This window comes from Pseudomonas sp. JUb42 (assembly GCF_024807945.1).
Taxonomy (GTDB): Bacteria; Pseudomonadota; Gammaproteobacteria; order Pseudomonadales; family Pseudomonadaceae; genus Aquipseudomonas.
Genome location: NZ_JANUFD010000004.1, coordinates 284,097 through 489,418, shown reverse-complemented (window position 1 = coordinate 489,418; position 205,322 = coordinate 284,097). Strand labels below are relative to the sequence as shown.

General features: G+C 60.1%; 176 protein-coding genes, 6 tRNA genes, 1 pseudogene and 1 riboswitch (1 of these 184 only partly in view). Of the genes and pseudogenes, 103 read left to right on the top strand and 80 right to left on the bottom strand.

The window, feature by feature from the left end; genetic code table 11:
- Nucleotides 1–147 precede the first annotated feature (147 nt).
- Nucleotides 148–621, bottom strand: coding sequence for a peroxiredoxin (locus tag M2401_RS11125; RefSeq protein WP_259102684.1), 474 nt, complete (start codon nucleotides 619–621; stop codon nucleotides 148–150).
- Nucleotides 622–630: 9 nt separating this feature from the next.
- Nucleotides 631–1,194 (bottom strand): glycine cleavage system protein R, encoded by a 564-nt coding sequence (locus M2401_RS11120; protein WP_259102683.1) that lies wholly within the window; start codon nucleotides 1,192–1,194, stop codon nucleotides 631–633.
- A gap of 316 nt (nucleotides 1,195–1,510) precedes the next feature.
- Between M2401_RS11120 and dapA the strand changes: the two genes are divergently transcribed.
- The 17 genes from dapA to yfcF all read left to right on the top strand — a co-directional run bounded on the left by dapA (nucleotide 1,511) and on the right by yfcF (nucleotide 15,750).
- A complete protein-coding gene (gene dapA / locus M2401_RS11115; protein ID WP_259102682.1) occupies nucleotides 1,511–2,389 on the top strand; it encodes a 4-hydroxy-tetrahydrodipicolinate synthase in 879 nt (292 codons plus the stop codon).
- A gap of 18 nt (nucleotides 2,390–2,407) precedes the next feature.
- Nucleotides 2,408–3,523, top strand: coding sequence for an outer membrane protein assembly factor BamC (gene bamC, locus M2401_RS11110; RefSeq protein ID WP_259102681.1), 1,116 nt, complete (start codon nucleotides 2,408–2,410; stop codon nucleotides 3,521–3,523).
- Nucleotides 3,523–4,281: an MBL fold metallo-hydrolase gene (locus M2401_RS11105; RefSeq protein WP_259102679.1), complete on the top strand. Its 759-nt coding sequence runs from the start codon at nucleotides 3,523–3,525 to the stop codon at nucleotides 4,279–4,281. The genes bamC and M2401_RS11105 overlap by 1 nt, the downstream gene beginning before the upstream one ends.
- 28 nt (nucleotides 4,282–4,309) lie before the next feature.
- Nucleotides 4,310–5,023, top strand: a complete 714-nt coding sequence (gene purC, locus M2401_RS11100; RefSeq protein WP_259102678.1) for a phosphoribosylaminoimidazolesuccinocarboxamide synthase — start codon at nucleotides 4,310–4,312, stop codon at nucleotides 5,021–5,023.
- Between the two features lie 92 nt (nucleotides 5,024–5,115).
- Nucleotides 5,116–5,205, top strand: a tRNA-Ser gene (locus M2401_RS11095).
- A 230-nt stretch (nucleotides 5,206–5,435) separates the two neighbouring features.
- Nucleotides 5,436–6,059 (top strand): GIY-YIG nuclease family protein, encoded by a 624-nt coding sequence (locus M2401_RS11090; protein WP_259102677.1) that lies wholly within the window; start codon nucleotides 5,436–5,438, stop codon nucleotides 6,057–6,059.
- A 96-nt stretch (nucleotides 6,060–6,155) separates the two neighbouring features.
- Nucleotides 6,156–6,785 carry a DUF5343 domain-containing protein gene (locus M2401_RS11085; protein ID WP_259102676.1) on the top strand — a complete coding sequence of 210 codons (630 nt, stop codon included), beginning with the start codon at nucleotides 6,156–6,158 and terminating at the stop codon, nucleotides 6,783–6,785.
- Nucleotides 6,782–7,348, top strand: coding sequence for a Swt1 family HEPN domain-containing protein (locus M2401_RS11080; RefSeq protein ID WP_259102675.1), 567 nt, complete (start codon nucleotides 6,782–6,784; stop codon nucleotides 7,346–7,348). The genes M2401_RS11085 and M2401_RS11080 overlap by 4 nt, the downstream gene beginning before the upstream one ends.
- An 810-nt stretch (nucleotides 7,349–8,158) precedes the next feature.
- Nucleotides 8,159–9,034 (top strand): MurR/RpiR family transcriptional regulator, encoded by an 876-nt coding sequence (locus M2401_RS11075; protein ID WP_259102674.1) that lies wholly within the window; start codon nucleotides 8,159–8,161, stop codon nucleotides 9,032–9,034.
- A gap of 61 nt (nucleotides 9,035–9,095) precedes the next feature.
- Nucleotides 9,096–9,896, top strand: coding sequence for a transporter substrate-binding domain-containing protein (locus M2401_RS11070; protein WP_259102673.1), 801 nt, complete (start codon nucleotides 9,096–9,098; stop codon nucleotides 9,894–9,896).
- A 2-nt stretch (nucleotides 9,897–9,898) separates the two neighbouring features.
- On the top strand, nucleotides 9,899–11,290 hold the full coding sequence (locus tag M2401_RS11065) for an MmgE/PrpD family protein (protein WP_259102672.1): 1,392 nt from the start codon (nucleotides 9,899–9,901) through the stop codon (nucleotides 11,288–11,290).
- The gene (locus M2401_RS11060) at nucleotides 11,287–11,943 is read left to right on the top strand and encodes an amino acid ABC transporter permease (protein ID WP_259102670.1); all 657 of its coding nucleotides are present in this window, start codon (nucleotides 11,287–11,289) and stop codon (nucleotides 11,941–11,943) included. Before M2401_RS11065 ends, M2401_RS11060 begins: the two co-directional genes overlap by 4 nt.
- An 11-nt stretch (nucleotides 11,944–11,954) precedes the next feature.
- Entirely contained in the window at nucleotides 11,955–12,599 is a 645-nt protein-coding gene (locus M2401_RS11055; RefSeq protein WP_259102669.1) for an amino acid ABC transporter permease, read from the top strand.
- Between the two features lie 12 nt (nucleotides 12,600–12,611).
- Nucleotides 12,612–13,379, top strand: a complete 768-nt coding sequence (locus M2401_RS11050; protein ID WP_310504115.1) for an amino acid ABC transporter ATP-binding protein — start codon at nucleotides 12,612–12,614, stop codon at nucleotides 13,377–13,379.
- A gap of 51 nt (nucleotides 13,380–13,430) precedes the next feature.
- Nucleotides 13,431–14,396: an agmatinase gene (locus M2401_RS11045; RefSeq protein WP_259102667.1), complete on the top strand. Its 966-nt coding sequence runs from the start codon at nucleotides 13,431–13,433 to the stop codon at nucleotides 14,394–14,396.
- A gap of 66 nt (nucleotides 14,397–14,462) precedes the next feature.
- Complete coding sequence (locus tag M2401_RS11040) at nucleotides 14,463–14,873, top strand: RidA family protein (RefSeq protein ID WP_259102666.1); 411 nt, start codon at nucleotides 14,463–14,465, stop codon at nucleotides 14,871–14,873.
- Nucleotides 14,874–15,117: 244 nt separating this feature from the next.
- Entirely contained in the window at nucleotides 15,118–15,750 is a 633-nt protein-coding gene (gene yfcF, locus M2401_RS11035; protein ID WP_259102664.1) for a glutathione transferase, read from the top strand.
- An 80-nt stretch (nucleotides 15,751–15,830) separates the two neighbouring features.
- Here yfcF and M2401_RS11030 read toward each other — a convergent pair whose 3' ends face one another.
- Together M2401_RS11030 and M2401_RS11025 are read right to left on the bottom strand one after the other, a co-directional pair.
- Nucleotides 15,831–16,577 (bottom strand): CbtA family protein, encoded by a 747-nt coding sequence (locus M2401_RS11030; RefSeq protein WP_259102663.1) that lies wholly within the window; start codon nucleotides 16,575–16,577, stop codon nucleotides 15,831–15,833.
- Between the two features lie 15 nt (nucleotides 16,578–16,592).
- Complete coding sequence (locus tag M2401_RS11025; RefSeq protein ID WP_259102661.1) at nucleotides 16,593–16,805, bottom strand: CbtB-domain containing protein; 213 nt, start codon at nucleotides 16,803–16,805, stop codon at nucleotides 16,593–16,595.
- Nucleotides 16,806–16,838: 33 nt separating this feature from the next.
- A riboswitch (cobalamin riboswitch) is annotated at nucleotides 16,839–16,967 on the bottom strand.
- A gap of 24 nt (nucleotides 16,968–16,991) precedes the next feature.
- On the opposite strand from M2401_RS11025, the gene M2401_RS11020 reads away from it, so the two are divergent.
- A complete protein-coding gene (locus tag M2401_RS11020; RefSeq protein ID WP_259102659.1) occupies nucleotides 16,992–17,552 on the top strand; it encodes a histidine phosphatase family protein in 561 nt (186 codons plus the stop codon).
- 139 nt (nucleotides 17,553–17,691) lie between these two features.
- Here M2401_RS11020 and metE read toward each other — a convergent pair whose 3' ends face one another.
- Complete coding sequence (gene metE, locus M2401_RS11015) at nucleotides 17,692–20,001, bottom strand: 5-methyltetrahydropteroyltriglutamate--homocysteine S-methyltransferase (RefSeq protein WP_259102657.1); 2,310 nt, start codon at nucleotides 19,999–20,001, stop codon at nucleotides 17,692–17,694.
- 123 nt (nucleotides 20,002–20,124) lie between these two features.
- Between metE and cobF the strand changes: the two genes are divergently transcribed.
- On the top strand, nucleotides 20,125–20,883 hold the full coding sequence (gene cobF, locus M2401_RS11010; protein WP_259102656.1) for a precorrin-6A synthase (deacetylating): 759 nt from the start codon (nucleotides 20,125–20,127) through the stop codon (nucleotides 20,881–20,883).
- A gap of 351 nt (nucleotides 20,884–21,234) precedes the next feature.
- Nucleotides 21,235–22,923 (top strand): NAD-dependent malic enzyme, encoded by a 1,689-nt coding sequence (locus M2401_RS11005; protein ID WP_259102654.1) that lies wholly within the window; start codon nucleotides 21,235–21,237, stop codon nucleotides 22,921–22,923.
- 78 nt (nucleotides 22,924–23,001) lie between these two features.
- Here M2401_RS11005 and M2401_RS11000 read toward each other — a convergent pair whose 3' ends face one another.
- Nucleotides 23,002–24,510: a hypothetical protein gene (locus tag M2401_RS11000; RefSeq protein ID WP_259102708.1), complete on the bottom strand. Its 1,509-nt coding sequence runs from the start codon at nucleotides 24,508–24,510 to the stop codon at nucleotides 23,002–23,004.
- 372 nt (nucleotides 24,511–24,882) lie between these two features.
- Here M2401_RS11000 and M2401_RS10995 point away from each other — a divergent pair, with 372 nt between their 5' ends.
- From M2401_RS10995 to M2401_RS10970, 6 genes are all read left to right on the top strand, one after another.
- The gene (locus tag M2401_RS10995; protein ID WP_259102652.1) at nucleotides 24,883–25,248 is read left to right on the top strand and encodes a 5-carboxymethyl-2-hydroxymuconate Delta-isomerase; all 366 of its coding nucleotides are present in this window, start codon (nucleotides 24,883–24,885) and stop codon (nucleotides 25,246–25,248) included.
- A 142-nt stretch (nucleotides 25,249–25,390) separates the two neighbouring features.
- Nucleotides 25,391–27,022: a phosphoethanolamine transferase gene (locus M2401_RS10990; protein ID WP_259102650.1), complete on the top strand. Its 1,632-nt coding sequence runs from the start codon at nucleotides 25,391–25,393 to the stop codon at nucleotides 27,020–27,022.
- Entirely contained in the window at nucleotides 27,015–27,650 is a 636-nt protein-coding gene (locus M2401_RS10985) for a class I SAM-dependent methyltransferase (RefSeq protein ID WP_259102649.1), read from the top strand. The genes M2401_RS10990 and M2401_RS10985 overlap by 8 nt, the downstream gene beginning before the upstream one ends.
- Before the next feature lie 136 nt (nucleotides 27,651–27,786).
- Entirely contained in the window at nucleotides 27,787–28,920 is a 1,134-nt protein-coding gene (gene rnd, locus M2401_RS10980) for a ribonuclease D (RefSeq protein ID WP_259102647.1), read from the top strand.
- A complete protein-coding gene (locus M2401_RS10975) occupies nucleotides 28,917–29,210 on the top strand; it encodes a YcgL domain-containing protein (RefSeq protein ID WP_259102645.1) in 294 nt (97 codons plus the stop codon). Before rnd ends, M2401_RS10975 begins: the two co-directional genes overlap by 4 nt.
- A gap of 94 nt (nucleotides 29,211–29,304) precedes the next feature.
- Entirely contained in the window at nucleotides 29,305–30,237 is a 933-nt protein-coding gene (locus M2401_RS10970; RefSeq protein ID WP_259102643.1) for a D-2-hydroxyacid dehydrogenase, read from the top strand.
- A gap of 140 nt (nucleotides 30,238–30,377) precedes the next feature.
- On the opposite strand, the gene M2401_RS10965 is transcribed toward M2401_RS10970, so the two are convergent.
- Nucleotides 30,378–30,971: a nitroreductase family protein gene (locus tag M2401_RS10965; protein ID WP_259102642.1), complete on the bottom strand. Its 594-nt coding sequence runs from the start codon at nucleotides 30,969–30,971 to the stop codon at nucleotides 30,378–30,380.
- A 206-nt stretch (nucleotides 30,972–31,177) separates the two neighbouring features.
- Here M2401_RS10965 and M2401_RS10960 point away from each other — a divergent pair, with 206 nt between their 5' ends.
- Nucleotides 31,178–31,627 carry a YcgN family cysteine cluster protein gene (locus M2401_RS10960; protein WP_259102640.1) on the top strand — a complete coding sequence of 150 codons (450 nt, stop codon included), beginning with the start codon at nucleotides 31,178–31,180 and terminating at the stop codon, nucleotides 31,625–31,627.
- An 83-nt stretch (nucleotides 31,628–31,710) separates the two neighbouring features.
- On the opposite strand, the gene M2401_RS10955 is transcribed toward M2401_RS10960, so the two are convergent.
- The 3 genes from M2401_RS10955 to M2401_RS10945 form a co-directional block, all read right to left on the bottom strand.
- Entirely contained in the window at nucleotides 31,711–32,082 is a 372-nt protein-coding gene (locus tag M2401_RS10955; RefSeq protein ID WP_259102639.1) for a DUF2892 domain-containing protein, read from the bottom strand.
- Nucleotides 32,083–32,153: 71 nt separating this feature from the next.
- On the bottom strand, nucleotides 32,154–32,654 hold the full coding sequence (locus tag M2401_RS10950; protein ID WP_259102638.1) for an RNA methyltransferase: 501 nt from the start codon (nucleotides 32,652–32,654) through the stop codon (nucleotides 32,154–32,156).
- 71 nt (nucleotides 32,655–32,725) lie between these two features.
- Complete coding sequence (locus tag M2401_RS10945) at nucleotides 32,726–33,100, bottom strand: YajD family HNH nuclease (RefSeq protein WP_259102637.1); 375 nt, start codon at nucleotides 33,098–33,100, stop codon at nucleotides 32,726–32,728.
- Between the two features lie 168 nt (nucleotides 33,101–33,268).
- Between M2401_RS10945 and M2401_RS10940 the strand changes: the two genes are divergently transcribed.
- Nucleotides 33,269–33,565, top strand: coding sequence for a hypothetical protein (locus M2401_RS10940; RefSeq protein ID WP_409033907.1), 297 nt, complete (start codon nucleotides 33,269–33,271; stop codon nucleotides 33,563–33,565).
- Nucleotides 33,566–33,685: 120 nt separating this feature from the next.
- Here the strand turns inward: M2401_RS10940 and M2401_RS10935 are convergent, their stop codons facing one another.
- Nucleotides 33,686–34,162: a cyclic nucleotide-binding domain-containing protein gene (locus M2401_RS10935; RefSeq protein ID WP_259102635.1), complete on the bottom strand. Its 477-nt coding sequence runs from the start codon at nucleotides 34,160–34,162 to the stop codon at nucleotides 33,686–33,688.
- A 109-nt stretch (nucleotides 34,163–34,271) separates the two neighbouring features.
- Complete coding sequence (locus M2401_RS10930) at nucleotides 34,272–36,329, bottom strand: S9 family peptidase (protein WP_409033906.1); 2,058 nt, start codon at nucleotides 36,327–36,329, stop codon at nucleotides 34,272–34,274.
- 149 nt (nucleotides 36,330–36,478) lie between these two features.
- Here M2401_RS10930 and M2401_RS10925 point away from each other — a divergent pair, with 149 nt between their 5' ends.
- The 6 genes from M2401_RS10925 (at nucleotide 36,479) to M2401_RS10900 (ending at nucleotide 41,061) form a co-directional block, all read left to right on the top strand.
- Nucleotides 36,479–36,958, top strand: coding sequence for an MFS transporter (locus tag M2401_RS10925; RefSeq protein ID WP_259102634.1), 480 nt, complete (start codon nucleotides 36,479–36,481; stop codon nucleotides 36,956–36,958).
- 59 nt (nucleotides 36,959–37,017) lie between these two features.
- Complete coding sequence (locus tag M2401_RS10920) at nucleotides 37,018–37,791, top strand: class II glutamine amidotransferase (RefSeq protein ID WP_259102632.1); 774 nt, start codon at nucleotides 37,018–37,020, stop codon at nucleotides 37,789–37,791.
- 30 nt (nucleotides 37,792–37,821) lie between these two features.
- Nucleotides 37,822–38,349, top strand: a complete 528-nt coding sequence (locus tag M2401_RS10915) for a DUF2937 family protein (RefSeq protein ID WP_259102631.1) — start codon at nucleotides 37,822–37,824, stop codon at nucleotides 38,347–38,349.
- Between the two features lie 335 nt (nucleotides 38,350–38,684).
- Nucleotides 38,685–39,437: a 5-oxoprolinase subunit PxpA gene (locus M2401_RS10910; protein WP_259102629.1), complete on the top strand. Its 753-nt coding sequence runs from the start codon at nucleotides 38,685–38,687 to the stop codon at nucleotides 39,435–39,437.
- Nucleotides 39,434–40,138, top strand: coding sequence for a 5-oxoprolinase subunit PxpB (gene pxpB / locus M2401_RS10905; protein ID WP_259102628.1), 705 nt, complete (start codon nucleotides 39,434–39,436; stop codon nucleotides 40,136–40,138). The genes M2401_RS10910 and pxpB overlap by 4 nt, the downstream gene beginning before the upstream one ends.
- Nucleotides 40,135–41,061, top strand: a complete 927-nt coding sequence (locus tag M2401_RS10900) for a biotin-dependent carboxyltransferase family protein (RefSeq protein WP_259102627.1) — start codon at nucleotides 40,135–40,137, stop codon at nucleotides 41,059–41,061. The genes pxpB and M2401_RS10900 overlap by 4 nt, the downstream gene beginning before the upstream one ends.
- A gap of 191 nt (nucleotides 41,062–41,252) precedes the next feature.
- Here the strand turns inward: M2401_RS10900 and M2401_RS10895 are convergent, their stop codons facing one another.
- Both M2401_RS10895 and M2401_RS10890 read right to left on the bottom strand, forming a co-directional pair.
- The gene (locus M2401_RS10895) at nucleotides 41,253–42,431 is read right to left on the bottom strand and encodes a VWA domain-containing protein (RefSeq protein WP_259102626.1); all 1,179 of its coding nucleotides are present in this window, start codon (nucleotides 42,429–42,431) and stop codon (nucleotides 41,253–41,255) included.
- A gap of 21 nt (nucleotides 42,432–42,452) precedes the next feature.
- Nucleotides 42,453–43,298 (bottom strand): MoxR family ATPase, encoded by an 846-nt coding sequence (locus tag M2401_RS10890; RefSeq protein WP_259102625.1) that lies wholly within the window; start codon nucleotides 43,296–43,298, stop codon nucleotides 42,453–42,455.
- A gap of 319 nt (nucleotides 43,299–43,617) precedes the next feature.
- On the opposite strand from M2401_RS10890, the gene cysK reads away from it, so the two are divergent.
- From cysK to M2401_RS10865, 5 genes are all read left to right on the top strand, one after another.
- A complete protein-coding gene (cysK, locus tag M2401_RS10885) occupies nucleotides 43,618–44,592 on the top strand; it encodes a cysteine synthase A (RefSeq protein WP_259102624.1) in 975 nt (324 codons plus the stop codon).
- A gap of 174 nt (nucleotides 44,593–44,766) precedes the next feature.
- A complete protein-coding gene (locus M2401_RS10880; RefSeq protein ID WP_259102623.1) occupies nucleotides 44,767–45,705 on the top strand; it encodes an aspartyl/asparaginyl beta-hydroxylase domain-containing protein in 939 nt (312 codons plus the stop codon).
- A gap of 140 nt (nucleotides 45,706–45,845) precedes the next feature.
- Nucleotides 45,846–46,766 (top strand): glyoxalase, encoded by a 921-nt coding sequence (locus M2401_RS10875; RefSeq protein ID WP_259102622.1) that lies wholly within the window; start codon nucleotides 45,846–45,848, stop codon nucleotides 46,764–46,766.
- A 119-nt stretch (nucleotides 46,767–46,885) separates the two neighbouring features.
- The gene (locus tag M2401_RS10870) at nucleotides 46,886–48,289 is read left to right on the top strand and encodes an alginate export family protein (RefSeq protein ID WP_409033905.1); all 1,404 of its coding nucleotides are present in this window, start codon (nucleotides 46,886–46,888) and stop codon (nucleotides 48,287–48,289) included.
- A gap of 478 nt (nucleotides 48,290–48,767) precedes the next feature.
- On the top strand, nucleotides 48,768–49,622 hold the full coding sequence (locus tag M2401_RS10865) for a DMT family transporter (RefSeq protein ID WP_259102621.1): 855 nt from the start codon (nucleotides 48,768–48,770) through the stop codon (nucleotides 49,620–49,622).
- Between the two features lie 157 nt (nucleotides 49,623–49,779).
- Here the strand turns inward: M2401_RS10865 and M2401_RS10860 are convergent, their stop codons facing one another.
- The 6 genes and pseudogenes from M2401_RS10860 to M2401_RS10840 form a co-directional block, all read right to left on the bottom strand.
- The gene (locus M2401_RS10860) at nucleotides 49,780–51,213 is read right to left on the bottom strand and encodes a catalase (RefSeq protein WP_259102619.1); all 1,434 of its coding nucleotides are present in this window, start codon (nucleotides 51,211–51,213) and stop codon (nucleotides 49,780–49,782) included.
- Nucleotides 51,214–51,493: 280 nt separating this feature from the next.
- The gene (locus tag M2401_RS10855; RefSeq protein WP_259102618.1) at nucleotides 51,494–52,399 is read right to left on the bottom strand and encodes a DMT family transporter; all 906 of its coding nucleotides are present in this window, start codon (nucleotides 52,397–52,399) and stop codon (nucleotides 51,494–51,496) included.
- A 62-nt stretch (nucleotides 52,400–52,461) separates the two neighbouring features.
- Nucleotides 52,462–53,238 (bottom strand): methyl-accepting chemotaxis protein, encoded by a 777-nt coding sequence (locus tag M2401_RS34470; protein WP_409033910.1) that lies wholly within the window; start codon nucleotides 53,236–53,238, stop codon nucleotides 52,462–52,464.
- Between the two features lie 78 nt (nucleotides 53,239–53,316).
- Nucleotides 53,317–54,087, bottom strand: a pseudogene (locus tag M2401_RS34465) (MCP four helix bundle domain-containing protein); the annotation flags it as partial.
- Nucleotides 54,088–54,421: 334 nt separating this feature from the next.
- A complete protein-coding gene (locus tag M2401_RS10845) occupies nucleotides 54,422–54,631 on the bottom strand; it encodes a DUF3077 domain-containing protein (RefSeq protein ID WP_259102616.1) in 210 nt (69 codons plus the stop codon).
- Nucleotides 54,632–55,119: 488 nt separating this feature from the next.
- On the bottom strand, nucleotides 55,120–58,590 hold the full coding sequence (locus tag M2401_RS10840; RefSeq protein ID WP_259102615.1) for a hybrid sensor histidine kinase/response regulator: 3,471 nt from the start codon (nucleotides 58,588–58,590) through the stop codon (nucleotides 55,120–55,122).
- A 318-nt stretch (nucleotides 58,591–58,908) separates the two neighbouring features.
- Between M2401_RS10840 and M2401_RS10835 the strand changes: the two genes are divergently transcribed.
- Nucleotides 58,909–60,054, top strand: coding sequence for a TDT family transporter (locus M2401_RS10835; protein WP_259102614.1), 1,146 nt, complete (start codon nucleotides 58,909–58,911; stop codon nucleotides 60,052–60,054).
- A 66-nt stretch (nucleotides 60,055–60,120) separates the two neighbouring features.
- A complete protein-coding gene (locus tag M2401_RS10830) occupies nucleotides 60,121–61,995 on the top strand; it encodes an MFS transporter (RefSeq protein ID WP_259102613.1) in 1,875 nt (624 codons plus the stop codon).
- 142 nt (nucleotides 61,996–62,137) lie between these two features.
- Here the strand turns inward: M2401_RS10830 and M2401_RS10825 are convergent, their stop codons facing one another.
- Both M2401_RS10825 and rdgC read right to left on the bottom strand, forming a co-directional pair.
- Nucleotides 62,138–63,100 (bottom strand): bile acid:sodium symporter family protein, encoded by a 963-nt coding sequence (locus M2401_RS10825; protein WP_259102612.1) that lies wholly within the window; start codon nucleotides 63,098–63,100, stop codon nucleotides 62,138–62,140.
- A 149-nt stretch (nucleotides 63,101–63,249) separates the two neighbouring features.
- A complete protein-coding gene (gene rdgC / locus M2401_RS10820; protein WP_259102611.1) occupies nucleotides 63,250–64,170 on the bottom strand; it encodes a recombination-associated protein RdgC in 921 nt (306 codons plus the stop codon).
- 161 nt (nucleotides 64,171–64,331) lie between these two features.
- Between rdgC and M2401_RS10815 the strand changes: the two genes are divergently transcribed.
- From M2401_RS10815 to M2401_RS10805, 3 genes are all read left to right on the top strand, one after another.
- A tRNA-Val gene (locus M2401_RS10815) sits at nucleotides 64,332–64,407 on the top strand.
- Nucleotides 64,408–64,429: 22 nt separating this feature from the next.
- Nucleotides 64,430–64,506: transfer RNA gene (locus M2401_RS10810), tRNA-Asp, on the top strand.
- Nucleotides 64,507–64,800: 294 nt separating this feature from the next.
- Nucleotides 64,801–64,995, top strand: a complete 195-nt coding sequence (locus M2401_RS10805) for a hypothetical protein (RefSeq protein WP_259102609.1) — start codon at nucleotides 64,801–64,803, stop codon at nucleotides 64,993–64,995.
- A gap of 18 nt (nucleotides 64,996–65,013) precedes the next feature.
- Here the strand turns inward: M2401_RS10805 and M2401_RS10800 are convergent, their stop codons facing one another.
- Nucleotides 65,014–65,424, bottom strand: a complete 411-nt coding sequence (locus tag M2401_RS10800; RefSeq protein WP_259102608.1) for a helix-turn-helix domain-containing protein — start codon at nucleotides 65,422–65,424, stop codon at nucleotides 65,014–65,016.
- A 70-nt stretch (nucleotides 65,425–65,494) separates the two neighbouring features.
- Here M2401_RS10800 and M2401_RS10795 point away from each other — a divergent pair, with 70 nt between their 5' ends.
- The 5 genes from M2401_RS10795 to M2401_RS10775 all read left to right on the top strand — a co-directional run bounded on the left by M2401_RS10795 (nucleotide 65,495) and on the right by M2401_RS10775 (nucleotide 69,354).
- Nucleotides 65,495–66,619: an NADH:flavin oxidoreductase gene (locus tag M2401_RS10795; RefSeq protein WP_259102605.1), complete on the top strand. Its 1,125-nt coding sequence runs from the start codon at nucleotides 65,495–65,497 to the stop codon at nucleotides 66,617–66,619.
- Nucleotides 66,620–66,865: 246 nt separating this feature from the next.
- Complete coding sequence (locus M2401_RS10790) at nucleotides 66,866–67,633, top strand: FKBP-type peptidyl-prolyl cis-trans isomerase (RefSeq protein WP_259102604.1); 768 nt, start codon at nucleotides 66,866–66,868, stop codon at nucleotides 67,631–67,633.
- A 458-nt stretch (nucleotides 67,634–68,091) separates the two neighbouring features.
- Entirely contained in the window at nucleotides 68,092–68,562 is a 471-nt protein-coding gene (locus M2401_RS10785) for a YkvA family protein (protein ID WP_259102602.1), read from the top strand.
- 97 nt (nucleotides 68,563–68,659) lie between these two features.
- The gene (locus M2401_RS10780; protein WP_259102600.1) at nucleotides 68,660–68,992 is read left to right on the top strand and encodes a helix-turn-helix domain-containing protein; all 333 of its coding nucleotides are present in this window, start codon (nucleotides 68,660–68,662) and stop codon (nucleotides 68,990–68,992) included.
- Nucleotides 68,989–69,354: a hypothetical protein gene (locus M2401_RS10775; RefSeq protein WP_259102598.1), complete on the top strand. Its 366-nt coding sequence runs from the start codon at nucleotides 68,989–68,991 to the stop codon at nucleotides 69,352–69,354. The genes M2401_RS10780 and M2401_RS10775 overlap by 4 nt, the downstream gene beginning before the upstream one ends.
- Nucleotides 69,355–69,458: 104 nt before the next feature.
- Here the strand turns inward: M2401_RS10775 and M2401_RS10770 are convergent, their stop codons facing one another.
- On the bottom strand, nucleotides 69,459–71,234 hold the full coding sequence (locus M2401_RS10770) for a bifunctional diguanylate cyclase/phosphodiesterase (protein ID WP_259102597.1): 1,776 nt from the start codon (nucleotides 71,232–71,234) through the stop codon (nucleotides 69,459–69,461).
- Between the two features lie 114 nt (nucleotides 71,235–71,348).
- Nucleotides 71,349–73,430, bottom strand: a complete 2,082-nt coding sequence (locus tag M2401_RS10765) for a carboxy terminal-processing peptidase (protein ID WP_259102596.1) — start codon at nucleotides 73,428–73,430, stop codon at nucleotides 71,349–71,351.
- Nucleotides 73,431–73,571: 141 nt separating this feature from the next.
- Here M2401_RS10765 and M2401_RS10760 point away from each other — a divergent pair, with 141 nt between their 5' ends.
- Entirely contained in the window at nucleotides 73,572–74,534 is a 963-nt protein-coding gene (locus tag M2401_RS10760; protein ID WP_259102595.1) for an NAD(P)H-quinone oxidoreductase, read from the top strand.
- A gap of 110 nt (nucleotides 74,535–74,644) precedes the next feature.
- Here M2401_RS10760 and M2401_RS10755 read toward each other — a convergent pair whose 3' ends face one another.
- From M2401_RS10755 to M2401_RS10730, 6 genes are all read right to left on the bottom strand, one after another.
- Complete coding sequence (locus tag M2401_RS10755; protein ID WP_259102594.1) at nucleotides 74,645–75,298, bottom strand: HAD family phosphatase; 654 nt, start codon at nucleotides 75,296–75,298, stop codon at nucleotides 74,645–74,647.
- A 205-nt stretch (nucleotides 75,299–75,503) separates the two neighbouring features.
- Complete coding sequence (locus M2401_RS10750) at nucleotides 75,504–76,493, bottom strand: ABC transporter ATP-binding protein (protein WP_259102593.1); 990 nt, start codon at nucleotides 76,491–76,493, stop codon at nucleotides 75,504–75,506.
- 1 nt (nucleotide 76,494) lies between these two features.
- On the bottom strand, nucleotides 76,495–77,292 hold the full coding sequence (locus M2401_RS10745) for an ABC transporter permease (RefSeq protein WP_259102592.1): 798 nt from the start codon (nucleotides 77,290–77,292) through the stop codon (nucleotides 76,495–76,497).
- A complete protein-coding gene (locus M2401_RS10740; protein ID WP_259102591.1) occupies nucleotides 77,279–78,124 on the bottom strand; it encodes an ABC transporter permease subunit in 846 nt (281 codons plus the stop codon). Before M2401_RS10740 ends, M2401_RS10745 begins: the two co-directional genes overlap by 14 nt.
- Nucleotides 78,121–78,927 carry an alkaline phosphatase family protein gene (locus M2401_RS10735; RefSeq protein WP_259102590.1) on the bottom strand — a complete coding sequence of 269 codons (807 nt, stop codon included), beginning with the start codon at nucleotides 78,925–78,927 and terminating at the stop codon, nucleotides 78,121–78,123. The genes M2401_RS10740 and M2401_RS10735 overlap by 4 nt, the downstream gene beginning before the upstream one ends.
- Before the next feature lie 107 nt (nucleotides 78,928–79,034).
- Nucleotides 79,035–80,102, bottom strand: a complete 1,068-nt coding sequence (locus M2401_RS10730) for an ABC transporter substrate-binding protein (protein ID WP_259102584.1) — start codon at nucleotides 80,100–80,102, stop codon at nucleotides 79,035–79,037.
- 361 nt (nucleotides 80,103–80,463) lie between these two features.
- Between M2401_RS10730 and M2401_RS10725 the strand changes: the two genes are divergently transcribed.
- Nucleotides 80,464–81,183, top strand: coding sequence for a UTRA domain-containing protein (locus M2401_RS10725; RefSeq protein ID WP_259102583.1), 720 nt, complete (start codon nucleotides 80,464–80,466; stop codon nucleotides 81,181–81,183).
- On the opposite strand, the gene M2401_RS10720 is transcribed toward M2401_RS10725, so the two are convergent.
- The 7 genes from M2401_RS10720 to minC all read right to left on the bottom strand — a co-directional run bounded on the left by M2401_RS10720 (nucleotide 81,180) and on the right by minC (nucleotide 88,055).
- Nucleotides 81,180–83,351, bottom strand: a complete 2,172-nt coding sequence (locus M2401_RS10720; RefSeq protein WP_259102703.1) for a mechanosensitive ion channel family protein — start codon at nucleotides 83,349–83,351, stop codon at nucleotides 81,180–81,182. The two genes, M2401_RS10725 and M2401_RS10720, sit on opposite strands and share 4 nt — an antisense overlap.
- 65 nt (nucleotides 83,352–83,416) lie before the next feature.
- Complete coding sequence (locus M2401_RS10715; protein ID WP_259102581.1) at nucleotides 83,417–83,581, bottom strand: hypothetical protein; 165 nt, start codon at nucleotides 83,579–83,581, stop codon at nucleotides 83,417–83,419.
- Between the two features lie 345 nt (nucleotides 83,582–83,926).
- Nucleotides 83,927–85,213, bottom strand: coding sequence for a M18 family aminopeptidase (locus M2401_RS10710; RefSeq protein WP_259102580.1), 1,287 nt, complete (start codon nucleotides 85,211–85,213; stop codon nucleotides 83,927–83,929).
- Nucleotides 85,214–85,344: 131 nt separating this feature from the next.
- Nucleotides 85,345–85,980, bottom strand: coding sequence for an RluA family pseudouridine synthase (locus M2401_RS10705; RefSeq protein ID WP_259102578.1), 636 nt, complete (start codon nucleotides 85,978–85,980; stop codon nucleotides 85,345–85,347).
- Between the two features lie 87 nt (nucleotides 85,981–86,067).
- Nucleotides 86,068–86,322, bottom strand: a complete 255-nt coding sequence (gene minE, locus M2401_RS10700; RefSeq protein ID WP_259102577.1) for a cell division topological specificity factor MinE — start codon at nucleotides 86,320–86,322, stop codon at nucleotides 86,068–86,070.
- On the bottom strand, nucleotides 86,322–87,134 hold the full coding sequence (gene minD / locus M2401_RS10695; protein ID WP_259102575.1) for a septum site-determining protein MinD: 813 nt from the start codon (nucleotides 87,132–87,134) through the stop codon (nucleotides 86,322–86,324). The genes minE and minD overlap by 1 nt, the downstream gene beginning before the upstream one ends.
- Nucleotides 87,135–87,314: 180 nt before the next feature.
- Nucleotides 87,315–88,055 (bottom strand): septum site-determining protein MinC, encoded by a 741-nt coding sequence (gene minC / locus M2401_RS10690; protein WP_259102574.1) that lies wholly within the window; start codon nucleotides 88,053–88,055, stop codon nucleotides 87,315–87,317.
- A 119-nt stretch (nucleotides 88,056–88,174) separates the two neighbouring features.
- Here minC and M2401_RS10685 point away from each other — a divergent pair, with 119 nt between their 5' ends.
- On the top strand, nucleotides 88,175–89,107 hold the full coding sequence (locus tag M2401_RS10685; protein ID WP_259102572.1) for a lipid A biosynthesis lauroyl acyltransferase: 933 nt from the start codon (nucleotides 88,175–88,177) through the stop codon (nucleotides 89,105–89,107).
- Between the two features lie 20 nt (nucleotides 89,108–89,127).
- Complete coding sequence (locus M2401_RS10680) at nucleotides 89,128–90,312, top strand: patatin-like phospholipase family protein (protein ID WP_259102571.1); 1,185 nt, start codon at nucleotides 89,128–89,130, stop codon at nucleotides 90,310–90,312.
- A 153-nt stretch (nucleotides 90,313–90,465) separates the two neighbouring features.
- Here the strand turns inward: M2401_RS10680 and M2401_RS10675 are convergent, their stop codons facing one another.
- From M2401_RS10675 to M2401_RS10665, 3 genes are all read right to left on the bottom strand, one after another.
- Nucleotides 90,466–91,320: a pirin family protein gene (locus M2401_RS10675; RefSeq protein WP_259102569.1), complete on the bottom strand. Its 855-nt coding sequence runs from the start codon at nucleotides 91,318–91,320 to the stop codon at nucleotides 90,466–90,468.
- Nucleotides 91,321–91,489: 169 nt separating this feature from the next.
- Nucleotides 91,490–92,299 carry a VacJ family lipoprotein gene (locus M2401_RS10670; protein WP_259102568.1) on the bottom strand — a complete coding sequence of 270 codons (810 nt, stop codon included), beginning with the start codon at nucleotides 92,297–92,299 and terminating at the stop codon, nucleotides 91,490–91,492.
- Entirely contained in the window at nucleotides 92,292–93,590 is a 1,299-nt protein-coding gene (locus tag M2401_RS10665) for a serine/threonine protein kinase (protein ID WP_259102566.1), read from the bottom strand. Before M2401_RS10665 ends, M2401_RS10670 begins: the two co-directional genes overlap by 8 nt.
- Before the next feature lie 1,240 nt (nucleotides 93,591–94,830).
- On the opposite strand from M2401_RS10665, the gene M2401_RS10660 reads away from it, so the two are divergent.
- The 3 genes from M2401_RS10660 (at nucleotide 94,831) to M2401_RS10650 (ending at nucleotide 97,914) form a co-directional block, all read left to right on the top strand.
- Nucleotides 94,831–95,679, top strand: coding sequence for a glycine betaine ABC transporter substrate-binding protein (locus M2401_RS10660; RefSeq protein ID WP_259102565.1), 849 nt, complete (start codon nucleotides 94,831–94,833; stop codon nucleotides 95,677–95,679).
- Between the two features lie 268 nt (nucleotides 95,680–95,947).
- The gene (locus M2401_RS10655; protein WP_259102563.1) at nucleotides 95,948–96,259 is read left to right on the top strand and encodes a DUF485 domain-containing protein; all 312 of its coding nucleotides are present in this window, start codon (nucleotides 95,948–95,950) and stop codon (nucleotides 96,257–96,259) included.
- On the top strand, nucleotides 96,256–97,914 hold the full coding sequence (locus tag M2401_RS10650; RefSeq protein ID WP_259102562.1) for a cation acetate symporter: 1,659 nt from the start codon (nucleotides 96,256–96,258) through the stop codon (nucleotides 97,912–97,914). The genes M2401_RS10655 and M2401_RS10650 overlap by 4 nt, the downstream gene beginning before the upstream one ends.
- Before the next feature lie 77 nt (nucleotides 97,915–97,991).
- Here M2401_RS10650 and M2401_RS10645 read toward each other — a convergent pair whose 3' ends face one another.
- Nucleotides 97,992–98,150, bottom strand: a complete 159-nt coding sequence (locus M2401_RS10645; protein WP_231651111.1) for a DUF3309 family protein — start codon at nucleotides 98,148–98,150, stop codon at nucleotides 97,992–97,994.
- Between the two features lie 384 nt (nucleotides 98,151–98,534).
- Between M2401_RS10645 and M2401_RS10640 the strand changes: the two genes are divergently transcribed.
- The 3 genes from M2401_RS10640 to csrA all read left to right on the top strand — a co-directional run bounded on the left by M2401_RS10640 (nucleotide 98,535) and on the right by csrA (nucleotide 100,147).
- Complete coding sequence (locus M2401_RS10640) at nucleotides 98,535–99,344, top strand: SDR family oxidoreductase (protein ID WP_259102559.1); 810 nt, start codon at nucleotides 98,535–98,537, stop codon at nucleotides 99,342–99,344.
- 49 nt (nucleotides 99,345–99,393) lie between these two features.
- Nucleotides 99,394–99,726: a YnfA family protein gene (locus tag M2401_RS10635; RefSeq protein WP_259102558.1), complete on the top strand. Its 333-nt coding sequence runs from the start codon at nucleotides 99,394–99,396 to the stop codon at nucleotides 99,724–99,726.
- A gap of 217 nt (nucleotides 99,727–99,943) precedes the next feature.
- Nucleotides 99,944–100,147 carry a carbon storage regulator CsrA gene (gene csrA, locus M2401_RS10630; RefSeq protein WP_259102556.1) on the top strand — a complete coding sequence of 68 codons (204 nt, stop codon included), beginning with the start codon at nucleotides 99,944–99,946 and terminating at the stop codon, nucleotides 100,145–100,147.
- Nucleotides 100,148–100,152: 5 nt separating this feature from the next.
- Here the strand turns inward: csrA and M2401_RS10625 are convergent, their stop codons facing one another.
- From M2401_RS10625 to M2401_RS10600, 6 genes are all read right to left on the bottom strand, one after another.
- Nucleotides 100,153–100,380 (bottom strand): YheU family protein, encoded by a 228-nt coding sequence (locus tag M2401_RS10625; RefSeq protein WP_259102554.1) that lies wholly within the window; start codon nucleotides 100,378–100,380, stop codon nucleotides 100,153–100,155.
- A 31-nt stretch (nucleotides 100,381–100,411) separates the two neighbouring features.
- Complete coding sequence (locus M2401_RS10620; protein ID WP_259102553.1) at nucleotides 100,412–101,611, bottom strand: osmoprotectant NAGGN system M42 family peptidase; 1,200 nt, start codon at nucleotides 101,609–101,611, stop codon at nucleotides 100,412–100,414.
- A 135-nt stretch (nucleotides 101,612–101,746) separates the two neighbouring features.
- A complete protein-coding gene (ngg, locus tag M2401_RS10615; protein ID WP_259102551.1) occupies nucleotides 101,747–103,492 on the bottom strand; it encodes an N-acetylglutaminylglutamine synthetase in 1,746 nt (581 codons plus the stop codon).
- Between the two features lie 3 nt (nucleotides 103,493–103,495).
- Entirely contained in the window at nucleotides 103,496–105,268 is a 1,773-nt protein-coding gene (locus M2401_RS10610; RefSeq protein ID WP_259102550.1) for an N-acetylglutaminylglutamine amidotransferase, read from the bottom strand.
- 348 nt (nucleotides 105,269–105,616) lie between these two features.
- Nucleotides 105,617–105,937: a YceK/YidQ family lipoprotein gene (locus tag M2401_RS10605; protein ID WP_259102549.1), complete on the bottom strand. Its 321-nt coding sequence runs from the start codon at nucleotides 105,935–105,937 to the stop codon at nucleotides 105,617–105,619.
- 69 nt (nucleotides 105,938–106,006) lie between these two features.
- Nucleotides 106,007–107,857 carry a DUF4214 domain-containing protein gene (locus M2401_RS10600; RefSeq protein ID WP_259102547.1) on the bottom strand — a complete coding sequence of 617 codons (1,851 nt, stop codon included), beginning with the start codon at nucleotides 107,855–107,857 and terminating at the stop codon, nucleotides 106,007–106,009.
- A 133-nt stretch (nucleotides 107,858–107,990) separates the two neighbouring features.
- Here M2401_RS10600 and M2401_RS10595 point away from each other — a divergent pair, with 133 nt between their 5' ends.
- A complete protein-coding gene (locus M2401_RS10595) occupies nucleotides 107,991–108,191 on the top strand; it encodes a hypothetical protein (RefSeq protein ID WP_259102545.1) in 201 nt (66 codons plus the stop codon).
- A gap of 167 nt (nucleotides 108,192–108,358) precedes the next feature.
- Here the strand turns inward: M2401_RS10595 and M2401_RS10590 are convergent, their stop codons facing one another.
- The 5 genes from M2401_RS10590 to mnmC form a co-directional block, all read right to left on the bottom strand.
- Nucleotides 108,359–108,592 (bottom strand): DUF6124 family protein, encoded by a 234-nt coding sequence (locus tag M2401_RS10590; RefSeq protein ID WP_259102544.1) that lies wholly within the window; start codon nucleotides 108,590–108,592, stop codon nucleotides 108,359–108,361.
- A 317-nt stretch (nucleotides 108,593–108,909) separates the two neighbouring features.
- Nucleotides 108,910–109,971: a lipocalin-like domain-containing protein gene (locus M2401_RS10585; protein WP_259102542.1), complete on the bottom strand. Its 1,062-nt coding sequence runs from the start codon at nucleotides 109,969–109,971 to the stop codon at nucleotides 108,910–108,912.
- Nucleotides 109,961–112,420, bottom strand: a complete 2,460-nt coding sequence (locus M2401_RS10580; protein ID WP_259102541.1) for an ABC transporter permease — start codon at nucleotides 112,418–112,420, stop codon at nucleotides 109,961–109,963. Before M2401_RS10580 ends, M2401_RS10585 begins: the two co-directional genes overlap by 11 nt.
- Nucleotides 112,417–113,079 carry an ABC transporter ATP-binding protein gene (locus M2401_RS10575; RefSeq protein WP_259102539.1) on the bottom strand — a complete coding sequence of 221 codons (663 nt, stop codon included), beginning with the start codon at nucleotides 113,077–113,079 and terminating at the stop codon, nucleotides 112,417–112,419. Before M2401_RS10575 ends, M2401_RS10580 begins: the two co-directional genes overlap by 4 nt.
- A gap of 203 nt (nucleotides 113,080–113,282) precedes the next feature.
- Complete coding sequence (gene mnmC, locus M2401_RS10570) at nucleotides 113,283–115,259, bottom strand: bifunctional tRNA (5-methylaminomethyl-2-thiouridine)(34)-methyltransferase MnmD/FAD-dependent 5-carboxymethylaminomethyl-2-thiouridine(34) oxidoreductase MnmC (RefSeq protein WP_259102538.1); 1,977 nt, start codon at nucleotides 115,257–115,259, stop codon at nucleotides 113,283–113,285.
- Nucleotides 115,260–115,396: 137 nt separating this feature from the next.
- Here mnmC and M2401_RS10565 point away from each other — a divergent pair, with 137 nt between their 5' ends.
- Both M2401_RS10565 and pap read left to right on the top strand, forming a co-directional pair.
- Nucleotides 115,397–120,409, top strand: coding sequence for an NEL domain-containing protein (locus M2401_RS10565; RefSeq protein ID WP_259102536.1), 5,013 nt, complete (start codon nucleotides 115,397–115,399; stop codon nucleotides 120,407–120,409).
- Nucleotides 120,410–120,686: 277 nt separating this feature from the next.
- Entirely contained in the window at nucleotides 120,687–122,183 is a 1,497-nt protein-coding gene (pap, locus tag M2401_RS10560) for a polyphosphate:AMP phosphotransferase (protein WP_259102535.1), read from the top strand.
- Nucleotides 122,184–122,582: 399 nt separating this feature from the next.
- Here pap and M2401_RS10555 read toward each other — a convergent pair whose 3' ends face one another.
- Together M2401_RS10555 and M2401_RS10550 are read right to left on the bottom strand one after the other, a co-directional pair.
- Nucleotides 122,583–123,305 carry a FadR/GntR family transcriptional regulator gene (locus M2401_RS10555; RefSeq protein ID WP_259102533.1) on the bottom strand — a complete coding sequence of 241 codons (723 nt, stop codon included), beginning with the start codon at nucleotides 123,303–123,305 and terminating at the stop codon, nucleotides 122,583–122,585.
- Between the two features lie 189 nt (nucleotides 123,306–123,494).
- Nucleotides 123,495–125,231, bottom strand: a complete 1,737-nt coding sequence (locus M2401_RS10550) for an IlvD/Edd family dehydratase (RefSeq protein WP_259102532.1) — start codon at nucleotides 125,229–125,231, stop codon at nucleotides 123,495–123,497.
- A 192-nt stretch (nucleotides 125,232–125,423) separates the two neighbouring features.
- Here M2401_RS10550 and M2401_RS10545 point away from each other — a divergent pair, with 192 nt between their 5' ends.
- From M2401_RS10545 to M2401_RS10510, 8 genes are all read left to right on the top strand, one after another.
- Complete coding sequence (locus tag M2401_RS10545) at nucleotides 125,424–126,743, top strand: MFS transporter (RefSeq protein WP_259102530.1); 1,320 nt, start codon at nucleotides 125,424–125,426, stop codon at nucleotides 126,741–126,743.
- Between the two features lie 220 nt (nucleotides 126,744–126,963).
- Nucleotides 126,964–127,959, top strand: coding sequence for an AraD1 family protein (gene araD1, locus M2401_RS10540; protein ID WP_259102528.1), 996 nt, complete (start codon nucleotides 126,964–126,966; stop codon nucleotides 127,957–127,959).
- A 55-nt stretch (nucleotides 127,960–128,014) separates the two neighbouring features.
- Entirely contained in the window at nucleotides 128,015–128,305 is a 291-nt protein-coding gene (locus M2401_RS10535; RefSeq protein ID WP_259102526.1) for a DUF5629 family protein, read from the top strand.
- 234 nt (nucleotides 128,306–128,539) lie between these two features.
- The gene (locus tag M2401_RS10530) at nucleotides 128,540–129,046 is read left to right on the top strand and encodes a hypothetical protein (RefSeq protein WP_259102525.1); all 507 of its coding nucleotides are present in this window, start codon (nucleotides 128,540–128,542) and stop codon (nucleotides 129,044–129,046) included.
- Between the two features lie 63 nt (nucleotides 129,047–129,109).
- Complete coding sequence (locus M2401_RS10525) at nucleotides 129,110–130,273, top strand: lactonase family protein (RefSeq protein WP_259102523.1); 1,164 nt, start codon at nucleotides 129,110–129,112, stop codon at nucleotides 130,271–130,273.
- A 184-nt stretch (nucleotides 130,274–130,457) separates the two neighbouring features.
- Nucleotides 130,458–130,637: a hypothetical protein gene (locus M2401_RS10520; protein WP_259102521.1), complete on the top strand. Its 180-nt coding sequence runs from the start codon at nucleotides 130,458–130,460 to the stop codon at nucleotides 130,635–130,637.
- A gap of 429 nt (nucleotides 130,638–131,066) precedes the next feature.
- A complete protein-coding gene (locus M2401_RS10515; protein WP_259102519.1) occupies nucleotides 131,067–131,258 on the top strand; it encodes a hypothetical protein in 192 nt (63 codons plus the stop codon).
- Nucleotides 131,255–131,476, top strand: a complete 222-nt coding sequence (locus tag M2401_RS10510) for a hypothetical protein (RefSeq protein WP_259102517.1) — start codon at nucleotides 131,255–131,257, stop codon at nucleotides 131,474–131,476. Before M2401_RS10515 ends, M2401_RS10510 begins: the two co-directional genes overlap by 4 nt.
- Before the next feature lie 25 nt (nucleotides 131,477–131,501).
- On the opposite strand, the gene M2401_RS10505 is transcribed toward M2401_RS10510, so the two are convergent.
- The 10 genes from M2401_RS10505 to M2401_RS10460 form a co-directional block, all read right to left on the bottom strand.
- Complete coding sequence (locus tag M2401_RS10505) at nucleotides 131,502–135,143, bottom strand: SbcC/MukB-like Walker B domain-containing protein (protein ID WP_259102515.1); 3,642 nt, start codon at nucleotides 135,141–135,143, stop codon at nucleotides 131,502–131,504.
- A complete protein-coding gene (locus M2401_RS10500; protein WP_259102513.1) occupies nucleotides 135,140–136,384 on the bottom strand; it encodes an exonuclease SbcCD subunit D C-terminal domain-containing protein in 1,245 nt (414 codons plus the stop codon). Before M2401_RS10500 ends, M2401_RS10505 begins: the two co-directional genes overlap by 4 nt.
- A 145-nt stretch (nucleotides 136,385–136,529) precedes the next feature.
- Complete coding sequence (locus M2401_RS10495) at nucleotides 136,530–138,164, bottom strand: BatD family protein (RefSeq protein WP_259102702.1); 1,635 nt, start codon at nucleotides 138,162–138,164, stop codon at nucleotides 136,530–136,532.
- Complete coding sequence (locus tag M2401_RS10490) at nucleotides 138,164–139,900, bottom strand: VWA domain-containing protein (RefSeq protein WP_259102512.1); 1,737 nt, start codon at nucleotides 139,898–139,900, stop codon at nucleotides 138,164–138,166. Before M2401_RS10490 ends, M2401_RS10495 begins: the two co-directional genes overlap by 1 nt.
- Nucleotides 139,897–140,967 (bottom strand): VWA domain-containing protein, encoded by a 1,071-nt coding sequence (locus M2401_RS10485; RefSeq protein ID WP_259102510.1) that lies wholly within the window; start codon nucleotides 140,965–140,967, stop codon nucleotides 139,897–139,899. Before M2401_RS10485 ends, M2401_RS10490 begins: the two co-directional genes overlap by 4 nt.
- Nucleotides 140,960–141,454, bottom strand: coding sequence for a DUF4381 domain-containing protein (locus M2401_RS10480; protein ID WP_259102509.1), 495 nt, complete (start codon nucleotides 141,452–141,454; stop codon nucleotides 140,960–140,962). Before M2401_RS10480 ends, M2401_RS10485 begins: the two co-directional genes overlap by 8 nt.
- Nucleotides 141,451–142,416, bottom strand: coding sequence for a DUF58 domain-containing protein (locus M2401_RS10475; RefSeq protein WP_409033904.1), 966 nt, complete (start codon nucleotides 142,414–142,416; stop codon nucleotides 141,451–141,453). Before M2401_RS10475 ends, M2401_RS10480 begins: the two co-directional genes overlap by 4 nt.
- Nucleotides 142,397–143,356, bottom strand: coding sequence for a MoxR family ATPase (locus M2401_RS10470; RefSeq protein WP_259102507.1), 960 nt, complete (start codon nucleotides 143,354–143,356; stop codon nucleotides 142,397–142,399). Before M2401_RS10470 ends, M2401_RS10475 begins: the two co-directional genes overlap by 20 nt.
- 244 nt (nucleotides 143,357–143,600) lie before the next feature.
- On the bottom strand, nucleotides 143,601–144,218 hold the full coding sequence (locus M2401_RS10465; protein ID WP_259102506.1) for a helix-turn-helix domain-containing protein: 618 nt from the start codon (nucleotides 144,216–144,218) through the stop codon (nucleotides 143,601–143,603).
- Between the two features lie 30 nt (nucleotides 144,219–144,248).
- Nucleotides 144,249–145,667 carry an FAD-binding oxidoreductase gene (locus M2401_RS10460; protein ID WP_259102505.1) on the bottom strand — a complete coding sequence of 473 codons (1,419 nt, stop codon included), beginning with the start codon at nucleotides 145,665–145,667 and terminating at the stop codon, nucleotides 144,249–144,251.
- 142 nt (nucleotides 145,668–145,809) lie between these two features.
- Between M2401_RS10460 and M2401_RS10455 the strand changes: the two genes are divergently transcribed.
- From M2401_RS10455 to M2401_RS10435, 5 genes are read left to right on the top strand one after another with little or no spacing between them, the layout of a single operon-like run.
- Nucleotides 145,810–146,901: an extracellular solute-binding protein gene (locus M2401_RS10455; RefSeq protein WP_259102504.1), complete on the top strand. Its 1,092-nt coding sequence runs from the start codon at nucleotides 145,810–145,812 to the stop codon at nucleotides 146,899–146,901.
- 20 nt (nucleotides 146,902–146,921) lie between these two features.
- Nucleotides 146,922–148,016: an ABC transporter ATP-binding protein gene (locus M2401_RS10450; RefSeq protein ID WP_259102502.1), complete on the top strand. Its 1,095-nt coding sequence runs from the start codon at nucleotides 146,922–146,924 to the stop codon at nucleotides 148,014–148,016.
- Entirely contained in the window at nucleotides 148,013–149,821 is a 1,809-nt protein-coding gene (locus M2401_RS10445; protein WP_259102500.1) for an ABC transporter permease subunit, read from the top strand. Before M2401_RS10450 ends, M2401_RS10445 begins: the two co-directional genes overlap by 4 nt.
- A 23-nt stretch (nucleotides 149,822–149,844) precedes the next feature.
- Nucleotides 149,845–150,747, top strand: a complete 903-nt coding sequence (locus tag M2401_RS10440; protein ID WP_259102499.1) for a dihydrodipicolinate synthase family protein — start codon at nucleotides 149,845–149,847, stop codon at nucleotides 150,745–150,747.
- Nucleotides 150,744–151,853, top strand: a complete 1,110-nt coding sequence (locus tag M2401_RS10435) for a malate/lactate/ureidoglycolate dehydrogenase (RefSeq protein WP_259102497.1) — start codon at nucleotides 150,744–150,746, stop codon at nucleotides 151,851–151,853. Before M2401_RS10440 ends, M2401_RS10435 begins: the two co-directional genes overlap by 4 nt.
- Before the next feature lie 4 nt (nucleotides 151,854–151,857).
- Here the strand turns inward: M2401_RS10435 and M2401_RS10430 are convergent, their stop codons facing one another.
- Entirely contained in the window at nucleotides 151,858–152,217 is a 360-nt protein-coding gene (locus M2401_RS10430; protein ID WP_259102496.1) for a hypothetical protein, read from the bottom strand.
- 464 nt (nucleotides 152,218–152,681) lie between these two features.
- Here M2401_RS10430 and M2401_RS10425 point away from each other — a divergent pair, with 464 nt between their 5' ends.
- Nucleotides 152,682–157,538 (top strand): NAD-glutamate dehydrogenase, encoded by a 4,857-nt coding sequence (locus tag M2401_RS10425; protein ID WP_259102495.1) that lies wholly within the window; start codon nucleotides 152,682–152,684, stop codon nucleotides 157,536–157,538.
- Between the two features lie 264 nt (nucleotides 157,539–157,802).
- Here the strand turns inward: M2401_RS10425 and acnB are convergent, their stop codons facing one another.
- Nucleotides 157,803–160,403, bottom strand: a complete 2,601-nt coding sequence (acnB, locus tag M2401_RS10420) for a bifunctional aconitate hydratase 2/2-methylisocitrate dehydratase (protein ID WP_259102700.1) — start codon at nucleotides 160,401–160,403, stop codon at nucleotides 157,803–157,805.
- A 390-nt stretch (nucleotides 160,404–160,793) separates the two neighbouring features.
- Between acnB and M2401_RS10415 the strand changes: the two genes are divergently transcribed.
- On the top strand, nucleotides 160,794–161,264 hold the full coding sequence (locus M2401_RS10415) for a DUF1289 domain-containing protein (RefSeq protein WP_259102493.1): 471 nt from the start codon (nucleotides 160,794–160,796) through the stop codon (nucleotides 161,262–161,264).
- A gap of 196 nt (nucleotides 161,265–161,460) precedes the next feature.
- On the opposite strand, the gene M2401_RS10410 is transcribed toward M2401_RS10415, so the two are convergent.
- Nucleotides 161,461–162,336: a universal stress protein gene (locus tag M2401_RS10410; protein WP_259102491.1), complete on the bottom strand. Its 876-nt coding sequence runs from the start codon at nucleotides 162,334–162,336 to the stop codon at nucleotides 161,461–161,463.
- A 164-nt stretch (nucleotides 162,337–162,500) separates the two neighbouring features.
- Between M2401_RS10410 and M2401_RS10405 the strand changes: the two genes are divergently transcribed.
- The 5 genes from M2401_RS10405 (at nucleotide 162,501) to M2401_RS10385 (ending at nucleotide 168,240) form a co-directional block, all read left to right on the top strand.
- Entirely contained in the window at nucleotides 162,501–163,118 is a 618-nt protein-coding gene (locus M2401_RS10405; RefSeq protein ID WP_259102490.1) for a tRNA-(ms[2]io[6]A)-hydroxylase, read from the top strand.
- A 337-nt stretch (nucleotides 163,119–163,455) separates the two neighbouring features.
- On the top strand, nucleotides 163,456–163,911 hold the full coding sequence (locus M2401_RS10400; RefSeq protein WP_259102699.1) for a MarR family winged helix-turn-helix transcriptional regulator: 456 nt from the start codon (nucleotides 163,456–163,458) through the stop codon (nucleotides 163,909–163,911).
- Nucleotides 163,908–165,389 carry an efflux transporter outer membrane subunit gene (locus M2401_RS10395; protein ID WP_259102488.1) on the top strand — a complete coding sequence of 494 codons (1,482 nt, stop codon included), beginning with the start codon at nucleotides 163,908–163,910 and terminating at the stop codon, nucleotides 165,387–165,389. Before M2401_RS10400 ends, M2401_RS10395 begins: the two co-directional genes overlap by 4 nt.
- Nucleotides 165,390–165,399: 10 nt before the next feature.
- Nucleotides 165,400–166,638 (top strand): HlyD family efflux transporter periplasmic adaptor subunit, encoded by a 1,239-nt coding sequence (locus M2401_RS10390; protein ID WP_409033903.1) that lies wholly within the window; start codon nucleotides 165,400–165,402, stop codon nucleotides 166,636–166,638.
- A gap of 63 nt (nucleotides 166,639–166,701) precedes the next feature.
- Nucleotides 166,702–168,240, top strand: a complete 1,539-nt coding sequence (locus M2401_RS10385; protein ID WP_259102487.1) for a DHA2 family efflux MFS transporter permease subunit — start codon at nucleotides 166,702–166,704, stop codon at nucleotides 168,238–168,240.
- Nucleotides 168,241–168,383: 143 nt separating this feature from the next.
- Here M2401_RS10385 and lpxH read toward each other — a convergent pair whose 3' ends face one another.
- Nucleotides 168,384–169,124: a UDP-2,3-diacylglucosamine diphosphatase gene (gene lpxH, locus M2401_RS10380; protein WP_259102485.1), complete on the bottom strand. Its 741-nt coding sequence runs from the start codon at nucleotides 169,122–169,124 to the stop codon at nucleotides 168,384–168,386.
- Nucleotides 169,121–169,624, bottom strand: coding sequence for a peptidylprolyl isomerase (locus M2401_RS10375; RefSeq protein ID WP_259102484.1), 504 nt, complete (start codon nucleotides 169,622–169,624; stop codon nucleotides 169,121–169,123). Before M2401_RS10375 ends, lpxH begins: the two co-directional genes overlap by 4 nt.
- A gap of 215 nt (nucleotides 169,625–169,839) precedes the next feature.
- Here M2401_RS10375 and M2401_RS10370 point away from each other — a divergent pair, with 215 nt between their 5' ends.
- Nucleotides 169,840–171,534, top strand: coding sequence for a glutamine--tRNA ligase/YqeY domain fusion protein (locus M2401_RS10370; RefSeq protein WP_259102482.1), 1,695 nt, complete (start codon nucleotides 169,840–169,842; stop codon nucleotides 171,532–171,534).
- 10 nt (nucleotides 171,535–171,544) lie between these two features.
- On the top strand, nucleotides 171,545–172,927 hold the full coding sequence (cysS, locus tag M2401_RS10365; protein ID WP_259102481.1) for a cysteine--tRNA ligase: 1,383 nt from the start codon (nucleotides 171,545–171,547) through the stop codon (nucleotides 172,925–172,927).
- A gap of 89 nt (nucleotides 172,928–173,016) precedes the next feature.
- On the opposite strand, the gene M2401_RS10360 is transcribed toward cysS, so the two are convergent.
- Nucleotides 173,017–174,894, bottom strand: coding sequence for a sigma-54-dependent Fis family transcriptional regulator (locus M2401_RS10360; protein WP_259102479.1), 1,878 nt, complete (start codon nucleotides 174,892–174,894; stop codon nucleotides 173,017–173,019).
- A gap of 321 nt (nucleotides 174,895–175,215) precedes the next feature.
- On the opposite strand from M2401_RS10360, the gene M2401_RS10355 reads away from it, so the two are divergent.
- The 6 genes from M2401_RS10355 (at nucleotide 175,216) to M2401_RS10330 (ending at nucleotide 181,232) form a co-directional block, all read left to right on the top strand.
- Nucleotides 175,216–176,310 (top strand): ABC transporter ATP-binding protein, encoded by a 1,095-nt coding sequence (locus M2401_RS10355; protein ID WP_259102478.1) that lies wholly within the window; start codon nucleotides 175,216–175,218, stop codon nucleotides 176,308–176,310.
- Nucleotides 176,310–177,410: an ABC transporter ATP-binding protein gene (locus M2401_RS10350; RefSeq protein WP_259102476.1), complete on the top strand. Its 1,101-nt coding sequence runs from the start codon at nucleotides 176,310–176,312 to the stop codon at nucleotides 177,408–177,410. The genes M2401_RS10355 and M2401_RS10350 overlap by 1 nt, the downstream gene beginning before the upstream one ends.
- Nucleotides 177,403–178,266: a carbohydrate ABC transporter permease gene (locus M2401_RS10345; RefSeq protein ID WP_259102474.1), complete on the top strand. Its 864-nt coding sequence runs from the start codon at nucleotides 177,403–177,405 to the stop codon at nucleotides 178,264–178,266. Before M2401_RS10350 ends, M2401_RS10345 begins: the two co-directional genes overlap by 8 nt.
- A gap of 9 nt (nucleotides 178,267–178,275) precedes the next feature.
- Nucleotides 178,276–179,076, top strand: a complete 801-nt coding sequence (locus tag M2401_RS10340; RefSeq protein ID WP_259102472.1) for a carbohydrate ABC transporter permease — start codon at nucleotides 178,276–178,278, stop codon at nucleotides 179,074–179,076.
- Nucleotides 179,077–179,087: 11 nt separating this feature from the next.
- On the top strand, nucleotides 179,088–179,360 hold the full coding sequence (locus tag M2401_RS10335) for a DUF2160 domain-containing protein (protein WP_259102697.1): 273 nt from the start codon (nucleotides 179,088–179,090) through the stop codon (nucleotides 179,358–179,360).
- 99 nt (nucleotides 179,361–179,459) lie between these two features.
- Nucleotides 179,460–181,232, top strand: a complete 1,773-nt coding sequence (locus M2401_RS10330; protein WP_259102470.1) for an ABC transporter substrate-binding protein — start codon at nucleotides 179,460–179,462, stop codon at nucleotides 181,230–181,232.
- Between the two features lie 66 nt (nucleotides 181,233–181,298).
- Here the strand turns inward: M2401_RS10330 and folD are convergent, their stop codons facing one another.
- Nucleotides 181,299–182,153 carry a bifunctional methylenetetrahydrofolate dehydrogenase/methenyltetrahydrofolate cyclohydrolase FolD gene (folD, locus tag M2401_RS10325; protein WP_259102468.1) on the bottom strand — a complete coding sequence of 285 codons (855 nt, stop codon included), beginning with the start codon at nucleotides 182,151–182,153 and terminating at the stop codon, nucleotides 181,299–181,301.
- Between the two features lie 294 nt (nucleotides 182,154–182,447).
- On the opposite strand from folD, the gene M2401_RS10320 reads away from it, so the two are divergent.
- The 9 genes from M2401_RS10320 (at nucleotide 182,448) to M2401_RS10280 (ending at nucleotide 191,626) form a co-directional block, all read left to right on the top strand.
- Nucleotides 182,448–182,524: transfer RNA gene (locus M2401_RS10320), tRNA-Arg, on the top strand.
- 49 nt (nucleotides 182,525–182,573) lie between these two features.
- A tRNA-His gene (locus M2401_RS10315) sits at nucleotides 182,574–182,649 on the top strand.
- A gap of 61 nt (nucleotides 182,650–182,710) precedes the next feature.
- Nucleotides 182,711–182,795: transfer RNA gene (locus M2401_RS10310), tRNA-Leu, on the top strand.
- A 345-nt stretch (nucleotides 182,796–183,140) separates the two neighbouring features.
- Complete coding sequence (tig, locus tag M2401_RS10305) at nucleotides 183,141–184,451, top strand: trigger factor (RefSeq protein ID WP_259102467.1); 1,311 nt, start codon at nucleotides 183,141–183,143, stop codon at nucleotides 184,449–184,451.
- Nucleotides 184,452–184,542: 91 nt separating this feature from the next.
- Nucleotides 184,543–185,178: an ATP-dependent Clp endopeptidase proteolytic subunit ClpP gene (gene clpP, locus M2401_RS10300; RefSeq protein WP_259102465.1), complete on the top strand. Its 636-nt coding sequence runs from the start codon at nucleotides 184,543–184,545 to the stop codon at nucleotides 185,176–185,178.
- Between the two features lie 111 nt (nucleotides 185,179–185,289).
- Nucleotides 185,290–186,573 (top strand): ATP-dependent Clp protease ATP-binding subunit ClpX, encoded by a 1,284-nt coding sequence (gene clpX, locus M2401_RS10295; protein ID WP_259102463.1) that lies wholly within the window; start codon nucleotides 185,290–185,292, stop codon nucleotides 186,571–186,573.
- A 149-nt stretch (nucleotides 186,574–186,722) separates the two neighbouring features.
- Entirely contained in the window at nucleotides 186,723–189,119 is a 2,397-nt protein-coding gene (gene lon, locus M2401_RS10290; RefSeq protein WP_259102462.1) for an endopeptidase La, read from the top strand.
- Nucleotides 189,120–189,258: 139 nt separating this feature from the next.
- Nucleotides 189,259–189,531, top strand: coding sequence for an HU family DNA-binding protein (locus M2401_RS10285; RefSeq protein WP_002552737.1), 273 nt, complete (start codon nucleotides 189,259–189,261; stop codon nucleotides 189,529–189,531).
- 220 nt (nucleotides 189,532–189,751) lie between these two features.
- The gene (locus tag M2401_RS10280; RefSeq protein WP_259102340.1) at nucleotides 189,752–191,626 is read left to right on the top strand and encodes a SurA N-terminal domain-containing protein; all 1,875 of its coding nucleotides are present in this window, start codon (nucleotides 189,752–189,754) and stop codon (nucleotides 191,624–191,626) included.
- Nucleotides 191,627–191,828: 202 nt separating this feature from the next.
- Here the strand turns inward: M2401_RS10280 and fabI are convergent, their stop codons facing one another.
- The 8 genes from fabI to gloB form a co-directional block, all read right to left on the bottom strand.
- Complete coding sequence (gene fabI / locus M2401_RS10275; RefSeq protein WP_231651258.1) at nucleotides 191,829–192,623, bottom strand: enoyl-ACP reductase FabI; 795 nt, start codon at nucleotides 192,621–192,623, stop codon at nucleotides 191,829–191,831.
- A gap of 18 nt (nucleotides 192,624–192,641) precedes the next feature.
- Entirely contained in the window at nucleotides 192,642–194,252 is a 1,611-nt protein-coding gene (locus M2401_RS10270; protein ID WP_259102336.1) for an ABC transporter ATP-binding protein, read from the bottom strand.
- A 1-nt stretch (nucleotide 194,253) separates the two neighbouring features.
- Nucleotides 194,254–195,273, bottom strand: a complete 1,020-nt coding sequence (locus tag M2401_RS10265) for an ABC transporter permease (protein ID WP_259102334.1) — start codon at nucleotides 195,271–195,273, stop codon at nucleotides 194,254–194,256.
- A gap of 1 nt (nucleotide 195,274) precedes the next feature.
- Nucleotides 195,275–196,348: a microcin C ABC transporter permease YejB gene (locus tag M2401_RS10260; RefSeq protein ID WP_259102331.1), complete on the bottom strand. Its 1,074-nt coding sequence runs from the start codon at nucleotides 196,346–196,348 to the stop codon at nucleotides 195,275–195,277.
- 1 nt (nucleotide 196,349) lies between these two features.
- The gene (locus M2401_RS10255) at nucleotides 196,350–198,206 is read right to left on the bottom strand and encodes an extracellular solute-binding protein (protein ID WP_259102329.1); all 1,857 of its coding nucleotides are present in this window, start codon (nucleotides 198,204–198,206) and stop codon (nucleotides 196,350–196,352) included.
- Nucleotides 198,203–200,041: an extracellular solute-binding protein gene (locus tag M2401_RS10250; RefSeq protein ID WP_259102327.1), complete on the bottom strand. Its 1,839-nt coding sequence runs from the start codon at nucleotides 200,039–200,041 to the stop codon at nucleotides 198,203–198,205. Before M2401_RS10250 ends, M2401_RS10255 begins: the two co-directional genes overlap by 4 nt.
- Nucleotides 200,042–200,150: 109 nt before the next feature.
- A complete protein-coding gene (locus tag M2401_RS10245) occupies nucleotides 200,151–201,656 on the bottom strand; it encodes a lytic transglycosylase domain-containing protein (RefSeq protein WP_259102325.1) in 1,506 nt (501 codons plus the stop codon).
- A gap of 98 nt (nucleotides 201,657–201,754) precedes the next feature.
- Entirely contained in the window at nucleotides 201,755–202,534 is a 780-nt protein-coding gene (gloB, locus tag M2401_RS10240) for a hydroxyacylglutathione hydrolase (protein ID WP_259102322.1), read from the bottom strand.
- A gap of 301 nt (nucleotides 202,535–202,835) precedes the next feature.
- Between gloB and M2401_RS10235 the strand changes: the two genes are divergently transcribed.
- From M2401_RS10235 to M2401_RS10220, 4 genes are all read left to right on the top strand, one after another.
- Nucleotides 202,836–203,594: a class I SAM-dependent methyltransferase gene (locus M2401_RS10235; RefSeq protein ID WP_259102320.1), complete on the top strand. Its 759-nt coding sequence runs from the start codon at nucleotides 202,836–202,838 to the stop codon at nucleotides 203,592–203,594.
- Nucleotides 203,595–203,706: 112 nt separating this feature from the next.
- Nucleotides 203,707–204,159, top strand: coding sequence for a ribonuclease HI (rnhA, locus tag M2401_RS10230; protein ID WP_259102319.1), 453 nt, complete (start codon nucleotides 203,707–203,709; stop codon nucleotides 204,157–204,159).
- Between the two features lie 84 nt (nucleotides 204,160–204,243).
- Nucleotides 204,244–205,017: a DNA polymerase III subunit epsilon gene (gene dnaQ / locus M2401_RS10225; protein WP_259102316.1), complete on the top strand. Its 774-nt coding sequence runs from the start codon at nucleotides 204,244–204,246 to the stop codon at nucleotides 205,015–205,017.
- Between the two features lie 14 nt (nucleotides 205,018–205,031).
- On the top strand, nucleotides 205,032–205,322 hold the 5' portion of the coding sequence (locus M2401_RS10220) for a GNAT family N-acetyltransferase (protein WP_259102313.1). Its footprint extends 252 nt past the window's final position; 291 of the gene's 543 nt are visible here — the first part of the coding sequence; its start codon is at nucleotides 205,032–205,034; its stop codon lies beyond the right edge, outside the window.

Here is a 205,322-nt window from a genome sequence, read left to right as displayed (position 1 = left end):
GCTTTCTTATCGGCATTTGTGGCGCTCTTTTTTTTCCTACTTCCCCCCTTTGGTGTGGGGGGGGGGGGGGGGGTGTGTTGGCTCTTTTTACACCCCCCCCCCCCCCCCCCCCCGGCTCCCACAATCCGGTTTCACAAAATAATCTGCTCAGCCCTTGTTCAAGGCCTCAGCCTTGGCCAGTACCTCGGCCACATGGCCTGGCACCTTGACCCCACGCCATTCGTGCCGCAGCACGCCATCGGTGTCGATCAGGAAGGTGCTGCGGTCCACGCCCATGTATTCCTTGCCGTACAGCTTCTTCAGCTTGATCACGTCGAACAGCTGGCAGACGGCTTCATCCTTGTCGGAAATCAGCTCGAAAGGGAATTCTTGCTTGGCCTTGAAGTTCTCGTGGGACTTGATGCCATCACGGGACACCCCGTAGATCAGCGTATTGGCCGCCTGGAACTGCGCGTAATGGTCGCGGAAGCCCTGGCCTTCGGTGGTGCAGCCCGGCGTGCTGTCCTTGGGGTAGAAATAGATCACCACCTGTTGGCCCTTGAGGGCTGACAGGCTGACGGTCTGGCCGCCAGTGGCCGGTGCTTCGAAGTTGACTACGGGTTGATCGACGGCAACAGCCATGACGATTCCTTACATGGGAGCTTGTGGGCGCCAGGGTTCGATCAGGGCGTCGAGGTTCAGCGCATCGGCGAAATCGAGGAACTGATCGCGCAGCCAACTGATCTGGGTCCCGGCAGGCAAGGTGACGGTGAAAGTCGCGTTGAGCATGGTGCCGCCGGTCTGCGGCGCCTGATACGTATCGCAGATCAGGTTTTCCAGCTCGACATTGTGATCCATGAAGAACTGGCAGAGTTCATTGATGATGTCCGGACGATACGCGGAGCTGACATAAGCCACGTAAGGCAGGGCCTCGGGACGGCTCTCCAGGGTGGCGCTGCGCACGACGCTGATGGTGAAGGTGTGTTTCTTGCCAAGGCTCGGCAGGCTGCCTTCCAGGCGGGCCAGAGCGTCCCAGCTGCCGGAAACCTGCAGGATCAGAGCGCTGTACTCGCCATGGCGGGTCAGACGCGAGCTGACCACGGAGCAACGGCTCTCGTGGCTGGCGCGGCACAGCACGTTGGTCAGCTCCATGGGGTTGGCCCCGAGGGCACTGATGACAAGGAATTGTTCGCGGACTGTGGGGGTGGACGACATGCAGCATTCCTAAGCGATGAGTGGTCGGTACGTAAGCGGGCTTGCGTGAGTCGTTCGTTGATCGCCGTTGCTGGAAATCCGCCACGACCGCTACCGCCTGATCGCCTGGAAAAGGCGCGCAGACAGCGCTGGGACGGGGATTGCGGCAGTAAAAGCGATCGATTGAACGAGGCCGACAGATGACCCGTACCAATCAAAGAACGAAGGGTAGCGAAAACCATCGCTCAGGGGAATGCTCAGAGCACGGTACTTCGCTTGTACAAGGCCGATGGCGCCAGTACCATTACCGCTCTCTTTTTCCGGCAGGAGCGGTTGCATGATTGCGGGCAGTATGGTGGCACTGGTCACACCAATGGATGCACAGGGTCGTCTTGACTGGGACAGCCTGAGCAAACTGGTGGACTTTCACCTGCAAGAGGGCACCAACGCCATTGTTGCCGTTGGCACTACAGGTGAATCGGCCACTCTCGATGTCAATGAACACATCGAAGTGATCCGTCGCGTGGTCGCCCAGGTAGCAGGGCGCATTCCGGTCATCGCCGGCACAGGGGCCAATTCGACGCGCGAAGCCGTCGAACTGACCACCAATGCCAAGAATGCCGGTGCCGATGCCTGCCTGCTGGTGACTCCGTACTACAACAAGCCGACCCAGGAAGGCCTGTACCAGCATTTCCGGCACATCGCCGAAGCAGTCGACATCCCGCAGATCCTCTACAACGTGCCGGGCCGTACCGCCTGTGACATGCAGGCAGAGACTGTGATCCGTCTGTCTACGGTGAAAAACATCATCGCCATCAAGGAAGCCACGGGCGACCTGCAGCGCGCCAAGGATATCCTGGCAGGCGTGAGCAGCGACTTCCTGGTTTACTCCGGTGACGACGCCACGGCGGTCGAGCTGATCCTGCTGGGCGGCAAGGGCAACATTTCCGTGACCGCCAACGTCGCGCCGCGCGCCATGAGCGACCTGTGCGCCGCGGCCATGCGTGGCGATGCCGTCACCGCCCGGGCGATCCATGAAAAACTGATGCCGCTCAATAAAACCCTGTTTATCGAATCCAACCCTATTCCCGTGAAATGGGCTCTGCATGAAATGGGCATGATGCCGGACGGTATCCGTCTGCCGCTCACCTGGCTCAGCGAACCCTGCCACGAACCGCTGCGTCAGGCCCTGCGCCAGTCCGGCGTATTGGTTTAATTGAGGAAGTATTACGCAATGAAGCGATTGGCCGGACTTTCCGCACTTGCCTTGATTATCACCAGCACCAGCGGCTGCTCCTGGGTTTGGGGTCCTGAGGGCTACTTCCGGGATCGCAGCAGTGATTACCTGGAATCCCACCAGACTGCACCGATGCAGCTGCCTTCTGATGTCGCTACGCGCAAGCGCCTGGATCCTTTGCTGCCGATTCCGCGCAATGTTGCCGATGAAACCGTTAAAGGCGAATTCATCGTGCCGCGTCCGCAGCCTCTGTCCACCGTGGCCGAGTCCAGCGATTTCAGCCTGCAGAAGAACGGCGATGCGCGCTGGATCCTCGCGCAGCGCTCGCCTGCCGAAGTCTGGCCGATTGCTCACCAGTACTTCGAGGACAACGGCTTCCGCATCGCTGAAGACCGCCCGCAGACCGGTGAATTCAACACCACCTGGCAGCGTCTGGACGAACTGTCCGGCGCCGTGTCCACGCGCCTGAAGGCCAGCGGCCTGTCCGCCGACAGCGAAACCCGCGTGCGGGTACGTATCGAGCCTGGCGTGCAGCGCAACACCAGTGAAATCTTCGTGGTCAGCCTCGAGCGCCCGGCCGGCAGCACCACCGAGAGCGATTTCCCGGCGCGTACCGTCAACCTGGGCCTGGACTCGGCACTGACCGACGACATGCTCGCCAGCATGAGCCGCGGCGCCGAGAAGGGCAGCTCCATCTCCCTGCTCGCTGCGCGTGACTTCGACGCCCCGAGCCGTGTAGCCCTTAGCGAAGACGGCAGCGGTAACCCGGTACTCAACGTCGGCTCCGACCTGGACCGTGCCTGGTCGAGCGTCGGCCGTGCACTGAACCAGGGTGAATGGCGCGTGGAAGACATCAACCGCAGCCTCGGCCTGTACTACATCAACCTGGCGGAACGTGCCGATCGTCCGGAAAACCAGCCTGGTTTCTTCGGCCGTCTGTTCGGCAGCAAGACCACCAAGGAAGAGATCGATGCCCGCGCCCAGCGTTATCAGGTGCGTTTGAGCAAAGTGGGTGACAGCGTCCAGGTCACCGTCGAGAAGAACATCAATACCGTGGCGCCAAGCGATGTCGCCCGCCGTGTATTGGGTGTGATTCAAGACAACCTGGGTTAATGCGCTTCGCGGTTCTGGGAAGCGGCAGCCAGGGAAACGGCACGCTGGTCGCAAGCGACAACACCTGCGTGCTGGTCGATTGCGGTTTCTCCCTGCGGGAAACCGAGCGACGCCTGGCCCGGCTGGGGCTCAGCGCTCACCAATTGAGCGCTATTCTGGTAACCCACGAGCATGCCGATCATGTGCATGGCGTGGGGATGCTGTCGCGGCGCTACAATTTGCCGGTGTACCTCAGCAGCGGTACCCAGCGTGGCTTGCGCAAGCCGCTGGAAGTTGCCGGGTTGCTCGGCGGCGGCCAACAGCTGCAGATCGGCGCGCTGACCATCGATGCCGTGGCCGTGGCCCACGACGCGCTTGAGCCGACCCAGTTCGTGTTCAGTGACGGCAAGCGGCGCTTTGGCGTACTGACCGACCTGGGCTCGTACTGCGAGTCGATACTGCACAGCTACAAGGGCCTCGATGCCTTGATGATCGAAGCCAACCATTGCCGTGACCTGCTGGCCCGGGGTCATTACCCGTACTTCCTCAAGCAGCGGGTGGGTGGCGAACGAGGACATTTGAACAATCACCAGGCCGCCAATCTGGTGAGCGAGCTGGGATGGCAGGATTTACAGCACCTGGTGCTGGCCCATCTGAGCAGCAAGAACAACCTGCCGCAGCTGGCCCGGCAATGTTTTGTCGACACCCTCGGGTGCGACCCGGACTGGCTGCAACTGGCCGATCAAGATTCAGGGCTCGACTGGCGACATATCGCCTAGCCCATCTACTTAGCAAGCGGAGCCCATCATGGAAAAACGTGAAGAACTCTACCGCGGCAAAGCCAAATCGGTGTACACCACCGACGACGCTGACCGTCTGATCCTGCTGTTCCGCAACGACACGTCGGCATTCGACGGCAAGCGCATCGAACAGCTGGACCGCAAGGGCATGGTGAACAACAAGTTCAACGCCTTCATCATGCAGAAACTTGAAGCCGCAGGCGTGCCGACCCAGTTCGACAAACTGCTGGGCGACAACGAATGCCTGGTCAAGAAGCTGGACATGATCCCGGTCGAGTGCGTCGTGCGTAACTACGCTGCCGGCAGCCTGGTCAAGCGCCTGGGCATCGAAGAGGGCACCAAGCTCAATCCCTACACCTTCGAACTGTTCCTCAAGAACGACGCCATGGGCGACCCGTTCATCAACGAATCCCACGTCGTGGCGTTCGGTTGGGGCACTGCCGAGCAACTGGTACGCATGAAAGAACTGTCGCTCAAGGTCAACGAAGTCCTGAGCAAGCTGTTCGACGACGCAGGCCTGCTGCTGGTCGACTTCAAACTGGAATTCGGCGTGTTCAGCGACGGCTCCATCGTCCTGGGTGACGAATTCAGCCCGGACGGCTGCCGTCTGTGGGACAAGGACACCAAGAAGAAAATGGACAAGGACCGCTTCCGCCAGGGTCTGGGCGACGTGATCGAAGCCTACGAAGAAGTCGCCCATCGTCTGGGCGTCCCGCTGTAACCCTCAAAACGACGCAAGCGCTTGATAGCACGAAAAAAAACTTGGACAAAATGCTCGCATTCCCCAGTTAAGCTGTTATCATGCGCGCCGTTGGAGAGATGCCAGAGTGGCCGAATGGGACGGATTCGAAATCCGTTGTACTGGCGACAGTACCTAGGGTTCGAATCCCTATCTCTCCGCCATTATTAAAAGCCCTTGTAAATCAATGAGTTACAAGGCAAGAAAACGGTAATTATGTAGCAAATTTCTGTAGCATCGCCTTTTAAGGTGGTAAAGCAGAAAAATACCTACAAATTACCGTTTTTTTTCGCCTGCCTTTTTTCTGGGTTGCGTCCTAGCCGCTGAATCACTTTACCTTGCCCTTGTGGTGGCCTTTGGATAGCATCGGGGCTTATCACAAGGATGTTTGACTATGCTCACTCGCTCGTTCAAAGAGACGATCAGGTCCGTGGTGGAGGCTTCTCAACAGCCCCTGACACCGCAAGAGATCAAAGAGGTCGTAAAGGCCCAATATCCAGAATTCCATGGTACGCCTTCGCATCTTCGCAACGTTGAGCGGGGCCACTACACGACCTTAGATCATGCACTGTTGGCTCAGATTTATGGCGTGGTTAGGACCAATGATGAATTTTTCTGTGACTACTCCACTAAACCTTACAAGGTATCGCTGACTACTGGTGAGCTTGCTGAAGATGCACCTGAGCTTGAAGACTTTGACGTATCCATCGGCAACGTCTACGTTTTGAAAACAGGAACCTATACTCAGCAGGGTCGCGAGATCATCAAAATAGGTTTCACATCTCAAAATATAGAAAAGCGAATTTTGCAACTCTATACAACTGGTGTGCCTTTCGAGTTCTCTGTTCACAAGGTTTACTCAACTCGCAATTTTATCGAGCTTGAGCAAGCGCTGCACAAATTGCTGACAGGCTTTAGAGTAAATAAGTCTCGAGAGTTCTTTACTGATGAGGCGATACCGTTTATTGACGGAGTAGTAGATGTTCACAGATTAATTCAGGCGGAAAAAGCTAGGTGACTATTTGTGCCCATATTGGTAAGGAATGTTAATGTATGGGCAGTGTTAGGTTGCAGGCGATTATTACAATATGCTTATTGTGCTCTGAGGTGATATATGGCTAAAGAATTACCATACCTTCCTACTTATAAGAATGTGGGTAAGCTATTTGAAGCAATTGAGTCAGCAAAAAAACCAGATATTTTAACTACGAGAGTGCTTGGGGAGACTTTTGGGATAAAGGGAACAGGTGATCGTCCTCTGATATCTCTTCTTAAAACGCTCGGCTTTTTAGATCAGTCAGGAAAGCCAACAGCAAGTTACGATCTACTTAAAAATAGCGGGCAAGCGCCGCGTGCCATTGCCGAGGGTATACGGCGAGCTTATCAACCATTATTCGAAGCGAACGAATCTGCACACTTACTTGTCGGAGAGAGTTTGCGTGGTCTGATAGCTCAAGTTACCGGGGCGGATAAGGGCGTTACAGGGAAAATTGCCGGTACGTTGAATGCCCTTTTGAAGTTGGCCGATTTTTCGGATGAGGACCAACGTCGGGAGAAAAAGACTCCGCAAGCAACGGATGAATTTATAGAAGACGATGTTGAAGAAAAAGAAATTCATAAGAAAAAGAGACCGTCCGGGCTTCGTCCGGAGTTCCATTATAATATTCAGGTGCATCTTCCATCTAATGGTTCGGAGGAAACTTATCTAAATATTTTTAATGCTATTAGGAAAACATTTGAATGATTGATGAATCCAGACTGGCGCTTTTTGTAATGCTCGGTCAGAGTGTCAGTGCCTCTATCGATGAGAAGATTGATCTAATTACACCACCTTCATTGAAGATTTCAGAAAATTACGATCTTTCCGCTGTTATTCCTGACTCCGTAAGGCGCGCATACGAAGCGTCTGAAGCCTATAGGCTGTTTTTTGTCTTTGAGAGCTATCTAAAGGAGTTTGTGACCGGCGCGCTAATTGCCAAGAACGGTGATGAATGGTGGGATCAAGTTCCCAAAGATGTCCAAGATGAAGTTGTAAAGCTGGAGGAAACTGAAGAGGCTAAAAGCTGGATGGCGCTAGGTTCCCGAGATAAATTGTCGCTGATGACATATCCACAACTATTAAGAGTTATCGACGTCTGTTGGAAAACTCATTTTGAGGAGCTGTTAAGGGATAAAGCTCTTGTTCAGCAAGCTCGACTCATATCTCACCTGCGTAATACGATTTGTCATATGACGAATATATCGGTGGAGGAGTTGGAGCGGATAAGGCAGACGATGAGGGATTGGTTTAGAAGAATTGCACCTTGAGAGTTTCGGTGTTTTCGTATAGTGAGTTTCAAGTTTTGGATATTAAAGATTGACGGTATTTTAGTTTCTTGTGGTACGGTTTGCGTTTCGAGTTTTCAGTGGTGATATTTTAAGTTTTATCGTTTTTTTAAAGACGCCAAAAGTCCGCGTCGGTGCAGACGACGATTTCACGTATTTTTGTAGCAAAAATATGTAGCAAAAAATGCAAAGACCCTTGTAGGTGCTGGCTTTTTCGGGTCTCCAGAGCATTTGTCCACTGCTCCCTATCTCTCCGCCATTATTGAATAACGAAAAACCCCTGATCATCGTGAGATGTCAGGGGTTTTTTGTTTGTGCTCTAACGCTTTGGCGATAGCGTTCACGCCCCTGAGATATCTATCGAAGCTTTTAGAGTGCTGATTTTCAAATCGGTATCGGCCTGTCAGTCACCCACCGCTTTTACGGGCGCTTCGCACCCGATCGTCACCAAGGCGGCTCCTGCCTGATTTCATTTCAACATCCAATCCGCCCATTCCCACCGCACTCATCCGTGCACCATTGCCCCTCATCGCACCACCGCGCTCCATGATCGGGCCGCGTCCTGTGGCATTGCCCTTGTCAGCAGGTCAGCCGTTTTGACCCGGATAATTTTTTACCGGTTGATTTTGAATCAAGCCAATCGAAATCGAACCACTGACCCGCTCTAACCCCCGAAAGTGCGACAAAACCCCGCACACGCGTTTTGAATCACTTGAATCAATCATCAAAAAAAACGGCACAAGCGTTGCAATGGCTCCTCCATCTTCCGCCTTCCGAAGTTTGGTAGCCCAGATGGATCGAGATGCCCTGTGTACCGCGCTCAAGCAGCAGTTCGAGTCGTTCCCCAAGCAGGAGCGCACTGCGGCGGCGTTCATCCTGAATAACCCCCACGAAGTGGCGGTGATGTCCATGCGCGATCTTGCGCGTCTGGCTGATGTACCGCCGTCGACCATGACTCGCCTGGCCAAGCGCGTGGGCTTGAGTGGTTACGACGATCTGCGGGCGCTGTTCATTGATTCACTGCGCGGCCAGAACAGCGCCTACGGTTCGCGCGCTCACGATTTGATCGAGTTGAATCAGCGTGTCGGTGCTCATCGTGTCGTGCAGGACATGGCCAATAACGCCATCGAACATATCCAGGCCCTCTGTAGCCCGGAGAATCTCGACGCCATCGAGCGTTCAGTGCAGTTGCTGGCGGGGGCGCGGCAGATTTTCTGTCTGGGCATGCGTTCCTCGTATGGGGTTGCCTTTCAGTTTTCCCATGTGGCGTCTTATTTCGCCAAGAACGTGCGGCTGGTGGAGGGATCCGGCGAAAGCGGCGTGATGACCATCATCAACCAGACAACCTCCCGGGATGTCGCTCTGGTGTGCAGCTTGCCGCGCTATTCGCGGCGTCTGATCACCCTGACCAACTACCTGCATCAGCAAGGCGTTCGGGTCATCACCATCACCGACAGCCTGACCTCGCCCACGGCACGCATGGCCACCGAGTCGATCATCGTCAAGAACCACAACCCCTCGTTCTACGACACGATCGTGCCCGCCATGTTGATCAGCGAAATTCTTGTGGCGCTGCTCTCGGCCACGTCCACCAAAGACACCGAAGCCTCGGTGACCCAGACCGAAGAGAAGCTCTTGAGTCTGGGTGAATGGTGGGATCTGGGCTGAGCCTGCCTGCCAAGCCGCATACGTTTTCCTCACTCGAACGCACCCCCGACGGAGCTGCATCATGAAAAAATTACCGTTTCACTTGCTCAAGTCCACTGTCATCGGCGTCGGCGTGTCTGCCTTGCTTGCAGTCACTGGCGCTCAGGCTGGCGAGGCACTGGACCACATCCTCAAAGCCAAGGAAGTACGCATTGCGGTGCCGGTGGATTACCCGCCTTACGGATCTGTCGGCCCGGACATGGCGCCACGCGGACTGGACATTGATGTCGCCAACCTGATGGCGGAAAAGCTCGGTGTGAAGCTGCAACTGGTACCTGTGACCGCGCCTAACCGCGTCGCTTACCTGCAATCGGGCAAGGCCGACTTCACCATTTCGTCGTTGGGCAAGACCGCCGAGCGGGAAAAGGTCATCGATTACAGCATCGCCTACTCGCCGTTCTTCGACGCGGTATTTGGTGGCAAAGCGATACCCGCGAAAACCATGGCTGACCTGGCAGGCAAAAGCGTGGCGGTCACCCGCGGCTCCATGCAGGACAAAGAGCTGACGGACATGGCGCCCCAAGCCATCACCAAGCGTTTCGAGGACAACAACAGCTCGATATCGGCCTTTATGTCCGGGCAGAGCCAGATGGTCGCCATCGGCACCACGGTGGCTGCCGCGCTGAAAGAGAAAAATCCGGCGCTGGACATCGAACTCAAAGTGATTCTTTCCAATTCGCCCAACTACATCGGCATGGTCAAGGATCAGCCGGAGTTGCGCGCCAGGGTCAACGAGATCATCCGCACCGCCAAGGCCGACGGCACCCTGGATGCCATTTCCATGAAGTGGTTGGGCGCACCTGCTGGCCAGTTGCCTGAATAACCATGAAGACGTCCAAGCCAGTACTGAGCGCGTTGGCGAACTGGAGCGCCAGCGTCGTTCTCGCCGATATTCCGGAGGCAGTTCAGGCGGTAGCGATACGCTGCCTGATCGACACCTTGGGTGTTGCCCTGGCGGGCAGTGTCAGCGAAGTGGCTGCCAAGGCCCGTTCCCTGATCAGCCTTACCGCCGCCGAGGGCGACTGTGTGGTGTTGGGCGGCGAGCGGTGCTTCAGTGCGCCGGCAGCGGCCTTTGCCAATGCGGCGGCGGCTCATGCCCTGGATTTTGACGACAACAGTTATCCGGGATTCGTCCACGGATCGGCGGTGATCATGCCAGCGGCCCTGGCCGTGGCGCAGCTGCGCGACCTGAGCGGCAGTGCCTGGCTGACGGCATTCGTGGTCGGGGCCGAGTGTGAGTACGCACTGGCCAGGATGCTGACCCGGCATATCTACGATCAGGGCTGGTGGACCACCGGTGTGCTGGGCTGCGTGGGCGCTTGTGCCGCAGCCTGCCATGGGCTGGGCCTGAGTGCCGAACAGACCGCCCATGCACTGGGTATCGCGTTGGCGGGCACCGGTGGCATGAAAGCCAGTTTCGGCAGCGATGCCAAGGTGTTGATGGCTGGGCGCGCGAGCGAGACAGGTGTGGTTGCCGCGTTGCTGGCGCAGGCGGGCAGCAGTGGCCCGTTGGACATCGTCGAACACTCGAGGGGGCTGGCGGCGATGTTCAATGCCGGGGTTCTGCACACTGGCATTCTGCAGGGGCTAGGCCGGGACTGGAGCCTGATCACGCCCGGCGTCGATATCAAGCGCATACCTGTGTGCCTGTCTTCCCATGCAGCGGTGGATGCGTTGCGCGGTCTCGTTGACGAGTTCGCCATCAACGCCGATGCCATCGAGGCAATTGAGTGCGATGTGCCGACGATCGTCGTGCAGAACCTGATTTATCACGCGCCAGTCACACGCGAGCAGGCACGGTTCAGCCTGCAGTTTGCCCTTGCAGCGACCTGGCTACAGGGCGATGTCGATCTGGATAACGTCACTACAACCATGGCAGCGCGCAGCGACGTCGTGGTGTGCATGCAGCGCATCAGCCTGCAGAGCAGCGCGCGCTGGTCAGACCCGGTGCTCCTTGAGTCAGCCCCGGAGGGCGCCTGGGTCAAGGTTCTGCTCAAGGACGGCAACAGTCGGGAAAGATTCTGCGCAATGCCGGTTGGCGCGGCGAGAAACCCCCTGAGCCACGCCCAGTTACGTGCAAAGTTTCTGACCTGCGCCACGCAAGTGTTGCCGCTGCATGAGGCGCGCGCGCTTCTGTCGAGGCTTGAACAGCCGCAACAACTGCCTGACGTCCGTGCGCTTTTGCCTCACTTTTCCAGTCAAGAGATACACCCATGACCTTTGATTTTCTGGCTGTGCTCAACCAATGGCCGCTGTTGCTCCAGGGATTGTTGCTGACGGTCGCCTTGACCTTGTTTTCCGCTGTAGTGGGCACCGCGCTGGGTATTGGCTGTGGGTGGTTGCGCAGCAAAGGCCCGCAGTGGGCACGCTGGGCGGTGGGGCTGTATGTGGAAGTGATCCGCAACACGCCCTTCATCATTCAGCTGTTTTTCATCTTTTTCGGCTTGCCGAGCCTGGGGCTGAAGCTCACAGCGTTGACGGCGGCGATTCTCGCCAACGTGATCAATCTGGCCGCCTATGTCAGCGAAATCGCTCGCTCAGGCATCGAGTCAACGCCACAAGGCCAGTTAGAGGCAGCGCAGAGCCTGGCCCTGGATCGCTGGCAGATATTTTCCCGTGTGGTACTGCCGCCCGCTCTTAAACGGGTATGGCCGGCACTGGTAGGGCAAACCATCATCATCATGCTGGGCTCTGCCGTATGCAGCCAGATCTCCACCCAGGAGCTGTCCTACGCCGCAAACCAGATCGCCAGCACTTCATTCCGCAATTTTGAAACCTACATCATCGTGGCCGGCCTTTATCTCACCCTGGCTGTGGCGTTACGCCGCCTGCTGAACTGGGTCGGTCCGCGTTTCATCTTCGGTCGGTAAGGGGCAGTCCAATGTTCGAATTTTCGGTATGGGATATCGCCCGCAACCTGCTTCTGGCGATGCGCTGGACGGTCGGCCTGTCGCTGATCGCTTTCATGGGCGGCGCGCTGATGGGTGGCCTGTTGGTGGTCCTGCGCCTGACCGGTAACCGCTTGGTGCGCGTGCTGATCATGGGCTATGTCCAGGTCTTTCAGGGCACGCCCCTGTTGTTGCAGTTGTTTCTGGTCTATTTCGGCCTGTCGATGTTTGGCCTCCAGACCTCTGCGCTGGTCGCCGCGTCGATCTGCCTGACGCTGTATGCCAGTGCCTACCTCACGGAAATCTGGCGCGGCTGCATTGTTTCCGTGGACCGCGGCCAGTGGGAGGCCGGCAGCAGTCTGTCCCTGAGCTTCGCCGAGCAACTGCGCTACGTGATCGTGCCCCAGGCCTTTCGCATCGGCATCGCGCCGACCGTCGGCTTCATGGTGCAGATCATCAAGGCCACGGCGCTGACCTCGGTTATCGGCTTTGTCGAGATGACCCGGGCCGGGCAGATCATCACCAACGCTACGTTCCAACCCTTTTTCATCTACGGATCGGTCGCACTGATGTATTTCGCCCTGTGCTTCCCGCTGTCGCTGTACAGCCGCCGTCTTGAACACTCTCTTCGCCGCTGAGGACGATCAGCCATGACGCTTTCGCAAACACACAACCTGCCAGAGTCCTTTGCCCTGGTCGACATTCGCGGCCTGCGCAAAAGCTTCGGCGACAACGAAGTCCTGCGCGGCATTGACCTGAAAATCGCGCGCAAGGAAGTGGTCTGCATCATCGGTCGCAGCGGTTCAGGCAAAAGTACTTTGCTGCGCTGCCTCAATGGCCTCGAGCAGTTTCAGCAAGGTTCGGTCACCGTCGATGGGCAGCCGATCCGCCACGATGACCGCCGGGCCATGCGCGAATTGCGCCAGAACGTCGGCATGATCTTTCAGAATTTCAATCTGTTCCCTCACCTGAGCGCCGGGCAGAACGTGATGCTCGCCCCCGGACTGGTCAAGCGCACCTCTCGCGAGGACGCCCGGCACCAGGCGGAAAAACTGCTGGCGCGGGTCGGGCTGGCCGAGCGCTTCGACTATTTCCCTGACCAACTCTCGGGCGGCCAGCAACAGCGTGTTGCCATCGCGCGCGCCCTGGCGATGAATCCTCAGGTTTTATTGTGCGATGAAATCACCTCGGCGCTTGATCCGGAGCTGGTCGGCGAAGTCCTGCAAGTGGTGGAAGGCCTCGCCAACGAGGGGATGACGCTGATCATGGTCACCCATGAAATGGCCTTTGCCCGACGCGTCAGCGACCGGGTGATCTTCATGCACCAAGGTCATGTGCACGAAGTCGGTGATCCCGAAGCGCTGTTCCAGGCCCCGCAAACCACCGAACTTCAACGCTTTCTATCGATGACGCCTTGAGTCGCCGGCGCACGGCAATCCGTCCATTCAATTTCTTTCCTGGAGATAACCATGAGCTTTCCGCTGACCGTCCCACCGTCCAAGAAACACCAGAGCTTCCTGTGGTCGCCCATCTGCACCGACCTCGATCAGTTGGACGCGCACATTGCGATCCTCGGTATTCCTTACGGCAAGGCGTACGTCGCCGAGCACATCAGCAATGACCAGAGCAAAGCGCCAGATGCCATCCGGGCCATGAGCGACCGTATCTGTCGCGCCCTGCATCACTACGATTTCGACGTGAACGGTCCGATCTATGACAACCGCGACCTCAAGGTTGTGGATTGTGGAAATGTCCCGGCCGATCCATCTGACCTGGATGCTACGTCACTGCGTGCCGAGCAGGCCGTGCGCAAGATACTGGCCGCAGGCGCCATGCCTATCGTGCTGGGCGGCGATCACAGTATTCCTATTCCGATTCTGCGTGCCTATGACGATCAAGGCCCGATTACCTTGATCCACATCGACGCGCATCTGGATTGGCGCGACGAGATCAATGGCGTTCGTGAAGGGCTGTCCAGCCCCATCCGTCGGGCTTCGGAAATGGAACACATTGGCGAGATCTTCCAGATCGGCCTGCGTGCCCAGGGCAGTGGCCGCGAGACGGACTTCCAGGCCGCCGTCGATTACGGCGCGCACCTGATCACTGCCTATGACGTTCATGACCACGGTATGCAGTCGGTGCTGGACCGCATTCCTGATGGTGGCAAGTACTACCTGACCATCGATGCCGACGGCCTTGATCCTTCCATCATGCCCGGCGTCGCCGGCCCGGCGCTGGGCGGTGTCACCTATGTGCAAATGCGCAAACTGATCCATGGCCTGGTCAAGAAGGGCAGGGTCGTCGGGATGGATATCGTCGAGATCACGCCGTCGATCGATGTCAACAACATCAGTTGCATCACGGCGGGTCGACTCATCGTCAACCTGATCGGCGCCGCCGTGCGCGCTGACTATTTCGATGCTGCAAAGCTGTAACCGGCCAGGGCCAGGGAAGGCCGATCATTGCTCACTCAACTCAGAATCGATCATCGCAGGTGCCGCATGCCCACTCATACCCGCATCAGAATGTTCAACACCAAAGATACCTACCCCAACCAGTCGCTGGATAACGACTTGTGCCAGGCCGTACGGGCTGGCAATACGGTCTATGTTCGCGGTCAGCTGGGCACCGATTTTGACGGCAACCTGATCGGCCTCGGCGATGCCCGTGCCCAGGCCGAGCAGGCAATGAAGAACATCAAGCAATTGCTGGAAGAAGCGGGCAGCCAGTTGCAGGATATCGTCAAGATCACCATCTACCTGATCGACCCGCGCTATCGTGAAGCGGTTTATCGCGAGGTCGGTAAATGGTTGAAAGGTGTGTTTCCGATTTCAACCGGGCTGGTGGTATCGGCCCTGGGGCAGCCGGAATGGTTGATGGAAATTGATGTTATTGCGGTGATTCCCGACTGACTATGCGTTGAAGTGATGTCCGTGGGACCTCAGGGTAGAACCGGCTTCAGCTGGGAAGGCGATCGTTGCAGGCGATAGATATGTATCGATCCTGCTGAGCTGTCCCGGCAGAAGCTGCGCCCACCTTTATTTTGAGCGTACCTCTGCGGCCATTCCCCCCAGGAATGCCCCCATAAAAATCCCGAATTTCATTTAAGCTCCCGGATACAGTAGCTTGGTCACCATCGAATATGGAGATCGTGCGATGCCCCATTCCCGCCTGCAGCTTTACGTTGACGCCCAACTCACCAGCCCCTACGCCATGTCGACGTTCGTCACGTTGCGCGAGAAAGGCATCGAGTTCGAGATGGTCGCCCTGGACCTGGATAAATCGGAAAACCAGGAAGAAGGTTATGCCAGCCTGTCCCTGACCCAGCGGGTGCCGACGCTGGTGCATGGCGACTTCGCCCTGTCCGAGTCATCGGCCATCACCGAGTACCTGGAAGAGGTGCTGCCGCAGACGCCGGTCTATCCAAGGGACCGTCAGCTACGGGCGAAAGCGCGGCAGGTACAGGCCTGGCTGCGCAGTGATCTGCTGCCGATCCGGCAGGAGCGCTCCACGCTGGTGGTGTTCTATGGCGTGAAGGGTGCGCTGTTGTCGCCTGCTGCCGAGGCTGCGGCCCGCAAGCTGTTCGCGGCGGCCCAGGTACTGCTGGCGGGCAATCCGGACTACCTGTTCGGCCAATGGTCGATTGCCGACGTCGACCTGGCCCTGATGCTTAACCGGCTGATTCTCAACGGCGATGAAGTGCCCTCTGCGCTGGTGGAATATGCCCAGCGCCAATGGCATCGGCCGACGGTGCAGGAATGGGTGAAGTTGCAGCGGCCGGAGATTTAGCGGCGGCTGGCGAGCATGAAAAAGCCCCGAGCGCTCACACGCCCGGGGCTTTTTTCGTCCAGCTTGCGCTCAGCAGATGCTCAAGCCTTGGACAGCCTGCTCACCGGCAACAGCAATCGCTCGGCCACCACACCAAAGATCAGCCCCAGGCTGGTCCACAGGACCAACTGGATGCCCAGTGCGGCGGTGCGGAATTTCCACAGCAGGACTGCAGAGAAGCCCTCCGGCACTTCGTTGATGGTGGGGAACAGGTAGGCGGCCACCGAGACGATCACCAGGTAGGCGGCAACGCCTTTGATGGCGCCGTTCCACAGCCCGGAGCGGGCAATGAATTTGCGCCCGGCGTTGATCGCGATCACGGCGGCGGCCAGGGACACCAGTACCATCAGAAAGAACAGCTTGGTGCGCTGGCCGATGGTATTCGGGTCGCCCACGGATGGCGGGTTCGGTGGGTAGACCAGGCCTGGCACGACAAATACCGCAACAAACGCGGCCAGGGCGAGCAGGGCGGACAGGCCGCGTGGGCCGACCTTGCCGATGCGGCCCAGGGAGTAGGCGAACACCAGGGCGAAGATGCCACCCAGGGACATGCTGTAGACGACCACGCCCGTCAGCAGGCCGAAGGTACTTTGTACATCACGGCTGACCAACTCTTCTTCTTCCGGCGCTGCTGCAGCGTCGCCGTGGGAATGGTGGTGAGCCTGGCTTTCTTCAAACGCGATAGCGTTATCAACCTGCGGTTCGCCGAAGACCTTGGCAAAACCAAAGGCCAACAGGCCAGCAATCAGGCCGACAAGCATGCCCCTGACGAGTAAACGACCAGTCATTGGAAAAACCTCAAATCAGTGGCAGGGAAAGCCCAGCAGGTGGCGGCCATCGTGTACGAATTCGTGAACGTACGCGCCAGAGAACATTGCGGTTGCGCCTTGCTCGGCGCCGACGAAATACAACGCCAGCATCAACAGCAGGCCGCCAAAGATCGCCCAGGGCAAGACTTCGCCCAAGGGAATGGTCGGAATGGAGATATCGGTTTGACTTGCAGCGCTATAGGCCATGATTACCTCTAGGGATTACGCGTCCCGGTTACGGTGGGAAGATCGAAGAAAGGTCTGGCTTTCGGCATGGAGCCGACCACAGTGGCGCGACCGCGTCGGTTTTTGACCGACTTCTTTTTTCGTAATATTTGGATACAGCGCACCTAGTGTACGCTTTCGGCAAGCACGCATCACAGGATTTGCACAATGGCCTTGCGCCTCACTCTGGTATCCCATGCCGCGACATTGGCGCAGAAGAAGGCCCGCTTTGCTGCGGATGAGCCGCTGATCATGGATTGGCAGGCCCAGGCCGGTAAATATAGTCAGTTTTCAGGTCGGCGAACCCGTTTCTTGCACGGGCCGGAGCTGCGGACCCGGCAGACCGCAGCACTGTTCAGCGAGCATTCCGAGGTCGATCAAGGTTTGCGTGATTGTGATTTTGGCCAGTGGCAGGGCTTAAGCATCGAAGAGATCGAGCAGGCCGAACTTGGCGCCTGGATGAGCGACTGGCAGGCGGCGCCCCATGGCGGGGAGTCCATCGCGCGCCTGTGCCAGCGGGTGGGGGAATGGATGGACGGGCTGACAGGCACGGGGCATGTCGTAGCTATCAGCCATCCGTTTGTGCTGCGAGCGGCGTTGATGCGGGTATTGCAGTGCCCGCCGACAGCTTTTCATACCATCGATATCGAGCCGTTATCGGCGGTGGATCTGCGTTTCAACGGGATATGGCGCATGCGGGTGGTAGAGTTGCCTGCGCTGGTCCTTTAAGAGGGCAGTGTGACGGCGAATCTGTGGGAGCGAATTCATTCGCGAAAGCGGCGTTTCGATCAACGCAGATGTATCGAATTCACCGGCCTCTTCGCGAATGAATTCGCTCCCACAATTGGCTCATACAAAAAAGACGGTGTTACGCCAGCTCTGCGCGCAACTGCCGCGCTGCCGCCACCATATTCACCAATGCCGCTTCGGTTTCCGGCCAGCCACGGGTTTTCAGGCCGCAGTCCGGGTTGACCCACAGGCGTTCGGCCGGCACACGCTTGGCCGCCTTGCGCAGCAGGTTGCTCATCTCTTCGGTCGCAGGAACCCTTGGCGAGTGGATGTCGTAAACGCCAGGGCCGATATCGTTGGGGTAATCGAAGGCTTCGAAGGCCTCCAGCAGCTCCATGTCCGAGCGCGAGGTTTCGATGGTGATCACGTCGGCGTCCATGGCGGCGATAGACTCGATCACATCGTTGAACTCGCTGTAGCACATGTGGGTGTGGATCTGGGTTTCATCGCGCACGCCCGAGGCGCACAGACGAAACGCTTCTACCGCCCAGTCCAGATACTCCTGCCATTGTGCACGGCGTAGTGGCAGGCCTTCGCGAAAAGCAGCTTCGTCGATCTGGACGATCTTGATCCCGGCGGCTTCCAGATCGACCACTTCATCGCGGATGGCCAGGGCCAGTTGCTGCGCCTGAACCTTGCGCGACACATCTTCCCGGGGGAAGGACCACATCAGCATGGTCACGGGGCCGGTCAGCATGCCTTTCATGATTTTGTCGGTCTGGGTCTGGGCGTAACGGATCCACTCGACGGTCATGGCCTGGGGGCGGCTCAGGTCACCGAAAATGATCGCCGGTTTGACGCAGCGCGAACCGTAGCTCTGCACCCAGCCAAAGCGGGTGAAGACATAGCCGTCCAATTGTTCGGCAAAGTACTCGACCATGTCATTGCGCTCGGCCTCGCCATGTACCAGCACATCCAGGCCCAGACGCTCCTGCACCTGCACGGCATGGCGGATTTCGTGATGCATGGCGTCGGTGTAATCGCTGATGGAAATTTTGCCCTGCTTGTAGGCCTGGCGCGCCAGACGAATCGACGAAGTCTGTGGGAACGAACCAATGGTGGTTGTCGGAAACGCTGGCAGATCCAGGCGTGCCCGCTGCACTTCGATGCGTTGGGCAAACGGCGAATGGCGCTGGCTATCGGCGACGGTGACGGCGGCGATGCGTGCCTGTACGTCGGCGTTGTGGATGCGCTTGGACTGTTGGCGGCTGGCCTGAACGGCGCGGCTGTCCTGCAGGGCCTGCTGCACGGTGAGGTCCTGGGGGGTGATCACGGCCTTGCTCAGCACGGCGATTTCGCGGCACTTCTGCACGGCGAAGGCCAGCCAGCTCTTCAGTTCGGCATCCAGTTTGTCTTCACGACCCAGATCCACCGGGCTGTGCAACAGTGAGCAGGAGCTGCTCACCCAGAGATTGTCGCCCAAGCGCTGCTGAGCCTGTTGCAGTTGCGCCAGGGCTTTGTCCAGATCGCAGCGCCAGACGTTGCGGCCATTGACCACGCCCACGGACAGCACTTTGTAATTCGGCAGCCGGTCGAGCACGCTGGCCAGTTGCTCTGGCGCGCGGACCAGGTCGATATGCAGGCCATCCACCGGCAGTTCTGCCGCGAGAACGAGGTTGTCTTCCAGGCCGCCGAAGTAGGTGGCGAGCAGCTTCTTCAGGGGCGAATATTGCAGGATGTGATAAGCCCGTTCGAAGGCGCTTTTCCAGGCCTGTGGCAAGTCCAGAGTGAGGATCGGCTCGTCAATCTGCACCCACTCGACGCCCTTGCGTGCCAGGCGGCCGAGGATTTCGCCGTACACCGGCAGCAAGCGCTCGAGCAGGTCCAGCTTGTCGAAATCATCGCCCTTGGACTTGCCCAGCCAGAGGTAAGTCAGCGGGCCGATCAACACCGGCTTGACCTTATGACCCAGGGCCAATGCTTCGTCGACTTCGTCGAACAGTTGCTCCCAGCTCAATAGAAAGCGTTGGTCAGCGCTGAATTCCGGGACCAGATAGTGGTAGTTGGTGTCGAACCATTTGGTCAGCTCCTGGGCATATTGCGCTTTGGAGTGCTCGCCGCAACAGGCGACGCTGGCGCCACGGGCCATGGCGAACAGGGTGTCCAGGGTCGGCAGGCCGTGCTCGCCGAGGGTTGGAGCGAAGCGCTCGGGAATCACGCCGAAGGCCAGGGAGTGGCCGAGAACCTGGTCATACCAGGCGAAGTCACCCACCGGCAGCAGCTCGATACCGGCGTCGCGTTGCAAGGCCCAGTGCTGTTCACGCAGGTTGCGGCCGACGGTTTTCAAGGCCTGTTGGTCGATGTCGCCTTTCCAGTAGGATTCCAGGGCTTTCTTGAGTTCACGGTCGGCGCCAATGCGCGGAAATCCGAGAGAATGTGCCAATGCCATAGCAATACGTCTCCAATGGGTTAAGTGGCGCGCATTGTCGACAGCTCGGCCTGCATGAAACAAACTCATTATTTTCCAGATCAACACAAGATTAATTCATGTGCGGGGTTGCCGGAAGCCTTTATGAAAAAGATCCTGATCATCGGCATCGGTGCCGGAAACCCTGAATACATCACGATTCAGGCGGTCAAGGCGCTCAACCGGACCGACGTGTTTTTCCTGATGGACAAGGGCCAGAGCAAGGAAAAGCTCAATCTGCTGCGCAGCGAGATTCTCGAGCGCTATATCGACGAGGCTGATTACCGGGTTGTCGAGGCGCTTAATCCTGAGCGCGAACGCGGGGAGGGCGATTACCTCAAGGCGGTCGATGACCTGAACAGCGAAAAGCAGCGCACGTTCGAGCAACTGATTGGCGAAGAGCTGGCCGACGGCGAGTGCGGGGCGTTTCTGGTGTGGGGCGATCCGTCTCTGTATGACAGCACGATCAGAATCCTCGACGACATTCTGCACTGCGGCCGTCATGTCTTCGACTACGAGGTCATTCCCGGCATCACCAGCGTCCAGGCCCTGACGGCCCGGCACAAGGTTGCGCTGAATAATATCGGTCAGGCCGTGGAGATCACCACCGGGCGCAGGCTGGCTCAGGGCTACCCAGAGAACGTCGACAGCGTGGTGGTCATGCTCGATGCCCTGGACAGCTACCGCACCGTGACGGACCGCGAGCTGGATATCTATTGGGGCGCTTACCTGGGGACGCCAGATGAAATCCTTATCTCGGGCAAGCTCAAGGACGTCGCCGACGAGATCGAGCGCACGCGCAAGGCGGCGCGTAAGGCCAATGGCTGGATCATGGATACCTATCTGCTCAAGCGTGAGGTCTGACAGCCGTGGTTGCTTTGGGAGTGAGTTCTGTGGGAGCGAATTCATTCGCGAAAGCGGTGTTCCAGGCGATGAAGATGAGGCGAATGTACCGACCTCTTCGCGAATGAATTCGCTCCCACAATTCCCCTTCAATACGCTCGCATTGCGTATCGCCGACATCATTTCGCCACGACATAAGTGACAAAATGTCGCAATGCCATGCATCGCGAGTAAGATATGTCCCTTGCTTGCACCCGGACTTTTTTCCGGTGCGGGTCTGATGAGCCGGCGAAAAGAAAAAGATAAATGCCAGGCTGCCCGTGCCGTCGATGTACCGATATTACGAGTAGACGAAAAAGGCGATTAGAGAAAATGACCAAAACTTCGCGTCCGTTGTACATTTCCTACGCAGGTCCGTCCCTGCTGGAAATGCCCCTGCTGAACAAAGGCAGTGCTTTTACCCCGCAAGAGCGGGTCGAATTCAACCTGATCGGTCTTCTGCCGCAGAACGTAGAGACGATCGAAGAACAAGTGGCTCGGGTTTACAGCCAATACAAGCAATGCGCTACCGACCTGGACAAGCACATCTACCTGCGCTCGATCCAGGACAACAACGAAACTCTGTTCTTCCGCCTGCTGGACTCGCATCTGGAAGAGATGCTGCCGATCATCTACACCCCGACGGTTGGCCAGGCGTGCCAGGAATTCTCCAAAATCTACCGCACCCACCGCGGCCTGTTCATTTCCTATCCTGAACGCGACCGCATCGACGATATCCTGCGCAGCGCCACCAAAGACCGCATCAAGATCATCGTGGTCACCGACAGCGAGCGCATTCTCGGCCTGGGCGACCAGGGCATTGGCGGCATGGGCATCCCGATCGGCAAGCTGTCGCTGTACACCGCATGCGGTGGCATCAGCCCGGCCTACACCCTGCCGATCGTGCTGGACGTGGGTACCAACAACCAGGAGCTGCTCGACGACCCGATGTACATGGGCTGGCGCAACAAGCGCGTAACGGGCAAGGAATACGAAGATTTCATCGCCCTGTTCATCGAAGCCGTGCAGCGTCGCTGGCCGGACGTGCTGTTGCAGTTCGAAGACTTCGCCCAGACCAACGCCATGCCGTTGCTGGAGAAATATCGCGACGAGCTGTGCTGCTTCAACGATGACATCCAGGGCACCGCGTCGGTGGCCGTGGGTACATTGCTCGCCGCGTGCAAGGCCAAGAACGAAACCCTGGGCCAGCAGCGCGTAGTGTTCCTCGGTGCCGGTTCCGCTGGTTGCGGTATCGCCGAGCACATCATCGCTGCCATGGTCATCGAAGGCCTGAGCGAAGCCGAAGCACGCAAACGCGTGATGATGGTCGACCGTTTCGGCCTGCTCACCGACAGCATGGACAACCTGCTGGACTTCCAGAAAAACCTCGCCCAGAAAGCCGCCGATACCAGCGGTTGGTCGAGCGGCGCCGGTTACCCGGAACTGCTGGACGTGGTCAGCCACGGCAAGCCGACCGTGCTGATCGGTGTGTCGGGCCAGCGCGGCCTGTTCACCGAGCAAGTCATCCGCGAGATGCACAAGCATTGCGCCAAGCCTCTGGTCATGCCGCTGTCGAACCCGACGTCGAAAGTCGAAGTGACGCCGCAGGAAGTGCTGGACTGGACCAATGGCGAAGCACTGGTCGCAACCGGTAGCCCGTTTGCTCCGGTGACTGTAGGCGATCGCACGTTCCATATCGCTCAGTGCAACAACTCCTACATCTTCCCGGGTATCGGTCTGGGTGTTATCGCGGCGAAAGCCACGCGCATCTCCGACAAGATGCTGATGGCGGCGTCCAACGCTTTGGCCGAGTGCTCGCCAATGGTCACTGGCAAGGGCGACGCTGTTCTGCCGCCGTTGAAAGAGATCCAGGAAGTCAGCCGCAAGATCGCCCTGGCCGTAGCCAAGCAGGCGCAGGCTGAAGGCCTGGCGCTGGAAACCACGGAAGAAATGCTGATCGAAGCGATCCAGCATCATTTCTGGCAGCCGAACTACCGCTCGTACCGTCGCAGCGCTCTCTGATAGCGTTCTGACAAGCCCCACAAAAAACCGCAACAGGGCAACCTGATGCGGTTTTTTTGCGCCTCGCAAAACAGCGGATCAGTCGAACTTCAGGACCTCGCTGCCCTTGGCTTCAAGTATCTCGGCGAACGCCGGTAGCCGGGCGACGAAATCGTCTTCGAAAGCCAGGTAGCGATCCTGGCTGGGCAGATAGCGAATGTAGGGATTGATGCGCGGGGTATCCTTGGAGGACAGCTTGACCACCTGATTGCTGCTTTGATTCCACAACCAGGCCAGGGTCTGGGTGCCGAAGCTATTGGAGCGGTAGTTCCATACCCACCAGTCGCCATGCCCGCGTGATGCGTGAATCTGGCCGTGGAAGGTGCGCAGGGTGACGGTGCGCTTGGGCTGGGTGACGAGCATCTGGGTTTGCTGGCGTATCTCGCTGCCGAAACCGTCCAGCATCGATTGGGTCGCCTGCCCGCTGAGAAAGTCGAAGCGCCACGCATTCAGCACGGTCTCCCCAAAGCGCGGATCCTCCAGATTCGGCCGCTGGCTTTCGCTGAACAGCATGATTTCGTCGCCGCCCAGATAGACCGCCGAGCGGGTGAGCTTGTAGCCTTCAACCGGCAACGGCTGGGCAGGGGTGACCTGCTGTGGCTGGTCCTGATGCCAGATCCAGCACAACGGGCCACCCATCTCCATGAACAACACGCGCCGGGGGCCGATAGCCAGTATTGTCATTTCGCCGGGGTGCTCGAAGATGATTTCGCTGGAGTCAGCGGTAATCCGCCAGATCCGGCAGAGCCGATCGGGCTCATAAAGGTACTGGCGTTCGAACACCTGGGAGTCGATTACCAGGGGAGCGTTCTCAAATTCCGGCCATTGCAACTGCGCCGGACCAAAGCGCTGAGTGTCGTTGTCTTGCCGGATTTCGTACTGGAACAGGTCCTCGCCGCTGCCGCTGCCGCGGTACACCCGGCGTTTCCAAAGGCTGCGATCGTTATTGGCATCGAGCAGCCACAGATCAGCGCCATCGATGTTGTCATTGCGCTCTTCGAGCATGTCCTGTTCGGCGGGCGGCCACTGGTTGAAATCGAGCAGAAAGCACAGCCATTGCTCATCATCCTGCTCGGTGATGGAGGCCCAGCCGTTGCTGTAGTGGTGTTCGTTGATGTAGGTGGGGCCGGGGAAGTCGTGTACGTCCTGCAGCAGGTTCAGCTTCTTGCTTCGGGTTTTGGCGGGCTTGGCTTCGATGGGGGCGGGCTGATGTGGCTCGATCCATTGCGGCGTCAACTCAAGCTCGTCTTCAGAGTGCTGCCAATGCTCGATGAAAGCCTGGCGCTGATCGGCGGGGATGATCACCGGTCGATAGTCATCGCCGCCAGCATCCAGATTCCACAGTTCAAGCCCTTGTCGAGCCAGCAGGGGGGCCAGTGCTTGGAGGCAGACTTCCGGCATTTGCGTGGTCAGTTCATCCAGCAGCCTTTCGAAGGTCGGGCCGCTGAATACGCTGATGTCGGGGTAGTAATGCCGGAACAGCTCGAGAAGTTCGCCGCCGGGGGTTTTCCAGTCGATATGTATCAGCGGAGCAAAGTCGGGTTGCATCACGCTTGCCTTCCTTGTAATTGGGACCTGCGCCATCTTAGCGGGGCAGCGGAAATGGGATTGAGGTACAGCACACAAGACAGGGCAACGATTGGCGCTAATCAAAGAACGCCAAATCTACTGCGCCACTGAAGCTGTGTGGGAGCGAATTCATTCGCGAATGCGGACTTTCCAGACCTCACAAATGGTGCGGATGTACTGGCCCATTCGCGAATGAATTCGCTCCCACACGATTTGCTCCCGCTCACTGCCAATTGTTTGCGACGCGACAGCGCGGCGGGATCTCCCACAGAACCGTGCTTGCCGGGATTACTGCGCACGGTTTAATGTCGATCGAATGACCTCCCTTCTGCAAAAAACCGAGACCACCCCATGCCGCACATGACCCTGGAATACACCCCAAACCTGCCATCGTTCGATGTACGCCGGACCCTGCTGGCGTTGAACCAGGCGCTGTTCGCCTCCGGCCAGTTCACCTCCGAGGCGGATATCCAGAGCAAGGCCGTCGCGGTCGGGGAATTTCAGGTAGGGACCCTGTCCACGCCCCGTGGCTTCATGCATGTGCAGATGGCGCTGTTCAATGGCCGCTCGGCGGAAGTGAAACGCCAGCTGTCTGCGAGCCTTCTGGCCGTGCTGCAAGGGGTGTGCGAGTGGCCGAGCGACCTTGAGGTGCAGCTGAGTGTCGATATTGTCGACCTGGATCGCGACGCCTATGCCTGGACGACGCTGAAACCTTGAGGCCCTGAATATAAAAGGCGTCGGACCTTTTGTTCGCATCCTTTTCACGAAAAATTGATGGCGGTCTGCTTAAAGTCTGCGCTATCGGAGGAGTTGCCCAGCTCGATCGCTCCGGCGTAATTCATTAATCAAGCAGACCGTTATGCTGAACGTTAAAGCCGTCCGTCCCGAGCTGGTGACTTTGCTCGCCAGTTGTTTTTTGCTGCTCGGGTTTAACGCCACTCTTTGGCAACATGTATTCTCGATTACCGAATTTGACGGTAAGGGCCTCGCACTGCGCGTGGCCTTTGGTCTGCTGGTGTTTTGCATCTTTAATATCTTCCTCACGTTATTTGCTTTTCGGCGTGTTCTGAAACCGCTACTGACGGCGCTGTTTCTTATCAGTGCCGGTGTGGCTTATTTCACCAATGAATATGGCGTCATGATTGACGCTGGCATGTTTCGCAACTTTGCCGAAACCAATGCCACGGAAGTACAGGGTTTATTGTCTCTCAAGTTGGGACTTTATCTGCTGTTGTTAGGTGCCGTGCCCTCTGTCTTGTTATGGAAAACCCCGATCAATTATCGCCACTGGCCGCGTGAGTTGCTGAGCAAGGCGTTGGTCAGCGTCGCCTGCGTGGCGGTGCTCGGCGCTGTGGCAATGATCAACTATCAGGGGCTGTCCTCGATGTTGCGCAATCACCACGAACTGCGTCTGATGGTGGTGCCAAGTAATTACATCGGTGCGTCGATGGGGTATTTGAGCGAGCAAGTGGTCTCGGCCCAACGACCCTTCGTGAAAATCGGTGAAGACGCCCAGCGTTCGCCGCGCTGGGCCAGCCATCAACGCAAATCCCTGACCGTACTGGTAGTGGGCGAAAGCGCCCGGGCCGAGAACTTCGGTCTGCTCGGTTACGGTCGCGACACTACGCCGCAGTTGAGTAAGGAAAACGGCCTGATTGCCTTCAGCGACGTGCATTCCTGTGGCACCGAGACCGCCGTGTCCGTGCCGTGCATGTTCTCCAATATGGGCCGCAAGGACTACAACGCCAGCCAGGCGAAGAATCAGGAAGGGCTGCTCGATGTGCTGCAACGCTCCGGCCTGCAGGTGATCTGGCGCGATAACCAGTCCGGCTGCAAGGGCACCTGCGACCGTGTCACCCTGCAGGACGTGAGCAATCTTCAAGACCCGCTGCTGTGCGCCAACCACGAGTGTCGCGACGAGATCCTGCTGCAAGGCTTGCAGAGCTTTATCGACAACCTGGATCAGGACACCGTGCTGGTCCTGCATCAGATGGGCAGCCATGGTCCGGAGTATTTCAAGCGCTACCCCAAGGCGTTCGAGAAATTCACTCCTGTGTGTGAAAGCAACGCCTTGAACAATTGCTCGCGGGAAAGCATCGTCAACGCCTATGACAACACGCTGGTCTACACCGACCATGTACTGGCGACCCTGATCGACTTGCTGCGCAAGCAGTCGCGGGTTGATACCGCGATGCTCTATCTGTCGGACCACGGCGAATCCCTGGGCGAATACAACCTGTTCCTGCACGGCACGCCGTACCTGTTGGCACCGGATCAACAGAAGCACGTACCCATGCTCGCCTGGTTCTCCGACAGCTATCAGAAGTCCTTCGCGGTCGATCCCCAGTGTCTGCAGAAAGAACGCAATGCACCGCTGAGCCAGGACAATCTTTTTCATTCGATGCTGGGCCTGTTGCAGGTCGACACCAAGGTCTACAACGCGCAATTGGATATGTTCGCGGGTTGTCGCGGGACGCTGGCCAATGAGTAGTACTTATCTGCAACAGTCCCCGGCCAGCCTGTGCGACCGCCTCGGGCTCTGGCGTGACCGGCAACTGGCCCGGCAGGCCCTGAAGGTCGCGGGCGAACCGGGCCTGGTCCTGGATTTGCCCAGTGGGGCCGGGCGTTTCTGGCCGGTGCTGGCTGAACATACCAATCGGGTGATCCTCGCCGCCGATCCATCCCAGGATGCTCTGGCCCTTGGCGAAACCCGCTGCGACGGGCAGACCCTGCAACGCATCAAAACCTTCCAGACCTCGGCCCTGGCTATTGATCTGTCCGACAATGCCGTGGACTGCATCTTCTCCATGCGCCTGTTCCATCACATTGCCAGCAGTGATGAGCGCTCTGCGGTGCTGAGCGAATTCCACCGCGTCACCCGGGACACCGCGATCATTGCTCTGTGGGTTGATGGCAACATCAAGTCATGGCGGCGCAAGCGCCTGGAGCACTGTCGCGCCACTGACGGGCAGGCACTGCCGCGCAACAATCGCTTCGTGGTCGGTCGCGGACAGATCGAGGCCGAATTCAGCGATGCCGGCTTCGACATCCTTAGCCATCACGACGTCCTGCCCGGCTACGCCATGTGGCGGGTGTATGTGCTGCGCAAGAGCGCCTGAACCATCCGATGACCGGTCGTGTCTGGCGCCAGTATTGGCCACTATCAAGATGAAGATGATCAAGACTTGCAGGACAGATGCCCGGTAATCGCTGATGGCGATATATACTGCGCGCCATTCTTCAAGGGAGAGCCGTGTGGCCATCGATATTCACTGGATTCGCGACGACGACAGCCTCGCCCTGCATTGCGCACAGTGGCAGACCCTGCCTTTTGTCGCCCTCGACACCGAATTCATGCGGGTCGACACCTTTTATCCCATCGCCGCCCTGTTGCAGATCGGTGATGGTAAGAGTGCCTGGCTGATCGATCCGCTGCTGATCAACAACTGGCAACCGTTTTCCGCCCTGCTGGAAAACCCCGACGTGGTCAAAGTGGTCCACGCCTGCAGCGAAGACCTCGAAGTCCTGTTGCGCCTGACCGGTAGCCTGCCGACGCCGCTGTTCGATACGCAACTGGCGGCCGGTTTCCTGAACCTGGGTTTCTCCATGGGTTACTCGCGCCTGGTCCAGGAAGTGCTGGGCATCGAACTGCCCAAGGGTGAGACCCGTTCCGACTGGTTGCAGCGTCCGCTGTCGGCGACCCAGATCAGCTATGCCGCCGAAGACGCCGTGCACCTGGCTGAGGTCTACGCGATCCTGCGCCCGCGCCTGTCGGACGACAAATACGCCTGGCTGCTGGAAGACGGCGCTGAACTGGTGGCCAACCTGCGCCGCGAGACCGATCCTTACGAAGCCTATCGCGACGCCAAGCTGGCCTGGAAGCTGTCCGGGGCGCAATTGGCAGTGCTGCGTGAGCTGTGTGCCTGGCGCGAGCTGCAGGCCCGTGCGCGCAATCTGCCGCGTAACCGTATCGTGCGCGAGCATTCGCTCTGGCCATTGGCCAAGACCCAGCCGGACAACCTGGTTGCCCTGGCGCGAATCGAAGACATGCACCCCAAGACCGTGCGTCAGGACGGCGAGTTCATTCTCGACCTGATCAAGCGTGCCGCCAGCCTGCCGCCCGAGCAGTGGCCAAAGACCTTGCCCGAGCCATTGCCGATCGACGCCGCCACCGTGCTCAAGTCGTTGCGCGCCATTGGCCAGCAGTATGCCGAGCAGCTGCAAATGGCTCCTGAGCTGATGTTGCGCAAGAAGACCCTGGAAGCCCTGCTCAAGAGCGGCTACCCCCACGGTCCTTACCAATTACCCGATTCGCTGCGTGGCTGGCGTCGCGAACGCATGGGCCAGGCCCTGCTCGACAGCCTGGCTACCGCAGGAGAACAGCCGTGAAACGTATCTGCTCCATTTACCGCAGCTCCAAGCGCAACGAGATGTATCTCTATGTGCTCAAGGCTGACGAGCTCAAGCGTGTGCCGCCTGAGCTGATGGTCGCCTTTGGCAAGGCGCTGCATGCCTTCGATCTGGTCCTGAGCCCGGAGCGTGCCCTGGCGCGCGAGGATATCCACAAGGTGCTGGATAACCTGGAAAAGCAGGGCTACCACCTGCAGATGCCGCCGGCTGAAGACGAATACATCGAGCATTTGCCCGAAGAATTGCTGCGGCGCAACGATCCTGTCTGATCTTGCGCCCAGGACTGTTTTGGCATGCGCCCGGAAGAATGAGGGGTAACCCCGCAGGTGGGCGCAGGTCTGGTTTTTTTAAGGTTTTGAAACCATGCGTGTGCTGATTGCTGAACACGATTACGCTGTCTACACCCAATTGCTGCGCCAGGCGGTTCCCGATATTACCGTGATGAGCAGCGGCGATTCCGCCGAGCTGTCCCGCCTGGCGGCAGACTGCCCGGTCTGGCTGGGCCAGCCGGACCTGCTGGCCAACCTGCTGCGCCAGGGCCACAAACCGCAATGGCTGCAATCGACCTGGGCAGGCATCACGCCGCTGCTGGTCGACGGCGTGCCCCGGGATTACCGCCTGACCCGTGCCGTGGGCATCTTCGGCCAGGTCATGGCCGAGTTCGTATTGACCTATATGCTTGGTCACGAGCGCGAGGTCCTGGCCCGCCTGGTCAGCCAGGTCGAGCGCAAGTGGGACAATCGTGCGGGCCACAGCCTGCAGGGGCGCAAGGCGTTGATCGTCGGCGCCGGTGATATCGGCCAGAGCGTTGCGCAATTCCTCGTGCCGTTCGGTATCGAGGTCTATGGCATTGCCTCCCAGGCACGGACCCAGGCACCGTTCATTGAAGTGGCGGCGCTGACGGATCTGGAGCGGATGGTCGGGACGATGGATTACGTGATCAACCTGCTGCCCAATACGCCGCAGACTCACGATCTTTACGATGCCGGGCTGTTCGCCAAATTCAATCCCGACTGCCTGTTCATCAACGTCGGTCGTGGCGTGTCAGTGGTTGATGCCGATCTGGTGGAGGCCCTCAAGGAAGGCCATCTGGCCGGGGCGGTGATTGATGTCTGCCGTCAGGAACCGCTGCCACAACGCCATCCGTTCTGGACCGCCTGGGGCCTGTTGCTGACTGGCCACAGCTCCGCGCCGACCTCGCCACCGGCGATGACCCGGTTGTTTGCCGACAACCTCAAGGCCTTCGTTGCGGGTGAGCCGTTGCGTGGGGAAGTGGATTTCGCCAAGGGCTATTGACTTCGGTAGAGACACGCAAAAACCACTGTGGGAGCGGATTCATCCGCGAAAGCGTTAGTTCAGACGATAATTTTGTATCGAATGTACTGACTTCTTCGCGGATGAATCCGCTCCCACAGTGTGTTTGCGCGTCGCGCGGATTACAGCGAAAAATCACCCTCAGCCGCCAGTTCCGCCAGCGGGCGGCGCGGGCTTGGGGTTTCGCGGGCCTGCAGGTAATCCGGCAGGCTTGCCTTGTCACCCAGCTTGCCAATGGCCACAGCCGCGTGCAGGGCATAGCCCTCGGGGATATTCAGTTCCTTGCGGGTCAGTTCCTGATCGAAACCGGCCATGCCATGGGTGTGCCAGCCGCTCAGGCTCGCTTGCAGGGCCAAGTGGCCCCAGGCCGAACCGGTGTCGAAGGTGTGCCACAGGGCCGGGGTTTCTTCAGTGGCGCCAGGTGCGGTGAAGGTGGTCTTGGAGATGACGATGACCAGCGCCGCCGCATGTTGTGCCCAACTACGGTTGAACTCGTTCAGCAGGCCCAGGTAACGCTCCCAGTTCGGCGTGTCGCGACGTGCGTAGAGAAAGCGCCATGGCTGCGAGTTGTAGGCCGAAGGTGCCCAGCGTGCGGCTTCGAAGAAACTCAGCAGGGTGTCCTGGGGAATGCTTTCGCCGCTGAAGGCGCGAGGCGACCAGCGTTCGGTAAATTGCGGGTCAATGGTGTGATCGGCGATACGAGGATTGCTGCTCATAAGGGTTATGGCCTGACAGTGGATTGAGAGGGGAAATAACTGGATGGGCCGTGGACGGCAGGCATCGCGAAAACTGCCTAAAGTTACTGTGCAGGCAATGTGGATACAAGTCTGTTTGTGCCAATAGTCGTCTGCACTTGGTTCGTGACGCTGGAGTCACTAGACTGGCGCCCCTTTCATCAGCCTGATACCGAAATCCCCACACCATGGCCGCTAAAGTCGAACCCTTCTGGATACGCAAGACCCTTGACCAGCTCGATCAGCAGGAGTGGGAGTCGTTGTGCGATGGCTGCGGCCTGTGCTGTCTGCAGAAGCTTGAAGACGAGGACGACAACAGCGTCTATTACACGCGCATCGCCTGCAAACTGCTGGATCTGAAGACCTGCCAGTGCACCGACTACCCCAATCGGCGCGCCTCGGTGCCCGATTGCATCCAGCTGACGCCGGGCAAGGCTGACGAATTCAAATGGTTGCCGCCGACCTGCGGATATCGTCTGGTCAGCGAGGGCAAGGACCTGCCGCTATGGCATCACCTGGTCTGCGGCGACCCTGATGCCGTGCATCATGAGCGCATCTCCCAGTCCGGGCGCATGCTCGCCGAAGGCAGCGTGCCGGAAGATGACTGGGAAGATCACCTGATTTTTCGGGCGGGCTGAGCAGGACAGATCATGGGGGTGGGAGCGAATTCATTCGCGAATGAATTCGCTGCCACAAAATTCCCATGGGCTCTTGCGTTGTATCAATGACTGGTCGGCTTCAACGCGTCGGCCGCATTGTTCACCGCATCCTTGGCCAGGGCCTCGGCATCGTCCTTCAGGGCGCTGAGCTCGGCTCCGGCGCGACGAACGCGCAGGCGGGCGACGTCAAGGTCGCTGCGGGTCTTTTCCAGCAGGCTCTTGGCTGAGCAATGGCCGGTGATGCCGCGAGCCAGTACGGCGCCACCAACGGCCAGTTGCACCAGCCCCAGCAGGCCGCCACGACGCAATCCCTTGCCCATCATCAGCACGCCGCCGGCCAGGGAGCCAATGCGCTCCCAGCCCTGTACGTTCTGCTGGACATTGCCGTTATGCAGCGGGGTTTCGATGCGTTCAATGATCGGGGTGTCGCTCATGAGGGTTCTCCTTGGCGGAAAAAGTCGGGTCAGTTCAACTGACTCCCCTTGCGCCGAACTGTTCCATTGGATCAGCGTTCGGCAGACGGATCGACCTGTTCACGGCCGAACTGCGGGCCTGAACGGGTGTTGTTACCCTTGGCCATGCGGTCGTAAAGCACCACGTTGACCGTCGCCGCCAGGTTCATGCAGCCCTGGGTAGGGATGTACACCACGTCTTCGCACCAGTCGCGAATCTCCTTGTCCAGGGAGCCGTCTTCCGGGCCGAAGATGTACAGCGCGCGATCCGGATGGGTGTATTCAGGCAATGAACGGGCGCCATCGACCAATTCCACCGCGACTGGAATGCAGCCCAAGGGCAGGATGTTCTTCAGGTCGTCGATGCCGATCAGCGGGATGTCCTGATGGATCTTCTTGGTGTCGGTGACAAAGTCACGGGCACGCTCGTAGCGCTTGCCGGTGTAGAACACCGAAGCCACGCCATAGCAGCCGGCGGCACGCATGACCGAACCGACGTTTTCCGGGGACTTGGGGTTGTACAGGCCGATGCAGGCGTAGCGTTTGTTGGCCACGGGGAGTTGCTCGCTGGGAAAAGCGGGCGATTATACGGCAGGACCCGCTTGGGTGCCTGCCGTCGGGGGGATCAGTCTTCTTTCTTCATCAATCCAGCAAGTGCCGCAAACGGATTGTGCGTCGCCTTGGCGGTCTTGGGTGTGCTCAGGGAACTGTCGGAGAAGTATTGCTGGTCGGTGTAGCGCGAGTGTTCATTGTCGTGGCAGTACAGGCACAGCAGCTCCCAGTTGGAGCCGTCCTGGGGGTTGTTGTCGTGGTTGTGGTCGCGGTGGTGCACGGTCAGTTCGCTCAGGCGCTTGCCGGCGAACTCCCGGGCGCAGCGTCCGCACACGTGGGGATACATGCGCAGCGCCTTGTCGCGATAACCCATCTCGCGGTCACGCTGGGCATCAGCGAGGATGCGGTCCAGCTTGGCGGTGTTGGAGGGAGGATTGGCCGAGCTCATGGGGTCACCTGTTCATGTTCAGTAATGGCGCCAGTCTAGCGCTTCGCGCTGCGTTCGGCTGCCGACTTTTGACGGATGAACTGGCGGGCCAGGCAAGTTTTTGCCCGCACAGGCCAGGCAAGGAGTAGCCTGAGCCGCATTCTGACTGCATGGCATGGGAGGCCATTGATGAAACGCTTTATTTTGCTTGCTGCAGCGCTGCTGGTTGTACCGTTCATGGCAGGGGTTGCCCAGGCTGATAACACCCAGCCGCCAGCCTCCGAGCTGACGCCGGGCTCACCGGGTACTGCTACGCCGACGCCTTACCCGCAAGTCACGCCACCGAGCATTCCGCGCGCTGGCGGCACTCAGGGCAACTCGCCCCTGCTGCCGAAAATCGAAGTGCCACGTCCGCCCAAGGATCAGGCGCTGCCGGGGCTTGAGCAGAATCCCGATGCCGACAAGGATGCGCCGGGCAAGCCTTGAAGAAGTGTTTCGGTGGCACCGGCTTTAGCCGGGAAGGCATTGGCAGGATCAATGCAAATGTATTGCTTTTTAGGGCCTTCCCGGCTAAAGCCGGTCCCACAGGGTTTCTGTGTCTAGACCTTAAACCTGTTGCGCTAGCAGCTGGCCATCGACCATACGCAGGCGCTTGGACAGGGAAATCGCCAGGGCACGAATGATCTTTGCCGCGATCTTCGGTGCTTCTTCGATCATCTTGTCCAGCGAATCCCGGCCCAGGTTCAACAACTGGCAAGGTGAGGCGGCGATGCAAGTGGCCGACCGGCGTTCGCCGTCCAGTACGGCCATCTCGCCCAGGGCCCGGCCTCGGCGCAATACGGCGATTTCGACCTGCTGACCATCCGGGCTGAGCTTCTGCACCGACACGCTGCCCGCGTCGATGATGCACATGAAGGTCCCTGCATCGCCTTCATGAAATATTTCTTCGCCCTTGGCGATGCTGCTGATACTGAAATAACCCGCCGCCGCCTGAAAATCGACGGGCGACAGGGCGTCGAACATGCCGCAGTCCATCAGCATGTCGCGGATCGCGTTGTTCAGGTAAGACGGTTGTTCTGCCATGGTTCGGTCGTGTCGCTTTGTCTGGCGATTTTATTGAAAGGTTGCAAGCCCGCGCGACGCAAGTCGGCGGGCTGAAGATATTAAGACAGGGGATCGGGCCGTAGTTCCATCAGGCCAGCTTCAGCACCTTGAAGATAAATCCATATTCGAGAGCTACGTCACGTAATCCCTGATAACGCCCACTCATGCCACCATGCCCGGCGCCCAGTTCGGTCTTGAGCAGCAACAGATTGTCGTCGGTCTTGTGGGTGCGCAGCTTGGCCACCCACTTGGCCGCCTCCCAGTACTGCACCCGGCTGTCGTTGTATCCGGCGATCACCAGCATCGCCGGATAGGCCTGGGCGCTGACGTTTTCGTACGGTGCGTAGGCCTTGATGCGTGCGTAGACCTCAGGCTCGGCCGGGTTACCCCATTCGTCGTATTCGGTCACGGTCAGCGGGAGGTCGGGGTTGAGCATGGTGTTGAGTACGTCGACGAACGGCACTTCGGCAATCGCCGCCTTGAACAGTTCGGGGCGTTGGTTGAGTACCGCGCCGATCAACAGCCCACCGGCGCTGCCGCCGCTGATCACCAGTTGCTCGGAATGGGTCAGGCCTTGGGCGATCAGGTGTTCGGCGCAGGCGATGAAGTCATCGAAGGTGTGCTGCTTGTGCTCCTGCTTGCCATTGCGATACCAGGCCTCGCCCAGTTCGCCGCCGCCGCGCACATGAGCGATGGCGAAGGCCACGCCGCGATCCAGCAGGCTCAGGCGGGCATGGGAGAACCACGGGTCGAGGCTTTCGCCATAGGCGCCGTAACCGTACAGGTACAGCGGTGTGGCCTGGCCGAGCAGTTCGCGCTTGACCACCAGGCTGATCGGCACCTGGGTGCCATCCGGCGCCGTGGCCCACAGACGCTGGCTGACATAGGCGTCGGCGTCGAACGGGCCGAGCACCGGGGTCTCTTTGAGCACCTGTTGTTCGCCCGTCGCCAGGGTCAGTTGACGCACTTGCGCCGGACGGTTCAGGGACTGGTAGCGCAGGCGGATCTTGTCGCTGTTGAACTCCAGGGAGTCCTGCACATACAGGCTGTAGGCGGCGTCCGGCAGTTGCACGCGGTAGGCGGGCAGGCCTTGCGGGCGCACTTCGATAATCGGCAGACCGCCCTCACGCAGGCTCAGGCTCAGGGCCTGGGCGTTGAGGCTGACGCCTTCGAGCATGACAGCTTCGTCGTGGGCGATCAGGGTCTGCCAATCGGCGCGGGTCGGCACGGCGCTGGGCTGTTCGGCCGCCTGATAGAGGGCAAAGTTGATGCCGTCCTGATTGCTGCGGATCAGCCAGCTCCAGACGCCATCGACCTGGCCATGATCGGGGAAATACTCATGGCCTTCGACCCGAGGCGCCAGGCAGACGAATCTGTCTTGCGGATGCTCGGCATCCAGCACCCAGGCTTCGCTGGTGGTCTTGCTGTTGAGCAGCACAATCAGTTGCCGCTCGGAGCTGCTGCGATAGCAATGCAGGAAGAAGCGCCCGTCCGGCTCGTCGAACACCAGTTCGGCGCCTTCTTCGCCCAGTTGATGGCGATACAGCTTGCCGGGGCGATGGGTGTCGTCCAGTTCGCCGAAGAACAGGGTCTGGCTGTCGTTGGCCCAGGTCATGCTGCCGTCGCAGTCCTCGAACGGCAGGCTGCGCACTTCGCCGCTGGCCAGTTCCTTGACGTACAACTGGTAGACCTCTTCGCCGCTGGTATCCAGGCTGTAGGCCAGGCGCTGATGGTCGGGGCTGATGCTGAAAGTGCCGAGGGAGAAGAAACCGCCGTTGGCCAGTACGTTGGGGTCGAGCAACAGTTCTTCACGGCTTTCATCGACCTGCTGGGAATCGTCCGCCGGGCGCGGGCAACGATAGTGGCGGGCGTACTCGTCGCCTTCGGTGGTGCGGGTGTAATACAGGAACGGGCCCCAGGGGGAGGGCAGCGACAGGTCGGTTTCCAGAATGCGACCCTTGATCTCCTGGAACAGGCTCTCGCGCAGGTCTTTTTCTGTGGCCAGTTGCTGTTCCTGCCAGGCATTTTCCGCCTTGAGGTAGTCGAGCACTTCGTCAGTGTCGCGGTTTTGCAGCCAGGCGTAGGGATCGGTGCCGTCGGCCCGGCGGGCGGTCGGGGCTGCGGTGAGGGCTTTGGATGCGGACATGGGCGGGTCTCTAAGAAGGTGCAAACCGTAAGGGGCCTGGCGTAGCGCCTGATTTACAGGGTTGGCGGGCGAATACTTATGCCGGGCAAGCCCGTTGGGCGAAAAGCCGTTATCATAAGCGCCACTCTACCTGCCTTACCACGGACACCATGATCAACAACGACTATACGATCGCCTGGAGCCTCTACGCCGTCGCCGCGCTGGGATGTCTGTGGGTGTGGCTCAAGCTGACCGGCTGGATGTGGCGTTATGTGAAAGAGCCATTGCGCGTGATCGGTCTGGTGCTGCTGTTCACCCCGACTATCGTCGATCCGGCGCGCGAGCAATACGCTCCGGCCCTGGCCATCAGTGCCATGGACCTGGCGCTTAAGGTCGGCAGCAACGTCTGGCGTGCGGCGTCGGACCTGCTGATGTACGGCATGTTCGCCTTTGGCCTGTATCTGTTGTTCGTGCTGATTCGCTGGCCGATTGAAAAGAGCCGCAAGGCCCGTCAGCCCCAGCCAGTGGCCGAACAGCCAGCCAGTGAAGCGGATGCCGAGGATGACGACGAGCCGTTCGCCCGACCTGCCGCGCGCAAGCCGGCACCGGCGGTCAACGCCAGTCGTGCCAGGGTCGAGCCGCGTTTGTAGAGTTTCCGCTTCGTTGGCAGGCGCCAGCTGAGTCACAGGATTGAAGCGAGAACCCGAGCATGTGTGAACTATTGGGCATGAGTGCCAATGTCCCGACCGACATCGTTTTCAGCTTTACCGGGCTGATGCAGCGCGGCGGTCGCACCGGCCCCCACCGTGATGGTTGGGGTATCGGTTTCTATGAGGGGCGCGGCCTGCGCCTGTTTCAGGACCCGGCGGCGAGCAGCGAGTCGGAAGTCGCGCAACTGGTGCAGCGCTACCCGATCAAGAGCGAAGTGGTCATCGGCCATATCCGCCAGGCCAACGTCGGCAAGGTCTGCCTGTCCAACACCCATCCTTTTGTCCGTGAGCTGTGGGGCCGCAACTGGTGCTTCGCCCATAACGGCCAGCTCGCCGACTTCCAGCCACCGGCCAGCTTCTACCGGCCGGTGGGCGATACCGACAGCGAAGCGGCGTTTTGCGACTTGCTCAACCGGGTGCGCGAAGCCTTCCCTGAGCCGGTCGACATCGAACAACTGCTGCCTTCACTGGTCGATGCCTGTAATGAGTATCGCGGCAAGGGCGTGTTTAACTGCCTGCTCAGTGATGGCGACTGGCTATTTTGTTTCTGCACCACCAAACTGGCGCAGATTACCCGTCGTGCGCCCTTTGGCCCGGCGCGATTGAAGGACGTTGATGTGATTGTCGACTTTCAGGCGGAAACCACGCCCAACGACGTGGTCACGGTAATCGCCACCGAACCCCTGACCGAAAATGAAACCTGGAACCGTTACGAGCCCGGCCAGTGGGCGTTATGGCGTCGCGGTGAGTGTGTGGCCCAAGGGCAAGGCTGAGTACCCATAACCATAACGAGAGGGATCTAAATGCTGCGAAGTTATCTGCGATTGGTCTTGTTTACGGCGGGTCTGTTGTGTGGCGTGCAGATTCCCGGTTTTGTCAGTGACTATGGCAAACGGGTCGAGGCGCACCTGATCGAGGCGCAGCAAAGCTTCAAGGGCTATACCGCAACCGCGCAGCAGTTCTTCAAGGGCGATGTGCAGGCGCTGATTCAGCATTACCGCAGCAGCGATGATCCGGTATTTCGCAGTGATGCCGACACCATCGCCAACCTGATGCAACGCACCCAGATCCTCGACCGTGAGTGGCTGGCCATGCAGGGGCCGTGGTACGCCAAGGCCTGGCACGTCGCAGTATTCGCCGACGACGATATCCGCCGCGAGACTTACAACGGTTACACCTGGCAGGTCTTGATGTCGCCGGACGTGATTGCCTGGGGCATCGTCTCGGCACTGGTGCTGGCACTGGTGATCGAGAGTGTCTTCCTGCTGCTGGGCTGGGTGGTCAATGGTGGACGGCGACGCAAGCCGACCTTTGAGCGCGACTGGCGCTGAGTGGCCGCCGGGAAAGACGGCAGGCTGTAGGCGCGAATTCTGTGGGAGCGGATTCATCCGCGAAGAGGTCAGTACAGACGATGCATTTTCATCGGCTGAAATACCGCTTTCGCGGATGAATTCGCTCCCACATGGTTCGCCTCGTACAGGTGAGTGATCTGAACCTGCGCGTTCTTTCTACCCATCAACTTTTCTTATCCCCCCCAGCGGCTTTTATTAGTTGGACGTCCCGAGCGCGCCCCTCAAGAATGCCAGCACAAGAATGGCTTGTTGCGGCGCGGTGAGCGCTAGACTTCAATCCTGTACCTGAATAGTCCCGCACAGGAGATACGCCCTTGGGCCGCCTGTTACTCAACTGTGATATCGGCGAAAGCTACGGCGCCTGGACCATGGGTCTGGATGCCGAAGTTATGCCATTTATCGATTGCGCCAACGTCGCCTGCGGCTTTCACGCCGGTGATCCGAGCGTGATGCGCAAGACCGTCAGTCTGGCGCTCAAGCATGACGTAATGATTGGTGCGCACCCGGCCTATCCGGACCTGGTCGGCTTCGGACGGCGCTCCATGGCCTGTACCCCGGAAGAAATCCAGGATCTGTTGCACTACCAGATCGGCGCTCTGGACGGCGTCTGCCGAGCCCAGGGCGGCCATGTGCGTTACGTCAAACCCCATGGTGCGATGTACAACGACATGATGGCCAACCCGACCCAGTTGCGCGCGGTCATTGAGGGCATCGCCCGTTACGACGAAAGCCTGCCGCTGATGCTCCTGGCGATGCGGGATAACCGTGCCGCCCAGGCCATCGCCGACGAATACGGCGTGAAACTCTGGTTCGAGGCCTTTGCCGACCGTGGTTATGACGCAGAAGGGCGACTGATGTCGCGCAAGCTGATTGGCGCTGTGCATCACGAACCCGATGTCATCGTCGCTCAGGCCATGACTCTGGCCCGCGGCGAACCCCTGCGCGCCTGTGACGACAGCGAACTGCGTCTGGCCGTCGATACCCTGTGCGTACATGGCGACAACGCCAGTTCCATCGCGGCTGTACAGCGCATTCGTCAGTCCCTGGACGAGCTGTCGGCCTCATGAACTGGCGCATAGAAATCGTCGCCATCGATTGCCTGATGGTGCGCCTGTTCGACGCCATCGAAGAAGCCAATATGCCATGGATGCTGGCCGCTACCGCCCGTCTGCGGGAGGCCTTTGGCAGCCATTTGCGTGATTTGGTGCCGTCCTATACCACCCTGATGGTGCATTACGACCTGCTGGCTGTCGGCCCGCAGCAGGCGCGCCAGTTGATCGCCCAGGCCATGGCCGACCTGGCACCGGACCCTCAGGCCAAGGGTCGGCAGCACGTCCTGCCGGTCTGGTATGACCTCAGCGTCGGCCCTGAGCTGCCACTGCTGGCACGCAATAGCGGGCTGTCGGTCAGTGACGTGATCCGTTGCCACAGTGAGCGCGAATACCAAGTGTTTGCCCTGGGCTTTGCGCCGGGCTTCGCTTTCATGGGGCTGGTCGATCCGCGCATCGCCACGCCACGCCTGAGTACCCCGCGCAAGCGGGTGGCGGCGGGCAGTGTCGGGATCGGCGAGCAGCAGACGGCGGCCTATCCGGTGATGTCCCCCGGTGGCTGGAACATTATCGGGCGTACGCCAGCAAAACTGTTCGACCGTGAACTGGACGGCTACAGCCTGATGCAGCCCGGCGACAGCGTGCGGTTTGCCGCGATCGATCGAGCCGAGTTTGTCCGGCTGGACGGCGATGACACACCTTTGGAGGCGCAGGCATGACCGCACTGTTGATTGAGAGCAGCACGCCACTGTGCCTGCTGCAGGACGCCGGACGCTTTGGCGTGCGTCACCTGGGCGTGACCCAGGGCGGGGCGGCGGACTGGGTGTCGATGTCCTGGGCCAACTCGCTGCTGGCCAACCCGCTGGACGCCGCAGTGATCGAAATTACCCTGGGCGGTTTCAGTCTGCTGGCCGAAGAAGACTGTTGCCTGGCCCTGGCCGGTGCCGATCTTGGCGCCATGCTCGACGACCGGCCCGTGCTGCCATGGCGCAGCTTCTTTTTGCGCAAGGGCCAACGCCTGCGTTTCGGCCAGCCCGAAGTCGGCGCCCGCGCCTATCTGGCGGCCCCTGGCGGCTTCGATGCGCCCCAGGTGCTGGGCAGTTGCGCCACGGTTGGTCGTGAAGAACTGGGCGGCCTGGACGGGCACGGCAAGGCCTTGAACAAGGGCGATCGCCTGACGTATTCCGGCGCGTCATTCCTGCTGCGCAGCCTCACTGATTTGCAGGCACCGAAGCTCGACGATAACACGCCGCTGGAGGTAGTCCTGGGCGCGCAGATCAGTGAGTTCAGCGGCATGAGTTCATTCGAAGCGTTCAACAGCGAGTGGACCATCGACAGCCGCGCCGATCGCATGGGCATCCGCCTGTTGGGCCCGGTGCTGCAGTATCAGGGCGCGCCGATGATTTCCGAGGGTATCCCCTTGGGCGCGATTCAGGTGCCGCCAGATGGCCAGCCCATCGTGCTGCTCAATGACCGCCAGACCATCGGCGGCTATCCGCGGATTGGCGCCCTGACGCCGCTGTCCCTGGCGCGTCTGGCGCAGATGTTGCCGGGCGCTGCCCTGCGCTTGAAACCGGTGGTGCAGACCGTGGCGCATCAGCGGCAGGTGGACTACCTGAACGCGCTGCAGGCGTTTGCTTGAGACCAAAGCCCCTGTCTTTTTTGGTCACGGACATTGTGGAAGCGAATTCTGTGGAAGGAAATCTGTGGGAGCGAATTCATTCGCGAAGACTATATTCCAGCCGACAGAAATGTATCGCCTGTATTGGCCTATTCGCGAATGAATTCGCTCCCACAGAATTCGCTCGCACAATGCGTATCCAAATTGCGTTCTTATTTTGAGAGAAACCGCATCCCTTCCTCCAACCCCCGCAACGTCAGCGGGTACATCTGATCCTCTACCAGATCCTTCACGATATTGGTCGAGGTGGTGTAGCCCCAGGCGTCCTTGGGGTAGGGGTTGATCCAGATGAGCTTCTTGAACTTGGTCATGAAGCGCTGCATCCACAGGTAGCCGGGTTCTTCGTTCCAGTGCTCGACGCTGCCGCCGGCCTGGGTGATTTCGTAAGGTGCCATGGCAGCGTCGCCGATGAAGATCACTTTATAGTCGGCGCCGTACTTGTGCAGCAGGTCCTGGGTGGAGAAACGCTCGGAAGTGCGGCGCAGGTTGTTCTTCCACACCGACTCGTAAACGAAGTTGTGGAAGTAGTAATACTCCAGGTGCTTGAACTCGGTCTTGCAGGCCGAGAACAGCTCTTCGCAGGTCTTGACGTGGGCGTCCATCGAACCGCCGATATCGAACAGCAATAGCAGCTTGATGGTGTTGCGTCGCTCCGGGCGCATCTGGATATTCAGCAGCCCGGCGTCGCGGGCGGTGTGGTCGATGGTGCCGTCGATGTCCAGCTCGTCCGCCGCGCCTTGACGGGCGAACTTGCGCAGGCGGCGCAACGCCACTTTGATATTGCGCGTGCCCAGTTCGACCTGATCGTCGAGGTTCTTGTACTCGCGCTGATCCCAGACCTTGACCGCCTTGCCCTGGCGCTTGCCCGCATCGCCGACGCGGATGCCTTCCGGGTTATAGCCGCCGGAACCGAACGGGCTGGTGCCGCCGGTGCCGACCCACTTGTTGCCACCGGCATGGCGTTCCTTCTGTTCTTCCAGGCGCTTCTTGAATTCCTCGATCAGCTTGTCCAGGCCGCCGAGGGTCTGGATCTGCGCGCGTTCTTCATCGGTCAGAGAGCGTTCGAACTCCTTGCGCAGCCAATCCTCGGGGATCAGCGCCTGCAAGTGGTCATCGAGCTTTTCCAGACCGTTGAAATAGGCGCCGAACGCCCGGTCGAACTTGTCGTAATGGCGCTCGTCCTTAACCAGAATCGCCCGGGACAAGTAGTAGAACTCGTCCATGTCGGCGAAGGTCACCCGCTGTTTCAGGGCGTTGATCAGGTCCAGCAGCTCGCGCACCGACACCGGCACCTTGGCTGCGCGCATTTCGTTGAACAGGTTGAGCAGCATGGCTGACGTACCTCCGGGAAATCAGCGACTGCCGCGACGGCTCATGAACGCCAGGCGCTCGAGCAACTGCACGTCCTGCTCGTTCTTGACCAGGGCACCGGCCAGGGGCGGGATGGCCTTGGTCGGATCGCGCTCGCGCAGCACCGCTTCGCCGATATTGTCGGCCATCAGCAGCTTGAGCCAGTCCACCAGTTCCGAGGTCGACGGCTTTTTCTTCAGGCCCGGCACCTTGCGCACGTCGAAGAACACGTCCAGGGCTTCGCTGACCAGGTCCTTCTTGATATCGGGGTAGTGCACGTCGACGATGCGTTGCAGGGTCGGGCGGTCCGGGAAGGCGATGTAATGGAAGAAGCAGCGGCGCAGGAAGGCGTCCGGCAGTTCCTTCTCGTTGTTGGAGGTAATGATGATGATCGGGCGCTTCTTGGCCTTGATGGTCTCGTCGATTTCGTAAACGTAGAACTCCATCTTGTCGAGTTCCTGCAACAGGTCGTTGGGGAACTCGATATCGGCCTTGTCGATCTCGTCGATCAGCAGGATCACCCGCTCTTCGGACTCGAAAGCCTCCCACAGCTTGCCTTTCTTCAGGTAGTTGCGCACATCATGGACCTTGTCCACGCCCAGTTGCGAGTCGCGCAGGCGGCTGACGGCATCGTACTCATACAGGCCCTGATGGGCCTTGGTGGTGGACTTGATGTGCCAGGTAATCAGTCTGGCGCCAAAGGATTCGGCCAGTTGCTCGGCGAGCATGGTCTTGCCGGTGCCCGGTTCACCCTTGACCAGCAGCGGGCGCTCCAGGGTGATGGCTGCGTTGACCGCCAGTTTCAGGTCGTCGGTGGCGACATAGGCTTGGGTGCCTTCGAACTTCATCGGTGAATCCTCGAACGGAGCGCAATAATGCCCCGACTATAGCGTGCGGCTGCGGGCGCTGTGAACGCAGACGGGGCATTCAGTAGCTGAATGGAGCGTCACATGATGACTGGCGGCACAGCGCCCGACCTATTGAGGATGTGAGCCCTATGGGATTGTGGGAGCGAATTCATTCGCGAATAGGCCAATACATCCGACGCATTTGTATCGTTTGAAATACCGCCTTCGCGAATGAATTCGCTCCCACAACGATACTGGACGTGCACAGGCCGTGGGCATAGGCTTTGAACCCTTCATTACTGCCAACAAGGAGCTTGCCATGAGTCGCATTTACGCTGACAACGCCCATTCCATCGGTAATACGCCCTTGGTGCAGATCAATCGCCTGGCGCCGCGCGGTGTGACGATCCTGGCCAAGATCGAGGGCCGCAACCCGGGTTACTCGGTCAAGTGCCGCATCGGCGCCAATATGGTCTGGGACGCTGAAAGCAGCGGGCGGCTTAAGCCGGGCATGACCATTGTCGAGCCGACCTCCGGCAATACCGGCATCGGCCTGGCCTTCGTGGCGGCCGCCCGTGGCTACCCACTGGTGCTGACCATGCCCGCGTCCATGAGCATCGAGCGGCGCAAGGTGCTCAAGGCCCTGGGGGCCGAACTGGTGCTGACCGAGCCGCCATTGGGCATGAAAGGTGCCATCGCCAAGGCCGAAGAACTGGTCGCCAGTGACCCGGCCAAGTACTTCATGCCGGCCCAGTTCGAAAACCCGGCCAACCCGGCCATTCATGAAAAGACCACCGGCCCGGAAATCTGGAACGACACCGACGGCGCCATCGATGTACTGGTCGCGGGCGTCGGCACCGGCGGCACCATCAGCGGCGTGTCGCGCTATATCAAGCAGACGGCGGGCAAGCCGATCCTGTCGGTGGCGGTGGAACCGTTGAGCTCGCCGATCATCACGCAGAAACTCGCCGGTGAAGAGATCAAGCCCAGCCCGCACAAGATCCAGGGCATCGGCGCCGGTTTTATCCCGAAAAACCTCGACCTGTCGTTGGTTGACCGGGTTGAACTGGTCAGCGATGACGAAGCCAAGGCCATGGCCCTGCGCCTGATGCAGGAAGAGGGCATTCTTTGCGGTATTTCCTGTGGCGCGGCCATGGCGGCTGCCGTGCGTCTGGCGGAAAAACCGGAGATGCAGGGCAAGACCATCGTGGTGATCCTGCCGGACTCCGGCGAACGCTATCTGTCGAGCATGCTGTTCAGCGATCTGTTCACCGATCAGGAGTTGCAACAGTAAGGCGACAAGGGACCTGACCGCAGCGGCCACAAGGGTTTATCATGGCCGCCTTCTAACCCGCCGGATCTTGCCCTGCATCATCCGGCGGTGCTGTGCAGTCCTTTACTATCAACGGCATTTATCAAGACAGCGGCGCGTCCGATGACCGCTCATTGCCGTTTCGAGGAGATCTTCATGACGTGGTCATTTGCTGCCAAGGCATTGATTCTGATGCTTTTTGTGGCCAGCACGCTGTATGTGCACCTGCGCGGCACCGCGCGTCTGCCCCTGTTGCGCCAGTTCGTCAACCATTCGGCGCTGTTCGCTCCTTATAACGCCTTGATGTACCTGTTTTCCCGCGTGCCGTCCGAGCCGTACCTGGACCGCAGCAAATTTCCCGAGCTGGACGTGTTGCGCGATAACTGGGAAGTGATCCGCGACGAAGCCATGCACCTGTTCGACGAGGGCTATATCCGCGCCGCTGAAAAGAACAACGACGCCGGTTTTGGTTCGTTCTTCAAGAAAGGCTGGAAGCGCTTCTACCTCAAGTGGTACGACAAAGCCCTGCCGTCCGCCGAAACCCTGTGTCCGCGTACTGTGGCCCTGGTCAACAGCATTCCCAACGTCAAGGGCGCGATGTTCGCCCTGTTGCCCGGTGGCAGCCACCTGAACCCGCACCGCGACCCCTTCGCCGGGTCCCTGCGTTATCACCTGGGCCTGTCGACACCGAACTCCGATGACTGCCGCATCTTTGTCGATGGCAAGGTCTACGCCTGGCGCGATGGTCAGGACGTGATGTTCGACGAGACCTACGTGCACTGGGTCAAGAACGAAACCGAGGTCACCCGGGTGATCCTGTTCTGCGATATCGAACGGCCACTGCGTTCGCGCCTGATGACCTCGATCAACCGCAGCGTCAGCGCCTTCCTCGGTCGCGCCACCGCGCCGCAGAACCTCGACGACGAACGCGTCGGCGGGATCAACCAGGCCTATGCCTGGAGCAAGCGCTTCAGCGACGGTTTCAGCGGCAAGGTCAAACAATTCAAGCGCAGCAACCCCAAGGCTTACCGCATCCTGCGCCCGGTATTGGCTGTGATCGTCTTAACCCTGCTGGGCTACTGGCTGTTCGGCTGATCCTTCGATGCATCCCCTGGCCCGTTCGCGGTCAGGGGCTCTAAATCGGCCATTTCCGGCAAAGAAAGCACAGCCATACAATTTCACCACCGGTACTCGGCGGAGCATGAACGCAGTCCTTTCTCCAGGAGATGCTGTTCATGGGTTCCAGATTTTTCGTGATTTCCGCTGCCGTGCTCACCCTGTCCGTGCCTGTGGCGGCGGTGGTGGCTCCGGCTGCGGCGCTGGCTGCGTCGAGCAAGTCGGCCATCGCCGTCGCCGTGGCGCCGCAATACGACACCACCCACGTCTATGTGGCGCCGGAAGATGTCGACAGCTTCGTGCAGAGCTTCACCGCTACCTTTGGCGGCAAGAGCACCCCGCAATACGTGGTGACGGTGACGCCTACGCCGAGCACCACCTCTTCGCAGTTGATCCAGACGCCGGTGGGCACTGTCTCGCTGTTCGGCTTCAAGACGCCGATCCCGCACCCGTTCGGATACGAGCGCAATGGCTATCTGGTCAAAGACATTGATGTCGCCCTCAAGGAAGCGCGCAAGGCCGGGGCAGATGTCATCGTCTCCGACTTCCCGGACCCCATCGGCCGCGATGCCGTGGTGCAGTGGCCGGGTGGCGTGAACATGCAGCTGTACTGGCACAACACGGTGCCCAGCTACGCGCCGTTCCAGACCGTGCCGGAGAACCGCGTCTATGTCTCGGCGGACCGCGAGGCGGCCTTCGTCAAATCCTTCCTGGCCTTCTCCCACGGCAAAGTGGTGAGCGATGACAAGAAGGCCCCAGGCATCGAGATCGGGCGTCCCAACGACACCTACCATCGCCTGCGTATCGAGTCGGACTTCGGCAAGATGGCAGTCCTGGTCACTGACGGCCACCTGCCGTACCCCTATGGCCATGACAACACCGGCTACGAAGTCAGCAACCTCAAGGACATCCTCGACAAGGCCAAGGCCGCGGGCGTGACCACCCTGGTCGAGCCGTTCAGCACTGATGGCCGGACTGCGGCCGTGGTGAAATTCCCGGGCGGTTATGTCGCGGAAATTCATCAGTTGGTCGCCAAGTAATCTGTGGGAGCGTGGCTTGCCCGCGAATCGGTATTTCAGGCGCTAGAGATGTGATGAATGTACCGGCCTCTTCGCGGGCAAGCCTCGCTCCCACATTTGAATAGCGTTGGGAACGAACCATGACTATGCGCCCCACCCATCTGACCGGCCTGTGCGTGGCCATGCTGTTGCCCTTGTACGCCGCTGGCGCCAAGGCCGACAGCAGCGAAACCCGACCCGCCATCAAGGCCAATCGCTGGCAGGAAGACTGGTCCGTGCTGGCCGATCCGGCGCTTCGCACTGCACCCCTGGACAGCCTCAAATACATCCCGCTGTCCGCCGACGATCCGGCATCGTATCTGTCCCTCGGCGCCACGTTGCGTGAGCGTTTCGAGATGCAGGATGCCAGCGGCTTCGGCACCAAGGGCGTCGCCCGGGATGCCTATCAGCTGCAGCGCTTTCAGGTGCATGCCGACCTGCACCTGAATGAAAACTGGCGCATCTTTACTCAGCTTGAAGATGTGCGCGCCTTTGACAAGACCACCCTGTCACCTGCGGATCAGAACCGTACTGACTTGCGCCTGGCTTTTCTTGAATATACCAGGGCTTTTGGTGGCGACACCTTCAAGGCCCGGGTCGGGCGTCAGGACTTTGCCTTCGACTTGCAGCGCTTCATCTCGTCCCGGGACGGCCCCAACGTGCGGCAGTCTTTCGATGCACTGTGGGCCGACTGGGAAACGGGGGAGTGGCGTTTCATCGGCATTGCCAGCCGCCCGGTGCAGTATCAGGACGAACGCAATTTCGATGACCGCTCCAACCATGAGCAGCGCTTTCACATGCTGCGGGTCGAGCGCCAGGTACTGGGCAGCAATGAGCTGTCGGCCTATTACGCGTTGTACGAGCGCGATATCGCCAGCTATCTGGACGCCAGTGGTGCCGAGCACCGCAATGTCTTCGATGGTCGTTTTGGCGGCGCCGCCCAAGGCTACGACTGGGACCTGGAGGGCATGGGCCAGACCGGTTCGGTCGGCGGCAAAAGCATCCGCGCGTGGGCGGCGGGCAGCCGTCTGGGCTACACCTTCAAGGATCAGCCCTGGACCCCGCGCCTGGGCCTGCAACTGGACGCCGCCTCGGGTGACCGGCAAAAAGGCGACAACACCCTGGGCACCTTTAATCCGCTGTTCCCCAATGGCTACTACTTCTCCCTGGCCGGTTACACCGGTTATGCCAACCTGCTGCACGTCAAGCCTTCGCTGACTGTTACGCCGTTGAACAAGCTCACCGTGATGACCGCCATCGGCCTGCAATGGCGGGAAACAACGGAAGATGCGGTCTACGTGCAACCCAATATTCCCGTGGCCGGTACGGCAGGGCAGGGTGGTCGCTGGAGCGGGGCCTACGCCCAGTTGCGCACCGACTACGCCTTCACCGCCAACCTGACCGGCGCCATCGAAGCGGTGCATTACGACATTGGCCAGGCCGTGCGCGATGCCGGTGGGCATGACAGTAATTATCTGGGGGTTGAATTGAAGTTCGGGTGGTAGCCCCAGGCTGTGGGAGCGAGGCTTGCCCGCGAAGGCAATCTTGCAGGCAACGATAGATGGGTTGAATGTATCGGCCTCTTCGCGGGCAAGCCACGCTCCCACATTGGCTGCAAAACAATGTTGCGCATTTCCCTCGGCGCTGGTTATAGTCAGTCCCGGTCTTGTAACGCCTTGTTGCGAACCATCTCCTCCTTCCAGAAGACGAGCCTTATGCCAGCTTCCAGCCCTCAATCGATGTTCGATGCCGCAGCATTCGCGGCTGTCGGGCTATTTGAGTGCAAGCAGCTCGCCTTTATGCGTTTCCCGCCTCCATCCCCTGTGACCAGTCCGGTCGTGTGCGCAGTTGTCGCACCGCCAGGCGTTGTCCTGCTCGGCTGATCGGTTTCCCCGGAATCCCGATTCGCCTGCAAACGCCCGCAAAACTTCCGTGCATCCGGTTCGTACCGGGTCCGATTTTGTCTGAATCACAGGTGACACCATGTTTGCCAATACACGACTGGCCTCGCTGGCCACGACGACCCTGTTTGTCCTGCTGTGGAGCAGCGGCGCCATTGTTTCCAAATGGGGCCTGGCTCACGCATCGCCCTTTGCCTTTTTGCTGTTCCGCTTCCTGATTGCCCTGGTGGGGCTGGCTGTGTGTTTCCCGCTGCTGGGGTACAAGCTGCCAACTACACGCCAGGCGTTGATTTACGCGGCGGCCACCGGCACGGTGTTGCTGGGCGCCTATCAGATCTTTTATCTGCTGGCCCTGAACATGAAGGTCGCCCCCGGCGTCATGGCGACCATCATGGGCGTACAGCCGATCCTCACTGCCGTGTTGGTGGAGCGCAACCGTTCCTGGAGTCGCATGTTCGGCCTGGCCCTGGGGCTGGCCGGGTTGGTGCTGGTGGTTTATCAGGGGATCGGTGATGGTGGCTCGCTGGCCGGGATGTTGTTTGGCGTGCTGGGCATGTTGAGCATGACCGGCGGCTCGATCATGCAGAAACGCATCACCAGCAACCCCCTGGGCACCGTGCCTGTGCAGTACCTGGCCGGGGCAGTGGTCTGCGCGGTGTTTGTGCCGTTCCAGCCGTTTCACTTCGAACAGAGCATCGGCTTCTTTGTACCGGTGCTGTATATGGGCCTGATCGTCTCGGTACTGGCGACCCTGCTGCTGTACCGGCTGATCGCCCAGGGCAACCTGGTCAATGTCACCAGCCTGTTCTACCTGGTGCCTGCGGTGACCGCGATCATGGACTACCTGATCTTCGGCAACCGCCTGGCCTGGTTGAGTCTGTTCGGTATGGTGCTGATCATCGTCGGATTGGGGTTTGTGTTTCGCAAGACTAAATGATGCCGGGTGAGTAAATGAAAAGGCCGGTGCACTGGGTGCACCGGCCTTTTTTATTGATTGAAATGCGTCCTTGTAGGAGCTGCCGCAGGCTGCGAATGGGCCTGCCTGACAACCGCTTTCGCAGCCTTCGGCAGCTCCTACAGAATCTGCGTGCGCCTCAACCCAACTGCTCAATGGCCTTGCGCACGCCCGCGCCGTAAGCCGGATCAGCCTGGGTGCAGTGACCGATATGGCGTTCGATCACTTGTTGCGACGCGCCTTTGATCGCCCGTGCGGTGTTGTCGAACAGCGCCTGTTGCTGCTGCGGGTTCATCAACTGGAACAGCGCGCGCGGCTGGGAGAAGTAGTCGGTGTCTTCGCGGTGGTTCCAGTGATCGGCTGCGCCTTCGATGCTCAGCGGCGGTTCGGCGAAGTCCGGTTGTTCTTCCCACTCGCCATTGCTGTTGGGCTCGTAGGACGTGGTGCCGCCCATATTGCCGTCCACCCGCATGGCGCCGTCACGGTGGTAGCTGTGCACCGGGCATTTTGGCGCGTTGACCGGAATCAGGAAGTGGTTGACCCCCAGGCGATAGCGCTGGGCATCGCCATAGGAAAACAGTCGGCCCTGGAGCATTTTGTCCGGCGAGAAGCTGATGCCCGGGACGATATTGGCCGGGTTGAACGCGGCCTGTTCCACTTCGGCGAAGAAGTTGTCGGCGTTGCGGTTCAGCTCCATGACGCCTACTTCGATCAGCGGATAGTCGCCGTGCGGCCAGACCTTGGTCAGGTCGAAGGGGTTGAGGTGGTAAGTCCCGGCTTCGTTCTCCGGCATGATCTGCACGAATACCGTCCAGCGCGGGAAGTCGCCGTTTTCGATGCTTTCGTACAGGTCGCGCTGATGGGTCTCACGGTCGCCGCCGACACGTTCGGCCGCTTCGGCATCGGTCATGTTCTTGATGCCCTGTTGAGTCTTGAGGGTGAACTTGACCCAGAAACGCTCGTTGGCGGCATTGAGGAAACTGAAGGTGTGGCTGCCGAAGCCGTGCATATGGCGGAAGCTGGACGGAATGCCGCGATCGCTCATGACGATGGTGACCTGGTGCAGCGCTTCGGGCAGCGAGCTCCAGAAATCCCAGTTGCTGTTGGGGCTGCGCAGGCCGGTGCGCGGGTCACGCTTGATGGCGTGGTTGAGGTCGGGAAACTTCAGCGGGTCGCGCAGGAAAAATACCGGCGTGTTATTGCCCACCAGGTCCCAGTTGCCTTCTTCGGTGTAGAACTTCAGGGCGAAGCCGCGAATATCACGCTCGGCATCGGCTGCGCCACGCTCACCGGCCACGGTGGAGAAACGGGCGAACATCGGCGTCTGCTTGCCGATCTGCGAGAACAGTTTGGCTTTGGTGTAGCGGGTGATGTCATGGGTCACGGTGAAGGTGCCGTGGGCGCCGGAGCCCTTGGCGTGCATGCGCCGCTCCGGGATCACTTCGCGGTCGAAGTGGGCCAGCTTTTCCAGGAACCAGACGTCTTGCAACAAGGCCGGGCCGCGCGGGCCTGCGGTCTGGATATTGTTGTTGTCGACGACGGGAGCGCCGAATGCAGTGGTCAGCTTTTTCATGCAGTCATCCTCAGGTCAGGCTTTGATTCACGGGATTTGATCTGTTCTTTCTAATGGTCCGCCCCCGAGATGACAGCGTGGGGGTGGTAATGAATTCGAATGAGTGGCATCGAGCGCAGGTGAGTGTAGACAGCCTGAAGACAGAGAAGTGCGGGATTGAACGGTGATCCGTTGGAGCGAGGCTTGCCCGCGAATTGCCCTATGCGTTAGAGCAGACAGACCGCGTCGAGGCCTTCGCGGGCAAGCCTCGCTCCAACGCATGAGAACCGAGCACAGCCTGTCAGCCGTCGGTCGCCGCCTTGACCACCGCCGCAGGCTTCAACACCAGCCATAGCGCCACGGCAATCAGCAGGCCGCCATACAGGTGGGCCATGGACAGCGGCTCGTCGAGGAACAGCGCGCCCCACAACACGCCGAATGGCGGAATCATGAAGGTTACGGTCATGGAGCTGAGCGGGCCGATGCTGCTCATCAAACGGAAATACAGGATGTAGGCGAACGCCGTGCAGACAAGGCCCAGACCCAGCAGCGACAGCCAGACACTCAGCCCGCCCCAGCTCGCCGGTGGATGAGCCACCGCGTTATAGCCGAACAGCGGCAACAGCAGCAGGGTGGCGCCGAGCATGCTGCCCATGGCTGACAGGCGACTGTCGAGGCCACCTTGATGATCGAGCCAGCGGCGTGTGAGAAATCCGGCAAAGCCGTAGGAAGTGGTCGCCAGCAGACAGGCGACAGCGCCCATCAGCAGGTCGGCATTGAAGGTCACCGGCCCCGCGCGGGTCAGCACCGCCACGCCGAACAGCCCGAGAAACACGCCGGCGAGTTTATTGAGGGTGAATTTTTCCGCGAAGAACAGGCCGCCGACCAGAATGCCCATCAAGGGCGTGGTGGCGTTGAAAATCGATGAGTAACCGGCAGGCAGTACCTGGGCGGCCAGCGAGTAGAGGGTGGCGGGCAGGCCGGAGTTGATCACCCCGAGCATCAGGCAGATCTTGAACTTGCCGCGAAAGTCCCATTTGACCCGCATCACCCAGAGGATCAGCAACAGGCCAACCGCAGCAATGGAAACCCGGAAAAACGCCGTAGGCATCGTCCCCAGTACCGGTGCGACGATACGCATGAAGAGAAAACTGGCGCCCCAGATGGCGGCCAGCACCAGCAAACGGACGATATCGACAGGCTTCACGGTAAAACTCCTTCCATGGTCAGGGACGGAGTTTTACCGGGTGTTTCAAGCAGTGGCAATGGTTACAACACAAACCTCGACACCAAGCCATTCAAACCGATGGCCAGGCGCGACAGCTCCTGACTGGCCGCTGATGTCTGGGTCGCACCGGCCGCCGTTTGCGTGGACAGATCACGAATACTCACCAGGCTGCGGTCCACTTCCCGTGCCACCAGCGACTGCTGCTCGGCAGCGCTGGCGATGACCAAGTTGCGCTGATTGATCTCGGAAATCGCTGCGGTGATCTTCTCCAGCGCCTGACCGGCGCTGCTGGCCCGGTCGAGGGTCGTGCCGGCCTGATCGGCGCTGCTTTGCATGGCATTGACCGTCGCGGTGGTGCCGCTCTGGATACTGCTGATCATCAACTCGATTTCCTGGGTCGAGTCCTGGGTACGTTGCGCCAGAGAGCGCACCTCGTCGGCGACCACGGCAAAGCCGCGACCGGCTTCACCGGCCCGGGCTGCCTCGATGGCTGCGTTGAGGGCCAGCAGGTTGGTCTGCCCGGCAATACCGCGGATCACTTCCAGCACCTTGCTGATGTCCTGGGCCTGAGTGGCCAGGCCTTGCGCCTGATCCGAGGCGCGCAGCACTTCGTCGACCAACCCCTGGATCGAGTCGATGGTTTCGGACACCTGGCGATGACCGTGCTGGGTGGCGGCATCCGAAGTCTTCGAGGCCTCGGCGGTGGACACGGCATTGCTCGCCACCTCGTCCACGGCCGCGCTCATCTCGGTGACGGCGGTGGCGGCCAGTTCGATTTCATCGTTCTGGGCCCGCAGGCCACGAGTGCTTTGTTCCATCACTGCGCTCATTTCTTCGGCGGCGGCCGCCAGCTGTTGCGAGGAATCGCTGATACCGCGAATGGTCGTGCGCAGTTGGTCCTGCATCGTGTTCAAGGCGGTCAGCAGTTGTGCAGGCTCGTCGCTGCCATCGATCTGGATACGGCTGGTGAGGTTGCCGCCAGCGATCACCTGGGCCACACCCAGGGCCTGACGGATCGGCCCGACGATGCTGCGCGTCAGTGCCCAGGCCAGCAGCAAGGTGGCAACCAGTGCAGCAATAATGGTCAGGATGACGACGGTTCGAGTCTGTTCAAACAAGCTCGCCGCGTTTTTCGCGGCTTGATCGGCACCTTGCTGATCGAGGGTAATCAAGGCCTTGAGGTGAGTAGCCAGCCTGACGCCCATGGGCGCGATCTGGTCGTTGATGATCGTATCGGCCTGTTCGGGTTGTTTGGCGTCGACTTTCTCGATCAATTGATCGACCAGTTGCAGGTAGGCCTTGACCGAGTTTTCCAGGTCAACCGTAGCCGCCCGGTGCTCGGCGTCTTTCATCAGCGTTTTGTAATCGTCCAGACGCTTGATCAGCTCGGCCCGGCTCTGACGGATGATCTCCTTACTGCTCTGTTGGCTGGCAGGTTTGGTGTTGGCAATCAGACGCAGTGCCTCAAGACGGATGCGCGCGATGTTGTCGCCGTTGGCGTGCATCATTTCGATATTTGGCATCCAGGAGCGCTCGATCACTTCAGCACTTGAGCGCAGTTCAGTCATTTGCCTCAGGCAGAACAGCCCGACGAACACCAGTAAAACTGCCACCAGCCCGAACCCCAGGCTAGCCCTGACGCCGATGGTGATATTTCTCAAAAACATGTCCAGCTCCTTTGATGCAACGCGGATGTACCTCTGAGCCTTTTTTTATGTTTTGGATGGCTGGGCGAAGGCTGTATATCAAATTGATATTGTTCTGATAAGGACGTCCATTGATTGGAGAAGCGTGCTTTTGAATGGGGTAAAAACCCTCGAATGAGGTGGGCAAAGGGTTTCAGCGTCCTTTTCTGACTAAATGGTCTATAAAGGACAGAGATGACACATTGTTTCAAAATAAAACTGGAGGGGTGGGTGTCAATGAATGGCAGCCAATTTGTTGGCGAGGCGCCGTTTCAGGCGCCGCGCCACGCGAACAGGTTCGTTGCTACCGGTCCATTCAACGCGGGTCGAAATACGCCAGCGAGCTATCCAGATCGCTTTGGATAACCTCGGTCAGGTGCAGTGCCGAGAAGGCCAGGTCACGCTTGGGGCCGCTGAGGCTGTCGCCGGTTTCGTAGATGACTGCGGCGAGGCAGCGCACTACGGCTGAGGCGTGGAGAAGGGATTGTTCGAGTGCGGCCAGGGATGGATCAGACGGAGTTGTCATCAAGTTTTTTCTCTTTCATAGGGCCACCTGATGCTCGCTGCTAAACGAAAAAGAGGGTGGCGGCTTTGTCGCGGGTTAGCAGACCGGGAAACTTGACCCAAAAACCGGCGCGCCCGAAAGCGCCCCACGCAAAGCCGCCATAAAGGCGCTACTTATGCGGGTCAAAATTTCACAGGCTGCTAAACCCGATCGCTGATATTCAACGACCGGCGCAGACTAGAGAGCGAAAACGACCCGCACAAGTGGGTGAGGATTGTCTCGGAAACTTCATACAGAAGAAAGGGAAAGGCCCGGCGTAGAAGGGTTACGGCATCTTTCGGTGCGTGCTATTTCACGGCAAAAACACGGACTGCAGAAGCCAGCTTGTTGTGGGAGCCGCTTTGGTGGCGATCCAGTGCGCAGCGCTGGCAATAGCGTCAATGACGGGTCGGACGCCATCGCCAGCAAGCCGGCTCCCACAAGATCGCGCTCCAGATCAGGTGGCTTCGCTACAACGCAATATGCCGACTCAACAACGCCCGCAACGCCGCCGGCTTGACCGGCTTGGCCAGATAGCCCAGCCCTGCCGCATTGATCTGGCTGACCAGTTCCGGGCGGCCGTCGGCGCTGATCACTACGCCGGGCAGTGGCTCGCCCAAGCGGGTACGCAGCCAGGCCATGAGTTCGGTGCCGGTATCGCCGTCGTCCAGGTGGTAGTCCACCAGGGCCAGTTGCGGGCGTACGCCGTCGTCGAGCAGGGCCTGGCACTCTGCGCGACTGCGGGCGGTCCAGACCTGGCAGCCCCAGCGGGTCAGCAGGCTGTTCATGCCGATCAGGATGCTGTCTTCGTTGTCCACGCAAAGCACCGAGGTGCCGCTCAATGCCGTGCCGTTGGTTTCCTTGGGCGCAGTGGCTTGGCTTTGCTGGCGCTGGGCCAGTGGCACGCTGACGCTGAACACGCTGCCCTTGCCCGGCCAGGAGCGCACTTGCAGGCGATGGCCAAGCACCCGGCACAGGCCGTCGGCAATCGCCAGGCCCAGACCCAGGCCTTTTTCGGCGCGGGTCTGGTGACTGTCCAGGCGTTTGAACTCTTCGAAAATCACTTGGCGCTTGTCTTCTGGAATGCCGGGGCCGCGGTCCCAGACTTCCAGATTCAGGTGATTGCCCTGGCGTCGCACGCCCAGCAGCACCGGACCCTTGGCGTAGCGGAAGGCATTGGTCAGGAAGTTTTGCAGGATGCGCCGCAGCAGTTTGATATCGCTGTCGACCCGCAGCGCCGTGCCGCGTACACGGAATTGCAGACCCTGTTCCTGGGCCAGGGCCTTGAACTCGGCGCCCAGGGTGTCGAACAGGGCACTGAGGGCGAAGGGCTGGCGATCCGGGGTGATCTTGCCGTTTTCCAGGCGGGAAATATCCAGCAGGTCGCTGATCAGGTCTTCGGCTGAACGCAGGGAGCTGTCCAGATGCTGAATCAGCTGTTGCGCTTCGTCCGGCAGGTGATCGCTGGTATGGGACAGCGCGGCGGAGAACAGCCGTGCGGCGTTCAGCGGCTGCATCAGGTCATGGCTGACGGCAGTGAGGAAACGGGTTTTGGACTGGTTGGCGCTTTCCGCCACGCCCTTGGCTTCGGTCAAGGCCACGTTGAGTTGCGACAGCTCGCGGGTACGCTCGGCGACGCGCTGTTCCAGGCCCTCGTTGGCGCCCTTGAGCATGTGCTCGGCTTCACGGAAGGTGGTGATGTCGGTGAAGCTCATGACGAAGCCGCCGCCGGGCATGGGGTTGCCGATCAGTTCGATGACCCGGCCATTGGGGAACATGCGTTCGGAGGTGTGGGCACGGCCCTGGCGCATCCAGTGCAGGCGCCGGGCCACATGGACCTCGGCCTCGCCGGGCCCGCACAGGCCACGCTCGGCGTTGTAGCGGATGATATCGGCGATGGGCCGACCGACGCTGATCAGCCCTTCGGGGTAGTTGAACAGCTCCAGATAGCGGTGATTCCAGGCCACCAGGCGCAGGGACTGATCGACCACGCTGATGCCCTGGGTGATGTTCTCGATGGCGCCTTGCAGCAGGGCCCGGTTGAATTGCAGCACCTCGGAGGCTTCGTCGGCGATGCGCACCACGTCCTCCAGCTGCATGTCGCGGCCCTCGATGGCCGCCTTGACCACGGCGCGGGTCGAGGAGGCACCGAGGACACCGGCGAGCAGGCGTTCAGTGTGGGCGATCCAGTCGCCATTGGCGTTCTGGTTGGGGTTGAAGCCCTTGCCCTGGCGGTAGGCGAAGCGCATGAAACTCTGCCGCGCCCGCTCTTCACCGACAAAACGCGCCGAGAGGCTGAGCAGGTCGTCGATCTGCACCGCCAGCAGCGGCCGGTTATTGCTGCGCGCATGGGTTTCCTGACCGATAAAGCGCCCGGCCTGCCAGTGCTCGGACACTCGCGTACGGGACAGCACCGAGACCCAGGCAAATAGAATGAAGTTACCGGCCAGGGACAGCACCACGCCTTGGGTCAGTGGAGTGATCGGCAGGTTCAACGGGTTATTGTGCAGCCAACTCAGCAGCGGGAAAGTGCTCAGCGGCCAGCCCAGGCTATGGGCGGTGATCGGCAGCACCAGGGTGTAGAACCAGATGAAAATGCCCGCCGCCAATCCGGCAAACACACCGCGGCGATTGGCCTGTTTCCAGTACAGCGCGCCGCACATGGCCGGGGCCAGTTGGGTGATGGCGGCGAAGGCGATCTGGCCGATGGTCGCAAGGCTCGCTGTAGAACCGAGCAGGCGATAGCACACATAAGCCAGCAGCAGAATGACCACGATGCTGACCCGGCGCACCGAGAGCATCCAGTGGCGAAACACTTCGAATGGCCGCTCGGCGGTCTGCTTGCGCAACAGCCAAGGCAGCAGCATGTCGTTGGAGACCATGGTCGACAGCGCGACACTGGCGACGATGACCATGCCGGTGGCTGCCGACGCGCCGCCGATAAACGCCAGCAGCGCCAGGGATGGATGAGCGTGGGCCAGGGGCAGGCTGATGACGAAGGAGTCCGGCAGTACCGAGGCGGGCAACAGCAACTGCCCGGCCAGGGCGATGGGCACGACGAACAGCCCGGCCAGGGCCAGGTAGGCCGGGAATACCCATTTGGCCAGGCGCAGGTCCTGAGGATTGATATTTTCCACCACCGTGACATGGAACTGCCGGGGCAGGCAGACCATGGCCATCATCGCCACGCCGGTCTGCACCACCATCGATGGCCAGTTGATGGTTTCCTTCCAGTACTCTTCAAGGCGCGGCGCCAGCATTGCCTGATTGAACAGATCGTCAAAACCGTCGTACAGGCCATAAGTGACGAAAATCCCCACGGCCATAAAGGCAAACAGCTTGACCAGCGCCTCGAACGCTATGGCCAGAACCATGCCCCGGTGGTGCTCCGTAACGTCGAGGTTGCGGGTGCCGAAGACGATGGTGAACAGGGCCAGGATCAGCGAGACGATCAGCGCCGTGTCCTGGGCGCGGGTACCGGTAGCGTCGGCCACGGCGCCAATCAAAATGTTTACACCGAGGACAATGCCCTTTAGCTGCAGGGCAATGTACGGCAGTACGCCGACCAGGCAGATCAGCGCCACAACAATGGCCAGGGATTGCGATTTGCCATAACGCGCGGCGATAAAGTCGGCGATGGAGGTGATGTTTTCTTGCTTGCTGATCATCACCATCTTCTGCTGCACCCACGGCGCGAGCAGCATCAGCAGTATCGGGCCGATATAGATCGGCAGGAACGACCAGAACTGCTCGGCGGCCTGACCCACGGCGCCGAAGAAGGTCCAGCTGGTGCAATACACCGCCAGTGACAGGCTATAGACCCACGCGCGCAGCGTCGGCGGCAGCGAAGCACTGCGCCGGTCGCCCCAGAAGGCGATGGCAAACATAATGGCCATATAGGCCAGGGCGACGGCGGCGATCAGTCCGCTGGACAACGACATAACAAATTCAAGCCTCAAGACGTAACGATTCAGCTGGAGTCGGACAGTCTCGCATGCCGGGTGCGTGGCGTCTGTCTCGACCATGGTCTGATCGGGTAGATGGACTGTGGGCTGTGGGAGCGAGGCTTGCCCGCGAAGGCGATATATCAGCCACAGAATATCTGGCGTCTGCACTGGCCCCTTCGCGGGCAAGCCTCGCTCCCACAAAGGAAAGTGACTTATCTATAAAATAGATGGCCTATAGAGATATTACCCGCTTAGTAGATAAGCTCACCCGCCTTACCATGACTCCACCTCACCAGAGGACAGGAGCCGACCATGACCCGCATTGCCTTTTATCCCGCCAAACCCCTGAGCCAGCTGGGCCAGCCGCTGGATGTGATCCGCCATTTCACCCCCAACTGGTTCGCCGCGACCATGGGCACGGGGATTCTTTCTTTGCTGCTCGGCCAGTTCGCCGCTCTGCGGGCCGTGGGCGAGGCGTTGTGGCTGTTAAATATCGCTCTGTTTGTGCTGTTCAGCCTTTTGTATGGCGCGCGCTGGCTGTTGTTTTTCGATGAGGCACGGCGGGTGTTTGGTCATTCCACGGTATCGATGTTCTTCGGCACCATTCCCATGGGCCTGGCGACGCTGATCAACGGCGCCATGCTCTATGGCCTGCCGCGTTGGGGCGATGGCTTGCTGCCGTTGATCGAAGGATTGTGGTGGCTGGATGTGGCCATGGCGCTGGTCTGCGGCGTGGCGATTCCCTTCATGATGTTTACCCGTCAGGAACACAGCATCGATCAGATGACTGCCGTCTGGCTGTTGCCGGTGGTGGCGGCGGAAGTGGCGGCGGCCAGTGGCGGGCAACTGGCGCCGCATCTGGCCGACACCGCAGCGCAGTTTCATGTGCTGATCACCAGCTATGTGCTGTGGGCCTTCTCGGTGCCGGTGGCGTTCAGCATTCTCGCCATCCTGATATTGCGCATGGCCCTGCACAAGCTGCCCCACGAAAATATGGCGGCATCGAGCTGGCTGGCCTTGGGCCCCATCGGCACCGGCGCGTTGGGCCTGCTGCTGCTCGGTAGTGATGCCCCGGCGATCTTTGCGGCCAACGGTCTTGAAAGTGTCGGCGCCATGGCCGAAGGCATTGGCCTGGTCGCGGGGATCATCCTTTGGGGCTTTGGCCTGTGGTGGATGCTGCTGGCGGTACTGATTACCCTTCGTTATCTGCGCAGCGGCATTCCGTTCAACCTGGGCTGGTGGGGATTTACCTTTCCGTTGGGCGTCTATGCCACGGCTACGCTGAAGCTGGCGGCGGTGCTGCATCTAGGCTTCTTTACGGTGATGGGCGAGGCTTTGGTGGCCTGCCTGGCACTGCTCTGGCTGTTGATCATGGGCCGCACCCTGCGCGGTGCCTGGCGTGGCGAGTTGTTTGTTTCGCCATGTATCGCCGGCCTGTGTAAACGCACCGAGGGTTAGAAGAGCTATCGACATCCGGCGGCTTAACGTCTTCAATGGCGCACGAGCCATTCAGGACCACGGACGATGAGCCAACCGTCACAATTCAAATTACTTGGAACCCGGCGCTTCCTGCCGTTTTTCATTACCCAGTCCCTCGGGGCATTCAACGACAACATTTTCAAGCAGTCGCTGATCCTGGCGATCCTCTACAAATTGAGCATCACCGGGGATCGCTCCATCTGGGTCAATCTCTGCGCGCTGCTGTTCATTTTGCCGTTCTTTCTGTTCTCGGCCCTGGCCGGGCAGTTCGGCGAGAAGTACGCCAAGGATGCGCTGATCCGCCTGATCAAGCTGGGCGAAATCGCCATTATGGTGGTGGCCGCTCTGGGCTTTCTGTTCGATCACCTGTGGCTGATGCTGGTGGCGCTGTTTGCCATGGGCACCCATTCGTCGCTGTTCGGCCCGGTGAAGTATTCGATCCTGCCCCAGCACCTGCGTGAAGAGGAGCTGGTGGGCGGCAATGGTCTGGTGGAGATGGGCACCTTCCTGGCGATTCTGGCGGGGACCATTGGCGCCGGGATCATGATGTCGTCCGGGCACTACGCGCCGATTGTCGCCACGGCGATGATTCTGACCGCTGGCCTGGGCTACGTCGCCAGTCGCAGCATTCCTCGCGCTGCGGCTGCTGCGCCGGAGATGGTCCTCAACTGGAATATCTTCAGCCAGTCCTGGGCGACCCTGCGCATGGGCCTGGGGCAGACCCCTGCGGTGTCGCGCTCGATTGTCGGCAACTCGTGGTTCTGGTTTGTCGGGGCGATTTATCTGACGCAGATTCCGGCCTACGCCAAAGAGTGGCTCTATGGCGATGAGACCGTGGTCACCCTGATTCTCACCGTGTTCTCCATCGGTATCGCGGCCGGCTCCATGCTCTGCGAGCGGCTGTCGGGGCACAAGGTGGAAATCGGCCTGGTGCCTTTTGGCTCGTTCGGCCTGACCGTTTTCGGCCTGCTGCTGTGGTGGCATTCCGGTGCGCTGCCGCAGGACGCGCTGGCCTATGACTGGCTGACTCTGCTCGGCCACGGCCAAGCCTGGTGGGTGCTGTTTGACATCATGGGCTTGGGCCTGTTTGGCGGCTTCTATATCGTGCCGCTGTATGCGCTGATCCAGTCGCGCACCCCGGAGAACCAGCGTTCCCGGGTGATTGCCGCGAACAACATCCTCAATGCCCTGTTCATGGTGATCTCGGCGCTGTTCTCCATCGTCTTCCTCAGCCTGCTCAAACTGCCGATTCCGGAGCTGTTTCTGGTGGTGTCGCTGATGAACATCGCGGTCAACACCTACATCTTCAAGATCGTCCCCGAGTTCACCATGCGTTTCATGATCTGGCTGCTCAGCCATTCCATGTACCGCGTCGAACACCGTGAGCTGGAGCGGATTCCCGATGAAGGCGCGGCGCTGCTGGTCTGCAACCATGTGTCTTTCGTCGATGCCTTGTTGATTACCGGCGCAGTGCGTCGGCCGATTCGCTTTGTCATGTACTACAAGATCTACAACCTGCCGGTGCTCAACTTTATCTTCCGTACCGCCGGAGCCATTCCGATTGCCGGGCGCAGCGAGGACATCAAGGTCTTCGAGCGCGCATTCGAGCGCATCGGCCAGTACCTGCGCGACGGTGAACTGGTGTGCATCTTCCCGGAAGGCAAGTTGACCGCCGATGGCGAGATCGACGAATTCAAGGGCGGCATGACGCGGATTCTCAAAGAGACGCCGGTGCCGGTGATTCCCCTGGCGTTGCAGGGGCTGTGGGGCAGCTTCTTCAGTCGTGATCCGCAGAAGGGCTTGTTCCGCCGCTTCTGGTCACGGGTCACGGTGGTGGCGGGGGCGCCGCTGGAAGGCGAGGATGCGGTGCCGGCCAGTGCCCGGGAGCGGGTGGCGGCGTTGCGTGGGGATGTGCGCTAGCAACAAATTTATGATTTGAAACAGGGTTTTGTGGGACCGGCTTCAGCCGGGAAGCCGTCCTTCCTGGCCAAGCAAATGCAGTGTCTGTGCCAGCCCTTTCCCGGCTAAAGCCGGTCCCACATAAAACCACTTCCGCAGGGACTCAGCTCAAGACAGGCTTGTCTTCGCTCACTACCGCATCAGGCTCCATCTTCCTGAAGTACGTCGACAGCAACGCCCCGGAGATATTGTGCCAGACGCTGAACAGCGCGCTCGGTACTGCCGCCAGGGGCGAGAAGTGGGCGCTGGCCAGGGCGGCGCCGAGGCCGGAGTTCTGCATGCCGACTTCCAGGGACAGCGACTTGCGCTGGGCCAGGGGCAGCTTGAACAGCTTGCCGGTGAAGTAACCCAGCAGGAAACCGAAGCTGTTGTGCAGGATCACCACGGCCATGATCAGCAGGCCGGATTCGGCGATCTTCGCCTGACTGGCGGCGACCACTGCGCAGACGATCATGACGATGCTCACCACCGAGATCAGTGGCAGGACGTCCACCGCGTAGCTGACTTTTTGCCCCAATACGCGCTGGGCTATTACGCCGAGGACGATCGGCAGCATGACCAGTTGCAGGATCGACCAGAACATTTCCATGAAGGACACCGGCAGCCAGGCCGAGGCCAGCAGCCAGATCAATGCCGGGGTCAGCAATGGCGCGAGCAGGGTGGTGACGGCGGCGATGGCCACTGACAGCGCCAGATCGCCCTTGGCCAGCCAGGTCATTACATTGGACGAGGTGCCGCTTGGGCAGCAGCCGACCAGAATCACACCCACGGCGATTTCCGGCGGCAGGTGGAACAGCTGGCACAGCAGCCAGGCCACGCCCGGCATGATCACGAAGTGGGCGACGACGCCCAGGGCCACGCGCCAGGGATGGCGCACGACCTCAGAGAAATCTTCGAGCTTGAGGGTCAGGCCCATGCCGAACATGACCAGGCCCAACAGGGGCACGATCAGGGGCTTGAGGACGATGAACCCGCTCGGGAACAGGAACGCCAGGACAGCGAACAACAGCACCCAGTATGCAAAGGTATTACCGACAAAACGACTCAATGCAGCCAGGGCACGCATGGCTCGCTCCTTTTATTTATTGTTGAGGCAGGTGTAGGTGGGACCGGCTTTAGCCGGGAAGGCAACATGGCAGATGATAGAAATGTATCGATCATGCCTGCGTCTTCCCGGCTAAAGCCGGTCCCACATGATTGGTGCGTGTTCGCTGGTCAGATCCCCTGGGGAATCTCCTCGCCACCCAGGGCTTCGAACAGCTCCGGCAGGAACTCGCCGAAGGTCAGCATCATCAGGGTGAAGCTGGCGTCGAGTTGGCCCAGGGCTTCTTCGCCACCGTCCTGTTCGGCCTGATCCTGCAGCAGGTCTTCGAACTTCAGGCGCTTGACCACCATTTTGTCGTCGAGCACGAAGGACAGTTTGTCCATCCACGCCAAGGACAGCTGGGTCACCACTTTGCCGGTGCTCAGGTGCAGCTGGATCTCGTCGCTGGTCAGGTCCTGGCGCTTGCAGCGGACGATGCCGCCATCTTCGTGGGTGTCGCGCAGCTCGCATTCGTCGAGGACGAAGAAGTTGTCGGCCGCTTTCTGGGTCTTGACCCAGTCGGTCATGATCGCGGTTGGCGCGGTCTTGACGGTCAGCGGCCGCACCGGCAGCGTGCCGATCACTTCACGCAGGGTCGACAGCAGGTCTTCGGCGCGCTTGGGGCTGGCGCTGTTGACCAGGATCAGGCCCTGTTTCGGCGCGATGGCGGCGAAGGTGGACGAGCGACGAATAAAGGCACGGGGCAGGAAGGCCTGGATAATTTCATCCTTGAGCTGATCGCGCTCCTTCTTATAGACCTTGCGCATCTGCTCGGCTTCGATCTCCTCGACCTTCTCTTTAAGGGCATCGCGCACGACGCTGCCGGGCAGGATGCGTTCTTCTTTACGCGCCGCGATCAGCAGGAAGTCGCCGCTGACGTGAACCAGTGGAGCGTCAGCGCCTTTACCGAAAGGGGCGACGAAACCGTAAGTGGTCAACTCCTGGCTGGCACAGGGGCGCGCCAGTTTGGTCGCCAGTGCAGTTTCCAGCGCCTCGGCGTCGAACGGCAGATCCTGGGTCAGGCGATAGACAAGCAGGTTTTTGAACCACATGAGGTATGTCTCTCCTTCTATACAAAGGGGGGCATTATTAGCTGCCCGGACCCTGCGGCCAACCCTGCGCTAAGCCTTTGGAAGGATTATAAAATTTATTTCAAAAAGTGCTTGCCAGAGGTGAGGTCGCTCCGTAGAATGCGCGCCACACCGAGAGACATGGGTGATTAGCTCAGCCGGGAGAGCAGCTGCCTTACAAGCAGCGGGTCGGCGGTTCGATCCCGTCATCACCCACCACTCGATGTAAAAGGTGTTACGCGCAGCGGTAGTTCAGTCGGTTAGAATACCGGCCTGTCACGCCGGGGGTCGCGGGTTCGAGTCCCGTCCGCTGCGCCATATTGAGATACGAGGCCCTTGAACTCCTCGTATCGACCAGAGAAGCGACCCTAGGGTCGCTTTTTTGTTGCCTGCGATTTTTATCGCAAGATCCCATTTGTGCCGATATTGATCCAGATCCGGCAGCGCGCCGACTTCTCAAGTCAAATCAAGCGATTAACGGGCCTGCGGCATTTCGAACAGTCGTTTGATGGAATTATTGAGCTACTGTTTCGCGCTATCTGCAATAAAGTCGTGGTATGTAGTGCCGCAAGACCCAGTAAACTTCGCTGCGGATTTCTTCTGGACCCTGCCATGAATCTTTCGGACGCCACCCTGGTATTGCTGCTGGCCGCGCGTATCCATGGAACAGACGACGCTGTGCGTGCCTCGGCGCGGCGTTGCATGGAACAACTTCCCAATGACCTGCGCGATGTCATGCGCCAGGTCATCGCCAGCCCCCAACCCCTGCAATCGGCAAGAGACCTGGCGCGCACGCTGGAAGGCTGAAGCCATTGCCCTCGACGGTCATGCCGACTCTGTTTGGGTCGTGCGTTGATCGAATGCCTGCTGTGCCTGTTCGACCTGCTGTTTGTGCTGCTCGGTCCAGGCGTAGAGCATCTGGAAGGGCGCCTTCAGGCTCTGGCCCAAGGGCGTGATGCTGTATTCGACCGCAATCGGTGAGTCGGTAATGACCCGGCGGGCGATCATGCCATTGCGTTCCAGGCGTCGCAGGGTCTGGGTCAGAGACTTTTGCGTGATGCCCTCCAGCCGACGGCGGATGACGTTGAAGCGCGTGGGCGAGGCGCACAGCGCGGCAATCACCAGGATCGACCATTTATCGGCGATCTGGTCCAGCAGCAGGCGGCTGGAGCAGTTGGCGTGAAAGACCGGTGGTTGCTGGGCGTCAGCAGTTTCCTCGTGGATACCTGGTTTCATAAAAGTGCCTGATTGATATTAAGTATCCGGAAGATACCATAGCGCCTTCACGAAATTGGAGCGTCCTGGTATGACCGCACAAAATGTCGCTGCACTGTTCCAGCCTTTCCAGGTGAAATCCCTGGCGTTGAAGAACCGTATTGTCATGGCGCCGATGACCCGCTCCTTCGCCCCCGAAGGCGTGCCGGACAGCAATATTGCCGCTTACTATCGGCGTCGTGCCGAGGCTGATGTCGGCCTGATCCTCTCTGAAGGCACGGTGATCAATCGTCCGGCTGCGCGCAATCAGCCGGGTATTCCGTTCTTTCACGGCGAAGCGGCCCTGGCCGGCTGGCAGCAGGTCATCAATGGCGTGCACGCCGCAGGTGGCAAGATGGGTCCGCAGATCTGGCACACGGGCTCTGTGCCGAGCACCCAGACTGACTGGGTGCCGGACAGCCCGGTAGAAAGCCCGTCGGGTCTGGTCGCCCCTGGCACGCCTCGTGGCGAGATCATGAGTGACAACGCCATTGCCGACACCATCGCCGCGTTCGCCCAAGCCGCCCTGGATGCCAAGACCCTGGGTTTCGACACCGTGGAAATTCACGGCGCCCACGGTTACCTGATCGACCAGTTCTTCTGGGAAGGCACCAACCTGCGCACCGATGCGTTCGGTGGCGCGACTCTCAAGCAGCGTTCGCGTTTTGCCGCTGAAGTGGTCAAGGCTATCCGCCAGGCCGTCGGCCCTGAATTCCCGTTGATCCTGCGGGTCAGCCAGTGGAAGCAACAGGACTTCACCTCGCGCCTGGCCACCACGCCGGACGCGATGACCGACTGGCTGTTGCCGTTGGTAGAAGCGGGTGTCGACGTGCTGCACTGCTCGCAACGGCGTTTCTGGGAAGCGGAATTTCCGGAACTCGACGGCGAGCAAGGGCTGAATTTCGCCGGTTGGGCGAAAAAACTCACTGGCGCAGCGACCATCAGCGTCGGTTCGGTCGGCCTGTCCGGCGATTTCGTCGATACCTTTACCACCGGCCAGTCTTCTTCGCCTGCCAGCCTGGACAATCTGGTCCAGCGCCTGGAGCGCAATGAATTTGACCTGATCGCCGTCGGCCGCGCGCTGCTGAGCGACCCGCGCTGGGTCAGCAAAGTGCGGGGCGGCGACAGCGCCAGCCTCGAGGACTTCACCGTAGCGGCACTGGGCCAGTTGGTCTGATCCGCAGGCGACAGGGTCATCGACCCTGTCGCTCACCGGGCCGCAACATGCGACAGCGGGTCGCAGGCGAGCAGGGCGGATGACTGAACCCCGACTGAACGGCGGGGCAACTGTCCGGGAAAACCTTTGGATACCTGAACTTATCTACCTTTTTCCTCTCTGATGCCGGTAGCCATTGGTCGCGGCGGACTGATAAGCTCGCGGCTTTACTCGTTTGCCCTATTGGCGCATGAACAAGGAAACAGCATGAAACAGCATCGGTTGGCAGCGGCGATTGCCCTGGTCGGTCTGGTACTCGCGGGTTGTGACAAGCAGGCCAGCACCGTTGAGCTGAAAACCCCGGCACAAAAAGCGTCTTATGGCATCGGCCTGAACATGGGCAAGAGCCTGGCTCAGGAAGGCATGGACGATCTCGATTCCAAGGCTGTAGCCCTGGGTATCGAAGACGCCATCGGCAAGAAAGAACAGAAACTCAAAGACGAAGACCTGGTTGCTGCTTTCGCCGCGCTGCAAAAGCGTGCTGAAGAGCGCCTGACCAAGATGAGCGAAGAGTCGGCAGCCGCCGGCAAGAAATTCCTCGCAGACAACGCCAAGAAAGCCGGTGTAACCACCACGGCTTCGGGCCTGCAATATGAAATCGTCAAAAAAGCCGACGGTCCACAGCCTAAGCCGACTGACGTCGTCACCGTTCACTACGAAGGCAAGCTGATCGATGGCAAGGTCTTCGACAGCTCGGTTGAACGTGGCAGCCCGATCGATCTGCCGGTCAGCGGCGTGATTCCAGGTTGGGTCGAAGGCCTGCAACTGATGCACGTAGGCGAGAAGATCAAGCTCTACATCCCGAGTGAACTGGCTTACGGCGCACAAAGCCCGAGCCCGATGATCCCGGCCAACTCGGTTCTGGTCTTCGACCTGGAGCTGCTGGGCATCAAAGACCCGGCAGCCGCTCCGGCTCCAGGCGCCGATGCTGATGAAGAAGCAGCCCCGGCTGCCGACGCTCCAGCCAAGAAGTAAGCGTTCTACCGGCTACAAGACAACGCCCCGTTTCGACGGGGCGTTGTCGTTTTTGTCGAACGCAGTCGAACGGATGAGGGGGCGGGCAGTCCCAACTAGCAGATAACGACTTTCGAATGAGCGAGATTGTTAGACGATCCGGTCAAGCGGTGGATAAACGCTGTGGGTAACTTCTGAACAAGCCTAAGTCAACGAATTTATGGGATTTTTTTATGTGAGTAAAAAATGCCCGATTTAAGTCCGGGCCCTGTAGGACGGGGGTTCTGGCGTTTTATTACGCTGCTGTTCACAAGGTTATCCACAGGATGTGTGGATAACCTTGTCATGGAAAAATGAACGACCATGGGATCGCCCGTAGGACCGGCTTCAGCCGGGAGGGCGATCTCGCCGCTAAAGCTGCTCCTACGGATGATTCAATTAGATCGCCTACACATTCTGGTTTTCAGAGGGCACGGAACATGAAAGCACCATGGAATATCCTGCGCTATCTACCCATGGCCCGTCGTCTGATGGCGGCCGGGCGCTTGCCGGGCCTGTTATTTGCCGTGGCGCGCAAGGGCGCCAGCGAAGGCAGTCGCTTGGGCAAGCTCAAGGAAGATCTGCGTCTGTTACAGGCTCTGTGCCTGGCCTATTGGCGGGGTGAGTACCGTGCCATCAGCCCGAAGGCGATTCTCTCGGTAGTGGCGGGGCTGATGTACTTTCTCAGCCCTCTGGACGCCATTCCTGACTGGATTCCCGGCATCGGCATGCTCGACGATATTGCCGTCCTGGCCTGGGTCATGAAAAGCCTTGAGACCGAACTGGATGCCTTCCGCGCCTGGCGAGCCCGGCAGGTCCCGGAAAAGCTCGCGGTGGTCGAGCGCCTGCCGGCCAACCAGGCTTTACTTGAGCAGGAAAAGTCCAAGGATTTGCCCCATAGCGGCGACTAGACGTGTTCATGGCAAGTAAGTACAGGCGTACCGCCCCCGAGCGCTGTTAAGATGCCGGTACATGGATATGCCTAATTGCACAGTTGTTGGGGGTTGTATGGATCTTCAGGTCATTTCTCGTGATGGAGAGCCAGAATACGCGGTGTTGCCATGGGCGCAGTACCAGGCCTTGCTCAAGGCCGCCGGTCTCGCCTCTGCGCCAACACCACAGGCTGCGGTCGCCGCTACCGAAGGCGAACTGCCCGGCTTCGAACAACTTGGCGCCCTGCGCACTGCCAAGGGCCTGGAGCTTGCTCAATTGGCCCGTACCGTCGGTATCAGCCCTTCCTATCTGCAAATGATCGAAAGCGGTGAGCGTCAACCGGACGCCGCTATTCGCCGCAGTCTGGCCTGGGAGTTGGGCGTGGCGGGCTGGAGGGACACGCCATGAGCGTGCGCATCAGCCGCCAGCATTGGGACGCGCTGTTGACGGAGCTGGACCAGGCGCGCCGCCAGCGTCATCTGCTGACCTACCGCGCGCTGCTTGAACGCCTGCAACTACCCAGTCCGGCTATGCAGACCCTGACCGCAGCCCTTGAACACCTGGCCGCACTGGATGCCCGCGCCGAACAGCCACTGCGCAGCTCCCTGGTGATCAGCCAGGGCGCCAGTCGGTTGCCGCGTACCGGTTTCTTCGAATGTGCCGAACGCCTGGGACGCTTTTCCGGGCCGTCCGATGGCGTCGCTGCGGCGTCGTGGCATGCTTCGGAAGTGGTGCGGGTATTCGAGTTCAGTTATCCGGTGGCGCAGTAGCACTCGTTCGCCTGATTGAACTGGAATACCTTGTAGGACCGGCTTTAGCCGGGAGAGCGCTCTCGCGGCTAAAGCCGCTCCTACAGTCCCCTACCCGCAGCCCCTTACCGGGTCTGTGTCAGATCCACATCCCGCAGATCAATCACATGCACACTCGCCCCCGGTACATCCTTGGCGTAATGCTTGGCCTGTGAAGCCAGCTCGGCCAACTGGCTGGCATCGACCAGAGTGCAGGCTTCCGGGCGCAGGTGCACCACGCCGATGGACAAGGACAGCAAGGGAAACTCCTGACGCTGGCCCTGGCGGTTCAGGGCGATGAAGCAGCCCGCTTCCAGGTGTTCGGCGCGGTAGAAGCGCCGACACTGATTCTGGAAGTCTTCCAGCAGGTAGTTCAGGCGTTTGCTCCAGTCGTCCGAGCCCAGCACCATGAGAAAGTCATCGCCGCCGATATGGCCGACGAAATCGCGGCTGGGGTCGATGCGGTCGTTCAGACACTGGGCCAGGCACAGCAGCACTTCATCGCCGCGGCCGTAGCCGTAGATATCGTTGAACGGCTTGAAGCTGTCGATATCCACGTAGCAGATCATCGACTCGCGCCCTTGTTGCAGCAGGCGCGTCAGGCACTGCTGAATCGGCACGTTGCCGGGCAGCAGGGTCAGCGGGTTGGCGTAGCGGGCCTGCTGGATCTTGAGTTCGGTGATCAGTTTGAGCACGTCGATCACCCGCCCCAGGCCCAGGTAGGCGCCATTGAGCGTGATGATGAAGTCCTCTTCGATGCGTTGCCGGGCGCGGCTGGTGATAAGGCGGCTGACCTGTTGCAGTGACTGATTCAGTTCCACGGCAAGGAAATCGTCGCTCATCAGGCGGCTGATCGGCTTGCGCGCGAACAGTTCGGTGGCGAAGGGTTGCAGCAGCACATCGGACAGCGAATGCCGATGCACGATACCGACCGGTTGTGATTGTTCGTCCAGCACCGCCAGGGAATTGAGATTGGCCTGCTTGCGGAAGGCTTCGAGGACGTTGGCGGTAGGTGTTGTCTGGTCCACGGCGGGCTGTTCGCTCAGCAGGGCGCTGAGATCGGCGCTTTCGTCGGCCATGATCGGCGAACCGAGGGGCTCAAGTCTGGACAGCATGACCCGCGCATCCCGCGGCGGCAGCTCCTGGGGGCGGCAGAGCAGATAGCCCTGAACCAGGTCCACGCCCATGTCGATCAGCACCGCCAGTTCTTCCGGCAACTCGATGCCCTCGGCAATCACCAGTGCCCGGGAGGCCTTGGCCATTTGCAGTATGGAGCCGACGAACTCGCGCTTGACCGCGTCCTGATGGATGCCGTCGATGAAGTGGCGGTCGATCTTTACATAGTCGGGGCGCAGCTCTGACCACAGGCGCAGGCTCGAGTAGCCCGCACCGAGGTCGTCCAGGGCGATGGAGAAACCCATGTCGCGATAGTGGTGCAGCGCGTTGTAGAGCAGCTCGAAGTCATCGGTGGGGGTCTGCTCGGTCAGCTCGATCACTACGTTCTTCGGCGCGATGCCGTAGCGTTGCAGCAGTTGCAGGGTGCGACCCGGCGGGTGCGAGGCTTCGAGCAGGGATTCGGGGGAGATGTTGAGGAACAGCTTGCCGTCCAGATTCTGCTCGGCGAAACGGCGGCAGGCGCTTTCCCGACAGGCCAGTTCCAGCTCGCTCAAGCGTCCGGCCTGACGCGCTACGGCGAACAGGCTGACAGGTGAATGCAGGGAGCTGTTGGATGGACCGCGAGTCAATGCTTCGTAGCCGAGGATGCGGCGTTCCGACAGTGAAACGATAGGCTGGAACAGGCTGGATAGATCACGTTGAGCCAGAATTGAACTCAAGGCGCTCAGCTGTTCGGTCACGGTCATGGCAATCTCGGGTCAAAAAAAGGGGCTGGGCGATCAAGCCGCCCAGCCCCGTTATTTCACGACAGATTCATGACTGTTTGATGACGAAAGATTCTCCGTCATCGGTTTCGGCCTTTATTTGTTGGCCACAGACGAGTTCAAGCCGAGATAATCGATCAGGATTCGCCCGGTTTCCGACAGGTAGGCGTCGTCTTCCGGTTTGGTCTTGGAATCGTCCGGTGGCAGCGCGTCTTCGTCTTCCTTCTTGAGTTCCTTGAGTGGGGCTTCACCCTTGGCCTTGCGGCGGGTGTTTTCCATCACCAGTTGCTCGTTTTCGATGCGGGCGTGTTCGGCGCGACGATCGGCTTCGTTGAGGCTGACGGTTTTTTCACTCATCAGCTTTTTGGCCAAGGCCAGTTTCTCTTCGACGAAGACAAACTCGGCGTCCTTGGCCGAACGGGCGTCGTGACGGGCCTGCAACTGCGCCAGGAACGGCTTGAACGGATCGACTACGGGCTTGATGGCCGGTTTGATCGTGTCGTAGGCCATGGCCTCAGGCAGGGCGCTCTCGCCGATTTCCTTGGTGTCGATGATCGACGGGTAGGAAATGTCCGGCAGTACGCCCTGATGCTGGGTGCTCTGGCCGGAGACGCGGTAGAACTTGGCCAGGGTCAGCTTCAGCTCGCCATGGTTCAGCGGCTGAATGGTTTGCACGGTGCCTTTGCCGAAGGTCTGGCCGCCGATGATCAACGCGCGGTGGTAGTCCTGCATGGCGCCGGCGAAAATCTCCGAGGCCGAGGCCGAGAGGCGGTTGACCAGCAGAGCCATCGGGCCTTTGTAGAAGGCGCCGCTGTCTTCGTCTTCGAGAACGTCGACCTTGCCGTCGGCGTTACGCACCAGCACGGTCGGGCCCTTGTCGATGAACAGGCTGGTCAGCTCGGTGGCTTCCTGCAAAGAACCACCGCCGTTGTTGCGCAGATCCAGGACCACGCCATCGACCTTCTCGGCCTGCAGTTCGGTCAGCAGTTTCTTCACGTCGCGTGTGGTGCTCTTGTACTCAGGATCGCCGGCACGGTAGGCCTTGAAGTCCAGGTAGAAAGCCGGGATGTCGATCACGCCAAGCTTGTAGTCACGGCCGTCCTGGTTCAGGTGCAGGATGGATTTCTTCGCCGCCTGCTCTTCAAGCTTCACCGCTTCACGGGTGATCGGCACGATTTTGCTGGTCTGGTCGTTCGGCGCATTGCTGGCCGGGATCACTTCCAGGCGGACCACCGAGCCTTTCGGACCGCGGATCAGCTTGACCACTTCATCCAGGCGCCAGCCGATTACGTCGACCATTTCCTTGTCGCCCTGGGCGACACCGACGATCTTGTCGGCAGGTGCAACCTGCTTGGTCTTGTCGGCGGGGCCGGCCGGAACCAGGCGCACGATCTTGACGTTGTCGTTGTCGCTTTGCAGCACGGCACCGATACCTTCGAGCGACAGGCTCATGTTGATATCGAAGTTTTCCGCGCTTTCGGGCGACAGGTAATTGGTATGCGGGTCGTAGGACATCGCAAAGGTGTTGATGTACGCCTGGAAGATATCCTCGGCACGGGTCTGGGACAGACGCGCCAATTGATTCTTGTAGCGCTTGGTCAGGGTTTCCTGGATTTTCGCCGGGTCTTTGCCAGCGATCTTCAGGCGCAACACCTCATCCTTGACCCGCTTGCGCCACAGGTCGTCCAGCTCGGCTTCGTTCTTCGGCCAGGCGGCGTCCTTGCGTTCGATCAGCAGGGTTTCGTGGGTGTTGAGGTCGATCTTGTCGACACCCTTGCTCAACTCGGCCAGGGCGAAGTCCAGACGCGACTTGATGCGGTCCAGATAACGCTTGTAGATGGTGAAGCCGGGGTTCAGGTCGCCGCTCTTGAGGAAGTCGTCGAACTGAGTCTGCCACTTGTCGAACTCGGCGATATCGCTGGCCAGGAAATAGCTGCGTGCCGGGTCGAGCAGCTTCAGGTAGCTCTGGTAGATGATCACCGAGCGCTTGTCGTCCAGCGGCGGCTTGCTGTAGTGGTGCCGTTTGAGCAGCTCGACGATGTTCAGGCTGGCAATGGTTTCATCGCGGTCAGGCTGAAGATTATCCCAGCTGTTGGCGGCAAAAGTGCTGGCGGACATTGGCAGGACGCTGAGGCCGATGACAAGGGCGAGGGCGCTGCTTGGGAGAAAATGCTTCATGCCGATTCGACGCGGGGACAATTGATAACGCATATTAGGCCGTCTTTGAAGTCGCCGGCTCCGTCGGATCCGGTCGCATAATGCAAAAAGCCCGGTCGTTTACTAGCTCCGGGCTCAGTCCAGACTCACTATGGAGGCACTGTGAAGGCATTGCAAGGCGTTGACGGTCATGTGGAATGGGTCGAGGAGCCGAGTCCGGCCCTTGATGTGGGTCAGGTTCGGATCAAGGTGGCCGCTGCCGGTTTGAATCGCGCCGATTTATTGCAGCGTGCGGGGCTGTATCCGCCGCCGCCGGGCGTGACGCAGATCCTCGGCATGGAGTGCTCCGGGGTAATTGCCGAAGTCGGTTCCGGCACGGCCTGGCAGGTCGGCGACCGCGTCTGTGCGCTGGTTGCGGGTGGCGCCATGGCTGAGGAAGTGGTGGTCGATGCACGTCATGTGCTGGCGGTGCCCGAGGGCATCAGCCTGGCTGAAGCAGCGGGGATCCCTGAAGTTTATGCCACGGCCTGGCTGAATCTGTTCCAGCTGGCAGGCCTCAAGCCCGGTGAAAAAGTTTTGCTGCACGCCGGCGCAAGTGGCGTTGGTTCAGCCGGTATTCAGCTGTGCAAGGCCTTTGGCAACCCGGTCTGGGTCAGCGTCGGTTCGGCCGAGCGTCTGGCTTACTGTGAAGCGCTGGGCGCCCAGGGCGGGGTGATCCGTGACGAGAGTCTGGACAGCCTCAGCGACTTCGCGCCTTTCGACGTCGTGCTCGACCCGGTCGGCGCCAACTATGCCGCGCTGAACCTCAAGGTGCTGGGTGTCGACGGGCGCCTGGTGCTGATCGGTTTGATGGGCGGGCGCAAGGCCGAGCTGGATTTTGCCCAAGTACTGGGCAAGCGCATTCAGATTCTCGGCTCGACCCTGCGCAGCCGCAGCGATCAGTTCAAGGCCGATCTATTGAGCGATCTGGGTCAGCACGTCTGGCCGCTGTTCAGCGAAGGCCGCCTGAGCCCGCAACTGGCCAGAACCTTCGCCATCACCGACGCCGAAGCGGCGTTTGCCGAGCTTGCGACCAATCAGGTGTCGGGCAAGGTGGTGTTGGTGATTGATGACAGTCTGATCTGATAGACAGACCGTTGGAGCGACGCTTGCCCGCGAACCATGCGGTGCGGGATGTCAGCCATATCGTGTCGTGCCCTTCGCGGGCAAGCCTCGCTCCAACGTTGGATTGCGGGTTATTTCCAGCTATGCACCGGCCAGCCGTTCTTTTCTGCGTGTTCGCGCAGCACCGGATCCGGATTGACCACTTGCGGGTGATCGACCTTGAGCAACAGCGGCAGGTCGTTGCGCGAGTCGGAATAGAAAAACGCGCCTTCGAGATTTTCCCCTTCCTTGTCCAGCCACTCCAGCAGGCGGGTGACCTTGCCGTCGCGGTAGGTCAGCACGCCTTCGGTGGCGCCGCTGTAGACGCCGTTGATCACCTGCAGGTCGATGGCCAGTACTTCATCGACGCCGATGCGTGCGGCGATGGCCTGGACCAGATGCACGCCCGAGGCCGAGATCACCAGGATACGGTCGCCATTGGCTCGGTGTCTGGCGATGCAGGTGCAGGCTTCGCTGTAGATGATCGGTTCGATGAAGTCCTCGACCCAGGGCTCGACCAGATGATCGATCTCTTCCGGCGTGCGCCCGGCCATGGGCTCCAGGGCGAAGGTCATGTAGTCCTCCATCGCCAGTTCGCCCTTGCTGTAGGCGTCCATCAGCTCGTTGTTGCGCTGCATGAATGACGCGGGATCGACCCAGCCCAGGCGTCCCATCTGTTCGGCCCACAGGGTGGCGCAGTCGCCACCGATGAGGGTTTCGTCCAGGTCAAAAATGGCTAGTGACATAGCGTGTTTCCTTAAATCATCTCTGTTCAGGCGGGAGCGAGCTTGGTGAGAGTCAATGTCTGTGGGAGCGAATTCATTCGCGAAGAGGTCGGTGCATCCAATACATCTGCATCGTTTGGAATAGCGCATTCGCGAATGAATTCGCTCCCACAATTCGCTGCCACAGAACTCGCTCCCACCAGATCTGTTCCTGCCGTCGTGGGTTCTAGGCCACCGGGCAAAGGGCGGAGGGCTCAATATTAAGCGTCACTCGCCGCCCATCCGGGTGCAGATCATCCGCGCTGCGGTTGAGTACGTCGACCACTACTTCCACGCCACGGGCTTCGACCCGGTAGCGAATGACGTTGCCCAACAGGCTGTGGCTGCGTACTTCGCCTTCCAGGCTGCCGCTCAGGCTCAGTTGGATGGCTTCCGGGCGGATGGCCACGCGGCTGTTGATCGGCCGTTGCAGCAGGCGGCTGGCGTCGTCGGCGTCGAGCAGATTGTAGTTGCCGATAAAACCGGCGGCGAAGGCGTCCACCGGTGCGGTGTAGAGGGTTTCGGCGTCGCCGCTCTGGACGATGCGGCCCTGGTTCATCAGGAAGATGCGGTCCGACATGGTCAGCGCCTCTTCCTGATCGTGGGTCACGAAAATCGTGGTCAGGCCCAGTTCGCGCTGGATGGCGCGGATCTGTTCGCGCAAGTGTTTGCGAATCCGCGCATCGAGGGCCGACAGCGGCTCGTCGAGCAGCAGCAGGCGCGGGCGGGTGACCAAAGAGCGGGCAAGGGCCACGCGTTGGCACTGGCCGCCGGACATCTGGTGCGGATAGCGGCTGGAAAAGTCGGTCAGTTCGACCATCTTCAGCGCCTCGGCCACGCGCTTGTGGGTGTCGTCGCTGTTGATCTTCTGCATGCGCAGGCCGAAGGCGACGTTCTGCTCCACGGTCATGTTGGGGAACAGCGCGTAGCTCTGGAACACCATGCCGATATTGCGCTTCTGCGGGCTCAGGGGAACGATGTCCTGGCCGTCGAGAATGATCTTGCCGCTGTTGACCGACGTCAGCCCGGCGATGCAGCGCAGCAGGGTGGACTTGCCGCAGCCGGACGGGCCGAGCAGGGTGACGAATTCGCCCCGGCTGATGGTGCAGTTGATATCACTGAACACGGCCGTGCTGGCGTAGCTCTTTTGCAGGTTTTCAACGCTGACGTAACTCATCTCAGTCTTTGTCCTTGTTCAGTCGATTGGCAGCCCAGGTCAGCACCAGCACGAAGAGGAAGTAGGAAATCACCAGCGCACTGTTGAAGTGACCGCTGCTGTTACGCATGTTGTTCAGATAGACCTGCAGGGTTTCGTAGCGCGTGCCGACCAGCAGGTTGGCGAAGACGAACTCGCCGAACAGGAAGGAGAACGACAGCAGCAGCGCCACCATCAGGCCCTTGCGCAGGTTGGGCAGCACCACCAGCACGGCGGCCTGCCAGGTGCTGGCGCCGAGCAGCTGCGAGGCGTCCATCAGGTCGCGCAGGTTGATCGCCTGCAGGTTGTTGGTAATGGCGCGGTACATGAACGGCAGGGCCACGGTGAAGTAGCAGCCGATCAGAATCCATGGCGTGCCGACCATCGCCAGCGGCCCCGAGCCGTAGAGCTGCAATAAGCCCACCGAGGACACCACGGGTGGCACCGCGAAGGGCAGCAGGATGAGGATGTTCATCAGCGCATCCAGGCGCGGGAAGTGGTAATGCACCACGAACAGCAGCGGCAGGATCAGCACCACGGAAAGGATCAGCGCACTGACGCACACCAACAGCGACTGGCCGAACGCCATGAGAAAGCGCGGGTCGCTCCACAGGGCGATGTACCACTTGAAGGTCAGGCCGCTGGGCAAAATGGTTGCGCCCCAACTGCTGGCGAAGGAATACAGCAGCGTACCAGCCAGGGGCAGCAGCAGGATCAGGAACAGGGCATAGACCACGAACCGGTGGTAGAGCCCGACGGGACTGCGTTCAGCGCGAGACATGGTAGCTCCTCTTGAGCAGCCACTGATGGACGATGGTCACCAGCGTCATCAACCCCACCAGAATCATGGCCAGGGCACTGGCCATGTTCGGGTCCAGGGTGATATCGCCGGCAACCATCGCAGCGATTCGGATCGGCAACACGTTGAAGTTGCCGGTGGTCAGGGCATACACCGTGGCGTAGGCGCCCAGGGCGTTGGCCAGCAGGATAACGAAGGTGCCCAGCAGCGCCGGGGTCAGCACCGGCAGGCCGATATGCCGCCAGAAATCAAAGCTGCTGGCACCGAGCAGGGACGCCGACTCACGCCAGTCTTCACGTAGGGCGTCGAAGGCCGGGTAGAGCAGCAGCACGCCCAAGGGAATCTGGAAGTAGGTGTAGAGAATGATCAGGCCGGTCTTGGAGTACAGGTTGAAGTCTTCGATGATCCCGCTTTGCTTGAGGATCAGCGTGATGCAGCCGTTGAAACCCAACAGGATGATGAAGGCGAAGGCCAGTGGCACGCCGGAGAAGTTACTGGTCATGTTGGCGAAAGCGTTGACGAAGTCGCGCAGCCGCGAATCGACCTTGCGCAACGAATAGGCACCGAGGATCGCAATGAGAATGCCGAACAGGCTCGACCAGAAACTGATCTCCAAGCTGTATTGCATGGCCTGGCGATAGAAGCGCGAGTCGAAGGCGCGGACGAAGTTGCTGATGCCCCAGCCGCTGTCTTCCGAGTACAGACTGTTGATCGCCACCCAGGCCAGCGGGGCGATCTGGAACACGATAAAGAACAGGGCAAAGGGCACCAGGCACAGGATCGCCAGCCATTTGCCGCGGGTGAATGTTTTCACTTGAGCATCTCCCGGCAGACCGGTTTGTCGTGGGCAACGCCCAGCAGTTCGCAGACCGTGCCGCACAGCTGAGTCTGGAGTGGCTGGGCATCGGGGTTGAGGCTGAAAGCGTCGCCCAGCACGAACAGCGGCACTTCGCGCTCTTCGGGCAGCAGGCCGTTATGGGAGCGGTCGTTGTTCATGCCGTGGTCGGCTGTCACCAATACCTGATAACCGGCGTCGAGCCAGCCTTGCAGGTAGTCGGCCAGGATAATGTCGGCGCTGCGCGCGCTATTGCGGTATTGCGCGGTGTCGAGACCGTGCTTGTGCCCGGCGTCGTCGATATTCATGGGGTGGATCAGCAGGAAATTCGGTGCGTGGGCCAGGCGCAGGCTCTCGGCATCGGCGAACAAGTGCGAATCCGGGTAATGATCGACCCAATAGAACAGGCCATGCTGGATTGGCAGTTCGGTGTCGTCGGTGTGGCGGTCCCGGGCCACCATAAACGGCGTGCGGTTATACAGCTCGCTGACCCAGTGATAGGCCGCTGCGGCGGTACTCAGCCCGGCGTCGCGGGCGTAATGGAAGATGCTGCGCTGGTTGGACAGGCGCGAAACGTTGTTGTGCACGATGCCGCTGTCGATGGGCGCAACGCCGGTCATGATGCATTCGTACAAAGGCCGCGACAGGGCGGGCAGCTCGCATTCCAGCTTGTACAGCGCGGCGCGGCCGGCGTTGGCGTAGGCCTGCAAGTGCCCCATCGCATGCTGCGCCACCTGATAGTTCAGGCCGTCGAGCACGATCAGGATGACGTTGTGTTTCATGAGCAGGTGCTCCGGCAAGGTTTGTCACTGTTTTTACCTAAAAGGGGCGAGGCAGCTAATGCTGGCTCGCCCTTTTTGTCTTCATCGCTGAAGACCTGAAAACGGGATCAATTCATCTCGATGATGACTTGCTCGTTCCACTTCTGAGGCAGGGCTTTCGAGGTTTTTTCCCACGCGGCCGGGTCTTTGATCGGGGTAACGCCTTTGTACTGCTCGTTCGGCAGCAGCTTGGCCTGTACGTCGGCTGGCAGGGTCAGGTGATCGGCACGGATCGGACGCGCATTGCCTTTGGCCAGGTTGATCTGGCCAGCGTCGCTGAAGATGTACTCACGCGCCAGCTTGGCGGCGTTCGGGTGCTTGGCGTATTTGTTGATGATGGTGGTGTAGCCCGAGATCACCGAACCGTCGGATGGGATCAGGACCACGTAGTCATCCGGGTTGGCCATCTTGGCCTTGTAGCTCAGGCCGTTGAAGTCCCAGACCACGCCCACTTCAACTTCACCCTTTTCCATGGTCTGGATGGTCGGGTTAGCCAGGGAAATACGCTTCTGCTTGGCCAGTTCAGTGAACAGTTGCAGGCCTGGTTCGATATTGCTTTCGCTGCCTTTGTTGGCGATCGCGGCAGCCAGTACACCGTTGGCCGCTTGTGCTGCAGTGCTCACGTCACCGATGGCAACCTTGTACTTACCGGTTTTCAGGTCAGACCACTTGGTCGGAATGGCCGAGCCGTGCAGCAGCTTCTTGTTGACGATGAAAGCGATGGTGCCGGTGTAGGCCAGTGCCCAGTGACCGTCTTTGTCTTTGGCCCAGTCCGGAACCTGGCTCCAGGTGCTTGGCTTGTAGGGTTGGGTAACACCCTTGGTCACGGCGATGGGGCCAAAGGCCGCACCCACGTCACCGATGTCGGCGCTGGCGTTGTCTTTTTCGGCATCGAACTTGGCCACTTCCTGGGCCGAGCTCATGTCGGTGTCCATGTGGGTCAGGCCGTATTTGGTTTTCAGATCGGACCAGGTGTCTTTCCAGTTTGCCCAGTCATCGGGCATACCCACGCTATTGACCGCGCCTTCAGTCTTGGCGGCTGCTTCCAGTGCCTTGAGGTCGGTGTCTGCGGCCATGGCGGCGGTGCTCATGGCAATGGCGGAACCCAGGAGTGATGCCAACAAAACATGTTTCATTCGATGCTCCTTATGCACTTCAGCGGTGTTGTTCTAGAAGTGGTCGTTGCGGGGTGGTTGGTCTAGATCAGCAATACCTGAGCCAAGTTAGGCCCTTTCGATGACACTTTCATGTCGAAGGCCGATTTTCGTGGCCCCTGGCTATTCTTTTACTCAGGCTGCCCCATAAGCGTAGACCACCCGCAAACGCTGGAGTTTATGAGGCTCCAGCGCTTTGTGAGCGATGATTGGCATGCTTTATGAAGTGCTTTGTCACAGAACAGTCATCTGCACTGCCTAGGCTGGAACGCACCAGAAATCGGTGCACCAGGTGCGGGCACTGCCCTGTAATGGCGCTGGTCTAGTCCAGATAGGTAACCTGATGCGCGAAGATGTGCCACGAGCGGTGACGATCATCTGCAACGCTCTGCAAGAACAGATTGAACATGGCCTGCTGCCGCCGGGCAGTAAATTGCCTGCCGAACGCAAGCTCAGTGAAGTCTTCGACACCACGCGCATTACCTTGCGTGAAGCGTTGGTGCAATTGGAGGCCCTGGGGCTGATATATCGCGAGGAGCGCCGTGGCTGGTTCATTTCGCCGCCACGCCTGGCTTACGACCTGATCCGCCGCAGCCACTTCCATGCCATGGTCACGGCCCAGGGGCGGGTGGCCGAGACCCAGGTCATCAGTGCGCGCCTGCAACCGGCGTCGGCGAGTATCTGCGAGCTGTTGCAATTGCCAGCACTGTCCAGTGTGATCCAGATCTGCCGGGCGCGACGCATTGATCAGCGTCTGGTGTTGTACGTGGAGCACTATCTCAAGCCCGAGTTTTTCCCCGGCATCCTTGAGTTCGATCTCACTCAGTCCCTGACTGAGCTGTACGCCAGCCAGTACCAGTTGCGCTATGGCAAGGTGCGTTTCGAAATGGTGCCGACGGCGCTGCATGCCGAGGCCTCGGCAGCGTTGAAGGTGTCGCTGGGCAGCCCGGGCCTGCGCATTGCCCGGGTCAACTATGACCAGCAGGGCCGCCTGATCGACTGCGACCTGGAGTACTGGCGGCACGACGCGATACACGTCAGCGCTGTGGTCGAAGACATTTAACCTTGCACGGGCTGCTCGGCCTTCAGCGCGCCGCCCGCTGTCATCACCTGCACACTTAAGCGCGGTGTGGCCAGATCCAGTCCGGCCTCGTCCAGATGGCGCTTGAGCGACAGGTTAAAGGCCCGCGACACTTCCCATTGCTTGATCGGCGCGGTCTTGAAGCGGGCGCGCAGGATGGCATTGCCCGATTCGAAACTCTCTACACCCTGAATCTCCAGCGGCGACCAGATGTTGCGGCGCTGCAACGGATCGGTGCGCATTTTCTGGCCGACCTCACGTACCACTTTCAACGCGTCATCAATACTCATATTGAACGGGATGGCGATGCGGAAAATCGCGTAGCCGAACTCCCGGGAGTAGTTCTGGATGCTCTTGATCTCGCTGAACGGGATGGTGTGGACGATGCCGTCGATATCGCGCAGGCGTACGGTGCGGATGGTCAGGCCCTCGACCGTACCCAGGTGGCCGCCGACGTCGACGTAGTCATCGATGGCCAGGGAGTCTTCGATAATGATGAACAGCCCGGTGATCAGGTCCGCCACCAGTGATTGCGCGCCGAAACCGATAGCCAGGCCGATGACACCGGCACCGGCGAGCAGCGGCGTGACGTTCATGCCCATGTTTGCCAGGGCGACGATAATGGCGATGACAAAAATGGCGAAGAACAGCACGTTGCGGATCAACGGCATCATGGTCTGGGCGCGGGTATTGGCCAGGCCCTTGCGCGAACGGGTCAGAGCCAGCTGCACGGCGGTGTCGGCGACGATCCACAGCAGCCAGGCGAACAGCAGGGTCGCACACAGGCTGACCAGTTTGACGCTGATATCGTGACCATCGCCTTCAGCGAAGCGAATCAGCGACAGCCCCCAGACCCGCAGGCCCAGCTCGATGAATACCAACCAGATGGCAATGTGCGCCAGGGTGTAGAAGAAGTTGCGCAGGCGGTCGGAATACAGGGCATGGCGACGATGGCCATGGGGCTCCTTCAGGGCACGACGGCGCACCAGGCCGTTGACCACCATGCATATCACCAGCAGCACCGTGCTGAACAGCGCCTGACGCAGGGCGGTGCTGGTATCGCCGGCAGCAAAAAACGTAGAGAACAACGAGACCGTGACCAGCAGCAGGGCCGGGACGAACCAGAAGCTGCCGAGGATATCCAGGGTTTCGGTCAGGGCGCGGCGGGTCAGGCGCCGGGACAGCGGCTGGTTGCGGATCAGGTGGGCGATGGGGCGGCGGAAATGCAGGATGAACCAGCCGCTGCACAGCGCCGCGACGACGTTAGTGCAGGTTGCAGCCATATGGGCCAGGTGCGGGCCGAGGCTGCTGATCAGGCGCGGATCATTCAGTGCTTCACCAAAGGCGGCGAAGCTGCCGATCAGCCACAGCGGGCGGAAGGCCCGGTGCCGCAGGATATCCAGAGCGCGGTGGCGGTGCGGACCGTCGAGAATGGAAAAGGCAATGACGCAGATCGCCGAAAACAGCGTGCCGACCATCAACGCATACGCCAGCACCATGGCCAGGTCCTTGCCCAGAGAATGGGGCAGGGAGTAGCTCAAGTAGACGGTAATGATCAGGGCAATCAGCCATGGCCCCAGCTTGCTCAGGGCGAAGCGCAGCAGGTCCAGGGTACGTGGGTGTTGCGGCAGTTTTTCCGACAGGTTGAAGCGCATGCGTACCCAGTGAGCCAGCCAGATCAGCGCCGCCGCCAGAAGACTCCAGACCAGTAGCACCAAGGCGAAGGCGAAAATGATCGGCAGCCATTGCCGGGCAGGCAGCATCAGCGCCATTAACTCATCCTGCGCCAGGGCCAGTTCGTTGTCCCAGCGATTGATCGGGCTGTCGTCGCCCGTCAACTGCTTCTCGAAACTGCGCAACGTGCCGCTGATCAGGCCCAGTACGCCGTCGTCGGCCGTGGCCTGGGCCTTTTTGTTGGCATCGCGCAGGGTCTTGAGCTCAGTGAGCAACTGCGCCCGCTGTTGATCATTTTCCAGGCGGGTGATGACTTCATCCAGGGACTGGGCCAGCGGCTCCTGCGCCTGTGGTTGGGCCTTCGCCGAACCGCCCAGGGCGGCAGGCAAGGTCACCGCCTGGGCGGCGCTCATTGGCGCGAGAATCAGCAGCCAAAGGAAAAGCAGGTGGGGCAGGGCAAGCAGGCGGGCAATCACCAGTGAACCTCGGATCGACATTTTTCAGGCATGACAATGCAAGGAGTGTACGAGCGACGTGGGCGTCAGGCGAGCTTTTCGATGATCTTGAAGCCGATGGTGCCGATGATGAAAAACATGCCGATCCAGATCATGAACACTCCGCTACCCCGTTCCTGATAACTGAAGCCGACACAGAGCAGTAACATGCCGAATACGATGGGTATCAGCATGGAATGGAAGGCGTCCATGGGAGTGGCCTCGGTGGACTGGATAGGTTCAGTCTAGATCGTGCTTGCGAGCTCGGTTGGGAGCAAGTCCTGTGGGAGCGAATTCATTCGCGAATAGGCCAGCGCATCCGACGCATTTATGTCGTGTGCACTACCGCTTTCGCGAATGAATTCGCTCCCACAACATCTGAGCCTGATTCGAAAATGATGGCGCTGCAACTGACTGAACCCACTCGATAAATCAGTAGCTGCAACACCTGACGCAGACAGAGCCAATGAATTCGCACACAGAATTCCGGGTTGCTGGCGACAGCGTCTCATTCCAATTCAAACCCCTGTGTTTGATTGGAGTGAGGTCTATGGTTGTTACGGCAACTCGTGACTGGCGTAGAACGCCGTCAACACCTTGACCAGATGGCTGAGGTCATGGCTGCCCGCCAGTTCGCGGATCGAGTGCATGGCGAAGGTCGGCAGGCCAATATCCACGGTGCGCACGCCCAGGTGGCTGGCGGTGATCGGACCGATGGTCGAGCCGCAGGCCATGTCGCTACGGACCACGAAGCTCTGCACCGGGACTTCTTCGGCCATGCACAGATGGCGGAAGAACCCGGCGGTTTCGCTGTTGGTGGCGTAGCGCTGGTTGCTGTTGACCTTGATCACCGGGCCGGCATTGAGTTTCGGGCCGTGGTTGGCGTCGTGCTTGTCGGCGTAGTTGGGGTGCACGCCGTGGGCGTTGTCGGCGGAAATCAGCAGCGAGCGTTGAATGGCGCGGACATAGTCGTCCCCCGGCAGCAGGCGTTGCAGGGCCTGCTCGAGCATTGGGCCGTCAGCGCCGCAGGTCGACGAGGAACCCACTTCTTCGTGGTCGGTGCAGACCAGCAGGCAGGTTTCGGAGGTGTCGCTGTTGAGCAGCGCCTGCAGGCCGGCGTAGCACGACAGCAGGTTGTCCAGGCGCGCACCGGCAATGAAGTCGCCATTGAGGCCGACCACGGCAGCACGTTGGGTGTCGTAGAAACTCAGTTCGTAATCCAGCACCACGTCGGCGTTCAGGCCGTGTTCGCGAGCCAGTTGCTCGGTCAGCAGGGCGCGGAAGTCGGCGCGCTCGTCACCGGCGACCTGGGCGAGGATCGGTGGCAGTTCGTTCTGCGCATTGATCGGCCAGCCTTCGTTGGCGGTGCGGTTCAGGTGGATAGCCAGGTTGGGGATCACTGCAATCGGCAGCTTGAAGTCGATCAACTGGCTTTCGACCTTGCCGTCGCGACGGAAGGTCACGCGCCCGGCCAGGGACAGGTCGCGGTCGAACCACGGCGCCAGCAGTGCGCCCCCGTAAACTTCCACGCCCAGTTGCCAGAAGCCCTGGCGTTGCAGCTCAGGCTGCGGCTTGACCCGCAGGCATGGGCTATCGGTGTGGGCGCCGACCATGCGGATACCGCCGACCAGTGGAGACTGGCGGCCCAGACGCAGGGCGATCAGCGACGAGTCGTTACGGGTGATGTAGTAGCGGCCGCCGGTTTCGGTGGACCAGGTTTCACGCTCGTCCAGACGCTGGAAGCCCGCGGCCTCCAGGTGCTGGACCAGGGTAGCGGTCGCATGAAACGGGGTGGGAGAGGCCTTGAGGAAGTCGATCAGGCCCTGGTTCAGCTCTTCGCGCATAAGTTACTCCAGACAGCAATGGCGCGAGTTTACCGTATTTCCCAACGCTGATAAGGAGAACGGTGCCCGCCATTTAGCCCTCAATCAAACACTCTGCAATCTCTGAACTGAAATGCGATCTTGTGGGAGCTTCAGAACGGTGCCGGGCACTCAAAGCGCAAACGCTCAGCGGTCTGCGGATGGGTAAAGCTCAGCATGCTGGCATGCAGGCATAGGCGCGGGTAGGCGGCCAGGGCTTCGGGGTGGGCGTACAGACCGTCACCGAGCAGTGGGTGGCCGATAGACAGCATATGTACACGCAGCTGGTGCGAGCGCCCGGTAATCGGCGTCAGCTCGACCCGGCAGTGCTGTTCATGACGCTCCAGCACTTTCCAGAAGGTCAGGGCGTGCTTGCCGAATTCGTGATCCACCACATGGCGCGGCTTGGTCGGCGGGTCGTAGCGCAGGGGCAGGTCGATGCTGCCGCTGTCCAGCTGCGGCTGGCCCCAGCACAGGGCTGTATAGGCTTTTTCGGTTTCGCGGTCGTGAAACTGCCGGGACAGCTCGCGATGAGTGTCAGGATCACGGGCGAGCAAAATGATTCCTGAGGTTTCCCAGTCCAGACGATGGACGATACGGGCCTCGGGGTAGCCGTTTTCCTGCAGGCGGGTGATCAGGCAATCCTTGTTGTCATCGGCACGGCCGGGGACGGAGAGCAGCAGGGTGGGTTTATCGACGACCAGAACGGCGGCGTCCTGGTGAATGATGCGGATGTTCGACAGCGGCATGTGGCCTCGAAGCGCTAAAACGCCGACGGCGACAGGAACGGCGCTCCGTATGGAGCGCCGCTCATGCCGCCGTGGACAACTGCCGGATCAACGATCTGGCAGGGTGATATTGAGTTCCAGAATCGAGACCGTACCCTGGTTTTCCAGGGCGACCTGAACCTGGTCACTGTCGATATTGACGTACTTGCGGATCACTTCCACCAGTTCCTTCTGCAAGGCTGGCAGGTAGTCCGGTGTGCTGCGCTGGCCGCGTTCGTGCGCCACGATGATCTGTAGACGCTCTTTCGCCACCGACGCGGTACTTACCTTTTTGTTGGCACGAAAGAAGTCAAAAATATTCATTAATTACCCCCGAACAGACGTTCAAAGAATCCTTTCTTCTGGACATCGAGGAAGCGATGTTCTTTGTCTTTGCCCAACAGGCGGTCTACGGCGTCGCTGTAGGCCTGACCGGCATCACTCTGTTCGTCGAGGATGACCGGCACGCCCTGGTTGGAAGCTTTCAGTACAGCCTGGGACTCCGGGATCACGCCCAGCAGGGTGACGGCCAGGATTTCCTTGACGTCTTCGACACCGAGCATTTCGCCCTTGCTGACGCGCTCCGGGTTGTAACGGGTCAGCAGCAGGTGTTCCTTGATCGGCTCTTCACCGCGCTCGGCACGGCGCGACTTGCTCGCCAGCAGGCCCAGCATGCGGTCGGAGTCACGCACCGACGACACTTCCGGGTTGGTCACGACGATGGCTTCATCGGCGAAGTACATCGCCAGATGGGCACCGGTCTCGATACCGGCAGGGGAGTCGCAGACGACGAATTCGAAGGTTTCCTTCAATTCCATCAGGACTTTTTCCACGCCTTCCTTGGTCAGCGCGTCCTTGTCACGGGTCTGGCTGGCTGCCAGCACGTACAGACCTTCGATCTTCTTGTCCTTGATCAGGGCCTGCTGCAGGTTGGCTTCGCCGTTGACGACGTTGACGAAGTCATACACCACACGGCGTTCGCAGCCCATGATCAGGTCGAGGTTACGCAAGCCGACGTCGAAGTCGACGATAACTGTCTTGTGGCCGCGCAGAGCGAGACCGGTGCCGATAGCGGCGCTGGTGGTGGTCTTACCCACACCACCCTTGCCGGATGTAACCACGAGAATCTTGGCCAAGGTGTTTCACCCCTAGAGGAATAGGACGATCAGTCCCAGAAGAGCATCCCTGATTGAAGCAGCGTTATTCGAACAACGACACATATCGGGTGTGAAACAGTACTTTTCCCGAACTAACTACAGTCTTTGCCACGTTTCGCGATGAGTCAGAGATGCTTTGAAAATGGCGGCAAGTATCCGTTAAAGCCGGGTGATGTTCAACACGTCACCGGTCAGGCTTATCTGGACTCCGCTGCCCCAGGCCGGATCACGGCGCAGGTCTTCGGAGACCTTGTATTGCCCGGCGATGGAGATCAATTCGGCGACCATTTGCTGGCAGAAAATCCGCGCCGTGGTATCACCTTTGATACCCGCCAGTGCTCTGCCACGCATGGGGCCGTAAACATGGATGTTGCCATCGGCCAGAAGTTCCGCACCGGGACTCACCGCCGCAATCACCACGAGGTCACCGCCCTGGGCATAAATCTGCTGTCCGCCGCGCACCGGCGCGGTTATCACGCGGGTTGGGCGGATCACCGGCTCGGGAGGTTTTTCCGGAATTTTTTTTGGCGCTTCGGTTTCCACCGGGTCCACGGGACGTTCCCGGGCGCCGGATGGCGGCAGCACTGGCAAATCAATGGCGATGGCCGCAGCGATGTCTTCGATGCGGTTGGCGCGAATGGCCAGGGTGCGCAGGCCGTGCTGGCGGCAGACGCGCATCAGGCCGGGCAGATCCACCGCGCCGTCGTCGGCCGGGAGCTTGTCCAGGGCCAGCACCAGCGGGGTGTTGCTGAAAAAATTGGGGGCCTGCACGACTTTTGCCGCCAGTTGGCGATCCAGCGCGTCGAGGTTGTTGCGGGCCAGCTCCAGCACCGTGATGGCGAGCATACTGCCCTTCAATTGAAAGACGGGATCCTGGTCTTGCGATTCGATTTGGCTCATGGTCGGCATACAGCAGCTTGTCGCTAAAAGTGCCGAGACTTATAACGATAACGCCCGCGACCCGCAAGCCGGGTCGAACCGATGTAGAATGCGCGGCCTTTGTTCTGACGGAAGCCTTAATGGACCGCCCGCAATTTCAAGCCCGTTTTCTTTCCCCGCGTTTCTGGCCGCTCTGGCTGGGGCTGGGGCTGCTGTGGCTGGTCGTGCAGCTGCCGTTTCGCGTACTGCTGGTGATCGGCCGCATTCTCGGCATGGTCATGTACCGCTTTGCCACTGATCGCAAATATATTGCCTCGCGCAATCTGGAACTGTGTTTCCCGCACATGTCCAAGGCCGAGCGCAAACACCTGCTCAAGGAAAACTTCGCCTCTACCGGCGTGGCCTTTTTCGAGATGGCCATGAGCTGGTGGTGGCCGCGTGAGCGTCTGGCACGCCTGGCCCATGTCGAAGGCCTGGAACACCTGCGCCACGCCCAAGAGCAGGGCCAGGGGGTGATCCTCATGGCGCTGCACTTCACTACGCTGGAAGTCGGCGCGGCCCTGCTGGGCCAGCAGCACACCATTGATGGCATGTACCGCGAACACAAGAACCCGTTGTTCGACTACATCCAGCGTCGCGGCCGCGAGCGGCACAACCTCGACTCCATTGCCGTGGAGCGTGAAGACATTCGCGCCATGGTCAAGCAACTGCGCGCTGGCCGGGCTATCTGGTACGCGCCGGATCAGGACTACGGCGCCAAGCAGAGCATTTTCGTGCCGCTGTTCGGCATCCAGGCGGCTACTGTCCCCGCTACCAGCAAATTCGCCAAGATGGGCCGCGCCGTGGTGGTGCCGTTTACTCAGCAACGCCTGGCCGACGGCAGCGGTTACAAACTGGTGATCGAGGCGCCGCTGACGGATTTCCCCGGCGAAAGCGACGAAGCCGACTGCATTCGCATCAATCAGTGGGTTGAACTTGCCATCACGCAATGTCCGTCCCAATATCTGTGGGCCCATCGGCGCTTCAAGAGCCGACCACCGGGAGAGCCTAAGCTGTATAAGAAACGCGGTTGATCATAGAGGCCGATCTATAAATGCCAGCTCCTGCCGTAGCGTCAGATGTTGTGAATGCCGTAGAACCCGTTACCGGGTTGATTCTTTCTGGAGGCGGGGCTCGAGCCGCGTATCAAGTCGGGGTGCTGGCGGGGATCGGCGATCTGCTGCCTCCCGGTTCACCCAATCCATTTCCGGTGATCGTCGGGACGTCCGCCGGGGCCATCAACGCGGTCAAACTGGCCAGCGGCGCGGCCCATTTCAACAATGCCATCCATGAGCTGACCGCTTTCTGGCAGTCGTTCCGCAGCCATCAGGTGTTGCGCAGTGACTGGACTGGCGTATTGCGCCAGGCCACGCGCTTTTTCGGCAATAGCCTGATGGGCTTCGGCTCCCAGGTGCCGGTGGCGCTGCTCGACAGTTCGCCCCTGCGCGACCTGCTCAACGAGCGCCTGCGCATGCAGGGTATCCAGGAAGCCATCAACGCCCAGCATCTGCGCGCGGTAGCGGTTACCGCCTTTGGCTATGAGTCGGGCCGGGCGGTGACCTTCTATCAAGGCAAGGGCGCTATTGATCCCTGGCTGCGCCATCGGCGTATTGGCGTGCCCACCGAACTGACCGTCGACCATTTGCTGGCCAGCTCGGCAATTCCCTTGCTATTCGCACCGGTACGCCTGGATCAGGAATATTTCGGTGATGGCGCGGTGCGTCAGTCGGCGCCGATCAGCCCGGCCCTGCACCTGGGCGCCAACCGCGTGCTGGTGGTGGGTGTCAGTGGCAACCCACGGGGCACGGCGGCCAACAGCGGCGTCCAGCGCGTGCTGAACGGCGTGCAGCCGAGCCTGGCGCAGATCAGTGGGCACCTGATGAACAGCACCTTCATTGACAGCCTGGAAAGCGATATCGAACTGCTCGAACGGATGAACCTGGTGGGCCAGTTGCTGCCGTCCGAAGGCCAGTTCCATCGTCCTGGCCTGGCGCCGGTGGAAGTGCTGGTAATCGCCCCCAGCCAACCCATCGACGAAATCGCCGCTCGCCACCGCCACGAATTGCCTCGGGCGCTGCGCACTTTCCTGCGCGGGCCGGGCGCGACCAAGACCAGCGGTGCCGGGGTGCTGAGTTATCTGCTGTTCGAGGCGGGGTATTGCCGGGAACTGGTCGAACTGGGCCGCCACGACGCGATGGCCCAGAGCGAGCAGTTGAAGAAGTTTTTGCGGTTGGAATAGCAGTGACGGAACCTATTGTGGGAGCGGATTCATCCGCGAAGACTCCAGTCTGGGCGACACGAATATGTCGGTGTACTGGCCTCTTTGCGAATGAATTCGCTCCCACATTCGCTCCTGCAAAGCTCCATTAAAGTCAGAATCTGTATGGGCAGCTCAAGCCGTCAGCCGATCATCACGAAAATCCCGCAGCGCCTGTTCGATCTCTTCGCGGCTGTTCATCACGAACGGGCCGTATTGCACGATCGGCTCGCCCAATGGCTTGCCGGCCAGCAACAATACCCGCGCGCCTTGCGTGCTGCTCAGATGCAGCTCGCCTTCTTCGGACAGCCGCACCATGCGGCTGGCGCTGATGGTCTGGTCCTGGCCTTCGATGTTCAGGCTGCCTTCATAGACATACAGCAACGCACGATGGCCTTTAGGCAGGCGCGGGTTGATGCGGCTGCCTGCGGGCAGGTGCAGGTCGAAATACAGCGGTTCGGTGTCCGGGCGTTGCACGGCGCCGAGCTGCTGGACCTGGCCGTCATCGAAGGTCCCGGCAATGACCACCACGCCGATACCGTCCGGCGTGGTGATACGCGGCACGTTCTCCGGCTGGATGTCCTGGTAGCTGGCCTTGTCCAGTTTGTTTTTGCCTGGCAGGTTCAGCCATAGCTGGAAGCCGCGCATGACGCCTTCTTCCTGCTCCGGCATCTCGCTGTGGATAATCCCGCGCGCAGCGGTCATCCATTGCACACCGCCGCCTTGCAGCAGGCCGACGTTACCCAGATGGTCTTCGTGGCGCATGCGCCCTTCGAGCATGTAGGTCACCGTCTCGAAGCCGCGGTGCGGGTGGGCGGGGAAGCCGGCGATATAGTCATCGGGCTTGTCCGAACCGAATTCGTCGAGCATCAGGAAGGGATCGAACTGTTCAACGCCCGGCCCGCCAAACACGCGGGTCAGGCGCACACCGGCACCGTCCGAGGTCGGCTGGCCAGCCTGGATCGACAACACTTTGCGTAGCAGGGTCATGGGAGTGCTCCTGAGCGAATGGAATTGCTGACCATGGTATGCCTGTTGGTCCGATAGATGGTTGATGATTTTTTCGGCTAATCATCGAATAAATCGATTGTTACCGGATTTTTAAACAAAAAGAGGCCAGTCCGGTTACCCGACTGGCCTGTTTTGCTGCTTTACGCTGTTACTCGGCGATCTGCAGTTTGCGTGACTCGGTATAGACGTAACGCACTTTCTCGTACTCGAACGGCGAGTTCATCTGACCGTAACGGAAGCTGTTGGTGTAGCGCCGGTCGATGGCGCGCAGCACGTAGAGCTCCGGATGGTCGCTGCTGACCTGGGCGACGTTGAGGAAGTTGATTTGCGCTTCGGCAGCGAAGTCGAAGACCAGTCCACCGGTATCACGCAGGTTCGACGGCCCGAGGATCGGCAGGATCAGGTAAGGACCGGCCGGTACGCCATAGAAACCCAGGGTCTGGCCGAAGTCTTCGCTCTGCTTGGGCAGGCCGATTTTGCTCGCAGGGTCCCACAGGCCGACGATGCCGACGGTGGTGTTGACCAGCAGCCGGCCGGTGGTCTCCAGCGAGCGCTGGCCCTTGAACTGCAACAGGCTGTTGAGCAGGTTGGGCACATCGCCCAGGTTGCTGAAGAAGTTGCTCACGCCACTGCGCACGAAACCGGGGGTGACGTAGCGGTAGCCGTCGACCACGGGCAGGAACACCCACTCATCGAAGCGATAGTTGAAGTGGTAGACCCGGCGGTTCCACGATTCCAGCGGGTCATAGACTTCCAGGGCGTTGAGGGTCGCGCGTTCGAACTCGCGCTGATCCAGGCCCGGGTTGAATTTCAGCGACTTCAACGGCTCGGTGAAGCCGTCGGCATCGTTCTGCCGTTCGACAGTAGCGGGGCGCGTAGCCACGTTGTTGCTGCCATCAGCCGCATGTACGGCGCCGGCGCAGAGCAGGGCGGCGAGTAATACAAGACGTTTAGCCACGGAAGAACTCCAGCATGGCGTCGCTGTTGACGCGGTAGTTGATATTGCCGCAGTGGCCGCCATACGGATAAACGGTCAGGCGATCGCCAAAGGTCTTGCGCAGGAAGCCCAGGTCGCCAGGGCCGAGGATAACGTCGTCGGCGTTATGCATGACCGAGATTTTCGGGCTGTTGTGCAGGTAGTCCTTGATGCCATAGAGGCTCACCTGGTCGACCAGTTGCAGCAGGCTGCCACCGTCGGTGCGGGCGCGCCACATTGGAATGACCTGCTCGGTCAGGTAGCAGTCGAAGTCGCACTGCAGCGCGCGGCGCAGGTACGGTTCCAGGCTGGTGCCTTCAGTAATCGCCAGCTTGGGCGGGGTGATCAGGCCGCGGCGGTTGATCAGGTCGGAGGTAAAGGCAATGTCCGCCGACGAGAAACGGAACGAGGTGCCGATCAGCATGGCCATTTGTTCGTTGGTCAGGTGCTGCTTGGACTGCTGCAGGTCATACAGCAGCGCGTCGTTAAGGTCGATGTAACCTTTCTGCTGGAAGTAACGGGTCAGCTTGGCCAGTACCAGTTCATAGAAAGTGGTGCTGTTGTTGATGCCCTTGACGCTGGTCTGCACCAGTTTGTCCAGGTTGCTGATGGACGTGTACAGGTTGACCGGCGGGTTAAGCAGCAGCACTTTCTTGAAGTTGAAGCTGCGGCGGGTTTCGTCCAGTTGGCTGACGAATGCCGCGTTCAACGCGCCGAGGCTATAACCGGTCAGGTAATAGTCGGTGACTTGCAGCTTGGACTGCTGGGCACGCACGGCCTGCATCACGCGATAGAGGTCTTCAGCGTCTTCCTTGGAAACCCCCGGCGTGGCGAAGCGCGAAGCGGCGCTCATGAAGTCGTAGCTGGTTGGCGACGACAACTGTACGACGTTGTAGCCGGCCTTGTAGTACAGCTTCTTGAGGAACTCGTTGATGGTGCTGGTATACGGAGCGCCGGTCCCGGCGATCAGGAAGATCAGCGGTGCCGGGTGGTCCTGCTTGGCCAGGCGATAATGCAGTTTTTTCACGGCCCAGAAGTTGTCGGGCAGGATGAACTCGCGCTCGGGGTGCAGGTTGAGGGCATAGTCGGCCTGGTCGATGTCTTCATCGGCCGGCAGATCTGGACGCAGGTCTGGTGGTGTTGTCGCAATGGTGGCTTCGAACGGGTTGGTCAAAGGGTAGCCATAGCTGGCGGGTTCGACGTCGACCGCCAGTGCGGACGCACTCAGACAGAGGCCGCCGATAACAGCAGCGAAGCGCAGGAAACGGAGCATGACTAAATCCCTTGGGAAAGAAGTGCTGATGAGGTAACGCAGGCTATGACCACCGGTGTAGTGCCAAAGTGCCGTACCTGCAAACAAACCGTGTAAGGCCGTTGTGACAATACACGTTCCGGGGGCCGGAGAGAGAGTAGCCTTGTGCTTTTATCCGTGCATCGGCGGGGCTTGCGCGCTGTCGGATAGAGGCGGGCAAGGCAAACTCCAGGCAAGACAAAGGGGAGCCTTAGCTCCCCTTTTAATTGTGTCTTGCCTGCTCTTTTTATTGTTCTAGGGCGGCCTGTTGTTGTTTTTGGCGACCAGCCCTTCACAGCGTTATGGTCGATCCCCATCCGGGATCAAGAGCAAACGTATTTTTTTGAGCGCTGAGCCATTTTCATCACTGACGTGATCCAACCGGTTCTGGAGCTACCTGAAGGTAGTTTTATTATTCTCTGTCCGATTGCGAAGCCTGAGCTTCTGTAAAACGGTCTACTCCAAAAAAATCTGTTAGCTGCGTCTCTGTGCCTTTGTTCTTGTTATGTCAGAGCCGATACATCTTGTTTTTATTGGGTTTGCTGCGTTTTATTCTTGTTGTGCGATAGAGATAGCAGGAGCTGTGCCAACTTTTTAAAGTCTTTTTAAATCAAATACTTACTGGTTTTTGGTTTTTGCCCAGGCTGAATAATCGTGAGGGGGTGTTTCCGTGTTACCCGTTTGCGCAGGCCTTGGCGTAGAGGGGGTAACACTCTGGGTGGGGTGGGCCACGTCTTTACACCGCACGAATTAGCACGGACCCATGTGGGAGCCGGCTTGCTGGCGATGGCGGCGCAACAGTCACCCACCTGCTGCGAGCGCTTCGCACTCGATCGCCAGCAAGCCGGCTCCCACAGGGACCTGAAATGGCGCATGCCGGTGCAGCCATGCCAAAGCTCCTCTACTGTTACGACGGTGGCCAGATGAGAGCCATTGCCTTTGGCATGCAAGATTCGGACAGGCAAACCGACGTTTTTGTCGCCGAATGTCGTTAGTGGCTTAGTGATGTCGTTTCCCGATGTCTCAATGTCGCTGACAGAGAAAGCCCCATGAGCGCCGAGGTTGATTATCAGGGTGTCGATGCGGTGTCCAACACCGGCGGCTGGAGCGATTGAGGCGTTATTGGGACGTGGTGCCCCAAAGCTGGGCACCCGTTGCGACCTTATAAAAACGTTAACGGCGCCCGACGACCGTCGGGTGCAGGACTTTCGGGGAAGTAACGATGAAGATACGAATGATCCTGGGCGCAGGTGCCGCATTGGCACTGGCTATCAGTTCCACGCTGGCCTCTGCCGCAGAAGTAAGCATTGGTTATGTCGAAGGCTGGTCTGACAGCGTCGCGACCACCAACGTCGCCGCAGAAGTGATCAAGCAAAAGCTCGGTTATGACGTCAAGCTGCAATCCGTTGCGGCCGGGATCATGTGGCAGGGTGTGGCCACCGGCAAGCTGGACATGATGCTGTCCGCCTGGTTGCCTGGCACCCACGGCGAATACTGGGCCAAGAACAAGGACCTGGTTGTCGACTACGGTCCGAACTTCAAAGACGCCAAGATCGGCCTGATCGTGCCTGAGTACGCCACCGCCAAAACCGTTGAAGACCTCAAGGGCGATGCGTCCTACAAAGGCAAGATCACCGGTATCGACGCAGGCTCGGGCGTGATGCTCAAGACTGACCAGGCGATCAAGGACTACGGCCTGACCGACTACAAACTGGTCGCCAGTTCGGGCGCCGGCATGATCGCCGAGCTGACCCGCGCCGAGAAGCGCAACGAATCCATCGTGGTCACCGGTTGGGTGCCGCACTGGATGTTCGCCAAGTGGAAACTGAAATTCCTCGAAGATCCAAAAGGCGTCTACGGTGCGGCTGAAACCGTGGACAACATTGGTAGCAAAGACCTGGCGACCAAGGCTCCAGAAGTCGTCGAGTTCCTGAAGAAGTTCTCCTGGAAGTCCAAGGATGAGATCGGCGAAGTCATGCTGGCCATCCAGGACGGTGCCAAGCCTGAAGCTGCTGCCAAGGATTGGGTTGCCAAGCACCCTGATCGCGTGAAGGAGTGGACCGGCAAGTAATACGGCCGCTCCCTCTCCCGGCTAAAGCCGGTCCTGCAGGCCGTCTGGCGTTAAAGCCAGACGGCCTTTTGCGTTTCTGGCATTTGCTCGCGCCGCGACTATGCTCGCAGCGTGGGACCTGACGTGACGGCGGCCGTAGGAGCGGCTTCAACCAGGAGCTTTCGACAGCTAAACATGGCTTTCTAATACTAAGGTCGTCTGGAGTGCGCCGCGCACCTGACTAAAGTGGAATACGTAACATCTCATCTGTGCTGCGAGGACAAAAACAATGAACGACAGCATTTACCTCTCGATTCAGAACAGCCCGCGCTTCAAGGAGCTGGTTTCGAAAAGGGAACGATTCGCCTGGATTCTCTCGGCGATCATGCTGGGGCTGTATGCCGCATTCATCCTTTTGATTGCGTATGGGCCTCAGATTCTCGGGACTAAATTAAGTCCTGAATCATCCATTACCTGGGGAATGCCGATTGGGGTCGGTCTGATTATCTCCGCCTTCGTGCTGACAGCTATCTATGTGCGCCGTGCCAACGGTGAGTTTGATGAGCTGAACAACGCAATCCTGAAGGAGGCACAACAATGATCGGGCGCCTTTCAGCAGTACTGGGCCTCAGTGCCTTCGCTCCGACCCTGTGGGCAGCCGATGCCCTTACCGGTGCCGTGCAGAAACAACCGTTGAACGTCGCGGCGATCGTCATGTTCGTCCTGTTCGTCGGTTTCACTCTGTGCATCACTTACTGGGCGGCGAAGAAAAACAAATCGGCAGCGGACTACTACGCTGCGGGCGGCAAGATCACCGGTTTCCAGAACGGCCTGGCCATCGCGGGCGACTACATGTCGGCTGCTTCCTTCCTGGGTATTTCCGCGCTGGTATACGCTTCCGGCTACGACGGCCTGATCTACTCGATCGGCTTCCTCGTCGGCTGGCCGATCATTCTGTTCCTGATCGCCGAGCGCCTGCGCAACCTGGGTAAATATACATTTGCTGACGTGGCGTCCTACCGCCTCAAGCAGAAGGAAATCCGCACCCTGTCCGCCTGCGGTTCGCTGGTGGTGGTGGCCTTTTACCTGATCGCGCAAATGGTCGGTGCCGGCAAGCTGATCCAGCTGCTGTTCGGCCTGGACTATGCGGTTGCCGTGGTTCTGGTGGGTATCCTGATGTGCCTCTACGTGTTGTTCGGCGGCATGCTGGCAACTACCTGGGTACAGATCATCAAGGCGGTGCTGTTGCTGTCCGGTGCGTCGTTCATGGCTCTGATGGTCATGAAACACGTCAACTTCGACTTCAACGTGCTGTTCTCCGAAGCGGTCAAGGTTCACCCTAAAGGTGCTGCGATCATGAGCCCCGGCGGTCTGGTCAAAGACCCGATCTCGGCGTTCTCCCTGGGCCTGGCCCTGATGTTCGGTACGGCTGGCCTGCCACACATCCTGATGCGCTTCTTCACCGTGAGTGATGCCAAGGAAGCTCGCAAGTCGGTGCTCTACGCCACTGGCTTCATCGGCTACTTCTACATCCTGACCTTCATCATCGGCTTCGGCGCGATCCTGCTTGTCAGCACCAACCCGGCGTTCAAGGATGCAGCAGGCGCTCTTCTGGGCGGCAACAACATGGCGGCGGTTCACTTGGCCAACGCGGTGGGTGGCAGTCTGTTCCTGGGCTTCATCTCGGCGGTAGCCTTCGCCACCATCCTGGCGGTGGTAGCAGGCCTGACCCTGGCCGGTGCCTCGGCGGTCTCCCATGACCTGTATGCCAGCGTGATCAAGGCCGGCAAGGCCAACGAGAAAGACGAGATCCGCGTTTCCAAGATCACCACCATTGCTCTGGCAATTGTGGCCATCCTGTTGGGCATCGCCTTCGAAAGCCAGAACATCGCGTTCATGGTCGGCCTGGCGTTCTCCATCGCGGCAAGCTGCAACTTCCCGGTACTGCTGCTCTCGATGTACTGGAAAAATCTGACCACCCGCGGCGCCATGATCGGTGGCTGGATGGGCTTGATCAGTGCCGTGGTGCTGATGATTCTCGGCCCGACCATCTGGGTGCAGATTCTGCATCACGAGAAGGCTATCTTCCCGTACGAGTACCCGGCGTTCTTCTCAATCATCATCGCGTTCGTCGGTATCTGGATCTTCTCGATCACCGACAAATCGGCTTCGGCTGCTGGCGAACGTGCGCTGTTCGACGCGCAGTTCGTACGCTCGCAGACTGGCCTGGGTGCCAGCGGTTCGGTGTCGCACTAAACGCTGATGCAGTAAATAAAAAAGCAGCCCTCGGGCTGCTTTTTTATTGACCGTAAATCGCCGGTTTCAGGACGGCGTTATATCCTGCCCAGCAACACCAGAATCAACAGGATCACCAGAATGGTCCCGATGATGCCCGACGGCCCATAACCCCAGCTACGGGAGTGGGGGAACACTGGCAGACCGCCGACCAGCAACAGAATCAAGACAATGATAAGAATCGTGCCAAGGCCCATGATGAATTCCTTCCTTTAAGTTCTTTTTTGGATCAGGTTTGCAGTTCAACTTCTACCCTGGGGCTTAAAGTATGTACTGCTTAACTACTCCGACTGTGACGCCTTCTAAAAAATTCAACCGGTTGTTAAAGAAAGTTTTATTTTAATAAAAACTCTTTATTTTTCAGTGCTTTGACTATTTTTTGAGTTGCTCGATACCGCTGTTTTAATCGCAGTACAAGCTCAATAAAAACTGAACTAAAGCTTTATGCAATGCTCCGCGCGCCAGCGGCCTGCCAAGGCGTTGGTTTGCCTTGGCTATTCAGCGGCCTGATGTTGGGTCTTGGGGCTCGGGGCTGTGGTTACACTGCCAACTACTTCCCGCACATCACAAGGCAGTTTCCTATGCAAAACCGCATCATGATCACCGGCGCCGGTTCTGGCCTGGGTCGCGAAATCGCGCTGCGCTGGGCCCGTGAGGGTTGGCGTCTGGCGTTGTCGGATGTCAACGACGGCGGCGTGCAGGAAACCCTGCGCATGGTGCGCGAAGCCGGTGGCGATGGCTTCACCCAGCGCTGCGACGTGCGCGACTACAGCCAGCTGACCGCTTTTGCCCAGGCCTGCGAAGAGAAATTCGGCGGTGTCGATATCATTGTCAACAACGCCGGGGTGGCTTCAGGCGGGTTCTTCAGCGAGTTGTCCCTGGAAGACTGGGACTGGCAGATCGCAATCAACCTCATGGGCGTGGTCAAGGGCTGCAAGGCCTTCCTGCCGCTGCTGGAAGCCAGCAAGGGCCGGATCATCAATATCGCTTCCATGGCCGCCCTGATGCAGGGCCCGGCCATGAGCAACTACAACGTCGCCAAGGCAGGCGTGGTGGCCTTGTCGGAAAGCCTGCTGGTTGAATTGCGTCAGCAGGAAGTCGGCGTGCATGTGGTCTGCCCGTCGTTCTTCCAGACCAACCTGCTGGACTCCTTTCGCGGCCCGACCCCGGCGATGAAGGCTCAGGTCGGCAAGCTGCTGGAAAGCTCGCCGATCAGTGCCAGCGACATTGCCGCCTATATCTACGATCAGGTTGCCTTGGGCGAGTTCATGATCCTGCCCCACGAGCAAGGACGCATGGCCTGGCAGTTAAAGCAGAAAAATCCACAGCTCCTGTACGACGAGATGGCGAGCATGGCCGACAAGATGCGGGCTAAAGCGCGTCAGGGCTGATTTCTGATAGGGTTGCCGTCACTTTCCGGCAACCCTTGAAGACTTTGCGATGCTCAATTACCTGTGGTTTTTCCTCTCGGCGTTATTCGAGATTGCCGGTTGTTATGCCTTCTGGATGTGGTTGCGCCAAGGCAAAAGCGCATTGTGGATCATTCCGGCGCTGTTCAGCCTGACCCTGTTCGCCGTGTTGCTGACCCGGGTCGAAGCCAACTACGCCGGACGTGCCTACGCCGCCTATGGCGGAATCTATATCGTCGCGTCCATTGCCTGGCTCGGGTTGATCGAACGGGCGCGGCCGTTGAGCTCCGATTGGCTTGGGCTAGTGTTTTGCCTGATTGGTGCCAGCATCATCCTGTTCGGACCGCGCTTTACCTCTGCCTGATATACGGCCCTACGCAATCGCATTCCACCTTTAATAAAACGGTGCTATCGGACTACGTCTAGCGTGGAAAAAACCGATGTTTTTACGCAAATGTAGGACGCTTCTTTCAGCCCCTTCCGATCATCTTGCAGGACGTTACTGATTTGCTTCCAGCGCATTGAAGCCCTGGCATTTGCGCGCCACGCTGCGGTTTTATGGCGTAGTGGGGGTAGGAAATATGCTGGTATTAACGCGGGAAGTTGGTGAGACGTTCTCCATCGGTAACAACATTACCGTGCAGATTCTCGGGGTCAGCGGCAATCAGGTGCGTCTGGGCATTACCGCCCCGGAACATGTGAAGATCCATCGCGCCGAAATATTCCGGCGCATTGCCGACAAGCTGAGTCAGGAGGCTCGGGAGCCCGCAGCGGACAATGTCTGACCCTCTCAGTCAAACATGTCCTTGGGCACTTCGTGCCTGGCCATCAACTGGCACTGCTGGCTTTCCACATCGAAGAAGATCACCGCCTGGCCTTTGCCTAAGGCCTGGCGGACCCGCAGCACACGGGTTTCCAGCGGGGTGTCATCGCCATTGTCGGTGCCGTCGCGGGTGACGAAATCCTCGATCAGGCGGGTCAGGGTCTCGGCTTCGAGTTGGTCGTAGGGAATCAGCATGGCGTTCTCGCATCAGTGACCTGCGATCATATCAGGCCTCTTCCCGTTTGTTTCCGACCAGACTGTCCACCGGTGGCACGCGTGTGTCGCTTTCCATCTGCGCGTCGTGCTCGATCTGATGGCTGAAACGCTCCAGTGAGGTCTGCGCCGGTTGCGCGTCGCTGGCGAAGACCGGCGGGCTGAGCATATAGGCTGTGAGCAGGCGGCTCAGGGCGCTGAGGCTGTCGATATGGGTGCGCTCATAGCCATGGGTCGCATCGCAGCCAAAAGCCAGCAGGGCGGTGCGGATATCGTGCCCGGCGGTTACGGCCGAATGGGCATCGCTGAAGTAGTAGCGAAATACATCGCGACGCAGCGGCAGCTCATTCTCGCGGCCCAGATCCAGGAGATGGCGCGACAGGTGATAGTCATATGGCCCGCTGGAATCCTGCATGGCCACGCTTACGGTGTGCTCACTGGAATGCTGGCCAGGGGCGACCGGGGCGATGTCGATGCCGACGAACTCGCTGACATCCCAGGGCAGGGCGCCCGCCGCGCCGGTGCCGGTTTCCTCGGTGATGGTGAATAGCGGGTGGCAGTCGATCAAAGGTTCTGCACCACTGTCGACGATACCCTTGAGCGCCGTCAGCAGCGCCGCGACCCCGGCCTTGTCGTCCAGGTGGCGCGCGCTGATATGGCCACTTTCGGTGAACTCCGGCAACGGATCGAAAGCAACGAAATCACCGATATTGACCCCCAGGGACTCGCAATCGGCCCGGGTCGAGCTGTAGGCATCCAGACGCAGCTCGATATGCTCCCAGCTAATGGGCATTTCATCGACTGCGGTATTGAAGGCATGCCCGGAGGCCATCAGCGGCAGAACGCTACCGCGGATCACGCCGGTATCGGTAAACACGCTGACCCGGCTGCCCTCGGCGAAACGGCTGGACCAGTGGCCCACTGCGGCCAGGGCCAAGCGCCCGTTGTCTTTCACTTCGCGCACGGTGGCGCCGATGGTATCGAGGTGCGCCGAGACCGCCCGGTCCGGGCTGTTCTGCCGACCCTTGAGAGTGGCGCGGATGGTGCCACGGCGGGTCAGCTCGAAGGGAATACCCAGTTCTTCCAGACGCTCGGCGACGTAGCGCACGATGGTGTCGGTGAAGCCGGTAGGGCTGGGGATGGAGAGCATTTCCAGCAGGACTTTTTGCAGGTATTGCAGATCCGGTTCGGGGGTTTTCTTAGAAGCAGTCATAGAACTCCTTTGGAGCATGGGCTCGTTGGAGCGAGGCTTGCCCGCGAAGGCTGTGGAGCAGGCTCAAACAATGGGTCGGATGTACCGGCCCTTTCGCGGGCAAGCCACGCTCCTACAGGAAGGTGGCGTCGTGTCCTAACCGTGCACGGGCAAACTGTGCGGAAACAACAGGTCAACAAACCGCTCGGCCGTCGGCTGCGGCTCGTGGTTGGCCAGGCCGACCCGTTCGTTGGCTTCGATAAACACGTACTCGGGCTGATCGGCGGCAGGGACCATCAGGTCCAGGCCGACCACTGGGATATCCAGGGCCCGGGCCGCGCGTACGGCGGCGTCGAGCAGGACCGGATGGAGGATCGTGGTGACGTCTTCGAGCACGCCACCGGTGTGCAGGTTGGCGGTGCGGCGCACGGCCAGGCGCTGATCCATGGGCAGCACATCGCTGTAGCTAAAGCCGGCATCGGCCACGGTGCGTTCGGTTTCTTCGTCCATGGGGATCTTGCTCTCGCCACTGGTGGCGGCAGCGCGGCGGCGGCTCTGGGCTTCGATCAACTGGATGATGGTGTGGCGACCGTCGCCGATGATCTCGGCCGGGCGACGGATCGCAGCCGCTACCACTTCAAAACCAATGACGACGATGCGCAGGTCGAGGCCTTCATGGAAGCTTTCCAGCAGTACGCGACTGTCGAAGGCCTTGGCCCGCTCAATGGCGTGCTGCACGTCTTCGATGCTGCGCAAGTCCACGGCCACGCCATGGCCCTGTTCGCCATCCAGCGGCTTGACCACGATGCGCTCGTGGGCTTCCAGGAAGGCCAGGTTGTCATCGCCGTTGCCCGCCAGTTGCTGCGCCGGTAGCAGTAAACCGGCCGCTTTCAGGGTGCTGTGGGTCAGGCTCTTGTCCTGGCACAGGGTCATGCTTACGGCGGTGGTCAGGTCGCTGAGGGATTCGCGGCAACGCACCCGGCGCCCGCCATGGGTGAGGGTAAACAGCCCTGCGTCGGCGTTATCGACCTGCACTTCGATGCCGCGTCGGTGTGCTTCTTCGACAATGATCCGCGCATAGGGATTGAACTGCGCCTGTGGGCTTGGGCCGAGGAACAGCGCTTCGTTGATACCGTTTTTGCGCTTGACGGCGAAGGTCGGCAGGTTGCGAAAGCCCAGTTTGGCGTAGAGGCTCTTGGCCTGCTCGTTGTCATGCAGCACCGACAGGTCGAGATAGCTTAAGCCACGGCTCATGAAGTGTTCGATCAGGTGCCGTACCAGCACTTCGCCAACGCCGGGGCGGGTGCAGCGCGGATCTACGGCCAGGCACCACAGGCTGCTGCCGTTTTCCGGGTCGTTAAAGGCCTTCTGATGATTGAGGCCCATGACGCTGCCGATCACTGCATTAGTACCTTCGTCCTCAGCCAGCCAATACACCGGGCCGCCTTGATGGCGCGGTGTCAGCAGTTGCGGATCGATAGGCAACATGCCACGGCTGATATACAGCTGATTGATTGCCTGCCAATCGGCGTCGCTCTGCGCCCGGCGAATGCGAAAGCCGCGGAACACTCTTTGCGCGGGGCGATAGTCGCTGAAAAACAGGCGCAGGGTGTCGGACGGGTCGAGGAACAGCTGCTGCGGCGCCTGGGCCAGCACCTGTTGGGGCGCGGCGACGTACAAGGCAATGTCACGTTCGCCGGGCTTTTCCTTGAGCAGTTCTTCAGCCAACGCCGCCGGGTCGGGGAAGGTGTGACCGAGCAACAGTCGCCCCCAGCCGCAGTGCAGGGCCAGTGGCTGGGTGTCGGGTTGGCTGCCGTCTTCGGCAAAGCGCGCCTGCAAGCGCTCCCAGGTCGGCGATTGCCCGCGCAGCATGCGTTGGTTGTAGGCCATGGGGTGCTTCATTGATCAGAGTCCTTGTTCGCTGAGCCACAGGTTCAGAGCCGCCAGTTGCCACAGCTTGGAGCCACGCAGGGGCGTCAGTTGGCCCTGAGGATTGGTCAACAAGGTATCGAGCATGGCCGGGTTGAACAGACCACGATCCTGACTAGGGTCGGTCAGCAGATCGCGGACCCAACCCAGGGTGTCGCCTTCCAGATGTTTCAGACCGGGCACCGGGAAGTAACCCTTCTTGCGGTCGATCACTTCAGACGGAATGACCAGGCGCGCGGCTTCCTTGAGTACCTGCTTGCCGCCATCCGGCAGCTTGAAACGCGCCGGAATTCGCGCCGACAGCTCCACCAGACGGTAATCGAGGAACGGCGTGCGGGCCTCAAGGCCCCAGGCCATGGTCATGTTGTCCACCCGTTTGACCGGGTCATCGACCAACATCACTGTGCTGTCCAGGCGCAGGGCTTTGTCCACTGCGGCATCGGCGCCAGGCTGGGCGAAATGGTCGCGGACAAAGTCTCCGGCGGCATCGTTTTCAGTCAGCCAGCGTGACTGCACGGTGGCGGCGTATTCGCGGTAGCTGCGGTCGACAAAGGCATCACGATAAGCGGCCACCGGGTCAGTGGCGCCGTCCACTTGCGGGTACCAGTGGTAGCCGGCGAACAGCTCGTCGGCACCCTGGCCGCTTTGCACCACTTTGCAGTGCTTGGCGACTTCCCGGGACAGCAGGTAGAAAGCGATGCAGTCGTGGCTGACCATCGGCTCGCTCATTGCGCGGAACGCCGCTGGCAGTTGCTCGATGATTTCCTTCTCGTTGATGCGCAATTGGTGATGACGGGTGCCGTAATGCTTGGCGATCAGGTCAGAATACTGAAACTCGTCACCGCGCTCGCCACCGGCATCCTGAAAGCCGATGGAGAAAGTGGACAAGTCTTCTACGCCAACCTCTCGCAACAGCCCGACCAACAGGCTGGAATCGACACCGCCGGACAGCAGCACACCGACATCCACCGCTGCACGCTGGCGAATCGCCACAGCTTCGCGGGTGGCATCGAGTACGCGGTCGCGCCAGTCTTCCAGCTCCAGATGTTGTTCATCGGCGTGAGGGCCGTAGGGCAGGGTCCACCAGACCTTCTGCTCGACCTTGCCGCTGGCATCGAAGCGCATCCAGCTGGCGGGCGGCAATTTCTCTACGCCTGCCAGCAGCGTGCGCGGCGCTGGCACCACGGCATGGAAGTTCAAGTAATGATTGAGGGCAATCGGGTCCAGCAGGGTACTGACATCGCCACCCTTGAGCAGCGCAGGCAGCGTCGAGGCAAAGCGCAGGCGCTTGTCGGTACGCGACAGGTACAGCGGCTTGACGCCCAGACGGTCGCGAGCGATGAACAGGTTCTGCTTGTCACGCTCCCAGATGGCAAAGGCAAACATGCCGTTGAGCTTGGGCAGCATGTCCTCGCCCCAGGCATGATAGCCCTTTAGCAGCACTTCGGTATCACCGCCCGAATGGAAGGCATAACCCAGCGCCTCCAGTTCGGCACGCAACTCCGGAAAGTTATAAATGGCACCATTAAAGGCCAGGGACAGACCCAGATGACTGTCGATCATCGGCTGCGCAGAGCCGTCGGACAGGTCCATGATTTTCAACCGCCGATGACCCAGGGCAACCGGCCCCTGGCTATGGAAGCCCCACGCATCCGGGCCCCGTGGCGCCAGGCTGTGGGTCATGCGCTCAACGGCGGCAAGGTCTGCCGGTTGATGGTCGAAACGTAACTCTCCTGCTAATCCGCACATCTGTCTGAATCCTGTGTGACTCGTAACGTTTTGGCCCTGCGACGCTGCGAAATATCGCCTTGCGCCGTCAGCGACCTCGTTTTATCGAGTGCAGGAAAGACGGGATCGTTCAATAAAACTTGTCTGGGGATAGCGTTTGAGGTGCAGTTCTGATCGAGTTTGCAGGGGCGAGCCCTGGGGGGATGGCGGTGCGATTTCGCTCTGGAGGCAAGGCCACAGGGAAATACCAAGCCGCACAGGTGGCAGCTCAATATTTGAAAAGCGCGTGTGGAGGGAGTGAAAGGCCGTCGGTCGATTTGTGGTGCCGTACAGCCTTCGAGCAGATTTATGCCGCACGCACAGGCGGACTCAATACTGCTTGCGCCGCACCTTGATATCGCCTTGCTGATATTGCTGATAACCGGTGTACGGCAGCACGAGGGTGTCGGCAATCCCGGAAATGATCAAATCCAGCAAGATGGGCGGTGCAGCCCAGTGCGAGCCTGCGCGTTGTGGCGCGTCGAGATTGCAGAACTGGTAGGCCGCGCCGCTGTAGGCCCGGGGAATGGTGTTGCAGTTGGATTGCCAGCGCGCCAGATCATCGGCGGCGCCTTTTTCGTCATTGAGTGTCTTGACTGTGCCGCAGCCTGATAGTGCGACGATGGCGAGACCGGTTATCCATAGCTTCATGCGGATACTTCCCTGATTGAATGCCTATTGTGCAGCCAACAAGCCCCACCCGCAGGTGGGGCCGGTTTTTTACGCGGTGAAGGACAGCACGCCGGTTGCCGAGATCGAACCGCTGCTCAAATCAAGCGTGCCGCTCAATTTGACGACGATATCGGCTGCGTTGAGGCCGCTGATGTTGTCGTTGTTGACCAGGTAGGTATCGCCTGCGTACTTGAACCACTGTGTGCTACTGACCGCACCAAGGGCAGCGGTGATGGCAGCATCCAGGCTGGTGGCGGTGCTGACATTCACTTCGCTGGCATTGAAGGTGCCGCCTGCGGCGAATTTCACTGAATCCTGGCCACGGGTCAGGTCGGTGATGGTGGTGATTTGCTTGTTGCTGAGGGAGGCGAGGGTGGCGTTGCTGACATCCACCGTGTCCTTGCCAGTGCCGGTGGTGACGGTGGCGGCCAGTGAACCGGAGAAGCTGGAGGTGGCGACGCTGATCAGGTCATTACCGCTGCCGGTCTTGATCGCCAGCGCCGATTGGCCGCCCGTGGTTGTGGCGGCGTGGGTGGTGATCAACAGGTTGCCGGTGGCAGTCGAGCCATCGATGCTGGTGAGTTTCGACGCCGTGCTGCCGCTCTGGGCCGCCACGTCGAGGCTCAGGGCAGAACTGCCACTGATCAGGATACTTTCCAGGGCGTTGCCTGTCAGGCCAACGGCGCTCTTGGTGCCGCTTGCGACGAGGGCAAGGTTCTTGGTGATGGTGCCCGCAGTGATGGCAATGCCGACAACCGAACCGTCTGCCGCGTAGCCGGCATCCTGCAGGTTGAGCGCCAGATTGGCGGACGCCGCGCTGCTCAGGTCCAGGGACAAGGCCGACTGCTGGTTCTTCAGGGTCAGGCTGTTGAGTATCGCGCTGGCAGTGATTTGTGCGGTAGGAGCGCTGACATGGTCCAGGGTCAGGGCTAACGTGCCTTCACCGCCACGGATGATGGATATGCCTGAACTGTCCTTGATGGTGATGGAATTAGCCCCTGCGCCGACGATACTCACGGAGCCTGCGGTGGTGACGCTGGAGTTGGCGACCGGGTCAAGGGTCGTCAGGCCATTGCCTGCGACGGTCAGGTTGACGGTGGTGACGTCAAAGGGAGCAGAGAATGTCCCGCCGCTGGCCGAAGTAATATTCACTATTTCGACATGCTGAAGGCTACCGGTCAGTTGGTGCAGGCTCGCCATCGTCATGATCAGCGTGTCTATTCCGTCGCCGCCGTAAAAAAAATTGCCGGGAGTAAAGGTCGATTCATCACCGATGGCCGTGTCATTACCGTCGCCGCCGAAGAAGTTGTCGACGCCTGTGGTAAAGGTGAAAGTCCGCGAGCCTGGTGAAGTATCGGTGGGCGTCGTGGCGCGAACGACGGCATCGGACAGCCCGGAAGTTGCCGCGACCACTGAGGCCGAAGTCGAATCCACCGTGCGCAGGAACTGCCGGGCAAATGCACCGGCATTGGCACCACCGTAACCTTTGATCTCTGCGGCAGTATCCAGTTGCGCGGTAAATGCATTAGCGATGGCCAGTTTATTGGCCACGGATTGGGCGTCGCCTGCACCGGCATTGGTAAGGATCTGCCAGGCCGCGTTGGACGGGCTCAGGGTGTTCTGATCCAGTTGTTGCACCCAGTAACTCAAACCTGCCGGCTCGGGATTGCGGTTGAACAGGTTTAGATAAATGGCGGTGATTTTGTCTGTCGAACTGGTGCTGCCATAGAGTATGGCGGACTCCAGGGAGGCAGAAAAACCGGCAATGGCCAGGGACAGGTTACCGCCTGCAGCATCTACCTGGGTGGCCCAGTAGTTCAGCCCGACCGGGTCTGCCGGGCGGCCAAAGTAGGCAATGTACAACTTCTGGATTTGATCAACGTATGCGGACGCCGCCATGTCTGTTTCCCATTCCTTTTAAAGTAAATCCCCTCTAAGGGGCGTAACTAAGCATCAACTTGGGAAAACTGTAACATGGATCCAATCATCGCCTCAGGGGAAGGCGCCGAGCGGCGTGGCGCATGCCAGAGGCATGAAAAAGTCATCTGATCCGTATTTTTATTCAGAATCTGACGCTGTTATGAGTGCAGCAGCGGGCGGACAATTGCCCCAACGATCAAGCCATGAAACGTTGGAGGCAATTATGTCTATGGGCAAGATGGCTGTTTTGGTATTTGGATTTCTGGTGCTGACTTTGGTGATTGCTACCCTGGCGACCATTCCGCCGAGTTGAGTGTGAATCAACGCGTTTTTATAAGTGGACGGACTCTGTCAAAGCGAGTGTCATGGGAGCGAACTGTGGGAGCGAATTTATTCGCGAATACGTCGTTGAAGACGACACAAATGCGGCGGATGTACCGGTCTCTTCGCGAATGAATTCGCTCCCACAGGGTTCACTCTCTAGTTCATTGATTGGTGTCCAGCTTTCGGCTCGAAATAGGCCAGTGAACTGTCCAGGTCAGCCTTTAGCACATCGACCAGATGGGTCATGGAAAAGGCCAGGTCGCGTTTCGGGCCGCTGAGGCTGTCGCCGGTTTCATAGGCGACGGCGGCGAGGCAGCGCAGGACGTCGGATGCGTGGAGCAGGGATTGTTCCAGTGCAGCGAGGGATGGATCGGAAACGTTGTTATTCATAATGCTCTCTCTAAAAAGGGAGCCACCGACAGCTTGCTGCTAAACAAACAAAGGTGGCGGCTTTGACGCGGGTTAGCAGACCGGTGAGAGCACCATAACCGGCGCACCCGAGGGTGCCCCACGCAAAGCCGCCATTGCGGCGCGCGTGGTGCAACTCAAACAGGCTGCTAAACCCGATCACTGATTCTCAGCGACCGGCGCAGACTAGAGAGCGTTTTTTACCCACGCAAGAGGCTGCGGATTGTCTCGGAAACTTCATACGCAATAAAGGGAAAGGCCCGTCCTAGAGCGGTTTTTTCGTGAGCGAAAGTAACTATCTAATACCCGGTCATCTCCAGATACCCCATGCCCTGATGACTGCCTGAAAATCGCACCGGCCCCTCCCAATAGGGCAGGCTCAGGTTCATCCAGGCATTGCTGTTCAGCGCCTCGACGCTGATCGTCACGGCCTTGCCGGGAATACTCACGGTCCAACGGGTGGGCAGGCGATGCCCGGCCACGCTGGTTTCATTCTCGGGCTTGAGACTGACGGCCTTGGCATCGAGGGTTTGCGTCGAGCCATCCGGATTTATCCAGGTGCCGGTGACATACGGCTCGCCCTGTTTCTCACGCATGCGATAAAGCATGACTTCGCTGCCGTCATTCAGGTGCAGGGAGAACCAGTCCCAGCCGCTCTGGTTGGCGGTCAGGGGCTGGCTGCTCCACTCGCGATCGAGCCAGGCCGGGCCGCTGACGGTGTAGGACTTTGCGTCTATTTCCACTTGTCCCTGCGCCTGAAAGAACGGCTGGCTGTAGTAATACGAGGCCTGGCCCTGTTCGGATTTCTGGCTGAAACCCTGCTGACCTTGCAGTACTGGTGCTTTGCCCGAGGTCAGTTGCAGGCGATAGCTGAAGCGCGGGTCTCTGGCTTGCAGTTCCAGTTTGCTCAGGTCGTTCTGGCCTTCCAGCGCCCAGTCATCGATGCGCGCGCTAAAGGGCCCGAGGCTGACCCCGGCCTGGCCGACGCCGCCCCTTGCGTAGCGTTCGGCGGCGTAGTGGCGGGTGGCTGAGGTGACGGCGGCGTGGCCCATCCAGATCGTGCTGTCGGCCCAGCCCGAGGCTTGCGGGCCGGGGCGCAGGGCGTTGCGGAACAGCGTCCATTGCACGCCGAAATCGTTGCCTTGAGCGTCCTTGAGATTGGCGGTGATGTACCACCACTCGATACGAAAATCGGGATGCGGGCCGTGGTCTGCGGGGAATGCCAGCACTTTGCCAGGCACAACCTGGGCGAAGTCGGCGGCCTGATTGCCCAGCCCGGCGAAGCCTTGGCCCGGCTCGGGTTTGTCATAGCAACCACCGAGCAGCAGGGCGATACACAGGATTGCGCGGTTAATCTTCATGGGTAAAGGTCCTCAGCAGATCCACCGGCCGCGTGCGGTACAGCTTGCGCAGCGGCCAGGCCGAGGCGAGCAGGGTGGCGAGCATGGCCAGGGCCAGCAGTTGCAGCAATTGCCAGGGGAAAATCTGCAAGGGCAGGCGCCAGCCAAAGGCCTGCACGTTGATCACCGCATCCAGGCACCAGGCCAGTAGCAGGCCCAGAGGCAGGGCGAGGATCAGGGTCAGTACGGCGAGCAGCCAGGTCTGGCCGAGATTGAGCAGCATCAACTGGCGCCGCGTCACGCCCATGGCCCACAGCGGCGCCAGTTGCCCGAGACGGCTCTGGCTTTGGGTCAGCAGGCTGATAAACAGCGCCACGCCCGCGACGCCGAGGGTCAGACTGTTGAGGGCGGCGGTGGCGGCGAAAGTGCGTTCAAAGACCTGGCTCGACCAGGCTTTCAGGCGCTGCTGATCGATCAGGTGGTTATCATCCAGGTCGAAGCGCTGGCGCAGTGCGTCCATCGTCTCGCTGACAGTGTTCGGGGCCAGGCGCAGGTTGAAGCGCAGCGGCTGTTGATCCGGCCAGTGGCGCAGCAGTTGTTCGTTGTTGATCAGCAGGTGGCCCTTGGGATTACCGTAATCGGCGTAGATACCGACGACCCTCGGCGACCAATCTGAGGTTACTGGCAGCTTGTCTCCCACAGTGATTTTCAGATGCCGGGCCAACTGCTCGCTTAGCATCACGCTGTCGCCTGCCGCGAGTTGCTGCCACGGATCGCCTGCGACGGACTCAAGCAACGGCCAGTGCTGGCGATAGTGGGGATGGTCGATGATGCCAAACAGGTCAGCGGGCCAGCCTTGCAGCGTCAGGGGGATTTGCCAGGTGGGCAGCACGGCCTGAATGCTCGGTTGCTCGCTTAGCCATTGCTGCAGGGGTTGGGTTTGTTCGGGTGTCTGCGGGCTGACGTATAGCTCGGCGCTCAGGCGCTGTTCCAGCCAATTGCCGAAGGTCTGGCGAAAGCCCGAGGTCATGCTACCCGCGCCGATATTGGCGGCCAGGGCCAGCAGCAACGCCATCAAGGCCAGGCTCAGCGCGGGCAATTGCTGGCGGCAATCAGCGAGAAACCATTGACCCAGCACCGAACGGCTACGGCCGAGCAAGGCGTCGAGCAGGCGACTGAGCAGCACCGGCAAACCGAGGGACGCGCTGAGCAGCAGCGCCGCCATCAACACGAAACCGGCCGCCAGGCTGTTGCCGAAAACCAAGGCCGCCACCGCAATGACCGCCGCAGTCGAGGCCACCCAGGCCTGCCGTCGTAGCCAGCGGGCATAGGCCTGATGCCAGGCCTGGGCATTGGCCAGTGCCAGCAAGGGCAGGCGTGCGGCCCGTAGCAGGCTATTGGCCCCGGCGAGCAGGGCGCCGAACAGGCTCAGGCCAATACCGCTGAGCCACCACCATGGGCTGAGGCTCAGTTGCCCGGCCACTTCGGCACCGTACAAACCGCGCAGGCTGGCGGCGACATCCGGCAGCAAGGCACTGGCCAACAGGTAGCCGCTGATCACGCCAAGGATGCCGCCCAGCACTGCCAGCGCGCCCAGTTCCAGGGCCAGGGTGAACAACAACAGCCGCGCACTGACCCCGCAGGCACGCAGGTTACGCAACAATCCGCGACGTTGTTCCAGGGCCAGGCCGATGGCGGCGTGGACGATAAACAGGCCGACCACGAAGGACAGAAAACCCAAGGCATCGAGATTCAGGTGAAAGCTCTCGGTCAGGCGCGCCAGGCTGTTTTCTTCGCCGCCCTTGTTCAACTGCAAGCCTTGGGGCAGTGGCAGGGCGTTGGCGGCGAAAGCGGTCGGCAATAGCAGGCGCGTCAGTTGGCCATTCATGCCCAGCAAGGGTTGGGCGAAACCGATATCCATCAGCAGCAGGCCCGGCGCCATATCGGCTTGAACCTGTAACGGCGGCAGCGTCTGGCCGCTCTCTGTCTGCACTTGTTGGCCCGGTTGAAAACCCGACTCGTGCAGGGTCTGCGGGGCGATCCAGGTGCGCCCTGGCGTGAGGAAGAAGTTGACCTGTTCGGCGACATCGAGCTTTTGCCCGGCAATGGCCGAGCCGCCGGGCAGCGACACCGGCTCAATGCCCATGACCCGCAGGCGCTGCTGGGGGTGAGCCTTGAGGCTGATACGCCCTTCGACCACCGGCGACACTGGCCATCCTGTTCGACGCAGATCGACGAACAGGCTCTGTGGCAGTGGATTGCCGGTAACACTGACCAGACTGGCTGGAGGTTCGCTGCCGATCAACTGGCTGGCTTTGGCATAACTGTCCCGGGCCTGCTGATTGAGGGCTTCGACGCCGGTCAGCAGGCCGGTCGCCAGCCATAGCCCGGTCAGTACGCTGAAAAACTGCACGGGATGGCGTCGCCAATGACTGAGCAGGGCGCGCAGGGTCCAGTACAGAACGTTCATGACTGCGTAGCCAGACGGCCAAAGTGCAGCAGTTCGGTGCGTTGCAGGCGCTCGGCAACCCGCGGGCTATGGGTGACCATCAGCAGGCTGGTGCTGCTGTTGGCCAGCAGGTCGAGCAGCAGTTGCAGCACTTCATCACTGGTGGCCTCGTCGAGATTGCCGGTGGGTTCGTCGGCCAATAACAGCGCCGGTCGCGAGGCCAGAGCTCGACCAATCGCTACGCGTTGTTGCTGGCCGCCTGACAGTTGCTCGGGGTAACGCGTGAGCAGGTCAGCCAAACCCAGACGCTTGATCAGCTCAGCCTGCCAGCTTGGCTCATAGCGCCCGGCCAGACGCGCCTGAAAGGCCAGATTGTCTTCGACCTTGAGGCTGCCGATGAGGTTGAACTGTTGGAAAATCAAGCCGATTTCGGTGCGCCGCCAATTGGCCAGTTGCGCTTCGTTCATGTGCTCCAGACGCTGCCCGGCGATCTCGATGGTGCCCGCGTCGACCTGATCCAGCCCGGCGATCAGGTGCAGCAGGGTGCTTTTGCCGCTGCCGGATTCGCCCATCAGCGCCAGGCTTTCGCCCTGTTGCAAGTGCAGGTCGACACCGCGCAATACGGCCAGCGGGCCTTGGGCGGTGGCGTAGTTCTTGAAGACGCCGGTTACCTGGAGCATGGGCGGTCTCGATGTTGGTCTGGGTCGAGTGGGCGAGGTCACCCGCATATCTTTGGGAGCGAATTGCGGGTATGAATTGTGGGAGCGAATTCATTCGCGAATAGACCAGTACATCCGACGCATTTGCATAGCCTGTAATACCGCTTTCGCGAATGAATTCGCTCCCACAGTCGCCCTTCTGATTTCGCCATTTTGCCCTTTGGTTACACCCCGCGAATCAACTCCCGCAACATAAAGCGGTTCGGGTGGCAGGCCTTGACCACGCTAAGGGGCAGCGGCAGCGGTTCGTTATCCAGCCAGGCCGCCAGCAGTTCGGCGCACAGCGGTGCAGTAATCAGCCCGCGAGAGCCGTGGCCGCTGTTGACATACAGACCATCGAGCCACGGGCAGGGCGTGTCCGGCACCTGGCGGGCGTCCTTGGCGAGGGCGGCGTAGGTGCTGAGGAAGGCCTGTTTATCCGCCAGCGGCCCGACGATGGGCAGGTAGTCGGGGCTGGTGCAGCGAAACGCCGCCCGGCCTTGCAGGGTTTCTGGCGGCAAATGCCGGGCGTCGAGACGGGTGCTGAGGTCGGCGGAGATTTCCTGCAACAGCGCCAGGTTGCCCAGGTGATCTTCGGCGGTCGTACTCAAGTCCGTATTGGTGAAGTCGAAACTGGCGCCCAGTGTGTGCTCGCCATGCCGCGCCGGGGCGACATAGCCTTCGGCACAGACCACGGTTTTCAGTGCCTGGCTGGCCTCGGTCTGGGGCAGGCGGGTGATCTGCCCACGAATGCGCTTAAGGGGCAGGTCGGCGCTGGCCGGGAAGCGTTTGATCTCCGCCGCGCCCGCCAGTACGACAACGGTGGCGCTGTCGATCAGCCGCTCGCCGTCCCAGGCCTGCCATTGCCCGGCTTCATGACGCAGCTCGACCACGTCCTGATGCAGGTGCACTTGGATATTCGGGTGCGTGGCCTGTGCCTGACACAACGCTGGAGGATGCACCCAGCCGCCTTCGGGGAAGAACAGCCCGCCCGAGTCCAGGCCGATCCCGCTGAGCTGTTCGGCGCCGGCCTGCTCGACGTGGTGCAGCAGTTCCCGGGGGAAAGCTGCCGCCAGCTGCGCCTGGCGCAATAGCTCCTTGTCGTTGAAGGCCAGTTGCAGCACGCCGCAGGCGTCCCAGTCGACGCCCCGCTGCAGGGTTTCCAGCAGGCGGCGGGTGTAACCGAAACCGCTGAGGATCAGTTGCGACAAGGTCGTGCCGTGGGCCGACAGCTTGAGGTAGAGCACGCCCTGGGGATTGCCCGAGGCTTCCTGAGCCAGCTCGTCGTGACGCTCTAACAAGCTGACCTGCCAGCCGCGTGCCGCCAGGCTCGCCGCCGTGGTGCAACCGGCCATGCCGCCGCCAATCACCATTGCCTTGCGTGGGCCGCCAAGGGCCTGGGGTCGGGCGAACCAGGGTTTGCTCGCGGGCAGTGGCTCGACGTCTTCGGGCCAGCCTTCGAAGGTGCCGCGCAGCACTTCCCACTTATGGCCGATGCCTGGCACGCGTTTCATCTTGAAGCCTGCAGTGTTCAAGGCGCGGCGCACCCAGCCGGTGCTGGTGAAGGTGCCGATGGTGGCATCAGGCGCGCAGAGCCGGGCCAGTTCGGCGAACAGTTCCGGGGTCCACATTTCCGGGTTTTTCGCCGGAGCAAAACCGTCGAGGAACCAGGCGTCAATCTGCCCGTCCAGTTGCGGCAGCATTTCCACGGCATCGCCGATCAGCAGGGTCAGGGTCACTCGGCCATTGTCGAATACCTGGCGCTGAAAGCCGTCATGTACCGCGACGTATTGCTTGAGCAAGGGTTCGGCAAAGGCGGCCAGTTCCGGCCACAGGCCGAGGGCGCGATGCAGGTCGGCCTGGCTCAGGGGGAATTTTTCCACGCTGACGAAATGCAGGCGGGCATCAAGCGGTGCGCATTCGGCAAAGAGCTGCCAGGCGCAGAGAAAATTCAGGCCCGTGCCGAAACCGGTTTCACCAATCACCAGACGTCCACCTGCAGGCAGTTCGCTGAAGCGCCTGTGCAAATCGTTTTGCACGAGGAACACATGCCGCGTTTCTTCAAGGCCCGACTGGGTGGCGAAGTAGACGTCAGAGAAGGTTCGGGAATGGGGGTTGCCCTGGTCGTCCCAATCGATCTGGGCATGGCGGGTAATGGTCACGATTGCGCTCAGCTTGTGTACGGGCTGTTGATATTAGCGCAGCGCCGGACAGAGGCGGCCTCTATATAACTATCTACCGCTACTGACAGGTTAAAAGCTGATCACGTGCTCACTCTTTTATCACTTGGAGTTGAGCCATGACCAATGCCACGACCAATGTTCACCATGATTTTATAAAGGGCGCGCTGCCTGGCTGGTACGTCAATTCACCCGCTGACCTGCGCAAGCGCCTGAACCGCGATATTGCCTTCGCACGTCAGTTGCAGAGCGCCCAGGCCACGGCCTTGAATGGGTTGAAAGGCCTGGGCGAGTTTGTCACACCCTTGCTTTCACAGGCGCTGGAGCAAGCGTTCGGGGCGCGCCTGGACATCGAGCGTGACGAAATCTGGCAGGCCACCCTGAGCCCGCCCGAGTGCACGGCCTGCAAAGGCTATCTCGGGACATCGGGGCCGACACGCAGGAGGACCTGGCTGGAAAATCAACTGGAGATAGATAGCGGCAAGCTGCCCGTTGGCGTCGAGGCAATCAGTCGTCGAACCTTGTTGCAGGCTGCGCTGAGCAATTATCAGCGTGAAGAAGTAACGGCTGCGACGGACGAGCGTTTTTCCAGTGTGCGTAAATATCGACCAGACCCGGCAACGCCGACGACGTATTTGCCGAACATAGCGGCCGCAGCTTTTATGCAGTTGTGTCGCCGACTGGATCTGGGCGAGCAGTATCAGACCCATCTCAACAGCGTGTTCGCGCCATCGACTGAAGCGGTGATGCGCGGTACGCCGGGCTCCGAGCAGATCATGCAGGCGCTCAATGACAGCGCGCTCTACAAAATGCTCGTCGAGGCGCATATCGCTCGCATGAAAGGCAAGCTGTCCCCCGCTGCCTATCTGGCGGTGCTCTCGGCTGCCGGTTATCAGGACGATGGAATTGTTCACGTTTCCACAGAGGTGTCGTACCTCAATCTTTTACAGACTCATTTGAGGGATGTGCTGGTTTTGCAGTCGACGGTGTCGACTCGTTGCATTGTCTATATCCCCGATGATCCTGCCTCACCGTTCAGCGAACATGGCTCTCTCGATGAGTTGCAGAACTGGCTGCGTCGCAGGCTCAGGAACAGTAGTTTTCAACAGTTCTTCGGCAACTTTGCCCGGTTGCGCGATAAGGGCCGGTTGCTGGCCCGGCTCAAAAGCCGCTTGAGTACCCTGACCACCAGAACCGAGCAATACGGCAGTGGCCTGCTGACCAGCACCCAGACTCTGGTCGTGCCTGACGATAGCGTGAGCCTTGATCTGAAGCTGACGCCGGTAACCGACCTGACTACCAATCACTTCGCTATAACGACCCAGGTGCGTATCCGCGAGGACGCGCGGGTGTTGGCGGTGCCGGTTTTCGAGAAGGATCAGGCGTCCGAAATCGCGCGTCTGACCGAGCTTGCCGAGACCGTGCTGACCGTGGCCGGTTTTATCCCCGGTCTCGGTGAGGTGGTGGCGGTGATTATCGGCTTGCAGTTGCTGGGGGAGGTCTTCGAGGGCGTGGTGGCCTGGACCCAGGGTGATCTGGAAGCGGCGCTCGGGCATCTGGAAAACGTTGCGGTAAATCTTGCGATGGCGGCGAGCATGGCGATCGTTGGCCATGAGCTGTCCGTGTTATTGACCCCGGTCAGGGCGTCGTCTTTTGTCGACAGCATGCGGCCTGTCACCCTCAACAATGGTGAGGTGCGCCTGTGGTCGCCGAACCTTGTGCCCTTCGCCAGTGATGTTGTGTTGCCGTCGGGCCTCAAGCCTGATGCCGAGGGCGTATTCAGCCATCGGGGTCAGCAATACGTGTCGCTGGAGGATCGGCTCTACCCGGTTCGTCAGGATACGGCCCTGAACACCTGGCGCGTCGAGCCGCCGCGTAACGGGCGCTTTTCGCCGACGCTGGAGCACAACGGTGCCGGTGCCTGGCGCCATGAGGGCGAGAACCCTGCCGACTGGGACGCAAGAAAATCCTTCAGGCGCCTGGGCCATCGTGTTGCGTCGCTGCCCGAGGAGGCGGTCGAACAGGTGATGCGGGTCAGCGGCGCCGATCACTCGCTGCTATCGGTGCTGCACCTTGATCGCCAGGCGCCACCAGCCGGCTTGCTCGACACCCTTGAGCGCTTCGGTCTGAACCAACAGGTCTCGACCTTTATCGAGTTGATCAACGATGGCAGCCGCTATGAGTCTGCGGACCCGCGCTTGCAGCTCAAGCTGCTGCCGTTGATTCGCGGTTGGCCGAAGGAACGGGCCATTCATGTGTCGAGTGGGTTGGCGGGCGAGACCTTGCCGTCCGGTCGTCCCATTGTGGTCAGTCAGGCACGGATCGATCAGGGCAAGCTAATGAGCACGGTACTCGACGCCCTGAGCGAAGATGAAAAAGCCCTGATCTTCAACCCGCGAAGGCCGGCCAATCCGATGAATCTGGCATTCGAAGTCGGCCGTGTGAGCTGGGACAGCCGGCCGCTGTTGTTCGACACCTTGAACCTGCTGCGTGAACAGAGCACCGATCCTCTGGTGATGTTGCTCAAACGTGACTTTCCAGGCCTGCCCACCGCTGCGGCGCGGGAGGTGCTGGCCGAGGCCGATGCGCAGCAACTGACGCAGATGCAGTCCACGCAGCGCATCCCTCTGGCGCTCAATGAGCGGGTTCGCGGCTATTTGCAGGAGACGCGGGTCAATCAGGCGCTGGAAGGGTTTTTCCTGGCGTCCCGGGCAGACCACGGCGATACCCACAAGCTTGCCCTGCATCTGCTGGAGCGCCTGCCGGGGTGGCCCAAGGGCTTGCGTATTGAGGTACGTAACGGTGCGCTCAATGGCCCGTTGCTGGATGCCATCGGTGAGCGCTCGGCAACGCAGCGCGCTTTGCTGGTCAAGAGCGGCAGCCGCTATCAGGCGTTTGATCGACGAGGCCAGGCGCTGCAGGAAGAGGTTCTGGAACGCCACAACTTTTTCTCGGCGGTGCTGCAGGCTCTGCCCGCACAAGCACGTCAGGCCATCGGCTTCAACGATTCGGCGGTGGGTACCTTGGCGCTGCTTGAGCGCATTTTCAGGGAAGCGACCAGCCAGCGTCTGCGTGTGGCGAAGATACTGGGCATGCAGCAGGTCAAATCCGGCTTTCGCGGTCCCGGGCGCCTGCTCGACGGGCGTTTTGGCTATCGCTTGAGTGGGCGTGGCCTGCCGATCGCCAGCTTGCCTGAAGCCGATCGGCAACGACTGGGGGCTGCCTACGCACGGTTATATCCGGACCTGGCCGACAACCCGGCATTCGTCACCGACATGGCAAATTATGTCAGTAGCCGGCTGGAGGAGGGCGCGACGGTTGAGCTGTTATGGCAGGAAGTCCAGAACCGATTGCAGGAAATGGACACCTTGAGCACGGCGCTTGATGGCTGGGTGGCATCGACGCAACCGGGTACTCAGTCAGCGGTGCGGCGTGAAGTCGCTGATGCGATCAGCGATGCCTGGCTCTTCAATGCCGAGTCTTCGCCGAACATGGGGCGGCGTGTGGTGTTTCTCGCTGACCTGGATATGCGAGAACTGGCCGGGCTGCCCGAGTTGGCCGGGCACTATGCGCAGATCCGTTCCATCACCCTTGATACGGTCACCGCGACGGCCGCACAGCTCGACAGCTTTCTTGGCCTGTTCCCCAATATTACCAACCTGAGCCTGGTCAGGAGCCAGATCGCCGGGCTGCCGGAGCGCCTGCATACGTTAGGGCAACTGGCCTACCTGTCACTGGACGGGGCGGGTCTGACCCTCGATCAGGGCGCCATGGACCGCCTGATGCAGATACCCAATCTGGTGTCCCTGGACCTGGGTGGCAATACTCTGGGCGAACTGACCCCTGTGCACCATGCTCATCTTGAACGGCTCTGGCTGTACCGCACAGGCCTGACGCAATGGCCGCAGTGGACTGACAATCTGGGGCTGCGCTTGCTGGATATCAGTGCCAACCGTATCGAACATCTGCCCTTGCAGGTCATTCAGAACGGCAGCCATGCCCCCTATCGGATGACCATCCTGGCCTATGGCAACCCCCTCGATCAGGCTGAGTTGCGCCGTTACTGGGCCAATACCCATGGGCGTGCAGACGATGTGTACCGCCTGGAGTTCGATGCCCCCGGCGATAGCCGGGACAGTGTCAGTGAGTTCGCGGACGCTTCCGATGATTCCAGTACCCTGAGGGAGATCTGGTCCGATTCGGACAGTTCTGAGCGGGCGACGCCGATGCCTACCGTAGATATCTGGGAGGAGTCGGGACAGACGGAATTCAATACGCGGATGCGCACGGCCTGGGACAGCATCGAACAGGCCAACGATGCGCCGGACCTGCTGCTGTTGACCCAGCAGTTGCACCAGACTCAGGATTTCCGCCGCTATCACTCGCAGTTGAGCAACGATGTCCTGCAGGTGCTGGAGATGGCGGCGGGGGATGCAGAACTGCGTGGCGATTTGAATGCCATGGCCAATGACCGCATGCACGGCGCCAACCAGACCTGCCAGGACGGCATCAGGCTGATCTTCAGCGATATTCAGGTAACGGCCTATGTGCGTCGCGCGCTGCTCGACGCCGATACTTCGCAAGGCGCTCACATCGAGGCACGGTTGAAGGTGATGCGTAGCCTGTTTCGCCTGGACGAGATACAGACCATCGTCGATGAGGAGATCGTTGCCCGTAAATCCCAGAGCCTTACGGTCGATGACGTCGAGGTGCGTCTGGCTTACCGCATCGGCCTGGCCCGGGCGCTGGATCTACCCCGACAGCCCCACAGCATGGTCTTCGCGAAGATCGCCGAGGTCAGTGAACAGGCTCTGGAGAGCGCCAGGCAACGGGTTCTCGAGGGCGAACGGGGCTCCGGGTTCATTGGCTTTGCCGTAGCCAACTGGCAATGGAGTGAATTCCTGCGCAATGAATACAGCGCTGACTTTGCCCGCATAACCCAGCGGTTTGAGCCGCAGATGAGTGCGCTGGAAGATCTGCGCGAAAGCGATGCGGATGAGTATGAGCGGCGCAGTCAGGAGGTGATGGCCAATCGCGAGATTGCCGAGCATGAGTTGCTGGAGCAGCTTACGGAGAATATTCGAGAGCTGTTTTTTACGGCAGCGGATGCGGGCTCTCGTCGAACAACGTAAAACCTGCTGGCCATCGGAACTCTGTGGGGGGATTTATAGAAGAAAATTCTGTGGGAGCGAATTCATTCGCGAACAGGCCGGTGCATCCAATACATCTGCATCGTTTGGAATACTTTCGCGAATGAATTCGCTCCCACAATTCGCTCCCACAGGCCGGACCTCACCCGGTCCGGCTGACCGATCAGCCCGGTGCCGGTGAAGGATTATTAATTGATCCATCACCGGCAAACCATGCGCCGATAAAGTAGTCTCAATGATTCCAGAGAGGGAGACATGCATGTTCGAATCCGCTGAAATCGGTCACGTCATTGCCAAGGAAACCTACGACGCAGAAGTCCCGGCGCTGCGCGAAGCCTTGCTTGATGCCCAGTACGAGCTGCACGAGCAGGCCGGGCGCCAGATCATCGTGCTGATCAATGGCATCGAAGGCGCGGGCAAGGGTGAGACGGTCAAGTTGCTCAATGAGTGGATGGACCCGCGCTATATCGAAGTCCGTACCTTTGACCGCCAGACCGATGAAGAGCTGGCCCATCCCACGGCCTGGCGTTACTGGCGCCAGCTTCCCGCCAAAGGCCGCATGGGGGTGTTTTTTGGCAACTGGTACAGCCAGATGATTCAGGGCCGGGTCCATGGCAATTTCAAGGACGCCGTGCTCGACCAGGCCATCAATGGTGCCGAGCGTCTGGAAAAGATGCTCTGCGACGAGGGTGCGCTGATCTTCAAGTTCTGGTTTCACCTGTCCAAGAAACAGATGAAAACCCGCCTGAAAATGCTCAAGGACGACCCGCTGCACAGCTGGCGCATCAGCCCGCTGGACTGGCAGCAATCCAAGACCTACGACAAGTTCGTGCGCTTCGGCGAGCGGGTGCTGCGCCGCACCAGTCGCGACTACGCGCCATGGCATGTGATCGAAGGCATGGACCCTTACTACCGCAGCCTGACCGTGGGCCGGTTGTTGCTCGAAGGCATGCAGGCGGCCCTCAAGGCGCCGAAGGTCGAGGCGACCAGCCTGACCCTGGGGCCGTTGGCGGCCAACCACGGCGAATTCACCTTGCTCGACAGCCTGGACATGACCCTGTCGCTGGACAAGAGCGACTACGAAGAACAACTGATCACCGAACAGGCGCGCCTGTCCGGCAACATCCGCGACAAGCGCATGCAGCGCCATGCCCTGGTGGCGGTGTTCGAGGGCAATGATGCGGCAGGCAAGGGCGGCGCGATCCGTCGCGTGGCCGCCGCTCTGGACCCGCGTCACTACAATATCGTGCCGATTGCTGCGCCGTCCGAAGATGAACGCGCGCAGCCTTATCTATGGCGGTTCTGGCGGCAGATTCCGGCGCGAAGCAAGTTCACTATTTTCGACCGGTCCTGGTACGGCCGGGTGCTTGTCGAGCGGGTCGAAGGTTTTTGCAGCCAGGCCGACTGGTCCCGGGCCTACAGCGAGATCAACGACTTCGAGGAGCAGCTCACCGAGGCCGGTGTGGTGGTGGTCAAGTTCTGGCTGGCCATCGATCAGGACACCCAGCTGGAGCGTTTCGAAGCCCGGGAGAAGATCCCGTTCAAACGCTACAAGATCACCGAAGACGACTGGCGCAATCGCAAGAAATGGCCTGCCTACCGCGAGGCCGTGGGCGATATGGTCGACCGCACCAGTACCGAAATCGCCCCGTGGACGCTGATCGAGGCCAATGACAAGCGCTGGGCCAGGGTCAAGGTCCTGCGCACCCTCAACGAAGCGCTGGAAGCGGCGTTTGCCAGGGATAAAAAGAAATAGCAGGCATATAACTTGTTGGAGCGAGGCTTGCCCGCGAACGCGTCAGTTCAGGCGATTTGTTTTTTGCCTGATCCGGCCTGTTCGCGGGCAAGCCTCGCTCCAACGGGGGCTGCGTAGCTTCATCATCACTCGCCAAAACCTGCGACAACGCCTGAACGACGGCGCTGTAAAGCGGAGTCAAATCGCGCATGTCTACCTCTCCTTGTAAACCGGTTGTCAAAAAAACGGCATTACCAGGCTGATATTCGTTTCAGCCCTGTAACAACCTAGCTAAGAACAACTTTCGGAAAATGTAGGACGGATTTTTCATAAGGCTTATGCGTTTTTTGTGGGAGCGGCTTTAGCCGCGAGGGCAGTCTCCCGGCTAAAGCCGGTCCTACGGATTTGTGCAGGGCCGGTCTACAGTGACAAATCCTGCCCCAACACCACACTCAGGGCGTTACGCGCATCGTCCAGCTGTACCAGTGTTGCATGGCGGGCGCCGAGGGCATCGCGGTTCTCGATGGCGGTGAGGATTGCCTTGTGTCGCGGCAGGGCCAGTTCGTGCAGGTTGGGCCGCTGGTTGGAATGCTTGAGGGCTTCGCGCAGGGCCAGGGAGAGCATGTTGCACAGATGCGCAAGCAGGTCGTTGTGGGTGGCGTCGGCGATGCGGCTGTGGAAGTCCAGGTCGGGTTGCAGCAAGGCCTCCGGGTTCGCTGCGGTTTCCATGCGTTGGTAGGCCTCGCCGATGCCGGCGATTTCTTCCTCGGTGGCGTGTTGCGCAGCCAGGGCGGCTACGGCAGGTTCGATCACCGCACGCACGCTGGTCAGCAGGTTGAAGAATTCATTCTGTGGCGTGCTTTGCATGACCCAGTGCAGCACGTCCGGATCGAGCAGGTGCCACTCACGCCGCGCCTTGACCACCGTACCGACCCGTGGCCGCGAATAGACCAGCCCCTTGGCGACCAGCACCCGCGTGGCTTCGCGCAGAACCGGGCGACTGACCGCGTACTCCTCGCAGAGCAGGGCCTCGGCGGGCAGTTTCTCATCAGGCTTGAAGCGGCCAGAGACGATCTGCATGCCGATTTCCTGGACGATGCGGGCATGCATACTTTTACGGTCGGAGGGTTTTCGGTAATCCATGTGGACGCGGTCAATCCTGAGCGGGAATGCCGCGCATGATAGCACTGGCGTGACTTTGCCATACCTGTGGGAGCGCGGCTTGCCCGCGAAGAGGCTATTAAAGGCTTTCGATATTCTGAGCCGGACAAATCGCCTTCGCGGGCAAGCCTCGCTCCCACAGATCGTGTTTACATCTCGTCGATACTGATATCAGTGAGAATGCCTCGGCACCTCCGACCCGCGGCTGCCCACCAGGAAGTCAAAATCGCAGCCCTGATCCGCCTGCATCACATGGTCGATATAGAGCTGGCGATAGCCGCCGCTGAGCAATTTCGGCGGCGCCTGCCAGTCGGCCAGGCGGGCCTCCAGTTCAGCGTCGGAGATTTCCAGATGCAGGCGGCCACCGGCGCAGTCGAGTTCGATCCAGTCACCCTCCTGCACCACCGCCAGCGGTCCGCCGGCTGCGGCTTCCGGGGCGACGTGCAGGACCACGGTGCCGTAGGCGGTGCCGCTCATGCGCGCATCAGAGATCCGCACCATATCGGTGACGCCCTGGGCCAGCAGCTTGGCGGGCAGGCCCATGTTGCCGACTTCGGCCATGCCCGGATAACCCTTGGGCCCGCAGTTCTTCATGACCAGGATCGAGTTGGCATCGACGTCCAGATCCGGATCGTTGATGCGCGCCTTGTACATATCGAAGTTCTCGAACACCACGGCGCGGCCACGGTGCTGCATCAGCGCAGGGGTTGCTGCGGAGGGTTTGAGCACCGCGCCCAGTGGCGCCAGGTTGCCGCGCAGTACGCAGATGCCGCCGTCGGCGCGGATCGGGTTGTCGAGGGCGCGGATAACTTCGTCATCGCCGTAGATCGGCGCGTTCTGATTGTTTTCGCGCAGGCTTTTGCCGTTGACGGTCAGTGCATGGGGATTGGGCAGCAGGTTGGCCTCGTCGAGACGACGCAACACCGCAGGCAGACCACCGGCATAGTAGAACTCTTCCATCAGGAAGCGCCCCGACGGTTGCAGGTCGACGATGGTCGGCATGCCCCGGCCGATGCGGGTCCAGTCGTCCAATTCCAGATCGACGCCGATGCGCCCGGCAATGGCCTTGAGGTGGATCACCGCGTTGGTCGAACCGCCGATGGCGGCGTTGACGCGGATGGCGTTTTCGAAGGCTTCCTTGGTGAGGATCTTCGACAGCTTGAGGTCTTCGCGGACCATGTCCACGGCGCGCATGCCGGACATGTGGGCCAGCACGTAGCGGCGCGAGTCCACGGCCGGAATCGCCGCGTTGTGGGGCAGGGAAGTACCCAGGGCTTCGGCCATGCAGGCCATGGTCGAGGCCGTGCCCATGGTGTTGCAGGTGCCCGCCGAGCGCGACATGCCGGCTTCGGCGGAGAGGAATTCGTCGAGGCTGATCTGCCCGGCTTTATAAGACTCGTGCATCTGCCAGACGATGGTCCCGGCACCGATGTCCTTGCCATGGTGTTTGCCGTTGAGCATTGGCCCGCCGGTGACGACGATGGCCGGCACGTCGCAACTGGCGGCGCCCATCAACAGGGCCGGGGTGGTTTTGTCACAGCCGGTGAGCAGCACCACGCCATCGATGGGGTTGCCGCGAATGGCTTCCTCGACATCCATGCTGGTCAGGTTGCGGGTGAACATCGCCGTGGGGCGCAGGTTCGATTCGCCATTGGAGAACACCGGGAATTCCACTGGCCAGCCACCGGCTTCGATGATGCCGCGCTTGACGTGTTCGGCGATGGTACGGAAGTGGGCGTTGCACGGGGTCAGCTCTGACCAGGTGTTGCAGATGCCGATGATGGGCTTGCCGAACTGATGGTCGGCGATGCCCTGGTTCTTCATCCAGCTGCGGTACATGAAGCCGTTCTTGTCGGCGGTACCAAACCATTGGGCAGAACGCAGGGGTTTTTTAGCGGAATCAGACATGATCGGGGTTCTCTTATTGTAAGACTTAATTTTGGAGCTGTTCGCTAAAATAGGCCGAAAACTCTGCCGTGTGAAGAGTTGTTGTCTAAATAGTAATACTATATAGTCCGTGGCACATGAGGGACGACTCTGTCTGAAGGCAGCGCGCATCCCCCGGGATTCCATAACAAAAACAAATTGGAGACCGCACACATGAGCCAGGAACTCGGGCTTATACGCCGCATCACCCTGAAATTGATTCCCTTCCTGATCCTGCTCTACCTGATCGCTTATGTGGACCGCTCTGCCGTGGGCTTCGCCAAGCTGCATATGGGCGCGGACATCGGTATCGGCGATGCCGCCTACGGGTTGGGCGCCGGGCTGTTTTTCATCGGCTATTTCCTGTTGGAAATCCCCAGCAACCTGATGCTTGAACGTTTCGGCGCGCGGCGCTGGTTTGCGCGAATCATGATCACCTGGGGCGCCATCACTATCGGCATGGCTTTCGTTCAGGGGCCGTCGAGCTTTTATGTCATGCGCTTTCTGTTGGGCGCGGCAGAGGCGGGCTTCTTTCCTGGCGTGCTGTACTACATCACCCAGTGGTTCCCGGTACGCCATCGCGGCAAGATCCTCGGCCTGTTCATTCTTTCCCAACCCATCGCCATGATGATCACCGGGCCGGTCTCCGGTGGCCTGTTGGGCATGGACGGCTTGGCCGGTTTGCACGGTTGGCAGTGGTTGTTCATCGTCATCGGTACGCCGGCGATCCTGCTGACCTGGCCGGTGCTGCGCTGGCTGCCGGACGGTCCGCAACAAGTGAAGTGGATGGACCAGGGCGAAAAGGATTGGCTGGCCGGTGAGCTGAAAAAGGATCTGGAGGAGTACGGTCAGACCCGCCACGGCAACCCGCTGCATGCCCTCAAGGACAAGCGCGTGCTGTTGCTGGCGCTGTTCTACCTGCCAGTGACCCTGAGCATCTATGGCCTGGGCCTGTGGCTGCCGACGCTGATCAAGCAGTTTGGCGGCAGCGATCTGGTGACCGGCTTCGTTTCGGCAGTGCCTTACATCTTCGGCATCGTCGGCCTGCTGATCGTGCCGCGCAGTTCCGACCGCTTGAACGACCGTTACGGACACCTGGCGGTGCTCTACGTGATCGGCGCCATTGGCCTGTTTGGCGCTGCCTGGCTCAGCTTGCCCATGGCGCAACTGGCGGCACTGTGTCTGGTGGCGTTCTCGCTGTTTTCCTGCACGGCGGTGTTCTGGACGTTACCGGGGCGTTTCTTCGCCGGGGCCAGTGCCGCAGCCGGTATTGCCCTGATCAACTCGGTGGGCAATCTGGGCGGCTATATCGGCCCGTTCGTTATCGGCGCGCTGAAGGAATACACCGGCAATCTGGCGACGGGGCTGTACTTCCTGTCCGGAGTGATGGTGTTTGGCCTGATTCTGACCGGCATCGTTTATCGGGTGCTGGAGCGCAAGCATGTGTTGCCCAGCGAGCAGTTTGCGGCGAGTGCGCGCAGTCAGCGGGTTTGATTCTTGAAACAGCAGATAACTGAATGAGGTACGAGATTTTGTGAGAGCGGCCGTGGGAGCGAATTGTGGGAGCGAATTCATTCGCGAAGAGGCCGGTACGTCCGACGCATCTTCAGCGGTTGGAGCAGCGCTTTCGCGAATGAATTCGCTCCCACAGTTTAGCCCCTATAAATTCGCTCCTACCGGTCCAGTGTTTACGGCGTGATAAAGGAGCATGAACATGCGCTTAGTACAGTTCGAATTGAGCAATGGCCAGCGTCGCGTTGGTCTGGTAGACGGTGACCGGGTCCATGAAGTACTCGGCGCGAACAGCGTGCGCGAGCTGGCCCTGGCGGCCATCGATGCCGGTGTCAGCCTGGCTCGGCAGGTCGATGGCCTCGGGTTGGGTGAGCATCACGATTACGCGCAACTGCTTGAGCAGTTGCGCATCCTGCCGCCGCTGGATCATCCGGATCCGGCCCATGTGCTGGTCAGCGGCACCGGCCTGACCCATCTTGGCAGCGCCTCGGCGCGGGACAAGATGCACCAGCATGATGGCGAGGTCGAAGCGGGCATGACCGACACCATGAAAATCTTCAAGTGGGGCATCGAAGGTGGCAAACCGGCGGCGGGCAAGGTCGGCGCGCAGCCGGAGTGGTTCTATAAAGGTGACGGCAGCATTATCGTGCGCCCCGGCGCGGCGTTCCCGGTGCCGCCCTTTGCCGAAGATGCCGGTGAAGAGCCGGAGTTGAGCGGCCTGTATGTCATCGGCAACGACGGCAAACCGTATCGTCTGGGCTTTGCCCTGGGCAACGAGTTTTCCGATCACGTCATGGAACGCAAGAATTACCTGTACCTGGCCCACTCGAAACTGCGCGCCTGCTCTTTCGGCCCGGAACTGCGGGTCGGCGAGCTGCCGCAGAACCTGGCGGGTACCAGCCGCATCGTCCGTGATGGCCAGGTATTGTGGGAGAAGGAGTTCCTCAGCGGCGAGGCCAATATGTGCCATAGCCTGGAAAACCTCGAATACCACCATTTCAAATACAGTCAGTTCCTGCGTCCCGGAGATGTGCATGTGCATTTCTTCGGCACTGCGACCCTGTCCTTCGCCGATGGTATCCGCACTCAGGTAGGGGACCGCTTCGAGATCAGCCAAGGGGAATTCGGTCAGCCGCTGACCAACGGGATCGCTCCGAGCGAAGCGGCCTTTCAGCCGGGAGGCATCGGCAAACTCTGACTCGATGGGGTGTTTTGACCTATCATCCGCGTTTTTACCCAAGCGAATGACTGATATGACTGACACCCCCGCAACCTTGCTGGCCGCCCTGGAAGCAGCCCAGATGCTGGAAATCGACGGGCTGCACGCCTTCGATTTCGTCCTTGGCGATGAATTGCGTATCGAGAGCATGGACGGCCGCGAGCGCAAAGTCTGGCGTTTCAGCCAGGCCCAGGTCCAGGCCGCGACCTTCGATGGCGATCTGCAAAGCTGGGTTATCAATGACAGTAATGCCGATCACCGCATCCTCTGCATCGCCGACGCTTTCGCCCCCAGCGATGCCGAGGATGAAGACGAGCAGGGTTGATCCAGATCAATTTTTTGCCCGGTTGGCTGTAGTAATCTGATTTCCATGCGTCCCGCGTTTTTATGACGACGGGATCGGCATGGGCACGATGAGCAGGCCTGGCCTGCCATTACACACGGATGTGCTTGCCTTTCTCTTGTGCGGCCCTGGCTGCATAACGACACTGCAACGACTGGCCCGGCCAGTCACCGCCCGACGGATTCGGGCGGCTCGATATAGATAGGGAGATCCATCGTGAACACTCAACGTCCCATGCGTTGCACCCGGCTGTTGCCAGTCGTCTTCGGCTCGATTCTGCTGCTGGTCGGCATGATGCTGGCATTCGCCGGCGCCCGCCTGGCCAGCATGGGGGCTTCGTTTCACTACATGATGTCCGGTATCGGCCTGCTGAGCATCGGCGTGTTGCTGCTCATGGCCAGGCGTTGTGCCGTCAGCCTGTTTGCCTTGCTGCTGTTGCTCAGCACCCTGTGGGCACTGTGGGAAGTCGGTGTCACAGGCGAGGAGCTGCTGCCGCGCCTGGCCGTCTGGTTTGTGGTCGGGGCGCTGCTGTTGTTGCCGCGCATGCGCACCGGCCTGCGCCCGACCGGGCAGGACTTATCCACAGCCTGGCTGATCATTGCCCTGGTGCTGGCGGTGGTCTCGGTGGAGCCGTTGCGTCAGGTCGAGGGCGCCAAGGCCTGGGCCTCGCGGCTGATCCCCAGTTTGCAGCCGGATGTACGGGAGGCGGTGGCGGAAAACTAATAGGGGTCAGCCATGGTCCCAACTACTGCGTCGTGCATAACACCAATAAAAGGACATGCCCCAATGAATGCACCCTTGTTGCCCTGGCTGGCTTTGGCCAGCGCTTTCACGCTACTTCCCGTCCAGGCTCAAACCATGACAACTGCCGATGTACTGGTAGGTTCCTACACCCAAGGGACCAGCAAAGGGATTTATCGGCTGGCGTTCGACAGCCAGACCGGCAAGCTCGACCCGCAGCCGCGCCAGGTCATCGACAGCGAAAACCCTTCATGGCTGACACTCTCCAAAGATCAGCGCCACCTCTATGTAGTGAACGAGAACGGGCCGGGTCAGGCCGACGCGACCGGCAAGGTCAGCAGTTTCGCCATCGACGGTAAGACCCATCAGGTTACGCCGATCAATCAGGTGCAGAGCCGTGGCGATGAACCGACCCACTCAAGCCTCAGCCCCGATCAGCGTTTTCTTTTCGTCGCCAACTATGCCGTGCACCCTGAGCCCGGTGGTGTGCTGGCGGTGATTCCGGTAGGCAAGGACGGGAAATTGTCCGGCGTGGTGCAGACCGAAACCCACCCCGCCAGCCATGTTGACGCCGAGCGCCAGGCGTCGTCCCACGTGCATTCGGCGGTGCCGACTCCGGATGGCAAGTATTTGGTGGCCAGTGACCTGGGGGCCGACCGCTTGTTTGTCTATCGCTATGACGGCAGCAAGGAAAAGCCTCTGGAAGCCGCGAAGGTTGCGTTTGTCGAATTGCCGCCGGGTAGCGGGCCGCGTCACCTGCTGTTCAGTGCCGACGGCAAGCATGCCTGGCTGACCCTGGAGATGGCCGCTCAGGTCGCCGTGTTCGAATACCACGATGGCACCTTCAAGCAGACCCAGCAGGTCGATCTCAAGGGCGATGCGCAGAAGAACGGCGCGGGAGGCTTGCACGCCTCACCGGACGGCAAGTTCCTCTATGTGGCCAATCGCGGCGATGCCAATGAGTTGCTGGTGTTCTCCATCGATAAGGCCAGCGGCAAGCTCAAGGAGATTCAGCGTCGCTCGGTCGAAGGCAAGGAGCCGCGGGAGTTCAGTTTTGACCCCAGCGGCAAGTTCGTGCTGATCGCCAACCAGAAAAGCAACGCCATCGTCACGGTAAAACGGGACCCGAAAAGCGGTTTGCTGGGGGACACGGTGCAGAAAATCGACTTCGATTCGCCCTCGGACTTCAAATTTCTATCAGGCAAATAGGCGCAAAACAGGCGGCAAAATGTCGCAGACCCGCGCAGCACGCGGGTTTGCGCTTGTATTAATCGAATTGATAACGGCTATATGCGCAAAGCATTTTCATGATGGGCTCCTCAAGCGTAACTTCTCTCTCACGGCCTGACGGTCAAGACTTGAAACGCAACAATCAACACCGAGGAATACCGACATGAACTTCAATCTCTTCTCCATCATTGCCGCTTCCGCCATTTCTGCCAGCGTTGTATTACCTGCCAGCGCCAGCACCGAAGTGACCGAGAAAAAAGCACAAGCAACACAAACTTATACCCCACAGTATCTGCAAAAAAGCGCAAACTTCTACGCTGCACTGGATCACAAGATCCAATAATGAATAAGCGCCTTGAACGAATCCATTCCCCGTCAACGAATGTTTCGATCACTGGGAATGGGTTCCAATAAAATCTGAACCGGTAACATCAGGAATCACAGCGTCAATGCAGACGTTTTCGCGAGCATGTTCGCTTTAACACAGGTCTTTGCGACCACTGCCCACTGCGTGGCAGACCATGCAATTACTGTGGTGTGAGCTTGCTTGCGAAAGCGCCTGGCGCAAACTGGATTCCCTCCCTTGGTCCCCATCGCTTCGCAGCCTTGGGGATTTTTTTTGCCTGTTATAAATACTCACGCTATCGACCTGATCAACGGCCTCAATCATTAAGCCGACTGATATCCGCTATGCCGAGTCATCGTTTTCAATAATGTCGTGATTCTTCGATCATGGCGCCACTGGAAACACATGACTACGGAGTTACACAACATGGCCACTGCCATCCTTCAATCCATTAAACATGGCGCGTATGTTGCCATCTCTCTTTATGTTGTCTTCATTGCCGTGGTCACTGTTACCAGCATGAGTCCGCAACTTAAAAGTCACACTTTCCAGCCGGAACGCGCTTCCCTGGTTGAACTTGAGCGTGCCGCACCTGCAGCGCAGGAGCGTGCGTCATGAGCGGCAGTAAATTGTGGGTGACCGCAGGGTTGGCTCTGGCGATCAACGGCGGCTCGTTGCTGGGCATGGGCTTCGGCTCGGCCGGCGGGGTGGCGCGCAGTATCGAGTGCAAGCACGAGATTGCCCACGCCATAGAGAATGCCCGGGCGCTGAAATGGGCGGTGGAGAATCCACCGTTCAAGATTGGGCAGGGTTTACCCGGTTGGGCGTACACATAATCCCCAACGATGACCGTTTCAGGCCTTACGTTACTTCAATGGTGCTCAAGCCATTGCCCTGTCGCCGCACCTGAATCTGTACCGGGATCCGTTCATGCATTTCCTGTACATGGGAGATGACCCCGACCTTGCGGCCCTGAGCCTGCAGGCCGTCGAGGGCGTCCATCGCCAGTTGCAGGGATTCGGGATCGAGGCTGCCGAAGCCTTCGTCGATAAACAGCGACTCGATTTTCAGCGTGTTCGAAGCCATCGATGCCAGTCCCAAAGCCAGCGCCAGGGACACCAGAAAGGTTTCGCCCCCCGACAATGAATGCACCGAGCGCAGTTCGTCGCCCATTTCCGTATCCATGACCAGCAGGCCGAGCATGCTGCCACCGCGTTTGAGCCGATAGCGCCTTACCAGTTGGCGCAGTTGGCTGTTGGCGTGATGCACCAGCAGGTCGAGGTTATAGGCCTGGGCGATCTTGCGGAAGCGGTCGCCTTCGGCCGAGCCGATCAGGGTCGACAGGCGTGCCCAGCGCTGCCATTGCTGGCTGGCCTGCTCGATCTGCTGTGCCAACGCCTGATTGGCTTGCTGGCGGCGTTGATCTTCGCTCTGCCGGGCGCGCAGTTCGGCGCAGAGGTCTTCGCTGGCGGCGAGCTGTGTGTGCAGTTCGGCGGTGGCACTGGCCAGTTGCTCGGCAGGCAGGTCGCCATTGTGCTGGGCCTGATGCTGAGTCAGGCGCTCTTCGCGCTCTTGCAGCAGGACCTGGAACTGCTCGATGGCCTTTTCCGTGTTGTGCAGGCGCTGGCGCAACTGGCTGAGTTGCTCATCGTCAACGGCCAGCAACCCGGCCAATTCCTCGTCGCTCATCTCGGGATGACGGGCGCGCCACTCATCAATCTTGCCGACCAGTTGTTGCTGTTCCTGTTGCAAGCTGTCCAGGCGTTCGGCTTTGGCCTTGAGCTCGCTGGCCAGTTGCAGCAGTTGCGTGCGGCTGTCCTGCAGGGTCTGGGCGGCGCTGCTTTCGGCTTCCCGGGCCTGCTGCTCCTGCTGTTGCAGATGCTGTTGCCAGTGTTCGGCGTCGACATGGGCACCGAGCCACTGAGCCAGTTGTTGCTGGCTGGCCTGTTGCCGGGTGCTCAGCTCGCTGCAGTGTTGGGTCAGCCGGGCGCGATCCTTTTCCCGAGCCTGTTGGCTGGCCTGTTCCAGTTCGATCTTCTGCTGGCGCTCGCGCTGTTCCTGTTGTTCGTCGTTGCGCTGGTCGAGCTGGGCCAGGCGTTCGCCGACCTGCTGCTCCAGCTGCATCACGGTCTGCGCCGCCTGAGTGCGCAGGCCGTCGATGTGCTCGGCAGACAGCACCGCAGAGAACGCCTCCAGCTCTTGTTCCAGCCGTTCGCGGTCGCCACTCAGTTGACGCTGCTGATCCTGCCATTGCTGGTTGGCCAACTGGCTGGCTTCGCCGGTGGCCTGCACCTGTTGTTGCAGGCGCGCGGCGTCCTGTTGCAGGGTCAGCAGGGCATTTTGCCGTTGCTCGTCCTGGGCGATGTTGTGTTGCAGTTGGCTCAGTTGCTGATTGAGCCAGGCTTCGCGCGTGTTGACGTTCTGTTCCAGCAGGCGGGCGCCCAGAGTGTGGGCGACGAGGCTTTCGCCCAGTGCCTGCTGCTGTGGTGCCAGTTGTTCCTGCTGTTGCAGGCTGTCTTTCTGCTGGGCGATCAGGGCACCGACCTGGGTGCGCAAATCGTTCAGGCGTTCATTGAGCGCGGTGACGACTTTGAGCGCGTTGCTTTCTTCCTGCTCATCGTGGCGGTCGAGGCTGTCGAGCAAGACCTCGGGCTGATGGTAGGGATGTTCGTGGCTACCGCAGACCGGGCAGGGCTGATCGTCCTGCAGTTGCCCGCGCAGCTCTTCGACACTGGCACTGCGGGCCAGGCGCTGGCGTTCGAGCAATTGGCGAGTGACGCTCAGGGTCTGCTCGGCGACGGTCAGCTCGTTTTTGGCTTGCAGGCCTTCGGCGGTCAGGCGTTCGCGTTCCTGCTGGGCCTGTTGATGTTTTTGGTTCAGCTCAAGGGCGCGGGAATCGAGTTCCTGCAAGCGGGCCCACAGCCGCGCCAGTTCTTCGACACTGCGCTGTTGTTTGCGGTTGTCCTGGAGCAGGTTGCCGAGCAGCTGGATCTGCTCGGTCACCGCATGGGCTTCGGCACCGGCCTCGCGGTAGAGCAGGTCCAGGGCGCTGCGATGCTGATTGAGTTGTTCGCTGGCGCTGTTGGCCCGTTGTTCCAGGGCCGGTAGTTCGGCCTGGCCCTGACTCAGACGGTTGCCGATCAGCATCGCTTGCTTGAGGCGGTCGCGCCAGGCGGTCCAGGCTTCGGCCAGGGGCGCCAGTGCGTTGCTTTGTTGCAGTTGCGTGGCGATCAACTCAAGGCGCTGGCTGCTGGCCTGTTGCCGGTCGAGCATGCCTTGCAAGGCTTGTTGGCCCTGAGTGCATTGCTCGTCGAGTTGCTGGCGCTCGCCGTCGGCCTGGCTCAGGTCCTGATTCAGGCGCGCCAGCTGGCTCTGCTCGTCGAAGGCCTGGCGCAGCAGCGGCGCGGCATCGGCCAGTTGCTGGCGGGCGTCGACCAGCGTGGCATGGGCCTGTTGCTGAGTGCCTTCAAGCTGTTGCAGCTGGGTGTGCAGGGCCTGTTGCTGTTGGTTCTGAGCGTCAATCTGCGCGGCCAATGGCGTGAGTTGGCTATTGAGCTCCTGTTGGCGAACAAACTGATGGCGCTGCGTGGCCAGTTGCTCAAGGCGGCCGAGCTTGAGGCGTTCGGCGCCTTGTTGCTGTTCTTCGTTGCGCGCCTGTTGCAGTTGTTCGGCGGCAGCTTGCCGGGCTTCCTGCAACTGGCCGAGCAGGGTCAGCCACTGCTGTTGCTGTTCGAGCTGCTTGAGCCGGGCCTGGTGGGTCTTGAGCTGGCCTTGTTCTTCCAGCAGGCGCTGATCCAGCGCCGTGCGCTCTTCTTCATTTAACGGACTGATGCCGGCCGAGCGGGCCTTGAGCTCGTCATGGGCCTTTTCCGCTTCCCTGGCCTTGCTGAAGGCGCGGCGGCCCAGTTGGCTGTAGATCGCGGTGTCGGTGAGCTTTTCCAGCAGCTCGCTGCGTTCCTTGTCATCGGCCTTGAGGAAGGCGCTGAACTCGCTCTGGGCCAGCATCACGGCGCGGGTGAACTGCTCGAAATTCAGGCCCAGGCGGGCTTCGAGCATGCTCTTGTATTCGGTCTTGTTCTGGCTGCTGAGGATCTGTTCGCTGTCCAGATCGGTCAGGGTCTGGCGGCTGGCCTGGAGTTTTTTCGTGGCGTTATCGCGAGCGCGGTTGGTTTCCCAGCGGGCGCGGTAACGGCGTTGATCGATGCCGACAAAGTCCACCTCGGCATAACCGCTGCCGGTGCCACGGCGCAGCAGGGTGCGCGGGTCGTTGGTGCTGATGTCGCCGTCGATCTCCGGGACCTTGGATTGGCCGACATTGCTCAGCCGTGGAATAGCGCCGAACAGCGCCAGGCACAGGGCGTCGAGCAGGGTGCTCTTGCCCGCACCGGTAGGCCCGGTAATAGCGAACAGCCCGGCACTGGCCAAAGGTTCGGCAGTGAAATCCAGTTCAAAGGGCCCGGCCAGGGAGGCGAGGTTTTTCAGGCGGATGGCGAGGATTTTCATGGCTGTTCTCCCTCCAGCTGGACTTCCTGCAACAGGGTGGCGAAGTCATTGAGGGTCTGTTCATCGACCGGGTTGCCGTAGTGGTCCTGCCAGGCGCGGCTGAACAGTTCCTGGGGGCTAAGCTGATCGAGTTCGATCAGATCGCTTTCGCCGTCGCCGCCATTTTCGCCACCTTTACCCGCGTATTCGGTGGAGATGCGCACCAGGCGCACGGCTTTGCCTTGCAGGGCACCTTCGATCTGGTTGCGCAGGTCCGGTTGTGGCTCGTCGAGACGCACCCGCACTTCCAGCCAGGGCTGGCGGTCGATATCGGCGAGCAGGTCGATGTCCGGCAAATCCTTGAGTTGCTCCATTAGCTCGGCCAAAGGCGCAGGACCCAGGCGTTGCAGGTTGACGGCGCGGGGGATCAGGCGGGTTTCGACGCTGGCCAATTGGCCGTCCTGGCAGTTGATTTCGAGGATCTGGTGTTGGTAGCCGATTTCCGAAAACGACAGGGGGATCGGCGAGCCGCAGTAACGAATGCGCTCCTCGCCGTTGACCCGTTGCGGCTTGTGCAGGTGGCCGAGGGCGACATAGGTGATATCGGCGCTGAACAGGCTGGCGGGCAGGGCTTCGGCGGTGCCGATGATCAGGCTGCGTTCGGAGTCTTCCGAGACCGAGCCGCCGGCCATATGGGCGTGGCTGATGGCGATCAGCACCTGGCCTGGCTGACGCTTGCTTTGCGCTGCGGCGATCAAGGCTTCATGGACCTGGCCGATGCCACGCAGATAGTTATCCCCCAGCACGCCGCCGGTGACTTCGGCCGGACGCAGGAACGGCAGCGCCAGGCACCAGCCGCCAATGCTGCCATCAGCGGCGGGCAGCGGCAGCAGCAGGCGTTCGGCATCGAGCACGCCATCATCCAGCCACAGCACGCGACCCAGGGCATGGGTGCGCAGGCGGCGCATCAAGGGGGCGGGCAATTCGATACGCGAACCGGAATCATGGTTGCCGGCGATCATGACGATGGTCAGCTGCGGCAGGCGCTCGTGGGCATTGACGATGAAATCGTAGAGCCGCTCCTGGGCTTTGACTGGCGGGTTGACCGTGTCGAAGATATCGCCTGCGATCAGCAGGACCTCGGGCTTGCGTTCGCTCAGGCTGTTGAGCAGCCAGTCGAGAAACGCCCCGTGCTCGAAGTCGCGCTCCTGGCCATGAAGGTTCTGGCCCAGATGCCAATCGGAGGTGTGAAACAGACGCATGGGGTTTCCTTGTTGGTGCTGTTCAGCCTGTCTGAATAGTAAGAGACCAGGCTGCGTTTCTTGCAGCGCGCAGGCGCGCTGCAAACACGGACCTGTAGGAGCTGCATTTCAAATCTGAGATTGTATTGTGTCTGATGAATGGCAGCTATTTCGGATAGAGCGGTGGCAGGCCGCTGTCACCGGTCGAGTCATCAGGCCGTTCGAGTGCAGGCAGGGTACGGACCGCCCGCCACAGGTCTTCGCCGAGCCACAGTTGCCCGGTTTCGCTGTACAGCGCGCCGTTCAGGCCATCGAGGGCATCGGACAGCGGGACGAAGCGGGCGGCCATGTCGGCCAGGGTTTCCGGTTGTTGCCGCGCCCAGGCGTCGAGGGCCTGGCGGGTGGCATGGGGGTCATTGGCCAGGCTCGCGCGCTTGAGGTCATCGAGCACGGTGCGCGGGCTCGGGCCGGTCTGGGCCGAGCGCGGCAGGGCCGGTTGCCAGCGCCCGCGCCACCACAGGCCGAAGCCGAGCAGGGTGCTGCACATGAAAAACAGCGTACTGAGCTGCCATGGCCAGACCGGCGGGCCGATCACCGTGACGCCGCTATTGTCGTTGCTGACCGGCGCATCCACCACCAGGCTTGGGTTGATGCCGACCTGCAAGGCGCGGGCAGGCAGGCTGCTGTGTTCCAGATGGTCTTCCAGGGTGTTCCACCAGACCACATCGACAGCAGGCAGATCAATGGCACCGGGACGACCCGGCACCAGGGCCTCGCGCTCTTCACGGCTGCCGACCAGCCCGCGTTCGCTGTTCTGGTTGCTCAGTTGCGGCTGGTCGGGATAACGGCGCAGGCCGCCGATTTCAGTGACCGGCAACGGTGGCAACTGGGCGCTGGACAGGCCGTCGGCCTTGAGCGTGATGGTGCGGGTCAGGGCATCGCCGACCTGGCTATGGCCCGGTTCCGGGCTCCAGGTTTCACTCAGGTCAATGCTGCGAGCCGGCAGCCACGGCGTATTGGCCGGGTAATCGCTGGGCTTGGCCTTGACCGTCAGGGTCTGTTCCGGCGAGCTGACCTGCACCCGTTTGCCCGGCTGCGGCGAGCTGGTCGTTGTAGTTGCACTGCTGGAATCCTGCACCTGGGTGGCGCTGAATATCTGCGCAGGGATGGTCAACTGCCCGCTTTGCTGCGGGTAGATGCCGAAGCGCATTTCGATGACGCCATGGCGAATGCCATTGATCTGCTTCTCGTAGGTGCGCGAGTTACCCAGCTTTTCGATCCGCGCATCGGTCATTTGCAGCGGGCTCAGGCTGCTGTCGTCGAACAGCGACACCGAGTGATAGATGCGCACGGTGAGCACGGCCTGTGCCTGGACATAGACGTGGTCCTGGTCGAGGCTGGCTTCGATGAATACCGGGGTCAACTGGCTGCCCGGTTCCTGGGGTTCGGCCGGAACAACCTGCAGTTCGATGGGCTGGCTTTTCAGCTCGCCCAATTGCAGGGCCGGAATGGTCACGCTGCCGTTCTGCTTGGGCAGCAGGGTGATGATCCAGCGCGTGGTGGCCTGGCCGCCGTCGAGGGTATTGAGGCTGTTGAGCTGGCGGGTGCCGCGCACGTCGAAAGACGGGTCCAGGGGCGACAGGTCGGGCTTGCCGAACTGGGTGACATCGCTGGTTTCCAGGGTCAGGTCGACGGTTTCACCGGAACTCAGGCGCGCACGATCGACACTGGCGATCAGCTCCGCGGCCTGGCCCGGCAGGCTCAGCATCAGACTGAATAAAGCAATGGACAGGCGGCGCATCATCGGGTCTTTTCCTGTTGCTGTTCGTACCAGAACTTGCGGCGCAGCAGCTCGCCCGGATCGTCCGGGATCTGCCGCAGCCACTGTTCCAGGGCCTGGCGCCGCTCGCCGTCGATATGCGGGTCGGCCGGTTGCAGGGGCGGCCGGGTGGTTTCTTCGCTGTCGTCCAGTGGCGAATTGGCCGAGGTGTTGCCTGCGGTTTTGTCCGGCGGGCTGCCGTTGCTGGTGTCCTGATCAGGTTCGGGGCTGGATTGATCCTGTGGGGTGTCGCTGTTGGCCTGGGACGGAGTGCTGGTGTCCCCGCCTTGCTCATCCTCTTCCGATTCGGCGGGCTGCTCTTCCTCGTCTTCCGGCTCGTTGGCGTTGGATTGTTCCGCTTCCTGCTGCAGCACCTGTTCAATCAGGGCCTTGTTCTTCAAGGCCGGTTGCAGTTCGGGTTGCAACTCCAGAGCGCGTTCGTAGGCGTCCAGCGCCGCCTCCAGTTCGCCACTACGGGCCAGGGCGTTGCCGCGATTGTAGTGGTCGGCGGCAGTGTTGCCTTCGGCAAAGCGCTGAGCGGCGCCAGCGTAGTCCCCGGCTTCATAGAGGGCCAGGCCCTTCCACTGCGGGTTTTCGAAATAGCGCGCGGCTTGTGCAGGGCGATGCCGTTGCAGCAGGCGCTGGCCTTGTTGGTCGGGGCGTTGCCACAGGTCCTGGAATTCAAAGGCCTGGCTGTCCTGAGGCAGCAGAAACAGCAGCGGCAGGCATAGCAGCCAGCCTCGGCGACCGGCGCAGGCGGCGAGTAATAACAGCGGCAGCAGAAACCAGTAGCCCTGGTCGGCCCAGCTGTCCAGTTGCACAAGTTGGCCATTACTGCGCATTTCATGGGGCGCGTCGAGCAGGCCGAGGCTGTGCAGGTCGTCGTTGTCCAGGCGGGCCTGGCGGTAGTTGCCGCCGACCTGGCTGGCAAAGTCCTTGAACATGGCACTGTCCAGGCGTGGCACGAGAATGGCGCCCTGATCATCCTTGAGGAAGCCGCCTTTGTCCTGGGGCACCGGGGCGCCTTCACTGGTGCCGATGCCGAGAATCAGCAGGGGCACGGGTTGATTGTCCAGTGCTTGCTCGATACCACGGCGTTCCTGTTCGCTCAGGGACGAGCCGATCAATAGCAGGCGGCCCTGGCCCAGGTCGCCTTGCTTGAGTAGTTCCAGGCCCTTGCGCACGGCCAGATCGGCGCGCTGACCGGGTGTTGGCATCAGCGCCGGCTTGAGGCTTTCCAGCAGGTTGCGGCTGGTGGCCTGGTCGTCGGACAGCGGCACCAGCGTGTGGGCGCTGCCGGCATAGACGACGATGGCGGTCTGGGAGTCGCTGCGCAGTTGCAGCAAGTCGATCAGCTTGTGCCGGGCCTGATCCAGGCGCGTGGGCGGGCTGTCGGTGGCAAGCATTTCCGGGGTCAGTTCCAGCAGCACCACCAACGGGTCGGCAGGTTTCTGACTGGTCTGTTCCACGCGCTGCCAGGCCGGGCCGAGCAGGGCCAGCAAGGCTAGCAACCAGGCCAGACCAAGGGCGATCCATGGCAGTTTGCTGTCCCGGCCACGACCACCATTGAGCAACACGCTATGAAAGGCCGAGGGCAGAATCATCTGCCAGCGGCCGGCGCGTTTCTGCCGATGCCAGAGTTGCCAGAGCAACCAGCACAGCAGTGGCAATAGCAGCAGCCACCAGGGACGGTACCAATACGGCCAGAGCGCGCTCATCGACGCCTCCGCAAGCGTTTGATCCGTTCGCGCCAGCGCTGGCCATCACGCACAAAGCGTTTCTGGTTGAGCAGGCGCTGGAGGGCGTTGTTCGGCCAGCGTTCGAGAATCACCAGGACCAGGCTCATCAATAGAGCTGCGCCCAGTGGCCATTGGTACAGCGGCAGCGCCGGGCGAGCCTGGGTCGGTTGCTGGGTGACAGGTTCCAGGGCATCGAGGGTGGCGCGGATCTTTTCCATCTCCTGGCCGTCACGGGCACGGAAGTAGCGACCGCCGCTGATGTCGGCAATCTGCTTGAGCGTCGGTTCGTCCAGATCCAGGCTCGGGTTGATGCCCAGTACGCCCAGGCCGCCTTCCTTGTCGGGATCGGCGCCCATGCCGATGGGGTAGATTTTCACGCCTTCATCGGCGGCCAGGCGCGCGGCGGTCAAAGGGTCGATCTGCCCGGCGTTGTTGGCGCCGTCGGTGACCAGTATCAGCACCCGGCTCTGGGCCGGACGCAGGCGCAGGCGTTTCAGGGCCAGGCCGATGGCATCGCCGATGGCGGTGTTTTTCCCGGCGATGCCGATCCGCGCCTCGTCCAGCCAGACCCTGACGGTGCGGCGGTCGAAGGTCAGCGGCGCCTGAACGTAGGCCTGGCTGCCGAACAGGATCAAGCCCACGCGGTCACCCTGACGGGCTTCGAGAAAATCTCCCAGCATGTGCTGGACCAGAGACAGACGGCTGACGTCGTCGTCCTTCCATTGCATGTCGGGGTAGTCCATGGAGCCGGACACATCCACCGCCACCAAAAGATCGCGGCCACTGGCGGCAATCGGCAACGGCTCGCCGAGCCATTGCGGGCGGGCGCTGGCGATCAACAACAGCAACCACAGCAGCAGGAACGGCGCCTGCTGCCGCCATGCCGGCAGGTTGGCTCGGGCGCGACGGCCGACCAGGCCTTCGAGGTCGCTGAGAAAGCTGACCTTGAGTGCCGCCTCACCGCTGTCGGCCACCGGCAGCAACAGGCGCATCACCCAGGGCAATGGCAGCAGGGCGAAGAGCCACGGCCAGGCGAACTCAAACATGTTTGCGGATCCAGGTGTCGACTGCCTGGGTCAGACCGATAATGGCCTTGTCGTCGAGTTTGCATTCCGGCTTGTAGGCGCCCTCGACGAGGACCATCCAGCGGGTCAACCCGGCGGCCGGGCAGCGGTTGTCGAGGAAGGCCAGCCATTTACGGCCGTTGAGGGTGTGGCTCTGGCTGTAGGGATAGTGGTTGCGGCACAGGCGTTTGAGCAGGCCGTTGATCTGTTGCAGCCAGGCACCGGCCGGGGCGCCGTCATAGGGTTTGGGCAAACGTTCAAGCTCGGCCAGGGCGGCCAGGCGCACAGGGTCCAGAGGCTGTTCAGCGGGGGCGGCCTGGCCTTTGCCGGGCAGGAAACGGCGCAGGCGCCACAGGCCCCAGGCGGCCAGGGGGATCAGCAGCAATAACAGCCACCAGCCGGGCGCCGGCGGCCAGAAGCCGATGGGCGGTGGCGCGATCAGGGGCTGCAGCTGATCCAGCGGGTTCATTTCTGTTTTACCGGTTTCTGCGCGTTCAGGTACTCACGCAGTTGCTCGACCATTTCGCGCTGGGTGCTCAGGGGCATCAACAGCACCCGCAGTTTTTGCGCGAGCAGGTCCCAGCGAGCCACCCGCGATTCGCCCTGGGCGCGATAGGCCTGGCGCAGGTCGGGATCGAGGGTGTCCAGTTCCAGCTGGGCGCCGCGCTCGGCAAAACGCAGCAACCCGGCAGCGGGCAGGGCGTGGTCAAGCGGGTCGGACAGCGGCAGCAGCAATAGATCGCAATGCCGCGACAGCAGGCTCAGTTGCTGTTCGGCGGCATCGGACAACGCGCGCTCGTCGCACAGGACGATCACCAGACTGCCCGGGCGCAGCACCTCGCGAGCCCGGCGCAGGGCAATGCCGAAGGCGTCGCGATCGGCGGCGATCTCGGTATGCAGGGACTGATTGACTCGCACCAGCCGGTTGAGCAATTGCAGCAGGCTCTGTTTGCTGCGCCGGGGTTTGATTTCGTAGTGCTCGTTGTCACCGAACACCAGGCCGCCGACCCGGTCGTTATGACCCAGTGCCGCCCAGCCGATCAGCGCCGCTGCCTGGGCCGCCAGCACCGACTTGAACATCTGCCCGGAGCCGAAGAACAGGCGGCGGCTTTGTTCGACCAGGATAAAGATCGGCCGCTCGCGTTCTTCATGAAACAGCTTGGTATGGGGCTCTTGCGTACGTGCGGTCACCCGCCAGTCGATGCTGCGCACGTCGTCGCCGGCCTGATAGACCCGCACCTGATCGAAGTCCACACCACGCCCGCGCAGCTTGGAATGGTGCAGGCCAATCAGCGGGCTGCGCCGACTGGGGGTGGAAAACAGCTGCACCTCGCGCACGCGGTGACGCATCTCGATCAGTTCGGCGAGATTGACGCGAATACCCGGCTGGCGAAGGAAGGTGTGCATGGCGTCAGGCGACGGCCACGACATCGAGAATGCGCTGGATCACCCGGTCCTGATCGATACCAGCCGCTTCGGCCTCGAACGACAGGATCACGCGGTGGCGCAGGACATCGAACAGCACGGCCTGGATGTCTTCGGGGCTGACGAAATCACGTCCGGCCAGCCAGGCATGGGCGCGGGAGCAGCGGTCCAGGGCAATCGAGCCCCGTGGGCTGGCGCCGTAGCTGATCCACTCGGCCAGCTCCGGGTCGAACTTGGCCGGGGTGCGGGTGGCCATGACCAATTGCACCAGGTATTCCTCCACGGCGTCGGCCATGTACAGGCCGAGGATTTCCTTGCGTGCAGCGAAAATCGCCTGCTGGCTGACCCGCCGCTCGGGCTTGGTCTCGCCATGCAGGGCTTCGCCGCGGGCCTGGGCGAGAATCTTGCGCTCCACCGAGGCATCGGGGAAACCGATCTTGACGTGCATCAGGAAGCGGTCGAGCTGGGCTTCGGGCAGCGGGTAGGTGCCTTCCTGCTCGATGGGGTTCTGTGTAGCCATGACCAAGAACAGCGGCGACAGCTCATACGTGCTGCGACCGATGCTGACCTGGCGCTCGGCCATGGCTTCGAGCAGGGCCGACTGGACCTTGGCAGGTGCCCGGTTGATTTCGTCGGCCAGCACCAGATTGTGGAAGATCGGCCCCTGTTGGAAGACGAAGCTGCCGGTTTCCGGGCGATAGATCTCGGTGCCGGTGATGTCGGCAGGCAACAGGTCAGGGGTGAACTGAATACGATGGAACTGCGCTTCAATACCTTCGGCCAATTCCTTGATGGCCTTGGTCTTGGCCAGACCGGGTGCGCCCTCGACCAGCATGTGGCCGTCGGCGAGCAAGGCAATCAGGAGGCGTTCGACCAGTTTTTCCTGTCCGAGGATCTGCGTTGAAAGAAAGGTTCGCAGCGCAATGAGCGCTTCACGATGTTCCATCGGTGACGGTTCCTGGCAAGGTATTGCGCGGTGTCCGGGGACTCCGGAGCTGGGGGCGATACTTTAATCCATCCAGGGGTGCGACGACTAACGGGTACGGGGTTTTTTGTTGAAAACTCAGGGTTTGGCTACACGGCTTAAGGAAATCTCCTACACGGCTGGTTTAAAGCCGGGAAGAATGCAGGAGCGAACCCTCGCCAATGAGTCGCTCCTGCCCGGTTTGAGACGCCGATTGCGACCGAATCTACCCGGCATACACCCAGAGCACTTCGGCGTCAGTCTCGCCCTCGGTGGTCCATTTGTGCCCGGAACTGGAGTCGTAATACAGGCTGTCACCTGGCTCCAGGTAAACCGGGGCATAGAGTTGCGAATGCACCACCAGTCGCCCGGAAAGTACGTAGACGAAGATTTCCCCTACATGAACCGGCCACTCGGCATATTCACCCGGCACCTTTGCCGTTACCCGGGTCTTGAGGGGCAGCATGCGCTTGTGCTTGAGGTCAGCGGCAAACCAGATGTTTTCACAGGTTCCGGTGCTGGAGACCAGACCATGGGAGTGGCGGTTGACACTGCGCCGCCCCAGGGAAGCGGGGTTGTCCTCATCCGACAGCAGGGTCACGACGTCGATCCCGAAGCCACTGGCGATCTTGCCAAGGCTCATGAGGGTCGGTGACAGTTCATTGCGTTCGATCTTCGACAGAGCCGACAGTGACAGCCCCGTGTGTTTACTGGTCTCGACCAGTGTCCATTTGCGCTCCCTGCGCAGGTTGTTCAACCTCGCACCGATGTCGATAGCGGGTTTGTCGACCGTCATTTCGCTGTAGTCAGCCTGTGACCGAGCAATATCAAGATCTATGTCCATGGGGCAGCAGTACCTGAGTGTGTAAGTGGGTCAGTCCAGGATCTTTCCGGGGTTCATCCGGCACTCAGGATCGAATGCCGCTTTCACCCTCTTCATCAAGGCGATTTGCACATTGCCTTTGCTGTGTTTGAGTCGTGCCTTGTTGCTCTGGCCTATGCCGTGTTCCGCGCTGATCGCGCCCCCCAGTGCCAGGGTTTCTTCGTCCACGATGCGGTTGATGCGGGCTGCAGCCTGCTTGAGGGCGTCGCCTGGGTAGTCAGCCGCATCGAGCAGGTGAATGACATGAAGGTTGCCGTCGCCGATATGACCAACGATCAACATCTGCCCGCCGGGAAATTCCTCGCCCAGCCGTCGCTCGACGTTACCCACGAAGATCCCCTGGCTACTGAGAGGCACTGCGGTGTCGTGGGTCACGCCGTAACCGGCACGCTTGTTGGCTTCGGAAACATTGTGACGAACGCTCCACAGCGCTTCCTGCTGGGCACTTGAAGAGGCCAGCACGGCGTCGTCGATTATCCCATCTTCCAGAGCCTGGCCGAGCAATTGTTCCAGGGCGTCACGCAGCTTGTAACTATCGAGGGTTTCGGTGACCTCGATAATCAGTGCCCAGGGTGGCACTTCGGACAGCGGCCAGGTCGGGCCTTGCATGTGGGTCAACACTGTTTGTACCTGGGCGCGGTTGATGATCTCGCAGGACAGCAGACGATCACCCAGCTGCGAGCGCAGGCGTGTCAGCAGGCTGAGTGCCGATTCGATCTGATTGAAGCTGACCATTGCCGATTCTCGCTGGCGCGGGGCCGCAAACACCTTCAGGGACGCGGCCGTGACAATCCCCAGGGTGCCCTCGGCGCCGATAAACAAATGCTTGAGGTCATATCCGGTGGTGTTTTTGCGCAGCGGGGTCAGCCAATTGCATAGCGTGCCGTCGGGCAGAACCACTTCAAGGCCCAGGACCAGGTCGCGCATTGGCCCATAACGCAGCACTGCGGTGCCGCCGGCATTGGTGGAAATGTTGCCGCCAATCTGGCAACTGCCTTCGGCGCCCAGGCTCATCGGGAAAAAATAGCCCTGTTCGGCGGTGAACTCCTGAATATGCTGCAGGATCGCTCCCGCTTCGACGACGATGCAGCCGTCCACTTCATTGAGTTGGCGAATCCGGTTCATTCGTCCCAGCCATAGCACCAGCGCCGTACCCGAGTCGTCGGGAGTGGCCGCACCACACAGACCGGTGTTGCCGCCCTGGGGCACAACCGGGACGCCGTGCTCGGCGCATAGACGCATGAGTGCCACGACCTCATCGGTAGAGCCCGGTCGAGCCACCGCACAGGCCCGACCCTGATAGCGATCGCGCCAATCATTGACGAATGCGTCGAGATCACGGGCTTCAGTGAAAAGGTTTTCAGGCCGGACGATGGCACTCGCGGCACGAATAAACTCGCTGTTTTGCAAAGCAAATCCTCCAGATTCCTGACCTGTCGGGCGGTTAATTGAAATGCCCGGCGCTAAACATTTCTCGAAAATAACGGTTGCATCTACTAAAAGCTACCTTTATCACTATAGGAGAAATTTTATCGCGAAAAGGTGAAGTGAGATGGCTGATACGAGAAAAACAGCAGGCAGTGCTGGCGGTTCTCGCCGCGACTTTCTGAAGACTGTTGGTGTCGCTGGAGTCGGCCTGGCGGCGGCCCCTTACTTCATCGGCTCTGCGCGGGCAGAGAGCAAAAGAATCATGGTGCGTGATCCGGGCGGGACCTGGACCAAGGGCTTCAAGGAATCGTTTTTCGATCCGTTTCTAAAAGAAACCGGCATCGAAGTCGTGAGTATCACGTCGGCAGCCGAGCCCACCGCAGAAATTCGCAGCATGGTGGAAACGGGTAATTACACCTGGGATATCGGCGGTTCCATGAGCCTGTCGAGCATCAACCAGTTGGCCGCCGCCAACCTGATCGAACCCCACAAGCTCGACGATCATCCCGTCATCAAGACCATTCCCGCGCACTACCGCACGCCTTATGCCATCGGCTCGGATATCTACTCCACCGCTATCGGCTACAACACCGAGAAAATCAAGAAGGTCCCGCAATCCTGGAAGGACTACTGGGACGTGAAAAACTTTCCCGGTCGGCGCGGCTTGCGCAAATATCCGTTCGACAGTGTCGAGCAGGCGCTGATGGCCGATGGTGTCGCGCCGGGTGATCTTTATCCTTGCGATCTAGACCGCGCGTTCAAGTCCATGGACAGGATTCGCGGCGACATTTCCGCCTGGTGGACCTCGGGCGCCCAGGCCACGCAGATGTTCAGCAGCGGTGAAGTGGACATGATGCCGACCTGGGTGGCGCGCATCCTGGCTGCACGCGATGCCGGTGCGCCGGTGGCCATTTCCTGGAACCAGCACATCTGGGGCGTCGATGTCTGGGCGATTCTCAAGGGCACGCCCAAAGCCGATATCTGCCGACAGTTCATTGCTTTTGCCTGTGATCCGCAGCGTCAGGCCAAGCTCACCGAATACGTGATGAACGGCCCTACCCAGCCTGAAGCGTTCAAATACATCCCTCAGGATCGTGCCCGGGATCTCGCCACGCATCCCGACAACATCAAGTTGGGTATCGGTATCGACAACGACTACTGGGCCAAGAACAAAGGCGAGGCACTGGATCATTTCAATGAATGGATTCTGGGTTGAGTAGCCTTGGGAGAGACGCGATGGCAACCTCTATAAAATTGCGGGTCGATGGCGTGCACAAGCGTTTCGGCTCCTTCGTGGCACTCAAGGAAACCAGCCTTGAACTGCGTGAAGGCGAATTCCTCACGCTGCTCGGCCCTTCCGGCTCGGGCAAGACCACGCTATTGATGATGGTCGCCGGGCTGATGGAGCCCGATGGCGGCAACCTCTGGATCGACGGACGCCTGGCCACTTACGCACCGCCTTACGAGCGCGACATCGGCATGGTGTTCCAAAGCTATGCGCTGTTCCCGCACCTGACCATTGCCGAGAACATTGCCTTTCCGCTGCGCATGCGCAAGCACCCGGTGGCGCAGATCGACAAGCAAGTCAAAGACGTCCTTGAGCTGATCCAATTGCCTCATGTGGCACAGCGCTACCCTCGCGAGCTGTCCGGCGGGCAGCAGCAACGCGTCGCACTGGCGCGCTGCATCGTTTACCAACCCAGCATCATCCTGATGGATGAACCGCTGGGCGCGCTGGACAAGAAGCTGCGCGATCAGTTGCAGATCGAGATCAAGCGGCTGCACAAGCAACTAGGCACCACCATCCTGTACGTCACCCATGATCAGCAGGAAACCCTGACCATGTCGGATCGGGTGTGCCTGATGAATCACGGACACATCGAGCAGATCGGTACACCCAACGATCTCTACTTTCGCCCACGCACAGTGTTCGCCGCTGACTTCCTCGGCGAGTCGAACATCCTCAGCGGTGTCGCGGTCAGCCAGAGTAATTCGCTGGTGTCCATCAATAGCGTCGAACTCGGCGGCTCGCTGCAAGCACCGGGCAACCAGAACGGCCTGCTGAACTGGATGGTCCGCCCTGAACGCATGCGTCTGGCCAGTGAACCAGAGGCTGGTTTTAACGCCATTCAGGGGATTCTGAGCGAGGTGATCTTTACCGGCGGCGTGACCCGCTCGTTGATCACTACGGCGGGCGGCGCAAACCTGATGGTGGCCGGGTTGACCTTTGAGCAAGGCCTGACGAGTCAGCCGGGCCAGGCCGTGTGGGTGCTCTGGCATCCATCGGATACGGTGTTGTTGCCGGTGACGCCCAAGCAGGAGGCCGCATGACCCAGGCCGCCCTCGACGCCACGTTGGCCAACGCTTCCATGCGGCGGCCTTTTCGTATCAAGCCATGGATGATGGTGTTGCCAGCGCTGCTGTTTCTGGTGCTGCTGATGGTCTACCCGGTTGCGGAGTTCCTCGGCCTGAGCGTGATTCGCAAAGGCGAGTGGTCCCTCTATAACTATCAGCGTCTGTTTTCCCGGGATATCTACTGGCGCGTGCTGATCATTACCCTGCAATGCGCGGGCTGGACCACCCTGTTCGCCATCCTGTTCGGGTATCCGGTGGCTTATCTGATCGCCACAACCCATAACAAGACCCGTGCCCGGTTGATGTTCTGGTTGATGCTGCCGTTCTGGACCAGCTTTCTGGTGCGCACCTTTGCCTGGATCGTGTTGTTGGGACGCAACGGTCTGTTCAATCAGTGGTTGCAGGCGGTGGGCCTGACCGACGCGCCTGCCGAGCTGCTGTACAACTTCAGCGCGGTGATGATCGGCATGCTGCATGCGCTGATGCCGCTGTGCGTGATCACCATGCTCTCGGTCCTGGACAATATCGACGCCAATCTCTCGCGCGCTTCCATGACCCTGGGGGCGCCGCCCGGCAGCACCTTCTGGCGGGTCTACTTTCCGCTGTCCATGCCTGGCGTCGCCGCGGGTGGCCTGCTGGTGTTCATCACGGCCCTGGGCTTTTTCATCACCCCGGCACTGCTGGGCAGCCCCAGAGACATCATGTTGCCGCAACTGATCATTCAACAGGTGCAGGAGCTGCTGAACTGGGAGTTCGCCGGCGCCTTGTCGGTGCTGCTGCTGGTCGCGGTGCTGGTGGTGTTCGTGGTGTATGACCGGGTGTTCGGCATGTCGACCCTGGCCGGTGGTTCGGGCATCTCTGCCAAGCCTCGGCGCCTGGGCGTTCTGTCGCGTCTGGGACGGGTGCTGCTGGCAGGACTGGGACGTGCCAGTGATCTGTTGATTCGCCTGCTTTCACCTTTGGCCGGTACCTCGGCAGAGCGCCGTAGACGGCCCATCGGGCGCTGGTTCCTGTGGCTGGTGGTGCTGGTGATTCTGTTTTTCCTGGTCGCCCCGGCGTTCGTCATGGTGCCCATTTCGTTCACGCAAACACCGGTGCTGGACTGGCCTCCCAAGGGTTTCAGCCTGCAATGGTACGACGCCTATCTGCAATCACCGGCCTGGATCGCAGCCACGTTGCGTTCGGTGCAGGTGGCCTTTTTGACGGCGCTGTTGTCGATACTCATCGGCACTCCGGCCGCGTTCGGCCTGATGCGCGGGCTCAAGCGGGGTAATGCGTTGGTGTTGGCGTTTTTACTGTCGCCGCTGATCCTGCCGCGCATCGTGATTGCTGTCGCGCTGTTCTACCTGTTCTCCAAACTTTCCCTGATCGGCAGCGTTACCGGCCTGGTGCTGGGCCACACCATTCTGGCGGTTCCCTATGTGGTGGTCAGCGTCATGGCAGTGCTGAAGAACTATGACCAGCGTTACGACAACGCGGCCTGGAGCCTGGGCGCCAACCGTTGGCACACCCTGCGCCACGTGACTTTGCCGCTGCTCAAGGGCGGTTTGCTGGCGGCTTTTCTGTTCGCCTTCGTGACTTCTTTCGACGAGTTGACCCTGTCGCTGTTTGTCAGCGGCGGCATGCAGGCCACGTTGCCCAAACAGATGTGGGACAGCGCCATTCTGCAGGTCAATCCTCTGCTCGCCGCCGTGTCCACCTTGCTGTTGGCCCTTATTGCTGTGGTTCTGCTGCTGGCCAACCGTCTGAGCGGCCGTGACAAAAAGCGTCTGGCCCATTGATCTCATTTGAAAGGAATTTCCCCATGTCAGTACTTCATTTGCACGGCATCCTGCCACCGTTTCCGACCCCGGTGACCGCTGATGGTCGGGTCGACGATAAAGCCCTGCGTAAAATGCTGCATATGTTGATCGATGCGGGGGCACATGGCCTGGTTCCGATCGGTGGTACGGGTGAATACACGGCACTTTCGCCTCAGGACCGGGAACGTGTCGTGGCGATTACTGTAGAAGTGGCCGAAGGCCGTATACCGGTGATCGCCGGTATGGTTTCTCCTGGTTTCGCCGAATCCGTGACTGCCGGCAAAGCCTTCAAGGCGGCCGGTGCCGATGGCTTGCTGGCGGTGACGCCGTTTTACGTGTCGCCTACCCAGGGTGGCATCCGTGAATATTTCCGCGCCTATCGCGAGGCCGTGGACGTGCCGATTCTGTTCTATGACGTGCCTTACCGCACAAGGATCGTGACTGAGGCGCAAACCATTGCCGATATGGAAGCAGATGGTTCGATCTTCGGCATGAAGGCCTGTAACACCGACATGGCCCACTTCAATCAGGTCATGAATCTGACCAGCCCGGATTTCCAGATGCTGTCCGGCGAAGACCTGCTCTATCCGGCCCACGCCGCTTTGGGCGCACGGGGTGGCATTCTTGCCTCGTCGCCATTGCTGCCGCATTACTGGCTCAAACTCTACGAAACGTTCAAGGCCGGTGAGCTGGACGCGGGCATTGCTGCTCAGCGCCGCCTTTTACCCTTACTCGATGCGTTGTTCGCCGAAGCCAATCCAGGACCGCTCAAGGCGGCCATGAAGATGATCGATCAGGACTGCGGTGATGTTCTGTCGCCATTGCAGGCGCCCAGCGCCGCAACGGTAGAACGGCTGCACCGCGCCATAGGCGAATTGCGCAGTGCCGGAGTCCTCGCCGCATGAGCCAGAACATTAAGCTTGATCCCGATGGTGCGGCGGATGATCTGCGCATTCCCCGGGATGAACTCCATGCCTGGGTGAGTCGAATCTTCACCGCATTGGGCTCTGATGCACGGGAGTCCGGATTGATGGCCGATCACCTGGTCAAGGCCAATCTGTATGGCCATGACTCCCACGGCATCAGCCTTATTCCGTTGTACGCACGGATGGTGCGCGAGGGTAAGGTCAAGCCCAATACCCGGGTGAGCACGGTGCTGGACAACGGCAGCCTGCTGACCCTCGACGCTGGCCGTGGCTTCGGTCAGGCGGCGGGGTGCGAAGCCATGGCCATGGGGATTGAACGGGCCAAACAGAGCGGTTCGCTGATCATGGCCCTGCGCAATAGTCACCATCTGTGTCGCATCGGTCATTGGGCCGAGCAATGTGCCGAGGCGGGTCTGGTGTCGGTGCATTTCGTCAACGTTCTGCACGGCGCACCGGTCGTGGCACCTTACGCGGGGGCCGACGCCCGTTTGCACACCAATCCTTTCGCTGTGGGCGTGCCGCGTCAGGGCAAGCACCCGCTGGTGCTGGACTTTGCCACCAGCCGCGCCGCCCAGGGCAAGATGCGTATCGCCATGAATCGTGGCATCGAGGTCCCGCCCGGTTATCTGATTGATTCGCACGGCGAACCTAGCCTGGACCCGGGTGTGGTCTATCGCTCGCCGATTGGAGCGCTACTGCCCTTTGGTGATCACAAAGGCGCAGGGCTGGCCTTTGTCTGCGACGTACTTGCCGGAGCATTGAGTGGTGCCGGGACTCTGCATGAGGGCTCGATGGAGGAGGGGGTCTACATCAATAACATGCTGTCGATCCTTATCGACCCCGCGCGCCTGGGCGGTTGTGACCAGTGGCAGGCCGAGCTGGAAGCAGGAGCGGCCTACGTCCAGGCCTCGCCGCCGCGCTCTGGCATGGGGGATGTGCTGCTGCCCGGCGAAATAGAACAGCGTGTTGCAACTGCTCGCCTGGCCAATGGCATTCCGGTGGATCCGACTACCTGGCGCTTGATTGGCGAGGCGGCCGCCCTGGGGGGCCTGTCTTTGAACCGTAGCCAGACGACGGCGCCTTGATGGTTCAGCCTATCTCGCTGACATAACTGCCCACATCTTTCAGGATCAGGCGCAACGTCCCATCCAGCTCAGCCAGTTCGTCGCCAGGCGTGCTGTGGGTGATCTCGAAGTGGGTTTCGCCGTCAAAGGGCTTGGTATAGCTGGCATCGATCTCGACCAGCAGCTGCGTGGGTTTGAGCGTGACCTTCAGCGTGTCGGCCACATGAATGGTGTCGTCACGGAAGGTGATATCGACTTCGTCTTCGTCGGGAAACCGCGCCAGCAGGAACAGGTCGCCGTCGCTGCCGTGGCAACAGACCAGTGCCATGTCATCTTCTTCCTCGTCGCAGGGATTGAAAATGAAGCTGTCGGTGGTCATTTGCATGGTCGTGGTTCCTTCAGGCGTACGGTCGGGGCAAAAAAGGCAATTTTGCCTGCCTTGATTATTTTTTGTTTGCCAATCGGTGCGAGCTTACCAGCCTGCCTGGATACATCCGGAAATTCTCGGCTGGGCGGCACCCGCGAAAAAACATACCCATCCAGGTGCTCACCCCGCAACACTCTGCAACTCTTCAACCCGGCCCATCTGCAAGCTGATGACTGAATATGTCGCCGCATGGCAAGCAACCGCGTGCGCGCAGTCGTTAAGCTGGAAGGTAGATGAGCGGTAGCGTCAATGCGTGCGCTTTTTCGTTGCCAATCTCGCAATTTGAATGTGACGAGTCGTTCGCGGCAAGCGTTAGTTCTTTGGCCTATGCTGCGCTTCTGCCCGTTCACCCAGGCGCAGCATGCGCAGGCAACACTTCCTTCAAGCTTCCTCTCTAAAAAAGCACAAGCGGAGTACCTCAGATGGCGTTCTTCACCGCAGCCAGCAAGTCTGACTTCCAGCATCAACTGCAAGCAGCACTGGCGCAGCACATCAGTGAACAGGCACTGCCACAAGTGGCGCTGTTCGCTGAGCAATTTTTCGGCATCATGCCGCTCGATGAGCTGACTCAACGTCGCCTCTCCGACCTGGTCGGCTGCACACTCTCGGCCTGGCGCCTGCTTGAGCGCTTCGAGCCCGCCCAGCCACAGGTGCGTGTCTACAACCCGGATTACGAGCGTCACGGCTGGCAATCGACCCATACCGCCGTTGAAGTCCTGCATCACGACCTGCCGTTCCTGGTGGATTCGGTGCGTACCGAGCTCAATCGTCGCGGCTACAGCATCCATACCCTGCAAACCACTGTGCTGAGCGTGCGTCGCGGCAGCCAGGGCGAGCTGCTCGAAGTGCTGCCAAAGGGCAGTACCGGTGCCGACGTCAAGCAAGAATCGCTGATGTATCTGGAGATCGACCGCTGCTCCAATGCCAGCGAGTTGAACGTGCTGGCTCGCGAGTTGGAGCAGGTGCTCAGCGAAGTGCGGGTGGCCGTCGAAGACTTCGAGCCGATGAAGGCCAAGCTGCATGAACTGCTGGCCGGGATCGATAGCAGTCCGTATCAGGTTGATGGCGAAGAGAAGGAGGAGATCAAGGCCTTCCTGCAATGGATGGTCAACAACCACTTCACTTTCCTCGGCTACGAAGAGTTCACCGTCAGCAGCGAAGCCGATGGCGGCCAGCTGGAGTACGACCCGTCTTCGTTCCTCGGTCTGACCAAACTGCTGCGCGTCGGCCTGAGCAAGGACGACCTGCATATAGAAGGCTATGCGGTTAATTACCTCAACGAGCCGATGCTGCTGTCCTTCGCCAAAGCCGCGCATCCGAGCCGTGTGCATCGTCCGGCCTACCCGGACTACGTATCGATCCGTCAGATCGATGCCGACGGCAAGGTGATCAAAGAATGCCGTTTCATGGGCCTGTACACCTCCTCGGTGTATGGCGAGAGCGTGCGGGTCATTCCGTACATCCGCCGCAAGGTCGCCGAAGTCGAGCGCCGTTCGGGCTTTGATGCCAAGGCGCACCTGGGCAAGGAACTGGCTCAGGTGGTTGAAGTACTGCCCCGCGACGACCTGTTCCAGACCCCGGTGGACGAGCTGTTCAACACCGTGATGTCCATTGTGCAGATCCAGGAACGCAACAAGATCCGCGTGTTCCTGCGCAAAGACCCCTACGGGCGTTTCTGCTACTGCCTGGCCTATGTGCCGCGCGATATCTACTCCACCGAAGTGCGGCAGAAGATCCAGCAGGTGCTGATGGAGCGCCTCAAGGCCAGCGACTGCGAGTTCTGGACCTTCTTCTCCGAGTCGGTACTGGCCCGTGTGCAGTTGATCCTGCGCGTGGACCCTAAGGTCACTCTGGACATCGACCCGCTGCAGCTGGAAAACGAAGTGATCCAGGCCTGCCGCTCGTGGAAGGACGACTACGCCAGCCTGGTCGTGGAAAGCTTCGGCGAAGCCCATGGCACCAATGTCCTGGCCGACTTCCCGAAAGGCTTCCCGGCAGGTTATCGCGAGCGTTTCGCCGCCCACTCGGCGGTGGTCGACCTGCAACATCTGCTCAGCCTGAACGATGCCAACCCGCTGGTCATGAGCTTCTACCAGCCGCTGTCTGGCGACAAGGCGCAGCTGCATTGCAAGCTGTACCACGCCGATACCCCGCTGGCGCTGTCCGATGTGCTGCCGATCCTGGAAAACCTTGGCCTGCGCGTGCTGGGCGAATTCCCTTATCGCCTGCATCACAGCAATGGCCGCGAGTTCTGGATTCATGACTTCGCCTTTACCTATGGCGAAGGGCTGAACCTGGATATCCAGCAGCTCAACGACACTCTGCAGGACGCCTTCGTCCATATCGTTCGCGGCGATGCCGAGAACGATGCGTTCAACCGTCTGGTGCTCACTGCCGGCCTGCCGTGGCGTGACGTGGCACTGCTGCGTGCCTATGCCCGCTACCTGAAGCAGATTCGCCTGGGCTTTGACCTGGGTTATATCGCCAGCACGCTGAACAACCACACCGATATCGCCCGCGAGCTGACGCGTCTGTTCAAGACCCGTTTCTATCTGGCGCGCAAGCTTGGCACCGACGATCTGGACGACAAGCAACAACGTCTGGAACAGGCGATTCTCAGTGCCCTGGACGACGTTCAGGTGCTCAACGAAGACCGCATTCTGCGTCGCTACCTGGACCTGATCCGCGCCACCGTGCGGACCAACTTCTATCAGCCTGACGCCAATGGCCAGAGCAAGAGCTATTTCAGCTTCAAGTTCAATCCGCGCCTGATTCCTGAACTGCCAAAACCGGTGCCGAAGTTCGAGATCTTCGTCTACAGCCCGCGTGTTGAAGGCGTGCACTTGCGCTTCGGCAACGTCGCCCGTGGCGGCCTGCGCTGGTCGGACCGTGAAGAAGACTTCCGTACTGAAGTGCTGGGCCTGGTTAAAGCCCAGCAAGTGAAGAACTCGGTCATTGTGCCGGTGGGCGCGAAGGGTGGCTTCCTGCCCCGTCGTTTGCCGACTACCGGCAGCCGCGACGAGGTTCAGGCAGAGGCGATCGCCTGCTACCGCATCTTCATTTCCGGCCTGTTGGATATCACCGACAACCTCAAGGAAGGCGAACTGGTGCCGCCAGCCAACGTCGTGCGTCATGACGACGATGACCCGTACCTGGTAGTGGCAGCGGACAAGGGCACTGCAACCTTCTCCGACATCGCCAACGGCATTGCCATCGACTACGGCTTCTGGCTCGGCGATGCCTTCGCCTCGGGCGGCTCGGCCGGTTATGACCACAAGAAAATGGGCATTACCGCCAAGGGCGCCTGGGTCGGCGTGCAGCGTCACTTCCGTGAACGCAATATCAATGTGCAGAAAGACAGCATCAGTGTGATCGGCGTCGGCGACATGGCCGGTGACGTGTTCGGCAACGGCCTGTTGATGTCGGACAAGCTGCAGATGGTCGCCGCTTTCAACCACCTGCATATCTTCATCGATCCGAATCCGGAGCCGGCCAGCAGCTTTGCCGAGCGTCAGCGTCTGTATGATCTGCCGCGTTCGGCCTGGACCGACTACGACACCAGTATCATGTCGGCCGGTGGCGGCATCTTCCCGCGTAGCGCGAAGAGCATTTCCATCACTCCGGAAATGAAGCAGCGCTTCGACATCAGCGCCGACAAGCTGACCCCGACCGAACTGATGCACGCGCTGCTCAAGGCACCTGTGGATCTGTTGTGGAACGGCGGTATCGGTACTTACGTCAAGGCCAGCAGCGAGACCCATGCGGACGTCGGCGACAAGGCCAACGATGCGCTGCGGGTCAACGGTAACGAGCTGCGCTGCAAGGTGGTGGGCGAGGGCGGTAACCTGGGCATGACCCAGCTCGGCCGCGTCGAGTTCGGCCTGCTGGGCGGCGCGACCAATACCGACTTCATCGACAACGCCGGTGGCGTGGACTGCTCCGACCACGAAGTGAACATCAAGATCCTGCTCAACGAAGTGGTGCAGGCCGGCGACATGACCGAGAAACAGCGTAACCAGCTGATGGAAGGCATGACCGACGAAGTGGGCAATCTGGTCCTCGGCAACAACTACAAGCAGACCCAGGCCCTGTCCCTGGCTGCTCGTCGCGCCTACGAGCGCATCGCCGAGTACAAACGCCTGATCGCTGACCTGGAAGCCCGTGGCAAGCTGGATCGCGCCATCGAGTTCCTGCCGAACGACGAGCAGCTTAACGAGCGGGTCGCGGCCGGCAAGGGTCTGACCCGTCCGGAGCTGTCGGTGCTGATTTCCTACAGCAAGATCGAACTCCAGCAAGCGCTGCTCGACTCCCGCGTGCCGGATGACGACTATCTGGCCCGTGACATGGAGACTGCGTTCCCGCCGTCCCTTGGCGCGAAATACGGCAGTGCCATGCGTCAGCACCGTCTGAAGCGTGAAATCGTCAGCACCCAGATCGCCAACGACCTGGTCAACCACATGGGTATCACCTTCGTGCAGCGACTCAAAGAGTCGACCGGCATGAGCGCGGCGAATGTCGCCGGTGCCTACGTGATCGTGCGCGATATCTTTCATCTGCCGCACTGGTTCCGTCAGATCGAGGCGCTGGACTACAACGTCCCGGCTGAAATCCAGCTGGCGTTGATGGACGAGCTGATGCGCCTGGGTCGTCGTGCCACGCGCTGGTTCCTGCGCAGCCGTCGCAACGAACTGGATGCCGGTCGTGATGTGGCTCACTTCGGCCCGCATATCGCGGCCCTGGGTCTGAAACTCGATGAACTGCTGGAGGGGGAAACCCGTCAGGTCTGGCAGACCCGTTATCAGGAATACGTCGATGCTGGCGTGCCTGAGCTGCTGGCACGGATGGTGGCGGGTACGACCCACCTCTACACCCTGCTGCCGATAATCGAAGCGTCGGACGTTACCGGGCAGAACGCGGCCGAAGTGGCCAAGGTCTACTTCGCCGTGGGCAGCGCCCTGGACGTGACCTGGTACCTGCAACAGATCAGCAACCTGCCGGTGGAAAACAACTGGCAGGCGCTGGCGCGGGAAGCATTCCGCGACGATATCGACTGGCAACAACGGGCGATCACCGTCTCGGTCCTGCAAATGCCCGACGGCCCTGCCGATGTCGAAGAGCGCCTGAACCTGTGGCTGGAACAGCACAAGGCAATGGTCGATCGCTGGCGCGCCATGCTGGTCGAACTGCGTGCCGCCAGCGGCACCGACTACGCCATGTACGCCGTGGCCAACCGCGAACTGCTGGACCTGGCCATGAGCGGGCAGGTTGCGGTGGTTTGAGGCTGTAGCCTGGAGCGGTAAACGAAAGCCCTGCATCGCGAGATGCGGGGCTTTTTTTCCTCGCTTCAGTGGGCTGTTGCACCGCGCGATCTGTGGGCGCGAATTTATTCGCGAAAGCGGCATTTCAGACGATATAAATGCGTCGAATGCACCGGCCTCTTCGCGAATGAACTCGCTCCCACCCCTTTCCTTCCACTCAAAGGAAGACAGGCAATAAAAAACCCCGTCACCAGGACGGGGTTTTTTTTACGCTGGATTTCGTGATTAAGCTTGAACGACCGGGATATTGGCGTTTGCAGCGGCTTCACGGAACTCGGCGATCTGATCGAAGCTCAGGTAGCGGTACACGTCCGCTGCCATGGTGTCGATCTGGTTGGCGTAGCTCATGTACTCCTCGACGGTCGGCAGGCGACCGAGGATCGAAGCAACGGACGCCAGCTCGGCCGAGGCCAGGTAGACGTTCGCGCCATCGCCCAGACGGTTGGGGAAGTTACGAGTCGAGGTCGAGACCACGGTAGCGTTAGGTTCAACGCGAGCCTGGTTACCCATGCACAGCGAGCAGCCCGGCATTTCCATGCGCGCGCCGGCCTTGCCGTAAATGCCGTAGTAGCCTTCTTCGGTCAGTTGGTGAGCGTCCATCTTGGTCGGCGGCGACAGCCACAGACGAGTTGGCAGCTGGCCTTTGACCTGATCCAGCAACTTGCCCGCAGCGCGGAAGTGGCCGATGTTGGTCATGCAGGAGCCGATGAACACTTCGTCGATCTTCTCGCCTTGTACCGAAGACAGCAGACGGGCATCGTCCGGGTCGTTCGGCGCGCAGAGCACAGGCTCTTTGACGTCGGCCAGGTCGATTTCGATGATTTCAGCGTACTCGGCGTCCTTGTCGGCTTCCAGCAGCTCAGGGTTGGCAACCCAGGCTTCCATCGCCTGAGCACGGCGCTCCAGAGTGCGTGGATCACCGTAACCCTGTTCGATCATCCAGCGCAGCAGGGTGATGTTGGAGTTCAGGTATTCGATGATCGGCTCTTTGGCCAGCTTGATGGTGCAACCGGCAGCCGAACGTTCGGCCGAGGCGTCGGACAGCTCGAAAGCCTGTTCGATGCTGAGGTTTTCCAGACCTTCGATCTCCAGGATGCGACCGGAGAAGGCGTTCTTCTTGCCTTTCTTCTCTACGGTCAGCAAGCCTTTCTGGATCGCGTAGTAAGGAATGGCATGAACCAGGTCACGCAGGGTGATGCCAGGTTGCAGCTTGCCTTTGAAGCGAACCAGGATCGACTCCGGCATGTCCAGCGGCATGACGCCGGTGGCCGCAGCGAAGGCAACCAGACCGGAACCGGCCGGGAAGGAGATACCGATCGGGAAACGGGTGTGGGAGTCACCACCGGTACCGACGGTGTCCGGCAGCAGCATGCGGTTCAGCCAGCTGTGGATGATGCCGTCGCCCGGACGCAGGGAAACGCCGCCGCGGGTCATGATGAAGTCAGGCAGGGTGTGGTGGGTCTTGACGTCGATCGGCTTTGGATAAGCCGCGGTGTGGCAGAAGGACTGCATGACCAGATCGGTGGAGAAGCCCAGGCACGCCAGGTCTTTCAGTTCATCACGGGTCATTGGACCTGTGGTGTCCTGGGAGCCGACAGTGGTCATCTTCGGTTCGCAGTAGGTACCCGGACGGATGCCTTCTACGCCGCATGCCTTGCCGACCATTTTCTGCGCCAGGGTGAAACCCTTGGTGCTGGCAGCCGGTACGTCAGGCAGCTTGAACAGGGTCGAAGGTGGCAGACCCAGCTCGGCGCGAGCCTTGCTGGTCAGGCCGCGACCGATGATCAGTGGGATACGGCCGCCAGCGCGAACTTCGTCGAGCAGGACCGGGGTCTTCATTTCGAAGGTGGCCAGGACTTCGTCGCTGTCGTGCTTGGTGACTTTGCCTTCGTACGGGTAAACGTCGATCACGTCGCCCATGTTCAGCTTGGTAACGTCGAATTCGATTGGCAGAGCGCCAGCATCTTCCATGGTGTTGTAGAAGATTGGAGCGATCTTGCTGCCGAAGCAGAAGCCACCGGCGCGCTTGTTCGGCACATAGGGAACGTCGTCGCCGAAGAACCACAGCACCGAGTTGGTTGCCGATTTACGCGACGAACCGGTACCGACTACGTCACCGACGTAGGCGATCGGGAAGCCGTCGTTGCGCATCTGCTCGATTTGTTTCATCGGACCGATGGAGCCCTGAACGTCCGGAACGATACCGTCACGGGCCATTTTCAGCATGGCCAGGGCGTGCAGCGGGATGTCAGGACGGGACCAGGCATCAGGTGCCGGGGACAGGTCGTCGGTGTTGGTTTCGCCGGTGACCTTGAAGACGCGCAGGCTGATCTTGTCGGCCAGGGTAGGGCGCTTCTGGAACCACTCGCCGTCGGCCCAGGATTGCAGGACGCCTTGGGCGTGAGCGTTGCCGTTCTTGGCTTTTTCAGCCACGTCGTGGAACGCATCGAACATCAGCAGCGTGTGCTTGAGTTGTTCGGCGGCTACTGGCGCCAGATCGGCGTCGTCCAGCAGACCGACCAGCGTCACGATGTTGTAGCCACCTTGCATGGTGCCCAACAGTTCGGTAGCGCGTTTTTTATCGATCAGCGGGGAGGTTGCTTCGCCTTTGGCGAGTGCGGAGAGGAAGCCGGCCTTTACATAGGCTGCTTCGTCCACTCCAGGCGGAACGCGGTTGGTGATCAGGTCGACAAGGAAAGCTTCTTCACCAGCCGGAGGATTTTTCAGCAGCTCAATAAGGCCAGCTGTTTGTTCGGCGTTAAGCGGCTGGGGCACGATACCCTGGGCGGCACGCTCTTCGATGTGTTTACGGTAGGCTTCAAGCACAGTTATTACCCTCATCAGTGGTCCCAAATGGGTGTCCGGGACGCTCATCCAGAAATTGCCCATACCCTCTGTATTAAAGGCTTTTTGAGCCTGGTTACCAGGGTGCGGCAATCTCCAACAGAAGCTGTTTTCAAAGTTTTACGCCTGCATCACGGTTTTGGGGAGGGGACGCAGGCGAACCTGCGTCAAACCGGAACTGCTGGGTTAACTTGACTGTGCTCGTGACGCTTTGAAAACAGCTTCCAACGGACATTTGCGCCTTAAAAGGCCCGGTGATTCTACGGCATATCTTTGCCAAAGGTAAGTTGGCTAAAGAATCTTCGGGGGTGATCGTCTTTAGACAAAGGGCTAAGATGGGGATCTGTTTCTCCTGCCCCACCCTGGTCCAGCATGCCCAATCAAACCATCAAAACCCCCTGCGTCGGCCTTTGCTCCACTGTTTACGGGGATCTGGTGTGCCGTGGCTGCAAGCGTTTCCATCACGAAGTGATTCACTGGAACGGCTACAACGAGGATGAAAAAAGGGCAGTGTGGCTGCGTCTGGAGCAGTTGCTGGTGCAGGTCATGACCGCCAAGGTGGAAGTGTTCGATGCACAAAAGCTGCGCCAGCAGCTGGAACAGCGGCAGATTCGCTTCGTGCCCCATCAGTCCGAATATTGCTGGGCCTACCAGTTGATCGCCCGTGGCGCGCGGATGATTAGCCAGCTGGAAGCCTATGGTCTGGTGCTGATGCCGGAATTTCGCGACTGGGAGCTGCCGCAATTGCGCGATGCCATCGACCGCGAGTTTTTCCTGCTGTCGGAGGCCCACTATCAGCGTTATATCGCCCCGGCTTTTCTCAAGGATGCGCTTACAGGCTGAGTCGCCTGGTCCTGACGCTCGCCGTAACCCGGCAGGCACTGTGCTGGGTGGGAGCGTATTCATTCGCGAAGAGGCGGTGGCAGTCGATGCATCTTCATCGTCTGAAAAACCGCTTTTGCGGATAAATCCGCTCCCACAGGGATCTCATTTCAAAGCATCAGGTTGAGTCGCCTTTGATGAGCCGACCTGTCGTATATCAGGCGCCGACCAACTCCGCCTCCAGATGCCCGATAAACTCATCGGTCTTGAGCACCAGCACATCCCCTTCAAGCGAGTCGAGCACCACTTCGGCGGTATTGCCGATCAGTGCGCCCGCGATGCCGCTGCGGGCCACGGTGCCGATGACGGTGACCACGGCATCGAGCTGATGAGCGGTATAGGGAATCAGCACGTCGGCGGCACCCTCGGCGATATGCAGGTGTTGGTCGTCGATATCGAACTCCTCCTGAAACGCCCGGCACTGTTCGCGATAAGTCGTGGCAAGGTCCTGAGTGGGCGGGTAGAGCGGGTCGGCGGCCGACAGCATGGGTGACGGATGGGCGGCGATCACATGCAGCGAGCCCTTGGCCAGGCTGGCGATATCAAAGCCGTGATCAACGATGTCGAAATGCAGTTGCTTGTGCTGTTCGTCGCTGTTGCCGACGTCGACGGCGGCCAGGATCACGCCACCGTGCCAGGGCCTGTCACTCTTGACCATCAGCACAGGAGCGGGGCACTGGCGCAGCAGTTTCCAGTCTTCGGGCGTCAGCAGGGCTTTTTTCAGCGGGTTGTCCGGGAAGTGCTGTTTGATCACCAGGCCGCAGCCTTCGGCCTGTTGCGATCGAATAATGGTCTCGTGCACCGAGTGATGCCAGTTCTGCTCAATCGAGACGCTGAAATCATCGGCCTGCAGGTCGGCCAGCAGTCGTTTCAGGGCGGCGCTGTGATCGTACTTTTTATCGCAGATCAACAGATGCAGATGGGCGTTGGTTACCCCGGCAATCAGACAGGCACGATCCAGTGCCAGGCTTTCGTCGGCGTCCTTCTCCAGTGTCGGTTCAAGGACTACAAGCAGACTGTGGATGGATTGCATGACGGGCTCTCCTGTCTGACATCGCGATGCGTGCTTTCACTATAGATGGCTCTGTCTATCTGTGACGTTGATCCAGATCAGCGCCCACAAGTGCAAAGACACTGGCCCTGTGGCGCCGCCCTCGTATAATGCTGCGCCTTGCCCATCCTCTTACTTGTGAAGCTATGTTCCCGATCCCTGAAATCGAAGCCTTCCTGCTCTGCCGTACTCCTGACAGCTGGGTGAAGGCGGCACTGCAAAACCTCGACATCCTGTTGATCGATCATGCCAACAACGAGAAGAAGGCGGCCGGGGCGGCGTTTCAGTTCATGTTCCAGTACAACGACAAGTTCGACCTGCTGAGCAAGATGTCGCGTCTGGCCCGGGAAGAACTGCGCCATTTCGAGCAAGTGCTGAGCATCATTCGCAAGCGCGAAATCCCCATGGCCAACGTCAGCTCGGCGCGTTACGCCGGGGCCTTGCGCAAGTTGGTGCGCAATCACAACCCCTTCCGCCTGACTGATGCGCTGATTGTCGGCGCTATTGTTGAGGCGCGTTCCTGCGAGCGGTTTGCCGCCCTGGTGCCGCATCTGGACGAAGAACTGGGCACGTTCTACGCCGGTCTGCTCAAGTCCGAAGCCCGTCACTTTCAGGATTACCTGAAGCTGGCCTATGCCTACGGTGAAAAGGCTGATGTCGACGCCAAGATCGAAGAAATTCGTCTGGCCGAGCGCGAGCTGATCGAAAGTCCTGACGAAGAGTTTCGGTTTCACAGTGGCGTGCCTGCCTGGGCTGCTGTCTGACAAATCCTGTGTAAATGTCCTCTGTGGGAGCGGATTTATCCGCGAATGCGCTATACCGGACGAGTCGGGTGCGCCGACGTCTTCGCGGATGAATCCGCTCCCACACCCCTTCGTTTTCCCCACCTTCCTCGCTGTAGTCGCCGTTCTGGCATTGTAAAAAACTGATCAAAAAAAATGAGCCAATCCCGCCTCTCGTCTGTCGGAGCAGCAATAAGGTTACTAATTGTTTCGTTGACATTAGCTGCCTAGGCAGTAATATCACCATTAATTCCCTGCCTAGGCAGCTTTATGGGTGGTTCACGTGCATTTCTCCCCTGATAATTTCCGCTCCAACCTCATGGGCATGCTGATCGGTCGCACCAACGTGCAGAAAGACCGCCTGCTCGATAAGTATCTGGAGCCCCACGGCGTCACGTCCTCGCAGTTCAAGGTGCTGATCATCATTTCCCAGTTCGGCGCCGATACGCCGGCCGAGCTGTGCCGCAGTCTCTCTCTGGACAGCGGCTCGATGACGCGCATGCTCGATCGTCTTGAGCAGAAAGACCTGCTGGCCCGCAGCCGCTCCGTCGAAGATCGTCGCCAGGTGCGTCTGGTGCTGACCGAGGGCGGGCGCAAACTGACCGACCTGCTGCCGAAAATCGGTGCTGACGCCATGAATGACCTGCTCGGCGTGCTCGACTCGGCCGAAGTGCAGGCACTGGATCAGATCCTGACCAAGGTGCTGCGTTCGGTTGAAGACCCGATCACCATTGCTCGTCTCGAGACCTTCGCAGCCAAGCAGGGTGACCAATGAACGGCAGGAATTTGCGTGCCCGTTTCAGCCTGCTCGCCATCGCCTTGAGCCTGGCCGGTTGTGCCAATTACGAAGGGCTGTTGACCAGTGGCAAGGGCGTCGATGCCAAACAGCTACAGGCCAATCAGACCCTGACCGGCGTCACCCTTACGCCTGCGGCATGGCCTGCCAGTGACTGGTGGAAAAGTCTGGGCGACAGCCAGCTCGATGGCCTGATCGGCGAAGCCCTGCGCGACAGCCCGGACATGCAGGTCGCCAGTGCCCGTACGCATCAGGCCACGGCCGCAGCCTATGCTGCCGATGCCGATCGTATGCCGACCGTGGATGCCAGCGGCAGCGTCAGCCGTTCGCGTCTGGCCAAGGATCAGGATCCGAGCGGGCAGGGCGGCACCCTCAGCACCGTGCGCAGCTTGTCGGCGAGCTTCAATTACAACTTCGATCTCTGGGGTGGTCAGCGCGCCGCCTGGGAAGCGGCATTGGGTCAGGCCCGGGCCGCCGAGGTCGATCAGCGTGCGGCACAGCTGACGCTGGCTGCCGACGTTGCCCGCGCCTACAGCAACCTGGCTCACGCCTATGCGGTACGGGATCTGGCCGAAGAGGATCGCAGCCGTACGCAGCAGATGCTCAAGCTCGGTAACCAGCGCCTGAAATCCGGGATCGACAGCCAGTATCAATATCAGCAGACCGAAAGCCTGGCCGCGACCTCGGAAGAACAGTTCATCGACGCGGAGAAAGGCCTGCGCAGCGCCCAGATTGCTCTGTCGGTGCTGCTCGGCAAAGGCCCGGACCGCAGTAACCAGATGGTCCGCCCGAATGTCCTGCAACCGGCCGTGGTTGCACTGCCATCGACATTGCCCGCCGAACTGCTGGGGCGCCGTCCGGACCTGGTTGCCGCGCGCTGGCGTGTGGAAGCAGCGAGCAAGAGCATCGCCGCGAGCAAGACCCGTTTCTATCCGAACCTGAACCTCAGTGCCGCTGCCGGCACCGAGTCGTTGCTCGGCGATGCGCTGTTCGGTTCGGCCAGCCGCTTCTTCAATGTGGCGCCGACCATTTCCCTGCCGCTGTTCGACGGCGGCCGCCTGCGTGCCGATCTCGACGCCCGGGATGCCGACTACGACCTGGCGGTGGCGCAGTACAACAAGAGCCTGATTCAGGCCTTGGGTGATGTCAGTGACGACATCAACCAATTGCGCGCCCTGGAAGGGCAGATCAAGGCGACGCAGCACGCCACCGATGTGATCAAGCAATCCTACGACACCGTGAGTCAGCGCTATGGCTCAGGCATCGGCAACTACCTGGATGTGCTGACCATCGAACAGACTTTGCTGCAATCGCAGCGCCAACTGGCGGATCTCAACGCCGAGCGTATCAATCTGTCGATCCTGTTGATGCAGGCACTCGGTGGCGGCTTCGAGGGCAACGGCCCTGCGCAAGACCAGGCCCCGAACGTCCCGTCAACTGCTTCGCTGACTCATTAAGGTAACTGCCATGGCTACTGCCACTAGCGAAAACAACGCGCCTGCATCGAAAGATGAAAATGCTTCGAAAGAAAAGTCGCCTCAGGAAAAGGCCAAGAGTTCGGGTAAACGCAAGCTCATGCTGCTGATCCTGCTGGTCGTCGTGATCTTGGGTGGCGTTGGCGTGTGGTTCTGGTACGACCTGTACGGTCGCTGGAACGAAAGCACCGACGACGCTTATGTGAACGGCAACGTGGTCGCCGTTACACCGCTGGTCACCGGCACCGTGGTCAGTATCGGCGCCGATGACGGCGATCTGGTGCGTGAAGGCCAAATGCTGATCCAGTTCGACCCCAGCGATGCCAAGGTCAGCCTGCAAAGCGCCGAGGCCAATCTGGCCAAGACCGTGCGCCAGGTGCGCGGCCTGTATAGCAATGTCGACGGCCTGAAGGCGCAGTTGGCCGCCCAGCGTGCCGAAGTGCAGAAGAATCAGGACAACTACAACCGTCGGCGCAATCTGGCGGCGGGCGGGGCGATTTCTCAGGAAGAGCTGTCCCACGCCAAGGATGACCTGACCAGCGCGCAGAACGCCCTGAACAATATCCAGCAGCAACTGGTCGGTAGTCAGGCGTTGGTCGATGACACCATCGTTTCGTCCCATCCGGATGTGAAGGCCGCCGCTGCGCAAGTACGTCAGGCTTACCTGAACAATGCCCGCAGCACACTGATTGCCCCGGTGACCGGTTATGTCGCCAAACGCACAGTGCAACTGGGTCAGCGGGTTCAGCCGGGCACCACGCTGATGTCGGTGATCCCTCTGGATCAGTTGTGGATCGATGCCAACTTCAAGGAAACCCAACTGCAGAAAATGCGCATTGGCCAGCCAGTGGATATCGAGTCCGATGTGTATGGCAGTGACGTGAAGTTCAGTGGCTCCATCGACAGCATCGGCGCTGGCACCGGCAGTGCGTTCGCCTTGCTGCCGGCGCAGAACGCCACCGGTAACTGGATCAAGATCGTCCAGCGCGTGCCGGTGCGGATTCACCTGAACCCCGATCAACTGGCGCGCTACCCGCTGCGTATCGGTCTGTCGACGGTCGTGGATGTCAATCTACACGACCAAAGCGGGCCGATCCAGGCGCAGAAACCGCCGAAAAAGGCCTCGTTCAGCACCGATATCTACGATCAGCAACTGCAACAGGCCGAAGCCGACATTACCCGCCTGATCCATGAAAACAGCGCCGACAACAGCAAGACCGTGCAGCGCTGAGCCGCCAATCCGTGAGCCCCGGCCGACTGGTCGGGGCGCCGTTCAAGTGTCAAAGGATTCGCGATGAGCGCTAACGCCCCTGCCTCTTTTACGCCTCCCAGTCTGCTGCTGACCACCATCGGCCTGTCGCTGGCGACCTTCATGCAGGTACTCGACACCACCATCGCCAACGTTGCCCTGCCGACCATCGCCGGCAACCTTGGGGTGAGTTCGGAGCAGAGTACCTGGGTGATCACCTCGTTTGCCGTGAGCAACGCGATTGCCTTGCCTTTGACTGGCTGGCTCAGTCGCCGCTTTGGTGAGGTCAAGCTGTTCCTCTGGGCGACCATTCTGTTCGTCATGGCTTCGTTCCTCTGCGGCATTTCCACCTCGATGCCTGAGCTGGTGGGTTTTCGCGTGCTGCAAGGTGTGGTCGCCGGGCCGTTGTACCCCATGACCCAGACCCTGTTGATTGCGGTCTACCCCCCGGCCAAGCGGGGGATGGCCTTGGCGCTGCTGGCGATGGTCACGGTAGTGGCGCCTATTGCCGGGCCGATTCTCGGCGGCTGGATCACCGACAGTTACAGCTGGCCGTGGATCTTCTTTATCAACGTGCCGATCGGCCTGTTCGCTGCTTTTGTCGTGCGCATGCAGATGGCCGCGCGGCCGGTGACCACCAGTCGCCAGCCGATGGACTATATCGGCCTGATCAGTCTGATCCTTGGGGTCGGCGCCCTGCAGATCGTGCTCGACAAGGGCAACGACCTGGACTGGTTCGAGTCCAACTTCATTATTATCGGCTCGGTGATCTCGGCGATCTTCCTGGCGGTGTTCGTTATCTGGGAAATGACCGACAAGCACCCCATCGTCAATCTGCGTCTGTTTGCCTACCGTAACTTCCGTTTTGGCACTATTACGCTGGTCGGCGGTTATTCGGCGTTCTTCGGCATCAACCTGCTGCTGCCGCAGTGGTTGCAGACCCAGATGGGCTACACAGCGACCTATGCCGGGCTGGCGGTGGCGCCGATTGGCGTATTGCCGGTGTTGATGTCGCCGTTTGTCGGCAAATACGCCACGCGCTTCGACCTGCGGGTGTTGGCGGGGCTGGCGTTTCTCGGTCTGGGCATGAGTTGCTTCATGCGCGCGGGCTTCAATACCGATGTGGATTTCGAGCATGTGGCGCTGGTGCAGCTATTTATGGGGGCGGGGCTGGCGCTGTTCTTCATGCCGACCCTGACCATCCTGCTGTCCGATCTGCCGCCCAGCCAGATCGCTGACGGCTCCGGGCTGGCGACTTTCCTGCGTAACCTGGGTGGCAGTTTTGCGGCTTCCCTGACCACCTGGATCTGGAGCCGCCGGGCCATCCAGCACCACGCCTATCTGAGCGAAAGCATTACCACCTACGATCCGGCGACCCGGGATGCCCTGACGACCATGGGCGGGGCCAGCCAGTCGGCCTATGCGCGGCTGGAATCGATCATCAGCAGCCAGGCGTACATGCTGTCCACGGTGGATTATTTCTACATGCTGGGTTGGGTGTTCATGGCCTTGATCGCCATCGTCTGGATGGCCAAGCCGCCGTTTGCCGCGAAAGCGGGGCCTGCGGCCGGTGGTGGGCATTGATTACTGTGGGCATGAATTGTTGAGATAAGCCTCTGTGGGAGCGAATTCATTCGCGAAGAGGGCAGTACAGCCGACAAATCTCTATCGTCTGAAATATTGCTTTCGCGAATGAATTCGCTCCCACAAATCGTAAAGCGAGCGTGTCAGGCGTTGCTTGGATGGGGCACAAAATCAAACGCCGCCAGGTTGAACCCCTGTTCATCCACTTGCAACGCCCAGCCCTGACGATCCCAGTCGCCCAGCACGATGCGCTGGGCAGTCTGGTCGTTGACCTGCAGTTTATGAATGGCCGGGCGGTGGGTGTGGCCGTGGATCAGGGTGCGTACGCCGTACTGGCTCATGATCCGCGGCACTTCTTCGGGCGTTACGTCGACGATGTCGTTGGCCTTCATGCGGGTTTGCGCGCGGCTTTCGCTGCGCAGCTTGCGCGCCAGTTTGTGGCGGGTGCGCAGGGGCAGGTGGCGCAGGATCCACAGGGTCAGCGGATGGCGCAGATAGCGGCGCAGACGCATGTAGGCTTCGTCGCGGGTACACAGGCTGTCGCCGTGCATCAGCAGCACGGGCTCGCCATTCATCGGGATGACGCTCGGGTCGTTCAACAACGTGCAGCCAGCCGCCTTGCAAAAGGCCTGGCCGAGCATGAAGTCGCGATTGCCGTGCATCAGGAAAATTTCAGTACCGCTGTCGCTGAGATCGCGCAGGGCCTGGCAGATCGAGCGCTGGAAGGGCGACATGGCGTCGTCGCCGATCCAGGCTTCGAAGAAGTCTCCGAGGATATACAGGGCCTTGGCAGTGCGGGCACGCCCGGTCAGCAGATCCAGAAACGCCTGGGTAATGTCCGGGCGTTGCTCCTCAAGATGCAGGTCGGAGATCAGTAAAATCACTCAATGATCTCGGCTTTCTCGATGATCACGTCGTCAGCAGGTACGTCCTGGTGGCCGGACTTGGAAGTAGTGGCCACGCCTTTGATCTTGTCGACAACGTCGCTGCCTTCGATCACTTCAGCGAACACTGCGTAGCCCCAGCCCTGCACGTTCTTGCCGGAGTGGTTGAGGAAGGCGTTGTCGGCAACGTTGATGAAGAACTGCGCGGAGGCCGAATGCGGCTCCATGGTACGGGCCATGGCGACCGAGTACTTCTTGTTCGGCAGGCCGTTGTCGGCTTCGTTCTGGATGCTTGGGCGCTTGTCTTTCTTTTCTTTCATGCCAGGCTCGAAACCGCCGCCCTGGATCATGAAGTTACCGATGACACGGTGGAAAATGGTGTTTTCGTAGTGACCGGCGTTCACGTACTCGATGAAGTTGGCGACGGTGATCGGCGCCTTTTCAGCGTTGAGTTCCAGGACGATATCGCCGTGGTTGGTCGTCAGTTTTACTTTGGACATGTTCGAATCGCTCTTGTGGGCATGCGTGAATGAAGGTTTGGCGTGCATCGCCAGTGCTGCCGATTTAACCCAGGCGCGCAGTTTAAAGGCGTTATTCGTCGAGCGGTAGTTTGGGTTTTCTCACAGCGCCCTGTCAGGGCCTTGACAGCTTGGGCTATGATAGACGTTTTGTTTGGTCGGCCGCCGCTGGCCGCACTAGTATGTCCAAGGATCCCATGAGCAAGCCCACTCAAGACCCCGCTGCGAATTCAAAGGCAGGCCCTGCTATTCCAACCAACTTCCTGCGCCCGATCATTCAGGCCGACCTGGACTCCGGCAAGCACGTCAAGATCGTCACCCGCTTCCCGCCTGAGCCCAATGGTTACCTGCACATCGGCCACGCCAAGTCGATCTGCGTCAACTTCGGCCTGGCCCAGGAGTTCGGCGGCGTCACGCACTTGCGTTTCGACGACACCAACCCGGCCAAGGAAGACCAGGAATACATCGACGCCATTGAAAGCGACGTCAAGTGGCTGGGCTTCGAGTGGGACGGCGCCGTGCGCTATGCCTCGCAGTATTTCGATCAACTGCACGACTGGGCTGTCGAGCTGATCAAGGCAGGCAAGGCTTACGTCGACGACCTGACCCCCGAGCAGGCCCGCGAATACCGTGGCACCCTGACCGAGCCAGGCAAGAACAGCCCGTTCCGCGAGCGCGGCGTCGAGGAAAACCTGGACCTGTTCGCCCGCATGAAGGCCGGTGAGTTCGAAGACGGCAAGTGCGTGCTGCGCGCCAAGATCGACATGGCCTCGCCGAACATGAATCTGCGCGACCCCATCCTGTACCGCATCCGCCACGCTCACCACCACCAGACCGGTGACAAGTGGTGCATCTACCCGATCTACGACTTCACCCACGGTCAGTCGGATGCCATCGAAGGCATCACTCACTCGATCTGCACCCTGGAGTTCGAAAGCCATCGTCCGCTGTACGACTGGTTCCTCGACAACCTGCCGGTGCCGTGCAAGCCGCGCCAGTACGAGTTCTCGCGCCTGAACCTGAACTACACCATCACCAGCAAGCGCAAGCTCAAGCAACTGGTCGATGAAAAGCACGTCAGTGGCTGGGACGATCCGCGCATGTCCACGCTGTCGGGCTTCCGCCGCCGTGGCTACACGCCGAAATCGATCCGCAACTTCTGCGAAATGATCGGCACCAACCGTTCCGACGGTGTGGTTGACTTCGGCATGCTTGAATTCAGCATCCGTGATGACCTCGACCACAGCGCCCCGCGCGCCATGTGCGTGCTGCGCCCGCTGAAAGTTGTGATCACCAACTATCCGGAAGGTCAGGTCGATCACCTGGAGCTGGCGCGTCACCCGAAAGAAGACCTGGGTGTGCGCAAACTGCCGTTCTCTCGCGAGATCTATATCGACCGCGACGACTACATGGAAGAGCCGCCGAAGGGCTACAAGCGCCTGGAGCCTAATGGCGAAGTGCGCCTGCGCGGCAGTTATGTGATTCGTGCCGACGAAGCAATCAAGGACGCCGATGGCAATATCGTCGAGCTGCGCTGCTCCTACGATCCGGACACCCTGGGCAAGAACCCCGAGGGCCGCAAGGTCAAGGGCGTGATTCACTGGGTCCCGGCGGCTGAAAGCATCGAATGCGAAGTGCGTCTGTACGATCGCCTGTTCCGCTCGCCAAACCCTGAGAAAGCCGAAGAAGGCGCCAGCTTCCTGGACAACATCAATCCGGACTCCCTGCAAGTACTGACGGGTTGTCGTGCTGAACCATCATTGGGGCAAGCACAGCCGGAAGACCGTTTCCAGTTCGAACGCGAAGGTTATTTCTGCGCGGACATCAAGGACTCCAAACCTGGTCAACCGGTCTTCAACCGCACAGTGACCCTGCGCGATTCCTGGACCTGAGGTTAAGTCATTGCTTTCTATCTACAACACGCTCACCAAGAGCAAAGAAGTCTTCAAGCCGCTGGATGGCAACAAGGTGCGCATGTATGTATGCGGGATGACCGTGTACGACTACTGCCACCTCGGCCATGGCCGCAGCATGGTGGCTTTTGACCTGGTGACCCGCTGGCTGCGCTTCAGCGGTTATGACCTGACGTACGTGCGCAACATCACCGACATCGACGACAAGATCATCAATCGCGCCCGTGAAAACGGCGAGTCGTTCGAAGCCCTGACCGCGCGCATGATCGATGCCATGCACGAAGACGAAGCCCGGCTGAATATCCTCAAGCCGGACATGGAACCCCGTGCCACCGGGCATATCGCCGGCATGCACGCGATGATCCAGACCCTGATCGACAAGGGCTATGCCTACGCGCCGGGCAACGGTGACGTGTACTACCGCGTCGGCAAGTTCCTCGGCTACGGCAAGCTGTCGCGCAAGAAGATCGAAGACCTGCGCATCGGTGCGCGAATTGAGGTGGACGAATCCAAGGACGATCCGCTGGACTTCGTCCTGTGGAAAGGCGTCAAGCCGGGCGAGCCGAGCTGGGAGTCACCTTGGGGCCCGGGGCGTCCGGGCTGGCACATTGAATGCTCGGTGATGTCGACCTGCTGCCTGGGTGAGACCTTCGATATTCATGGCGGCGGCAGCGACCTTGAGTTCCCGCACCATGAAAACGAAATCGCCCAGAGCGAAGCGGCCACCGGCAAGACCTACGCCAATGCCTGGATGCATTGCGGCATGATCCGCATCAATGGCGAGAAGATGTCCAAGTCCTTGAACAACTTCTTCACCATTCGCGATGTACTGGAGAAATACCATCCGGAAGTGGTGCGTTACCTGCTGGTGTCGAGCCACTACCGCAGCGCGATCAACTACTCCGAAGACAGCCTGAAAGAGTCCAAGGGTGCGCTGGAGCGCTTCTATCACGCCCTCAAGGGTTTGCCGGTGGCTGAGCCTGCCGGTGGCGAGGCGTTGGTCGAGCGTTTCACTGCGGCCATGGACGACGATTTCGGCACGCCGGAAGCCTGCGCGGTGCTGTTCGAGATGGTCCGGGAAATCAACCGTCTGCGTGATACCGATCTGGCCGCTGCGGCAGGTCTGGCGGCACGTCTGAAGCAGTTGGCCAGTGTGCTGGGTGTCTTGCAGCTCGAAGCCGATGACTTCCTGCGCGCCGGTGCTGAAGGCAAGGTCGATGCGGCTGAAGTCGAGGCGCTGATTCAGGCGCGTCTGCAAGCCCGTACCGACAAGAACTGGGCCGAATCCGACCGCATCCGCGACCAGCTCACCGCCATGGGCGTGGTGCTGGAAGACGGCAAGGGCGGGACTACGTGGCGCTTGGCGGATTGATCATCGCCTGAAGAGGCCCTTTCGCGGATGAATCCGCTCCCACAGTGTCGAGTTTCAACCTGTGGGAGCGGATTCATCCGCGAATGCCTTTAGGTGCTTTGTTCGCGCAGGCGCTTGTACAAGGTATTGCGGCTGACTCCCAGCTGCTTTGCCAGCTGTGAAATATTGCCCCCCGCCGCCTGCAACAGGCGGTTTAGATCTTCGGGGTTGTCCAGGCTGGCCTGATTAAGGAACGGCTGCGGCACCTGCGAGCGATTGTCTTCCTGATTCAGATCCAGATCGGCAAAAAAGTCTTCCGGCAAATGTTCGGTACTGATCGGCTCGTCATCGGCCAACGCCAGGGCGACCTGGATCACGCTGCTCATCTGCCGCAGGTTGCCGGGCCACGGGTGCTGGTCGAACAGTTCCAGCACCTCGGGCTCGAAGCCCGCGACTTGCCAGTCTTCGCGATGTTGATCCCACAGGCGTTGAATCAACGCGCTCTTGTCGCTGCGCTGGCGCAGGGGCGGCAGCTCCAGGTTCAGGCCGCTGATGCGGTAGTACAGGTCCTGACGGAAGTGGCCGGCCTGCACCTGTTCGCGCAAGGGACGGTTGGTGGCCGAAACCAGACGGATATCCACCGGGAATAACTCGCTGCTGCCCAAGGGCTGCACGCAGCGTTCCTGTAAGACCCGGAGCAGGCGGGCCTGTACGGGCAGGGGCATATCGCCGATTTCATCGAGGAACAGCGTGCCTTTATCGGCCTTGCGGATCAGGCCGATGCTGCCTTTCTGATTAGCCCCGGTAAAAGCGCCACGCTCGTAGCCGAACAGCTCCGACTCCACCAGTTCAGCCGGAATCGCCGCGCAGTTCACCGCAATGAATGGTTGTTCTGCCCGGGAGCCGCCCTGATGCAGCGCCTTGACGAACACCTCCTTGCCCACCCCGGTTTCGCCATGGATCAGCACCGGGATGTTCTTTTCAATCAGTTTGCCTGCCTGACGCACGGCCTTCTCTATGCGCGCATCGCCGGGCCCGATGGCGTCCAGAGCAATGCCTGAGGTGCTCGGGGCAGGGCGCGGCGGCGTCAGTGGCTTGACCGAATGCAGGATCCGCGATGAGCGGCCCGGCTGGCGTTGCGGGCGGCGCAGTACGCCGTGGAAACGGTTATGCCCCGAGGCTTGCAGGGCGAAGGGCTGGCCTTCGGTCTTGTCGAGCAATTGCGCGATGGGCGTCTTGAACAGGTTTTCGATATTGGCCCGCAAAAGACTCAGGCCCAGCAGGCTGTCGGCGCGACGGTTGGCGCAGAGGATGCGCCCGCTTTCGTCGAAGATCAGCAGCCCGGCCCACTGGCTGTCGAGGTTGTTCAGGCCGGTATTGAACGTCAGCTGGAAGCAGCCGTCCTGGAATTGATCGAGGATCAGCCGGTTTTCCACTGACTGGCTCATCATCCGCACCACGCCCAGGGTGTGGGAGGGCGGCAGGAAGCTGTCGCTGGAGACATCGAGCACCGCGATCACCCGTCGATTGGCGTCGAAAATCGGCGCCGCCGAGCCGGTCATGAAACGGTTGGCCTTGAGAAAGTGTTCATCGTGCTGGATATGCACCGCCTGCTCGCAGGCCAGGGCGGTGCCGATGGCGTTGGTACCGGTGCCCTGTTCGACCCAGCAGGCGCCTGCGACGAAACCCAGACCCTGGGCCGGATCGACGAAACGCTTGTTGCCCCAGGAATTGAGCACCTGCCCATGTTGATCAGCCAGCAAAATCAGGCAGTCGGAGTTGCTCAGGATGTTTTCGTAGAAAGGCAGCACTTGCTGATGGGTGGTCTGCACCAGGGATTCATGGCGCTCCAGCAACTGGCTGACTTGCGCATTGGGCAGTTGGCCGAAAGACGGGCGTGATTGATGGTCGAGGCCGAAATCCCGACAGCGGCTCCAGGAGTCCTGAATGATGATGTCGTGGGCGAGCGATGCACTGGGGTTGGCCATGGGTATCGATCCTGCGGTGCTTTTATTGTTTTTGTCGTTCGACCTGCGCGCATGCCTTTTGAAGGGGCGGCGGTGTTCACAGAGTGTCGTTCAGTAGTGTTCAAAGTCAATGTTCATTTTGTTCAGGTGTTCAGACTTTGGTGTTCACTTTTGTTCAGCTTTGAACGTAGGTTTTTCCGCTGATTTACGCGAAAGGCTCTAGAACGGGGATTTAAGGCGTTGTGACAGGTTTGGCACGGTTATCGCTAACGAATAATCATTCGAATGTTTGTGAATGCTACTCGTAAACACCCTAATAAGAATGAACAAAAAGGGCACACCATGTCTCTCACCCTGGAGCACGTCAGCCGTACGGTTGATGGTCAAACCTGGATCGACGACGTATCCCTGAGCTTCGAAGCCGGTTCTTTCAACGTACTGCTGGGGCGGACGTTGTCCGGCAAGACCAGCTTGATGCGTCTGATGGCCGGGCTGGACAAGCCAGACAGCGGTCGAATCCTGATGAACGGCGTCGATGTCACCGGCCAGTCGGTCCGTCAGCGCAACATCTCGATGGTCTATCAGCAGTTCATCAATTACCCGAGCATGACCGTGTTCGACAACATCGCCTCGCCTTTGCGCCAGACCGGTGTGTCGAAGGACGTGATCGAAAGCAAGGTGCGGGAAACCGCGCGGATGCTGCGTATCGAAAAATTCCTGCCGCGCTACCCGCTGGAACTGTCCGGTGGCCAGCAGCAGCGCACGGCCATGGCTCGGGCGCTGATCAAGGATGCCGGATTGATCCTGTTCGATGAGCCTCTGGTCAACCTGGACTACAAGCTGCGCGAGGAACTGCGCCAGGAAATGCGCGAGCTGTTCGCGGCGCGCAACACCATTGCGGTCTACGCCACCACCGAGCCCAACGAGGCTCTGGCCCTGGGCGGCACCACCACTATTCTGCATGAGGGTCGGCTGATCCAGAGCGGTGTGACACCGCATGTCTATCATCAGCCGCAGACCGTGCTGGCCGCGGAGCTGTTCTCCGAGCCGCCGATCAACCTGATGCCGGGTCGTATCGACGGCAACGAAGTCAGCTTCGCCAATTTCGTGCACTTTCCGCTCAATGTCGATCTGCGCACCATCGGCGACGGTTACTACCGTTTTGGCGTACGTCCCAGCCACCTGAGCCTGGTGCCGTCCAACGATGACGACCTGGAGTTGGCGGTCACCGTGGAACTGGCCGAGATCAGTGGTTCGGAAACCTTCCTGCATGTGCGCAACGAGCATTTCTCGCTGGTATTGCACCTGCCGGGCGTCCATGCCTATGACGTCGATGCGCCGATCCGCGTGTATATCCCGACCCACAAACTATTCGTATTCGATCAGCAGGACCGCTTGATTCAAGCGCCGGGCCTGCGCATGGCGAGGGTTGCCTGATGGCCGAGATCCGTTTGCAGAACCTCGCCCACAGTTACAGCAAGACGCCGGGCGGCCCCGAAGACTACGCGATCCGCGAGATGACCCACATCTGGAACCAGGGCGGCGCCTATGCGTTGCTTGGCCCTTCCGGCTGCGGCAAGTCGACCCTGCTCAATATCATTTCCGGCCTGCTCAGCCCTTCGGAAGGGCAGGTGCTGTTCGATGGCAAGCGAGTCAACGATCTGACCCCGGAAAAGCGCAATATCGCCCAGGTTTTCCAGTTCCCGGTGGTCTACGACACCATGACGGTGTTCGACAACCTAGCCTTCCCGCTGCGCAATCAGGGCGTCGATGAGGCTCGGGTCAAGATCAAGGTCAACGAGATTGCCGAAGTTCTCGACCTGCAGGAGCTGCTGAAAAAGAAAGCCAGCAACCTGACGGCCGATGAAAAGCAGAAGGTTTCCATGGGTCGCGGGCTGGTCCGGGATGACGTCTCGGCGATTCTGTTCGACGAACCCCTGACCGTGATCGACCCGCACCTTAAGTGGAAACTGCGGCGCAAGCTCAAGCAGATCCATGAGCAGTTCAATATCACCATGGTCTACGTCACCCACGATCAACTGGAGGCTTCCACCTTCGCCGACAAGATCGCGGTGATGTACGGCGGCCAGATCGTTCAGTTCGGCACGCCCCGCGAGCTGTTCGAAAAGCCGTTGCACACCTTTGTCGGCTACTTCATTGGCAGCCCCGGCATGAACCTGATCGACGTCAAGCCCGAGGTCGGTGGTGTTGGCTTTGGCGATGTGCATCTGGCCTTGCCGCAAGCGATGCTCGACACCCTCGCTGCGACCCAGTGGAAGACTTTGAAAGTCGGTATCCGCCCTGAGTTCGTGCATGTCTGGGACGGCCCGTTCGAAGAAGCCATGTGCGCGGACGTGACCTACGTCGAAGACTTGGGCACCTACAAGATCCTCACCCTGGACTTGGCCGGGCAGAAGCTCAAGGTGCGCCTGCAGGAAGACAAGCCGGTGCCGGAAGGCAAGGCCTGGATCAGTTTTCCCGGGCAGTGGCTGATGCTCTACGCCGATGACTTTTTGCTGGAGCCTGGCCATGAATAAGGTGCATAACAACAAGGCCTGGTGGTTGGTGCTGCCGGTCTTCCTGCTGGTGGCGTTCAGTGCCATCGTGCCGATGATGACCGTGGTCAACTACTCGGTGCAGGACATCTTCGACCAATCCAGCCGCTACTTCGTCGGCGCCGACTGGTTCCGTCAGGTGCTGCGTGATCCGCGCCTGCACGACTCGCTGCTGCGTCAGTTCATCTATTCGGCCTGTGTGCTGCTGATCGAAATCCCCCTGGGGATTGCGGTGGCCCTGTGCATGCCGACCAAGGGCCGCTGGTCCACGGTCTGCCTGATCCTGATGACCATTCCGCTGCTGATTCCGTGGAACGTGGTGGGCACCATCTGGCAGATCTTCGGTCGTGGCGATATCGGCCTGCTGGGCTGGACCCTGAACAAACTCGGCGTCAGCTACAACTACGCTGCCAACAGCGCCGACGCCTGGGTCACCGTGCTGGTGATGGACGTCTGGCACTGGACTTCGCTGGTGGCGATGCTCAGTTATTCCGGCCTGCGTGCCATTCCGGACGTGTATTACCAGGCCGCGCGGATCGATCAGGCATCGTCCTGGGCCATCTTCCGCCATATCCAGCTGCCGAAAATGAAGAGCGTGCTGCTGATCGCGGTGATGCTGCGCTTCATGGACAGCTTCATGATCTACACCGAGCCCTTTGTGCTCACGGGCGGCGGGCCGGGTAACTCCACGACCTTCCTCAGCCAGACCCTGACCACCATGGCCCTTGGGCAATTCGACCTCGGTCCGGCGGCGGCTTTCTCGCTGGTGTATTTCCTGATCATCCTGTTGGTGTCCTGGCTGTTCTATACCGCCATGACCCACAGCGACAAGAACTGAGGAGCGGCCATGAACGCGCGCAAAATGGTTCCGTTAGTCCTGTATATCCTGTTTCTGCTGGTGCCGATCTATTGGCTGGTGAACATGTCGTTCAAGACCAATGGCGAAATTCTTGGCGGCCTGAGCCTGTGGCCGCAGGATTTCACCCTGGCCAACTACAAGGTGATCTTCACCGATGAGAGCTGGTACAGCGGCTATATCAACTCGCTGTACTACGTGTGCCTGAACACGGTGATTTCGCTGACCGTGGCGTTGCCGGCGGCCTATGCGTTCTCGCGTTATCGTTTTCTCGGCGACAAGCATCTGTTCTTCTGGCTGCTGACCAACCGCATGGCGCCACCGGCAGTGTTCCTGTTGCCGTTCTTCCAGCTGTATTCGTCCATCGGTCTGTTCGATACCCATATTGCCGTGGCACTGGCTCATTGCCTGTTCAACGTGCCGCTGGCGGTGTGGATCCTGGAAGGCTTTATCTCGGGTGTGCCCAAGGAAATCGACGAAACCGCCTACATCGACGGTTACAGCTTTCCCAAGTTCTTCCTGAAGATTTTCATTCCCTTGATCGGCTCCGGCATCGGCGTTACGGCGTTCTTCTGCTTCATGTTCTCCTGGGTCGAGCTGCTGCTGGCGCGGACCCTGACTTCCGTGAATGCCAAGCCAATCGCCGCGGTGATGACCCGCACCGTGTCGGCCTCCGGCATTGACTGGGGTGTACTGGCTGCGGCCGGGGTGCTGACCATTTTGCCGGGCATGCTGGTGATCTGGTTCGTTCGCAATCACGTGGTCAAGGGCTTTGCCCTGGGCCGGGTATAAGGAGTCGCATGATGGATTGGATGGCCTGGACTACCCTCACTGCTGCCTTCTTCGGCGCCATAGCGGCGGCGCTGGTCGGCATGACGATCTGGGAGCTGCGTTCGCCGTGTGTCGAGCGCCGCGGTTTTCTGCCGATCACCACCAGTCGTGGCGATCGCCTGTTTATCGGACTTCTTGGTAGCGCCTACCTGCATTTGCTGGTGATAGGCGTGACGGACTGGAGCATCTGGATCGCTTCGGTGATTTCCCTGGTGTGGCTGTTGTTGGTGATGCGTTGGGGGTAGTCGCCCGTTGCTGGGGCGAAAAGAGTGGCACGCTTGAGATTTTCAGGACCCCGGTCGGATCAGCATCCGGCCGGTTGATAACAACAACTGGAGGTATCTATGTTCTATAAAAACAACAAACTGCGACATAGCGTGTCGCTGGCAGCGATGCTGGCGTTGAGTGGCTTGAGCGTGACCGCATGGGCTGATGCCTATGAAGATGCCGCAAAAAAATGGGCAGGCAGCGAATTCAAACCTACGACCCTGTCGGATGCAGAGCAGCTCAAGGAGCTGGAGTGGTTTATCGAGGCCGCCAAACCGTTCCGCGGCATGGACATCAAAGTGGTCTCGGAAACCCTGACCACCCACGAATATGAGTCCAAGGTGTTGGCCAAGGCGTTCACCGAAATCACTGGCATCAAGGTCACCCATGACCTGCTCCAGGAAGGTGACGTGATCGAGAAGCTGCAGACCGCCATGCAGTCGGACAAAAGTATCTATGACGGCTGGGTCAACGACTCCGACCTGATCGGTACCCACATGCGTTATGGCAAGGCTCTGTCGCTGACCGACCTGATGGCCAGCCCTGAGGGCGCGAAGGTCACTTCGCCGACCCTGGACATCAAGGATTTCATCGGCACCTCCTTCACCACCTCTCCGGACGGCAAGCTGTATCAGCTGCCCGACCAGCAGTTCGCCAACCTCTACTGGTTCCGCGCCGACTGGTTCGAGCGTCCTGATCTGAAAGAGAAGTTCAAGGCCAAGTACGGCTACGAGCTGGGTGTTCCGGTCAACTGGTCGGCTTACGAAGACATTGCCAAATTCTTCAGCGAAGACGTCAAGGAGATCGACGGCAAGAAAGTCTACGGTCACATGGACTACGGCAAGAAAGACCCGTCCCTGGGCTGGCGTTTCACCGATGCCTGGTTCTCCATGGCCGGCAGCGGCGACAAGGGCCTGCCGAACGGTCTGCCAGTGGACGAGTGGGGCATCCGCGTAGAGGACTGCCATCCGGTCGGTTCCAGCATCACCCGTGGCGGCGATACCAACGGCCCGGCGGCTGTTTTCGCTACCCAGAAATACATCGACTGGCTCAAAGCCTATGCGCCACCTGAAGCGGCGGGCATGACCTTCTCCGAGTCGGGTCCGGTGCCTTCCCAGGGTAACGTTGCGCAACAAATCTTCTGGTACACCGCTTTCACTGCTGACATGACCAAACCAGGTCTGCCGGTCATGAACGCTGATGGCACGCCGAAATGGCGCATGGCGCCTTCGCCGAAAGGTCCGTACTGGAAAGAAGGCATGAAGCTGGGCTATCAGGACGTGGGTTCGTGGACCTTCCTGAAGTCTTCCGAAGAGAAGAAACGCAATGCGGCCTGGCTGTATGCGCAGTTCGTCACTTCCAAGTCGGTATCGTTGAAGAAGACCATCGTCGGCCTGACGCCGATTCGTGAGTCGGACATCAACTCCAAGGAAATGACCGCACTGGCGCCGAAGCTCGGTGGTCTGGTCGAGTTCTACCGCAGCCCGGCCCGTGTGCAATGGTCGCCGACCGGCACCAACGTTCCGGATTACCCGAAACTGGCGCAGTTGTGGTGGAGCCATGTGGCTGAAGCTGTGACCGGCGAGAAAACCGCTCAGGCAGCGCTGGATGGTCTGGCCAAGGATCAGGATGCCATCATGACGCGTATCGAGCGCTCCAAGGTTCAAGAGGCGAGTGGTTGCGCGCCGAAGATGAACCCGGAAACCTCGGCTGAAGAGTGGTACACCAAGGCTGAACAGAGCGGCGGCAAGTTCCTCGCGCCACAGCGCAAGCTGGCCAATGAGAAGCCCAAAGGCGAAACCATTGCCTACGCTGACCTGCTGAAAAGCTGGGAAAACGCCAAGAAGTAACATTTGCTAGAAACAAAAAACGGCACCTCTTGAGGTGCCGTTTTCATTTGTGCGCTGCTGCACTGATCAGCTGTGCAGGGTTTCTGCCGCGTACAAGGTGTTTTCCAGCAGGCAGGCGCGGGTCATCGGGCCTACGCCGCCCGGTACTGGCGTGATCCAGCTGGCACGGGGCAGGGCGGTTTCGTACACCACGTCACCAACCAGCTTGCCGTCGTCCTGACGGTTGATACCGACGTCGATGACGATGGCGCCTTCCTTGACCCATTCACCCTTGACCAGACCCGGCTTGCCGGCAGCCACTACCACCAGATCAGCGCGGCCGACATGGCCGGCCAGATCCTTGGTGAAACGGTGGGTTACGGTCACGGTGCAGCCGGCCAGCAACAGTTCCATCGCCATCGGGCGACCGACGATGTTGGAGGCGCCAACGACCACTGCGTCCATCCCGTAGAGATCAACGCCAGTGCTTTCCAGCAGCGTCATGATCCCTTTCGGTGTGCAGGGGCGCAGCAGGGGGATGCGCTGGGCCAGGCGACCGACGTTATAGGGATGGAAGCCGTCGACGTCCTTGTCCGGACGAATGCGCTCCAGCAGCAGCGATGCATCCAGATGCTCCGGCAGCGGCAGTTGCAGCAGCACGCCGTCGATAGTGGCGTCGTCATTGAGGCTGTCGATCAGGTCGGTGAGTTCGGCCTGGGTAGTTTGCGCAGGAAGATCGTAGGCCTTGGAAATAAAGCCGACTTCCTCGCAATCCTTGCGCTTGTGCGAGACATAGACCTGGGATGCAGGATCGCTGCCCACCAGAATCACCGCCAGGCCCGGCGTACGCAGGCCCTGTTGGCGACGTTCGGCGACACGTTTGGCGATCTGCTGGCGCAGGCCTGCGGCGATCGCTTTGCCGTCGATTAGTTTTGCAGTCATGACGGGTGATTAACCATCGAGAGGGATTGAAAAAGAGCGCGCATTCTCGCATGTCATGACGCAGGGGCAAAGGCGCTTGCTCGGCATATTCCGCTAACTCCTTTATCTAACTGAATTTTTTTTGAAAAAGAGTTGACGACCTCAAGGCTCGTCTATAAGATTCGTCGCACTTGTCGGGCAGAGCCCAGCACTGGTTAAGCTAGCACTGGTTGATTCGGTCGGTCAGAGTTGCAAATTGGCTCGATGTGATGAAAGCCTTTAATTTGTAGTCGTTAAAGAATGCAGATTATATAAGTGCCCGTAGCTCAGCTGGATAGAGCATCCGCCTTCTAAGCGGATGGTCGCAGGTTCGAGTCCTGCCGGGTGCGCCACTAAAGGCAGCTTTGGCACAAGTAAGATGTAACGTCACAACGCAATATGGTGGGCGTAGCTCAGTTGGTAGAGCACAGGATTGTGACTCCTGTTGTCGTGGGTTCGATCCCCATCGTCCACCCCATATTCGAACAAAGAAGGCGCCAGACTTATAATCTGGCGCCTTTGCTTTAAAAGCTTGAAACGCGGATGTGGTGGAATTGGTAGACACACTGGATTTAGGTTCCAGCGCCGCAAGGTGTGAGAGTTCGAGTCTCTCCGTCCGCACCAGACAATAGAAAAAGCCGCCTAGTGCGGCTTTTTTTGTTTCAGCGTTTTGTTTTTCGTGCCGCAGGTCAGTCAGCCCAGGCTGCCGCCGGTCTTGCGGGGCGTGTTTCATGGTTGGAGGCGGTGTCAGGGTCTGCGTATTCCTTCCTTTATATAAAGGCCGGGCCAGACACCTTTTTGGCAGATGGAAGGCAGTCCCGATTGCCCTCAGCTGTCCGCCTGTCTCCGGCACCCTAATTTGCCCTTTTTCAGTAGGGTGACTTCTTGAGTTCGACCCACTAGAATGCTTGCCCTTAGATTCTGGGGTCGGGAAACGGCCGGCTAACGTCTGTGCAACGAGGAATATCCATGCAAGTTTCTGTTGAAAATACTTCCGCTCTTGAGCGCCGCATGACCATTGGCGTGCCTGCCGAACGCATCGAGACTGAAGTCAACAAGCGTCTGCAGCAGACTGCACGCAATGCCAAGATTCCAGGCTTCCGCCCTGGCAAGGTGCCAATGAGCGTGATCCGTCAGCGCTACGAAGAAGGCGCGCGTCAGGATGCACTGGGCGAAGTCATCCAGGCTTCGTTCTACGAAGCTGTTGTCGAGCAAAAGCTGAACCCGGCAGGTGCTCCTTCCGTAGAGCCCAAGTCCTTTGAAAAGGGCAAGGATCTGGAATACGTAGCCACCTTCGAAGTGTTCCCGGAGTTCACCGTTGCCGGTTTCGAGTCGATCGCTGTAGAGCGTCTGTCGGCCGAAGTCGCTGACAGCGATCTGGACAACATGCTGGAAATCCTGCGCAAGCAGAACGTTCGTTTCGAAGTGGCCGATCGCGCTGCCCAGAACGAAGACCAGCTGAACATCGATTTCGTCGGCAAGGTCGACGGTGAAGTCTTCGCAGGTGGTTCGGCCACCGGCACCCAGCTGGTTCTGGGTTCCGGCCGCATGATCCCGGGCTTCGAAGACGGTCTGGTGGGCGCCAAGGCTGGCGAAGAGCGCGTGCTGAACGTGACCTTCCCAGAGGACTACCAGAATCTGGAGCTGGCTGGTAAAGCTGCTGAGTTCACCGTTACCGTCAACACTGTTTCCGAGCCTAAGCTGCCTGAGCTGAACGAAGAGTTCTTCAAGCAGTTCGGCATCAAGGAAACCGGCATCGACGGCTTCCGCACCGAAGTTCGCAAGAACATGGAGCGCGAGCTGCGTCAGGCTATCAAGTCCAAGGTCAAGAATCAGGTAATGGACGGCTTGCTGAGCGCCAACCCGATCGAAGTACCGAAAGCCCTGCTGGAAAACGAAGTCAACCGTCTGCGCGTGCAAGCGGTTCAGCAGTTCGGTGGCAACATCAAGCCTGACCAACTGCCGGCCGAGCTGTTCGAAGAGCAGGCCAAGCGCCGCGTCGAGCTGGGTCTGATCGTTGCTGAAGTGGTCAAGCAGTTCGAACTCAAGCCTGATGACGCCCGCGTTCGCGAGATGATCCAGGAAATGGCTTCCGCTTATCAGGAGCCTGAGCAGGTTGTGGCCTGGTACTACAAGAACGAACAGCAAATGAACGAAGTGCGTTCGGTTGTGCTGGAAGAACAAGTTGTGGATACTGTTTTGCAGAAAGCTAGCGTGACCGACAAATCGGTCTCCTACGAAGAAGCAGTCAAGCCGGTAGAAGCTCCAACAGCCGACTGATTTTTTCTCTCGTTCGAAAACACCCATAAGCCAGCCTTCGTGCTGGCTTATGCGTATTCAAGCCATGACTATTTGGGAGTGAATGCAGGACATGTCCCGCAATTCTTATATTCAGCAGCACTCTGACATCCAGGCCGCAGGCGGCCTGGTCCCGATGGTTATCGAGCAGTCCGCCCGTGGCGAACGCGCCTATGACATCTACTCGCGCCTGCTCAAGGAGCGAGTGATCTTTCTGGTAGGTCCGGTAGAAGACTACATGGCCAACCTGATCTGTGCGCAACTGCTGTTCCTTGAAGCGGAAAACCCGGACAAGGATATCCATCTCTACATCAACTCACCGGGCGGTTCGGTGACTGCAGGCATGTCGATCTACGACACCATGCAGTTCATCAAGCCCAACGTTTCGACCACCTGTATCGGTCAGGCCTGCAGCATGGGCGCGTTCCTGTTGACCGCCGGTGCCGAAGGCAAGCGTTACTGCCTGCCGAACTCACGCGTGATGATTCACCAGCCACTGGGCGGTTTCCAGGGCCAGGCTTCGGATATCGAAATCCATGCCAAGGAAATCCTCTTCATCCGCGAGCGTCTCAACACGCTGATGGCCAAGCACAGCGGGCACACCCTGGAAGAGATCGAGCGTGATACCAACCGCGATAACTTCATGAGTGCCGAAGCCGCGCGTGAGTATGGGTTGATCGATGAAGTGATCAGCCAGCGCCCTGCTTAAACCCAGCAGCGCAAAATAAGGTTGGTCGGCTGCTCTGATCACTTGCGGGCTTGAAAAAGCCCGCAATAGCCTTCATCTTGTGTTGCAAGCCTACCGGATTGGATCGATCGAATGACTGACACCCGCAACGGCGAGGACAACGGCAAATTGCTCTATTGCTCCTTCTGCGGCAAAAGCCAGCATGAAGTACGCAAATTGATTGCCGGCCCCTCGGTCTTTATATGCGACGAGTGCGTCGACCTGTGCAACGACATCATCCGCGAGGAGGTGCAGGAAGCCCAGGCCGAAAGCAGTGCGCATAAATTGCCATCGCCGAAAGAAATCAGTGGCATCCTGGATCAGTATGTAATTGGCCAGGAGCGTGCGAAAAAGGTTCTGGCCGTAGCGGTTTACAACCACTACAAGCGTCTGAATCAGCGCGACAAGAAAAACGATGACGTTGAACTGGGCAAAAGCAACATCCTGCTGATCGGCCCTACGGGCTCCGGCAAGACGCTGCTCGCTGAAACCCTGGCGCGCCTGCTCAATGTTCCGTTCACCATCGCCGACGCCACCACCCTGACCGAAGCCGGTTATGTGGGTGAGGACGTGGAAAACATTATTCAGAAGCTGTTGCAGAAATGTGATTACGACGTAGAGAAGGCCCAGATGGGTATTGTCTACATCGACGAAATCGACAAGATTTCGCGCAAATCCGACAACCCTTCCATTACCCGTGACGTGTCCGGCGAAGGCGTTCAGCAGGCTCTGCTGAAGCTGATCGAAGGCACCGTGGCTTCCGTACCGCCCCAAGGCGGCCGCAAGCATCCCCAGCAGGAGTTCCTGCAGGTGGACACGCGCAATATCCTGTTCATCTGCGGTGGCGCATTCTCGGGCCTGGAAAAAGTTATCCAGAACCGTTCCACCAAGGGCGGTATCGGTTTCAACGCCGAAGTCCGCAGCAAGGAAGAAGGCAAGAAGGTTGGTGAATCGCTGCGTGAAGTCGAGCCCGACGATCTGGTCAAATTTGGCCTGATCCCCGAGTTCGTCGGCCGCCTGCCGGTCCTGGCGACATTGGACGAGCTGGACGAAGCTGCATTGATGCAGATTCTGACCGAGCCGAAAAATGCTCTGACCAAGCAATACGCCAAGCTGTTCGAGATGGAAGGTGTGGACCTGGAATTCCGCACCGATGCGTTGAAATCGGTTGCCCGTCGCGCGCTTGAGCGCAAGACCGGTGCCCGTGGCCTGCGCTCCATCCTGGAGGGCGTGCTGCTCGACACCATGTACGAGATCCCCTCGCAGACTGACGTCAGCAAGGTGGTCATCGACGAAAGCGTGATCGACGGTACTTCCAAGCCGTTGTTGATCTACGAAAACAGCGAGCCGCCTGCCAAGGTTGCTCCTGAGGCGTGAGTCACACTGCTGCGTGAAACAAGAAGGGGCCTTCGGGCCCCTTTTGCATTTCCTGCATCAGCGCTTGTTTTTTCAGGAAGCTACCCCCATCTTGAATTCAAGCTCATTCCACCTGTCCACGGCCGTTTGGCCGCCGTAGAGGCGAAATCATGAAAACCACCATTGAATTGCCTCTCTTGCCATTGCGAGATGTTGTGGTTTATCCGCACATGGTTATCCCGCTGTTCGTGGGGCGCGAGAAGTCTATCGAAGCCCTTGAGGCTGCGATGACGGGCGACAAGCAAATCCTCCTGCTCGCGCAAAGAAATCCTGCCGATGATGATCCCGGCGAAGATGCGCTCTACAGCGTCGGCACTATTGCCACCGTCCTGCAGCTGCTGAAACTCCCGGATGGCACGGTCAAAGTGCTGGTCGAGGGCGAGCAGCGCGGTTCCGTCGAGCGCTTCATCGAGGTTGACGGCCATTGTCGCGCCGAAGTGGTGCTGATCGACGAAGTAGACGCCCCTGATCGTGAATCCGAAGTGTTCGTGCGCAGCCTGCTGGCGCAGTTCGAGCAATACGTGCAGTTGGGCAAGAAGGTCCCTGCCGAAGTCCTGTCCTCGCTCAACAGCATCGATGAGCCGGGTCGCCTGGTCGATACCATGGCGGCGCACATGGCCCTGAAGATCGAGCAGAAGCAGGAAATTCTCGAAATCATCGACCTGCCCGCGCGTGTCGAGCACGTACTCGCTCTGCTGGACGCTGAAATCGATCTGTTGCAGGTCGAGAAGCGCATCCGCGGGCGGGTCAAGAAACAGATGGAGCGCAGTCAGCGCGAGTACTACCTGAACGAGCAGATGAAGGCCATTCAGAAAGAGCTCGGCGACAGCGAAGAAGGTCACAACGAGATCGAAGAGCTGAAAAAGCGTATCGATGCCGCCGGCCTGCCCAAGGACGCCCTGACCAAGGCGACTGCCGAGCTGAACAAGCTCAAGCAGATGTCGCCGATGTCGGCTGAAGCGACCGTGGTGCGCTCTTACATCGACTGGCTGGTCCAGGTGCCGTGGAAAGCCCAGAGCAAGGTGCGTTTGGACCTGGCTCGTGCCGAAGACATTCTCGATGCCGACCATTACGGTCTGGAAGAGGTCAAGGAACGCATTCTCGAATATCTCGCCGTGCAGAAGCGCGTGAAGAAAATTCGTGGTTCGGTCCTGTGTCTGGTAGGCCCACCGGGTGTCGGTAAAACCTCCCTGGCCGAGTCCATCGCCCACGCCACCAATCGCAAGTTCGTGCGTATGGCCCTGGGTGGTGTGCGTGATGAAGCGGAAATCCGTGGTCACCGCCGGACTTACATCGGTTCGATGCCAGGAAGATTGATACAAAAGATGACGAAAGTGGGCGTGCGCAACCCACTGTTCCTGCTCGACGAAATCGACAAAATGGGCAGCGACATGCGCGGCGACCCGGCCTCGGCGCTGCTTGAGGTGCTCGATCCGGAGCAGAACCACAATTTCAACGACCATTACCTGGAAGTCGACTACGACCTGTCCGACGTAATGTTCCTGTGCACCGCGAACTCCATGAACATCCCGCCAGCACTGCTGGACCGGATGGAAGTCATTCGCCTGCCTGGCTACACCGAAGACGAAAAGATCAATATCGCCACCAAATATCTCACGCCCAAGCAGATTACTGCCAACGGCCTGAAAAAAGGCGAGCTGGAGTTCGAGGAAGAGGCGATCCGCGACATCATCCGCTATTACACCCGTGAAGCGGGCGTACGTGGTCTGGAGCGCCAGATTGCCAAGGTCTGCCGCAAGGCGGTCAAGGAACACGCGATGGAGAAGCGTTTTTCGGTGCGCGTCAGTGCCGAAATGCTCGAGCACTTCCTCGGTGTGCGTAAATTCCGCTACGGCCTGGCCGAGCAGCAGGATCAGATCGGTCAGGTGACCGGCCTGGCATGGACTCAGGTGGGCGGCGAATTGCTGACCATCGAAGCCGCTGTCGTACCGGGCAAGGGCCAGTTGATCAAGACCGGTTCCCTGGGCGATGTCATGGTCGAATCCATCACCGCAGCACTGACCGTAGTGCGCAGCCGGGCCAAGAGCCTGGGGATTCCCCTGGACTTCCATGAGAAGCGCGATACTCATATCCACATGCCGGAAGGGGCAACGCCCAAAGACGGCCCTAGCGCTGGCGTAGGCATGTGCACGGCCCTGGTTTCGGCCCTGACCTCGATCCCTGTGCGTGCGGACGTGGCCATGACCGGGGAAATCACCCTGCGTGGGCAGGTGCTGGCCATCGGTGGTTTGAAGGAGAAACTTCTTGCTGCGCACCGGGGTGGGATCAAAACTGTGATCATTCCGGAAGAAAACGTACGCGATTTGAAGGAAATTCCTGACAACATCAAGGCGGATCTGCAAATCAAGCCAGTTAAATGGATTGACGAAGTCCTGCAAATTGCGCTGCAATACGCGCCGGAGCCCTTGCCGGATGTAGCTTCCGATATGGTGGCAAAGGATGAAAAGCGCGAGTCTGACTCTAAGGAAAGAATTAGCACGCATTAAGTCTGGGAGGCCTTCCTTGACAGCTTTTTGGAGCCCTTGTTATAAAGCGGCTCTTCTAGTGTCAGTTGGCCTTCAGCGCCCGTTTTGCTTAAACCAAAAACTTAGAAATATCTCAAATATAGACATAAGGGGACTTAGAGTGAACAAGTCGGAACTGATTGATGCTATCGCTGCATCTGCTGATATCCCGAAAGCTGCTGCTGGCCGTGCGCTGGACGCAGTAATCGAATCCGTCACTGGCGCTCTGAAGGCTGGCGACTCTGTGGTACTGGTTGGCTTTGGTACGTTCTCTGTTACCGACCGTCCTGCTCGCATCGGTCGTAACCCTCAGACTGGTAAGACGCTGGAAATCGCAGCTGCCAAGAAACCAGGCTTCAAAGCCGGTAAAGCACTGAAAGAAGCTGTCAACTAAGTTCTTCTCGCCTTTGCCCTGCCGCAGCGGCGTATAGCTGCTGTGGTAGCGGAGCGGTAAACCAGCCGGTCGCAATACCTGTCTGTCATCCGGGTCTCGTTAACGAGCCTGTCCGCTTCGCGATTTACGAGAAGGCGCATCCTCGGATGCGCCTTTCTTCTATCCGCTTTCTACCCACGCTCAGCGGTTGGTTAGTTAGTTCAACCGTTTTGGGGGACGCATGCTGCAGAACATCAGGGACAATTCACAAGGCTGGATTGCCAAAACAATCATCGGCGTGATCATGGCGTTGATGGCTTTGACGGGCTTCGATGCCTTGTTCCGGGCCACCAGTACCAGTCAGGACGCGGCCAAGGTCAACGGTGAAGAAATCACCCAGACCGAGCTGAGCCAGGCTGCCGACCTGCAACGCCGTCAGCTGGCGCAACAGCTGGGCAAGGATTTCGATCCTGCACTGCTGGACGATAAAATGCTGCGCACGTCGGCCCTCAAGGGCCTGATTGATCGCAAGCTGCTGCTGCAGGGCGCCCATGACGCCAAGTTCGGCTTCTCTGAAGCGGCGCTGGATCAGCAGATCCTGCAAATGCCGGAATTCCAGGTCGACGGCAAGTTCAATGCCGATCGTTTCGATCAGGTCATCCGTCAGTTGGGCTTCGGTCGCATGCAATTCCGTCAGATGCTGACCCAGGAAATGCTGATCGGCCAGATGCGTGCCGGTATCGCCGGCAGTGCGTTCGTCACTGATGCTGAGGTCGAGGCCTTCGCCCGTCTGGAAAAACAGACACGCGATTTCGCTACGCTGACCCTGCCTGCCGATGTTGCCGCCGCGAAAGTGACCGACGACGAAATCAAGGCGCATTACGACGAACACGCCAAAGAGTTCATGAGCCCGGAGCAAGTCGTACTTGATTACATCGAATTGAAGAAGTCTGCCTTCTTCGACAAGGTGCAGGTCAAGGACGCCGATTTGCAGGCTGCCTACCAGAAAGAAATCGCTAATCTGGCCGAGCAACGCCGTGCCGCGCACATCCTCATCGAAGTCAACGACAAGATGAACGATGCCCAGGCAAAAGCGAAGGTCGAAGAGATTCAGCAGCGTCTGGCCAAGGGTGAAGACTTTGCGGCCCTGGCCAAGGAGTTCTCTCAGGATCCGGGTTCGGCTGCCAAGGGCGGTGACCTGGGCTACGCCGGCAAGGGCGTTTACGATCCAGCGTTCGAAGAGTCCCTGTATGCCTTGAACAAGGATCAGGTTTCGGCGCCGGTTCGCAGTGAATTTGGCTGGCATCTGATCAAGCTGTTGGGTGTTGAAGCGCCTTCGGTGCCGACCTTCGCCAGTCTGAAAGACAAGCTGACGCACGATCTGAAAGCCGACCTGGTCGAGCAGAAGTTTGTCGATGTCAGCAAGCAGCTTGAAGACGCTGCATTCGAAGCCTCCGACCTGGCCCAACCGGCTCAGGACCTGGGTCTGAAAGTGCAGACCACTCCGGCATTCGGTCGCGACGGTGGTGCTGACGGCATTATCGCCAATCGTGCGGTCATCCAGGCGGCATTCAGCCCGGAAGTGCTGGAAGAGGGGGCTAACAGCAGTGTGATCGAGCTGGATCCCGAGACCGCCGTGGTGGTTCGCTCGAAAGAGCATCGCCAGCCAGAACAGTTGCCATTGGCCGCTGTGTCTGACGCGATCCGTGCCCAGTTGCTCAAGCAGCATGCCAGCGACGCGGTCAAGGCCAAGGGCGATGCCCTGCTGGCTGGCCTGCGTGACGGCAAGATCCCGCTGACTGCCAAGCAGGACGGTGTGAGCTGGAAGGTTGTCGAAGCAGCCACCCGCAGCCAGGAAGGCCTGGAGCCATCCGTGCTGCAAGCGCTGTTCCGCATGCCCAAGCCTGAAGGCAAGGACAAGCCGGTCTACTCCAGCCTGACCGCCGCCGATGGCAGCTTTGTGATCGTACGCCTCAATGGCGTCAATCACGCAGCCGCGCCGACCGATCAGGAGAAGGTGCAGTACCGCCGCTTCCTGGCCTCCCGCTCTGGCCAGCAGGACTTCGCATCGTTCCGCGCCCAGCTGGAAAGCAAGGCGAAGATCGAGAAGTTCTAAGCGATCCGCAGTAACAAAAAAGGCCGCTCATTGAGCGGCCTTTTTTTGTCCTGCGTGTCACGTATATTGCGCGACATCCCGTTGGAGCGAGGCTTGCCCGCGAACGCCTTGGCGCGATATGCCTGACACGGCGCGTCGCCCTGTTCGCGGGCAAGCCACGCTCCCACGAGGCGGCAGCATGCATGCTGCCGCGGTTAAGCGATCACTCTTCGATATTGCCCATCGCCGTGGTGTTGAAACCGCCGTCGACGTACATGATTTCACCGCTGATGCCCGACGCCAGGTCGGAGCACAGGAAGGCGCCAGCGTTGCCGACTTCGTCGATGGTGACGTTGCGACGCAGTGGGGTTTGCGCTTCGTTGGCGGCCAGCATCTTGCGGAAGTTCTTGATGCCCGAGGCTGCCAGGGTGCGGATCGGGCCTGCCGATACAGCGTTGACGCGAGTGCCTTCCGGGCCGAGGCTGCCAGCCAGATAACGTACGCCCGCTTCCAGGCTGGCCTTGGCCATGCCCATCACGTTGTAGTTAGGCATGGTGCGCTCTGCGCCCAGGTACGACAGGGTCAGCAGGCTGCCGTTGCGGCCTTTCATCATTTCGCGACCGGCCTTGGCCAGGGCCACGAAGCTGTAGGCGCTGATGTCGTGGGCAATGCGGAAACCGTCACGGGTGGTGGCTTCGGTGAAGTCGCCATCGAGCTGGTCGCCCGGAGCGAAGCCGACGGAGTGAACGATCACGTCCAGGCCGTCCCACTTCTTGCTCAGCGCTTCGAAGACCTTGGCGATTTCTTCGTCGCTGGCCACGTCGCAAGGGAAGCACAGCTCAGGGTTGGAACCCCAGCCTGCGGCGAACTCTTCGACACGACCCTTGAGTTTGTCGTTCTGATAAGTGAAGGCAAGTTCAGCGCCTTCACGGTGCATGGCGGCAGCAATACCGGATGCGATGGACAGTTTGCTGGCGACACCGACGATCAGGACGCGCTTACCGGCGAGAAAACCCATGTGTTGTTCCTCTTCAGGTTAATCGACAGCCACTGGAGCCAGGAAAGCGGCTTCCAGCAGCTGCTGTGTATAAGGATGTTGCGGTGCGGCAAAGACAGACTCTGCCGCACCCTGTTCGACCACTTGGCCGTGTTTGACCACCATCAACTGGTGGCTTAACGCCTTGACCACCGCCAGGTCATGGCTGATGAACAAATACGTCAGGTTGTACTTGGTTTGCAGTGACCGCAGCAGCTCCACTACTTGACGCTGAACGGTGCGGTCGAGGGCCGAAGTCGGCTCGTCCAGCAAAATCAGCGCCGGTTTTAACACTAATGCACGGGCAATGGCGATTCTCTGTCGTTGCCCGCCGGAGAACTCATGGGGGTAGCGGTGCCGGGTTTCCGGGTCCAGGCCTACTTCCCTGAGTGCTTCGATGATTGCCGCTTCCTGCTCCGCCTCGCTGCCGATACGGTGAATACGCAGGCCTTCGCCGACAATTTCACCCACCGACATGCGCGGGCTCAGGCTGCCGAACGGGTCCTGGAACACCACCTGCATCTGGCGGCGCAGCGGTCGAATCTGCTGTTGCGACAGGCAGTCTAGCGTTTTGCCTTGAAACCGTATGCTGCCTTTGCTGGCGATCAAGCGCAGGATTGCCAACCCCAGTGTCGATTTGCCCGATCCGCTTTCGCCGACAATCCCCAGGGTCTGACCCTGAAGCAGGCTGAAGTTAATGCCGTCGACCGCCTTGACGTGATCCACGGTCTGCTTGAACAGGCCTTTCTTGATCGGAAACCAGACCTTCAGGTCCTCGACTTCCAGCATCGGCGCCCCGGCCACGTTGGCTGAAGGACCGCCGCTGGGCTCGGCGCTGAGCAACAGTTTGGTGTACGGATGCTGGGGCGAGCGAAACAATTCGTCACAGGATGCCTGTTCGACGATACAACCGCGCTGCATGACACATACGCGGTTGGCTATTTGCCGAACCACGTTCAAATCATGGCTGATCAGCAGCAGGGCCATGCCCAGGCGGGCCTGCAATTCCTTGAGCAATTCGAGGATTTTCAGCTGCACGGTGACGTCGAGAGCGGTGGTCGGTTCGTCGGCGATCAACAGCTCCGGTTCATTGGCCAGGGCCATGGCGATCATCACACGCTGTCTCTGGCCGCCTGAGAGCTCGTGTGGCAAGGCTTTGAGGCGTTTTACCGGCTCGGGTATGCCCACCAGCTCCAGCAGCTTCAGGGTTCGCCTGGTGGCGTCCTTGCCGGTCAGGCCTTTGTGCAGGCCCAACACCTCGTTGATCTGCTTCTCGATGGATTGCAGCGGGTTCAGTGAGGTCATGGGCTCCTGAAAGATCATGGCGATGCGATTGCCACGGATGCTGCGCAGTTTTTTCTCGTCCAGAGTCAGCAGATCTTGCCCGGCATAGCGGATCGTTCCACTGGGATGACGCGCCTGGGGGTAGGGCAGCAGGCGCAGGATCGAGTGCGCGGTGACCGACTTACCCGAGCCGCTTTCGCCGACCAGGGCCAGGGTCTCGCCCTTGCGGATATCGAAGCTGATGCCCTCGACGGCGCGCTGCTGGCTGTCCCCGGCCACGAACTCGACCGCCAGATCGCGGATTTCGATCAGATTGTCCTGATTCATGTCATTTCCTTGGGTCGAAAGCGTCGCGGGCGGACTCGCCGATAAACACCAGCAGGCTGAGCATCACGGCGAGTACGGCAAAGGCACTGATGCCCAGCCACGGCGCTTGCAGGTTGGACTTGCTCTGTGCCACCAGTTCGCCCAGGGACGGCGAGCCCGCGGGCAGGCCGAAGCCGAGGAAGTCCAGCGCGGTCAGGGTGCCGATGGCGCCGGTGAGGATGAACGGCAGGAAAGTCATGGTCGAGACCATGGCGTTGGGCAGGATATGGCGGAACATGATGCCGATATTTTCCATGCCCAGAGCCCGTGCCGCGCGCACGTACTCAAGGTTGCGCCCGCGCAGGAACTCGGCGCGTACCACGTCCACCAGGCTCATCCAGGAAAACAGCAGCATGATGCCCAGCAGCCACCAGAAGTTGGGCTGCACGAAACTGGCAAGGATGATCAGCAGGTATAGCACCGGCAGGCCCGACCAGATTTCCAGGAAACGCTGCCCGAGCAGATCGACCCATCCGCCATAGAAACCCTGCAGGGCCCCGGCGATGACGCCGATGATCGAACTGAGCACAGTCAGGGTCAGGGCGAACAGTACCGAGACACGGAAGCCGTAGATGATCCGTGCCAGCACATCGCGGCCCTGATCGTCGGTGCCCAGCAGGTTATCTCGTGAGGGCGGCGCCGGGGCGGGGACTTTCAGGTCGTAGTTGATGCTCTGGTAGCTGAACGGGATCGGCGCCCAGAGGGTGTAGCCGTCCTTGGCCTTCAGCAATTCCTTGATGTAGGGGCTCTTGTAGTTGGCTTCCAGGGGGAATTCGCCGCCGAAGGTGGTTTCCGCATAGCGTTTGAACACCGGGAAATACCACTCGCCGTCATAGCGCACGGCCAGGGGCTTGTCGTTGGCGATCAGTTCGGCGCCCAGGCTCAGGCCGAACAGGATCAAAAACAGCCACAGCGACCACCAGCCGCGCTTGTTGGCCTTGAAACGCTCGACGCGGCGGCGATTGAGAGGAGACAGCTTCATATCAATGCTTCCTGCTTTCGAAGTCGATGCGCGGGTCAACCAGGGTGTAGGTGATGTCGCCGATCAGTTTCACCACCAGGCCCAGCAGGGTGAAGATGAACAGCGTGCCGAAGACCACCGGGTAGTCGCGGTTGATCGCCGCTTCGAAACTCATCAGGCCCAGGCCGTCGAGGGAGAAGATCACTTCCACCAGCAGGGAGCCGGTAAAGAAAATGCCGATAAAGGCCGACGGGAAACCGGCGATGACCAGCAACATGGCGTTACGGAAAATATGCCCGTACAGCACGCGATGATTGCTCAGACCCTTGGCCTTGGCGGTGATCACGTATTGCTTGCCGATTTCGTCGAGGAAGCTGTTCTTGGTCAGCAAGGTCATGGTGGCAAAGTTGCCGATGACCAGGGCGGTGATCGGCAGGGCCAGGTGCCAGAAATAGTCGAGGATCTTACCGCCCAGGCTCAACTCATCGAAGTTGTTCGAGGTCAGGCCCCGTAGCGGGAACCAGTCGAAATAGCTGCCTCCGGCGAACACCACGATCAGCAGGATGGCGAACAGAAAAGCGGGAATGGCGTAGCCGACGATGATTGCCGAACTGGTCCAGACGTCGAAATGGCTGCCATGGCGCGTGGCCTTGGCGATGCCCAGCGGGATCGACACCAGGTACATGATCAGAGTGCTCCAGAGCCCAAGGGAAATGGATACGGGCATCTTTTCGATGATCAGATCGATGACCTTGGCATCACGGAAGAAGCTGTCGCCGAAGTCCAGTTGGGCGTAGTTCTTGATCATGATCCACAGGCGTTCCGGCGCCGACTTGTCGAAGCCGTAGAGGTGCTCGATTTCCTTGATCAGCGCCGGATCCAGGCCTTGGGCGCCACGGTAGGTGGAGCCCGCCACGGCCACTTCAGCACCGCCACCGGCAATCCGGCTGGTGGCGCCATCGAAGCCTTCGAGCTTGGCGATCATCTGCTCCACCGGGCCACCGGGGGCGGCCTGGATGATGATGAAGTTGATCAACAGGATGCCGAACAGCGTCGGGATGATCAGCAGCAGGCGGCGAAAGATGTAAGCCAGCATGTTATTGCTCCGTGCCAGGCGCAGGGGCCTGGGTGTCTACCGGCGGTATTTCTACCGCAGGCTTGGCATCGGGCTTGATCCACCAGGTGGAAATGCCGACGTCATACAGCGGCGGCACCTTGGGGTGGGCGATATGGTTCCAATAGGCCACGCGCCAGGTCTTGATGTACCAATTGGGGATCACGTAGTAACCCCACAGCAGCACACGGTCCAGGGCCTTGGCATGATCGATCAGGCTCTGCCGGGTGTCGGAGTTGATCAGGCCGTCCACCAGTGTATCGATGGCCGGGCTTTTCAGGCCGATCAGGTTGTAGCTGCCCGGTTTGTCGGCACTGGACGAATCCCAGTATTCACGCTGTTCGTTTCCGGGGGAGCTGGACTGGGGAAAGGTGCCGATGGTTATGTCAAAGTCACGGGTGCGGCGGCGAGTGATGTATTGCGATACATCGACCCGGCGCAGCACCAGTTCGATACCCAGATCGCTCAGATTGCGCTTGAACGGCAACAGCACCCGCTCGAACTCCGGCTGGGCCAGAAGAAACTCCAGGCTGACCGGTTTGCCCTGGGTATCGACCATCTTGTCGTCGACGATTTTCCAGCCGGCTTCCTGCAACAACTGGAAGGCCTGGCGCTGTTGCGGGCGAATCATGCCGCTGCCATCGGTGACCGGCAGGGTGAAGGCCTGGGTGAACACTTCGTCCGGGATCTGCCCGCGCAACGGGTTGAGAATATCCAGCTCGGCCGGGGACGGGAGGCCTCGGGAGGCCATGTCGGAATTGGAAAAGTAACTGTAGGCGCGGCTGTAAGCGCCGTTGAACAGCTGCTTGTTGGTCCACTCGAAGTCCATCAACAGGCTCAGGGCATGGCGCACGCGCACGTCCTGGAAAATCGGCCGACGAATGTTGAAGACAAAACCCTGCATGCCGGTGGGGTTGCCGTTGGGGATTTCTTCCTTGATCAGGCGGCCTTCGCGCACTGCCGGAATGTCGTAGGCGGTGGCCCAGTTCTTCGCTGTGCTTTCCAGCCAGTAGTCGAACTGACCGGCCTTCATGGCTTCCAGGGCGACGTTGTTATCGCGGTAATAGTCCACGGACATCACGTCGAAGTTGTACTGGCCTTTGTTGATCGGCAGGTCCTTGCCCCAGTAATCCTTGACCCGGGTGTAGCTGATCGAGCGCCCGGCCTTGACCTGGCCGACCTTATACGGGCCGCTGCCCAACGGCACGGTGAGGTTGCCCTTGGTGAAATCACGGTTTTCCCAGAAGTGCTTGGGCAGTACCGGCAACTGGCCAATGATCAGCGGCAGCTCGCGGTTGTTGGTGTGCTTGAATTTGAACAGCACCTGCAACGGGGTTTCCGCCACGGCTTCGTCGATATCGGCGTAATAGCTGCGGTACAGCGGCGCACCGCTTTTGATCAGGGTCTGGAAGGTGAACACCACATCTTCGGCACGGATAGGGTGACCATCATGGAAGCGCGCTTCCGGGCGCAGGTAGAAGCGTACCCAACTGTTGTCCGGGGCCTTTTCGATCTTGCTGGCGATCAGCCCGTATTCAGTGAACGGCTCGTCCAGGCTTTGCCGGGCCAGGGTGTCGTAGATCATGCCGATATCGTCGGCGGGGACGCCCTTGCCGATAAATGGATTGAGGCTGTCGAAACCACCAGACCCGGCCTGGCGGAACAAACCGCCCTTGGGCGCATCGGGATTGACGTAGTCGAAATGCTTGAAGTCGGCCGGGTACTTGGGCGCTTCGCCATACAGCGTCAGGGCATGTTCCGGCGCTGCCTGTGCCGCGCAGGCCAGGCTCAGCAGCAACAGGCCGCTGGCCTGAATGCGCAGCGAGCGTAGGAAGGTCATTGAGTTTTCTCCGCAGATTTGAGCCACCACGCGCGCAGCCCGAGGGTGTAGGGCGGGGTAGTGACCATGGCGAATCGATTGCGCCAGGCCAGACGATGATTGTTGAGATACCAATTCGGAATCATGTAGTGCCCGGCCAGCAGGACCCGGTCCAGGGCGCGGGCGGTGGCCACTTGTTCATCACGGGATTGCGCCGCCAGCAGTTGGTTGAGCAACTGGTCCACCACCGGGTTGGCAATGCCTGCGTAGTTCTTGCTGCCCTTGATCGTCGCCTGGCTGGAGTGGAAGTACTGCCACTGTTCCAGGCCGGGGCTCAGGGTCTGGCCGAGGGTCATGAGGATCATGTCGAAGTCGAACTGGTCCAGGCGCTGTTTGTACTGCGCCCGGTCAACGGTGCGCAGTCCGGCGTCAATGCCGATATGGCGCAGATCTTCGATATAGGGTTGCAGGATGCGTTCGAGATTGGGATTGACCAGCAGAATTTCGAAACGCAGCGGCTGGCCGTTCTTGTTGACCAGACGCTGATCGGACAACTTCCAGCCTGCTTCGGCCAGCAGACCCAGAGCCTGGCGCAGGGTATCCCGGGGAATACCACCGCCGTCGGTTTTCGCCACGCTGAATGGCTGGGTAAACAGGTTGGCAGGCAATGGGTCCTTGAACGGCGTCAGCACCAACCACTCGCGGCCACTCGGCACGCCGGTGGCGGCAAACTCGCTGTTGGGGTAATAGCTGGTCGAGCGGCGGTAGGCATCGTTGAACAGGGTGCGGTTGGTCCACTCGAAATTGAACATCAGGCCCAGAGCTTCACGCACCTTGATATCGGCGAAGGTGCCCCGGCGGGTGTTCATGAACAGGCCCTGGGTCTGGGTAGGGATCCGGTGGGGGATCTGCGCCTTGATCACCTGGCCGTTGCTCACGGCAGGGAAGTTGTAGCCATTGGCCCAGTTCTTGGCTTGATGTTCGATATAAATGTCGAATTCGTTGGCCTTGAAGGCTTCGAAGGCCACGTCGCTGTCGCGGTAGAATTCGACTATGGCGCGATCAAAATTGTACTTGCCGCGATTGACCGGCAGGTCCTTGCCCCAATAATCCTTGACCCGTTCGAACACCAATTGCCGCCCCGGTTGTACGTGCGTGATGCGATATGGCCCGCTGCCCAGAGGCGGTTCGAAGGTGGTGGCCTTGAAGTCGCGCTTTTCCCAGTAATGCTGCGGCAGCACCGGCAATTCGCCCAGGCGCAGGATCAGCAGCGGATTGCCCGAGCGCTTGAAGACGAAACGGATGCGCTGGCGATTGAGGATATCGACCCGCTGCACTTCCTGCAGGGCCGTGCGGTATTGCGGATGGCCGTCCTTGAGCAGGGTGCGGTAGGAAAACGCCACGTCATAGGCGGTGATTGGCTTGCCGTCATGGAAACGTGCCTGGGGACGCAGGTTGAACACCACCCAGCTGCGGTCTTCGCTGTACTCGACACTCTCGGCGATCAGGCCATAGCTGGAGGTTGGTTCGTCGCCGGACGGGTCGTATTGACCGGTGCCGACCATCAGCGGCTCGTTCAGCTCGTTGATGCCGTATTGCAGGAAATTGGGCGTCGAGACCGGGCTGCTGCCCTTTAGGGTGTAGGGGTTGAGCGTGTCGAACGTGCCGAAGGCCATGAAACGCAGGGTGCCGCCTTTCGCCGCCTCGGGGTTGACCCAGTCGAAATGAGTGAAGCTGGCCGGGTACTTCAACACCCCGAACTGCGCATAACCATGGCTTTCACTGATGGTTGCGGTTGCGGGAGCGCTCAAGGCCAGGCTCATGAGGAGCAGCAGAGGGCGTATCAATTCAGGCATCCGATCCATAGACCGGCAACAGTAACAGCTTGTATCGACACGAAAAAGCGCGGCACGGCAAAGGCGCTGGCGACCCGCCCGGGTTGTCCGGCGCGGGCGGGTCATGGCATCAATGCGGCAGATAGACGGTCAGGGTCTGACCCGGCTTGAGCGCCTGGCCGGTACGTGGGTTCCAGCGCTTGAGATGTTGCATCTCGACGTTGAAGCGCTTGGCGACCAGATACATTGAGTCACCTTTCTGGATCTTGTACTGCATGGACTTTTTGTCGCCTTCACCGCTGCTGGCGACTGCCTTGTCGGCGCCTTTGGCCGGAGCCTTGGCGGCGATGGTCTGGTTGATCCGGCCCTTGGTCGAGCCCTTTGGCGCGGCGCTGCCGGGTGCCGACATGACCAGAACCCGGCCGACCTTGAGGTCCTTGCCGGAGAGCTGGTTCCAGTGCTGGATATCCTTGACCTCGACCCTGTTCGCCTTGGCGATGCTGGTCAGGTTGTCACCGGCCTTGATCTTGTAGGTGCGGCCGCGAACCGGCTTGTCATTGCTCGCCAGGGCTTCCTGTTTGCCCTTGCGCACCTGCTGCCAGTCCACCAGCAACTCGTCCGACTTCATCTTCAGGTTGGCGCTGAGCAACTGCGCCTTGGACGTCGGCACCAAGAGGTGCTGCGGGCCATCGATGGTCATGCGCTTCTTGAAGGCCGGGTTGAGCTGGAACAGCTCGTCCTGATCGATATCGGCCATGGCCGCGACCTTGTTCAGATCGACGCTCTGGTTCAGCTCGACGACTTCGAAGTAGGGTTCGTTGGCGATCGGGTTGAGGTTCACGCCGTAGGCTTCCGGCGCCAGGACCACTTGCGACAGGGCCAGCAGCTTGGGCACGTAGTCGCGGGTTTCCTGAGGCAGCGGCAGGTTCCAGTAGTCAGTCGGCAGATTGAGCTTTTCGTTACGCTCGATGGCCCGGCTGACGGTGCCTTCACCGGCGTTGTAGGCCGCCAGGGCCAGCAGCCAGTCGCCGTTGAACATGTCGTGCAGGCGGGTCAGGTAGTCCAGCGCGGCGACGGTGGACGCCTGGATGTCGCGGCGGCCATCGTAGAAGTTGGTCTGGCGCAGGCTGAAATAGCGGCCGGTGGACGGGATGAACTGCCACAGGCCGGCCGCATTGCTGCGCGACAGGGCCATGGGGTTGTAGGCGCTTTCGATCACTGGCAGCAGGGCCAGCTCCTGGGGCATGTTGCGTTCTTCCAGGCGCTCGACGATGTAATGCATGTAGAGGCTGCCGCGTTCACTGGCGTTTTCCAGGAACGACGGGTTGTTGGCGAACCACAGGCGCTGTTGCTCGATGCGCGGGTTCATATCGTTGCCCTGTTGCAGCTGAAAGCCCTGGCGCATACGCTCCCAGACATCCTGCGGCGGTGCCAGGGGGCTGGGTTTGTGCGTCAGGAACACCGGCTTCTGCTTGATTCCGGCGGCAAGATTGGGCACACGATGAGTGGCCGCGTCAGGCTCAAGTGTGCTGCTGGTCTGGCAGCCGACCAGGGTCGCGCTCAAGGCAACGGCCACGGCTTGTGCCAACCGGGTCAGGGCACCGGAATTAATGGCTTTTATCAGGGTTGACGACATTGTCTGGGAGAGAGTCCAGGCGAAAATGTCGGGCGATTCTAGGAAGCGTCCTGCCGATGGTCAACCATTGTGAATTTTTGTGCGGCTTTGGTGGTCCCTTAGAACTTATCTTTCCAAGCCCTGAGGCTGGCAAAAATCGCGCTTGGCGAGGCGTTGTCGGTGCCGGTCCGTTCGTCCGCTTTTTCTTTAACGGATGTTTCATGGGTCCGTATAAATGGATTGGTGCGCAGTTCCAGTTCGATGGTGGACGGCAGGCTGATGCGATTTTCTTCGCGCCAGCGGCTGACCTGAGCAAAACGCTCGGCGATATCGCAATTGTCCGGCTCCACGGCCACGGCAAAGCGCAGATTGCTCAAGGTATATTCGTGGGTGCAGTAGACCAGAGTGTTGCCGGGCAGGGCGCTGAGGCGGCTGAGGGAGTGGTGCATTTGTTCCGGTGTGCCTTCGAACAGGCGCCCGCAACCGGCGGCGAACAGCGTGTCGCCGCAGAACAGCAGCGGCCGTTGCGCGTCGGCATGGTAAAAAGCCACATGGCCGAGGGTATGGCCAGGTACGGTGTAGATCTCGAAGTCCAGGCCCAGCACCTCGATGTGCTGGTTGTCGCTCAGGGCGATGTCCCGTGCCGGGATGTTTTCCGTTGCCGGGCCCAGGACCCGGGCGCCGCTGGCCTGTTTGAGCTCGGCGACACCGCCGACATGGTCGTGATGATGGTGAGTGACCAGAATGTCGCTCAGTTGCCAGCCGGGATTTTTTTCCAGCCAGGCCAGCACCGGCGCGGCATCACCGGGGTCGACCACGGCACAGCGGCGGCTGGAAGCATCTTGCAACAACCAGATGTAATTGTCGTTGAAAGCGGGCAGGGCATCGATCTGTATCATGGCGCACTTCGCATGGCGGAAGACAATGGTGCATCTTAGGCTCTATACGAAATGTTTTCGAGCGAAGGTCAGGCAAGGCGAAAACAGGCGAGGAACGGCCGGGGTCGCGCTCGACTTTACTGGCTGTAAATGAGCATTATTCGCTACGCGGCCCCTTCGGGCCGTCCTTCGGACGTTCTCCTTTCAGTCGTCCGAGCCTGTTTTCAACGCAGCATCACGCGCGGAGCCCGCAGATACATTTCGTATAGAGCCTAGGCTCTGAACCCGCTCGGTGCGAGCACCCCCTCGGAGGAGATCACACATGACCGATAAAGCGTTCGCCCAAGCCGATCCTGAATGGCTGGCATTGATCAGTTCGGCCCGCGAGTGGCTTTCCGGGCCTTTGGGGCGGCTGTTGCTGGAGGAAGAGCGCCAGGTTCTGGAAGAGGAGCTGGGGCGTTACTTCGGTGGTTATCTGGTGCATTACGGGCCTTCGGCGCAAAACCCGCCCGTCGCCCAGCAGGTGCAACGCAACGTACGCCTGGGGGCGCCTTTGCCCGGCGTCGAGATCGTCTGTGAAGAACAGGCCTGGCCCCTGAGCGAGCACGCCGCCGATGTGGTGGTGCTGCAACATGGCCTGGATTTCTGCCTGTCGCCCCACGGCCTGCTGCGCGAAGCTGCCAGCAGCGTGCGTCCGGGCGGGCATCTGCTGATCGTCGGGATCAATCCTTGGAGCACCTGGGGCCTGCGCCATGTCTTTGCCAGAGACGCCTTGCGCAAAGCGCGCTGCATTTCACCTTCACGGGTCGCGGACTGGCTCAACCTGCTGGGCTTCGCACTGGAGAAACGCCGCTTCGGGTGCTATCGTCCGCCGCTTGCCTCGGCTGCCTGGCAGTCGCGTCTGGCGGGACTTGAGCGTCTGGGCGACGGTTGGCAGAGCCCCGGTGGCGGCTTCTATCTATTGGTGGCGCGCAAATTGGTGGTCGGCCTTCGACCCTTGCGCCAGGCGCGTCGCGAGCCCATGGGCAAGCTGATCCCGCTGCCGATGGCCAAGGTCAATCGCGGTGGACCGGATTCCTGAACCACCTTATTGAATTGGAATGAAACCCCGTAGGAGCGGCTTTAGCCGCGAATGCGATGCTCGCGGCTAAAGCCGCTCCTACGCGGGGCTGCATTCTTACGGAAAGACATAAATGAACGACAGTGTTGAGCTCTTCACCGATGGCGCCTGCAAGGGCAATCCCGGTCCCGGCGGCTGGGGCGCCTTGCTGATCTGCAAGGGCGTGGAAAAGGAGTTGTGGGGCGGCGAAGCCAACACCACCAACAATCGTATGGAACTGCTCGGCGCCATTCGCGGCCTGGAAGAACTCAAGCGGCCCTGCGATGTGTTGTTGGTGACTGACTCGCAATACGTGATGAAGGGCATCACCGAGTGGATGACCAACTGGAAGAAGCGCGGCTGGAAGACTGCCGCCAAAGAGCCGGTCAAGAATGCCGATCTGTGGAAACAGCTCGACGAGCAGGTCAGCCGCCACAACGTCAAATGGCAGTGGGTACGCGGGCACATCGGCCATGCGGGCAACGAGCGTGCCGACCAGTTGGCCAACCGTGGCGTCGATGAAGTGCGCAGCGCCCGCCTGGGATAATGCCGGCGACCGCAGGGCGTGATGCAGGCTCATGGCCGTTTGCAGCGTGCTAAGATCGCCGCCTGTAGATGAGGCAGCAAGGCAATGGCAGTGCAAAACACAGATAACAGATCGATCGTCCTCGATACCGAAACCACCGGCATGCCGGTTACCGACGGCCACCGCATCATCGAGATCGGTTGCGTCGAGTTGATCGGCCGCCGCCTGACCGGGCGGCATTTTCACGTGTACCTGCAACCCGACCGCGAAAGCGACGAAGGGGCGATCGGGGTACACGGCATCACCAACGAATTCCTGGTAGGCAAGCCGCGTTTCGCCGAAGTGGCCGATGAGTTCTACGAATTCATCAAGGGCGCGCAGCTGATCATCCATAACGCGCCGTTCGACGTTGGCTTCATCAACAACGAATTCGCCCTTCTGGGTCAGCAGGACCGTGTCGATATCACCCAGTATTGCACGGTGCTCGACACTCTGCAGATGGCCCGTGAGCGGCACCCCGGCCAGCGCAACAGCCTCGATGCCCTGTGCAAGCGCTACGGCGTCGACAACTCCGGCCGCGAACTGCACGGCGCCTTGCTCGACTCGGAGATTCTCGCCGACGTCTACCTGACCATGACTGGCGGCCAGACCAGCCTGTCCCTGGCGGGTAACTCTTCCGATGGTCATGGTTCGGGCGACGGTTCCGGCAGCCAGGCCAGCGAAATTCGTCGCCTGCCCGCCACCCGTCCCCCCGCGCGGATCATTCGCGCCAGCGACGAAGAGCTGGCCGCTCACGAAGCGCGCCTGGCGATCATCGCCAAGTCGGCGGGTGCTCCGGCGTTATGGGTGCAATTGCTTGAGGCCCAGGCCAACGCCTGACAGCAGGTAACCCGATGGCAGAGACGGGCCTGAGCATTCGCGTCGCAGACGAATGCTTCGAGGATTACATCCTCAACAGCGAATTCACCTTCACCGTCAGCGGTTACGCTCAGGTTTGCCCAGGCGAGCCTGTCGATAGCTGGCCGGTCGAAGCCGTTGAGCCCTATTGCAAGAATTACGGCATCGACTCTCAGGAGTTCTGCGATTACCGCGATGCAGCCGACAGCACCATTCTGGTGGCCTGGCTGGGCGAGCGGGCAGTCGGCCATATCGTGCTCAGCACCCACTGGAATGGCTTTGCCCGA

Excerpts from the sequence above, each read along its gene's own strand:
- M2401_RS11125 (WP_259102684.1), bottom strand. The coding sequence starts at position 621 with ATGGCTGTTGCCGTCGATCAACCCGTAGTCAACTTCGAAGCACCGGCC.
- M2401_RS11120 (WP_259102683.1), bottom strand. The coding sequence starts at position 1,194 with ATGTCGTCCACCCCCACAGTCCGCGAACAATTCCTTGTCATCAGTGCC.
- dapA (WP_259102682.1), top strand. The coding sequence starts at position 1,511 with ATGATTGCGGGCAGTATGGTGGCACTGGTCACACCAATGGATGCACAG.
- bamC (WP_259102681.1), top strand. The coding sequence starts at position 2,408 with ATGAAGCGATTGGCCGGACTTTCCGCACTTGCCTTGATTATCACCAGC.
- M2401_RS11105 (WP_259102679.1), top strand. The coding sequence starts at position 3,523 with ATGCGCTTCGCGGTTCTGGGAAGCGGCAGCCAGGGAAACGGCACGCTG.
- purC (WP_259102678.1), top strand. The coding sequence starts at position 4,310 with ATGGAAAAACGTGAAGAACTCTACCGCGGCAAAGCCAAATCGGTGTAC.
- M2401_RS11090 (WP_259102677.1), top strand. The coding sequence starts at position 5,436 with ATGCTCACTCGCTCGTTCAAAGAGACGATCAGGTCCGTGGTGGAGGCT.
- M2401_RS11085 (WP_259102676.1), top strand. The coding sequence starts at position 6,156 with ATGGCTAAAGAATTACCATACCTTCCTACTTATAAGAATGTGGGTAAG.
- M2401_RS11080 (WP_259102675.1), top strand. The coding sequence starts at position 6,782 with ATGATTGATGAATCCAGACTGGCGCTTTTTGTAATGCTCGGTCAGAGT.
- M2401_RS11075 (WP_259102674.1), top strand. The coding sequence starts at position 8,159 with ATGGATCGAGATGCCCTGTGTACCGCGCTCAAGCAGCAGTTCGAGTCG.
- M2401_RS11070 (WP_259102673.1), top strand. The coding sequence starts at position 9,096 with ATGAAAAAATTACCGTTTCACTTGCTCAAGTCCACTGTCATCGGCGTC.
- M2401_RS11065 (WP_259102672.1), top strand. The coding sequence starts at position 9,899 with ATGAAGACGTCCAAGCCAGTACTGAGCGCGTTGGCGAACTGGAGCGCC.
- M2401_RS11060 (WP_259102670.1), top strand. The coding sequence starts at position 11,287 with ATGACCTTTGATTTTCTGGCTGTGCTCAACCAATGGCCGCTGTTGCTC.
- M2401_RS11055 (WP_259102669.1), top strand. The coding sequence starts at position 11,955 with ATGTTCGAATTTTCGGTATGGGATATCGCCCGCAACCTGCTTCTGGCG.
- M2401_RS11050 (WP_310504115.1), top strand. The coding sequence starts at position 12,612 with ATGACGCTTTCGCAAACACACAACCTGCCAGAGTCCTTTGCCCTGGTC.
- M2401_RS11045 (WP_259102667.1), top strand. The coding sequence starts at position 13,431 with ATGAGCTTTCCGCTGACCGTCCCACCGTCCAAGAAACACCAGAGCTTC.
- M2401_RS11040 (WP_259102666.1), top strand. The coding sequence starts at position 14,463 with ATGCCCACTCATACCCGCATCAGAATGTTCAACACCAAAGATACCTAC.
- yfcF (WP_259102664.1), top strand. The coding sequence starts at position 15,118 with ATGCCCCATTCCCGCCTGCAGCTTTACGTTGACGCCCAACTCACCAGC.
- M2401_RS11030 (WP_259102663.1), bottom strand. The coding sequence starts at position 16,577 with ATGACTGGTCGTTTACTCGTCAGGGGCATGCTTGTCGGCCTGATTGCT.
- M2401_RS11025 (WP_259102661.1), bottom strand. The coding sequence starts at position 16,805 with ATGGCCTATAGCGCTGCAAGTCAAACCGATATCTCCATTCCGACCATT.
- M2401_RS11020 (WP_259102659.1), top strand. The coding sequence starts at position 16,992 with ATGGCCTTGCGCCTCACTCTGGTATCCCATGCCGCGACATTGGCGCAG.
- metE (WP_259102657.1), bottom strand. The coding sequence starts at position 20,001 with ATGGCATTGGCACATTCTCTCGGATTTCCGCGCATTGGCGCCGACCGT.
- cobF (WP_259102656.1), top strand. The coding sequence starts at position 20,125 with ATGAAAAAGATCCTGATCATCGGCATCGGTGCCGGAAACCCTGAATAC.
- M2401_RS11005 (WP_259102654.1), top strand. The coding sequence starts at position 21,235 with ATGACCAAAACTTCGCGTCCGTTGTACATTTCCTACGCAGGTCCGTCC.
- M2401_RS11000 (WP_259102708.1), bottom strand. The coding sequence starts at position 24,510 with ATGCAACCCGACTTTGCTCCGCTGATACATATCGACTGGAAAACCCCC.
- M2401_RS10995 (WP_259102652.1), top strand. The coding sequence starts at position 24,883 with ATGCCGCACATGACCCTGGAATACACCCCAAACCTGCCATCGTTCGAT.
- M2401_RS10990 (WP_259102650.1), top strand. The coding sequence starts at position 25,391 with ATGCTGAACGTTAAAGCCGTCCGTCCCGAGCTGGTGACTTTGCTCGCC.
- M2401_RS10985 (WP_259102649.1), top strand. The coding sequence starts at position 27,015 with ATGAGTAGTACTTATCTGCAACAGTCCCCGGCCAGCCTGTGCGACCGC.
- M2401_RS10970 (WP_259102643.1), top strand. The coding sequence starts at position 29,305 with ATGCGTGTGCTGATTGCTGAACACGATTACGCTGTCTACACCCAATTG.
- M2401_RS10965 (WP_259102642.1), bottom strand. The coding sequence starts at position 30,971 with ATGAGCAGCAATCCTCGTATCGCCGATCACACCATTGACCCGCAATTT.
- M2401_RS10960 (WP_259102640.1), top strand. The coding sequence starts at position 31,178 with ATGGCCGCTAAAGTCGAACCCTTCTGGATACGCAAGACCCTTGACCAG.
- M2401_RS10955 (WP_259102639.1), bottom strand. The coding sequence starts at position 32,082 with ATGAGCGACACCCCGATCATTGAACGCATCGAAACCCCGCTGCATAAC.
- M2401_RS10945 (WP_259102637.1), bottom strand. The coding sequence starts at position 33,100 with ATGAGCTCGGCCAATCCTCCCTCCAACACCGCCAAGCTGGACCGCATC.
- M2401_RS10940 (WP_409033907.1), top strand. The coding sequence starts at position 33,269 with ATGAAACGCTTTATTTTGCTTGCTGCAGCGCTGCTGGTTGTACCGTTC.
- M2401_RS10935 (WP_259102635.1), bottom strand. The coding sequence starts at position 34,162 with ATGGCAGAACAACCGTCTTACCTGAACAACGCGATCCGCGACATGCTG.
- M2401_RS10930 (WP_409033906.1), bottom strand. The coding sequence starts at position 36,329 with ATGTCCGCATCCAAAGCCCTCACCGCAGCCCCGACCGCCCGCCGGGCC.
- M2401_RS10925 (WP_259102634.1), top strand. The coding sequence starts at position 36,479 with ATGATCAACAACGACTATACGATCGCCTGGAGCCTCTACGCCGTCGCC.
- M2401_RS10920 (WP_259102632.1), top strand. The coding sequence starts at position 37,018 with ATGTGTGAACTATTGGGCATGAGTGCCAATGTCCCGACCGACATCGTT.
- M2401_RS10915 (WP_259102631.1), top strand. The coding sequence starts at position 37,822 with ATGCTGCGAAGTTATCTGCGATTGGTCTTGTTTACGGCGGGTCTGTTG.
- pxpB (WP_259102628.1), top strand. The coding sequence starts at position 39,434 with ATGAACTGGCGCATAGAAATCGTCGCCATCGATTGCCTGATGGTGCGC.
- M2401_RS10900 (WP_259102627.1), top strand. The coding sequence starts at position 40,135 with ATGACCGCACTGTTGATTGAGAGCAGCACGCCACTGTGCCTGCTGCAG.
- M2401_RS10895 (WP_259102626.1), bottom strand. The coding sequence starts at position 42,431 with ATGCTGCTCAACCTGTTCAACGAAATGCGCGCAGCCAAGGTGCCGGTG.
- M2401_RS10890 (WP_259102625.1), bottom strand. The coding sequence starts at position 43,298 with ATGAAGTTCGAAGGCACCCAAGCCTATGTCGCCACCGACGACCTGAAA.
- cysK (WP_259102624.1), top strand. The coding sequence starts at position 43,618 with ATGAGTCGCATTTACGCTGACAACGCCCATTCCATCGGTAATACGCCC.
- M2401_RS10880 (WP_259102623.1), top strand. The coding sequence starts at position 44,767 with ATGACGTGGTCATTTGCTGCCAAGGCATTGATTCTGATGCTTTTTGTG.
- M2401_RS10875 (WP_259102622.1), top strand. The coding sequence starts at position 45,846 with ATGGGTTCCAGATTTTTCGTGATTTCCGCTGCCGTGCTCACCCTGTCC.
- M2401_RS10870 (WP_409033905.1), top strand. The coding sequence starts at position 46,886 with ATGACTATGCGCCCCACCCATCTGACCGGCCTGTGCGTGGCCATGCTG.
- M2401_RS10865 (WP_259102621.1), top strand. The coding sequence starts at position 48,768 with ATGTTTGCCAATACACGACTGGCCTCGCTGGCCACGACGACCCTGTTT.
- M2401_RS10860 (WP_259102619.1), bottom strand. The coding sequence starts at position 51,213 with ATGAAAAAGCTGACCACTGCATTCGGCGCTCCCGTCGTCGACAACAAC.
- M2401_RS34470 (WP_409033910.1), bottom strand. The coding sequence starts at position 53,238 with ATGGAACAAAGCACTCGTGGCCTGCGGGCCCAGAACGATGAAATCGAA.
- M2401_RS10845 (WP_259102616.1), bottom strand. The coding sequence starts at position 54,631 with ATGACAACTCCGTCTGATCCATCCCTGGCCGCACTCGAACAATCCCTT.
- M2401_RS10840 (WP_259102615.1), bottom strand. The coding sequence starts at position 58,590 with ATGTCGTTGTCCAGCGGACTGATCGCCGCCGTCGCCCTGGCCTATATG.
- M2401_RS10835 (WP_259102614.1), top strand. The coding sequence starts at position 58,909 with ATGACCCGCATTGCCTTTTATCCCGCCAAACCCCTGAGCCAGCTGGGC.
- M2401_RS10830 (WP_259102613.1), top strand. The coding sequence starts at position 60,121 with ATGAGCCAACCGTCACAATTCAAATTACTTGGAACCCGGCGCTTCCTG.
- M2401_RS10825 (WP_259102612.1), bottom strand. The coding sequence starts at position 63,100 with ATGCGTGCCCTGGCTGCATTGAGTCGTTTTGTCGGTAATACCTTTGCA.
- rdgC (WP_259102611.1), bottom strand. The coding sequence starts at position 64,170 with ATGTGGTTCAAAAACCTGCTTGTCTATCGCCTGACCCAGGATCTGCCG.
- M2401_RS10805 (WP_259102609.1), top strand. The coding sequence starts at position 64,801 with ATGAATCTTTCGGACGCCACCCTGGTATTGCTGCTGGCCGCGCGTATC.
- M2401_RS10800 (WP_259102608.1), bottom strand. The coding sequence starts at position 65,424 with ATGAAACCAGGTATCCACGAGGAAACTGCTGACGCCCAGCAACCACCG.
- M2401_RS10795 (WP_259102605.1), top strand. The coding sequence starts at position 65,495 with ATGACCGCACAAAATGTCGCTGCACTGTTCCAGCCTTTCCAGGTGAAA.
- M2401_RS10790 (WP_259102604.1), top strand. The coding sequence starts at position 66,866 with ATGAAACAGCATCGGTTGGCAGCGGCGATTGCCCTGGTCGGTCTGGTA.
- M2401_RS10785 (WP_259102602.1), top strand. The coding sequence starts at position 68,092 with ATGAAAGCACCATGGAATATCCTGCGCTATCTACCCATGGCCCGTCGT.
- M2401_RS10780 (WP_259102600.1), top strand. The coding sequence starts at position 68,660 with ATGGATCTTCAGGTCATTTCTCGTGATGGAGAGCCAGAATACGCGGTG.
- M2401_RS10775 (WP_259102598.1), top strand. The coding sequence starts at position 68,989 with ATGAGCGTGCGCATCAGCCGCCAGCATTGGGACGCGCTGTTGACGGAG.
- M2401_RS10770 (WP_259102597.1), bottom strand. The coding sequence starts at position 71,234 with ATGACCGTGACCGAACAGCTGAGCGCCTTGAGTTCAATTCTGGCTCAA.
- M2401_RS10765 (WP_259102596.1), bottom strand. The coding sequence starts at position 73,430 with ATGAAGCATTTTCTCCCAAGCAGCGCCCTCGCCCTTGTCATCGGCCTC.
- M2401_RS10755 (WP_259102594.1), bottom strand. The coding sequence starts at position 75,298 with ATGTCACTAGCCATTTTTGACCTGGACGAAACCCTCATCGGTGGCGAC.
- M2401_RS10750 (WP_259102593.1), bottom strand. The coding sequence starts at position 76,493 with ATGAGTTACGTCAGCGTTGAAAACCTGCAAAAGAGCTACGCCAGCACG.
- M2401_RS10745 (WP_259102592.1), bottom strand. The coding sequence starts at position 77,292 with ATGTCTCGCGCTGAACGCAGTCCCGTCGGGCTCTACCACCGGTTCGTG.
- M2401_RS10735 (WP_259102590.1), bottom strand. The coding sequence starts at position 78,927 with ATGAAACACAACGTCATCCTGATCGTGCTCGACGGCCTGAACTATCAG.
- M2401_RS10730 (WP_259102584.1), bottom strand. The coding sequence starts at position 80,102 with ATGAAACATGTTTTGTTGGCATCACTCCTGGGTTCCGCCATTGCCATG.
- M2401_RS10725 (WP_259102583.1), top strand. The coding sequence starts at position 80,464 with ATGCGCGAAGATGTGCCACGAGCGGTGACGATCATCTGCAACGCTCTG.
- M2401_RS10715 (WP_259102581.1), bottom strand. The coding sequence starts at position 83,581 with ATGGACGCCTTCCATTCCATGCTGATACCCATCGTATTCGGCATGTTA.
- M2401_RS10710 (WP_259102580.1), bottom strand. The coding sequence starts at position 85,213 with ATGCGCGAAGAGCTGAACCAGGGCCTGATCGACTTCCTCAAGGCCTCT.
- M2401_RS10705 (WP_259102578.1), bottom strand. The coding sequence starts at position 85,980 with ATGCCGCTGTCGAACATCCGCATCATTCACCAGGACGCCGCCGTTCTG.
- minE (WP_259102577.1), bottom strand. The coding sequence starts at position 86,322 with ATGAATATTTTTGACTTCTTTCGTGCCAACAAAAAGGTAAGTACCGCG.
- minC (WP_259102574.1), bottom strand. The coding sequence starts at position 88,055 with ATGAGCCAAATCGAATCGCAAGACCAGGATCCCGTCTTTCAATTGAAG.
- M2401_RS10685 (WP_259102572.1), top strand. The coding sequence starts at position 88,175 with ATGGACCGCCCGCAATTTCAAGCCCGTTTTCTTTCCCCGCGTTTCTGG.
- M2401_RS10680 (WP_259102571.1), top strand. The coding sequence starts at position 89,128 with ATGCCAGCTCCTGCCGTAGCGTCAGATGTTGTGAATGCCGTAGAACCC.
- M2401_RS10675 (WP_259102569.1), bottom strand. The coding sequence starts at position 91,320 with ATGACCCTGCTACGCAAAGTGTTGTCGATCCAGGCTGGCCAGCCGACC.
- M2401_RS10665 (WP_259102566.1), bottom strand. The coding sequence starts at position 93,590 with ATGCTCCGTTTCCTGCGCTTCGCTGCTGTTATCGGCGGCCTCTGTCTG.
- M2401_RS10660 (WP_259102565.1), top strand. The coding sequence starts at position 94,831 with ATGAAGATACGAATGATCCTGGGCGCAGGTGCCGCATTGGCACTGGCT.
- M2401_RS10655 (WP_259102563.1), top strand. The coding sequence starts at position 95,948 with ATGAACGACAGCATTTACCTCTCGATTCAGAACAGCCCGCGCTTCAAG.
- M2401_RS10650 (WP_259102562.1), top strand. The coding sequence starts at position 96,256 with ATGATCGGGCGCCTTTCAGCAGTACTGGGCCTCAGTGCCTTCGCTCCG.
- M2401_RS10645 (WP_231651111.1), bottom strand. The coding sequence starts at position 98,150 with ATGGGCCTTGGCACGATTCTTATCATTGTCTTGATTCTGTTGCTGGTC.
- M2401_RS10640 (WP_259102559.1), top strand. The coding sequence starts at position 98,535 with ATGCAAAACCGCATCATGATCACCGGCGCCGGTTCTGGCCTGGGTCGC.
- M2401_RS10635 (WP_259102558.1), top strand. The coding sequence starts at position 99,394 with ATGCTCAATTACCTGTGGTTTTTCCTCTCGGCGTTATTCGAGATTGCC.
- csrA (WP_259102556.1), top strand. The coding sequence starts at position 99,944 with ATGCTGGTATTAACGCGGGAAGTTGGTGAGACGTTCTCCATCGGTAAC.
- M2401_RS10625 (WP_259102554.1), bottom strand. The coding sequence starts at position 100,380 with ATGCTGATTCCCTACGACCAACTCGAAGCCGAGACCCTGACCCGCCTG.
- M2401_RS10620 (WP_259102553.1), bottom strand. The coding sequence starts at position 101,611 with ATGACTGCTTCTAAGAAAACCCCCGAACCGGATCTGCAATACCTGCAA.
- ngg (WP_259102551.1), bottom strand. The coding sequence starts at position 103,492 with ATGAAGCACCCCATGGCCTACAACCAACGCATGCTGCGCGGGCAATCG.
- M2401_RS10610 (WP_259102550.1), bottom strand. The coding sequence starts at position 105,268 with ATGTGCGGATTAGCAGGAGAGTTACGTTTCGACCATCAACCGGCAGAC.
- M2401_RS10605 (WP_259102549.1), bottom strand. The coding sequence starts at position 105,937 with ATGAAGCTATGGATAACCGGTCTCGCCATCGTCGCACTATCAGGCTGC.
- M2401_RS10600 (WP_259102547.1), bottom strand. The coding sequence starts at position 107,857 with ATGGCGGCGTCCGCATACGTTGATCAAATCCAGAAGTTGTACATTGCC.
- M2401_RS10595 (WP_259102545.1), top strand. The coding sequence starts at position 107,991 with ATGAAAAAGTCATCTGATCCGTATTTTTATTCAGAATCTGACGCTGTT.
- M2401_RS10590 (WP_259102544.1), bottom strand. The coding sequence starts at position 108,592 with ATGAATAACAACGTTTCCGATCCATCCCTCGCTGCACTGGAACAATCC.
- M2401_RS10585 (WP_259102542.1), bottom strand. The coding sequence starts at position 109,971 with ATGAAGATTAACCGCGCAATCCTGTGTATCGCCCTGCTGCTCGGTGGT.
- M2401_RS10580 (WP_259102541.1), bottom strand. The coding sequence starts at position 112,420 with ATGAACGTTCTGTACTGGACCCTGCGCGCCCTGCTCAGTCATTGGCGA.
- M2401_RS10575 (WP_259102539.1), bottom strand. The coding sequence starts at position 113,079 with ATGCTCCAGGTAACCGGCGTCTTCAAGAACTACGCCACCGCCCAAGGC.
- M2401_RS10565 (WP_259102536.1), top strand. The coding sequence starts at position 115,397 with ATGACCAATGCCACGACCAATGTTCACCATGATTTTATAAAGGGCGCG.
- pap (WP_259102535.1), top strand. The coding sequence starts at position 120,687 with ATGTTCGAATCCGCTGAAATCGGTCACGTCATTGCCAAGGAAACCTAC.
- M2401_RS10555 (WP_259102533.1), bottom strand. The coding sequence starts at position 123,305 with ATGGATTACCGAAAACCCTCCGACCGTAAAAGTATGCATGCCCGCATC.
- M2401_RS10550 (WP_259102532.1), bottom strand. The coding sequence starts at position 125,231 with ATGTCTGATTCCGCTAAAAAACCCCTGCGTTCTGCCCAATGGTTTGGT.
- M2401_RS10545 (WP_259102530.1), top strand. The coding sequence starts at position 125,424 with ATGAGCCAGGAACTCGGGCTTATACGCCGCATCACCCTGAAATTGATT.
- araD1 (WP_259102528.1), top strand. The coding sequence starts at position 126,964 with ATGCGCTTAGTACAGTTCGAATTGAGCAATGGCCAGCGTCGCGTTGGT.
- M2401_RS10535 (WP_259102526.1), top strand. The coding sequence starts at position 128,015 with ATGACTGACACCCCCGCAACCTTGCTGGCCGCCCTGGAAGCAGCCCAG.
- M2401_RS10525 (WP_259102523.1), top strand. The coding sequence starts at position 129,110 with ATGAATGCACCCTTGTTGCCCTGGCTGGCTTTGGCCAGCGCTTTCACG.
- M2401_RS10520 (WP_259102521.1), top strand. The coding sequence starts at position 130,458 with ATGAACTTCAATCTCTTCTCCATCATTGCCGCTTCCGCCATTTCTGCC.
- M2401_RS10515 (WP_259102519.1), top strand. The coding sequence starts at position 131,067 with ATGGCCACTGCCATCCTTCAATCCATTAAACATGGCGCGTATGTTGCC.
- M2401_RS10510 (WP_259102517.1), top strand. The coding sequence starts at position 131,255 with ATGAGCGGCAGTAAATTGTGGGTGACCGCAGGGTTGGCTCTGGCGATC.
- M2401_RS10505 (WP_259102515.1), bottom strand. The coding sequence starts at position 135,143 with ATGAAAATCCTCGCCATCCGCCTGAAAAACCTCGCCTCCCTGGCCGGG.
- M2401_RS10500 (WP_259102513.1), bottom strand. The coding sequence starts at position 136,384 with ATGCGTCTGTTTCACACCTCCGATTGGCATCTGGGCCAGAACCTTCAT.
- M2401_RS10495 (WP_259102702.1), bottom strand. The coding sequence starts at position 138,164 with ATGCGCCGCCTGTCCATTGCTTTATTCAGTCTGATGCTGAGCCTGCCG.
- M2401_RS10490 (WP_259102512.1), bottom strand. The coding sequence starts at position 139,900 with ATGAGCGCGCTCTGGCCGTATTGGTACCGTCCCTGGTGGCTGCTGCTA.
- M2401_RS10485 (WP_259102510.1), bottom strand. The coding sequence starts at position 140,967 with ATGTTTGAGTTCGCCTGGCCGTGGCTCTTCGCCCTGCTGCCATTGCCC.
- M2401_RS10480 (WP_259102509.1), bottom strand. The coding sequence starts at position 141,454 with ATGAACCCGCTGGATCAGCTGCAGCCCCTGATCGCGCCACCGCCCATC.
- M2401_RS10475 (WP_409033904.1), bottom strand. The coding sequence starts at position 142,416 with ATGTCGTGGCCGTCGCCTGACGCCATGCACACCTTCCTTCGCCAGCCG.
- M2401_RS10470 (WP_259102507.1), bottom strand. The coding sequence starts at position 143,356 with ATGGAACATCGTGAAGCGCTCATTGCGCTGCGAACCTTTCTTTCAACG.
- M2401_RS10465 (WP_259102506.1), bottom strand. The coding sequence starts at position 144,218 with ATGGACATAGATCTTGATATTGCTCGGTCACAGGCTGACTACAGCGAA.
- M2401_RS10455 (WP_259102504.1), top strand. The coding sequence starts at position 145,810 with ATGGCTGATACGAGAAAAACAGCAGGCAGTGCTGGCGGTTCTCGCCGC.
- M2401_RS10450 (WP_259102502.1), top strand. The coding sequence starts at position 146,922 with ATGGCAACCTCTATAAAATTGCGGGTCGATGGCGTGCACAAGCGTTTC.
- M2401_RS10445 (WP_259102500.1), top strand. The coding sequence starts at position 148,013 with ATGACCCAGGCCGCCCTCGACGCCACGTTGGCCAACGCTTCCATGCGG.
- M2401_RS10440 (WP_259102499.1), top strand. The coding sequence starts at position 149,845 with ATGTCAGTACTTCATTTGCACGGCATCCTGCCACCGTTTCCGACCCCG.
- M2401_RS10435 (WP_259102497.1), top strand. The coding sequence starts at position 150,744 with ATGAGCCAGAACATTAAGCTTGATCCCGATGGTGCGGCGGATGATCTG.
- M2401_RS10430 (WP_259102496.1), bottom strand. The coding sequence starts at position 152,217 with ATGCAAATGACCACCGACAGCTTCATTTTCAATCCCTGCGACGAGGAA.
- M2401_RS10425 (WP_259102495.1), top strand. The coding sequence starts at position 152,682 with ATGGCGTTCTTCACCGCAGCCAGCAAGTCTGACTTCCAGCATCAACTG.
- M2401_RS10415 (WP_259102493.1), top strand. The coding sequence starts at position 160,794 with ATGCCCAATCAAACCATCAAAACCCCCTGCGTCGGCCTTTGCTCCACT.
- M2401_RS10410 (WP_259102491.1), bottom strand. The coding sequence starts at position 162,336 with ATGCAATCCATCCACAGTCTGCTTGTAGTCCTTGAACCGACACTGGAG.
- M2401_RS10405 (WP_259102490.1), top strand. The coding sequence starts at position 162,501 with ATGTTCCCGATCCCTGAAATCGAAGCCTTCCTGCTCTGCCGTACTCCT.
- M2401_RS10400 (WP_259102699.1), top strand. The coding sequence starts at position 163,456 with ATGGGCATGCTGATCGGTCGCACCAACGTGCAGAAAGACCGCCTGCTC.
- M2401_RS10395 (WP_259102488.1), top strand. The coding sequence starts at position 163,908 with ATGAACGGCAGGAATTTGCGTGCCCGTTTCAGCCTGCTCGCCATCGCC.
- M2401_RS10390 (WP_409033903.1), top strand. The coding sequence starts at position 165,400 with ATGGCTACTGCCACTAGCGAAAACAACGCGCCTGCATCGAAAGATGAA.
- M2401_RS10385 (WP_259102487.1), top strand. The coding sequence starts at position 166,702 with ATGAGCGCTAACGCCCCTGCCTCTTTTACGCCTCCCAGTCTGCTGCTG.
- M2401_RS10375 (WP_259102484.1), bottom strand. The coding sequence starts at position 169,624 with ATGTCCAAAGTAAAACTGACGACCAACCACGGCGATATCGTCCTGGAA.
- M2401_RS10370 (WP_259102482.1), top strand. The coding sequence starts at position 169,840 with ATGAGCAAGCCCACTCAAGACCCCGCTGCGAATTCAAAGGCAGGCCCT.
- M2401_RS10360 (WP_259102479.1), bottom strand. The coding sequence starts at position 174,894 with ATGGCCAACCCCAGTGCATCGCTCGCCCACGACATCATCATTCAGGAC.
- M2401_RS10355 (WP_259102478.1), top strand. The coding sequence starts at position 175,216 with ATGTCTCTCACCCTGGAGCACGTCAGCCGTACGGTTGATGGTCAAACC.
- M2401_RS10350 (WP_259102476.1), top strand. The coding sequence starts at position 176,310 with ATGGCCGAGATCCGTTTGCAGAACCTCGCCCACAGTTACAGCAAGACG.
- M2401_RS10345 (WP_259102474.1), top strand. The coding sequence starts at position 177,403 with ATGAATAAGGTGCATAACAACAAGGCCTGGTGGTTGGTGCTGCCGGTC.
- M2401_RS10340 (WP_259102472.1), top strand. The coding sequence starts at position 178,276 with ATGAACGCGCGCAAAATGGTTCCGTTAGTCCTGTATATCCTGTTTCTG.
- M2401_RS10335 (WP_259102697.1), top strand. The coding sequence starts at position 179,088 with ATGGATTGGATGGCCTGGACTACCCTCACTGCTGCCTTCTTCGGCGCC.
- M2401_RS10330 (WP_259102470.1), top strand. The coding sequence starts at position 179,460 with ATGTTCTATAAAAACAACAAACTGCGACATAGCGTGTCGCTGGCAGCG.
- folD (WP_259102468.1), bottom strand. The coding sequence starts at position 182,153 with ATGACTGCAAAACTAATCGACGGCAAAGCGATCGCCGCAGGCCTGCGC.
- tig (WP_259102467.1), top strand. The coding sequence starts at position 183,141 with ATGCAAGTTTCTGTTGAAAATACTTCCGCTCTTGAGCGCCGCATGACC.
- clpP (WP_259102465.1), top strand. The coding sequence starts at position 184,543 with ATGTCCCGCAATTCTTATATTCAGCAGCACTCTGACATCCAGGCCGCA.
- clpX (WP_259102463.1), top strand. The coding sequence starts at position 185,290 with ATGACTGACACCCGCAACGGCGAGGACAACGGCAAATTGCTCTATTGC.
- lon (WP_259102462.1), top strand. The coding sequence starts at position 186,723 with ATGAAAACCACCATTGAATTGCCTCTCTTGCCATTGCGAGATGTTGTG.
- M2401_RS10280 (WP_259102340.1), top strand. The coding sequence starts at position 189,752 with ATGCTGCAGAACATCAGGGACAATTCACAAGGCTGGATTGCCAAAACA.
- fabI (WP_231651258.1), bottom strand. The coding sequence starts at position 192,623 with ATGGGTTTTCTCGCCGGTAAGCGCGTCCTGATCGTCGGTGTCGCCAGC.
- M2401_RS10270 (WP_259102336.1), bottom strand. The coding sequence starts at position 194,252 with ATGAATCAGGACAATCTGATCGAAATCCGCGATCTGGCGGTCGAGTTC.
- M2401_RS10265 (WP_259102334.1), bottom strand. The coding sequence starts at position 195,273 with ATGAAGCTGTCTCCTCTCAATCGCCGCCGCGTCGAGCGTTTCAAGGCC.
- M2401_RS10260 (WP_259102331.1), bottom strand. The coding sequence starts at position 196,348 with ATGCTGGCTTACATCTTTCGCCGCCTGCTGCTGATCATCCCGACGCTG.
- M2401_RS10255 (WP_259102329.1), bottom strand. The coding sequence starts at position 198,206 with ATGACCTTCCTACGCTCGCTGCGCATTCAGGCCAGCGGCCTGTTGCTG.
- M2401_RS10250 (WP_259102327.1), bottom strand. The coding sequence starts at position 200,041 with ATGCCTGAATTGATACGCCCTCTGCTGCTCCTCATGAGCCTGGCCTTG.
- M2401_RS10245 (WP_259102325.1), bottom strand. The coding sequence starts at position 201,656 with ATGTCGTCAACCCTGATAAAAGCCATTAATTCCGGTGCCCTGACCCGG.
- gloB (WP_259102322.1), bottom strand. The coding sequence starts at position 202,534 with ATGATACAGATCGATGCCCTGCCCGCTTTCAACGACAATTACATCTGG.
- M2401_RS10235 (WP_259102320.1), top strand. The coding sequence starts at position 202,836 with ATGACCGATAAAGCGTTCGCCCAAGCCGATCCTGAATGGCTGGCATTG.
- rnhA (WP_259102319.1), top strand. The coding sequence starts at position 203,707 with ATGAACGACAGTGTTGAGCTCTTCACCGATGGCGCCTGCAAGGGCAAT.
- dnaQ (WP_259102316.1), top strand. The coding sequence starts at position 204,244 with ATGGCAGTGCAAAACACAGATAACAGATCGATCGTCCTCGATACCGAA.